The organism is Variovorax sp. PBS-H4 (assembly GCF_901827205.1).
In the GTDB taxonomy this organism is placed as follows: Bacteria; Pseudomonadota; Gammaproteobacteria; order Burkholderiales; family Burkholderiaceae_C; genus Variovorax.
In genome coordinates, this window is sequence record NZ_LR594675.1 from 166433 (window position 1) to 391060 (window position 224628).

General features: G+C 66.8%; 207 protein-coding genes, 3 pseudogenes and 1 riboswitch (2 of these 211 only partly in view). Of the genes and pseudogenes, 96 read left to right on the forward strand and 114 right to left on the reverse strand.

Annotation, left to right across the window (positions count from 1 at the left end; translation table 11 throughout):
* Window positions 1-270: the end of a PAS domain-containing sensor histidine kinase gene (locus tag E5CHR_RS00790; RefSeq protein ID WP_162577927.1), read on the forward strand. The gene continues 849 nt to the left of window position 1, outside the view; only the last 270 of its 1119 coding nucleotides appear in the window; its start codon lies off the left edge, out of view; its stop codon occupies window positions 268-270.
* A 26-nt stretch (window positions 271-296) separates the two neighbouring features.
* On the opposite strand, the gene E5CHR_RS00795 is transcribed toward E5CHR_RS00790, so the two are convergent.
* The 3 genes from E5CHR_RS00795 to E5CHR_RS00805 form a co-directional block, all read right to left on the reverse strand.
* The gene (locus E5CHR_RS00795; protein ID WP_162577928.1) at window positions 297-572 is read right to left on the reverse strand and encodes a hypothetical protein; all 276 of its coding nucleotides are present in this window, start codon (window positions 570-572) and stop codon (window positions 297-299) included.
* Between the two features lie 153 nt (window positions 573-725).
* Window positions 726-4106, reverse strand: a complete 3381-nt coding sequence (gene ligD / locus E5CHR_RS00800; RefSeq protein WP_162577929.1) for a DNA ligase D — start codon at window positions 4104-4106, stop codon at window positions 726-728.
* A 45-nt stretch (window positions 4107-4151) separates the two neighbouring features.
* Complete coding sequence (locus E5CHR_RS00805; RefSeq protein WP_197893826.1) at window positions 4152-4475, reverse strand: hypothetical protein; 324 nt, start codon at window positions 4473-4475, stop codon at window positions 4152-4154.
* Between the two features lie 147 nt (window positions 4476-4622).
* Between E5CHR_RS00805 and ku the strand changes: the two genes are divergently transcribed.
* Complete coding sequence (gene ku / locus E5CHR_RS00810) at window positions 4623-5531, forward strand: non-homologous end joining protein Ku (RefSeq protein WP_162577930.1); 909 nt, start codon at window positions 4623-4625, stop codon at window positions 5529-5531.
* 47 nt (window positions 5532-5578) lie between these two features.
* Entirely contained in the window at window positions 5579-6025 is a 447-nt protein-coding gene (locus E5CHR_RS00815; RefSeq protein ID WP_162577931.1) for an NUDIX hydrolase, read from the forward strand.
* Between the two features lie 21 nt (window positions 6026-6046).
* On the opposite strand, the gene E5CHR_RS00820 is transcribed toward E5CHR_RS00815, so the two are convergent.
* A complete protein-coding gene (locus E5CHR_RS00820; RefSeq protein ID WP_162577932.1) occupies window positions 6047-6361 on the reverse strand; it encodes a hypothetical protein in 315 nt (104 codons plus the stop codon).
* A gap of 296 nt (window positions 6362-6657) precedes the next feature.
* Entirely contained in the window at window positions 6658-8016 is a 1359-nt protein-coding gene (locus E5CHR_RS00825) for a hypothetical protein (protein WP_162577933.1), read from the reverse strand.
* A 165-nt stretch (window positions 8017-8181) separates the two neighbouring features.
* Between E5CHR_RS00825 and E5CHR_RS00830 the strand changes: the two genes are divergently transcribed.
* The 3 genes from E5CHR_RS00830 (at window position 8182) to E5CHR_RS00840 (ending at window position 9673) form a co-directional block, all read left to right on the forward strand.
* A complete protein-coding gene (locus tag E5CHR_RS00830; RefSeq protein WP_162577934.1) occupies window positions 8182-8514 on the forward strand; it encodes a hypothetical protein in 333 nt (110 codons plus the stop codon).
* A gap of 51 nt (window positions 8515-8565) precedes the next feature.
* The gene (locus E5CHR_RS00835; RefSeq protein ID WP_162577935.1) at window positions 8566-9411 is read left to right on the forward strand and encodes a PA4780 family RIO1-like protein kinase; all 846 of its coding nucleotides are present in this window, start codon (window positions 8566-8568) and stop codon (window positions 9409-9411) included.
* 85 nt (window positions 9412-9496) lie between these two features.
* Window positions 9497-9673, forward strand: coding sequence for a DUF1328 domain-containing protein (locus tag E5CHR_RS00840; protein ID WP_162577936.1), 177 nt, complete (start codon window positions 9497-9499; stop codon window positions 9671-9673).
* Between the two features lie 128 nt (window positions 9674-9801).
* Here E5CHR_RS00840 and E5CHR_RS00845 read toward each other — a convergent pair whose 3' ends face one another.
* Window positions 9802-10152, reverse strand: coding sequence for an RNA recognition motif domain-containing protein (locus E5CHR_RS00845; protein ID WP_162577937.1), 351 nt, complete (start codon window positions 10150-10152; stop codon window positions 9802-9804).
* 118 nt (window positions 10153-10270) lie between these two features.
* On the reverse strand, window positions 10271-10480 hold the full coding sequence (locus tag E5CHR_RS32095) for a hypothetical protein (protein ID WP_162577938.1): 210 nt from the start codon (window positions 10478-10480) through the stop codon (window positions 10271-10273).
* 352 nt (window positions 10481-10832) lie between these two features.
* Between E5CHR_RS32095 and E5CHR_RS00850 the strand changes: the two genes are divergently transcribed.
* From E5CHR_RS00850 to E5CHR_RS00865, 4 genes are all read left to right on the forward strand, one after another.
* On the forward strand, window positions 10833-11855 hold the full coding sequence (locus E5CHR_RS00850) for a phosphotransferase enzyme family protein (protein WP_162577939.1): 1023 nt from the start codon (window positions 10833-10835) through the stop codon (window positions 11853-11855).
* Window positions 11856-11946: 91 nt separating this feature from the next.
* Complete coding sequence (locus E5CHR_RS00855) at window positions 11947-12417, forward strand: hypothetical protein (RefSeq protein WP_162577940.1); 471 nt, start codon at window positions 11947-11949, stop codon at window positions 12415-12417.
* Between the two features lie 68 nt (window positions 12418-12485).
* Entirely contained in the window at window positions 12486-12734 is a 249-nt protein-coding gene (locus E5CHR_RS00860; protein WP_162577941.1) for a DUF1272 domain-containing protein, read from the forward strand.
* A 249-nt stretch (window positions 12735-12983) separates the two neighbouring features.
* Window positions 12984-13577 (forward strand): rhomboid family intramembrane serine protease, encoded by a 594-nt coding sequence (locus tag E5CHR_RS00865; protein ID WP_162577942.1) that lies wholly within the window; start codon window positions 12984-12986, stop codon window positions 13575-13577.
* Between the two features lie 40 nt (window positions 13578-13617).
* On the opposite strand, the gene E5CHR_RS00870 is transcribed toward E5CHR_RS00865, so the two are convergent.
* From E5CHR_RS00870 to E5CHR_RS00915, 10 genes are all read right to left on the reverse strand, one after another.
* Window positions 13618-14730, reverse strand: coding sequence for an ABC transporter substrate-binding protein (locus tag E5CHR_RS00870; RefSeq protein WP_232061905.1), 1113 nt, complete (start codon window positions 14728-14730; stop codon window positions 13618-13620).
* Between the two features lie 63 nt (window positions 14731-14793).
* The gene (locus E5CHR_RS00875; protein ID WP_232061906.1) at window positions 14794-15654 is read right to left on the reverse strand and encodes an ABC transporter permease; all 861 of its coding nucleotides are present in this window, start codon (window positions 15652-15654) and stop codon (window positions 14794-14796) included.
* Window positions 15651-16481: an ABC transporter ATP-binding protein gene (locus E5CHR_RS00880; protein ID WP_332061173.1), complete on the reverse strand. Its 831-nt coding sequence runs from the start codon at window positions 16479-16481 to the stop codon at window positions 15651-15653. Before E5CHR_RS00880 ends, E5CHR_RS00875 begins: the two co-directional genes overlap by 4 nt.
* Before the next feature lie 7 nt (window positions 16482-16488).
* Complete coding sequence (locus E5CHR_RS00885; protein WP_162577943.1) at window positions 16489-17313, reverse strand: enoyl-CoA hydratase/isomerase family protein; 825 nt, start codon at window positions 17311-17313, stop codon at window positions 16489-16491.
* Window positions 17310-19493: an acetate--CoA ligase family protein gene (locus E5CHR_RS00890; RefSeq protein WP_162577944.1), complete on the reverse strand. Its 2184-nt coding sequence runs from the start codon at window positions 19491-19493 to the stop codon at window positions 17310-17312. Before E5CHR_RS00890 ends, E5CHR_RS00885 begins: the two co-directional genes overlap by 4 nt.
* A gap of 1 nt (window position 19494) precedes the next feature.
* Window positions 19495-20484, reverse strand: a complete 990-nt coding sequence (gene acuI, locus E5CHR_RS00895) for an acrylyl-CoA reductase (NADPH) (RefSeq protein WP_197893827.1) — start codon at window positions 20482-20484, stop codon at window positions 19495-19497.
* A gap of 140 nt (window positions 20485-20624) precedes the next feature.
* The gene (locus E5CHR_RS00900) at window positions 20625-21554 is read right to left on the reverse strand and encodes a LysR family transcriptional regulator (RefSeq protein ID WP_162577945.1); all 930 of its coding nucleotides are present in this window, start codon (window positions 21552-21554) and stop codon (window positions 20625-20627) included.
* 546 nt (window positions 21555-22100) lie between these two features.
* Window positions 22101-23648: an AMP-binding protein gene (locus E5CHR_RS00905; RefSeq protein ID WP_162577946.1), complete on the reverse strand. Its 1548-nt coding sequence runs from the start codon at window positions 23646-23648 to the stop codon at window positions 22101-22103.
* A 24-nt stretch (window positions 23649-23672) separates the two neighbouring features.
* Window positions 23673-24647: a Bug family tripartite tricarboxylate transporter substrate binding protein gene (locus E5CHR_RS00910; RefSeq protein ID WP_162577947.1), complete on the reverse strand. Its 975-nt coding sequence runs from the start codon at window positions 24645-24647 to the stop codon at window positions 23673-23675.
* A gap of 123 nt (window positions 24648-24770) precedes the next feature.
* Window positions 24771-25736, reverse strand: coding sequence for a LysR substrate-binding domain-containing protein (locus tag E5CHR_RS00915; protein WP_162577948.1), 966 nt, complete (start codon window positions 25734-25736; stop codon window positions 24771-24773).
* 143 nt (window positions 25737-25879) lie between these two features.
* Here E5CHR_RS00915 and E5CHR_RS00920 point away from each other — a divergent pair, with 143 nt between their 5' ends.
* The 6 genes from E5CHR_RS00920 to E5CHR_RS00945 all read left to right on the forward strand — a co-directional run bounded on the left by E5CHR_RS00920 (window position 25880) and on the right by E5CHR_RS00945 (window position 31330).
* On the forward strand, window positions 25880-26896 hold the full coding sequence (locus E5CHR_RS00920; protein ID WP_162577949.1) for a polysaccharide deacetylase family protein: 1017 nt from the start codon (window positions 25880-25882) through the stop codon (window positions 26894-26896).
* A 16-nt stretch (window positions 26897-26912) separates the two neighbouring features.
* Window positions 26913-27827 (forward strand): enoyl-CoA hydratase, encoded by a 915-nt coding sequence (locus tag E5CHR_RS00925; RefSeq protein WP_162583500.1) that lies wholly within the window; start codon window positions 26913-26915, stop codon window positions 27825-27827.
* Window positions 27828-28143: 316 nt separating this feature from the next.
* The gene (locus E5CHR_RS00930) at window positions 28144-29283 is read left to right on the forward strand and encodes an XRE family transcriptional regulator (protein ID WP_162577950.1); all 1140 of its coding nucleotides are present in this window, start codon (window positions 28144-28146) and stop codon (window positions 29281-29283) included.
* Window positions 29280-29777: a DUF4411 family protein gene (locus E5CHR_RS00935; protein WP_162577951.1), complete on the forward strand. Its 498-nt coding sequence runs from the start codon at window positions 29280-29282 to the stop codon at window positions 29775-29777. The genes E5CHR_RS00930 and E5CHR_RS00935 overlap by 4 nt, the downstream gene beginning before the upstream one ends.
* A 204-nt stretch (window positions 29778-29981) precedes the next feature.
* Window positions 29982-30755 carry an SDR family oxidoreductase gene (locus E5CHR_RS00940; RefSeq protein WP_269474074.1) on the forward strand — a complete coding sequence of 258 codons (774 nt, stop codon included), beginning with the start codon at window positions 29982-29984 and terminating at the stop codon, window positions 30753-30755.
* Window positions 30756-30814: 59 nt separating this feature from the next.
* Window positions 30815-31330, forward strand: a complete 516-nt coding sequence (locus tag E5CHR_RS00945) for a nuclear transport factor 2 family protein (RefSeq protein WP_162577952.1) — start codon at window positions 30815-30817, stop codon at window positions 31328-31330.
* 296 nt (window positions 31331-31626) lie between these two features.
* Here the strand turns inward: E5CHR_RS00945 and E5CHR_RS00950 are convergent, their stop codons facing one another.
* Window positions 31627-31869 (reverse strand): helix-turn-helix domain-containing protein, encoded by a 243-nt coding sequence (locus tag E5CHR_RS00950; protein ID WP_162577953.1) that lies wholly within the window; start codon window positions 31867-31869, stop codon window positions 31627-31629.
* Between the two features lie 174 nt (window positions 31870-32043).
* Between E5CHR_RS00950 and E5CHR_RS00955 the strand changes: the two genes are divergently transcribed.
* A complete protein-coding gene (locus tag E5CHR_RS00955; RefSeq protein WP_162577954.1) occupies window positions 32044-32274 on the forward strand; it encodes a hypothetical protein in 231 nt (76 codons plus the stop codon).
* A 106-nt stretch (window positions 32275-32380) separates the two neighbouring features.
* On the opposite strand, the gene E5CHR_RS00960 is transcribed toward E5CHR_RS00955, so the two are convergent.
* The 6 genes from E5CHR_RS00960 to E5CHR_RS00985 are packed head-to-tail and all read right to left on the reverse strand — an operon-like array spanning window position 32381 to window position 37909.
* A complete protein-coding gene (locus tag E5CHR_RS00960; RefSeq protein ID WP_162577955.1) occupies window positions 32381-34375 on the reverse strand; it encodes a hybrid sensor histidine kinase/response regulator in 1995 nt (664 codons plus the stop codon).
* Window positions 34372-35259 (reverse strand): sensor histidine kinase, encoded by an 888-nt coding sequence (locus tag E5CHR_RS00965; protein ID WP_162577956.1) that lies wholly within the window; start codon window positions 35257-35259, stop codon window positions 34372-34374. The genes E5CHR_RS00960 and E5CHR_RS00965 overlap by 4 nt, the downstream gene beginning before the upstream one ends.
* A 3-nt stretch (window positions 35260-35262) precedes the next feature.
* Entirely contained in the window at window positions 35263-36291 is a 1029-nt protein-coding gene (locus E5CHR_RS00970) for an ATP-binding SpoIIE family protein phosphatase (RefSeq protein WP_232061908.1), read from the reverse strand.
* Window positions 36282-36686 carry an anti-sigma regulatory factor gene (locus E5CHR_RS00975; RefSeq protein WP_162577957.1) on the reverse strand — a complete coding sequence of 135 codons (405 nt, stop codon included), beginning with the start codon at window positions 36684-36686 and terminating at the stop codon, window positions 36282-36284. Before E5CHR_RS00975 ends, E5CHR_RS00970 begins: the two co-directional genes overlap by 10 nt.
* On the reverse strand, window positions 36676-37050 hold the full coding sequence (locus E5CHR_RS00980; RefSeq protein WP_162577958.1) for an STAS domain-containing protein: 375 nt from the start codon (window positions 37048-37050) through the stop codon (window positions 36676-36678). Before E5CHR_RS00980 ends, E5CHR_RS00975 begins: the two co-directional genes overlap by 11 nt.
* A 16-nt stretch (window positions 37051-37066) precedes the next feature.
* On the reverse strand, window positions 37067-37909 hold the full coding sequence (locus tag E5CHR_RS00985) for an STAS domain-containing protein (RefSeq protein WP_162577959.1): 843 nt from the start codon (window positions 37907-37909) through the stop codon (window positions 37067-37069).
* A 261-nt stretch (window positions 37910-38170) separates the two neighbouring features.
* Between E5CHR_RS00985 and E5CHR_RS00990 the strand changes: the two genes are divergently transcribed.
* Both E5CHR_RS00990 and E5CHR_RS00995 read left to right on the forward strand, forming a co-directional pair.
* Window positions 38171-39208 (forward strand): L,D-transpeptidase family protein, encoded by a 1038-nt coding sequence (locus tag E5CHR_RS00990; RefSeq protein ID WP_162577960.1) that lies wholly within the window; start codon window positions 38171-38173, stop codon window positions 39206-39208.
* Window positions 39209-39305: 97 nt separating this feature from the next.
* Window positions 39306-39758, forward strand: a complete 453-nt coding sequence (locus tag E5CHR_RS00995) for a M23 family metallopeptidase (protein ID WP_232061909.1) — start codon at window positions 39306-39308, stop codon at window positions 39756-39758.
* Window positions 39759-39787: 29 nt separating this feature from the next.
* Here the strand turns inward: E5CHR_RS00995 and E5CHR_RS01000 are convergent, their stop codons facing one another.
* Window positions 39788-40468 carry a GNAT family N-acetyltransferase gene (locus tag E5CHR_RS01000; RefSeq protein WP_162577962.1) on the reverse strand — a complete coding sequence of 227 codons (681 nt, stop codon included), beginning with the start codon at window positions 40466-40468 and terminating at the stop codon, window positions 39788-39790.
* Between the two features lie 144 nt (window positions 40469-40612).
* On the opposite strand from E5CHR_RS01000, the gene E5CHR_RS01005 reads away from it, so the two are divergent.
* Together E5CHR_RS01005 and E5CHR_RS01010 are read left to right on the forward strand one after the other, a co-directional pair.
* Window positions 40613-40804 carry a DUF3606 domain-containing protein gene (locus tag E5CHR_RS01005; protein ID WP_332061174.1) on the forward strand — a complete coding sequence of 64 codons (192 nt, stop codon included), beginning with the start codon at window positions 40613-40615 and terminating at the stop codon, window positions 40802-40804.
* A gap of 418 nt (window positions 40805-41222) precedes the next feature.
* Window positions 41223-41465 (forward strand): DNA-directed RNA polymerase subunit alpha C-terminal domain-containing protein, encoded by a 243-nt coding sequence (locus tag E5CHR_RS01010; protein ID WP_162577963.1) that lies wholly within the window; start codon window positions 41223-41225, stop codon window positions 41463-41465.
* Window positions 41466-41471: 6 nt separating this feature from the next.
* On the opposite strand, the gene E5CHR_RS01015 is transcribed toward E5CHR_RS01010, so the two are convergent.
* The 5 genes from E5CHR_RS01015 to E5CHR_RS01035 all read right to left on the reverse strand — a co-directional run bounded on the left by E5CHR_RS01015 (window position 41472) and on the right by E5CHR_RS01035 (window position 45771).
* Window positions 41472-42686 (reverse strand): beta-ketoacyl-[acyl-carrier-protein] synthase family protein, encoded by a 1215-nt coding sequence (locus tag E5CHR_RS01015; protein ID WP_162577964.1) that lies wholly within the window; start codon window positions 42684-42686, stop codon window positions 41472-41474.
* On the reverse strand, window positions 42683-42937 hold the full coding sequence (locus E5CHR_RS01020) for an acyl carrier protein (protein WP_162577965.1): 255 nt from the start codon (window positions 42935-42937) through the stop codon (window positions 42683-42685). Before E5CHR_RS01020 ends, E5CHR_RS01015 begins: the two co-directional genes overlap by 4 nt.
* A 34-nt stretch (window positions 42938-42971) precedes the next feature.
* Window positions 42972-43679 (reverse strand): phosphatase PAP2 family protein, encoded by a 708-nt coding sequence (locus tag E5CHR_RS01025; RefSeq protein WP_232061910.1) that lies wholly within the window; start codon window positions 43677-43679, stop codon window positions 42972-42974.
* 328 nt (window positions 43680-44007) lie between these two features.
* Window positions 44008-44586, reverse strand: coding sequence for a DUF4276 family protein (locus E5CHR_RS01030; protein ID WP_162577967.1), 579 nt, complete (start codon window positions 44584-44586; stop codon window positions 44008-44010).
* Between the two features lie 27 nt (window positions 44587-44613).
* Window positions 44614-45771: an AAA family ATPase gene (locus tag E5CHR_RS01035; protein ID WP_162577968.1), complete on the reverse strand. Its 1158-nt coding sequence runs from the start codon at window positions 45769-45771 to the stop codon at window positions 44614-44616.
* A 153-nt stretch (window positions 45772-45924) separates the two neighbouring features.
* Here E5CHR_RS01035 and E5CHR_RS01040 point away from each other — a divergent pair, with 153 nt between their 5' ends.
* Window positions 45925-47958, forward strand: a complete 2034-nt coding sequence (locus tag E5CHR_RS01040) for an acetoacetate--CoA ligase (protein WP_162577969.1) — start codon at window positions 45925-45927, stop codon at window positions 47956-47958.
* A gap of 132 nt (window positions 47959-48090) precedes the next feature.
* Here E5CHR_RS01040 and E5CHR_RS01045 read toward each other — a convergent pair whose 3' ends face one another.
* A complete protein-coding gene (locus E5CHR_RS01045) occupies window positions 48091-48492 on the reverse strand; it encodes a phage holin family protein (RefSeq protein WP_162577970.1) in 402 nt (133 codons plus the stop codon).
* A gap of 10 nt (window positions 48493-48502) precedes the next feature.
* On the reverse strand, window positions 48503-49099 hold the full coding sequence (locus E5CHR_RS01050; protein ID WP_162577971.1) for a hypothetical protein: 597 nt from the start codon (window positions 49097-49099) through the stop codon (window positions 48503-48505).
* A gap of 478 nt (window positions 49100-49577) precedes the next feature.
* Here E5CHR_RS01050 and E5CHR_RS01055 point away from each other — a divergent pair, with 478 nt between their 5' ends.
* The gene (locus tag E5CHR_RS01055; protein ID WP_162577972.1) at window positions 49578-50390 is read left to right on the forward strand and encodes a hypothetical protein; all 813 of its coding nucleotides are present in this window, start codon (window positions 49578-49580) and stop codon (window positions 50388-50390) included.
* A gap of 63 nt (window positions 50391-50453) precedes the next feature.
* Here the strand turns inward: E5CHR_RS01055 and E5CHR_RS01060 are convergent, their stop codons facing one another.
* The 4 genes from E5CHR_RS01060 to E5CHR_RS01075 all read right to left on the reverse strand — a co-directional run bounded on the left by E5CHR_RS01060 (window position 50454) and on the right by E5CHR_RS01075 (window position 54129).
* Window positions 50454-51269, reverse strand: coding sequence for a phytanoyl-CoA dioxygenase family protein (locus E5CHR_RS01060; protein ID WP_162577973.1), 816 nt, complete (start codon window positions 51267-51269; stop codon window positions 50454-50456).
* Window positions 51270-51340: 71 nt separating this feature from the next.
* Window positions 51341-52381, reverse strand: coding sequence for an MBL fold metallo-hydrolase (locus tag E5CHR_RS01065; RefSeq protein WP_162577974.1), 1041 nt, complete (start codon window positions 52379-52381; stop codon window positions 51341-51343).
* 14 nt (window positions 52382-52395) lie between these two features.
* Window positions 52396-53055, reverse strand: coding sequence for a peroxiredoxin (locus E5CHR_RS01070; protein WP_162577975.1), 660 nt, complete (start codon window positions 53053-53055; stop codon window positions 52396-52398).
* A 150-nt stretch (window positions 53056-53205) separates the two neighbouring features.
* Window positions 53206-54129 carry a LysR substrate-binding domain-containing protein gene (locus tag E5CHR_RS01075; RefSeq protein ID WP_162577976.1) on the reverse strand — a complete coding sequence of 308 codons (924 nt, stop codon included), beginning with the start codon at window positions 54127-54129 and terminating at the stop codon, window positions 53206-53208.
* A gap of 174 nt (window positions 54130-54303) precedes the next feature.
* Between E5CHR_RS01075 and E5CHR_RS01080 the strand changes: the two genes are divergently transcribed.
* From E5CHR_RS01080 to E5CHR_RS01090, 3 genes are all read left to right on the forward strand, one after another.
* Entirely contained in the window at window positions 54304-55500 is a 1197-nt protein-coding gene (locus E5CHR_RS01080) for an acyl-CoA dehydrogenase (RefSeq protein WP_162577977.1), read from the forward strand.
* A 22-nt stretch (window positions 55501-55522) separates the two neighbouring features.
* The gene (locus E5CHR_RS01085) at window positions 55523-56755 is read left to right on the forward strand and encodes a CaiB/BaiF CoA transferase family protein (protein ID WP_162577978.1); all 1233 of its coding nucleotides are present in this window, start codon (window positions 55523-55525) and stop codon (window positions 56753-56755) included.
* 94 nt (window positions 56756-56849) lie between these two features.
* Window positions 56850-57980, forward strand: coding sequence for a Fic family protein (locus tag E5CHR_RS01090; protein WP_162577979.1), 1131 nt, complete (start codon window positions 56850-56852; stop codon window positions 57978-57980).
* A gap of 9 nt (window positions 57981-57989) precedes the next feature.
* Here E5CHR_RS01090 and E5CHR_RS01095 read toward each other — a convergent pair whose 3' ends face one another.
* Entirely contained in the window at window positions 57990-58448 is a 459-nt protein-coding gene (locus tag E5CHR_RS01095; RefSeq protein ID WP_162577980.1) for a CopD family protein, read from the reverse strand.
* A 99-nt stretch (window positions 58449-58547) separates the two neighbouring features.
* Window positions 58548-59981, reverse strand: a complete 1434-nt coding sequence (gene pdxR / locus E5CHR_RS01100) for a MocR-like pyridoxine biosynthesis transcription factor PdxR (RefSeq protein ID WP_162577981.1) — start codon at window positions 59979-59981, stop codon at window positions 58548-58550.
* A gap of 95 nt (window positions 59982-60076) precedes the next feature.
* Here pdxR and E5CHR_RS01105 point away from each other — a divergent pair, with 95 nt between their 5' ends.
* A complete protein-coding gene (locus E5CHR_RS01105; protein WP_162577982.1) occupies window positions 60077-60823 on the forward strand; it encodes an NAD-dependent epimerase/dehydratase family protein in 747 nt (248 codons plus the stop codon).
* Window positions 60820-61335, forward strand: coding sequence for a cupin domain-containing protein (locus tag E5CHR_RS01110; protein ID WP_162577983.1), 516 nt, complete (start codon window positions 60820-60822; stop codon window positions 61333-61335). Before E5CHR_RS01105 ends, E5CHR_RS01110 begins: the two co-directional genes overlap by 4 nt.
* A 237-nt stretch (window positions 61336-61572) precedes the next feature.
* Here the strand turns inward: E5CHR_RS01110 and E5CHR_RS01115 are convergent, their stop codons facing one another.
* The 6 genes from E5CHR_RS01115 to E5CHR_RS01140 form a co-directional block, all read right to left on the reverse strand.
* Entirely contained in the window at window positions 61573-62553 is a 981-nt protein-coding gene (locus E5CHR_RS01115; protein ID WP_162577984.1) for a tripartite tricarboxylate transporter substrate binding protein, read from the reverse strand.
* A 46-nt stretch (window positions 62554-62599) separates the two neighbouring features.
* Window positions 62600-62962, reverse strand: a complete 363-nt coding sequence (locus tag E5CHR_RS01120; RefSeq protein WP_162577985.1) for a cupin domain-containing protein — start codon at window positions 62960-62962, stop codon at window positions 62600-62602.
* 10 nt (window positions 62963-62972) lie between these two features.
* Window positions 62973-63974, reverse strand: a complete 1002-nt coding sequence (locus tag E5CHR_RS01125) for a quinone oxidoreductase family protein (RefSeq protein ID WP_162577986.1) — start codon at window positions 63972-63974, stop codon at window positions 62973-62975.
* Window positions 63971-64861: a 3-keto-5-aminohexanoate cleavage protein gene (locus E5CHR_RS01130; protein WP_162577987.1), complete on the reverse strand. Its 891-nt coding sequence runs from the start codon at window positions 64859-64861 to the stop codon at window positions 63971-63973. Before E5CHR_RS01130 ends, E5CHR_RS01125 begins: the two co-directional genes overlap by 4 nt.
* 79 nt (window positions 64862-64940) lie before the next feature.
* Window positions 64941-65705: an SDR family NAD(P)-dependent oxidoreductase gene (locus tag E5CHR_RS01135; protein WP_162577988.1), complete on the reverse strand. Its 765-nt coding sequence runs from the start codon at window positions 65703-65705 to the stop codon at window positions 64941-64943.
* Window positions 65706-65739: 34 nt separating this feature from the next.
* On the reverse strand, window positions 65740-66606 hold the full coding sequence (locus tag E5CHR_RS01140; RefSeq protein WP_162577989.1) for a dioxygenase family protein: 867 nt from the start codon (window positions 66604-66606) through the stop codon (window positions 65740-65742).
* A 149-nt stretch (window positions 66607-66755) separates the two neighbouring features.
* Between E5CHR_RS01140 and E5CHR_RS01145 the strand changes: the two genes are divergently transcribed.
* The 4 genes from E5CHR_RS01145 (at window position 66756) to E5CHR_RS01160 (ending at window position 71507) form a co-directional block, all read left to right on the forward strand.
* On the forward strand, window positions 66756-67769 hold the full coding sequence (locus E5CHR_RS01145; protein WP_232061911.1) for a LacI family DNA-binding transcriptional regulator: 1014 nt from the start codon (window positions 66756-66758) through the stop codon (window positions 67767-67769).
* A gap of 519 nt (window positions 67770-68288) precedes the next feature.
* Entirely contained in the window at window positions 68289-69932 is a 1644-nt protein-coding gene (locus E5CHR_RS01150; protein WP_232061912.1) for a serine/threonine protein kinase, read from the forward strand.
* A complete protein-coding gene (locus tag E5CHR_RS01155) occupies window positions 69923-71104 on the forward strand; it encodes an OmpA family protein (RefSeq protein ID WP_162577992.1) in 1182 nt (393 codons plus the stop codon). The genes E5CHR_RS01150 and E5CHR_RS01155 overlap by 10 nt, the downstream gene beginning before the upstream one ends.
* A gap of 10 nt (window positions 71105-71114) precedes the next feature.
* Complete coding sequence (locus tag E5CHR_RS01160; RefSeq protein WP_162577993.1) at window positions 71115-71507, forward strand: hypothetical protein; 393 nt, start codon at window positions 71115-71117, stop codon at window positions 71505-71507.
* Between the two features lie 71 nt (window positions 71508-71578).
* Here E5CHR_RS01160 and E5CHR_RS01165 read toward each other — a convergent pair whose 3' ends face one another.
* The 6 genes from E5CHR_RS01165 to E5CHR_RS01190 are packed head-to-tail and all read right to left on the reverse strand — an operon-like array spanning window position 71579 to window position 77206.
* Window positions 71579-72493 (reverse strand): glutaminase, encoded by a 915-nt coding sequence (locus tag E5CHR_RS01165; protein WP_162577994.1) that lies wholly within the window; start codon window positions 72491-72493, stop codon window positions 71579-71581.
* A gap of 16 nt (window positions 72494-72509) precedes the next feature.
* Window positions 72510-73439, reverse strand: a complete 930-nt coding sequence (locus E5CHR_RS01170) for a DMT family transporter (RefSeq protein WP_162577995.1) — start codon at window positions 73437-73439, stop codon at window positions 72510-72512.
* A gap of 52 nt (window positions 73440-73491) precedes the next feature.
* Window positions 73492-73989 (reverse strand): BON domain-containing protein, encoded by a 498-nt coding sequence (locus tag E5CHR_RS01175; protein WP_162577996.1) that lies wholly within the window; start codon window positions 73987-73989, stop codon window positions 73492-73494.
* A gap of 31 nt (window positions 73990-74020) precedes the next feature.
* Window positions 74021-75427 (reverse strand): amidohydrolase family protein, encoded by a 1407-nt coding sequence (locus E5CHR_RS01180; protein ID WP_162577997.1) that lies wholly within the window; start codon window positions 75425-75427, stop codon window positions 74021-74023.
* 19 nt (window positions 75428-75446) lie between these two features.
* Window positions 75447-76196 (reverse strand): sulfite exporter TauE/SafE family protein, encoded by a 750-nt coding sequence (locus tag E5CHR_RS01185; RefSeq protein ID WP_232061913.1) that lies wholly within the window; start codon window positions 76194-76196, stop codon window positions 75447-75449.
* A 20-nt stretch (window positions 76197-76216) separates the two neighbouring features.
* Complete coding sequence (locus tag E5CHR_RS01190) at window positions 76217-77206, reverse strand: Bug family tripartite tricarboxylate transporter substrate binding protein (RefSeq protein ID WP_162577998.1); 990 nt, start codon at window positions 77204-77206, stop codon at window positions 76217-76219.
* A 122-nt stretch (window positions 77207-77328) separates the two neighbouring features.
* On the opposite strand from E5CHR_RS01190, the gene E5CHR_RS01195 reads away from it, so the two are divergent.
* Window positions 77329-78048 carry a GntR family transcriptional regulator gene (locus E5CHR_RS01195; RefSeq protein ID WP_162577999.1) on the forward strand — a complete coding sequence of 240 codons (720 nt, stop codon included), beginning with the start codon at window positions 77329-77331 and terminating at the stop codon, window positions 78046-78048.
* Between the two features lie 11 nt (window positions 78049-78059).
* Here the strand turns inward: E5CHR_RS01195 and E5CHR_RS01200 are convergent, their stop codons facing one another.
* Window positions 78060-78503 (reverse strand): flavin reductase family protein, encoded by a 444-nt coding sequence (locus E5CHR_RS01200; RefSeq protein WP_443083107.1) that lies wholly within the window; start codon window positions 78501-78503, stop codon window positions 78060-78062.
* A 129-nt stretch (window positions 78504-78632) separates the two neighbouring features.
* Window positions 78633-79862: a nucleoside recognition domain-containing protein gene (locus E5CHR_RS01205; protein ID WP_162578001.1), complete on the reverse strand. Its 1230-nt coding sequence runs from the start codon at window positions 79860-79862 to the stop codon at window positions 78633-78635.
* An 83-nt stretch (window positions 79863-79945) separates the two neighbouring features.
* On the opposite strand from E5CHR_RS01205, the gene E5CHR_RS01210 reads away from it, so the two are divergent.
* Window positions 79946-81487 carry an alkaline phosphatase D family protein gene (locus E5CHR_RS01210; protein WP_162578002.1) on the forward strand — a complete coding sequence of 514 codons (1542 nt, stop codon included), beginning with the start codon at window positions 79946-79948 and terminating at the stop codon, window positions 81485-81487.
* Window positions 81488-81493: 6 nt separating this feature from the next.
* Here E5CHR_RS01210 and E5CHR_RS01215 read toward each other — a convergent pair whose 3' ends face one another.
* On the reverse strand, window positions 81494-82324 hold the full coding sequence (locus E5CHR_RS01215) for a metallophosphoesterase (protein WP_162578003.1): 831 nt from the start codon (window positions 82322-82324) through the stop codon (window positions 81494-81496).
* A gap of 123 nt (window positions 82325-82447) precedes the next feature.
* Between E5CHR_RS01215 and E5CHR_RS01220 the strand changes: the two genes are divergently transcribed.
* Complete coding sequence (locus tag E5CHR_RS01220; protein WP_174255675.1) at window positions 82448-82621, forward strand: hypothetical protein; 174 nt, start codon at window positions 82448-82450, stop codon at window positions 82619-82621.
* On the opposite strand, the gene E5CHR_RS01225 is transcribed toward E5CHR_RS01220, so the two are convergent.
* Entirely contained in the window at window positions 82618-83592 is a 975-nt protein-coding gene (locus E5CHR_RS01225) for a LysR family transcriptional regulator (protein WP_162578004.1), read from the reverse strand. The genes E5CHR_RS01220 and E5CHR_RS01225 overlap by 4 nt on opposite strands.
* Before the next feature lie 11 nt (window positions 83593-83603).
* On the opposite strand from E5CHR_RS01225, the gene E5CHR_RS01230 reads away from it, so the two are divergent.
* Window positions 83604-84206, forward strand: a complete 603-nt coding sequence (locus E5CHR_RS01230) for a hypothetical protein (protein ID WP_232061914.1) — start codon at window positions 83604-83606, stop codon at window positions 84204-84206.
* Between the two features lie 61 nt (window positions 84207-84267).
* On the opposite strand, the gene E5CHR_RS01235 is transcribed toward E5CHR_RS01230, so the two are convergent.
* The 3 genes from E5CHR_RS01235 to E5CHR_RS01245 form a co-directional block, all read right to left on the reverse strand.
* Window positions 84268-86115: a phosphoenolpyruvate carboxykinase (GTP) gene (locus E5CHR_RS01235; RefSeq protein ID WP_162578005.1), complete on the reverse strand. Its 1848-nt coding sequence runs from the start codon at window positions 86113-86115 to the stop codon at window positions 84268-84270.
* Window positions 86116-86293: 178 nt separating this feature from the next.
* Window positions 86294-86446: a hypothetical protein gene (locus E5CHR_RS01240; RefSeq protein ID WP_174255676.1), complete on the reverse strand. Its 153-nt coding sequence runs from the start codon at window positions 86444-86446 to the stop codon at window positions 86294-86296.
* Window positions 86447-86525: 79 nt separating this feature from the next.
* Entirely contained in the window at window positions 86526-87725 is a 1200-nt protein-coding gene (locus E5CHR_RS01245; protein WP_174255677.1) for a threonine ammonia-lyase, read from the reverse strand.
* A 128-nt stretch (window positions 87726-87853) separates the two neighbouring features.
* Between E5CHR_RS01245 and E5CHR_RS01250 the strand changes: the two genes are divergently transcribed.
* From E5CHR_RS01250 to E5CHR_RS01260, 3 genes are all read left to right on the forward strand, one after another.
* Complete coding sequence (locus tag E5CHR_RS01250) at window positions 87854-90175, forward strand: ATP-binding protein (protein WP_162578007.1); 2322 nt, start codon at window positions 87854-87856, stop codon at window positions 90173-90175.
* A gap of 45 nt (window positions 90176-90220) precedes the next feature.
* Entirely contained in the window at window positions 90221-91795 is a 1575-nt protein-coding gene (locus tag E5CHR_RS01255) for a S41 family peptidase (protein WP_162578008.1), read from the forward strand.
* Between the two features lie 391 nt (window positions 91796-92186).
* The gene (locus tag E5CHR_RS01260) at window positions 92187-93686 is read left to right on the forward strand and encodes a S41 family peptidase (protein ID WP_174255678.1); all 1500 of its coding nucleotides are present in this window, start codon (window positions 92187-92189) and stop codon (window positions 93684-93686) included.
* Window positions 93687-93740: 54 nt separating this feature from the next.
* Here the strand turns inward: E5CHR_RS01260 and recQ are convergent, their stop codons facing one another.
* The gene (recQ, locus tag E5CHR_RS01265) at window positions 93741-95651 is read right to left on the reverse strand and encodes a DNA helicase RecQ (RefSeq protein ID WP_162578009.1); all 1911 of its coding nucleotides are present in this window, start codon (window positions 95649-95651) and stop codon (window positions 93741-93743) included.
* Between the two features lie 303 nt (window positions 95652-95954).
* On the opposite strand from recQ, the gene E5CHR_RS01270 reads away from it, so the two are divergent.
* The 15 genes from E5CHR_RS01270 to hutG all read left to right on the forward strand — a co-directional run bounded on the left by E5CHR_RS01270 (window position 95955) and on the right by hutG (window position 113494).
* Entirely contained in the window at window positions 95955-96416 is a 462-nt protein-coding gene (locus E5CHR_RS01270; protein ID WP_162578010.1) for a CesT family type III secretion system chaperone, read from the forward strand.
* 15 nt (window positions 96417-96431) lie between these two features.
* On the forward strand, window positions 96432-99404 hold the full coding sequence (locus E5CHR_RS01275; protein WP_162578011.1) for a hypothetical protein: 2973 nt from the start codon (window positions 96432-96434) through the stop codon (window positions 99402-99404).
* Between the two features lie 273 nt (window positions 99405-99677).
* A complete protein-coding gene (locus tag E5CHR_RS01280; protein ID WP_162578012.1) occupies window positions 99678-100643 on the forward strand; it encodes an ABC transporter substrate-binding protein in 966 nt (321 codons plus the stop codon).
* Window positions 100644-100727: 84 nt separating this feature from the next.
* A complete protein-coding gene (locus tag E5CHR_RS01285; RefSeq protein WP_443083108.1) occupies window positions 100728-101537 on the forward strand; it encodes an ABC transporter permease in 810 nt (269 codons plus the stop codon).
* On the forward strand, window positions 101537-102319 hold the full coding sequence (locus tag E5CHR_RS01290; protein WP_162578014.1) for an ABC transporter ATP-binding protein: 783 nt from the start codon (window positions 101537-101539) through the stop codon (window positions 102317-102319). The genes E5CHR_RS01285 and E5CHR_RS01290 overlap by 1 nt, the downstream gene beginning before the upstream one ends.
* Window positions 102320-102330: 11 nt before the next feature.
* Complete coding sequence (hutC, locus tag E5CHR_RS01295) at window positions 102331-103116, forward strand: histidine utilization repressor (protein ID WP_162578015.1); 786 nt, start codon at window positions 102331-102333, stop codon at window positions 103114-103116.
* 60 nt (window positions 103117-103176) lie between these two features.
* Window positions 103177-104811 (forward strand): histidine ammonia-lyase, encoded by a 1635-nt coding sequence (gene hutH, locus E5CHR_RS01300; protein WP_162578017.1) that lies wholly within the window; start codon window positions 103177-103179, stop codon window positions 104809-104811.
* Window positions 104812-104844: 33 nt separating this feature from the next.
* Window positions 104845-106566, forward strand: a complete 1722-nt coding sequence (hutU, locus tag E5CHR_RS01305) for a urocanate hydratase (RefSeq protein WP_162578018.1) — start codon at window positions 104845-104847, stop codon at window positions 106564-106566.
* Between the two features lie 10 nt (window positions 106567-106576).
* The gene (locus tag E5CHR_RS01310; RefSeq protein WP_162578019.1) at window positions 106577-107578 is read left to right on the forward strand and encodes an ornithine cyclodeaminase family protein; all 1002 of its coding nucleotides are present in this window, start codon (window positions 106577-106579) and stop codon (window positions 107576-107578) included.
* A 4-nt stretch (window positions 107579-107582) separates the two neighbouring features.
* Window positions 107583-108389 (forward strand): phosphate/phosphite/phosphonate ABC transporter substrate-binding protein, encoded by an 807-nt coding sequence (locus E5CHR_RS01315; protein WP_162578020.1) that lies wholly within the window; start codon window positions 107583-107585, stop codon window positions 108387-108389.
* Entirely contained in the window at window positions 108389-109348 is a 960-nt protein-coding gene (locus E5CHR_RS01320; protein WP_162578021.1) for a tripartite tricarboxylate transporter substrate binding protein, read from the forward strand. The genes E5CHR_RS01315 and E5CHR_RS01320 overlap by 1 nt, the downstream gene beginning before the upstream one ends.
* 4 nt (window positions 109349-109352) lie before the next feature.
* On the forward strand, window positions 109353-109940 hold the full coding sequence (locus E5CHR_RS01325; RefSeq protein WP_162578022.1) for a HutD/Ves family protein: 588 nt from the start codon (window positions 109353-109355) through the stop codon (window positions 109938-109940).
* A gap of 10 nt (window positions 109941-109950) precedes the next feature.
* On the forward strand, window positions 109951-111231 hold the full coding sequence (hutI, locus tag E5CHR_RS01330) for an imidazolonepropionase (RefSeq protein WP_162578023.1): 1281 nt from the start codon (window positions 109951-109953) through the stop codon (window positions 111229-111231).
* Between the two features lie 29 nt (window positions 111232-111260).
* Window positions 111261-112682, forward strand: a complete 1422-nt coding sequence (locus E5CHR_RS01335; protein WP_162578025.1) for a formimidoylglutamate deiminase — start codon at window positions 111261-111263, stop codon at window positions 112680-112682.
* Complete coding sequence (hutG, locus tag E5CHR_RS01340; RefSeq protein ID WP_162578026.1) at window positions 112679-113494, forward strand: N-formylglutamate deformylase; 816 nt, start codon at window positions 112679-112681, stop codon at window positions 113492-113494. Before E5CHR_RS01335 ends, hutG begins: the two co-directional genes overlap by 4 nt.
* Before the next feature lie 49 nt (window positions 113495-113543).
* On the opposite strand, the gene E5CHR_RS01345 is transcribed toward hutG, so the two are convergent.
* The 3 genes from E5CHR_RS01345 to E5CHR_RS01355 all read right to left on the reverse strand — a co-directional run bounded on the left by E5CHR_RS01345 (window position 113544) and on the right by E5CHR_RS01355 (window position 115923).
* The gene (locus E5CHR_RS01345; RefSeq protein WP_162578027.1) at window positions 113544-114635 is read right to left on the reverse strand and encodes a hypothetical protein; all 1092 of its coding nucleotides are present in this window, start codon (window positions 114633-114635) and stop codon (window positions 113544-113546) included.
* Between the two features lie 120 nt (window positions 114636-114755).
* A complete protein-coding gene (locus E5CHR_RS01350) occupies window positions 114756-115301 on the reverse strand; it encodes a hypothetical protein (protein WP_162578028.1) in 546 nt (181 codons plus the stop codon).
* Window positions 115302-115479: 178 nt separating this feature from the next.
* Window positions 115480-115923: a CesT family type III secretion system chaperone gene (locus E5CHR_RS01355; protein ID WP_162578029.1), complete on the reverse strand. Its 444-nt coding sequence runs from the start codon at window positions 115921-115923 to the stop codon at window positions 115480-115482.
* A gap of 142 nt (window positions 115924-116065) precedes the next feature.
* On the opposite strand from E5CHR_RS01355, the gene E5CHR_RS01360 reads away from it, so the two are divergent.
* Both E5CHR_RS01360 and E5CHR_RS01365 read left to right on the forward strand, forming a co-directional pair.
* Window positions 116066-117112 (forward strand): homocysteine S-methyltransferase family protein, encoded by a 1047-nt coding sequence (locus E5CHR_RS01360; protein ID WP_162578031.1) that lies wholly within the window; start codon window positions 116066-116068, stop codon window positions 117110-117112.
* A gap of 162 nt (window positions 117113-117274) precedes the next feature.
* The gene (locus tag E5CHR_RS01365) at window positions 117275-118153 is read left to right on the forward strand and encodes an SH3 domain-containing protein (protein ID WP_162578032.1); all 879 of its coding nucleotides are present in this window, start codon (window positions 117275-117277) and stop codon (window positions 118151-118153) included.
* Here the strand turns inward: E5CHR_RS01365 and E5CHR_RS01370 are convergent, their stop codons facing one another.
* Window positions 118154-119041 (reverse strand): LysR family transcriptional regulator, encoded by an 888-nt coding sequence (locus E5CHR_RS01370; protein ID WP_162578033.1) that lies wholly within the window; start codon window positions 119039-119041, stop codon window positions 118154-118156.
* Between the two features lie 93 nt (window positions 119042-119134).
* Between E5CHR_RS01370 and E5CHR_RS01375 the strand changes: the two genes are divergently transcribed.
* Window positions 119135-119572, forward strand: coding sequence for a PACE efflux transporter (locus tag E5CHR_RS01375; RefSeq protein ID WP_162578034.1), 438 nt, complete (start codon window positions 119135-119137; stop codon window positions 119570-119572).
* A 39-nt stretch (window positions 119573-119611) separates the two neighbouring features.
* Here the strand turns inward: E5CHR_RS01375 and E5CHR_RS01380 are convergent, their stop codons facing one another.
* Entirely contained in the window at window positions 119612-121516 is a 1905-nt protein-coding gene (locus E5CHR_RS01380) for a hypothetical protein (RefSeq protein WP_162578035.1), read from the reverse strand.
* Window positions 121483-121577, forward strand: a riboswitch (S-adenosyl-L-homocysteine riboswitch). (Overlaps the previous gene by 34 nt.)
* Window positions 121578-121636: 59 nt before the next feature.
* Here E5CHR_RS01380 and metH point away from each other — a divergent pair.
* From metH to E5CHR_RS31600, 5 genes are all read left to right on the forward strand, one after another.
* On the forward strand, window positions 121637-124351 hold the full coding sequence (gene metH, locus E5CHR_RS01385) for a methionine synthase (protein ID WP_443083109.1): 2715 nt from the start codon (window positions 121637-121639) through the stop codon (window positions 124349-124351).
* Window positions 124351-126138 carry an ArnT family glycosyltransferase gene (locus E5CHR_RS01390; protein ID WP_232061916.1) on the forward strand — a complete coding sequence of 596 codons (1788 nt, stop codon included), beginning with the start codon at window positions 124351-124353 and terminating at the stop codon, window positions 126136-126138. The genes metH and E5CHR_RS01390 overlap by 1 nt, the downstream gene beginning before the upstream one ends.
* Window positions 126135-127118: a glycosyltransferase family 2 protein gene (locus E5CHR_RS01395; protein WP_162578037.1), complete on the forward strand. Its 984-nt coding sequence runs from the start codon at window positions 126135-126137 to the stop codon at window positions 127116-127118. Before E5CHR_RS01390 ends, E5CHR_RS01395 begins: the two co-directional genes overlap by 4 nt.
* 2 nt (window positions 127119-127120) lie before the next feature.
* The gene (locus tag E5CHR_RS01400; protein ID WP_162578038.1) at window positions 127121-127519 is read left to right on the forward strand and encodes a GtrA family protein; all 399 of its coding nucleotides are present in this window, start codon (window positions 127121-127123) and stop codon (window positions 127517-127519) included.
* Window positions 127520-127663: 144 nt separating this feature from the next.
* Window positions 127664-128314, forward strand: coding sequence for an FHA domain-containing protein (locus tag E5CHR_RS31600; protein ID WP_269474075.1), 651 nt, complete (start codon window positions 127664-127666; stop codon window positions 128312-128314).
* 106 nt (window positions 128315-128420) lie between these two features.
* Here the strand turns inward: E5CHR_RS31600 and E5CHR_RS31605 are convergent.
* The 9 genes and pseudogenes from E5CHR_RS31605 to E5CHR_RS01440 form a co-directional block, all read right to left on the reverse strand.
* Window positions 128421-128918: pseudogene (locus E5CHR_RS31605) on the reverse strand (PoNe immunity protein domain-containing protein); the annotation flags it as partial.
* 203 nt (window positions 128919-129121) lie between these two features.
* Window positions 129122-129523 carry a hypothetical protein gene (locus E5CHR_RS01410; RefSeq protein WP_162578040.1) on the reverse strand — a complete coding sequence of 134 codons (402 nt, stop codon included), beginning with the start codon at window positions 129521-129523 and terminating at the stop codon, window positions 129122-129124.
* Window positions 129524-129531: 8 nt separating this feature from the next.
* Complete coding sequence (locus E5CHR_RS01415; protein WP_232061917.1) at window positions 129532-130731, reverse strand: DNA/RNA non-specific endonuclease; 1200 nt, start codon at window positions 130729-130731, stop codon at window positions 129532-129534.
* A 51-nt stretch (window positions 130732-130782) separates the two neighbouring features.
* Window positions 130783-130956: pseudogene (locus E5CHR_RS32100) on the reverse strand (DUF637 domain-containing protein); the annotation flags it as partial.
* A 67-nt stretch (window positions 130957-131023) separates the two neighbouring features.
* Window positions 131024-131518 carry a contact-dependent growth inhibition system immunity protein gene (locus E5CHR_RS01420; RefSeq protein ID WP_162578042.1) on the reverse strand — a complete coding sequence of 165 codons (495 nt, stop codon included), beginning with the start codon at window positions 131516-131518 and terminating at the stop codon, window positions 131024-131026.
* A 13-nt stretch (window positions 131519-131531) separates the two neighbouring features.
* Window positions 131532-140804, reverse strand: a complete 9273-nt coding sequence (locus E5CHR_RS01425) for a two-partner secretion domain-containing protein (protein WP_162578043.1) — start codon at window positions 140802-140804, stop codon at window positions 131532-131534.
* Window positions 140805-141030: 226 nt separating this feature from the next.
* Window positions 141031-142230 (reverse strand): amidohydrolase family protein, encoded by a 1200-nt coding sequence (locus E5CHR_RS01430; protein ID WP_162578044.1) that lies wholly within the window; start codon window positions 142228-142230, stop codon window positions 141031-141033.
* Window positions 142176-142934: a TetR family transcriptional regulator gene (locus E5CHR_RS01435; protein ID WP_162578045.1), complete on the reverse strand. Its 759-nt coding sequence runs from the start codon at window positions 142932-142934 to the stop codon at window positions 142176-142178. Before E5CHR_RS01435 ends, E5CHR_RS01430 begins: the two co-directional genes overlap by 55 nt.
* Window positions 142935-143708 carry a ferredoxin--NADP reductase gene (locus E5CHR_RS01440; protein ID WP_162578046.1) on the reverse strand — a complete coding sequence of 258 codons (774 nt, stop codon included), beginning with the start codon at window positions 143706-143708 and terminating at the stop codon, window positions 142935-142937. It lies immediately after the preceding gene.
* Between the two features lie 275 nt (window positions 143709-143983).
* Between E5CHR_RS01440 and E5CHR_RS01445 the strand changes: the two genes are divergently transcribed.
* From E5CHR_RS01445 to E5CHR_RS01520, 16 genes are all read left to right on the forward strand, one after another.
* Complete coding sequence (locus E5CHR_RS01445; protein ID WP_162578047.1) at window positions 143984-145591, forward strand: 6-hydroxynicotinate reductase; 1608 nt, start codon at window positions 143984-143986, stop codon at window positions 145589-145591.
* Between the two features lie 12 nt (window positions 145592-145603).
* Window positions 145604-146524 carry a UPF0280 family protein gene (locus E5CHR_RS01450; RefSeq protein WP_162578048.1) on the forward strand — a complete coding sequence of 307 codons (921 nt, stop codon included), beginning with the start codon at window positions 145604-145606 and terminating at the stop codon, window positions 146522-146524.
* Between the two features lie 21 nt (window positions 146525-146545).
* Complete coding sequence (locus E5CHR_RS01455; protein ID WP_162578049.1) at window positions 146546-147190, forward strand: amino acid synthesis family protein; 645 nt, start codon at window positions 146546-146548, stop codon at window positions 147188-147190.
* Window positions 147191-147236: 46 nt separating this feature from the next.
* On the forward strand, window positions 147237-147821 hold the full coding sequence (locus E5CHR_RS01460; protein WP_162578050.1) for an amino acid synthesis family protein: 585 nt from the start codon (window positions 147237-147239) through the stop codon (window positions 147819-147821).
* Window positions 147822-147879: 58 nt separating this feature from the next.
* A complete protein-coding gene (locus tag E5CHR_RS01465) occupies window positions 147880-149085 on the forward strand; it encodes an ABC transporter substrate-binding protein (protein WP_232062260.1) in 1206 nt (401 codons plus the stop codon).
* A 17-nt stretch (window positions 149086-149102) separates the two neighbouring features.
* Window positions 149103-151019 carry an ABC transporter permease gene (locus tag E5CHR_RS01470; protein ID WP_162578052.1) on the forward strand — a complete coding sequence of 639 codons (1917 nt, stop codon included), beginning with the start codon at window positions 149103-149105 and terminating at the stop codon, window positions 151017-151019.
* Between the two features lie 769 nt (window positions 151020-151788).
* Window positions 151789-152586: an ABC transporter ATP-binding protein gene (locus tag E5CHR_RS01475; RefSeq protein ID WP_162578053.1), complete on the forward strand. Its 798-nt coding sequence runs from the start codon at window positions 151789-151791 to the stop codon at window positions 152584-152586.
* Window positions 152587-152623: 37 nt separating this feature from the next.
* Window positions 152624-153358, forward strand: coding sequence for an ABC transporter ATP-binding protein (locus tag E5CHR_RS01480; RefSeq protein ID WP_162578054.1), 735 nt, complete (start codon window positions 152624-152626; stop codon window positions 153356-153358).
* Between the two features lie 41 nt (window positions 153359-153399).
* Complete coding sequence (gene pncA / locus E5CHR_RS01485) at window positions 153400-154125, forward strand: bifunctional nicotinamidase/pyrazinamidase (protein ID WP_162578055.1); 726 nt, start codon at window positions 153400-153402, stop codon at window positions 154123-154125.
* 16 nt (window positions 154126-154141) lie between these two features.
* A complete protein-coding gene (locus E5CHR_RS01490; protein WP_162578056.1) occupies window positions 154142-154621 on the forward strand; it encodes a (2Fe-2S)-binding protein in 480 nt (159 codons plus the stop codon).
* Window positions 154618-158406 carry a molybdopterin cofactor-binding domain-containing protein gene (locus tag E5CHR_RS01495; RefSeq protein WP_162578057.1) on the forward strand — a complete coding sequence of 1263 codons (3789 nt, stop codon included), beginning with the start codon at window positions 154618-154620 and terminating at the stop codon, window positions 158404-158406. The genes E5CHR_RS01490 and E5CHR_RS01495 overlap by 4 nt, the downstream gene beginning before the upstream one ends.
* A 144-nt stretch (window positions 158407-158550) precedes the next feature.
* Window positions 158551-159735, forward strand: coding sequence for a fumarylacetoacetate hydrolase family protein (locus tag E5CHR_RS01500; RefSeq protein WP_162578058.1), 1185 nt, complete (start codon window positions 158551-158553; stop codon window positions 159733-159735).
* Window positions 159736-159809: 74 nt separating this feature from the next.
* Window positions 159810-160619, forward strand: coding sequence for a helix-turn-helix transcriptional regulator (locus E5CHR_RS01505; protein WP_162578059.1), 810 nt, complete (start codon window positions 159810-159812; stop codon window positions 160617-160619).
* A gap of 92 nt (window positions 160620-160711) precedes the next feature.
* Window positions 160712-161731 carry an aromatic ring-hydroxylating dioxygenase subunit alpha gene (locus E5CHR_RS01510; RefSeq protein ID WP_162578060.1) on the forward strand — a complete coding sequence of 340 codons (1020 nt, stop codon included), beginning with the start codon at window positions 160712-160714 and terminating at the stop codon, window positions 161729-161731.
* 44 nt (window positions 161732-161775) lie between these two features.
* Complete coding sequence (locus tag E5CHR_RS01515) at window positions 161776-162759, forward strand: Bug family tripartite tricarboxylate transporter substrate binding protein (RefSeq protein WP_232061918.1); 984 nt, start codon at window positions 161776-161778, stop codon at window positions 162757-162759.
* Between the two features lie 129 nt (window positions 162760-162888).
* Window positions 162889-163998 carry an ABC transporter substrate-binding protein gene (locus E5CHR_RS01520; protein ID WP_162578061.1) on the forward strand — a complete coding sequence of 370 codons (1110 nt, stop codon included), beginning with the start codon at window positions 162889-162891 and terminating at the stop codon, window positions 163996-163998.
* Here E5CHR_RS01520 and E5CHR_RS01525 read toward each other — a convergent pair whose 3' ends face one another.
* Window positions 163999-165534, reverse strand: a complete 1536-nt coding sequence (locus E5CHR_RS01525) for a YifB family Mg chelatase-like AAA ATPase (protein WP_162578062.1) — start codon at window positions 165532-165534, stop codon at window positions 163999-164001.
* 160 nt (window positions 165535-165694) lie between these two features.
* On the opposite strand from E5CHR_RS01525, the gene E5CHR_RS01530 reads away from it, so the two are divergent.
* The 7 genes from E5CHR_RS01530 to E5CHR_RS01560 all read left to right on the forward strand — a co-directional run bounded on the left by E5CHR_RS01530 (window position 165695) and on the right by E5CHR_RS01560 (window position 172429).
* Window positions 165695-166516, forward strand: coding sequence for a TorF family putative porin (locus E5CHR_RS01530; RefSeq protein ID WP_162583510.1), 822 nt, complete (start codon window positions 165695-165697; stop codon window positions 166514-166516).
* A gap of 64 nt (window positions 166517-166580) precedes the next feature.
* Window positions 166581-166919, forward strand: coding sequence for a P-II family nitrogen regulator (gene glnK / locus E5CHR_RS01535; RefSeq protein WP_162578063.1), 339 nt, complete (start codon window positions 166581-166583; stop codon window positions 166917-166919).
* A 26-nt stretch (window positions 166920-166945) separates the two neighbouring features.
* Window positions 166946-168472, forward strand: coding sequence for an ammonium transporter (locus tag E5CHR_RS01540; protein ID WP_174255679.1), 1527 nt, complete (start codon window positions 166946-166948; stop codon window positions 168470-168472).
* A gap of 140 nt (window positions 168473-168612) precedes the next feature.
* Window positions 168613-169536, forward strand: a complete 924-nt coding sequence (locus E5CHR_RS01545) for an SMP-30/gluconolactonase/LRE family protein (RefSeq protein ID WP_162578064.1) — start codon at window positions 168613-168615, stop codon at window positions 169534-169536.
* 59 nt (window positions 169537-169595) lie between these two features.
* Window positions 169596-170693, forward strand: a complete 1098-nt coding sequence (gene glcE / locus E5CHR_RS01550) for a glycolate oxidase subunit GlcE (protein ID WP_162578065.1) — start codon at window positions 169596-169598, stop codon at window positions 170691-170693.
* A 1-nt stretch (window position 170694) separates the two neighbouring features.
* Window positions 170695-171924 carry a glycolate oxidase subunit GlcF gene (gene glcF / locus E5CHR_RS01555; RefSeq protein WP_162578066.1) on the forward strand — a complete coding sequence of 410 codons (1230 nt, stop codon included), beginning with the start codon at window positions 170695-170697 and terminating at the stop codon, window positions 171922-171924.
* A gap of 85 nt (window positions 171925-172009) precedes the next feature.
* Window positions 172010-172429, forward strand: coding sequence for a carboxypeptidase regulatory-like domain-containing protein (locus E5CHR_RS01560; RefSeq protein ID WP_443083052.1), 420 nt, complete (start codon window positions 172010-172012; stop codon window positions 172427-172429).
* Window positions 172430-172468: 39 nt separating this feature from the next.
* Here the strand turns inward: E5CHR_RS01560 and E5CHR_RS01565 are convergent, their stop codons facing one another.
* The 4 genes from E5CHR_RS01565 to lplT all read right to left on the reverse strand — a co-directional run bounded on the left by E5CHR_RS01565 (window position 172469) and on the right by lplT (window position 175482).
* A complete protein-coding gene (locus tag E5CHR_RS01565) occupies window positions 172469-172675 on the reverse strand; it encodes a hypothetical protein (protein WP_162577767.1) in 207 nt (68 codons plus the stop codon).
* A gap of 83 nt (window positions 172676-172758) precedes the next feature.
* On the reverse strand, window positions 172759-173244 hold the full coding sequence (locus tag E5CHR_RS01570) for a glutathione peroxidase (RefSeq protein WP_162578067.1): 486 nt from the start codon (window positions 173242-173244) through the stop codon (window positions 172759-172761).
* A complete protein-coding gene (locus E5CHR_RS01575) occupies window positions 173241-174164 on the reverse strand; it encodes a DMT family transporter (protein WP_162578068.1) in 924 nt (307 codons plus the stop codon). Before E5CHR_RS01575 ends, E5CHR_RS01570 begins: the two co-directional genes overlap by 4 nt.
* Window positions 174165-174177: 13 nt before the next feature.
* Window positions 174178-175482 carry a lysophospholipid transporter LplT gene (lplT, locus tag E5CHR_RS01580; RefSeq protein WP_162578069.1) on the reverse strand — a complete coding sequence of 435 codons (1305 nt, stop codon included), beginning with the start codon at window positions 175480-175482 and terminating at the stop codon, window positions 174178-174180.
* Window positions 175483-175640: 158 nt separating this feature from the next.
* Here lplT and alr point away from each other — a divergent pair, with 158 nt between their 5' ends.
* A complete protein-coding gene (gene alr / locus E5CHR_RS01585; RefSeq protein WP_162583513.1) occupies window positions 175641-176729 on the forward strand; it encodes an alanine racemase in 1089 nt (362 codons plus the stop codon).
* 262 nt (window positions 176730-176991) lie between these two features.
* Window positions 176992-178347 carry a 2-hydroxycarboxylate transporter family protein gene (locus E5CHR_RS01590; RefSeq protein WP_162578070.1) on the forward strand — a complete coding sequence of 452 codons (1356 nt, stop codon included), beginning with the start codon at window positions 176992-176994 and terminating at the stop codon, window positions 178345-178347.
* 33 nt (window positions 178348-178380) lie between these two features.
* On the opposite strand, the gene E5CHR_RS01595 is transcribed toward E5CHR_RS01590, so the two are convergent.
* The 23 genes from E5CHR_RS01595 to E5CHR_RS01705 form a co-directional block, all read right to left on the reverse strand.
* Entirely contained in the window at window positions 178381-179358 is a 978-nt protein-coding gene (locus E5CHR_RS01595) for a 2-dehydropantoate 2-reductase (protein ID WP_162578071.1), read from the reverse strand.
* A 10-nt stretch (window positions 179359-179368) separates the two neighbouring features.
* The gene (locus E5CHR_RS01600; RefSeq protein ID WP_162578072.1) at window positions 179369-180160 is read right to left on the reverse strand and encodes a class II aldolase/adducin family protein; all 792 of its coding nucleotides are present in this window, start codon (window positions 180158-180160) and stop codon (window positions 179369-179371) included.
* A gap of 19 nt (window positions 180161-180179) precedes the next feature.
* Window positions 180180-181172 (reverse strand): Bug family tripartite tricarboxylate transporter substrate binding protein, encoded by a 993-nt coding sequence (locus E5CHR_RS01605; RefSeq protein ID WP_162578073.1) that lies wholly within the window; start codon window positions 181170-181172, stop codon window positions 180180-180182.
* A 28-nt stretch (window positions 181173-181200) separates the two neighbouring features.
* A complete protein-coding gene (gene ilvD / locus E5CHR_RS01610) occupies window positions 181201-182922 on the reverse strand; it encodes a dihydroxy-acid dehydratase (RefSeq protein WP_162578074.1) in 1722 nt (573 codons plus the stop codon).
* A 7-nt stretch (window positions 182923-182929) separates the two neighbouring features.
* On the reverse strand, window positions 182930-183739 hold the full coding sequence (locus E5CHR_RS01615) for an aldolase/citrate lyase family protein (RefSeq protein ID WP_162578075.1): 810 nt from the start codon (window positions 183737-183739) through the stop codon (window positions 182930-182932).
* A gap of 10 nt (window positions 183740-183749) precedes the next feature.
* A complete protein-coding gene (gene hpaH / locus E5CHR_RS01620) occupies window positions 183750-184553 on the reverse strand; it encodes a 2-oxo-hept-4-ene-1,7-dioate hydratase (protein ID WP_162578076.1) in 804 nt (267 codons plus the stop codon).
* Window position 184554: 1 nt separating this feature from the next.
* Entirely contained in the window at window positions 184555-184959 is a 405-nt protein-coding gene (locus E5CHR_RS01625) for a 5-carboxymethyl-2-hydroxymuconate Delta-isomerase (protein ID WP_162578077.1), read from the reverse strand.
* 12 nt (window positions 184960-184971) lie between these two features.
* Window positions 184972-185847, reverse strand: coding sequence for a 3,4-dihydroxyphenylacetate 2,3-dioxygenase (gene hpaD, locus E5CHR_RS01630; RefSeq protein ID WP_162578078.1), 876 nt, complete (start codon window positions 185845-185847; stop codon window positions 184972-184974).
* 2 nt (window positions 185848-185849) lie between these two features.
* Window positions 185850-187310, reverse strand: coding sequence for a 5-carboxymethyl-2-hydroxymuconate semialdehyde dehydrogenase (hpaE, locus tag E5CHR_RS01635; RefSeq protein ID WP_162578079.1), 1461 nt, complete (start codon window positions 187308-187310; stop codon window positions 185850-185852).
* Window positions 187311-187315: 5 nt separating this feature from the next.
* Window positions 187316-188293 carry a Bug family tripartite tricarboxylate transporter substrate binding protein gene (locus tag E5CHR_RS01640; RefSeq protein ID WP_162578080.1) on the reverse strand — a complete coding sequence of 326 codons (978 nt, stop codon included), beginning with the start codon at window positions 188291-188293 and terminating at the stop codon, window positions 187316-187318.
* A 41-nt stretch (window positions 188294-188334) separates the two neighbouring features.
* On the reverse strand, window positions 188335-189087 hold the full coding sequence (locus tag E5CHR_RS01645; protein WP_162578081.1) for a fumarylacetoacetate hydrolase family protein: 753 nt from the start codon (window positions 189085-189087) through the stop codon (window positions 188335-188337).
* Window positions 189084-189707 carry a fumarylacetoacetate hydrolase family protein gene (locus tag E5CHR_RS01650; RefSeq protein ID WP_162578082.1) on the reverse strand — a complete coding sequence of 208 codons (624 nt, stop codon included), beginning with the start codon at window positions 189705-189707 and terminating at the stop codon, window positions 189084-189086. The genes E5CHR_RS01645 and E5CHR_RS01650 overlap by 4 nt, the downstream gene beginning before the upstream one ends.
* On the reverse strand, window positions 189704-190135 hold the full coding sequence (gene hpaR / locus E5CHR_RS01655; RefSeq protein WP_162578083.1) for a homoprotocatechuate degradation operon regulator HpaR: 432 nt from the start codon (window positions 190133-190135) through the stop codon (window positions 189704-189706). The genes E5CHR_RS01650 and hpaR overlap by 4 nt, the downstream gene beginning before the upstream one ends.
* Window positions 190136-190293: 158 nt before the next feature.
* Window positions 190294-190899, reverse strand: a complete 606-nt coding sequence (locus tag E5CHR_RS01660) for a glutathione S-transferase (RefSeq protein WP_162578084.1) — start codon at window positions 190897-190899, stop codon at window positions 190294-190296.
* A complete protein-coding gene (locus E5CHR_RS01665) occupies window positions 190896-192620 on the reverse strand; it encodes an FAD-binding protein (protein ID WP_162578085.1) in 1725 nt (574 codons plus the stop codon). The genes E5CHR_RS01660 and E5CHR_RS01665 overlap by 4 nt, the downstream gene beginning before the upstream one ends.
* Window positions 192617-193345, reverse strand: coding sequence for an SDR family NAD(P)-dependent oxidoreductase (locus E5CHR_RS01670; protein WP_443083053.1), 729 nt, complete (start codon window positions 193343-193345; stop codon window positions 192617-192619). Before E5CHR_RS01670 ends, E5CHR_RS01665 begins: the two co-directional genes overlap by 4 nt.
* A gap of 12 nt (window positions 193346-193357) precedes the next feature.
* Window positions 193358-194110 (reverse strand): SDR family NAD(P)-dependent oxidoreductase, encoded by a 753-nt coding sequence (locus E5CHR_RS01675; RefSeq protein WP_162578087.1) that lies wholly within the window; start codon window positions 194108-194110, stop codon window positions 193358-193360.
* 28 nt (window positions 194111-194138) lie between these two features.
* Window positions 194139-194861 carry an ABC transporter ATP-binding protein gene (locus E5CHR_RS01680; protein ID WP_162578088.1) on the reverse strand — a complete coding sequence of 241 codons (723 nt, stop codon included), beginning with the start codon at window positions 194859-194861 and terminating at the stop codon, window positions 194139-194141.
* Window positions 194854-195618, reverse strand: a complete 765-nt coding sequence (locus tag E5CHR_RS01685; RefSeq protein ID WP_162578089.1) for an ABC transporter ATP-binding protein — start codon at window positions 195616-195618, stop codon at window positions 194854-194856. Before E5CHR_RS01685 ends, E5CHR_RS01680 begins: the two co-directional genes overlap by 8 nt.
* Window positions 195615-196610, reverse strand: coding sequence for a branched-chain amino acid ABC transporter permease (locus E5CHR_RS01690; protein WP_162578090.1), 996 nt, complete (start codon window positions 196608-196610; stop codon window positions 195615-195617). The genes E5CHR_RS01685 and E5CHR_RS01690 overlap by 4 nt, the downstream gene beginning before the upstream one ends.
* On the reverse strand, window positions 196607-197509 hold the full coding sequence (locus E5CHR_RS01695; RefSeq protein WP_162578091.1) for a branched-chain amino acid ABC transporter permease: 903 nt from the start codon (window positions 197507-197509) through the stop codon (window positions 196607-196609). The genes E5CHR_RS01690 and E5CHR_RS01695 overlap by 4 nt, the downstream gene beginning before the upstream one ends.
* 36 nt (window positions 197510-197545) lie before the next feature.
* Window positions 197546-198754 carry an ABC transporter substrate-binding protein gene (locus E5CHR_RS01700; RefSeq protein ID WP_232061919.1) on the reverse strand — a complete coding sequence of 403 codons (1209 nt, stop codon included), beginning with the start codon at window positions 198752-198754 and terminating at the stop codon, window positions 197546-197548.
* Between the two features lie 57 nt (window positions 198755-198811).
* Window positions 198812-199660 (reverse strand): SDR family NAD(P)-dependent oxidoreductase, encoded by an 849-nt coding sequence (locus E5CHR_RS01705; protein ID WP_162578092.1) that lies wholly within the window; start codon window positions 199658-199660, stop codon window positions 198812-198814.
* 168 nt (window positions 199661-199828) lie between these two features.
* Here E5CHR_RS01705 and E5CHR_RS01710 point away from each other — a divergent pair, with 168 nt between their 5' ends.
* Genes E5CHR_RS01710 through E5CHR_RS01725 form a run of 4 tightly spaced genes read left to right on the forward strand, consistent with a single transcriptional unit; the run spans window position 199829 to window position 204069 of the window.
* Window positions 199829-200560, forward strand: coding sequence for a GntR family transcriptional regulator (locus E5CHR_RS01710; RefSeq protein WP_162578093.1), 732 nt, complete (start codon window positions 199829-199831; stop codon window positions 200558-200560).
* Between the two features lie 53 nt (window positions 200561-200613).
* Window positions 200614-202005, forward strand: a complete 1392-nt coding sequence (radA, locus tag E5CHR_RS01715; protein ID WP_162578094.1) for a DNA repair protein RadA — start codon at window positions 200614-200616, stop codon at window positions 202003-202005.
* Window positions 202006-202045: 40 nt separating this feature from the next.
* The gene (locus E5CHR_RS01720; protein ID WP_162578095.1) at window positions 202046-203560 is read left to right on the forward strand and encodes a BCCT family transporter; all 1515 of its coding nucleotides are present in this window, start codon (window positions 202046-202048) and stop codon (window positions 203558-203560) included.
* Window positions 203561-203589: 29 nt separating this feature from the next.
* Entirely contained in the window at window positions 203590-204069 is a 480-nt protein-coding gene (locus E5CHR_RS01725; RefSeq protein WP_232061920.1) for a glycerate kinase, read from the forward strand.
* Between the two features lie 6 nt (window positions 204070-204075).
* Here the strand turns inward: E5CHR_RS01725 and E5CHR_RS01730 are convergent, their stop codons facing one another.
* Entirely contained in the window at window positions 204076-205053 is a 978-nt protein-coding gene (locus E5CHR_RS01730) for a recombination-associated protein RdgC (RefSeq protein WP_162578096.1), read from the reverse strand.
* 119 nt (window positions 205054-205172) lie between these two features.
* On the opposite strand from E5CHR_RS01730, the gene E5CHR_RS01735 reads away from it, so the two are divergent.
* Both E5CHR_RS01735 and E5CHR_RS01740 read left to right on the forward strand, forming a co-directional pair.
* A complete protein-coding gene (locus tag E5CHR_RS01735; RefSeq protein ID WP_162578097.1) occupies window positions 205173-206111 on the forward strand; it encodes a branched-chain amino acid transaminase in 939 nt (312 codons plus the stop codon).
* A gap of 8 nt (window positions 206112-206119) precedes the next feature.
* Window positions 206120-206329, forward strand: a complete 210-nt coding sequence (locus E5CHR_RS01740; protein WP_162578098.1) for a zinc-finger domain-containing protein — start codon at window positions 206120-206122, stop codon at window positions 206327-206329.
* Here the strand turns inward: E5CHR_RS01740 and E5CHR_RS01745 are convergent.
* From E5CHR_RS01745 to E5CHR_RS01790, 11 genes and pseudogenes are all read right to left on the reverse strand, one after another.
* Window positions 206295-207569 (reverse strand): O-antigen ligase family protein, encoded by a 1275-nt coding sequence (locus tag E5CHR_RS01745; RefSeq protein ID WP_162578099.1) that lies wholly within the window; start codon window positions 207567-207569, stop codon window positions 206295-206297. The genes E5CHR_RS01740 and E5CHR_RS01745 overlap by 35 nt on opposite strands.
* Window positions 207570-207722: 153 nt before the next feature.
* Complete coding sequence (locus tag E5CHR_RS01750) at window positions 207723-211997, reverse strand: autotransporter outer membrane beta-barrel domain-containing protein (protein ID WP_269474037.1); 4275 nt, start codon at window positions 211995-211997, stop codon at window positions 207723-207725.
* A 21-nt stretch (window positions 211998-212018) separates the two neighbouring features.
* Window positions 212019-212231, reverse strand: a pseudogene (locus E5CHR_RS32105) (ESPR domain-containing protein); the annotation flags it as partial.
* 154 nt (window positions 212232-212385) lie between these two features.
* Window positions 212386-213570, reverse strand: coding sequence for a sensor histidine kinase (locus E5CHR_RS01755; RefSeq protein ID WP_162578101.1), 1185 nt, complete (start codon window positions 213568-213570; stop codon window positions 212386-212388).
* Between the two features lie 12 nt (window positions 213571-213582).
* Window positions 213583-214299, reverse strand: coding sequence for a response regulator transcription factor (locus E5CHR_RS01760; protein ID WP_162578102.1), 717 nt, complete (start codon window positions 214297-214299; stop codon window positions 213583-213585).
* 146 nt (window positions 214300-214445) lie between these two features.
* Entirely contained in the window at window positions 214446-216041 is a 1596-nt protein-coding gene (locus E5CHR_RS01765; RefSeq protein ID WP_162578103.1) for an NAD(P)/FAD-dependent oxidoreductase, read from the reverse strand.
* A gap of 42 nt (window positions 216042-216083) precedes the next feature.
* A complete protein-coding gene (locus E5CHR_RS01770; RefSeq protein WP_162578104.1) occupies window positions 216084-216893 on the reverse strand; it encodes a beta-ketoacyl synthase chain length factor in 810 nt (269 codons plus the stop codon).
* The gene (locus tag E5CHR_RS01775; protein ID WP_443083110.1) at window positions 216890-218092 is read right to left on the reverse strand and encodes a beta-ketoacyl-[acyl-carrier-protein] synthase family protein; all 1203 of its coding nucleotides are present in this window, start codon (window positions 218090-218092) and stop codon (window positions 216890-216892) included. Before E5CHR_RS01775 ends, E5CHR_RS01770 begins: the two co-directional genes overlap by 4 nt.
* An 80-nt stretch (window positions 218093-218172) precedes the next feature.
* On the reverse strand, window positions 218173-218613 hold the full coding sequence (locus E5CHR_RS01780) for a type II toxin-antitoxin system VapC family toxin (protein ID WP_162578105.1): 441 nt from the start codon (window positions 218611-218613) through the stop codon (window positions 218173-218175).
* Window positions 218614-218671: 58 nt separating this feature from the next.
* Window positions 218672-218989 carry a FitA-like ribbon-helix-helix domain-containing protein gene (locus E5CHR_RS01785; protein ID WP_162578106.1) on the reverse strand — a complete coding sequence of 106 codons (318 nt, stop codon included), beginning with the start codon at window positions 218987-218989 and terminating at the stop codon, window positions 218672-218674.
* Between the two features lie 21 nt (window positions 218990-219010).
* Entirely contained in the window at window positions 219011-220369 is a 1359-nt protein-coding gene (locus tag E5CHR_RS01790) for an AmpG family muropeptide MFS transporter (protein ID WP_162578107.1), read from the reverse strand.
* A gap of 36 nt (window positions 220370-220405) precedes the next feature.
* On the opposite strand from E5CHR_RS01790, the gene E5CHR_RS01795 reads away from it, so the two are divergent.
* Together E5CHR_RS01795 and E5CHR_RS01800 are read left to right on the forward strand one after the other, a co-directional pair.
* On the forward strand, window positions 220406-221230 hold the full coding sequence (locus E5CHR_RS01795; protein WP_162578108.1) for a M48 family metallopeptidase: 825 nt from the start codon (window positions 220406-220408) through the stop codon (window positions 221228-221230).
* Between the two features lie 143 nt (window positions 221231-221373).
* Window positions 221374-221811, forward strand: coding sequence for an SDR family oxidoreductase (locus E5CHR_RS01800; protein WP_162578109.1), 438 nt, complete (start codon window positions 221374-221376; stop codon window positions 221809-221811).
* Here the strand turns inward: E5CHR_RS01800 and E5CHR_RS01805 are convergent.
* Window positions 221798-222760, reverse strand: coding sequence for a tripartite tricarboxylate transporter substrate binding protein (locus E5CHR_RS01805; RefSeq protein WP_162578110.1), 963 nt, complete (start codon window positions 222758-222760; stop codon window positions 221798-221800). The genes E5CHR_RS01800 and E5CHR_RS01805 overlap by 14 nt on opposite strands.
* Before the next feature lie 24 nt (window positions 222761-222784).
* Window positions 222785-224047 (reverse strand): flavin-dependent oxidoreductase, encoded by a 1263-nt coding sequence (locus tag E5CHR_RS01810; protein ID WP_162578111.1) that lies wholly within the window; start codon window positions 224045-224047, stop codon window positions 222785-222787.
* Window positions 224048-224141: 94 nt separating this feature from the next.
* Here E5CHR_RS01810 and E5CHR_RS01815 point away from each other — a divergent pair, with 94 nt between their 5' ends.
* Window positions 224142-224628, forward strand: the 5' portion of a protein-coding gene (locus E5CHR_RS01815; RefSeq protein ID WP_162578112.1) for a LysR family transcriptional regulator. 416 nt of this gene lie beyond the right edge of the window; only the first 487 of its 903 coding nucleotides appear in the window; the start codon lies at window positions 224142-224144; its stop codon lies off the right edge, out of view.

Genomic DNA, 224628 nt, shown 5'->3' on the forward strand with positions numbered 1-224628 from the left:
TCCGGTGCGCCCATCGTCGTGCGCTCGCAGGTGGATGGCGCCGAGGCGACGCTGAGCGTGCACAACGAAGGCGAGCCGATTCCGCCCGCCCTCCTTGCCACGGTGTTCGAGCCGATGGTGCGAGGCGTACCCGAAGGCAGCTCGGCTCGCAACGTCGGCCTCGGCCTCTTCATCGTGAACGAGATCGCAAAGGCCCACCGCGGCGCGATGGATGTGACGTCGTCCTCCGCGGAGGGGACGACGTTCACGCTGCGATTTCCGGCGCGCTAGACCTCGGGGCGCGGCCCGGTCAATCCTTACTTGTCCTTGGCCGGGGTGACTTCAACCTTCGGTACTTCGATCACCTTCTCCTCGGTCTTCACCGTGGGAACGTTGACGGTCTTCTCTTCCTTGGTCACCTTCACGTCGGGCGTCGTCACGTCATATTTTGGAAGCGTCACGTCGCCGGCCTGCTTTTTCTCGACCTCGTACTTGGGCACCGTCACGTTCCCTTCCGCCGTCTTCTTCACGTCGCACGCGGCAAGCGTCACGATGGCGGTGATGGCGACAGCAATGGATGCGATGGCTTTCATGAAAATCTCCGTTTGAGTTGTTGCTCCAGGAGCTTCTACAAAGCGCGATCCCGAAATCGTAAGACCGCACCGTGTCCGGCCGGAGGCGCGTTGGGTCAAACGATGTCATCCCCGCGCACGGCTCAGCGCTTCGACCTCCCACAAGTCGCAGGCTCAGGCCCGTGATTTTTGTTTCGGGACGACGAATCCCAAGGTCTTCATCGCAGCATTCAGCGACTGCCTGGTGGTCCAGTACGCCGACCACGGATCCGCCTTCTGGAACGACAGGTACTCGCGCGCGGTGCCGATCGTCCACTGGCCTCCGCTCTTCAGCCTGGGCAGCTCATCCCAGCTCACCGGCATCGATACACCGAGGCCTGCCCGTGCGCGCGCCGAGAACGCCGCGGCGGTCGTTGCGCCGTGGCCGTTGCGCAGGTAGTCCACGAAGAGCTTGCCCACGCGATTGGAAGCGCCGCTCTTGGCGACGAACCTCGATGGGATGGTCTTGGCCAGATGCTGCACCACCGCTTGCGAGAACGCCTTGACGGTGTCGTAGTCGAAGCGGGGCGCCAACGGCACCACGACGTGCAAGCCCTTGCCACCGCTCGTCTTCAGCCATGACTCGAGCCCGAGCTCCGACAGCAAGGCCCGAACCAGCATCGCTGCTTCCTGCACGTGCTGCCAACCCGTGCCTTCGCCCGGGTCCAGGTCGAAGATCATTCGATCGGGCTTGTCGATGTTCCTGGCGAGCGAGTTCCAGGTGTGGAACTCGATCACGTTCATCTGGGCGCAGGCCACCAGCGCCGGCGCACTGGCCACCTCCAGCAGTTCGGCGTGGCCGGGCCAGAGATGCGCTGGCAAGTTGCGCACGTGGGGAATGGACAGCTTGTCATCGTGCTTCTGGAAAAACAGCTCGCCCGTGATGCCGGTAGGGCCCCGCACCAGCGACACCGGACGGCCCTTCAGGTGCGGCAGCATCCATTCGGCCACGCTTTCGTAGTAGCGCACCAGGTCGACCTTTCGCAGCCCGGTGGAGGGGTCGATCACACGCTCGGGGTTGGTGACCTTCACCCCGGTGCCCTGCGGCACCTTCGAGGCGGTAGGGGCAGCCGCGATGGGCCTCGCGTCTTCGCGCACGATGAGCGCCGCCGGCTTGTCGGTGCGCACGCCGCGAAACACCGGGTGCCGGATGCGGTTGTCCGGCGTCCACTCCGAGAACGCGACCTCGACCACCATGGTGGGCTTGACCCAATGTTCGGAGCCGGCCCCGCGCCGCGACCATCGGCCCGGTTTCACCTCCTCGGGCGCGACGGTGGGCTGGTTGCTCCGCAGCTTGGAAAGCGCCGTCTTCAGGTCGCGCCCCGTGGCCGAGTCCCACCCGGTTCCCACCGAGCCGGCGAACCGCAGGGCCTCGCCGTCGTGATAGCCCAGCAGCAAGCTTCCGACTTCGCGCGCGGCACCGGCGCGGTCGGTGAAACCGACCACCACGAACTCCTGCCTGTGCGTGCACTTCAGCTTGAGCCAGGTTTCCGTGCGTCCCGAGCTGTAAGGCGAGTTCGCGCGCTTGACGATGATGCCTTCCATGCCCATGCGGCAGGCCGCGTCCAGCAGTTGTCCCGGCAGCACGTCGAAGGACTGGCTGAACCGCACGATGCCATCGTCGTGCCGCTCGAACAGCTGCCTGAGCGCCTCTCGCCGGCTGGCCAGCGGCACATCGCGCAAGTCCATGCCGCCGAGAAAGGGCACGTCGAACACGAACATCTCGATCTCGTTGGTGCGGGCGTTGTCGATGGCATTCTGAAGCCGGTTGAAGTCGGGCACCCCCGCCTCATTCAGCACCACGATCTCTCCATCGAGCCAGGCGCTGTCCAGGCCGAGGTCCGCAACGGCCGCTGCAACGGACTCGAGCTTGCCGGTCCAGTCGTGGCCATTGCGGGTCAACAGCCGGACGTCGCCTTTGTCGATGCGTGCGAGAAGGCGGTAGCCGTCGAACTTGCTTTCGACGATCCAGTCGCCCTGCGGCACGGACGAGACCAAGGTCGCGAGCTGGGGCTGCAGCTTGGCGGGCAACGGCGCCCGCCTGGCCTGGCGCAGGTCGGCTGTGTCGGCGCGTGGCCGCGAGACGGCTGCGCCGCGCGGTTCGCGCTCCTCGACCAGGCCCAGCGGGTGCGCGACGACGCTGTCGGGCAGGGCGGCGATGACGTCGTACTCCGTGCTGGGCCGGGCCCACGCGTCGCCCCGCTTCTTCAGCAGCAGCCACTGATCCTGCTTCTTCTCCCCGGGCTTGGAGATGCGCACGAGCTCCCACAGCCCGGCGAGCTTCTGCCCATGCAGCTTGAAGATGAGCTTGCCCTTGGCGAGCCCTTCGCGCGGGTCGCCGACCGGTTCCCAGGTGCCTCGGTCCCACACGATGACCGACCCCCCGCCGTACTCGCCCTTGGGGATCTCACCCTCGAAGGTGTTGTAGTCGATCGGGTGGTCTTCGACGTGGATGGCCATCTGCTTGATCGCCGGGTCGTACGACGGCCCCTTGGGAACGGCCCAGGACACCATGACGCCGTCGAGCTCCAGGCGCACGTCGTAGTGCAAGCGCGAGGCCCAATGCTTCTGGATGACGAAGACGGGTGGACTTCCGGCCTTTGCCTTGCTTCGTCGTACCGGAGTACCGGCCGGCTCCGCGGTCTTGGAGAAATCGCGCTTGGCGTTGTAGCGCGTGAGCCCCGGGGCCTCCTCTGTTTTCCTGGGCGCAGGCTTGCTGGCTTTGCTGGCAGCGGTGCGCGTCGGCCTTGCGGAGCGCAGCTCCGCCCACACGGGCGCGTGGTCACTGGCGTTCTCGCGTCCGCGTTCCTCCCGGTCCACGCCCGCATCCACGACCTTCAACGATTGGCCGACCAGGATGTGGTCGATGCGCAGCCCCGCATCGCGCTCCCATCGCTTGCGACGATAGTCCCAGAAGGTGAAGAGCTTCTCCTTCGGGTGAGCAGCCTGGAGTGCATCGGTCCACCCCTGCGCCAGGATCGTGGCAAAGGCCTCGCGCGGCTCGGGCTGCAGCAATGCGTTGTCGCGCCAGGTGTCGGGCTTGTAGATGTCGGCGTCGGTGGGGACGACATTCCAGTCGCCCAGCAGCACGACCGGCTGTCCGGACGCCCAGAGTTCCTCGGCGCGTCGGCGCATGCGTTCGAACCAGCGCAGCTTGTAGTCGAACTTGGGTCCGGGCTGGGGATTTCCGTTGGGCAGGTACAAGCAGCCGAACAGCACCCCGCTGATCGCGGCCTCGACATAGCGGGCCTCCTTGTCCTTCGAATCGCCCGGCAGTGCCGTGGCGACCGGCAGGGGCTCATGTCCTCGGGCGAGAAGGGCGACGCCGTTCCAGCTGCGTTGACCGACGGCCAGGCATTCGTAGCCGAGCGACCGGAGCCGCGCGGCGGGGAAGTCGGCCGTCGGAGTCTTCAGCTCCTGCAGCGCCACAACGTCTGGCTGGCTGCGCTCGAGCCAGTCGCACAGCAGGTCCAGCCGCTTGACGACGTTGTTGATATTCCAGCTTGCAATCCGCACGGCGTTCAGTCTTTCACGCGTCGGCAGCCACGGCCGCAGCGGCCATCACTGCGCAGGTCCGAATCCGAAGTACCGCTTTCCGGGTGCGGCCTGTTTCGAAGGGGCGGCGCGCTTGGCCTGCCGATGGTCGCTCTCGCCGGCATCGCTTCGGGCGGGCGCGTCGGATTCACGCGGCCCGGCGTCGAGGTCGTCCACCAGACCTTGCAGCGCCAGCAATCCATCGGCCATGGCGGTCTTGTAGCTCGGCACCGGCGAGTCGGATCGGTCCAGCTGGCGCCAGCTGTCGCCCTCGAGCTCGGCCAGGACCCACGCGAAGCGGCCCGCTTTCGGCTCCTCGACATAGACCGCGATGTGGCGCAGGCTTGGCATAGCCCGTAGGGTAGCCGTTCCGCCATGGGATCCCGCTCGAAAGCGCAGCCCCCCTACGGCCCGGTGCTGCGCACGCCTACGCTGCTTTGGGCCCGGTGGACGCAGGCTGCGCGCTGCGGGGTTGTCCCGCCGCAAGGAAGTCGAGGCATGGCAACAGGTAGTCGAACGCTCTGGAAGGGGGCCATCACCTTTGGGCTCGTCCATATTCCCGTCGGTCTTCACACGGCAGCGACCGAAGAAGGCGTGGACTTCGACTGGCTCGACAAGCGATCGATGGACCGTGTCGGCTACAAGCGCATCAACAAGCGGACCGGCAAGGAAATCAGCAAGGAAAACATCGTCAAGGGCGTTGAATACGAGGACGGCAAGTACGTCATCATCAGCCCCGAGGAAATCGAGGCGGTCTTCCCCAAGACGACCCAGACCATCCAGATCGAGCGCTTCATCGATGCCGCCGAAATGCCCTTCATCTTCCTGGAGCGGCCCTACTACGTGGCACCCATCGACAAGAGCGACAAGGTCTATGCGCTCTTGCGCGAGGCGCTCGTCGACAGCGGAAAGATTGCCCTTGCCAAGGTCGTGATTGCCACCAAGCAGCATCTCGCTGCGCTGGTGCCCTCCGGCGCCGCCCTCGTCTTGAACCTGCTGCGCTGGGGTGACGAAGTCAAGGCGCTGGACTCGCTGGACCTGCCGCCTGCCGGGCGAAAGAACGTCAGCGCTGCCGAGATGAAGATGGCCAAGCAGCTGATCACCGAGATGTCGGGCAAATGGGACCCGGAAGACTTCAAGGACGAGTTCCGCCACCAGGTCATGAAGCTGGTCGAAAAGAAGGCGAAGGCCGGCAAGACCGAAACCGTCATCGAGCCCGAAGAGCAAGCGCCTGAAAGCTCCAACGTCATCGACCTCACCGAGCTGCTGCAGAGGAGCTTGAAGGGGGGCTCGAAGTCCCATGGCAAGGCCGCGAGCAAGCCTGCTGCCAAGACGGCTCCCGCGAAGAAGGCCAAGGCCCGGCGCACGGCAGCGAAGAAGAGCACGCCCGAGCGCAAGGCCGCGTAGCTCGATTCGCGTCTCCGAGGCGCCGCGGTGCAAGCGATGATGCGCGTATGAAAACCACTTCCTACGGCGTTCTCATCCTGAATGAGCATGGCCAGCTGCTCCTCGCCCATGCCACCGGGCAGAGACACTGGGACATCCCGAAAGGCGGTGCCGAGGAAGGCGAGTCACCGCGAGAGGCGGCCATTCGCGAGGTCCAGGAGGAAACCGGCATCGACCTGACGACCGCCGACATGGAGGAGTTGGGCCTGATGGCGTATCACTCCCGCAAGGACCTGCACCTGTTCAAGGCGTTGGTCCATACCGGCCGGTGCGACATCACCGCGTGCAAGTGCGTGAGCTTTTTCCCCCACCACCTTTCGGGTGCTATGACGCCCGAGGTCGACCAGTTCAGGTGGGTCGACCTCGCGGACGTCCCGAAGTTTGCGGCCAAGTCCATGACCGCATTGCTCCGGACGCTCCCCGGCTTTGAAGCGGTGCCTGCACGCGAGAGCTGAAGGCGTTCGCAGGCGGCAGGTTCACGCCGCCTCGGCTCGCACGTGGGTCCGGCCCGAATGCCCCGGCTCGTAGAGCGTCCCCTGCGGCCGGTTCGGGTCTTCCCAACGCTGCTGGCGGTCGATCTGCTTGGCGGACATCCTGTGGGCCAACGAAGGCAGCACTTTCGACATCGCGGTGTTCAGCACCGACATCGTCCCCACCTTGACGTCGCGCCCCCAATCGGTCGCGGCCTTGAGGATCGCCTTCGCCACGTCCTTGGGATCGATCATGGGCGTGGGCAGCTTCGGCTCCTGGTCCATGTAGTTCTTCGCGTGCTCCGGGTACGGCGTGTTCACTGCCGTCGGCTGGATGAGCACATGTGCACCGGAGCCTGGTCCACGTCCTCGACCTCGATTCGCAGCGCATCGGTGAAGCCCTTCACTGCGTGCTTCGTCCGCCACGTCCGCGGCTGCGACCGCGGCACGTCCGCCCTTGGCCTACCTCGTGGAGACGAAGCCCCGGCGCCGGGCAAGGCAGCCATCTGAATCCGGTGGACTCGCGCGTGGCGGAGCTCCGCGCTCGTGTTGAATCACGGGGTTCGAGCTACAGCGTCTTCTGCCTGAAGGTCTACATCCTGCGCCTGCGGCACCAACTATTCCTGAGGCGCCCACACCGCGCTAACAATTTTGAGTTCTCCGTTGCGCTCTTGCGCTGCCAGGACAAGTCGATCTCTCGGATAGTGCGGAAAGCGCGCGACCGCAATGTACTTATCCTTGCTGTTTGAAGGTTGGACCGAGAAAACGTACGAACGAAAGTCCTTGCGAATCAATTCCCCGAGCCCCGGACCACGTCGCGAAGCGGTGCGCATGTATTCAACGACGGCTTGGGAAGCCGCGCCGCATGAGAGCTTCTCATCGGCATTCCGCAGCGCGATGGCCGCCTCGCACAAATTCAAGGGCGTCTGGCCGCCGCGCCCGTCGTAGAACGCCTCTCCGACAATCGCCGAAAAGCTGGCGGCAAGCAGCGGTTCGCAGGAACCTGCCACGTGCAGTGACTTGGCCAGCGCAACGGCTGCCAACTCCAGATCCATCATTTCCCTGACGCCTCTATCATCGCGCCCGACCATCTTGTCGAGGAAGCGCTTGAAGAACGCGCTGACCAGCGTGGACGCCAATGATGGGGTGCTGTCGAAAGCCAAAACGGTGCTCTGCCACCGATTGAAGATGGCCGTTAAGTCGACGTACGACTGACAGCTCTTGCTGGATGGATCTGCGCAGGTCGGAAGGCTTGATCCCTGCAGGAAGCTTGTGTCCCGAATTTTTTGTTCAAGGAACCAAGTCGTCTTGTCATTAATCGACCTCGCGCGAGCGAACGACATCACAGCAGGTGTCAGATCTTCCCATCGAGCGCCCTTCCTGGTGCTGGCCCTCGTCAGCGCTTCGAAGGTGCTTTGTGCCATCGGAAGTAAGTCGCGGTCGGCCCATTTGTACGTCAGATCCGCCAGATGACAAGTCCAACCGCCGCGAGAGACTGCATGGCCCCAGCCCAACTGATCCGAACAGGGCTCCGGCGTATCGGGTATGCCTTGATGCGACCAACTGTCCTGCAGGGCGTGAAGATAGGCTCCCAGATCTTGGAACTGGCTGCGTTGAATTGGGCGGGCATGAGGCGTTCGAATGCCTCCGTCCCACACTTTACCGGGGACAACATGCCTGTCTGCAGGGGGTGCCGGCGGGGACACTTCGGCTGGAAAATGATTCCTGCGGACGCCAGCCGCACCGGTGTCGCTGCTTGCGACGCATGAAGAGAGCATGGTCTGCACAACAGGGTTGGTGAACGGGCTCTCATCGACCGACTCGTCGCCCTTGGCAATCCAGCCTGCCTCTTCAGGGGTGAAGCCCGCCTTGAGCGCCAGCCATTGGGTCAACCCGTAGTGGACGTCCGACTCCCAGCTCCACGCTGGAAGGACGGCACAGTACAGTAGTGTTGCCACGATGCATTTGTTGAACACGGGGTTCCTCCTCGCTGGCAATGAACCGAATCGGTATCCCTCGAACCTGCATGGTTGCACGACTCCCATGTGGCGTCCAGCCTTGCCTTGTGGGCAGAGCGACTTGGGAACTTTTCGACCCTGGGGCATCCTCCAGGGATGCCACTCCAATACCTGCTCTTCGAGATGACCGACGAGGACACCGGCGCGTGCAGCTTCGACGCGATGGCCTCCGTCCTTGCCGATCGCTTGCCGGCCTTGATCCATGAGGTCGAAACCGTGCTCGGCTGGGCCTGTCGCGACTTCGGACCCCCGGCGTCGGTCGAAGAAAACAGCGAGTGGGACTTCGAGTTGCAGGCAGTGGCCGAGCCGGATGCCCCGCTTGAAATCGCCTACGACCGCGAGCGCGCCACAGTGTCCATGCCGCGCGCGTCCGGGCGGGTGACCCTTGCGCTTACCCTGACCGGCTCCCGCGCCTTTGCCGCGGCTTTCACGGACGCTTTCCCTGATCCGGATTGACCGGACCCTCTCCAAACCGCCCGGCCCACCGGCAGGCAGGCAGAATGGGCCATGAAAGCACCCCCTCGACTACAGACGCTGATCGACGAAGGATTGATCGACAGCGTGGTCCGCCAGCTCATGAGCGGCAAGGAAGCGATGGTCTACGTCGTGCGCTGCGGGGACCAGACGCGCTGCGCCAAGATCTACAAGGAAGCGACCCAGCGCAGTTTCCGCCAGGCCGTCGACTACACCGAAAACCGCAAGGTCAAGAACACGCGCCTTCAGCGAGCGATGGCCAAGGGCACCAGGTTCGGCCGGCAGGCCACCGAAGCCGCCTGGCAGAGCGCCGAGGTCGATGCGCTCTACAGGCTCGCAGCGGCGGGCGTGCGCGTGCCGGAGCCCTACAACTTTGCCGACGGCGTGTTGCTGATGGAACTGGTCACCGACGAGCACGGCGATGCCGCACCGCGCCTCAACGACGTCGTGTTCACGCCAGAGGACGCGCGGCTGCATCACGCAACGCTGCTGGTAGAAGTCATCCGCATGCTGTGTGCGGGCGTCGTGCACGGCGATCTTTCGGAGTTCAACGTGCTGCTCGCCGCCGACGGCCCCGTCATCATCGACTTGCCGCAGGCGGTCGATGCCGCGGGCAACAACCATGCGCGGCGCATGCTGATGCGCGACGTGGGGAACCTTGCCGGCTTTTTCGGGCAGTTCGCGCCCGAGCTGCGCTCCACCCGGTACGGCGAGGAAATATGGAACCTCTACGAGCGTGGCGAACTTCACACGGGCTCGACGCTCACGGGCAGCTTCGCACGCCCGAGCGGGCCGGTCGACCTGGGCGGGGTGCTGCGCGAGGTGGACGATGCGCGCGCCGAAGAGGCGGCACGGCGTATCCGCATGGCGGTGCGCTGATGCTCGCTGACGCTGCCGCGAGCATCAGCCCTACTCGGGCCTGCCGAGCCTTGCGAACAATACAAGGCTCCAACAAGGAGACCTCATGCTGAAGTGGGCCATCATCTTCGCCATCGTTTCGGTCGTCGCCGGTGTCTTCGGATTTACCGGAGTCAGCGCTGGTGCGGCAAAGATCGCGAAGATCCTGTTCGTCATCTTCCTGATCGTGGCCATCGTGTTCGTGGCGTTGGCGGTCTTTGGTATCGGCGCCATCGCGACGTAAGCTGCCTGGCTCGCCGCACGGACCCGCGGACGAAGCGGGAAGCGCGAGGCCGCTCCTCGACATTTCAGTTCGAACGGACGAAAAAAAACCGGCTCAGGAGAGCCGGTCTTCAGAGGTCGTTGCCGGGCTCAGTAACGACCACCGCCGTAGCCGCCATTGCCATAGCCGACGTCCGTGCGTCTGGCCGCCGTGTAACCAGCCGCGCTGTAGCCACCCGAGCCGCTGCCCTCTTCGCGAGGGCGGGCCAGGTTCACGACGATCGAGCGTCCATCGACGGACATGCCGTTCAGGCCGTTGATGGCGGCCTGGGCGACATCCGCAGACGCCATTTCCACGAACCCGAAGCCCTTGGAGCGGCCGGTTTCACGGTCCATCATGACCTTGGCCGAAGAGACGCTGCCAAACTCGGCAAAGTTGCTTTTCAAGCTGGCATCGGTCACGGAATAGGGCAGGTTGCCCACGTAGAGTTTGGTGCTCATGGAAAGAGCCTTTCTGAATGAAGGTGCGCAACGGATGTCGTGCCGTCGGAACACGGCTGTGCGGATCGGGAGTCCGCAGCAACTGGCAAGGGTGAATGGGCTCTGCGGGCGCAGATCATCAGCACGTGGGGGGATGCTGCATGCACGTTTGCAGCCAGCCTTGGGTGACTGCAAAAAGCCGGGCGGCTTCGCGCGAGGTAAATGCTTTATCGAAACGGAATACCCGGCAGTAGCTGCCGTTACCCTTGGAGCGATGGACCGAGAAGGAGGCGCGAAAGCGGCCGCAGTCGGTCTGATGTGTCGTGGGCGAAACGACGTACTTGCCCATGGAAATGGCGATATTGGAAATTTAGTTCATTCAGGATCGCAGGCTTGAATCAACCTGCTGAGCCATCTAGGAGCTTGCCTGGCTGCAGCTCTACAGCACAAACAAGGCGACAAAGGTCGCAAGGCGCGGGCCCATGGGGCAGATTGCACCTTTGAGCAGCGTTGAGGTGACTGACGAAATGGCACAGCACCGCAACAAGTTATATTGTATCACCGACCTCTTTCGGGAGCCGTCTCACGCCGCCGAATCAACGGGCGCAGTGAACTCGGCCCCGAAGTTTTCGTTGGCGGGGCGTCGGCGGAGCCGAAGGCGTGTGCGCAGCTTTGAGTGAGGAAGGTTCGACGAACAAGCTATGCCCCATCACCAGCCACACGACCCATATCTCGTACCCACCCACACGACCGCGGCCACGTCCTCCATCTCACACTGGGTAAAGGAGCACCATGGCATTCCGGTGCACCAGTGCCACCTGATTCGCCGCGGCCTGAACGACAACTACGCGCTGCGTTCGGCCGACGGAACCCGCTACGTCGCGCGTCTGTACTCGATTCGGCCGCGCGGCGGCTTCAACATCCATTTTGAAGTCTCGCTGCTGTCGCACTTGGAAGCCAAAGGTGTGGGCGTTGCCGCGCCAGTGCCGGCGACGGATGGGCGCGCCTACATCCCACTGCAGTTCCCCGAAGGGGCGCGTGCCCTGGTCCTGTTCGGGTATGCCGAAGGCGCGGTTCCCGATACCCTTGAAGAGCTCGAACTCACTGGCCGCACGCTGGCCCGCATCCACGAGGCGGCACGCGACTACGCCGGCCCGCCAAGTCGATACACGCTGGACGGCCACCACTTGGCCGGCCGGACTTTGGGTTACCTCCAGGCGTACCCGGAGCTGAGCGCGGAGTTGCTGGAAACGTACCGCCGCCTGGTACAGGGCCTCCTTGAAGAACTGGCCGCGGCCGAGGCCGGGCTGACGCGCGTCGTCTGCCACGGCGACACGCACGGCTTCAACAACCATGTGAACACGGACGCGACCGGCACCAGGAAGACCGTGTTCTTCGACTTCGACGATGCAGGCCCGGGCTTCCTGGCGTACGACCTGAGCGTGCTGCCCTGGTCGCATCTGTTCCGCAAGAGCCTCAAGGAACCTGACGATGTGCTGCGCGAGCGGTGGACGCACTACCTTCGCGGGTACCGCGCCGTCGGCCAGGTGAGCGATAGTGACATGGCAGCATTGCCGCTGTTCCTGCAGCTTCGGCATCTGTGGAACCTTGGCGAGGCAGCCGGGCGGCTGCATCACTGGGGGACGAATTCAGTGCCTGTGGATTGGCTGCAAAAACAGGTGGAGGTGTTTGCGGCGTGGAAAGGACTGGACCTGCGCGCGTGACTGTGTCGCGTTGGCTCGGCCGCACTCTGCCAGACATCCCGTCCCTTAAGCTTCGCAGTGCGCACGGGCCCTTCCATCTTTTGACCCACCCATGACAGAACAGACCACATTTATTCAGGAAGCCACCTGCTGGAGCGACGAGCGCTGGACGGCGCGCGTGATCAAGAACGAAGACGATGACGGTTGGGCTGTCTCGATGACGCGCCAAGGCGATTCCGAGCCGGCGCTGGTTGGGCCCTGGACCATGGGCCGCGACAAGAAGAATCCCAAGCCGCTCGATGCGCCGGCCTTCCATACGCTGGTCAAGACGGCCGCCGAGGTGCTGCGACGGCACGAGCAGCAGCTGCATGCCCAACTCAACAAGAGCGTCAGCGTCGGCACCGGATCGAAGCGCATCCGCGTCTCGCTGCAGATCGTGCCGGACGAGGACAACCCGCATGCCCTGCTGCGCGCGCACGACGAGCTCGGTGCTCAACTGGGCGAGGTGCGAGTGGCTCCAGGCCTCAAGCTCAACGCAGACAGTGCGGCGGTTTGGATCGAGGGCGGCTTTCAGAAGCCATGAACTCTCGATTGCGCCTAGGAATTTCCTTTTCTGGCCCGCTCGGGACCAGGCCAACTGAGGACTTCGCCATGCTCCAGATGCGCCCAGGGTGCGAATGCTGTGACCGAGATCTGCCGCCCGACTCGTCCGATGCTCGAATCTGCACCTTCGAGTGCACGTTCTGTAGCGACTGCGCCGGCGGTCGTCTTGCCGGGACATGTCCGAACTGCGGCGGGGAGCTACTGCCTCGCCCAAGGCGACCAGCCGACAAGCTCGCGAAGTACCCGCCTTCAACCACGCGCGTTTTCAAACCCGAGGGGTGTATGCCCGCGCCTTGAGGTTCCGGCCTCTGCGACAGGTTCCGCAGCGGCGGACGCTCGACATGGCGCGCTCGTCGGCGTACGACGCCAGTCGTGCTTCCCGCCAGTTCCGGAGCGCATACTTGAGGCATCTACACCCTGCGCGATGCGCAGCGGTCCAGGTCAACTGGAGATCGCGATGGACAGATCGGCATCGCCGCAGCATTTTCCCCCGAGCATGCAGAGCCACCGTGTGCGGATTCGCCCGCTACTGAAAGAGTCGACCGGATGTCTTCCTTGCCTCCCGCCGTCCTGGCGCTGATCCTCACCAGCGTCATTGCATTCCTTGCTCAGGGCCTGTCGGAGGGGCTCACCGCCACACTGGCGCTGTGGCCGATAGGCTCGGGTGCCTTCTCGCCGTGGCAGGTGGTGACCTACGCCTTTCTGCACGGCAGCATTTCGCACCTCGCGTTCAACATGTTCGGCCTGTGGATGTTCGGCGCGGACCTGGAGCGTGTCTGGGGACCGAAGCGCCTCCTGATGCTCTATGGCGTGAGCGTGCTCGGTGCGGCAGCGGCGCAACTCGCGGTGGCCGCCATGAGCGGCAGCGCGTACCCGACCGTCGGCGCCTCAGGCGGTCTCTTCGGCATCCTGGTTGCTTTCGCGATGGTGTTCCCCACGCGCAAGATCATGCCGCTGATCCCACCGATCCCGATGCCTGCGCCGGTGTTCGTCACGCTGTACGGCGCGCTGGAACTGCTGTTCGGTGTCACCGGCAGCTTCGCTGGCGTCGCGCACTTTGCACACTTGGGCGGGTTGGCGGGGGGCTGGCTGCTCGTGCGGTACTGGCGCGGCCAAGCACCCTTCGGACGTCGGCGATAGGCCCGCGGGCCCATTCCTCGTCCAAAGCGCCCTGCCCGAGCTATCGCGCCGCCGTGCAAGCTTGAGCCTGCTTCGCAACTGCCTGCATGTCGAAGTCGTTCACGCGCTCGAAAAAGCCTTCGGTTGCGACGACGAAGGTCGCCGGTGCGATCTTGCGATCGATCAGCTTGGCGTCCAGCATAAAGTCCTGCATGCGTCCGAAGCCCTCGGCGGTGGCTCGGCCCCAGAGTTTGCCGCCGTTCATCTCGAAGGCGGCCTTCATCGACTCCACCTGCGCGCGCAGGAGATTGTCGTCCCAGCGTGCGAGCGTCGCGTCGTCCGATCCGGTCGGCTTGCTTTCGGGGAAACGCGCCCAGTGGAGCTTGCGCACGCATTCGGGGTTGGAGACGGCGAACAGGCTGGCCTTGGCCGCCCCGCGCACGATCGCTTCGACCATGGCAGGGTCGCGCTCGATGGCACGCTGGGTGGTGGCCAGCGAGAAGTCGGGCAGGCGCTGCCAGTCGGGGCTGCGGAACAGGCGCAGCTTGGCACCGGCGTTCTCGAAGCCGGCGATGGCGGCATTCCAGAACATCAGCCCCTGCACCCGATTGGACTTGAGCGCCTCCAGGGCCGGCGCGCCGGCACCGGTCGCGATGATGTTCACGTCCTTGTCCGGGTCGAGGCCGTTGGCCTTCAGCAGCGACCGCAGGAGCGGCAGGCCGCCGCTCGCGAGGCTCACGATGCCGATGTTCTTGCCCTTGAAGTCGCTCACCTTCTGCATGGCACCGTCCGCCTGCACGGCCAGGGCCCAGTCGATCACGCTGTTGTTCATGACCACCCGTGCCGGAATGTTGCTGGTGACGTTGGCCTGGATCGCGACGTTGGAGCTCACCTGCGCGAAGTCGACGTTGCCGGTGGCGAGCTGCTGCACCGCCTGCACGGAGCCGGGCGCGGCGATGACCTGCACGTCGTAGCCCTCGCTCCTCCAGTAGTCCAGCGCGATCGGCATCATGAGCCACGGGTAGGTCACGTTCAGCACCGTCACGCCGCCGGCCGCGATGGTCACCTTCTTCAGTGGCTTGGCGGGCTGCGCCAGCGCCATGTCCGGCAACATGGCCGTGGCGGCAACGCTCAGAGCGGCGAGCACACACTTGAACTTCATCAGTTTCAGCATCTTGGAACCTGCCTTTTCGCTTGAATGAATGGAACAACGGAGAGAGGACGAAGGAAGACCCGATCAGGCACCCGAGACGCGGCGGCGTTCATCCTCCGCCCAGAACACCACCTTGCGCTGGACGACATGCACGAGCCAATGCAGACCCAGTCCCATCGCCGACAGCAGGATGAGGATGGCGAACATGCCTGCCGTATCCATCGAGAAGGTGCGCTGCAGGATGAGGTAGCCCAGCCCGGCCTGCGCACCGACGAACTCGCCCACGATGGCGCCGATCACCGACAGCACGATCGACACGTCGAGTCCCACGAAGATGTAAGGCAGCGCATGGGGAATGCGTGCCATGCGGAACACCTGCCAGCGCGAGGCCGTGAAGGCCTTCAGCAGTTCGAGCTGATCTTCGGGCACCGAACGCAGCCCGGCCACCGTGTTGGCGAGGACCGGAAAGAAGGCAATCGTGGCGGTGATCACGATCTTCGAAGTCATGCCGTAGCCGAACCAGATCACGAACAAGGGCGCGATCGCGACCTTGGGAATGGTCTGGAAGGCGACCACGTAGGGGTACAGCGTGCGCTCGACCAGCGGAAACTGTGCAATCACCGCGCCCAGCACCAGGCCCAGGCCGGCACCGAGAACGAAGCCCGCCAGGGTCTCGTAGAAGGTGACGCCCAGATGGTAGGTGAAGGTGTTGTTGCGGATGCCTTCCCACAGCGCCGCGGCCACGGCCGTCGGCGCCGGCAGCAGCAGCGGCGTGACGCCGAGCACCCGCACCGCCAGTTCCCAGCCGCCGACCACCACGATGAAGAGCAGCGCCGAGAGCGGCAGCTCCGGCCTGGGGCCGAGCCAGGCGAGCGCGGGGCGCCGTGCGGCCGGATCGTCGTCCAGCCCGGCGGCCATGGCAGCGGAAGCAGAAGCGGTGTTCATGCGTCGAGTCCCAGGGAATGAAAATGCTTGCGGATGGCGGACACGTAGCCGCCGAAACGCTCCGAATTGATCATCTCCAGCGTGCGCGGGCGAGGCAGGTCGACCTGCAGGATCTCGCTGATGCGGCCCGGCCGGGGCGACATCACGATCACGCGATCGGCAAGGAACACCGCCTCCGGGATGCTGTGCGTCACCAGCATCACGGTCTTGCGGCTCTGCGACCAGATGCGCAGCAGCTCCAGGTTCATGGTCTCGCGCGTCATCGCGTCGAGGGCGCCGAAGGGTTCGTCCATCAGCAGGAATGCCGGCTCGTGCACCAGGCCGCGACTGATGCCCACGCGCTGCTGCATGCCGCCCGAGAGTTCGTTCGGGTACTTGTTCTCGAAACCTTCGAGGCCGACGAGCTTGAGGTAGGCACGCGCCCTCGGCTCGTACTCCTTCATGCTCAGGCGCTGGATCTCGATCGGCACCAGTACGTTCTCGAGCACGGTGCGCCACGGCAGCAGCACCGGCGACTGGAAGACCACGCCGACATCGCGGCTCGGACCGTCGATGGGACGCTGGCGTACCTTGACCGCGCCCGTCGAGCGCCGCAGCGTGCCGGCCAGGATCTTGAGCAGCGTGGACTTGCCGCACCCGCTGGGGCCGACCACGGTGACGAACTCGCCATCGGCAATGTCGAAGCTCACATCCTTGAGCGCCTCGATGTGCTGGCCCTCCCGGCTGCGATAGATCTTGTTGAGACCCGTGACCTCGATCATCGCGCTGTCGCCGCGTTCGGCCGGCGGCGCGGAAGGAATGACACTGAGCTTCGCGGACGCAGTCATAGGCGCCTCACGCGACGGTTTCGCCGGCGAGTGCGAAGCGCGCATCACGCCACTTGAAGGCGGCCTTCAGGCCCTGCTTCGCCGCGACCTCGAAGAAGTCGCGCGACTCCTGCGACTCCGACATCAACACCAGCGTGAAGATCTCCGCCCCCAGGTCGACCGTCGACTGGAAACCACGAAGGTCGTAGGCGCGATTGAGGCCGTGCTTGTTGAGCTGCATGGCAGGCGGCGGGATCATCGCGAGCTTCAGCGCCAGACGCTGCGCTTCTTCCATCAGCTTCGCGGCCGGCACCACCCGATTCGCCAGCCCGATGCGCACCGCTTCCTCGGCGCCGATGCGATCCCCCGTGAGCAGCAGTTCCTTGGTCTTCTTCATGCCCAGGACCCAGGGCATGATCGCGAAGGGCGGCGCGGACTGGAACTGGATCTCGGGCTCGCCGAACTCGGCCTTGTCGGACGCGAGGGTGATGTCGCACACCATCGACAGGTCGCAGCCGCCACCGAGGCAGTAGCCGTTGACCGCTGCGATCACCGGCAGGCGCGAGCGCCAGATGCGAAACCAGGTGTCGTTGCCGAGCTTCACGTGGTCGCGCCAGTCCTTGACGGTGGTAAAGGGCTCTTCGCGCGGGCTCAGGTCGAAGCCGGCGCAGAAGGCGCGACCCTCGCCCGTGATGACCAGTGCGCGCACCGATTCGTCCTGTTCCAGCGCATCGAGTGCATGCTGCATCTCCAGCAGGATGTCGTCGTCGAGCGCATTCATCTTCTCGGGACGGTTGAGCGTGAGGGTCGCGATCCAGCGGTCGACGGACACGCTGATGCAGCGGTAGTTCATGGCAAGTCTCCTGGGTTCATGGAATGGAAGGCGGGGCGGCGAAGCTCGACGAGCGCGTCCAGCACTCGCACGCCTTCACCCTCGGCGAGCACGGCCACGGGATTGAGGTCGATGGCCTCGATGTAGTCGGCGTAGGCACTGCCGATCTGCGACAGGCGCACGATCAGCGCCTCGAAGGCCCCGCGATCCGCCGGGGGGGCGCCACGGAATCCGTCGAGCAGCCGTGAGGCACGCGTGCTGCCCACCAGCGCGGTGGCGCGCGGCGCATCGATCGGCGACAGGGCAAGACTGCTGTCCCGCACCAGCTCGACCCACACGCCCCCCGAGCCCGCGACCACCGCGTGCCCGAAGGGTGCCTGGCGCGACAAGCCCGCGATCATCTCGACGCCGCCCTGCACCATCTCCTGGATCAGCACGCCGTCGATGCGCGCCGCGGGCATGCGCTCGCGCACCGTCGCCAGCATGTCGGCGAAAGCGGCGCGCACCTCGGCTGGCGTGCGAAGCGCCAACCGCACGCCACCGGCCTCGGTCTTGTGCGGGATGTCCGCGGAGTCGATCTTCATCACGACCGGAAAGCCGATCGCCTCCGCTGCCTGCGCAGCCTGCTGGGCGTCGGCGGCGCGTGCTTCGCGGGTCGTGCGGATGCCGTGCGCCTCGAGGAATTGCTTGGCCTCGTGCTCCGAGAGCGCCTGTCCGCTGGCGAGCCGGTCGGACCACGCCGCGTCGGCTTCGAGCACGGCGACCTCCTTGGACGCGCCGCAGGGCTGCCAGAGATGCCAATCGATGAAATGCCGCATCGCCACCAACGCAGCCCGGGCGCCTTGCAGCGCGGCCACGCCGCTGCCCGCCAGAGGCGCGACGGCACGCGGGTGGAGGCCGCCGCCCACATTGCTGTAGAAAGCCATCGGCTTGTCCGTCCGTGCGGCCGCGGCGGCAGTCGCGGCCGCGATCGCCCGGTAGGTCTCCGCCCCCTGTGCGCCCAGGCTCACGGGACAATCCTGCGAAACCGCCAGCAACGCGACGTCCGGGTCGGCGAGCAGCGCGTCGAGGGCGCGTGCATACATGGTCATGTCGAAGACCGCCGCGCCGGTCGCGTCCAGCGGATTGCTCGGCGTGGCAAAAGCCGGCAGGCAGGCGCGCAAGGCATCGAGCGTGGACCGTGCGAGCCGCGGGAAGCGAAGCCCTGCCGCTTGCGCCAGGTCGCAGGTGAGCGCCACCTCGCCGCCGCTGACGTTGATGACGGCAAGGCCATCGCCGGCCGGCCGCCTGGCCGATTCGACCATGAGCGCGCAAGTTTCGACCATCTCGTCCATGTCGTCGACCAGCACCACGCCGGCCTGGCGAAAGAAGTCCACGGCCGCTGCGTGCGATCCCGCCAGCGAACCGGTGTGCGCGGCCGTTGCCGCTGCGCCTTGTGCCGAACGACCCACCTTCAGGACCACCACCGGCTTGCCGGCCGCACGCATGCGCGCCGCGGCTTCGAGGAAGCGACTCGGATGCCGGACCGATTCCATGAAGAGCGCGGCCACGCGCGTGTTCGGGTCGTCGGCAAAGAAGGCGAGGTAGTCATCCACGTCGAGCACGGCCGCATTGCCGACCGACACCAGGTGGCTCAGCCCGAAGCGGCCCACTCCGGCCAGGGCAATGCAGCCCGAGCCCGAATGTGACGCGATGGCGACCCCGCCCACGCGCAGCGGTTCCGGCAGCGGTGCGCTGTAGAGCGAAATGCGCTCGTGCAGATTGGCGAGCCCGAGGCAGTTGGGCCCGCACACCAGCAGCCCCGTGCGCGCGCACAGCTCGGCCAGCTCCGCCTGCAGCGCGCGGCCCGCCTCGCCCAGTTCGGCAAAGCCGCTGGCGAAGACCACCGCCGCGCGGAGCCCGCGCCGCGCGGCCTGGGTCAGTGCGGGCAGGACCTTGTCCGCCGGCAGTGCGACCACGGCGCAGTCGGGTGCCTCGGGCAGATCCTGCAGGTCGGCGAAACAGCGCAGACCTTCCACCTCGGCAGCCGAGGGATGGATCGGGTAGATGAGGCCTTCATAGCCCGCGGCGAGCAGATTCTTCACCACCGAATTGCCAAAGGAATCCGGCCGAGGTGAAGCACCGAGCACGGCCACGGAAGCGGGGCGCATCAGGGGCGTCAGATCGCGTAGCGGCGCGGCGCCGGGCAGAGGAGTGCGCATGTCAGGCACGCACATTGACGACGGTGCGGCCGCGTACGCTGCCGGCAAGCAGCGCAGGCGCGGCATCGAGCGTCGCGGCCAGCGGGATCTCGTGCGTGATCAAGGCGAGCCGCTCGCGGTCGAGTTCCTGCGACAGCCGCTGCCAGGCGCTCAGCCGATCGGCGCGCGGCGCCATGACCGAATCGACGCCGACCAGCGTTACGCCGCGCAGGATGAAGGGCGCCACCGTGCCAGGCATGTCCATGCCCTGCGCCAGGCCACAGGCCGTGACCACGCCGCCATAGCGGGTGGTGGCGCAAGCATTCACCAGTGTGTGGCTGCCTACCGAATCCACCACGCCGGCCCAACGCTCCTTGCCCAGCGGCTTGCCTGGAGAAGAAAGCATGGCGCGGTCGACCACTTCCGCTGCGCCGATGCGCTTCAGGTAGTCCGACTCGGCAGCGCGGCCGGTGGATGCGACCACGCGGAAGCCCCGGCCCGCAAGCAGGCTGATCGCCACGCTGCCGACGCCGCCCGAGGCGCCGGTCACGAGGATCTCGCCATCGTCCGGGCGCACCCTTTGGCGCTCCAGCGCCTGCACGCAGAGCATGGCCGTGTAGCCTGCAGTGCCCACCGCCATGGCGGTGCGCGTGTCGAGCCGTTCAGGCAGCGGTACCAGCCATTCGCTCTTGAGGCGCGCGCGCTCGGCCAGGCAGCCCCAGTGCTGCTCGCCGGCACCCCACCCGTTGAGGATGACCCGGTCGCCAGCGGTGAACTCGGGATGACGGCTGTGTTCGACGACGCCTGCACCGTCGATTCCGGGCACCATCGGCCACTGGCGTACCACCGGGCCGCGGTTCGCGATTGCCAGCGCGTCCTTGTAGTTGAGCGACGAGTATTCGACCCGCAGCGTTACATCGAGATCGGGCAATGCCGAGTCGTCGAGGTTGCGCAGCGAAGCATCGAACCGCTCCTCGCGACGCTCCAGCAATATGGCCTTGAACACGCCCATTCCAGTCCTTCTTGGTTGTCGATGAGCGCAAATCTATCGACCGCCAATGCGCGGAGCAAGAATGAAAATCGTCCATTTGCGTTCGCATTATTCGAACGCACGGGGAAACCCTCCCCCACGGTTCCGCCCGGGGCGTCGTCTCAGAGCTTGTGCCGCAGCGCGTTGCGGATCTCTTCGATCAGCGACAGGCTCGCCACCGAAAGATGGCGGCCTGCGCGCGTGCAGCACACGAGCTTTTGCGGCTTGATGCGCGAGTCGCGGATGGGCACGAAGGCTGCATCAGGGTGGTTGGGATCGCGCCCGAAGATGTACTGCGTGAGGATCGCGACCCCCACGCCTGCGGAGGCAGCGCTGCGCATCAGCTCGTAGGAGTTGGTGGTGAGCACCGCGCGCGGCTTCATGCCAACGCGCGCGAACATCTGGTCAAGCGTGGCACGCAGCGCCAGGCTGTTGTCGGGCAGCACCAGTTCGTAGGCCGCGCAGTCGGTCAGCCGCACCCAGCTGCGCTCGGCCAGGGGGTGCTTGCGCGGCACCATCACGCAGGAGCCCACGTCGCGCTTGGCCAGAATGGTCAGGCCCGCATGCGCGGGCGTGTTGTAGCCCAGCGCGAAATCGATCTCGTCGCCGAGCGTCAGCTCCACCAGCCGCGGCGAGCTCGCGACCGTGACCTCGTAGTTCACGCCCGGGTATTTCTTGTGAAAGGCGGCCAGCATCTGCGGCAGCAGTTCGCGTGAGAAGCCTTCGTTCACGCCGAAGTTGATCGTGCCGCGCTGCAGCCCACGCAAAGCATCGACTTCGGTGCGGGCCGTTGCGATCTCGCCCATGGCGCGCTTCACGTGATGGATGAAGACCTCGCCGGCCGAGGTGAGCTTGAGCCCGCCGCGCCCGCGGCCGCGCTCGAAAAGCATGGCGCCGATCTCCTCTTCGAGATTCTTCACCTGCCGGTTGATGGCGGAGGCCGCCACATGCGTGCGCTCCGCCGCGCGCCGAAAGGAGCCGGCTTGCGCCACTTCGTAGAAGTAACGCAGCGACGTCGGGTTCTTGAGGTGGAGGCCGGGGTCTCGAGACATGGTGCTTGTGCTTAAGATGGTGGGCTGATCCAGCTTAACCGGCGATCTACGGCGGCGCGGCCAAGTCATCGAGGGCCCCCGCCCCGATAAGCTGAACTTGGCATACGAGAACTTCGCAGCAGCCACGAAGTTTCCAGGCATTACGGTCGTACCGCGACCGGCCACAAGCTGGCTTTTCGGCAGCTCGTTTTCTTTAACCCTGTGCCAGTACAAGAGGAACGTCTTACGGCACCGAGCCGGGCTGCTTTTGGAAAGCTTCAGCCGGTGGAACTTCTGCGTGAATTGCGCACGCGGTTTGAAGCGTGCGAGCGAGCGATGCCCAGAGGGGAAGTAGTCATCGATACCTCAACTCTCGCCCGTGCAGTGGCCGCGCTCGCGATTGCCGAAAAATTGGCTGCCACTCCTTGCGCCGCCACACCGGCCGGCGGGGCTTAAGGTGTCCATTGCAGCGGAACCCCAGACCGACGCTTGAGCAGGCGACCGGCCGGACGAGCCGCGGGCGGCTCTCCAGCAGAATGCATGGTCTTTTCGGGGCGTCGGAACGTCTCAGATCAGCCTTGTTTCGCGCTCCCAATAGGGCGCACGGAGCTTCTTCTTGTCGATTTTTCCGAACGGCGTCGTTGGCAATGCGTCCGCAAAGATGACTTGCTTCGGCGCGATCAACGATCCCTTGCGCTCCCGCACGTAGGCAATCAAGTCAGCTGCCTCGGCTTCGGCGCCATCCCGCAGCACGACAAACGCGGCGACGGCTTCACCCCACGTTGCATGCGGGACGCCGATCACGGCGGCAGAGGCGACCGCGGCATGCTCGGCCAGCACATCCTCGACCTCTCGCGGATAGACGTTCGAGCCTCCTGACACGATCATGTCCTTCTTCCGGTCCACGATCGACAGACGGCCACGCGGATCGAGAAAACCGATGTCCCCCGTGTGCAACCATTCACCAGCCAGGGCCTCCTGCGTGGCTTCTGGTTGCTGCAGGTAGCCTTGCATCACCGACGGGCTTCGCACGCATATCTCACCGACTTCGCCAGCAGCAACCGGCTCATTGCTGTCGCCGAGAATCGCGATCTCGGCCGTCGCCATGGGGTAGCCGCATGCCGACAGAGACGAAAGATCGTCGAGATCATGGTCGCTGCGCCGCAGAACCGCGATAGGGGTGCATTCTGTCTGCGCATAGACTTGGGAAAAGACCGGGCCAATGCGTTGAATGGCTTGCCGCAAACGGTCCGGCGCAATGACGGATCCTGCATAGATGACGAGCTCGAGACTGCGAAGGTCGAACTTCTCGAGTGGAGCCTCCAGAAGTTTGTAGATCATCGTGGGAACCATCAAGGTTGCGCTGATGCGTTCGCGCTGGATGGTCTCCAGAACCTGTCCCGCGTCGAACTTTTTCATCAAATGGACGGTGCCTCCTCGCATCAGCGTCGGTGCAATCAACTGCCCCGTGACGTGGCTGATCAACGCGATGGCCAGATACTGCACGCCGTCCGGCAACTCCAGTTCGCTGTTCATGGCGATGGCCATGAGCGCGACCTGACCGGCCTCTCGCACGATGGCTTTCTGGCGACCGGTCGTGCCCCCCGTGAAGTTCAGCGTGCCGATGTCGGTGGCGCTCCCTCGCTCGACAGCTTCGGCGTGTTCGTGCACGGCAACGAGCGACAGAAGATCGGCACCGGGGCCGGTTTTTCCCACGTAGAAAACGGAAACGTCAGGAAGGGCCAAAGCGAGTTCATGCGCCCGAGCTTCGAATGCATCGCTGTCGATGATCAAGACCGTTGCACCCACGTCCGCGATCTGGGAGACCTGAGAATCCAGTGAACTGAGCGGATGCAGCCAGCTGGTCGCAGCGCCCAGTCCCTGGGCTGCGACGGACGCACACCAGGTTTCGTACCTGTTCTCCGTCAGCAGCGCGACGCGCGCGCCCCTGCGGACACCGTGCGAGTTCAGTACCGCCTGAACTTTTCCCATGAAATCGATGACGTCTTGGTAACGGACCGCCACGTCACTCTGGCGGAAGGCGATGCGGTCCGGATACCTGCGCAGGGCACGCACGACCAGCGAGAAGAAAGTGGGAGGGTGGTGCAGCTTCATACGGCTGAGAATCTCGGTCGGTTCTCAGTCCAGCTTGATCTTGCTGTGCGAGATCAACTCGGACCATAGCGCCTGCTCGCGCACCAGATATTGCGCGAAGGAATCCCTCGAGCCCCCCACGGGTTCGAGCCCCAACGCCTCTAGACTGCGCTTGCGAAATGCGGCGTCGGCCAGGATTTTGTTAACGGCGGCATTGACGCGCTCCAAGACCGCGGACGGTGTGCCTGCCGGGGCGGTCATGCCGATCCAGTTCTCGCCGGAAAAGTCAAACTTCTGTTCGCTGATGGTCGGGATGCCAGGGAAGAAGTCGGAGCGCTTTTCGCCCATCACGGCGATGGCCCGCAGCTTGCCGGATTCGAGGTATTGCGCCACGGCGACGTGTGCCAACATCGCGGACTGCACGTCCCCCGCCAACAGGGCCTGCATCAAGGGCGCCGACCCGTTGTACGGCACGTGCGTCAGATGTGTTCCGAACACACGGTTGTACTCGGTAAGGAAAACGTGCGAGGTACTGCCCGTGCCGAAAGTACCCCAGTTGACCTTGCCCGGATTCGCCTTGTCCAAGGCGGCGAGTTCGGTGAGGTTCTTCGCACCGATGCTGGAGGAGACGACGATCGCCGCCACCATGTTCGCCATGCGGACCACGGGAACGAGATCGGCCTTCGGGTTGTATGAAAGCTTCGAATACAGCTGTGGATTGAGCGACATGATGTCGCCATTGCTGATGCAAAGCGTGTAGCCGTCGGCCGGAGCCTTGGCACACCGCGTCGTCCCGATGATCCCGTTCGCGCCGGCCCTGTTATCGATCACGACCGGCTGCCCGAGCTCCTTGCTCAGAGCCTCGGCCATGGGGCGAGCGAAGTTGTCCAGCACGCCGCCCGGCGGGTAGGGAACGACCAGCTGCACCGGCCGCGATGGCCATGCCTGGGCGAACCCGGTCTGGAGGGTCAAAGCGAGGGCCGCAGCCATGGCGATTTTTGCGCCTTGTCTCAAGTTCATGTCGTCTCCAATTCTTGAAGTTCTCGGCAGGCGCACGTGCCCGCCAGGCCCGCATGATCGCGAGGGGGCCGGCCTCTTGGCAATTCACGATTGGAAAAGAGCGGTTTCGCCCTGCTTAATCCGCTATGTGTCAGCCGGATGGGATTGGCTATCGCGTGCGTCTGCGCGCAACATCTCGACGAAGTCGCGCACGAAGGGCGGCATTTCATCCGAATTTCGGATGCAGATGTACTGAGGCCGAATGGACCACTCGTCCTCCAGGTCGACGATGCGGATGTTCATGGACTTTGCATGGCGCACGGCCGGCAGATGGGTGAGCACACCCACGCCGATTCGCGCCTGAACCATCCGGCACAGGGCCTCGAAATTCCCGACCTGGGCGCGAAGACTGATGTGTCGCCGGAGCATCTCGGCCTGCTGCTGCAAGAACGCATGCAGGGTGCTTGACTGGGAGAGCCCGACGTGATCGAAGTCCAGCGTCTCTGCAAACGAAACAGCCTGCCTGTCGGCCAGTGGGTGTCCTGAAGGGACGGCAAGCACCATATGGTCGGTGCGGTAGGGATAGATCTCCAACCCCGACGTGCCGACGTTTTCAAGGATCACTCCGACATCCACAACGCCATCCGCAACGGCGCGGACGATGTCGCTCGACAGGCGCTCGCGCAGGTCAATGCTGGTTCGAGGCCGGCCTGCAAGAAACCGTTCGATCACCGAAGGCAGAAACTCGCTGACGGCCGTTGTGCTGGCCATGATGCGCAAGCGCCCGTCGACGCCCTCGGCGATATCGAGCATCTCACCGCGCAGCTGCTCGATCTGCTCCAGGATCAGCCGCGAGTGTTTGATCATCGTCTGGCCGGCGCTCGTCAGTGTCAAACCCTTGCTGGTGCGGTTCATCAGCCGCGTGCCGACCGATTGCTCCAGCTGCTTGACCCGATTGCTTGCAGCCGGAAGGGAGGTGTGGACCTGTTCGGCCGCACGCGTGAGACTGTTCGTGTCAGCGATGCGCACCATCAAGCGGAGGTCGGCGAGATCGAAGTGGACCGAGCGCCTGGGCCCGCCCTGCTGCCGTGGCGGAGTGCTGTCTACCATTGAAAGCGCGACATCCGGGCTGCACCTTCACCGTTCGACTGCCGCCACTTTTCCATGCTGAAAGTCACCTTTCGGTTTGTTGAATAGACCCGGGCATCCGTAACGACGATGCTCTGCGATCGTCAACCAAGTCGCCGCGCATCATGCATTTCACCCCCGGCAGCCGCGAGTCTCACGTGCCCGTTTCACCTCTGGGAAGACTGAAGATCGCCATCACGATCGACGACATGCTGCTGCTCCGAGGAGTCCCGATGGCTCCCGGGCACAGTGTGCCATCAAACATTCGAGCAATGATCTCTGCCCTGAAGGCGCATCGCGTGGCCGGGGTGTACCAATTCTCCAATACTGCGCCCCTGGAAGACGACGAGAGCTTGCTCAAGGTCTTCGACCTGTGGGTCGAGAGCGGCCACCATGTGGCCAACCATACGCACAACCATCCACCGCTCAACTGGTTGGACGCAGATGCCTACGCGCGCGACATCGAGGAGGCAGAGAAGTACCTGGGCCGCTACATCAACCAGGCGCCGCGACGCTGCTTCCGATTTTGCATGGACCTTTGGGGTGACACGGCCTGCAAATGCGATGCGATCCTGGACAGGCTCGAGGGCATGGGCTACACGCCGATCCCGGTGAGCATCGGATTTCACGATATCCGTTGGAACGCGGCGTACTGTCGGGTTCTGAAGCGCGGTTCACCTGAAGACGCAGCCCAAATACGTCGCGCCTATGTCGAAAGTGCGATGCACGAGTTGCGGACTCATGCGGCGAACGCGAGAGCGGTCTTCGGTCGCGACCCGATCCACATCTGGCTGATCCATGGCACTTCGATCGCCGCCGACTGCTTGGAGCAGATTCTGGATGCCTTCCGGGCAGCAGCGGTCGACTTCGTTTCACTGGACGAGGCCATGGGCGACCGCATGAACGCCGAGATTCCCCCGCGTGTGAGCCCCGAATTCATCTTCCAGGTTGAAAAGTGGGCGCTGGCGCTGGGTGTTCCGGTCACTGACCGAATGCCGTCGATCCTCGACGACATCGAGAAGCTGTATCCCGCCCCCGGCGAAATGCAGGCCGAGATCACCTCGCGAATGCGCGAGCACATTGCATCCGCCACGGGTGCCGAGATCCGGCCCATCCCTCTTTATCCCGACCATCAGCGCTGACACAGCAGACACTCCCATGCAGTCAACATCTTTCGATCCCAACACATACGACGGCGTGCGCTACGAGCACCTCACGCAGGACATCGTGAACATCGCGATGTCGCGACCTGCCGTGCGCAACGCACAGAACATGGAGATGACCTATGCGCTGAATGCAGCGTTCGACCGCGCTGCGCAGGACGACAAGGTCAAGGTCATCATCCTCTCGGGGGACGGCGATCATTTTTCGGCCGGGCATGACATGGGTGGCGACCATCACAGAACCTGGCGCGACTTCCGCACGGTCGGTACCTGGGCCGCTTTCGATGGGCCCGGCGTCGAAGGTCTCTATGGACGGGAAAAGGAGATCTACCTCGAGATGTGTGAACGGTGGAGGAACCTGGCCAAGCCGACGATTGCAGCGGTGCAGGGTTCTTGCGTAGCAGGGGGACTCATGCTTGCCTGGTGCTGCGACATGATCGTGGCCGCTGAAGATGCCCGTTTTCGCGATCCCACGCTCGAGTTCGGCGTGGCAGGCGTCGAGTTCTTCATGCATCCCTGGGAGCTGGGTACACGCAAGGCCAAGGAATGGCTGATGACCGGGGATTGGCTGAGCGCTCAGGATGCGAAGCAGTGCGGCATGGTCAACCAGATCTTCGCCGCAGAGGCCTTGATGGAAAGCGCGCTGAACCTGGCCAGGAAGATTGCCAACAAGGGGAGCTTCGTGCTCAAGGCAGTCAAGGAGTCCGTGAACCACGCGCAAGATGTCGGCGCGCGTCGCAACGCCATGATGCATGCCTTTGGCCTGCACCAGCTTTCGCACCATCACAACAAGCAACAGTTTGGATTGCTGGTTGACCCTGCAGGAATCCATCCAGCGCTCCGAGAGAAGATCCGCGTCCGGTTCAATTTGACGGGGCCGCTTGGCACCGGGAAGCCAACAACCTCGTGACCGGCTGAAGCTGGAGCGAGCTTCATGTAGCGTCGCGACATCGCGCGAGGGCTGGTATCGAATGTCGAGCCTTCTCTCTTCATCCTCGCGCTGCTGAAGGCTGGTGGAGGTCAGGCATCGACGACCTGAGTAGGTCGGTTGAGCGCCCGACCTGAAGTGCGTTCGGGCGGCGTGCCGCGAAAGCAGAAACTGTGGCCCGTCCGTTCTATCGGCGGCACGTTCGAGCGTGGGCTTTAAACCGGAACTAAGGCGATCCTGGCGTTCCGGCCCGGCCGCCTTCTTCAGGTGGCCGAAGAAAATCCCTTATCCTGCGCACATGCCCACCCAAGCCTACGTCAATCCAACGCTGCTGCGCTGGGCGCGCGAACGTGCAGGCCTCGACTTGGAGGATACGGCACAAGCGGCGGGCGTCAAAGTGCAGCAGTTGGCTGCGTGGGAGGACGCTGAGAGCCGCCCAACTTTCAGGCAGGCGCAAAAGCTCGCTCATGCGGTGCATGCTCCGTTTGGATATCTGTTCCTGCACGAGCCGCCCAACGAAGCACTCCCGTTGCCAGACTTGCGAACTGTCGGCGGCGCAGCAGTTCCTCGGCCGAGCGTGGACCTCCTCGAAACCGTCCGCATTGCCTTGCGACGTCAGGAGTGGTACCTCGAGTACCAGCGAGACCATGGGCTCGAGCCCCTGCCGTTTGTGGGTCGCTTTGGCGTTCATTCGAACGTCGTCGACGTGGCGGCCGATATGCGCCAAGTGCTGGACCTCGAAGCAGAACAAGGACAGCGCACCTGGGAAGCGTATTTCCGCGACATCGTCGATGCCGCTGAACGCGTGGGCGTGCTGGTAATGCGCAGCGGTATCGTCGGTAACAACACTCGACGCAAACTAGACGTCGGCGAGTTCCGTGGTTTCGCCATCAGCAACCCGCTGGCGCCCGTCGTGTTCATTAACTCTGCAGACGCGCCGTCGGCCCGTCTTTTTACCCTGCTGCACGAATTGGCTCACATCTGGCTCGGCAGTAGCGGCGTCTCGAACTTGGCCCCCGGCAACTCTCGTCGAGAGGAGACGTTCTGCAATGCGGTCGCAGGCGAATTTCTGGCGCCGCGTGAACTGTTCGTGCCACTTTGGGAGTCGGCAGCTCCCGAGATGGCCCAACGGCTTGCAGAACTGGCTCGGCGATTCCATGTGAGTCGACTCGTGGTCATGCGAAGGGCGCTGGATTTAGGCTTGGTCGACCATGCGACGTACACGGAGCGCTATCTTGCGGAACTGGCCGCCTTTCGCATGTTAGAAGGCGGCGGCGGAAATTTTTACCGCAATGCCGGGGCAAAGAACAGCCTCCGATTCGCGCAGGCCGTCGTCACCGAGGCCCTGAGCGGTCGAATGTTGCTGCGCGAGGCGGGCCGCCTCTTAGGAGTGCAGCCGAGCAAGATTCGTGAGTTTGCGGAGCAAGTTGGCGTATGAGTTATCTCCTAGATGCGAACACCCTCATCGAAGCGAAAAACCGCTACTACCAGATGCACATTTGCCCCGGTTACTGGACTTGGCTGACGCGCGGGAAGGAAGCCGGCACGCTTGCGAGCGTGGAGAGTGTCGGGGCGGAGCTGCGGCGCGGCACTGACGACCTCGCCGAATGGGCCGTCGCTCATGCGGATTTGTTCATGCCCGAGTCGGATGAAGCTACGCAGATTGCGTTTGCAGAAGTCGCAAGTCACGTAGCGGCTCAAGCTCTTGCGATGAGGGCCGGCGCTTTGGACGAATTCCTCAGCGGGGCCGACCCTTGGCTGATAGCAAAGGCACGCGTGACCGGCACCACCGTCGTCACGCACGAACAATTGAATCTAGACATACGTCGCAAGTTTCTGATTCCCAATGTCTGCCAGCACTTTGGGGTCGAGTTCATCAACACCTTCGACATGCTGGGCAGGCTTTCCGCAAGGTTTGTGCTCGCTGAGTAGGCCGCCTCCACCTGCGCCGCCCGATGGACATAGACGTCCCGTTAGACCTGCTACGACCTCGACACTTGCCGTGCCCGCGCGTGACACTTACTTCTACAGCCATGTGGTGCCGAAGCTGCCGGCGCCACCGATGGAACAGAGTCGGAGCACCTTCGGCGCATCTCGGCTAGATCCCGCCGGTCGATATGGAGCAATGACAGATCCATTCTCGTCACCGGCGCGAGCGGCGGTATTGGACGCGCCGTTTGCACCCGGCTGGCGCAATCGGGGCATGAGCTGGTCCTTGCAGCACGCGATGAAGGCAGGCTGCTTGCGCTGCGCGAGGAGCTGCGATCGATTCGACCGGGCCGCTACGAAGCGATCCCGGTCGACATGGGTGACGACGCTGGGATTCCCGCCTTCGGCGAACGGCTCGCCGATAGGGGCTTATTGCTCGACGGCGTCGTGATGATGCCACCGCAGATGCCTCCCACAAACGACTGGGTACCGCCCAACGACACTTGGCGAACGCTGTTCCAGCGTAGCTTCATCTGCCCGTTGGGGCTGCTTAAGGCCGCGATCATTGCGATGGACGCCGACCCGGCTCGGGGCAGACGCGCCAAGGTGGTGATCATCTCGGCAATCACGTCGGTACAGGCGCTCGGCCACTACGCGACGAGCAATGTGCTGCGCTGCGCTTGGCTGGCCGAGGCGAAGACACTGGCGTTTGCGCTGGGCGAGCGCGGGATCCACGTCGACACCTTGTCGCTCGGCGCCACGCTGACGCCCGACTATTCGGCGTCGCTGCAACGGCGCGCCGACCAGGCAGGCATCAGTTTCGCTCAGCGGCTGGCCGACGAGACCTCGAACATTCCTTTGGGCAAGTATGGTCAGCCTGAAGAAGTGGCCGTCGTCGTCGAGCAACTGCTAGGCGCATTCTCGGATCACATGACCGGCGCGAACCTGCTGCACGACGGCGGATTTACGCGCGCGTACTGATCCCTGACTTGACAACGTTAGCCACGACACCCAGGCTTCGGTTTAGGAGGAACTCAGCAATGAATAAGCGACGAGTTCTCATGTTGGGCATGGCAGCCGTGACGACGATGTTCGGGCGTACCGCGGGGGCGCAATCGAAGAAGGTCCAGGGGGCCGGCACCGAAGCGGCCTTGCGAGAAGCCATCACCCAGTTCGAGAAAGCCTGGAACCGGCACGACGTGAATGCCTGGCTGGCGTTGATGGCCGACGACGTCTGGTTCACGCAAACACAGGACTACTACGAGCGCATGAAGGGCAAGCAGGCGGTAAAAACCACCTTCGAGTACGACGTGAAGAACACCGACCTGAAATGGGATGTCAAGCGCGTGCGGATGATGCCAGACGGAACTGCCAGTGTGGAATTGCGGCAGGTCGGACTGATCCCGCCCAAGACCGACGGCAAGTACAAGCGCGAGGACGTGAGCGATCCCAGCTTCAGCCGCTGGCGCTTCGAGGGCGGCAGGTGGCGGCTGTTCTTCTTCACCTCGCACAAGGGTTGGGCTCTGGCTGAGATGAAGAAGGATGGGCTGGAATAGCAAGGAGCTTTGCTGCTGTCCCGGAACGACGGTTCCTGGCGACCGCCGAATTCCGCGACGGTCCGCTTCGTTGGAAGCTGGTCGACAGCAACGGGCCCGGTTCCGGCCCATCAGCTTGAACGGCCGCTTTCGGGAAAGCCGAGTGACCGCAATGGCGCGCAGAGCAGCCACTCGCATCGGCCTCTTCCACGGTCTGCACCCCGGTCTAAAGCAGCCTCACGACGTTGCCCGTCGCAAGCTCGGCACGGAGTCGCAACGAGATCCAAGAAACAGCATCTAGCAGGCCTGTCAATCCATCAGGGCTTCAAAAGCTGATACGGCTTCAGTTGCAGCGCAAAGGCCAAGCGCTCAAGGTTGTCGAGCGAGATGTTGCGAGCTTGTCGTTCCACATGGGCCACGAACGTCCTGTGTAGGCCAGCCTCCAGAGCAAGGGTCTCCTGCGACCATCCCTTCTGCGTCCGCGATCGAATGAGATTGACGGCAAGCACCTCTCTTGCCGAAAGGTCGGGTTGCTTGGCAGAGCTGGTTGGGCTGGGCACTGCGCTGGAGTCTCATGTGGTGCTGCTTTTAAGTCAGCCGCTTTTAAGTCACAATATGCGACTGAACTTCAGGATATTGATTTGACGTTGCGTACTGGTCTGGACGCCATCCTGTCCTGGCACTCAATGGCCTCGCCCGCGGTCCTCACAAGATCCATGGTGCTCTGAGGCCCCATGCCCCTCGCCCTGCTCCACCGCATCGCCCACGCCCGCTTTCCCCACGTCCTGACCAACGACGCGGACATCGAAGCCGTCCGCGTCCTGATACTGGCGGGCCACGTGAAGGCCGCGATGCAAGTGACGCTCGATCCTTGGGGCGGAGGTCCGCAGACGGGCGTAGTGGTGCGCGACATCACGGCCTTGGGGCGAATGGCGCTGATGCATTGGCGGCCCGACGGGGAATAGGCAGAGAGAGTTGAGCGCAGTCTTGATAAACGGTGCGCTGTATTGGGGGCTGCGTGCCCTCACCCCCGCCCTCTCCCAGGGGGAGAGGGAGCAAGACAGGGGCGAGCTAGCCTCGCAAGCGCTGGGTCGCCAAGGCCTCGCCGAGCAGGGCGAGCAAAGCGTGCGGCTGCAGTGGCTTTCCCAAGTGAGCGTCGAAGCCTGCTTCGTTCGCCTTGTCATGGTCCTGCGGCCTGGTAAAGGCCGTGTGCGCCACGGCAAAGACCTTCGGCCGGCCATCGGTGCTCTCCAGGTGCCGCACCTCGCGGATCAGGTCGTAGCCATCGCGTCCGGGCATGCCGATGTCGCTCACCAGCACGTCCGGCCATTGTTCGCCGAGGAGCTGCAGGGCGCTCTCGTAGTCGCAGGCGAGGCGCACCGCGGCGCCGGCTTCGGCCAGGACCACGGTCAGGATCTCGCTGGCATCGGCGTTGTCCTCCACCACCAGCACGTTGACATTCGCCAGGCTGTGCGCGGCGCGCTCGTCCGCGTGCTGTGCATCGGCTTCTTCCAGCTGGACGATCGGCACGTCGCCGTTGGGCAATGCACGGATCGACACGTGCAGGGTGGTGCCCCGCTCTTCGCCGGCGCTGTCTGCCGAGATGGTGCCGCCATGCAACTCGACCAGATTCTTGACGATGGACAGCCCCAGCCCCAGGCCGCCATGCCGGCGGTTGTCCGGAGAGTCGCTCTGCGAGAACCGGTCGAACAGGTGCGGCAGGAAGTCGCTGGCGATGCCCCGCCCGAAGTCCTGCACCGAGAGCAAAAGCTGGTCGTCCTGCCTGCCCATCTCGATGCGAACGCGCCCGCCGTCGTCCGAGAACTTGATCGCGTTCGACAACAGGTTCCACACGATCTGCTGAAAGCGCGTGGCATCGATGTAGGCGGGCGGATCGGCGCGGGCCTTGTCGAATTCGATCGTCACGCGCTTGGCCGCCGCGGGCTCGGACAGCGCCTCGATGGCGGAGGCCACGTGCGAACGCGGCTCGACCCATTCGCGATGCAGGCGCAGCTTGCCCGAGCTGATGCGCGAGACGTCGAGGATGTCGGCGACCAAGCGCGCCTGGGCCTTGACGCTGCGGTCGATGGCGTCGAGCCCTCTCTCCATCTGATCGGGCGTGCGGTTGCTGCGCCTCAGCAGGTGCACCCATCCGCCGATGGCATTGAGCGGATTGCGCAGCTCGTGCGACAGCACGGCGACGAAGTCGTCCTTGGTGCGGCTCAGGCGCTCGGCCGCGGCGCGCGCCGCCTGCTCGCGCTCGAGCACCTCGCGCCGGCGGTTCTCCAGCTCGAAGCGTTCCGACACGTCGACACCGATGGCAACGCGCAGGCCCGCCTCGTCGAAGGCCGACATCTTCCATTCCAGTCGGATCCAGGAGCCGTCGCGCCGCTTGAGCGGAATCTCGCCGTGCCACGAAGCGGCGCGCTGCGACGTGCCGGCGAACTGCTCCTGCATCCGCTCGGTCCAATCCTCCGGCACCAGGGCGAAGACGGGCTGGCCGATCAGCGCTTCGCGTGTTTCGCCCAGCATGTTCACCATCGCCGGATTGACGTCGGCGAAGGTTCCGTCGGGCGTGATCAGCGCGAGGCCGATCGGGGCCTGGTCGTAGATCTCCCTGAAGCGCGCCTCGCTGCTGCGCTGCTTCTCCTCGGCCATGCGCGCGCGGATCAGCGCCTGCAAGGTCGCGACCAGGATGGGCGGCTCGACCGGATGGATCAGATAGGCGTCGGCACCGGCGTTGAGGCCGGCGACCTTGTCCTCGGCGCGTACGAAGGTGGCCGAAAGATGGACCACCGGCAAGGTGGAGGTGGCCGGCAGCGCCCGCAGCTCGCGGCAGACCTGGAACCCGTCCAGGTCCGGCAGATGCACGTCGAGCACCACGGCCGAGACCTGCTGCCTCGCCAGGCGCAGCGCCTCGGTGCCGGTGCCGGCCTGCAGGGTGGCGAAGCCGGCAGCGCGAATGACGCGCTCGGTGGCATAGCGCGTGGCCGGGTTGTCGTCCACCACCAGCACCGTGTGCAGGGAACGGTCGATCGTGATGCTGATGACCGGCTCGGGCGTCATGGCGCGTGCTGCTCGCCCGGCGCCGAGCCGACCAGCCGAACCGGCAACACCACGGAGAAGACCGAGCCCTTGCCGAGCTCGCTCTGGACTTCCACGTCGCCGCCGAGCAGCACGGCCAGGCGCCGGCTCAGGGCCAGGCCCAGCCCGGTGCCGCGCAGGCGCTTCTGCACCGGCGAGTCGACCTGCGCGTAGTCGTCGAAGACGGCCTTGTGGTGCTCGGGCGCGATGCCGATGCCGGTGTCGGAAACCGAGAAGCGGACGGAAGTCTCGGCGACGCGCGTCGCCTTCACGCGCACCTCGCCCTCGGGCGTGAACTTCAAGGCGTTGGAAATGAAGTTGCGCAGGATCTGCGACAGCTTGCGGTCGTCGGTATAGAGCCGCGGAAGTCCTTCGGGCTCTTCGAAGATGAGGGCAGTGGCCGGGTTCACGAGAACGGGCCGGAACATGCCGCGGAGGGCGGAGAACAGGTCGACCATCTCGAACCAGGCCGGCGAGATGTCGACGCGGCCGGCCTCGATCTTGGCGAGGTCCAGCAGATCGTCCACCATGTCGGCGAGCTCGGCCGCCGTCGAATCGACGAAGGCCACCTGCTTGTGCTGCTCCGGCGTGAGCTGCCCGTCGACCTGGTCGCTGAGGATGCGCGCGATGCTCCGGATGGCACCGATCGGCGTGCGGAACTCGTGGCTCATGTAGGCCAGGAAGCGGCTCTTGAGCTCGGTGGCCTTGCGCAGTTGATCCGCCTGCGCATCGAGCTCGGCATACAGGGCCACCACGCCGCGGTTGGTTTCTTCCAGTTCCGCACGCAGTTCGTCGGCTTCCTGACGGCTGGAGGCCAGTGCCTGAGCCAGTTCGGCGCTGTCGGACGCCGCTGCGGTGTTGACCATCGGCTACTCCTTTCGGCGCAAGACCACGACGGTAGCGTCGTCGCGGTGTCGCGTATGGTCGCGCAAAAGAACGCAGGCGACCAGTGTGGGGTCGCGCTGAAGCAGGGGGCGGATGCGCTCGGCCGACCAGCGGGTCTCGATGCCGTCGCTGTGCAGGATCACGACCGCGTGCGGCGGCAGCTCGGCGCTCGTCACTTCAGGCTTGCGGATTCTGATGCCGGCGGTTCCGTGCTGCGTGATGAAGGCCTTGTCGAACACGCCCGACACGATGCGCCCCGAGATGTTGCCTGCGCCGGTAAAGGTCAGGGTCGAGGCGGCAGCGTCCACGCGCGCGACGCACACCGCGCCGCCGCGGGTCGTCTGCAGCGCCTGGTGCACGCGCTCCAGGGTGGCGTGCAGCTCGGCGGCCGGAGCCTGCGCAAAGCTGGCCGTGGCTGCGAGCGACGCCTTGGCGGCCTCGGGGCCATGCCCCAGGCCATCGGCCAGGAGCACCGCGTTGCAGTCGGCATCGGTTGCAGCTGCGGCCCAGGCGTCGCCGCTGACCGTTTCGCCGGGCGCCGGCAGGCAGACCGCGCCGATCAGGATCGACCCGGGACCTGGTCGGACCGTTTCGCGCCGCGAGCCGGCGGCGCGCACCCGGGCAACGCTGACGGTCCCTTCCGGCATGGTGGAATGGATCTCGAAGGCATCGGCGACGCGCTTCACGGCTCCCAGGCCAGTGCCCGGCGTGCTGCCCGAAGAGTGCCCGTCCCGCATGGCCAGCGCGATGTCGGGAATGCCGGGGCCTTCGTCGATGCCTAGGATTTCGACCTCGCTCGCCTGCGGCCGCGCGGCGATCAGCAGCCGTCCCTGGTGGGCATGGCGCTGCAGGTTGGTGCCGAGCTCGGTGATCACCAGCGCCAGCCGGCCGGCATCGAGCTCGCTCCAGCCCATGCCGGCCGCGAGTTGCGCGGCGTGGCGCCGGGCCTCCCCGACGCGGCTGGCATCCTCCATGGGGAATGCCCTGTGGGTCCAGCCGGCGGTTACTTCCACTTGGTGATGCTCACGCGCGTGCCCTGCCCGACGACCGACGCAAGGTCGAACTCGTTCACCAGGCGCTTGCTGCCGGGCAGCCCCAGGCCCATGCCGGTGCCGCTGGTCCAGCCGTCGGACAAGGCCAGGGCGACGTCGGGGATGCCCGGGCCCTGGTCCTCGAAGTGCAGCCGCAAGCCGGGCTTGCCGTTGCGCTCCACATGCTCCCAGCGCATTTGGCCGCCGCCGCCATGGACCAGCGTGTTGCGCGACAGTTCACTGGCGGCGGTGATCATCTTGGTCTGGTCCACCAGGGAAAACTTCAGGCCCTGGCACAGGGCGCGCACCATCTGCCGGCTCGCCACGATGTGCTGCTCGCTTTGAAGCGGCAGGCTGCCGGTCGGTTCAGGGTTCAACGCTGCTCTCCAGGCGGGAGCGCCGCAGCAGCTCCAGCCCGCGCTCGACGTTCAGCGCAGTCTTTACACCCTCCAGCGAGAGGCCCAGTTCGACCAGCGTGATGGCGACCGCCGGCTGCATGCCCACCACGACGGTGGTGGCGGACAGGATGCCGGTGATGCCCGAGATGCTGGTCAGGATGCGGCCGACGAAGGAATCGACGATCTCCAGCGCCGAGATGTCGATCATCACGCCCGAGGCGCGGGTCTTGGCAATCTGGTTTGCCAGGTCGTCCTGCAATGTCAGTGCGGTCTGGTCCTGCATATCGACCTGGATGGTCACCAGCAGGGTATCGCCCATCCGCAAAATCGGAATACGGTCCATGAACGCCTGCCTCTGCCTACTTGCTGCGCTCGATGCGCCAGCCGGTCTGCCGCAGGGCCAGGTCCAGCGCATCGGCGAGCGTCGCCTTGGTGCGCACCCCTTGCAGGTCGATGCCCAGGTGCACGATGGTCTGGGCGATCTGGGGACGGATGCCGCTGATGATGCAGTCGGCGCCCATCAGGCGGATCGCGGTCACGGTCTTCAGCAGGTGCTGGGCGACGAGGGTGTCGACGGTCGGCACCCCGGTGATGTCGATGATGGCGAGCTCCGAGCCGGTCGCGACGATCTCCTGCAGGAGCGCTTCCATCACCATCTGCGTGCGGCTGCTGTCGAGCACGCCGATCATGGGCACGGCCAGGACGCCTTCCCACAGCTTGACCACCGGCGTCGACAGTTCCAGCAACTCTTCCTGCTGGCGCCGGATGATGTCTTCCCGCGCCCGCTGGTAGGTATCGACGGTTTGCTGGGCCCACTGGTCCACCATGGTGGACAGCGCCCACAACGCCTTGCCCATCGCGGCCGGGTCCTTGGCCTCGCGCCGCTGGATCGCGTCGAACAGGGGCTTCTTCAACGCCAGCACGAAGAGGCTGGTTTCCCCCGCCGTGCGGCCCTTGGCCGCGCGCGAACGCGACAGGGTGGCCAGCGAATCGCGCAAGGGCGCCCAGCCGGGGCCGTCGAGGCGCGAGGGGTCGCTTCCGGCCTGCAGTGCATCGCGCAGCTGGCGCAGCAACTCGCTGGCCTCGGCATTGGCGGCTTTCCGGACATCGGCGTCGACGATCTGCGCCTCGGTCAGCCAGGCATCGATCACGTCTTTTTCTTCATCGCGCAGCGTCGCCAGCAGTGGCGCGGGTTCAGTCATTGAGCTTCCTCTTCCGTGGTTGTGTTCCGTGTCGGCGTTGGCCGGGAACGGAGACTACGATCGTAGCGGCCCGGCCGCGCCGCCGTGGCCATGGATCAGTCGCGTGAACCGCTTTATGACGTAGGAATGCGCTGACAGGACTTCGGTCGCATCGCCTTGCGCCGTCGACGAGAGCTGAGCATTTGTGTCTGCTTGCGACTACAAGGCTCGACGCCCGGCGCACCCTATGGTGCCTCCAGCTTCACCAACGCCCTCTATCCAATGACTACCTTTCGCAGAACCTTTCTACGGGCTGCGGCCCTGCTGGCCGTGGGCGGCACGGGGGCGATGCCCTGCCTGGCGACGGCCGCGCGCAATGGTCCTCCGGCAGTCGGCAGCGCCGCGACGGGCCCGGCCGCGCTCGACCGGCTCAATGCCGTCGGCGAAACACCAGTGCTGGCGCAAGGTGCACGTGGCCCCGCGGTCATGCGCGCACAGGTCCTCCTCGATCGCGCCTGGTTCTCGCCGGGCGAGATCGACGGCGGCTTCGGCGCCAACATGCGCCGGGTCGTCGCGGCCTACCAGAAGGCCCATGGCCTGACGGAAAGCGGCAAGGTCGACGACGCCACCTGGGCCGCGCTGAAGGTCGACACGGAGCCCCTGTTCCAGCTCCACGAGCTGACCGACGAGGAGGTGGCCGGGCCGTTCACGCGCATCCCGAAGGACATGCCCGAGCGTGCCAAGCTCAAGTCGATGGGCTATGAGACCTTGCAGGAAGCCCTCTCCGAAAAGTTCCACATGTCTCCGAAGGCGCTGGCGGAGCTGAACCGGGGCGCACGGTTCGAGGCCGGCAGCCCGATCGTGGTCGTCAACGTCACGGGCAAGGCCGATGCGGGCGTGGTGAAGGCGGCGAAGTCCATCGAGATCGACAAGAGCGCGCACATGCTGTTCGTCCTCGATGGTGCCGGCAAGCCGTTGGCGGGATTTCCGATCAGCATCGGCGGTCCGCTCGACCCATTGCCGCTCGGCAAGATGAAGATCATCAACGAGGTGAAGGACCCGACCTTCACCTACGACCCGGCGCTCCTCAAGAAGGCGCCTGCCGATGCCTCGAAGGTCGAGCTCGCCGCGGGGCCCAACAACCCGATCGGCAACGTGTGGCTGGGGCTGTCCAAGCCGCACTGGGGCATCCACGGCACGCCCACGCCGGAGCGCGTGGGCCGCGAAGAAACCAATGGCTGCATTCACCTGACCAACTGGGATGCCGCCCGCCTGTCGCAGCTCGCAAAAGCAGGCTTTGCCGTCGAAGTGAAAGCCTGAAGACGAGCAGATGCACATCTCGCGGCGACGCCTGGCAGCGGCATCTGCGTGCTTGCTGGTGCCGGGGTGGCTACAGGCCCGGGCCGAAGCCCCGAGCGTGGGGCAAGCATTGCTCGCGGCGCGTTCACTGCGATTCCCCGTCGATGGCGTGCGGCCCGAGAGTGTGCGTGACACCTTCGCCGACGGCCGCCCCGATCACCGCCACGAGGCACTCGACATCATGGCGCCGCGCGGCACGCCCGTTCGCGCGGTGGACGACGGAAGGCTGGTCAAGCTGTTCGACAGCCGGCACGGCGGCTTGACCGTCTACCAGTTCGATCCGTCCGAGCAGCTGGCCTACTACTACGCGCACCTCGACGGCTACGCCGCAGGTATTCGCGAGGGCATGCAGCTGTGGAGGGGCGACCTGATCGGCTACGTGGGAAGCAGCGGCAACGCCGCACGCGACGCGCCGCATCTGCACTTCGCGGTGTTCCTGCTCGGGCCGGAAAAGCAATGGTGGAAGGGGACGCCGCTGAACCCCTACAGCGCCCTGCGTGCAGCTCGATGAGCGCGCCCTGCCTCGGGCCAGCCTGGCCGCTAGTGGCTGCGCAGGTTCATGTGAAACGCGATCACGGTCACATCGTGCTCCGACGGTGCCAACCCCAGGATGGCCGTGGCACGCAGATCGTGCTCGGGGCAGCGAACGAACCCCATCTGCTGGTACAGCTTGCAGGCGGTCGTCATGAACGACGAGCCGTGGATGCCCATCGTCGGCGCGCCGAGTTCGCGCGCCCGCGCCACGCAGTACTGGGCGAGGCGGCGCCCCAGCCCGCGGCCGCGGGCATCCGGATGCACCGCAAGCTTGCGAAAGCCTGCCCAGCCCTCGGGCAGGCCCAGACCTTCGAGGCCGGCGTCGGCGTAGAACACCACGCTGCCCACCACCCGGCCCTGCCATTCAGCGACCAGCAGCTGAGTGCCTTGCTCGGGCTTTTCGACGTGGCGCAGGTCGTCGAGGTAGGCCTCGAAGACGGCCGGCGGCACGCTCCTTCGGTACTGGGAATACGCGGCCATCCGGATCGATGCGATGGGCGTGGCCTCATGGCGCGCGGCGGGGCGAATGCGGCAACCGGCGGCGGCGATGGCCCTCTCGAAATCCTGCATGTCTTTCTCCTTCATTCCTCGGGTGGTCGGGTGACCGATGAAGGAGCTCAGCTTAGGCGCGGGGGTCGTGCCCATCTTGAAGGAACGCGACATGTCGTCGTCGCCGGCATAGGCCATGCGGCCGATGGCTTTGACGCGCTGTGGCCCGCGTGCGCCTTTGCCGCATAGGACGATGCAGGCTTTTCCTACGAGGCCGTGACGTATGCGAAGGCAGGCTCTTGCACAAGATCCACCTCACCCCACAAAGCCATGCGTGAAGCCATGATTTCCCCCGCCCATCTGTTCATGCCGTCCGTCGCCAACATGGCGAACGTGCGGCTGATCGACGTCACCGACTCGAGCGATGTCGACTACTGGACCGAAGCGTTCGGCGTGAGCGAAACGGAGCTTCGTCTCGCCGTTGCCGCCGTCGGCAGCTCAGTGCAGGACGTGCGCGACCACCTCGGCAAGTAAGGCCTGCTGCGCCTTCGGCGGCTGCGGCTTTGGTTCGCAGCCTGCGAGGGCGGCGAATGCCAGCGAGGCAAGGGCCAGCGAGAGTGTCCGAAGCTTCATGATCTTCTCCTTCGAGCGGTGCGGCGCCGGCGCGTGGACCCGGCTGGCCATTCTGGCGCCGCCATGACGGCTTGCCTGTCAGCCAAGAGCCAACCCCCGCACTTGGCGGCGGTCGCACGGCGCGGTGATCAGCTGCAGCTGCGCCAAGCGTTGCGGAAAACCCTGTCGGGCCTCGATACAGTGACTGAAATCAAGGCAGACGGATTGCCTGAAATCTGGGCTGCGGGGATGGTTTCCGAGCGAAATACCTGCCGTTTCAGGGCTTGAATGGATGGCATGAACTGTGCAAGTTCCAGGCATTGTTTTCGGAGACGTCCCCATGAATGAGGGTCAAGCCATCGCAATCCGGCCTGCGACCGAGTCCCTGCTGGATGCCGACATCGAAGTTCTGAGACTGTCGCTTCGCACCACCAACGTGTTGCGCCTCAACGAGCTGCACACGGTGCGTGACCTGACGCGCGTCCCGGCGAAAAAGCTCTTCGTGCTCTCGCGGCTGGGCCGCAATTCGCTGCGGGAGATCGTCGAGAGCGTCCACCGCCGAGGGCTGCGGCTCGCGGAGTGAGCGCCTTCAGGCGCGGCGGAAGACCAATACCGAATTGGTGCCGCCGAAGGCGAAGGAGTTGCTGATCGCGGCTTCCAGCTTCGGCGCCGCCACGCCGCCCTGAAGCACCAGGTTCAACCGGCACTCCGGGTCCATGGCCGTGCAATGGGCGTTGGGCGGCAACTGCCGCCGGTACAGCGCCAGCACGGTGATCACCGCTTCGAGCGCGCCCCCTGCACCGAGCAGGTGGCCGTGCAGGGCCTTGGTGGAGCTCACCTGCAGATCGCCGAGCGTGGCCTCGCCCCAGACCTCTGCCAGCGCATTGCGCTCGACCACGTCGCCGATGCGGGTGGCGGTGCCGTGCGCATTGCAGTAGCCGATGTCGCGCGGCGCGAGCCCGGCCGAACGCAGCGCGGCGCGCATCGCACGGGCCTGTCCGGGGGTGTCGGGCTTGGTGAGATGGGTCGCGTCGGAGCCGATGCCCCAGCCAGCCAGCCGCGCATAGGTGCGTGCGCCACGCGCGCGGGCACGCTCCACGGATTCGAGCACCACGAAGGCGGCGCCTTCGCCCAGCGCGAAGCCGCTGCGGTCGGTGGAAAAGGGGCGGACGGCGCGCGCCTCCTCGCCGGGCGCGAAGGTGGCGAGCGTCTGCATGGCCTGCCAGGCGAGCACCACGCCGGGCACGATCAGCGCCTCGCTGCCGCCGGCAATGGCCACGTCGACCTCGCCGCGCCCCACCGCCTTCGCGGCCTCGGCCAGCGCCACGCTGGACGATGCGCAAGCCACCGAGTAGGTGAGCACCGGCCCCTGCGCCTGCTGGCGCATCGCCACCTGCGCGGCCGGCGCGTTGGGCATGAAGGAGGGAACGGTGAGCGGCGGCATGCGCGTGCTGGCGCCGCGGTAGGCGGTCTCGACCGCGGCGGCGCCGCCCATGCCGCAACCGACATAGACGCCGATGCGCTCGGGGTCGGCATCGCCGAGCGTGCCGGCGTCCCGCACCGCCAGGTCGGCGGCAGCCACGGCCATCTGGCTCACGCGATCCACGCCGGCCAACTGCAGCTTGGTGAACCAGCGCGACACGTCGAACGGGGCGAGTGCGGCGGTGGTGGGCTTGGGCAACTCGGGCAGCACGGGCCGCAGCGCCGATTCGCCGCGCATCAGCGCGTCGAACATGGCGCCGGGGTCATCGCCGTGCGGGCTCACGACGCCCAATCCGCTGACCGCGACCTCCACGGCGCTCACTTGGCTGGGGCCGATGCCGGCTGCGCCGCCAGGGTCTTGTCGACCATGGCTGCCAGCTCGGCCAGCGTGTCGACGTTCACGTCCGTGTCGGGCATGGAAATCTTGAAATGGTCTTCGACCGCGAACACGAATTCGACCAGCGTGAGCGAATCGAAGCCCTTGTCGCGCATGGATGCGTTGGGGTCGAGCGCTGCCGGGTCGAGGCCGTACTTTTCCTGGATCAGGTCCTGTAATTCTTTCAGCGAACTCATGGAGCGATGTCCGTCTTCATGCGGGGGCGGTGGGTCATCTGTAGGGGATGATATCCGCTCCCCCGAAGACTGCAGGCGCGTTGCCGCCTGGCGCCGGGCGCCAGCGCATCGAGGGCCAGGCGAAGGCAATGCCCAGCAGTGCGCCGGCCAGCGCATCCAGCGCCACGTGCTGCTTGACCGCCAGGGTCGAATACGCGATGGCGGCGAACCAGAGCCCATTGGCCAGGCGCAGCGCGACGGGCGCGCGCGTGCGGTGCAGCACGTCGTCCACCCGGATGGCAGTGAAGATCGCGACCGCCACGTGCATCGAAGGGCAGGCGTTGCCCGGCGCGTCCACGCCCTGCATCAGCGCGAAGCCGGGAAAGTCCGAGCTGCCGGCCATCAGCGGCGGCACCTGTGTCGGCCAGAAATGGAACAGGCCCAGCCCCGCGATGCACAGCGCGCCGACCCAGAGCCCGTAGACCACCAGCTCGGTGAAGTTGCGCTGCAGCCCGGGCGCCAGGCCGACGTAGAACCACAGCGAAAAATACGCGACCAGCATTTCCGGCTGGAAGGGAACCATCCGGTCGATGGCGGTCAGCGGCATCACGGTCATCGGATGGACCGGATGGCGCAGCAGCTGGAAGTACCCGATGAAGAAGAGCCAGGTAAATAGCGTGACGCCGACGATCTTCAGGGCCAGCAGGTGGCGGATGCGAAAAAGGAGCTCGGCGCGCCATTGCGGGGGATGGGAAGAGGGCATGTGAGCGCCGAGCATGCCTGTTTTCGCGCCGGCATGAAACCCCGGGATCGTGGGCGCTCATTCATATGGGGCGGCGCGCAGATGAACTCGTCGGTTCACTGCAATGGCGCCACCGTTTCTTCACCTGTTGCCTCATCGATCAAAGAACCGTCCCTTGCAAAAAATCTCCCTGCTTGTGGTTCGACGGCAACGCCAAGAAGGCTGTGACCTTCTGCGCGAGCGGGCGGCACGCCGATGGGCGTTGGCTTCGAGATCGAGGGGCCGACGGCAGGTCAAGGACTCGACCAAGGTCCAGCGCACCATGAGGCCATGTTGGAGATGTGCAAGCTCAGCGCATGAATTGCTGAAGGCGAGTGAACGTCCGTTCCAGACTGGGCGAATTTGAGAGAGCAGTTAGCGGGTCCCACTGCTGCCGTACAAAGGCTACCAAGCGTTCGTTGTACATCGGGCCAATCTGCACGCTGCTTCCCGCAGGAGGCACCAGTTCCGCAGCGAGCCGCCGGGAGCGGCTGCGCCTAACCAGGTTGATCAAAGTCCTTTTCGGATCATCGACTGTGTCTGGAGCTTGAGGGATTTTGATCGGCGGAATGCCCGCAAAGGTCGCGAAGGCCTGTCGGTCTGCCAGCACCCAAGCTTCCGTTTCACGAACGGCGACGCGGAACATCATCGTCGGGGGAAGGTTTTCAGCCCCCCATTCCTCCCGCAGCGAAGCGGCGCATTCCGCATTGTCAAGATCCGTCAATACGACGTGCGGAAGTACCAGGCTTGCCTCTCGATACTTGTTTATGGACCGCTTGATATTTCCGAAGCCGCGCTCAATCTTTGGCAGTATCACGCGGAAAGTGCGACCACAGCGTAGGAGGATGCATTCCATCACCGCGAAGCTCAGCTCATCTTCAGCCACCAAGGCAACATCGATAGGAGACGACATCGTCTACAGCAGAGATAGTTGGGTCAGGCTGCTGGGTCTGGTTTTGCTGGCCATGGCTTCTGCGACCGTGTATCCAGCCGCGACAAGTTTGATGTCCTGCTCTGTTGCAGCCAGCACCCGCGTGCCCTCGGATGAAGGCTCTAGGCGCAGCACTTCGCGTGGGTCGATGCTCTTGTGCTCCAAGATCGCGCTGCTGTGGGTGGTAATGAGGATCTGTCGCCGATGCTTGGCCAGACGCTGCATTTCCCAGAGCAGCGGCGGGATCTCCCTGACAACAGCCTCATTAAGGGACAGCTCCGGCTCTTCTAGCAAGAGGAGTGAATCACCCTCGAGGAGGCTCCACATAATTCCAAGTAGCCTGAGAGTGCCGTCAGAAAATTGATCCTCGCGCTGCCAGCCTGCTTCTGGACGCCAATGTTCGTACAGTGCGCCGAGATGAGGGCTTCCTGTAATGGCATCGCGTTCGAATCGGAGATTGCGCATGTTGGGAACACACGCTCTGAGCGCCGCTTCTATCTTGCGCAGGCGAGCGTCGCGGGTACGGTCGGTCGTCTTCGCGATCCGCTCTAAGAACGACTGACCAAACGGATCACCTTCAAGTTGACCCGTGGCGCCGAGCTCCACATGCTTGAGAAGCTGCGGCACTAGATGAAGATAGGTGAGGGTGCCAAAGAACTGCGAAATCTCACGAAAGTCCTTGTTAGCAACGACCTGCTCCAAGCTCGTCTCTGTCAATCGCTCTTTGTCCTCCTCGTCCTTTCGATCTGGCCGCTCCAGCAAAACTCGCTTTCGAGCAAGGTCCTCGACTTTCTCTTTGCTTATGACCACGCGTTGCTTGCCCTTACCCTCGCTCCGAAACGCCAGTTCGTAGCGCCAGATGGGTGGTTCGTCCGGACGCTCTGCCAACTCGACCGTAATGCCAACTTCCGGGTCCCGTCTAGCAAGAAGGCAGCGCAGCTTGGTCAAGCCACCTCGGGTCTCAACCGCTCGCTGAAGACCTCCTCCCTTGGACTTCGCGACGTCTCGGAGAAACCTCAAGACGTCAAGCAAGTTTGATTTGCCGGCGGCATTGGGGCCGATCACGAATACTCGCTCGCGCAGCGAAACATCAACCTGCTTGAAGTTGCGCCAGTTTTTTAGCTTGAGTCTTGTAATCAACATCTTGGTCGTTTCTTGTTCGCGTACCGCACACGGGATTGGCGCCGCGGCTCATCGAAGCGCCGTCGAATCTATCACCTCATCTGTCTGTGCCATGAGAGGCCTGTCAGCGCAATCCCGATGGTTTGCAACATTGAGAGTCGCTAGGCTGAATGCATGCCAGCCCCTTACGTTCCCCAGATCCGCCTTTACCAGGACTGGCTGCGCGAGCAGCGCGGCCTGGCCTTCGAGTCCTACGACGCGCTCTGGCGCTGGTCGGTCACCGACCTCGAGGCCTTCTGGCGCAGCGTCTGGGATTGGAGCGGCGTCCGTTCGCCGGCACCGCCGACGGTCACGCTGGCCGATGCGCGAATGCCGGGCGCGCGCTGGTTCCCGGGCACGCAGGTCAACTATGCGCACGAGGTGCTGCGCCACGTCGATGCGGCGCATGCGGCCGGCATGCCCGCGATCGTCAGCGAAAACGAGCTCGGCGAGGTGCGCGAGATGTCCTGGCCCGAGCTGCGCCGGCAGATTGCGTCCTGCGCGCTCGCGCTGCGGGCGCTGGGCGTGCGGCGTGGCGACCGTGTGGCGGCCTACCTGCCCAACGTGCCCGAGACGATGGTGGCCTTCCTCGCCTGCTCGAGCCTCGGCGCGGTGTGGAGCGTGTGCGCGCCCGACATGGGAACGGCCGCGGTGGTCGACCGGTTTCACCAGATCGAGCCGAAGCTGCTGATCGCCGCCGACGGCGTCCATTACGGAGGCAAATCGCTGGACCGCGGCGCCGTGGTGCAGGAACTGCGGTCCGCACTGCCCAGCGTCGAGAAGCTGCTGCTGCTGCGCACGCCCTTTGCGGCGCAGCAGCTTGCCGCCGAGGCCGAATGGACAGACGTCGTCTCGCGCGACGACGCCGAAACCGCTGCCTTCGAACCCGAATGGCTGCCCTTCGACCACCCGATCTGGATCGTCTATTCCAGCGGCACGACCGGCCTGCCCAAGCCCATCGTGCATGGGCAGGGCGGCATCCTGCTCACGATGTACGCCTGCGGCCTGCACCACGACCTGGGCGCGAGCTACAGCGCCAACAACTTAGGCGAGCGCTACCACTGGTACAGCTCGACCGGCTGGGTCATGTGGAACTCGCAGCTGTCGGGCCTGGCGTTTGGGGTGACCTGCTGCATCTACGACGGCAATCCTTCGGGCAGCAAGGAGAAGCCCGACTGGGGCGTGCTGTGGCGCTTCGCGGCGCGGCACAAGGTCACTTTTCTCGGCGCGGGCGCGGCCTACTTCGCGAACTGCATGAAGGCTGGCGTCGAGGCGAAGGCATGCGGCGATCTCTCGGGCGTGCGCGCGCTCGGCAGCACCGGATCGCCGCTCTCCGAGGAGGTGCAGCGCTGGGGCACGGCGCAGTTGCTCGCAGCCGGCGCGCCCGAGGTGTGGTGGTACAACATTTCCGGAGGCACCGACTTCTGCGGCGCCTTCGTCGGCGGCAACCGCGAACTGCCCGAGGTGCCGGGACAGATGCAGTGCCGCTTCCTCGGCGCCGCGGTCGAGGCCTGGAACGAGCAGGGGGAGCCAGTGATTGGCGAAGTCGGCGAACTCGTGTGCACGAAGCCGATCCCGGCCATGCCGCTGTGCTTCTGGGGCGACGAGGGCAACGCGCGCTACCTGTCGAGCTACTTCGACACTTATCCGGGCGTGTGGCGCCACGGCGACTGGCTCAAGATCGGCGAGGACGGAGGCTGCATCATCTACGGCCGCAGCGACGCCACCATCAACCGCCAGGGCCTGCGCATGGGCACCAGCGAGATCTACAGCGCCGTCGAAGGCCTGCCCGAAGTGCTCGACTCGATGGTGGTCGACCTGGAGTACCTGGGGCGCGAGAGCTACATGCCGTTGTTCGTGGTGCTGCGGCCGGGCCTGGCGCTCGACGCGACGATGCGCGCGAAGATCAACGACGCGATCAAGACCCGGCTCTCGCCGCGTTTCGTGCCCAGCGACATCTTCCAGGTCGCGGAGATCCCGCGCACGCTCTCGGGCAAGAAGCAGGAGCTGCCGATCAAGAAGCTGCTGTTGGGCCAGCCGATCGAGAAAGTGGTGAACCGCGAGGCCATGGCCAACCCGGGCAGCCTGGGTTGGTACGTGGACTTCGCCGCGCATCGGGCGCAGGCGCAGGCGCCGGGCGGGGAGGCGTTGCCGCAGCGCAGTACCTGACGGCCGTGCTTGCCAAGGCGCGCGCCTAGGTTCAACCCCTATCGCGGCGCCGCCCGCTCATGTCCGCACCCCCTCGGAGCTGCCATGGTTGGCGGCCACCCGGTCGGCCCGCGGCTGGGCGACGAGGAAGCGTTACAGCCAGGTGCCGCTGCCCGGCATCTGGATCGTCGTGGCGGGATCGCCGCCGCCGACCAGTGCACCGAAGACGATGCTCAGCAGCGAAACGAAGAGGCTGGCGAACAAGGCGGTCCAGAAGCCGCGGACCTTGAAGCCCTTCACCAGCGCCGCCACCAGCAGCAGCATCAGCGCGTTGATCACGAGCAGGAACAGGCCGAAGGTCAGCAGGGTCAGCGGGAGCGTGAGCAGGATCAGGATCGGCTTGACGATCGCATTGGCAAAGCCGAGCAGCAGTGCCGAGATCACCAGCGCCGAGGTGCTTTCGAAGCGGATGCCGCTGAAGATGTGGCTGGCTACCCAGAGCGAGACCGCGATGATGGCCCAATGAAGGAGAAAGGGCGCCAGGGTGCTCAGCATCGGCTCGGTCTCAGCGCTCGTTCTCACCGGTGCCGGTACGCGGCGCCGCGCCGGGAATGAAGCGTCGCACCCACGCGCCCAGGCTCGGGCGCCGCGTGTCCTCGGCGGCCGCAGGGCGCCTGCCGTAGTAGGTGTCGCGCTCATGCTGGAGAACCGAAACCAACGCTTCGAGGTTCGCGGGGTTGTACTCCCACAGGCCGCTGACGATGAAGTGGCCCATGTGCTCGGCATTGGGCTTGGGCACGATCACGATGTTGTTGGCACCCAGGCTCTGCAGGAAGGCCGAGCGGGCACCGGCGAGCCGCATGCCGTCGCCGTAGCCCTCGACCTGGCGGCTCAGCGACAGGCTGATGGCCTGCACCGAAGTGAAGTTCTCGGCGATGAAGTAGACCATTTCCACCAGGGCAAGCTTGCTGATCTCGAGCTTCTGCTGCGTGACCGTGGCGCTTGGCGAGAAATGCTCGATGTGGACCTCGGTGCCTTCGCGGTTGACCGGGACGGGGTCGAGGGTCGCGATGTGAAGCGTACCGTCGTACAAGTACATCGGTTCGCCCAGCACATAGGAGCTTGAATGGGGCCCGGTGATTCGCAGTTTCGCTCTGGTCATGTTTCCCTTGAGTGCCCCACTGTAGATCGGCGCGCAGCTTTGCAGGCGCACTGTTTCAACGATTTCGTCGATTTCTGCGGGCAATTGCAGATCATGGAGGACTGGTTTGACGGCGTCTTCCGCCAAAAGACCTATGGCGCGTGCAGGTTCCCGTGTGACTTTGCGTGTTGCAAAAAAAGCAGCCGGTACTGTCCGCATGGAGTCCGGAACGGGGCTGAGCGATCCGAGCAGTGCAAACCCCTTTGCGAACGCGGAACGCGCACGAAAGCATTACCATGATTTTGTCGGTCGCTGAAATGTGATTACTTAACGTAACACTTTGTACTGTTTAACCCACTAATTTTTGGACGAGCGTCACATACAACTTGCATCACAGCTTCGCAAGTGGAGTAATGCGCAATCTGTAGTCGGATTCTCCTTCCCACAACGGGCCGGGAGGAAGCCGCAGCCGCCACTGCCCTCACTTCAAGGACCCGTCATGCAACTCTCGGAGATCAAGGAATACCAGGATCAACTCGTTCAGCAGCTGGAAGAATCCGGGCTGAATGTCAGTTTTGGCGACGATCTGTCGGTACTCCTGAAGACCTACGAAGCTGCGACAGGCACCGGCTACGTGCAACTGCCCTTCGTGCTGGACGATCCGAAGGACGCCAACCCGTACAACTTCTGGGTCTGCTTCGACGACGGCACCGCACCTGTGGCCCTGAGCGGCTTCCGGACCATGCAGAACGACTCCGCGATTCGCCGGGTTGGGGAAGCCTACAACCAGGGGGCGCTCTACCGCTGCAAGCAGAAGGAGGGCTGGCTGCCTGACACGGGTCCGAAGCTCAACGCCCATGCGCTCTTCGGCTATATCGGGGCCGGTTGGGTGCATCCTCGCTACCGCGGCCACAACCTCGCCGGCTTCATTGCACGCATCACCCAGGCCGAGGCCCTGTTGCGTACCGGCGGTACCCTGGCCATGTCTACCGCCATGACGGCCGAGGCGCTCTATCTTTCCGGCATGAACCTGCGGGCCAGCGGCCTGCATCACCTGCATGTCGAACTGGTGCTGGATGGCTACCTCGGGATCGCGGAGCACGACATGCGCCTGTATCTTTCGCACAGCACCGGGCCCGAGTTGATGCGTTTCTACGAATGCGAGCTCGCCATGCTGCGCAACGACGAGACCATTCCATGGCTTCATGGGCATGACAAGGTCCACGCCGCGGCCGTCCTGGCCGGAACCGAGCAACTTTCCGTGCTGGCCGACGAGGCACCGATCAGTTCGCTGGCCGGTCTGACGGCCTGATCTTCTTCGCCTGGCCGGGCAAGGGCGCGGGATCTGCCCACCTGGCCCTGCGAGGGCCGAGCCTCAACCCGCCATGTGACGGCGGTGGCCCACCTCGAAGTCGTTGCGGCCGCTGCGGTCCACGCCCCTGAGCAGCCACAGCGGCCGTTCCGCGAAGTTCACGGCGACGCCCGTCTTGCCGTCGGCGGGCCGCAGGTCGCGCTCGAAGACCGAGGTGGACGGCATGTAGCGCAGCGCAACGCCGGTGCGCCGCTGGTTCGAAGTGTTGGCGCGGGCGCCGTGGATCATGTAGACGTCGTGCAGCGACATCTGGCCGGGTTGCAGTTCCAGGTCCACGGCCTCGCCCTCGTCGAAGCTGCCGGCCGCCATGCGCTGGTTCAGCGTGAGGTCATCACGATCCTCGTGAAGGTGCGGATGCAGCACGCCGCCCTGGTGCGAGCGCGGGATGACGCGCAGGCAGCCGTTGGCGCGCGTCGACGGCTCCAGCGCCACCCACACCGTGCAATTGGCCAGCGGCCGGATCGGCCAGTAGTGGCCGTCCTGGTGCCAAGGAGTCTCGAAGCCTTCGCTGGCCGGCTTGCAGAAGACGTGGCAGCCCCAGAGGATCACGTCTTCACCGACAACCCCCGAAACCAACTCGACGATTTCCGGGTCCATGGCGAGCTCGAGGAACTGCCGGCTGCCGCGCACGCCCTCGCCGTTGTCGCCCTCTATATGCGCCGACACCAGCTTTTCAGGCCGCACGCCAGGGTTGCGCCGGATCAGCTCGCCCAGCGCGTCCTGCATCTGCGCCACGCGGCGGGCCTCCAGGCGGAACTCGGGGATGACCCAGCCCTCGCGCTTGTACTGGTCGATCTCGCCGGGGGAAAGTCGGGCCATGTCCGTTGTCTCCGGTTGTCCGTGGGGTGTCCGCGAGGCCGTGCGCGTCCACCGGTCGGGGGTGTTCGGGGCTAGGCTTCCTTGCCCGCCTTGAGCGGATAGCCCGCCTCGCGCCAGGCCTTCATGCCGCCATCGAGCGCCACCGCATGTTGGAAGCCCATGTTGCGCAGTGTGGCCGCGGCGAGCGTCGAGATGTATCCGAGTTCGCAGCAACTGAGGATGCGCCGAGTGGGATCGGGCAGATCCTGGTTGACGCGCAGCTCCAACTGGCCGCGCGGGAGCAGCCGTGCGCCCGGCACATGGCCGGCCTCGTAGGCCTCGCGCTCGCGCACGTCGAGCACGATGAGGTCGTCCTCGCCTGCCTCCACGCGCGCCCTGAGCTCGGCCAGGGACATGAAGGGCACCGTCGCGGCGGCTTCGGCCAACAGCCGCGCCACCGTCTTGCCGCCGCTCATGTTGGTGCGCAGCGCCTCGGTCACGTGGGTGGGCATCGTGAGGTTCAGGCTCCTCATCATCTCCACGAATTCAGTGCGCTCGCGCTTCTGCAGCCGCGGATTGCTGGCCAACTCCTCGCCGATGGTCGAGTGGGTCCGTCCCTTGTAGTCGTGTGCGGGGCAGACCTTGAGCGCCGGGTCCAGCCGCAGCACGCGGTTGAACAGGCTGTCGTAGAGCGCCTCGGGGTCGCCGCTGGGCAGGTCGGTGCGCCCGGTGGCGCCTATCAGCAGCGTGTCGCCCGTGAAGAGCCGGTCTTCCACCTGCAGGCACATCGAGTCGGCCGTGTGGCCGGGTGTGTGCAGCACCGAGAGCCTGAGCTTGCCCAGCACCAGCATTTCGCCATCGGCGAGCCGCAGTTCGACGAAGGGCGCAGGGCTGGCGCGGTGCATCACCACGGGCACCTCGAGCTGCCGCGCGAGCTCGCGCGTGGCCGAGAAATGGTCGGCGTGCGTGTGGGTGTCGATCAGGTAGCGGATGCGCACGCCGTGGCGCGCAGCCAAGCCGAGGTAGTGGTCGATCTGGCTCAGCTCCGGATCGATCAGTGCGGCGGCGCAGCTCTGGTCGCAGCCGACCAGGTAAGACTGGCAGCCGCCGGTGGCGACCTGCTCGAAGACCATGCCGCGGCCGAGGTTCAGCCGGGCTGCTTGACCACGCGCAGGTAAGGCTTGGGCGACTTCCAGCCTTCGGGGAACAGCTTCTTGGCGTCGTCGTCGGACACCGAGCCGGCGATGATCACGTCGTCGCCCTGCTTCCAGTTCGCCGGCGTGGCCACCTTGTGCTTGGCGGTCAGCTGGATGGAGTCGAGCACCCGGAGGATTTCGTCGAAGTTGCGGCCGGTGGTCATCGGGTAGGTGAGCATCAGCTTGATCTTCTTGTCGGGGCCGACGATGAAGACCGAACGCACCGTCGCGTTGGTCGCCGCGGTGCGGCCATCGGAGCTCCCCGGCTCCTCGGCCGGCAGCATGTTGTAGAGCTTCGCCACCTGCAGGTCGGTGTCGCCGATCATCGGATAGTTCGGGCGTGCACCCTGCGTTTCCTCGATGTCGTCGGACCAGCGGTCATGGGCGTCGACCGGGTCGATGCTCAGGCCGATCAGCTTGGCGTTGCGCTTGGTGAATTCGGGCTCGATCTTCGCCATGTAGCCCAGCTCGGTGGTGCACACCGGCGTGAAATCCTTGGGGTGCGAGAACAGGACCGCCCATTGGTCGCCGATCCATTGGTGAAAGTCGATGTCCCCCTTCGTCGTCTTGGCCTTGAAGTTGGGGGCTTCGTCGTTGATGCGCAGTGACATGGTCGCTCCTCGAAAAGAAATGGTGGACGACAAACGTGGGGGACGCCGTCGCGCGGCAAGACCGACAGCATAAGAGACTGTGAGGCCGGATGCCAGCCTTGAAAACGCGAGCGGCACGGCGCGCCCCATCCGGCCGGGGTGCGCATGCGTTCAGCGGCGTTCGGCGGGCGGAGCTTCGTTCGAGGTTTGCGCGACCAGCCACTTGCGGAACGCGGCAAGCGCGGGCCGCTCGTCCGTGCTCGCCGGCGTCACCAGGAAGTAGCCCCGCTCCGCGCGCAGCGGCCGGTCGCAGGCCACGGCCAGCTCGCCGCGCGCCAGCTCCGGTTCGATCAGCATGCGGGGCATCAGCGCCACCCCGAGGCCATGCGCGGCGGCCACCGCGATCATGGAGAACAGTTCGTAGCGCGGCCCGCTGCGCGCGCGCGGCGCGTCGACCTTCTGGGCGTCGAACCATTGGCGCCAGCCATCGGGCCGCGTGCTCTGCTGTAGCAGCGGCATGCGCGCGACCGCCGCGGGCGACAGTTGCGCCTTCGCGCCGAGCAAGTCGGGGCTGCAGACCGGCACGACGTCCTCGTTCAGGAGCAGCACCGAACGCGTGCCGGCCCAGTTGGCGGCCTGGGCAGGCGTGCCGGTGTAGATGGCCGCGTCGAATGGCGTCTCGTTGAAGAGAAAGGGCCGGGTGCGGGTCTCGATGTGGATGGTGATGTCGGGCTGGCGCCGGGCAAAGTCCGGCAGGCGCGGGATCAGCCAGCGGGTGGCGAAGGTGGGGACCGCCGCCAGCTGCAGCGAGCCGCCCAGGCCCTGCCGCGCCATCGCGTCGAGCGTGTCGCGCTCCATGCTGTCGAGCTGGCGTGCGGTCTGGCGCGCGTAGTCGGCGCCGGCCGGCGTCAGCGCCACGCCGTGGCGGGTGCGGCGGAACAGCGCCATGCCGAGAAAGTCTTCCAGCGCCGTGATCTGGCGCGAGACCGCGCTCTGCGTCAGCGCGAGCTCCTGCGCGGCGCGGGTGTAGCTCTCGTGCCGGGCCGCGGCCTCGAAGCAGATCAGGGCCTGGGTGGAAGGCAGTCGTCGGCGCATGGTATGCGGGTGCTACATGGATGATGGCGCCATCTCCAATGGAGATCGCTCAGGCAATTGTGCGAAGAAGTGAGCAAACCGCATAACTGGGTTCCGAATCTTCGTTTGCGCTCGAAGGGCCCGCGGCTTAGCATCGCATTCAGCTTCCCCCGCCACCTACACCGGAGACCGCACATGGCCCACGCCGCTTTCCATTGGGACGACCCGCTTCTGCTCGACCAGCAGCTCACCAGCGAAGAACGCCAGGTGCGCGATGCCGCACATGCCTACTGCCAGGGCCAGCTCGCGCCCCGCGTGCTCGAAGGCTTCCGCACCGGCGAGACCGATCCCAAGATCTTCCGCGAGATGGGCGAGCTCGGCCTGCTCGGGCCGACCATCCCCGAGCAGTACGGCGGCCCGGCGCTCAACTACGTCTGCTACGGCCTGATCGCGCGGGAAGTCGAGCGCGTCGACTCCGGCTATCGCTCGATGGCGAGCGTGCAGAGCTCGCTGGTGATGGTGCCGATCAACGAATTCGGCACCGAGGCGCAGAAGCAGAAGTACCTGCCCAAGCTGGCCACCGGCGAATGGATCGGCTGTTTCGGCCTGACGGAGCCCGACCACGGCTCCGACCCCGGCAGCATGGTGACCCGCGCCAAGAAGGTGCCGGGCGGCTATGCCCTCACCGGCGCCAAGATGTGGATCAGCAACAGCCCGATCGCCGACGTGTTCGTGGTGTGGGCGAAGGAAGTCAGCGAAGGCGGCGCAGTCGGCCCGATCCGCGGCTTCGTGCTCGAGAAGGGCATGAAGGGCCTGTCGGCCCCTGCGATCCACGGCAAGGTGGGCCTGCGTGCCAGCATCACCGGCGAGATCGTCATGGACAACGTGTTCTGCCCCGAAGAGAACGCCTTTCCGGAGGTGCGCGGCCTCAAGGGCCCCTTTACCTGCCTCAACAGCGCCCGCTACGGCATCTCCTGGGGCGCGCTCGGCGCGGCCGAAGACTGCTGGCACCGCGCCCGCCAGTACACGCTCGACCGCAAGCAGTTCGGCCGGCCGCTCGCCGCCAACCAGCTGGTCCAGAAGAAGCTGGCCGACATGCAGACCGAGATCACGCTGGGCCTGCAGGGCTGCCTGCGCCTGGGCCGCATGAAGGACGAGGGCACCGCCTCGGTCGAGGTCACTTCCCTGCTCAAGCGCAACTCCTGCGGCAAGGCCCTGGATATCGCCCGCCTGGCGCGCGACATGATGGGCGGCAACGGCATCAGCGACGAGTTCGGCGTGGCGCGCCACCTGGTGAACCTCGAGGTGGTCAACACCTATGAGGGCACGCACGACATCCATGCGCTGATCCTCGGGCGTGCGCAAACAGGCATCGCGGCGTTCTCCAACTGAAAGCCGGACCTTCAGAAACCAAATGACCCCAGCAGCACTCGACGGCATCAAGGTTCTCGATTTGTCGCGCGTCCTCGCGGGGCCGTGGTGCACGCAGATCCTCGCGGACCTGGGTGCGGACGTGGTCAAGATCGAGCGGCCCGGCGTCGGCGACGACACGCGCACCTGGGGGCCGCCCTTTCTCAAGGACGAGCACGGCGGCGACACCGACCAGGCCACCTACTTCACCTCGTGCAACCGCAACAAGCGCTCGGTCACCATCGACATGGCCACGCCCGAGGGGCAGCAGCTGCTGAAGACAATGGCGGCGCAGGCCGACATCGTGGTCGAGAACTTCAAGACGGGCGGCCTGCGGCAATACGGGCTCGATTACGAGAGCCTGCGCGCCAGCAATCCGCGCCTGGTCTACTGCAGCGTGACCGGCTTCGGCCACGACGGCCCCCATGCCTCGCGCGCCGGCTACGACCTGATGATCCAGGCCACCAGCGGCATGATGAGCATCACCGGCCGTCCCGACGGCGAGCCCGGCGGCGGTCCGCTGCGCGTGGGCGTGGCGCTCACCGATCTCTTCACCGGCGTCTATGCGGCCACGGCCATCCTGGCCGCGATCGAGGTGCGGCACCGCACCGGCGAAGGCCAGCACATCGACATGGCGCTGCTCGACGTCGGCATGGCGATCCTCGCCAACCAGGCCAGCGCCTTTCTCAACACCGGTGTCGCGCCCCAGCGCCAGGGAAACAGCCATCCGAGCCTCGCGCCCTACCAGGACTTTCACACGAAGGACGGCGCCATGCTGCTGGCCATCGGCAACAACGGCCAGTTCACCCGCTTCTGCGAGGCTGCGGGCCAGGCCGAGTGGGCGCGCGACCCGCGCTTTGCCACCAACACACTGCGCGTGCGGCACCGCGAGGTGTTGATCCCGATGATGGAGGCCGTCACCCGCACCCGGACCACCGCCGAGTGGATTGCGCTGCTCGAGGACAAGGCCGTGCCCTGCGGCCCGATCAACAACATTGCCCAGGCCTTCGAGGACGACCAGGTGAAGGCCCGCGGCCTCGCCGTGACGCTGCCGCGCAACGCGGGTGACGGCATTGCGCAGATCGCGGGCGTCGCCAGTCCGCTGCGCCTGCAAGCCACGCCGCCCGTCTTGCGCCGGGCGCCGCCTGCGCTCGGGCAGCACACCGACGAGGTGCTGGCCGAACTGGGGCTCGGAGAGTCGCAGCGTGCGGCACTGCGCGAGGCAGGGGTGATCTAGGCCCGCTGCCGGGGCTGCGGCGAATGGAGGCTTTTTCACCGCGCCATTTGCGGTGAATAGGCGGCGGTGCGGCGAGTACGCGCACAATCTCCGCATGAGCAGCGGAGAAAGCGGTAGTGGCCTCTATATCTGGGAAAACCCTGGCTGGCCGCGCCTGCGCTACGACCTCACGGCTCTTGCTGCGCCGCTGGCGGCTGTCCACGCCTCCCGGGGGCACCTGATGCGCCGCATGGCCGACGTGGGGCTGTCGCAGCGCGATGCCACCACCCTGCTGGTGCTGACCGACGATGTCGTCAAGACCAGCGAGATCGAGGGAGAGCGGCTCGACCCCGAGACGGTTCGCTCCTCCGTTGCCCGCCGGCTGGGGCTGGACATCGGCGCGCTGGCGCCTGCGGACCGGCATGTCGACGGTGTGGTCGACATGGTGCTCGACGCCACTGGTGCACACGTGCAGCCGCTCACGCGCGAGCGTCTCTTCGGCTGGCATGCGGCCCTCTTTCCCACGGGCTACAGCGGCTTGTCACCGATCCGCACGGGCGCCCGGCGTGACGATGCATCGGGGCCGATGCAGGTGGTCTCCGGCCCCGTCGGCCGCCGCAAGGTGCACTTCGAGGCGCCGCCTGCGCCGCGCCTGGACGCAGAGATGAGTCGCTTCGTCCAATGGTTCGAGCAGTCGACGGAAGGCGATCGGCTCGTGCATGCAGGTCTTGCGCACCTCTGGTTCGTCACCCTGCACCCATTCGACGATGGCAACGGCCGTATCGCACGCGCCGTCGGGGACATGGCTCTCGCTCGCGCCGATCGCTCGGGGCAGCGCTTCTACAGCCTGGCGGCCCAGATCCAGCGCGAGCGCAAGGACTACTACGAGATGCTGGAGCGTACCCAGAAGGGCTCGCTCGACGTGACGCCTTGGCTGGAATGGTTTCTGGGTTGCCTGCTGCGCGCGGTCCAGGGTGCGGAGGCGTCGCTGTCCGCCGTGCTGCTCAAGTTCCGCGCGTGGCAGCGATGGGCGGAGCTGCCGCTCAACGAGCGGCAGATCAAGCTGCTCAACCGCCTGCTCGACGGCTTCGAGGGCAAGCTCACCAGCAGCAAATGGGCCGCGATCGCCAAGTGCTCTGCCGACACGGCCTTGCGCGACATCGGCGACCTCGTGGCACGCGGGGTGTTGAAGAAGTCGGAGTCCGGCGGGCGCAGCACCAGCTACGAACTCGTCATGCAGCCCTGATGCGCCCCATCACAAGGCCCGCCCGACGATCGCCAGCGCGAACACCGCCACACCCAGCGCCAGGTTGAGCTCCACCAGCCGGCGGATCATGTCGAGCTGGGCCGCGGCCACTGGCCACTCGCGGCTGGCCACCGCGCGCAGCAGGCGCGGGTAGGGCCCAAAGCGGATGTGCAGGAACACCGCCATCATCACCAGCCCGAAAGCCAGCATGGCATGCACGCTCCAATGCACACGAGCGAAGCCGCCTGCCAGCCAGACCATGCCGAGGCCGCTGGCCAGCAGCAGGACGATGGCAACGGCCACGCCGACGAAGAAGCGCGACAGCGACTGCGCCATCATCGGCAGCCGCAACGGCGGCTGAAGAACCGCGACGGCCGAGGGACGCACGGCGAAGTGCATCACCGCCATGCCGCCCACCCAGAACGCGGCCGACAGCAGGTGAAGCAGGAGCAGGATGGCTTGGGTCATGGCCGCGCAGTTTAGGGCCTGTTAAAGCTATGCAAGGGGCGCGCCTTGATGGGCGGGCTGTGGTGAGCTTCGCGACCCCTTGCATAGCGTTAACAGGCCCTAGCCCACGACGAGCGCATTGCGCAGCCTGCCAACCAGTTGGCGCACCTCGGCCTGCGAGGCGATGTTGGTGAAGCCCATGAGCAATCCTTCGAGCGCCGGCTTTCCGGCATAGCGCTCCGACAAGGCCCGGCAATGGAGCCCGGCCCCCTGCGCGCGCCGGCTCAGCGCGGTGTCGCTGCCCAGGCCCCCGAAGCGCGCGATGAGGTGCATGCCACCGCCGCGCAGTTCCACCTGCACCGCCTCGCCGAAGGCCTTCTGCAGTTCGGCCGCGAGCATCGCGCGCCGGCGCGCATAGAGCAGCCGCATCTTCTTGATGTGGCGCGCGAAATGGCCCTCCTGGAGGAAATCGCAGACGATCGCCTGCGCAAGCTGGGGGCAGCCGTTGGAGGCGACACCGGCGGCACGCGTGCAGCGCTCGACCAACGGCTCCGGCACGACAAGGTAGGCCAGCGCCAGTCCGGGATGGAGGACCTTCGAGAAAGTGCCGGCATACAGCACGCGGTCCTGCGCGTCGAGGCTCTTCAGCGCCGGCAGCGGATGCCCGGCATAACGGTACTCGCCGTCGTAGTCGTCCTCGACGATCCAGGCCTTCGCATCCTGGGCCCACGCAAGCAGCTCCAGGCGGCGCGCCATGCTCATCGAGTAACCCAATGGTGACTGGTGCGAGGGCGTGACGACCGCCAGCTTCGCACCGGCCGCGCGGCGCAGGCCATCGGCGACGCGCAGGCCCTGCGTGTCGACGGGGACCGAGACCACGCGCAGACCGGCGCCCTGCAGCACCTCGCGCGTCGGCGGGTAGCCAGGCTCCTCCACCCAGGCGCCGTCGTGTGGCGCAAGCAGCGCGCGCGAGACCAGCGCCAGGCTCGCGCGATGCCCGGCGGTCACGACCACCTGGGCGGGGCTGCAGGCCACGCCGCGCGACACGCGCAAGTACGTCGCAATGGCCTCGCGCAGTGGCGCGTAACCGGCCGGGTCTCCGTAGTTCATGTCGGCGATGGTGGTCGCGCGGACCCTTCGGGTCGCCAGCCTCGCCCAGAGCTTGCGCGGAAAGGCATCGAGGGCCGGGATGCCGAGCTGGAACGGCGGCGGCGGCCCGACCGGCGCCAGCGTGAGAGGCCCTGGCGTGCTGCCGCGAGCCGCACGCCGCGGGGCCCGCGGCGGCAGTCGAGGCGAAATCACCGTGCCGGCCTGTCCGCGTGCAAGCAGATAGCCCTCGCCGGCCAGCTGCCCGTAGGCCAGCTCCACCGTGGAGCGCGCCACGCCGAGCTCGCTGGCCAGGCTGCGGGCCGAGGCGACCCGGGCCCCGGGGCGCAGCAGCCCTTGCTCGATGGCGTCGCGCAGCCGCTGGACGATCTGCCGGTACAGCGGCTCCGATCGGCTGCGATCGAGCGTCAGCAGGTCGGTGCGAAGAGCCCTTTCGTTGCTTATCATGGCCTGGTCATTTTCGCAATTCATGGATCTTTTGGGCAGTGCATCGTAGCCCTAAGCTGAAGGCTCGAGATTGCAAGAAAGGACCCGGAACACACATGACGCAGACGAAGATATTCCTGGCCGGTGCCACGGGCGCGATCGGCTCGGTGCTGGCGCCGCTGCTGGTGGACGCCGGCTACGCGGTGTACGGCAGTACCCGACGCGCCGAACGGGCCAGTGCGCTCGAAGCGCAGGACGTGGCGCCGGTGGTGGTCGACGTCTTTGATGCGGCGGCGCTTGCCTCGGCCCTGAAGCGCATCGCACCGGATGTCGTGATCCATCAGCTCACCGACCTGCCGCGGGATCTGGACCCCGCGCGAATGGCAGAGGCAGTGGTGCGCAATGCACGCGTTCGCAGCGAAGGTACACGGAACCTGGTCGCCGGGTCGCTTGCGGCCGGCTGCGGGCGGCTGATCGCGCAGAGCATCGCCTGGGCTTATGCGCCCGGCCCGAAACCCTTGAAAGAGGAACAGCCGCTCGACGTCACCGCCGATGACGCGCGCGGCATCACCGTGCGCGGCGTCGCAGCGCTGGAAGCGCTCGCCCTCGACACGCCGGGCCTCACGGGAACCGTGCTGCGCTACGGGCAGCTCTACGGCCCGGGCACCTCGACGCCCACGCCGCGCGGAGCCACGCCGGTGCATGTCGAAGCGGCCGCATGGGCGGCGCTGCTGGCCGTGCAGCGCGATGGGCACGGCATCTACAACATCGCCGAGGAGAGCCCCGAGCTCAGCACCGAGAAGGCAGGGCGCGAACTCGGTTGGCACGCGGCGCTGCGCTGGCCCGCGGAGGTCCTGAAATGAACCCGCTGTTCCTTGCTCCACGCCGCAATGCGGCCATTGCAGCCTTGAGCCTGGCCGCCGGGTGGATGCTGCTTGCGCCCACCGCGCCGCGATCCGCCGCGCGCTGGTTCGACGATCTGTGCAGCAGCCTGGGCCGGCCGATGTTCGCTTCGGCCCCCGCCGCAGATGGCGCAGCTGCGCGGCCGGCAACGGTGGTGAAGCCGTTGTCCTGCCAGCCCCTGCCCAACGTGCCCGGCAAGTCCCAGACCACCGTGCTGGTGGAGTTTCCGCCGCTGGCGTATTCGCCCGCGCACCGGCATCCGGGCTCCGTCACCGCGGTGGTAATCGAGGGCACGGTCCGTTCCCAGCTGCAAGGCACGCCGGCCGCCGACTACCGGGCCGGCCAGAGCTTCTTCGAGCCGCCCGGCACGCTGCACGTGTTCGCCGAGAACCCGGACCCCGCGCGCACCGCGAAGCTGCTGGCCTTCTTCGTCACCGACGAGAACTGCGGGCCTCTGACAGTCTATGAATGAGTCCGCGGCCCCGGCCGGCAGCAGCAGCCCGGGGCGTTGCGAGCGGCAGCGAACCCACAGGGCCGCGCATCCGCGTAGTCGGCCAGCTCGTTCGTCGGCAAGCTTGCGAATGCCGCCGTAGTGCTCCGGATAGTTCGGCCCGCCGCCGCCGCCGCCGGCGCTGCGGTAGCGCAGCCGGACAGCCATACGCTCGAGAGGCCGCCAGCAGTCGCCCCGAGTGCGGCAGCTTCCTGGCCATCAATCCACCTTGATGCCGGCTGCCTTCACCACCTGCTGCGCCTTGGCCGTCTCATCGACGAGGAACTTGTCGAACTGGGCCGAGGGCATGACGAAGGGCTCGGCGCCCAGCTTGTCGAGGCGGTCCTTGAGCTCGGGCGCGGCCATGATCTTCGCGACCTCCGCCTGCAGCCGTTCGATGGCCGGCCTGGGCGTCTTTGCCGGCGCGAACAGCCCGACCCAGAACAGGTACTCCGAACCCGGCACGCCGGCCTCGACCGTGGTGGGCAGCTGCGGCATCACGGCCGAGCGCTTGCCCGTACCCACCGCGAGCGCCTTGAGCTTGCCGTCCTTCACCAGCGGCAGGGCCGACACCATCGGCGCGAAGAACCAGTCGATGCGCCCGCCCATCACCTCCGTCATCGCCTCGGGCGTGCCGCGGAAGGGCACGTGCTGCGCCTGCAGGCCCGCGGCCAGGCGGAACACCTCGGCGTTCATGTGCGTGGCCGAGCCGTTGCCGGCCGAGCCGTAGTTGAAGCTGCCGGGCTTGGCCTTGACCTGCGCGACGAGGTCCTTCACGTCCGCAAAGCGGCCGGGCGCGACCACCAGCATGTTGGGCAGGCTGGCCATCGGCGTGATGCCGGCAAAGTCCTTCAGCGTGTCGTAGCTGAGGTTCGGATAGATCGACGGGTTGACCAGGTGGCCCGCCGAATGGACCAGCAGCGTGTAGCCGTCGGCAGGCGCCTTCGCCACCTGCGCGGCGCCCAGCGTGCCGCCGGCGCCGGGCTTGTTGTCGATGATCACGCTGGTGCCCAGCGCCGGGCCGAGGCGCTCGGCCACCAGCCGCGCCACGATGTCGGTGCCGCTGCCGGCGGTGAAGGGCACGACCAGCTTGATCGTCTGGCCCTTGGGCCACTCACCCTGGGCGTGGGCGCCGGTGAAGGCGCAGGCGGCCAGCGCGGCGGCGAGGAGCCGGCGGCGGCCGGAAAAAAATGGCGTCATGGGGGTGTCTCCGTCTTGAATCGTTGAAGGGAAAGGGCGAACCGGCTCAGCCGTCTGCAGGCGGCGCGTTCGCCATCACCAACGCGACCAGCACCGGCCGCGGGCTGCGGTTGACCAGCTGGCGCTTCTCGCCCGGGGCGAAGCGGCAGGAGTCGTAGGGCCCGAGCACCTGCTCGTCACGCTGGCCGTCGAGCTCGGACACGACATGCAGCTGGCCTTCGAGCACCAGGTAGAGTTTTTCGATGGGCGACCCGTCGAGCCCGGTGTGCCCGCCGGGCAGGATCTGGCTCATGCCCATCCACATCTGCGCGCTGGGCCCGGCTTCCTTGCCCTGCAGGCGCAGGCAGCGCATGTCGATATGGTTCGGCGCTTCGTACGCGGGCGCCTGGTCGAGTCGCGTGACGTGCATGGCCGCTCGCTCAGGGCCGCAGCACGACGCGGTCGGTGCTGCCGGAGAGCACCAGGCGATAGGCGTCTGCCGCTTCATCGAGCGTGAAGGCGCGCGCGACGGGGAAAGGCCTCAGGGTGCCGCGCTCGAAGCCCTCGCGCATCGCATCGAGCTGCGCGGTGGCGGCCACGCAGTCCAGCGCCAGCGAGTCGATGCCCACGTAGGTGTGCATGCCGCGGTAGAAGGCGAAGATGTCGAAGGGCACCGCGCGGTCGTGCGTGGCGATGAAGATCTGCGTCGCGCCCTTGGCCATCGCCTTGTTGCCGGCGTCGAAGTAGGCGCTGCCCACGGTGTTGTAGACGATGTCGGCGCCGCGTCCGTCCGTCAGCTCGCGCACCCGCGCGGCCACATCGCCCGCGCCGGCGTCGACCACGTCGACCGGCGCGCAGGCAAAGCCTTCGAACGGCCCGGCGCGCCGCTGCACCGCGATCACGCGCGCGCCTCCTTGCGCCGCCAGCTGTACCGCGGCCTGGCCCACCTTGCCGTTGGCGCCCAGCACCAGCACTGTCTGCCCCGCCTGCGGCATGCCGCTGCGGCGGAAGCCTTCGTAGGCGGTGACGAAGGGCACGCCCACGGCGCCGGCTTCGTCCATCGAGATGCTGCGCGGGCGCGCGTGCAGTGCAGCCACCGGCAGCGAGAGAAAGCGTGCGTGCGAGCCGTCGCGCGTGATGCCGATGTCCCCGCCCGACCCGTAGACCTCGCGGCCCACCCACTCGGTCGGGCCCGCGACCACCACACCGGCGAAGTCGCGGCCCGGGGTGCGTGGCCACACTGCCTGCGGCATCAGGCCCAGGCTGGCCTTGACGTCGCTGGGGTTCACCGCCGCCGCGCCGACGCGCACCACGGCAAACCCGGGCCTGACGGCGGGCTCGCATTGCTCCGCGATGTCGAGCTTCAAGGCATCGAGCGTGGCGGCTTTCTCGTGCACGCGCACGGCGCGGGCGGCCGCCGCGGTGTTCAGCACCGCGCTCATCGGCCGGCTCCTTCCGCGAGGCCGAGCATCGTGCGGGCCTCGCGCGGATTCGCGATCTCGCCGCCCAGGCTTTCGATGATGTCGCGCGCCTTGGCGACCAGCTGCGCATTGCTCTCGGCCAGCACGCCCTTTTCGAGGTAGATGTTGTCCTCCATGCCGACCCGCACATGGCCGCCCAGCAGCCAGGCCTGCGCCACGATCGGGAATTCCATGCGGCCGATGCCGAAGGCGCTCCAGAAGGCGCCGCGCGGCAGCATGTCGTGCGCATACATCACGGTCTGCGGCGTGGCCATGAAGCCGTACTTCACGCCCAGCACCAGCGTCCACATCGCCGGGCCGTCGAGCGTGCCGTCGGCGATCAGGTCCAGCGCCATGTGGATGTCGCCGGAGTCGAAGATCTCCAGCTCGGGCTTCACGCCGGCCTCGCGGATCACCTTGGCCATGCGGCGCACGTTCTTCGGCGTGTTGATGACCACGTCGGGACCCGAGTTCATGGTGTTGAGGTCGAGCGAGCAGACGTCGGGCTTGATCAGCGCGATGTGCTCCACGCGCTTCTCCGGCGGCAGCAGGCTGGTGCCGGGCGCATAGACCTTGGGATCGTCCTCGCTCGGGATGAAGCGGCCTCCGGGGCCGGTCGTGAGGTTGATGATCAGTTCGCGGTTCTGCTTGCGGATGCGGTCGACGACATCGCGGTAGAGCTCGACCTGCATCGAGGGCCTGCCGCTTTCGGGATCGCGCACATGGATGTGCACCTGGCCCGCGCCCGCTTCTGCTGCCGCCAGGCACTCGTCGGCGATCTGCGCGGGCGTGATCGGGAGGTGCGGCGTCTGCTCGGGCTTCACCAGATTGCCGGTGACTGCGCAGGTGATCAGTGTCCTGGTGTTCATGGTGCCCCTACGCTTGTCATTGGGTGTACTGCGCTGCCTCCCGGGGAGACCTTCGCGCATGTGGGCAGGCATGCGGCGCTCACAGGTGCCTCCCGCCATCCACCACGATGCGCGTGCCGGTCACGAAGCGCAGCGTGGTCGCCAGCGCCTCGACGGTGGCCGCCACGTCCTCGGGCGTGCCGATGCGCCCGAGCGGCGTCGTCGCCGCCATCTTGGCCTTGAAATCCTCGCCGCGGCCCGCCACGAAGCCGGATTCGACCGCGCCGGGCGAGACCGACACCACGCGCACGGCCGGCGCGAGCGCCTTGGCCAGCGCGTCGCCCACCACGTCCAGGCCTGCCTTGGCCGCCACATAGGCCAGGTTGCTGCCGACGCCGGTGAAGCCCGCGATCGAGGAGATGTTGACCACCAGCCCGTCGCCGCTGGCCTTGAGCAGCGGCACGAACGCGCGGATGGTGGCGAAGACACCGCGAAAGTTGGCGCGCAGAAGGTCGTCGATGAGCTCGTCCGTGAGGCCGTCGAGGTCGGCCGCCGGTATGGGCTGGGTGTGGCCCGCGCTGTTGACGAGGATGTCGCAGCGGCCGAGGCGCTCCTTCACGTCGGCCGCGGCCTTCTGCAGGCTGGGCGTGTCGACGATGTCGGCGCGCAGCGCGGCGTGGCGCTGTCCGGCCGCGGCAGGCAGTGCAGCGGCGCGCGCGGCGGCGTCTTCGGTGCCGCGATGCAGCAGTACGCAGGTGGCGCCGAGGGCGGCGAGGCGCTGCGCCGTCGCGTAGCCGATGGCGCCGAAGCCGCCGGTGATGACGGCCACCTTGCCGTCGAGTCGAGGTGTGGGGTCGAAGCTCATGCGATGGAGGGAAAGCGATGAAATCAAAAAAAGATCAGGGAATGGGCGGGCGCGGAAACTTCATTTCGCCGGGCTCGAGCACGAAGTCGTGCGCGAGCGTGGCGGCCTGGCCCTCGCGCTGGGGCTCGAAGCGGCCGATCAGCCGGCGCGTGACACCGAACACCGGGTCGCTCTCGAGGTTCTCGTCATCGTCTGCGAAGACCTGCGTGATCAGCACCTTGTAGCCGGGCTTGCTCACCATGAAGTGAAGGTGCGCCGGCCGGTTGGGATGCCGCTGCTGTGCGCGCAGCAGCATGCCGCAGGGCCCATCGGTGGGTACCGGATAGCCTGCCGGGCGCACGGTGCGGAAATGGAAGCGGCCCTCGGCATCGGTCTCGAAGCGGCCGCGCAGGTTCATGTTGTCCTGCTGCGGGTCCTGGTTCTCGTAGAGACCGGCCGGCGAGGCTTGCCAGGCGTCCACGATGGCCCCCGCGACGGGCCGGCCCTGCGTGTCGCGTACGACGCCCGTCACTTCGAGCGGCACGCCCGGGGTTTCGCAGCGCGCGATCGACTCGCCGGCTCGGCACAGCGGTGCATTCGCGCGCCAGAAAGGGCCGAGCAGGGCCGCGTCCGATTCGCCCTGCGGGTCCTGGTTGTTGAGCAGGGCGACCAGCGTGGAGACGCCCAGCAGGTCGGCGGCCAGGACGACCTCGTTTTTCTTTTCGCCCGTGGCCTGGCCGATGCCGACGATGAATTCCAGTGCCTGCTCGAACTCCTCTTCGCTCAGGCGCACTTCCTGGACGAAGGCGTGGAGGTGGCGGGTGAGGGCTTCCATCACGGTCCGGAGGCGCTCGTCGGGCGTGCGGGACATGGCATTGATCGCCATCCCGACCACGGAATCGGGGGTGGTCACGATATTCATGGGTGCCTTCTGGTTGGCTGCAAACGTTTGCAAATTATGCCGGGTGATCAATCTGAAGCAAAATTGCAGGGGGCCAGAGTCCCCAAGGGCAATAGGGCGATATCCGTGTATCCGTAGCTTTCAATCGTTTGCATGAAATGAGCACAAGTGTGTCCTCTCCCGTCACGATCCGCGAGGTCGCTCGCGCCGCCGGCGTGCACGTCTCGACCGTCTCGCGCGCCCTCAACCCCGACAAGCGCGGGATGATCAGCCAGGAGGTGCTGCGCGTGGTCGAGGAGGCGGCGCAGCGGCTGGGCTACCGGCCCAACCGCGCCGCATCGGCCTTGCGTACCGGCCGAACCCACACCATCGGCGTGCTGGTGCCCGACATCACCAACCCGGTGTTCCCACCCATCCTCCAGGGCATCGAGGCCAGTGCCGCGGCCCGCGGCTACTTCGTGTTCGTAACCAACGTGATGGACCCTGCGCTGGCGCGCCCGGTGGTCGAGCGCATGCTGGCGCAGCAGGTGGATGGCCTGGTGATGGCGATCGCCACCCGCGACGACCCGCTCGTCGATTACCTGCAGAAAGCCGGCATGCACACGGTGCTGGTGAATCGTGCCGACGAGAGCGGGCGGCTGCCTGCGGTGGTCAGCGATGACCGCCTGGCGATGAAGCTGGCGGTGGACCACCTGGTCGGCGCCGGCCACCGGCGCATCGCCCACCTGGCGGGGCCGCAGAACGTGCCCACCGGCGTGGCGCGTCGGCAGGGCGTCGAGCAAGCGCTGCGGGATCGTGGCCTGGAGCTGGCAGCGGTCGTCGAATGCGAGAGCTACAGCCGCGAGGCCGGCCGCCACGCCATGGAGCAACTGCTCGCCGGGCATGAGCGGCCCGAGGCCGTGGTGTGCTGCAACGACCTCGTGGCCCTGGGCGCCTACGACCTGCTGCGCGCGAAGGGGCTGCGCGTGCCGCACGACATCTCGATCACCGGCCACAACGACATGCCGCTCGTCGATATGGTCGACCCGCCGCTCACCACCATTCGCCTGCCGCACCGCGAGCTGGGCTGGCGCGCGGCCGAGATGCTGTTCGACGAGATCGAAGGCAAATCGTTGTCGGCCTCCACCGTGGTGCTGCGACCCGAGCTTGTGGTGCGCGAGTCGACCCGGCCCCGTTCGCTTTAGAGCGGAGCCGAAGCACCACGTTGGTGCGAGACTTCGTGACGAAGATCACGATGCAATTTGCAAGTTATGTGAAAAGACGTACGAGCTTTTTCACAAAGCATTAATACTTTGAGCATGAAAGAGCACGAGACGAACACGGGGTGGTGGACCGAGAAACCTGGAAGGGTCGAGCGGCCTTCGTCTTACGCATCCCTGGGCGGCGGGTCCCTCTACCGCCCAGGCAGGGGAAGCGTGTGGATCAACGCGCTGCTGATGATTGCGCTGACGGCGTCCTTCGGCTTCGCAATTCTCCGGCTGGCAGCTGCTTGAGCCGCCAGGGCTTCGACCCGGCTCGTCCACGTCATGTCGGCCACGCCTGCGTCGCCTGAAGCTGTGCGCGATCGCGCAGCCGCCCGTCCGGAAGGCCGGATGGAAGCGATCTGCCCGAGCTGCGGAGCCGCGAATCGGGTCGCGGCAAGGTTCTGCATCGGCTGCGTCACACCGCTAGCCCATCCGCCCCTGCGTGCGCAGACTCGAACCGTGCTGCAGCCCGCGTACACGGCCACCGTTGCGTCGACACGGTTGGAGGCCGCCGGCGACAAGGACGGCCGATGGATCAGCGCGCTTTCCAGGCAGGCACTTCTCGAGGGAACGACGATCGAGGGCTTCCAGATCCTGCGCCCCCTGGGCGAAGGCGGATTCGGCATCGTCTACCTGGCCTGGGACCCTGTGCTGGAGCGGCATGTGGCGCTCAAGGAGTACATGCCCTCCACGCTCGCGGTCCGCGAGGAGGACTTCCTGAATGTTTCGATGCGCTCCGAGCGCCACCGAGGCACCTTCGACGCGGGCCTCAGGAGTTTCCTGAACGAAGCCCGCCTCCTCGCCCGGTTCGACCATCCCGCGCTGCTCAAGGTCCTGCGCTTCTGGGAAGCCAACGGCACCGCCTACATGGCGATGCCCTACTACGAGGGTCCGACGCTGAAGGAAGTTCTGGCAGGCGAGCAGACCGCACCTTCGGAAGAACAGCTTCGCGAATGGCTGCATCCCCTGCTGGATGCGCTCGCGGTCATCCACCGCGAGAACTGCCTGCACCGCGACATCTCTCCCGACAACATCCTGCTCACCAGCACGGGGCCGGTCCTGTTGGACTTTGGTGCCGCCCGGCGCGTCATCAGCGACATGACGCAGAGCCTGACCGCAGTGCTGAAGCCGGGCTTCGCGCCCATCGAGCAATACGGCGGCGCGATGAGCCAGGGTCCCTGGACCGACATCTACGCATTGGCCGGGGTCGTCTACTACGCCATCTCCGGCCAATTGCCGCCAGCCTCGGCCGGTCGAGTGGTGAGTGACAGCTTCGAGCCGCTCGCGGACGTCTATGGCGGCCTTTACAGCGATCGATTCCTGCGCACGATCGACGCCTCCCTGTCGCTGCGCCCGGAAGCCAGGCCGCAGGACGTGGCGCAGTTCCGGGCATCGATCGATGCGCCGCCGATCGACGCCATCAGGCAGGTTCCGGCGCCGGCCCGGGCGCTGGCTTCGCAAGCAGGTTCACGCCCTGTGGCGAGCGTCGGCGCCGCAGCAACCGCGAAGAGCGCCGCGCCGCAGCCTCAACCCACAGCCGGTGTTGTGCCCGCCCCGGTGACGGCGCCCAAGACACCCTTGCCGCGTCGCAGGGCATTCTGGCCGGCAATGCTCTGCGCGCTCGTTCTTGCCTGCGGCGCTGCATGGTGGCTGGGCGCTCGACGGGAGCCTGCGCGAGCAGAGGCCCCAGCGCGTGTCGTGCCGGCCGCGGCAGCAGCGTCCGAGCGGCAGATGCTTCCCGAGCCGCAGGTGCTCGCAGCACCGCCCACGCAGTCCTTGAAGAAAATGGCGCCCGTTCTTTCCAGCCCTGCTGCGGCGCAGCCGTCCGAAGCCGCAGCTCGGGCAGAGACCAGTCCAAGTGCGCCTTCAAAGCCGGTCGCGGCCGTCTCGGCGCGCCCCGCCGCGATTCGAGCCAAACCCCTCGCCTCTGTGCCGCAGTCCCCCGAACCCGGGCCGCGCGCTGCTGCGCGCGTGAACGCCGATCGGGTGCCCGCCATTGCGGCGGCGAGCACGCTGCAGCGATGCAGCGACCTTGTCCTGAAATCGTCCCTGGACAGCCTGAGTCCCGACGAACTTACCTTCCAGAAGAGTCAATGCAAATAAGGCCCGATGTCTTCACATTGCCGTTGCTGTACAGCCTGCTGCTGGGCATCGGCGCATCCACGCTGGTGGGCTGCAGCACCCCGCACGTGGCCGCCGAAGCCCTGCCCTTCGACCGGGCCATCCGCGCTGCCGCTGACGGACTGCTTGAACAGGCGCAGCCGCTTTCCGGCATGTTCGCGGCGCCAGACCGGCAAGCGGTCATGCTCGATCCCACACTCGATGCCGACAGCGGCCAGCAGACCTCCGCCACGCAACAACTGGACAGCGCCATCACCGAGCGTGTTCAGCAGGGCCGGTCCTTCGAACTCATGCCCTTCGAGGCGGCCCACCTCAAGTCCGCCAAATACCTGGTCGTCGGCTCCATATCCCGCGCCGAAGGTGGGCATCGCCTCGACCTTGCGCTGCTCGATCTCAACACCGGCGGCGTGGTGGCCCAGACGTCGGTGCTGGCGCGCCTGGATGCCGCCGACATGAAGCCGATCGGCTACTACCGGGACAGCCCGGTTCTGATGAAGGACGAGACGGTGGAGGGCTACATCCGCACGACCCGCGCGCGCCCCGGCAACCAGGCCGAGGCCAGCTACCTGGGCAAGATCGGCGCGGCGGCGTCCATCAACGACGCCGCCAGGCTCTACAACAGCGGCCGCTATCGCGAGGCGCTGGTCGAATACCGGGGCCTGGCGGCAACGCCGGCCGGCAACCAGATCCGTGTCTTGAGCGGGATGTACCTGAGCAGCGTCAAGCTCGGGCGCACCGTCGAGGCCGAAAGCGCGTTCGGGCGCCTGGTCGCCTACGGGCTCGCGCAGAAGAACCTGAGCGTGAAGTTCCTCTTCAATCCGGGCAGCACGGACTTCTGGGCCGACTCCCGCCTCACCAGCGCGTATGGCATGTGGCTGCGCCAGATTGCCAGGCAGGCCAGCAACGCGAAAGTCTGCATGGACATCGTGGGCCACACGAGCAAGACGGGCCCGGAAGAGGTCAACGACAGCCTGTCCGCGCGGCGTGCCTCGTTCATCAAGCAGAAGCTGAGCGCAGAGGCCAGCGAACTGACGGCACGCACCCGCACCGTCGGCATGGGCTCGCGGCACAACCTGGTGGGCAGCGGCACCGACGATGTCGTCGACGCGCCGGATCGCCGTGTCGATTTTGCGATCGTCGACTGCACGGCCTGAGGAAAACGTCATGAATACGATGCTGAACATCGAACGCGCACTGGCTGAGCTCGATCAGGCCGTGGGCAGCGCAAAGCCGGACCGGCGGGCCGTACCCTTCTACGGGCCGACGCTTCTCGCTTCCATGAGCGAAAAAGACCAGGCCATGGCCTTGCACGCGGAACAGGCCAGGTATCAACAGGACCCTGAGGAGTCAGCGGTTCACTTCTGCCTCACGGCCGCGATTTCCCTGCTCGAAGTGAGCCAGGTGCTGCTCAAGCAGGGCACCTCCATGACCCCTCAGGAACGCGAGCGCCAGTGGAAGACGCTGGTGGTCTACACGAAGACCGCGGGCCGCTCCGCGTACCGGGCGGCATCGATCCTCGCGGACCAGAAGGACTACGAACCCCTGCGGCCCGGCTGAGCCCGCGGCGCCGTGCCGCGGTGACCGAAACGCTGCTGAGGTTCAGCCAGGCGCTGGGCGTGCGGTGGGGCTCAGAACACCGACAGCCCAGTCTTCGCCACGAACAGCTCCAGCGCCTTCCGGCCCAGCAGCGAATTGCCCGTCGCGTCGAGTGCCGGAGACCAGACGCACAGCGTGAGCCGATCGGGCACCACTGCGACGATGCCGCCGCCCACGCCGCTCTTGCAAGGCAGGCCGATCGAGAAGGCGACGTCGCCGGCGGCGTCGTAGGTGCCGCAGGTCAGCATCAGCGCATTGATGCGCCGCGCATGGCGCTCGGTGGTGATGTCGGCCTCGCCGGCGAGCGGATGGCGGCCGTCGCGGCACAGGAAGCCTGCCGCGCGTGCCAGCTGCACGCTGCTCATGCGCAGCGCGCACTGGTGGAAGTAGAGGTCGAGCACGGGCTCGACCGCGTTGTCGAGCTTGCCGAAGCTCTTCATGAAGTTGGCGAGCGCGTAGTTGCGGTAGCCGGTGGCCGCCTCGGAGGCCGCGACCTCGGCATCGAAGCCGATCGGCTCGCCGCACAGGCTGCGCATGAGCGACAGCAATTCCGCCTTGGCATCGCCGCGGCTCAGCAGGCGGTCCGCGACGGCGATGGCGCCTGCATTGATGAAGGGGTTGCGCGGCTTGCCTTGCTCGCTCTCGAGCTGCACCAGCGAGTTGAAGGGGTTGCCCGATGGCTCGCGGCCGATGCGTTCCCACAGCGTATCGCCCAGGTGCCGCATCGCCAGCGTGAGGGTGAAGAGCTTGGAGATGCTCTGGATCGAGAAGGGCATGGCGGCATCGCCGGCCGCGGCTGCTTCGCCCTGGCAGGTGCGCAGTGCGATGCCGAACTGCTGCGCCGGCACGCGCGCAAGCGCGGGGATGTAGCTGGCCACCGTGCCGGACTGCCCCAGCAGCGGGCGTATCTCTTCGTTGATCTCGTCGAGGAGAGGCTGGAATTTCATCGCTCGTCTTTGCCTGCTAGTTGGTGCCGCGAACGGTTTCGGCCTGCACCGACGGGCTCGTGCGCCGGTTCACCAGCACGAGGCCCAGCGCCACGCTCGCCAGCGCCAGCACCAATTGCAGCGTGAGCGGCTCGTCGAGCAGCACCACGCCGAACACCAGCGCGAACAGCGGCGTGAGGAAGGTGAAGGAAGAGATCCGCGTGGCCGGGTAGTGCCTGAGCATCCACATCCAGGCCAGATAGCTGGCAAAGGCGCCGATGGCGGTCTGCAGCGCGATCGAGAACCAGGCAAAGCTCGAGTAGGCGAAGCCCCAGCGTTCGCCGAGCGCGAGCGACAGCAAAGGCGACACCGCCACCGTCACCGCGATCTGATAGAAGAGCGTCTTCTCGGCACTGGCGGTTGAGAGCCGCGTGGTGCGGATCGCGAGCGTCGTCAAACCCCACAGCACGCCGCCGCCGAGCGCCAGCGCGTCGCCCAGCAGCTGGCCGGAGCTGCTGTGGCCGAAGCTCTCGCTGAAGGCGGCCACCACGCCGGTGAATGCGATCGCGAGGCCCAGCCACTGCACGCCGCGCAGCCGCTCGGTCGGCGCGAAGCGCGGCAGCAGCAGGGCCACGACGAAGGGCGAGGTGTAGAGGAACACCGTGAGCCGGGACGCCGTCGTGTGCTGCAGCCCGAGGTAGATGCAGACGAACTCGCCCGCGAACAGCAGCCCGGCGAGCAGGCCGCCTCCGAGCGTGCCATCGCGCTCGAATAGCGGCACGCGGCGCCAGAGGCACCACAGCCACAGCAGCAGGATCGCGCCCGCCATGCGGATCGAGGCCTGCCACAGCGGCGGTACCTCGGCCACGGTGGTCTTGATCAGGATCTGCTGCAGGCCCCAGAACGCGCAGCAGGCGAGCAGCAAGGAGGTGGCGCGCGTGTCGAGGTGGCTCTTGCGATCGATCATCGTTCTTGCTCTGTGGTCTTGTTGTGACTTTTCTGCTTCTGTCGCGATGCGATCAGGGGCCTGCAACCGGATACGACGGCTTGCCGCGCGTGCCGATCATCAGGTCGTCGACGACCAGCTCGACGTCGGGCACGGCGCGCGCGGCCTTTTCGAGCCGGCGCGCCAGCGTGCGCGAGGGCACGCACCCCTGCAGGTAGACCCAGCGCCGCTGTACCACGGCCCAGACACTGGCGCTGCGGACCCCCGGCACGGCGGAGAGCGCAGCCTGCACCTGCGGGGCGATGGCTATGTCGTAACGGAAGGCGTTGCTGTCCTTGCAGCGGCCCTCGAGCCAGCAACTGGTGCCGCGCTCCAGCCGCGCATGCATCTGCGAGCGGCGCTCCTCGGCGGTGTAGAGCGGCCCTTCGGGCACCGGGCAGCCGCGCGCGCCTGACGAGACCTGGAAGAAGGGATCGTCGAACCAGTTTTTCTTCTCGGGGCCGGCAGAGGCCGCCGCGCAGGCGATGGCGAGCAGGGCCACGGACGCGCCGCGGCGCAGGCGTGATGGCATGCGCCGATCGTAGCCCGCCCGCGTGAAAGCGTCAGGCGGTATGGCCGGGGCGCTGTCGCGCCCGATGCAGGTCGGCGACCGGATGCACGCGCTGGATCGGCGCGCGGCTCACATCGCGGCGTGCAACCGCCGCTACCTCGCGCATCAGCGCACGTGCGTCCCAGTCGACCGGCCAGCCCTGCCACAGGCGCAGCGCACCATGCACGAACACCGCCTCGATCTGGTCGCGGTTCGCGAAGCGCACGAGCTCCCAGCTCAGGTCCCAGCTCGGCACGAACTCGGGCACCTCGAGGTCGACGAGCAGGAAGTCGGCGGCCTGGCCCTCTGCGATGCGCCCCGTGCGCGTGCCCAGCCCCGCGGCCTCGGCCCCACGGTGCGTCGCGTGGTCGAGCCAGAGCCAGCCGCCGCCGCAGGAGGAGTCTCCATTGGCGAGCCCGTGCGTGAGGCGCTGCGTGGCCTCGGCCGCATCCATGAGGCGGAAGCCGTCGGCGCGTGTGCCGTCGGTGCCGAGGCCGAAGGGCACGCCCAGCATCGCGAGCAGTCCGGCGTCGAGCACGGCATTGCCTTTCCATTGGCTGGCCACGGGGTTGTAGGCCACCGCGGCGCCGCTGTCGCGCAAGAGGCCCAGCTCGCGCGGGGTCAGCAGCGTGGCATGGGCCAGCAGAGCCGAGGCGTTGAGCGCGCCGCAGGCCTGCAAGACCTCCAGTGGGCGCAGGCCGCGCGCGACCAGCGAGCGCTCGACGGCCGCCAGGTGTTCGTTGACGTGGGTCTGGAAGCGTCGGCCGCTTTCGAGCGTGAGCGCGGCGACCGCGCGCAGCATGCGGTCGGTCGCGGCCTCGGGAATCGAGATCGCCAGCGAGGGATGCACCAGGGGGTCGTGTTCGAGCCGCGCGAGGAAGGTGGCGGCAGCATCGAGGATGCGGCGGCCCGCAGCCTCGTCGCCTTCCAGGCCGGCGTCGTTGCAGATCATGCCCAGCACGCAGCGGATGCCGGCGTCGCGCGCGGCGCTTGCCACGGCGTCCAGCCCGGCTTCGGAGCGCGTGCCTGCATCGACCACCGTGGTGAAGCCGCCGCGCAGCGATTCCAGTGCCGAGAGTTTGGCGGACAGATACGCCGCATCGGCGTCGAGCGTGGCTTCCATCGGGACCCAGATGCGTCGGAAGATTTCCGAAGGCTCGCCGAAGGCCAGCGCCTTGCCGAAGGACTGGGTGAGGTGGGTATGGGTGTCGATCAGGCCCGGCATCAGCAGGCGCTGCGGCAGTTCGATCGCCGTGAGGCCCGGATTTGCAGCGCACACCTCGGCCAATGGGGCCACCTGCGAGAAGCATCCGTCGTGCACCACCACGCCGAGGCCCTGGCGCGGGCCCTCGGGCAGCATCACCCACTCGGGCGCCAGCAGCAGCGGCTCGCTCGATTGCAGGAGTTCGGGAGACAGCATGGTGCTTCCTTGAAAGAGATCAGGCCAGCAGCAGCCAAGTGAACCAGGCACCCACGGCCAGCAGCAGCAGCGAGACGAAGCGCTGCAGCTGCCGCATGTCGAGCCCGGCGGCGGCGCGCTGCCCGGCGATGGAGCCCGCCAGCATCAGCAGGCCGCACAGGGCGGCAAGCCGCAGGTCGAGCCGGCCTTCCATGGCGTGAACCGTGCTGCTGGCCAGGGCCACGGGCAGTTGCACCGCTTGCGCGGTTACCACCGCAAAGACGACCGGCTGGCGCAGCAGCATCAGCAGCGGCAGGACCAGCACCGGGCCACCGGTGCCGGTCAGCGCGGAGCCGACCCCGACCGCGACGCCGAGCGCGAGCAGCACCGGCATACCGAGCGGCGCCGCGGGTGTTGACGCCCTCGACGCAGCGCGCAGGCCGCGCCAGCCCGAGAACAGCACCAGCAGGGTCACGCCGGTCATCAGTGCGGCAGCAGGCAGCCATCGCACCAGCAGCGCGCCGGCGGCCGCGCCCGCAAGGGCGCCTGCCAGCAAGGGGACACAGTGCGCTGCCTGCGCGCGTTCGCGCATGAGCGGGCGCAGCGCCACCAGCGCCGGCAGCGCGAAGCCCAGCGATGCTGCGGCGATGGCCTGCGGCAGTGGCACCGCGCCCAGCTTGGTCAGCACCGGCACCAGCAGCACGCCGCCGATGCCGCTGGCGCCGATCATGCCGCCGGCCAGCAGCACGGCGGGCAGCACGATCCAGGCATTGGCGAGCGACATCAGCATGGAGGACGATCCTTGTTGTTCTATTCGGCCTTGATGCCGGCCGTCTGCACCACGCCGGCGATGGTCTTGCGCTCCTTCGCCAGGTAGTCGGCGAAGGCCGGCCCGGCGATCAACTGCGGCTTGACGGCAATTTCGCCGAGCTTGCGGATGATCTCCGGGTCCTTGAGCGTCGCGTCGAGGGCGCTGACCCACGCCGACGTCACCGCGGCCGGGGTACCCGCAGGCGCCAGCACGCCGAGCCAGGCATCCATCTCCATTCCCTTGAGCTCCGGCGACTCCGCAAGCGCGGGAATCGTCGGCGCGACGGTCGAGCGGGCCAGCGAGGTCACCCCGAAGGCCCTGACCTTGCCGTCCTTCACGAAGGGCAGTGCCAGCGACAGCGGCAGCACGGCCAGGTCGACCTGGCCGCCGGCCACGTCGGTCAGCACCTGTGGCCCCGACTTGTAGGGCACGTGCATCAGGTCGAGGCCAGCGCGTTGCTTGAACATCTCGGCCGTGATGTGGAGCGAGGTGCCCACCCCGTCGGTGCCGAAGTTGAACTTGCCGGGCTGCGCCTTCGCCAGCTGGATCAGCTCGGCCGTGGTGCGCGCGGGCAGGGCGGGCTTGCCGATGAGCACGAACGGAGAGGTGCCGACCGTCGCGACGGGGACGAAGTCCTTGAAGGTGTCATAGCGCACCGCCGACGGCGCCACCAGCGGCGCCACGTTGAGCGGGCTGGCCACCGCGAAGAGCAGGGTGTAGCCGTCCGCCGGCGCACGAGCCGCCTTCTGCGTGCCGATGGTGCCGGCCGCGCCGGCGACGTTCTCGATCACCACGGGCTGCTTGAGCTGCTCGCCCAGCTTGGCGGTGAGCAGGCGCGCCGTGGCATCGACGCCGCCGCCGGCCGCGAACGGCACAATCAGCGTGATCGGCTTGGCGGGATAGCCTTGTGCGTGGACGGCGGCGCTGCCGGCGGCAAGCGCCAGCGCGGCCGCGGCGGAACGGAGGAAGAAGGCTCGGGCTGCGGACATGGTCGTTTCCTTGGTCGGTGAATGAACGGAAAGAAGCACCCTGGCGGTGCAGAATCTACTTGTTATGACAAGTTATGACAAGCGACGCAAGTCGCATGCCAGCGTCGGGGCCAAGGCCATCGATGTCTGAGCTTCCTCAATCCTTGCACGCGCAATTGCGCGACGCACTGCGCGCGCGCATCCTCGACGGCGAGCTGGAACCGGGCGCCAAGCTGCCTTCCGAATCGGAACTGACGGCTGCGCACGGCGTCAGCCGAATCACCGTGCGGCAGGCGCTGAGTGCGCTCCAGGCCGAGGGGCTGATCGTCAAGCTGCACGGGAAGGGGGCGTTCGTGTCCCATTCGAAGGCATCCCAAAGCCTCAACCGGCTGCAGGGACTGAACGAGGCGCTGTCGCTGGAACAGCACGCCGTCAGCAGCAAGCGGCTCGCGTGGCGCGAAGTGAAAGCGCCGGCCTCCGTCGCGCGACAGCTCCAGTTGCCGGCCAATGAGGTGGTGTATCACCTGCAGACGCTGCGCTACCTGGACCGCGAGCCGCTCTCCGTCAACAGCTCGTGGCTGCCGCGCTTCCTCGGCGAACGGCTGGCGCGTGTCGATTTCTCGCAACGCGACCTGATCGAAGTCTTCGAGCACGAGGGCGGCCTGGAAATCGGCGAGGCGCAGCTCGAGATCGGAGCGGGTCTGGCGAAGCCGCAGGAGGCGAAGCTGTTGCAGCTCAAGCCCGGTGCGCCGGTGCTGCAGGTGGAGCGGCTGCTGCACCTGGCCGGCGGCGGCCCGGTTCATGTGGAGATCGCGGTCTACCGCGCCGACACCTTCCGCTACAAGCTGGCCCTGCGGCGCTGAGCGCGCAGCGCCTACAGCGGGTGCTCGGTATAGAAGCGGCCGCCGTGGAACAGCAGCGGGGACGCGCCGGGGCTGTGCGCGCAGCGCTCGACCTCGCCGACGAAGATCACGTGGTCGCCCTCGTCGTAGCGGCTGCGGTTGAAGCATTCGAAGCTTGCGGCCACGCCCGCCAGCACGGGCGCGCCGCCGAAGCCTTCGGTGAAGGCGACGTCTGCCCAGCGGTCGACGTCCTTGGTGGCGAAACGCTCCGCCAGGTCCTTCTGGTTGGAGCCCAGGATGTTGATCGCGTAATGCGAGCCGGTGCTGAGCGCAGCCATCGAGGCGGCGCTGCGCGCCAGGCTCCACAGCACCAGCGGCGGATCCAGCGAGACGGAGTTGAAGGAGTTGGCCGTGAGACCCACCAGCCGCCCGTTGGCCGCGCGCGCGGTGACGACGGTCACGCCCGTCGCGAACATGCCCAGGGCTGCGCGGAATTCATTGGTCGTGAAGGAGGGCGGTTTCGCCTGGTCGGTAGCGGTCACGGAGGAGCTGGGAAGTGAGGGGATATTCTGGCCGATCACTTCGGCGGGCGTCGTCGCCCGGGCTCAGCCGAAGAACCAGTAACCCACGCCGATGGCGCCCAGCACACCGGCAAGCTCGGCCAGCAGCGCACATCCCACAGCGTGCCTGGCCCGCTGGATGCCGACGGCGCCGAAGTAAACGGCGAGCACGTAGAAGGTCGTCTCGGTGCTGCCCTGGATGGTGGCTGCGAGCTTTGCCGCGAAGCTGTCGACGCCGTGGCTCTGCATGGTCTCGATCAGCATCGCGCGTGCCGCGCTGCCGGAGAAGGGCTTGACCAGCGCCGTGGGCAGGGCGTCGATGAAGCGCGTGTCCCAGCCTGCGAGGCCGACGGCCCAGCGGATGCCCGACAGCACGAACTCCAGCGCACCCGAGGCGCGCAGCACGCCCACCGCGCACAGCATGGCGACCAGGTAGGGCAGCAGGTTCTTCGCGACATCGAAACCTTCCTTGGCGCCCTCGACGAAGCACTCGTAGACCTTCACGCGCCGCAGCGCGCCGGCCAAGAGGAAGACGAGGACGATCCCGAACAGCGCGAGATTGCCCAGCAGCGAAGAAAGCGAAGCCAGCGCCGCGGCCGAGAGCGTGGCCAGCAGCGCGATGAAGCCGGCGAGCAGCAGTGCGCCTGGCAGCAGATATGCGAGCACCACCGGGTCCCACAACCTGAGCCGCTGCACGAAGGCCACCGAAAGCAGGCCCACCAGCGTGGAGCAGCTGGTGGCGAGCAGGATCGGCAGGAACACGAGCGTCGGATCGGCCGCGCCCTGCTGCGCGCGGTACATGAAGATGGTGACCGGCAGGAGCGTGAGCGACGAGGCGTTGAGCACGAGGAACAGGATCTGCGCATTGCTGGCGGTGGTCGCGCTCGGGTTGAGGCTCTGCAGCTCGCGCATCGCCTTCAGCCCGATGGGCGTGGCAGCGTTGTCCAGCCCCAGCGCATTGGCCGCGAAGTTCATGGTGATCAGCCCCAGCGCCGGGTGGCCTGCGGGGACTTCGGGCATCAACCGCCGGAACAGTGGCCCAAGCAGCCGCGCGAGGCCCGCGACGAGCCCCGCCGCCTCGGCGACACGCAGGAAGCCGAGCCACAGCGTGAGCGTGCCGAACAGGAGCACCATCACTTCGACCGAGAGCTTGGCCATGCCGAACAGGCTTTCGACCATCGCGGCGAACACCGCCGCATCGCCGCCGATCAGCCAGCGCGAGAATGCAGCCAAGGATGCCGCGAGAAAAAAGCCGAGCCACAAGCCGTTGAGCACGCGTATCCCTTTGCCGATGCCGTTCTTCGAGGTTGCGCGCGATCATAGGCGGCGGCGTGGCACCTCTTCTCCTTGAAAGACCCATGAATCTTCGTCGTCGAGATCTGAATCGCGCCGCGCTGTGGCTCGCCCTGTGCGGCTGGTCGGCCGCGGGCCCTGCGCGCGCGCAACCGGCGCCGCGCTGGCGCTCGAACCCGTTCACGCTCGGCGTCGCCAGCGGGCAGCCCCGGCCGGACAGCGTCGTGCTCTGGACGCGGCTCGCGGCCGACGATGAGCCGGCTTTCGAGGGTCTGCAGCGCTGCGCCGTGCGCTACGAAGTCTTCGGCGATGCCGAACTCAAGCGACCTGTGATGCAGGGCGAAGTGCAGGCCGAAGCGGCGCACGCATTCAGCGTCCACGTGCATGCGCAAGGCCTGGCACCGCAGCGCGAGTACTGGTATCGCTTCAGCTGTGGTGATGCGCGCAGCCCTGTTGGACGCACGCGCACGGCCCCTGCGGCGGATGCGGCGGTGCCGCGGCTGCGCTTTGCACTCGGCTCCTGCCAGAACTACGAGCATGGCTACTACGCGGCGCATCGCGAGATCGCGACGCGCGAGCTCGACTTCGTGCTTTTCGTTGGCGACTACATCTACGAAGGCAGTACCCAGGGCCCGGCGGCGCGCCGGCACGGCGCGCCCATCCCGGTGACATTGGAGGAATACCGCGCACGCCATGCGCTGTACAAGCGCGACACCGACCTGCAGGCCGCCCATGCAGCCCACCCGTGGATCCTGACCTGGGACGACCACGAGGTCGTCAACGACTACGCCAACGATCGCGACCCGGCATACACCGACGCCGCGCTCTTCCTGCAGCGCCGCGCGGCCGCCTATCGCGCCTACTTCGAGCACATGCCGCTGCTGCTGCCGCCGCAAGGGGCGTCGATGCGCATTCACGACCGCTTCGCCTGGGGCCGGCTGGCCGAGCTCTGGACGCTCGACACGCGACAGCACCGAAGTCACCATGCCTGCCCCGATCCGGCGCACGACTGGGGCCGCCTGGTGATCGGCTGCGAGGCGCTCGCGGAGCCGTCTCGCACCATGCTCGGCGCCAGCCAGTCGCAGTGGCTGGCACAGGGCCTGGCGTCATCAGGAAGGCAATGGAAGCTGCTGGGCCAGTCCACCCAGATGAGCCCCACCAGCCTGGAGGCGCCGCGCGGCCGCCAGTTCTGGACCGACGGCTGGGACGGCTACCCCGTAGCCCGCCGGCAACTGCTTCAAGGCATTGCCGAGGGCGGCGTACGCGACGTGGTGGTGTTGGGGGGCGATGTGCACCGCTACGTGGCTGCCGATCTGCGCGTGGTGCCCAACGACCCGGCGTCGCCGGTGGTCGCGAGCGAGTTCGTCGGCGGCTCGATCAGTTCGCGCGGCGCCAGCCGAGGCTCCATGGAATCGCTGCAGCGCGACAACCCCGACGTGGTGCACGCGCGCGGCGACGAGCGCGGCTATGCCTTGATAGAGGCCACGCCGCAGGCGATGCACTGCGAATTCCGCGCGACCGCGCATCCGGCGGCGCTCGACGCGCGCCTCCACACCCAGGCGAGCTTTGCCGTGGAAGCGGGCCACGCGGGCGTGAAGCAGGCCTGAATCTGCTCAGGCCGCGCGGCCGGGCCGCCCGGGCGGCACCTCGACGAGCAGGTCCGGCCTGAAACCCTCCTGCTCGCCCTTGGACATGTAGCCCAGCGGGTTCGCCACCACCCTGCAACCGTCCTTCACATAGTCGAAGGCGCAATGCAGATGGCCGTGCAGCCACAGGTCGGCGAGGGGCAGCAATTCGTCCAGCGAGTTGCAGAAGCCTGCGGTGCCTGGGCTCAGTCCATAACGGGGGTCGGCGCTGGCGAGCGTCGGCGCAAAGTGCGTGACGGCCACTGTCGGCCCGTCAAATTCCTGTGCCAGTGCGTGACGCAGCCAGGCTTGGCAGGTGAGTGAGTGCTCTCTCATCGACTCGGCGAGAAAGATCTCGCCGGCCCGTATCGTCCCTGTTTTCTCCAGGTAGAAGTTGGCAGCGCGCATGGCTTTGCCGCGTTTCTTGAGTGCCTCGCTCATGCTGTCGCCGTGCTGGACCAGCGCGTCGAAATCGGCCCACAAGGTGGTGCCGATGAACCGAACCCCATCGATCACGCGACTCTCACGCTCGAGCCACTGGATCTCCAGTGCTTCGCACTGCGCGCGCAGGCGTTCATGGGTTTGATCGAAATCGGCGCTGTCGTACTCGTGGTTGCCGGGCACGTAGAACACCGGCACCGGCCAGCCATGCCGCGGTGAAAAACGCGTAAGCCCGAAGTCGGGTTCGAGCAAGCGAGACCCCGACTGATAAGACCCCACGTCGCCGGCGAGGATCAGCAGATCGGCGCCGGGCGCCGGGGCAACCCGGAATTGGGGATGCGTCTCCAGATGCAGATCCGAGAGCAGCTGAAGCTTCATCGCTTGAGTCTAGGCGAATATCCCTATGCAAAAAGTGCATGAGACAGGCCTGGAAATACTGGGGAAAACCCTTAATCTTGATTTCATTACCACTCTACCGCGGCTTGTTTGGCCGCAAACGTCATGTTCAGCCTTGTTGCCCAAGTGGCACGCCTCTTTCGCTTCAACGCCCTCGAAGCTCCTTCGAGCCCTGCCGCTACCCTCATGGAAAGCGCCGACTCCCGCGCCGGCCTGGATGCCCATCACGCCCAGGAACTGCGCGCTGCCGCCAGCGCCTGGCTGAGCGTCGTCCGCTAAGCCGGTCCTCCCGGTGCGCCGGCGAAGGCTGCCCTTGCCGAGCGCAGCAGCGCCTGCCGCAACCAGCCATGAGCATGCCCATGCTGCGCCCGCCGATGCCAGATGGCGTCCACGTGCACCAGTGGCTGCTGAAAGGGCAACTCCTGCAGCACGAACTGCTCGTCGATGCCCGTGACCTTGACGAAATGGCGGGGCAATACCGTTAGAAGGTCCGAACTGGCGACCACGCGGCCGGCCGTAAAAAATTGGTTGACAGTCGCCACGATGCGGCGCTCCCGCCCAAGCGCACCGAGGGTCTGGTCGATGAAGCCGTAGGGCCGGCCCGAGAAGCTCACCAGCAGGTGCCGCGCGGCGCAGAACGCATCGAGCGTCAGCGGCTGCTCGGCCAGCGGGTGGCCGCGCCGCATCACACACACGTATTCGCCTACGTAAAGCCGCTGTGTATCGAAAGGCAGCAGGGCGGCGTCGGACTGCCCGCGCGCGGCCAAGTTGGCGATCACTGCCGGGAAATAGCCGATGGCCATGTCCACTTCCTCGCTCTCCAGCAGGCGGCGGGGGTCGCGGGTGGTCAGTGGAAGGACCCGCAGCGAGATGGCAGGTGCTTCTTTCTCGACGATCTTGATCAGCCCGGGAATCAGTTCCGCCGCAGTGGCATCGGCCATGGCGAGCACAAAGGTGTCGTCGGCGACAGCGGCGTCGAATTCGCCGGGGGCGAGCGTGTGCTGCAGTTGCCGCAATGCGCCGCGCACCGTCGGCCACAGTGCCAGGGCGCGGGGCGTGGGCTCGACGCCGGCGCCCGAGCGGCGCACCAGTTCGTCCCCCAGAGTTTCACGCAGGCGCCGCAGCGCGTTGCTCACGGCGGGCTGGGTGATCGAGAGATTGCGTGCGGCACGTGTGAGATTGCGCTCCGCCATGACCTCGTCGAAAACGCGCAGGAGGTTCAGGTCCAGTGTGCGAAAGTTGACGTCCATAAGCCTTATGAATGATAGACATCATGAAGCTAAAGTGGAAAAGCACTAGGGAAACCACTAATATCACTGCATCGGTATCAGCTATCAGTCCTAGGAGGGACCTCATCATGACCAGCTTTGTCCACGTTGAACAACCGGCCAATCACCCGGGCGTTGCCCGCGCTGAAGCCGTCATCGATCACATTCGCGCTGCCCGTCGCAGCTTTGACGGTGCCCGCGGCTTGGCGGCCCTGCTGCTGGCGGCCATCGTCGCCTCGCTGCTCGTCGTTGCCGACTCGCTCATCTCCACCTGGAACGACGGCGGGTTGCTCGTCGCCTGGCTCGTCTTGTGGGGCGTTGGTTTTGCAGCACTCGCCTTCTTCGCCGGTACCGCCCGCCGCGTAGCCATTCGCGCAGTGACGGCAGTTCGCACATCGGCGCGCCGCGTGGCCGCCGCCCGTGCCGATGAGCAGTTCCTGGCTTATGCCAAGCAGGACCCGCGCATTCTTCTCGACCTGCAGGCGATCAGCACGCGCCAGGAAGCAGAAGCCGAAGCGGCAAAGTCCGGCAATGACGCCAGCGTGCCGACGCTGCACTCCGCGCTGCGCCGCGTGAACCTCGGCCAGCACTACTGATCTCGCTGCCGGGATGAAAAAAAGCCGCCCTCGGGCGGCTTTTTTTTTGGGGCGGGTGAGATCAGGCAGCCAGCCGCTGCTCGATCGCAGCCTTGGTGGCCGGCAGTTCCTTTGGCAGGTGATGCGCCAGTTGCTGGAACAACTCCGCATGCAGCTTCAGCTCGGCCTGCCATGCGGCCTTGTCGATGTGGGTCACCGTGGCGAACTGCTCGGCGCTGAAATCCAGGCCGGACCAGTTGAGGTCTTCGTAGCGAGGGCTGACGCCGAAAACGTGCTCGACGCCCTCGCCCTTGCCTTCGATGCGGTCGATCATCCACTTGAGCACGCGCATGTTCTCGCCATAACCGGGCCAGACGAACTTGCCGTCAGGGCCTTTGCGGAACCAGTTGGTCGTGTAGATCTTGGGCAGCCGCGCGCCCAGGGCCTCCAGCTTCTTGCCGAGGTCCAGCCAATGCTGGAAGTAGTCGCTCATGTTGTAGCCGGCGAAAGGCAGCATCGCGAACGGGTCGCGCCGCACCACGCCTTGCTGGCCGGCGGCGGCCGCGGTGGTCTCGGAGCCCATGGTCGCGGCCATGTAGACGCCTTCGATCCAGTTGCGTGCCTCGGTCACCAGCGGCACGGTCGTGGAGCGGCGCCCACCGAAGATGAAGGCGTCGATCGCCACGCCCTTGGGATCGTCCCAGGCTTCGTCCAGCGCCGGGTTGTTGGCAGCGGCGACCGTGAAGCGGGCGTTCGGATGCGAGGCCTTGGCGCCGGTCTCCTTCGCGATGGCGGGCGTCCAGTCCTTGCCCTGCCAGTCGATCGCGTGGGCCGGTGGCTCGCCCATGCCTTCCCACCAGACGTCGCCGTCGTCGGTCAGCGCCACGTTCGTGAAGATCACATCGCGGTCCAGGCTGGCCATGCAGTTCGGATTGGTCTGGACGTTGGTGCCGGGCGCAACGCCGAAGTAGCCGGCCTCCGGGTTGATGGCGCGCAGCTTGCCGTCGGCGCCGGGCTTGATCCAGGCGATGTCGTCGCCGATCGTCGTGACCTTCCATCCCTCGAAGCCGGCCGGTGGGATCAGCATCGCGAAGTTGGTCTTGCCGCAGGCGCTCGGGAAGGCCGCCGCCACATGGTATTTCTTGCCTTCGGGGTTCGTGACGCCAAGGATCAGCATGTGCTCTGCCAGCCAACCTTCATCGCGGCCCATGTTCGACGCGATGCGCAGGGCAAAGCACTTCTTGCCCAGCAGCGCATTGCCGCCGTAGCCCGACCCGTAGCTCCAGATTTCGCGGGTCTCCGGATAGTGGACGATGTACTTGGTCTTGTTGCAAGGCCAGGCCACGTCCTTTTCGCCGGGCTGCAGCGGCGCGCCGACGGTGTGAACGCAGGGCACGAATTCGCCCTCGGCGCCCAGCACGTCGTACACAGCCTTGCCCATGCGGGTCATGATCTTCATGTTGACTGCCACGTACGGGCTGTCCGACAGCTCGATGCCGATGTGCGCGATCGGCGAGCCCAGCGGACCCATGCTGAAGGGAACAACGTACATCGTGCGCCCCTTCATGCAGCCGTCGAACAGCGGCTGCAGCGTGGCGCGCATCTCGGCCGGCGCCAGCCAGTTGTTCGTGGGACCGGCGGCTTCCTTCTTCTCGGAGCAGATAAAGGTGCGGTCCTCGACGCGCGCGACGTCGCTTGGGTCGGAAGTCGCGAGAAAGGAGTTGGGCCGTTTCGCGGGGTTCAGCTTCTTGAAGGTGCCGGCGTCCACCAGCAACTGGCACAGGCGTTCATATTCTTCCTGGCTGCCATCGCACCAGTGGATGGCTTCGGGCTTGCACAGGGCGGCCATGTCCGCGACCCAGGCGACCAGCTTCGCGTTCTTGACGTAGGCAGGTGCCTGTACCGCAAGTCCCTTCAATGGTGCGTTCATAAAAAACTCCTAAGTTGAAAAATCGTCTTTTCGAACGGGACTGCGGCGCCAGGGCCAGCGAGGTCCGTTGGAGAAAACGTCTCAGTCTCGGGAGATCGGATCGGGCGGCCCGAGACGGGGCTCGCAATCCTTGGACAGGGACACCCGGCGGGGTGTCCGCCGGTGCCGCACCCGCGTGTCAGGCCATGTAGACGGCGATGGAGGCCAGCAAGAGCATCAGCACCCCGCCCGCCACGGGCAGCACCAGGGGCATGAGGTGAACGATCGATTCGACCGCGTCGGACTCGACGGCGGCAGCCTTGGCCGGGTCGACAGGAGTGGGATTGGACATGCTTGTTCCTCGGGTACGCAAAACTGAGGCCATTTTACCGACTGACCCGTGTGCCGCGGTCTAGGGGCTTGCCAGACCCTCAGCGCTGCTCTTGCGCCTCGAAGCCGGCCGCGCGCAGGGCCTCGAGCACCGTGGTCAGGTGCGCGCGTCCGCGGGTTTGCAACACCAGCTCGATGTCGACGTTCTGTGCCGCCAGCAGAGTGAAGGCGCGCTGGTGGTGGACCTCATCGACGTTAGCGCCCGCTTCCGCGACAGTGGCCGTGATCTGAGCCAAGGAACCCGGCACGTCGCGCGCGCTGACACGCACGCGTGCCAGCCGGCCGGCGCGCACCATGCCACGCTCGATGATTGCCGCCAGCAGCAGCGGATCGATGTTTCCACCCGAGAGCACCAGGCCGATCCGTTTGCCCTTGAAGCGCTCGGGATGCCGGATCAGCGCCGCCAGCCCGGCCGCACCCGCGCCTTCGACCAGCGTCTTTTCGATCTCGAGCAGCATCAGCACCGCCTGCTCGATGTCACCCTCGTCGACCAAAAGCAGATCGTTTACCTGCGCTTTGATGATGGCCTGCGTCAGCACGCCTGGCGTGCCGACGGCGATGCCTTCGGCGATGGTGCTCTGTCCTGACGGATGGTGCGTGCCCTGGACGGCGTTGACCATCGCCGGAAAGCGCCGGGTCTGGACGCCCACGATGTCGATCCCGGGGTTGCGGGCGCGCGCCGCGAGTGCGGTGCCGGCAATCAGGCCGCCGCCGCCGACCGAGATCACCAGCGTATCGAGCTGCGGCACCGCGGCCAGCATCTCGAGAGCGACGGTACCCTGGCCGGCGATGATCGCCTCGTCGTCATAGGGATGCACAAAGGCTAGGCCTTCCTGCTCCGCGAGCGCCAAGGCGTGGGCCCGCGCTGCGTCCAGCGTGTCGCCGTGCAGCACCACCTCGGCCCCGAAACCGCGGGTTCGTTCGATCTTCACGCCTGGCGTGAAGCGGGGCATGACGATCAATGCCTGCAAACCGAGACGCTGGGCATGGTAGGCCACCCCTTGGGCGTGGTTGCCTGCAGACATCGCGATCACGCCCCGGACGCCCTTTTCAGACAGGTCGACCAGCTTGTTGCAGGCGCCGCGCTCCTTGAAGGAGGCAGTGAACTGCAGGTTCTCGAACTTGAGGAAAACCTGCGCCCCGACGATCTCCGAAAGCGTGCGCGATTCCACGCAGGGCGTATCGAGCACCTGACCTTGCAGGCGCTCGGCAGCGCGCTCGATGTCGTCGATTCCAATCATGGGCGGCATTGTGGGACGGAATCGCAACATCGGGGTTTTTACGGTGCCCGAGGCTTCCCGAAGCCAAAACTCTGCGCTATGGTCGCGATCAGTTTCCGATTCTGATTCTCCTAGCTGGAGGTTGCTCGATGGTCAAGCGTTCCGGTGCCGATGTCGTGGCTGCGGCTTCCCGCGGTCATGCATTGCCGTCGCCTGGACTCAAGGAAGCCCCGGTGCTCGAGCTCATGTGCTCGCACTTCGTGCTCACCCTGGCGGCCAAGCAGGGTCCGCGCTTCAACGTGCGGCGCGACCTCAACGGCCTGCTCTCTCTGACGGGCCGTCACCTGGTCTGGCCTTTGGCCGTGCTGCAACGCCTGCGCGAGTTCCTCGGCCGGCGCTGCGCCGGCAACGAAGTCTGGAAGGGTGTCGAAGACTTCGATGGCCGCACGCTGCTGGAGCGTCACGGCGTCTGGCGCGGGCCCTACGAAGAGGGCACGCTCTTCTTTTATCTCGATGAGTACGCCAAGGACCAGCCGAAGGATCTGCTCTCGGTGCTTTCGGCCACGCGCGATTGGCTCACCCATGCGCTGCGCAAGCAGTCGACCCTGGTCGAGAAGAACATCGACGCCCTGGCAGGCCTGTTGCAGCTCAACAAGGCCGAACGCGCGCTCCTGCTCTATGGCACGCTCGCGCGCTACCAGCGCGACCTGCGCTCGTTGCTGGTCGAGTTCAAGGTCAACAATGCGCCGGAGGCCTACGCCGCGATCGCCGAGGTCGCGGGCGTCGACGCCGGCGATGTCGGCGAGGCGTTGCGCGCCGGCTCGCGCCTGGAGCGCATCGGGTTGGTCGAGAACCTGATCTCCGAGCACAACATCACCGACCTGGCCGACCTCATGAAGGTCAGCGAGAAGCTGCCGCCGGTGCTGATGCGCGAATATCGCGACCACAACGAGCTGATGGCCGTGTTCACACGGCCCTCCGCCAAGAGTGCGCTCGTGGTGCAGGACTTCAGCTTCGTCCAGGAGGATGCGCAGATGCTCATCACCCTGCTCTCTGCTGCAGTCGCGCGCAAGGAGCCGGGCGTGAATGTGCTCCTTTACGGGCCGCCCGGGACCGGCAAGACGGAGCTTGCGAAGGTTGTGGCGCAGGCCGCCGGCCTGGAGCTGTTCGAGGTCGAGTACGCTGACCGCGACGGCAACTCGCTCTCGGGCCGCGATCGCTACCGCTCGCTGCAGATCGCGCAGGTCTTCCTCAAAGGGAGCGCGCAGGCGGCATTGCTGTTCGACGAGGTCGAGGACGTGTTCCCGCCGATCAGCACCGAGGCGGCGCAGCTCATGGCGCGCGCCGAGCAGATTCCCGCATCCGCCAGCGGCAGCGTCAGCGGCAAGGCCTGGGTCAACCAGATCCTCGAATCGAACGCGGTGCCCACGATCTGGGTGACCAACCGCATCGAGCAGATCGACCCCGCCTTCAGGCGCCGCTTCGCCTACCACCTCGAGCTCAAGTCGCCGCCGCCCGGTGCGCGCGAGCAAGTGGTGCGCAAGACGCTCGAGGGCGTGGCCGTGTCCGATGCCTTTGCAGCAAAACTGGCGGCGCGCAAGGGCCTTACGCCGGCGCAGATCCGCACGGCGGTGCGCTTTGCGGGTCTGGCCATGTCGTCAGGGACTTCCATGGAAAGCCTGATCGAACGCCAGCTGCGCAATGCCGACCTGGCACTCGGCACGCAGGGCGGCCTGGGCACGCGCCGCAGCGTGACCACTTACGACCTGGACATGCTCAACGTCGAGAGCCGCTTCGAGATCCCGCGCATCGTCGAGGCGCTCAAGGTGCGCGGCCACGGCACGCTCTGCTTCTATGGCGCGCCCGGCACCGGCAAGACCGCGCTGGCCGAGCACATGGCGCGGGCCATCGGCCGGCCGCTGATCATCAAGCAGGCGAGCGACCTCATGAGCAAGTACGTCGGCGAGACCGAGCAGAACATGGCCGCCATGTTCAAGGAGGCCGAGGCCGAAGAGGCCGTCCTCCTGCTCGACGAGGCGGACAGCTTCCTGCAGGACCGCCGCGGCGCGCAGCGCACCTACGAAGTGACCGAGGTCAACGAGATGCTTCAGGGGATGGAGCGTTTCGGTGGCATCTTCGTCTGCACCACCAACCTGCTCGATCGATTGGACCAAGCCGCATTGCGGCGCTTTACCTTCAAGATCAAGTTCATGCCGCTGACGCCGCTGCAGCGCGAGCGCATGTTCTTGATCGAGGCGCTGGACGGCGACGCTGCCGGCCTCACCAGCGAACGGCAACAGCGACTGGCCCGGCTGCCGCAGCTGTGCCCCGGCGACTTCGCGGCCGTCAAACGCCAGACCGATATCCTCGGGGTTGCCTTTTCGGCAGACGAGTTCCTCGACCAGCTCGAAGCCGAACACCGCATCAAGCCGGAGGTGCGCGAATCGCGCAGCATGGGCTTCGTTCACTAGGACTGCGACGGTCGCGCCGAGCGCCGGCGTGCGAGGGGAATCTTCATGGAGCTTCGATTGCAGCGGCTCGCTGCACTGATGGCCGCGTGCGCGGCCGCCGTGGCTTTGACAGCCTGTGGCGGTGGCGGTGGTGGCGGCGGCGGTGCCTTCCTGCCACAGGGCGCGACACTTCAGCCACCAACCGAACCGCTGGCCGAGGACGACGCCATCGTTGCTTCCGCCAGCGTCGCGGCGCTCTGCGCCGCCCCGCGGACCGGCATCGACCCTGACACCGGAGCCACCTTCCCCGACCGCAGCGGCACCATCGCGGACGAGAAGCGCTGGGTTCGTGGCTGGATCGACGAGACCTACCTCTGGTTCAGCGAGGTGCCGACAAGACTGGCATCGAAAGATTACGCCAATCCGGTCGCCTGGTTCGATGTCCTCAAGACGCCTCAGCTCACCGCTTCCGGCCGCGCCAAGGACCGCTTTCACTTCACGATGGCAACGGCGGCGTATCGCGCGCTGTCGCAAGGCGGCATAGAGGTGAGTTACGGGTTCGAACTGGCCTTCCTGAGCGCATCGCCGCCGCGCGATGTGCGCGTCGCCTACACCGAGCCGAACTCGCCCGCGGCACAGGCGGGGATCGTGCGTGGCACGCGCGTCATCGAAGTCGATGGCGTCGATGTCGCCGGCGGCAGCGATACCGCCACGCTCAACGCAGCGCTCGTACCCGCGCGCGAGGGCGAGGCGCACAGCTTCAGACTCCGCGGCCCCGACGGCTCGGAGCGCACGCTCTCGCTGGCCGCGGCGCGCGTCACCCGGCTTCCTGTGCAGAACGTGAAGACCATCGCCACCGCGAGCGGTCCGGTGGGCTACATGCAATTGAACGACCATCTGGCAACCGCCGAGGCAGCCCTGATCGCAGCCGTGAACCAGCTGCAGGGCGCAGGCATCGTCGACCTGGTCGTCGACATGCGCTACAACGGCGGCGGCCTGCTCGATGTCGCGAGCGAGCTGGCCTCCATGGTCAGCTCGGCGGGCGCAACCACGGGTGCCGTGTTCGAGCGCCTGGTTTTCAACAGCAAGAACCCGTTTCGCGTGGCGCCCGCGCAGGCCGCCTTGCCCTTCCATACGACATCGCGAGGCTTCTCCACGCCGGTAGGGCAGGCGCTCCCGCGCCTGGGCCTGTCGCGCGTCACCGTGCTCGCGGGCCCCGACACCTGCTCGGCCAGCGAGTCGGTGATCAACAGCCTGCGCGGCGTGGGCGTTGCGGTCGACCTGATCGGCGGCACCACCTGCGGCAAGCCCTACGGCTTCCTGCCGCAGGACAACTGCGGCACCACCTACTTCGCGATCCAGTTCCAGGGCGTCAACAACCAGGGCTTCGGCGACTACGGCGACGGCTTTGCGCCCACCTGCGCCGTGGCCGACGACTTCGACCATGCGTTGGGCGACCCCGCCGAGGCGAGGCTGGCAGCCGCGTTGAGCTTCCGCAGCAGCGGGGCCTGTCCGGCACCAGCGTCGAGCAAGGCCGAGCTGGCGCGACGCAAGGCGGAGGCGCAGGGGGCGCCTTATCTCATCCGCTCGCAGGTCCGCGAGAACCGGATCCTTGCCACGCTTCGCGCGACGCAGCCCTGACGCGGGACCGTGAACTCCTCCACATTCTGAAGAAATGTCGTAACGAGACCTTTATTGCCCTGAGTGTTCCTAGCATCCCCCGGCTGCGAATCGACAGCGATGTCTCACGGAGGAAGCGATGGGGAGAGTTCTCGAAAAAGGGCTGGCGCGCTGCGCGCTCGGTTTGGCATGCGTCGTCGCGCTCACGGCATGTGGCGGAGGCGGTGGCGGCGGCCCGAGTATGTTTCCTCTCGCCGCGGCACCTGCCGCGACCGCTGAACCTGCCGATTCCGACCTGGCGCCTGTGTCGCCATCACCCGGGGACGCCGTTGCCCCGCCGCCGCCTGCGACACCTCTGGATCCCGCGGCGCCGCTGCAGCCTGCCGTGGCCCCGGGTCTCGCGGAGCTTCCGGTGCCCGCCCACCCTCCGCCGCCTGCGCCCAACGCGCCCGTGGCCGAGACGCCGGTAGTCCCACAGGCCCCTCCGGCAATTGATCCGCCCGAAGAAATCGCCAAGTCGTCCGATGTGGCCGGTCGATGCGCCGTCCCTCGAACCGGCGTCGACCCCTCGACCCATGCCGCGTTTTCGGATCTGCAAGGCACGTCGACACTCGAAAAGAACTGGGTGCGCGCGTGGATCGACGAGACCTATCTCTGGTACGACGAAGTGCCCACGTATCTGCTGGCGAAGGACTACGCCACGCCTGTCACCTACTTCGATGTCCTGAAGACGCCCAAGCTCACGGCCTCCGGCCGAGCAAAGGATCGATTCCATTTCACTGCCGATACGGCCACGTCCCAGGCCCTTTCACAGAACGGCGTCGAGGCCGGCTATGGCATGAACCTGGCGTTTCTCAGCACCGCGCCACCGCGCGATGTGCGCGTTGCATTCATCGAGCCGGGCTCGCCAGCGGAACAGGCGGCGGTGATGCGCGGCGACCGGCTGATCGCAGTCGACGGTGCCGACGTCGAGAACGGGACGGATGTGGACGCACTCAATGCCGGCATCGCGCCGCGACGGGAAGGCGAGACGCACAGCTTCAAGTTGCGTGACGGCACAGGCGCCGAACGCAACGTCACCCTCACGTCCGCCTCGATCACGCGCGATCCGGTCCCGATGCGGGATGCGGTCTACTACGACAGGGGACAGCGGCGAATCGGCTACATGGTGTTCAACAGCTACATCGCGACGGCCGAGTACGGGCTGGCCTACGCGCTGGGCCTGTTCCAGCGGATCGGGACCACCGACATGGTGATCGACATGCGCTACAACGGCGGTGGTTATCTGGACATCGCGAGCCAGTTGGCGTTCATGCTGAGTCCCAGCGGTGCGAGCACGGGCAAGACCTTCGAGCAGCTCCAATACAACAACAAGAATCCATTCCACCTGACACCCGACCAGCTGAAGATGCCCTTCCACGACCAGACGCTCGGTTTTTCAGCCCAACCGGGGTTTGCCCTGCCACAGCTGCAGTTGTCGAGCGTGACCGTTTTGACGGGCCCTGACACCTGTTCGGCGAGCGAGTCCGTCATCAACGGGCTGCGTGGCATCGGGGTTACGGTGAACGTGGTGGGCGGCACCACCTGCGGCAAGCCCTATGGATTCACGCCGCAAGACAACTGCGGCACGACCTACTACGCCATCCAGTTCCAGGGCGTCAACGATCGAGGCTTCGGCGACTACGGGGACGGCATCGCGCCGACGTGCGTGGTGCCGGATGACTTCGGGCATCAGCTCGGCGACGAAAACGAAGCGCGGCTGGCGGCAGCCTTCGGTCTGATCGAAACCGGCAAATGCCCGGCGGCTCCGCTCGGCAAGGCGAGCACGGTGCTTCGCAAGGCCGAGGCAAGCCGCAGGCCCTATCTTGCACGCTCGCCGATATGGAGCAACAAATGGCTGAAGCACCCTTGATGCGTAAAGCCGCCTGCCGAAGAGTGCGGCGCGACTGTGCCTGACGCGCCCGGGTCAGAACGCCGCGCAGACCCGCAGCACGTCGGTCCCGTACGCTTCCAGCTTCTTGCTGCCGATCCCGCTCAGGCCTTGAAGGTCCTCGAGGGTGGCCGGCGCCCGTTCGGCAATGGCGGCGAGCGTGGCGTCGTGGAAGATCACGTAGGCGGGCAGGTTGTGTTCGCGAGCCACCTCGGAGCGCCAGGCCTTGAGCGCAGCGAAGCGTGCCTGGCCGGCCGTGTCCAGGGTGGCCGCAGCGGGCGAAGGCGTGCCGCGTGCTGGCTTGTCGCGCCGCGACTTCTTGCGCTCGGAAGGTGAAGAGACCGACTCGCGCAGGAGCACCGGCGTCTCGCCCTTGAGCACCGCGCGCGAGCCGTCTGTGAGCTGCAACGTGTTGAAGGCCTGCGCATCGACCGACAGCGCCCCGGTGGCGATCAGCTGGCGGATCACGCCGCGCAGCTGCGCCTCGCTGAACTCGCTGCCGATCCCGAAGGTGCTGAGCCGTGCATGGCCGAATTGCGTAACCTTCTCCGTCGTCTTGCCGCGCAAGATGTCCATGATGTGGCCCGCACCGAAGCTGATGCCGCTCTGCTGCTGCACGCGGTAGATGGTCGACAGCAGTTTGCGGGCTGCGTCCGTGCCGTCCCACACCTCTGGTGGATTCAGGCAGTTGTCGCAGTTCCCGCAGGATGTGCTGTGCTCGCCGAAGTAGTGCAGCAAGCGCACCCGGCGGCAGTCGCTGGCCTCGGCCAGCGAAAGCAGCGCATCGAGCTTGCCCCGCATCACCTGCTTGAAGTCCTCGCCAGCAGGGCTCTCGTCGATCATGCGGCGCTGGTTCACCACGTCCTGCAGCCCGTAGGTCATCCAGGCGTCGGCCGGTGCGCCGTCGCGGCCCGCGCGGCCCGTCTCCTGGTAGTAGCCCTCGATGTTCTTGGGCATGTCCAGGTGGGCCACGAAGCGCACGTCCGGCTTGTCGATTCCCATGCCGAAGGCGATGGTCGCCACCATGACGACGCCCTCGTCCCGCAGGAAGCGATCCTGGTGCTTCTGTCGCACCGCGGCGTCGAGCCCGGCATGGTAGGGCAGGGCGTCGACCCCGGCGTCGCGCAACGTCTGGGCCGTGTCTTCGACGCGTTTGCGCGACTGGCAATACACCACGCCCGCATCGCCCTCGTGCTCGCGCTCGATGAAGCGCAAGAGCTGCGTGGTGGGCTCCTTCTTCTCGACGATGGTGTAGCGGATGTTCGGCCGGTCGAAGCTGGAGACGAACTGACGCGCCTCCTCGAGCTGCAGCCGCTCCACGATGTCGGCGCGCGTCAACGCGTCGGCGGTCGCGGTCAGCGCGATGCGCGGCACGCTGGCATAGCGCTCGTGCAGCACCGTCAGCGCGCGGTACTCGGGCCGGAAGTCGTGGCCCCACTGGCTCACGCAATGCGCCTCGTCGATCGCGAACAGCGACAACTTGCCACGCTCGTGCAACCCGTCGAGCTGCGAAAGAAAGCGCGGCGTCGTCACGCGTTCGGGTGCCGCGTAGAGCAAGGTGATCTCGCCGCGCAGCATGCGGCGCTCCACGTCCTGCGTCTCTTGCCAGTCGAGCGTCGAATTGAGAAAGGCCGCATTGACGCCGGCCTCGTGCAGGGCGCCCACCTGGTCGTGCATCAGCGCGATCAACGGCGACACCACCACCGTCACGCCGCGGCCCGCGCGCTGCCGCGCGATCGCGGGGATTTGGTAGCACAGCGACTTGCCGCCGCCGGTGGGCATCAGCACCAGCGCGTCGGCTCCGGCGGTGACGTTCTCGATGATGGCCTGTTGATGGCCGCGGAACTCGGCGTAGCCGAAGACGTCGCGAAGAATCTGGGATAGATCGCGGCCGGAGAAAGGGGACGGCAGGGCTGACACGGGTCTGGCACCGATGGCTTGAGTCATTTCGGGAGAGGGCAGGCCGGCGCCGCATCGACGCCGAAAACTGATTGTCCCTCAGCGGTTGCGACAAAAAGCGGCGCAACCGCTGGCGTGCTTAGGACAAGATTGTTTCCCCGGCAATTTGCATGCACGAAATCTCGCAATCGACCGAGCAAAGCGTCGGACGCATCGGTCATATTGAAAACTGAAAATTTCTTCGCCGACTGCGACAAAAAAAAGCGCGAGCGGAGGGAGCAATGTGGGAAACCATTGTTACCTACCGAAGAGACGAGCTTTCTTTATCCCATCTGATGAGGAGACGGGCACATGAGTCGAGAGGACTATGTCGGGCTGGTACAGGATTTCTGTGAAGAGATCGGTCTTGCGCACGCGAGCGAGCTGCTGGACCAGGGTGTTCTGCAAATGGAGGACATGCTCGTTGGCATCGAATACCTCGAAGAGAGAGAAGAGATCCGCATACTCATGGATCTCGGAGAAATTGAAGACGAAAGAGGCAGGGCGATACTGCTCCCCCTGCTACTGCAGTCGAATCTGAGCAACACCAGCGCCTATCTCCCCACCTTCAGTCTTCATCCTGAGACGGGTCATCCTATCGTGGCGTATCACCTGCCCCTGATGACTTTGCTGGAGGAGGACATCAGTCTTGCGTTCGTACTGAACGAGCAACTGCTCCCAGTCTTCGATGAATGGAAATCCGTAGTGCAGCAGGCGCTTGCCGGCATCAATGTCGGCCGTGAATCTTCGTCTTTGCCTGAATCATTTGCTTGACGGAAGGAGATTGTCATGATTGGCAAGACCTTTAGAAATGCCTTGTCATCCCAGGCAGGACGGATCAGACGCCCTCCTCGCGAGCTTTTAATCAAAAGAAACCCTGCAGCTCGCATCGTCCAAAACGATCTTTTTGCGAAAAAACCCAGCTCGTATAATTTTCGCGACACCCTTCATCACGATCTGGAGCCCGGTCAGATCAGGTTCAACGAGCCCGCTGGAGAAGGACTCTTCAGCGAAGAAATATTCAACAGAGCCGAAGAGGCAATTGAAAGTGCCGGTACTCCGGCTTTCGCGGATATTCCGGCATTCAATCACGTCGAAGAGAGCCAGACTCAGAATGCGGAGCTCCCTGGGGGGCGCTCAATCTTCGGAATAGATGCGGCTGGACTGAAAGGATGGAGAAACGCACGCACGTCGGAGTTTTTCAACTACACGAAGTTGGCCATGGATCTGCGCGCTGACAAGGCCGTAAGCAACCGCTACACGTGGGTGAAAACAAAATACGAGGACGGCGGCGAAATCTTCCAGGAGCGCGTGCTCGTCAGACGCCAAACCAAAACGTGGACTGATCGCGTCCTGGAGAAGGCAGGGCTAGACGGAGGAAAAGTGCAGGCCGCGTTCAATCAGTTGAGCCAGACTGTGCGCCATCTGGCAGGCGTGCCCCGCAAGACAGGTTCCAGCTACGTCGGAACCGAAAGCATCGACCCTTTGCTGACCCAAGCCAAGGGCGGGCCTGTCGATGCCGGCTGGGCGGCCCAAGGCGTAGGCAGGACAGGCGCCACGACTGCCGCCAACGAGGGGCCATTGGCGTTCAAGGCTGGTTTTGAGGGAGCCAGTGAGGCCCTGACCTATGCCGCAGCGCCGCTGGCAGTGGCCGATGCGATGGGGTCTGCCAACGAGGTCCTCCAAGCGGTCAGTGAGCGCGACAGGAACAAGGCGGCCGTGCTGGCCCATCACGGTGGTTATTTGCGATTCCTGAAAAAGATCGACGCAAACAAGTCGCACACCATCACCTCGGAGGAGGTGGACGCCTTTCTCAGCTTCACCGCGGCCGCCCAGAAGTTGTTCAAGCCGACTCGGCAAGAGTCCCGGACAGTCGCGGCGATCAAGGCTCGTTTCGCAAGGTTGATGGTCATGCAGCCGCTGACGGTCGCCACAACATCAGGCATCGCGATCGCCAGCCACGTCGCGGGCTCGAATCCTGTCACGGCCGCAATCGCAGCGCCGTTGACCATGATCTCTGCAGCCGTCGAGATTCGTGAGGCAACGCAGTCACGTCTGCGCCGGTTGGACCAGCAGCATCGGGCCGAGGAGCGCAAGGCCGCGATGAAAGGCGTTGTGGATAGCTTGGGCCCCGAAGATCCCGAACTCGAGCTCCTGAAGGGCATCGTGGCCGGCCTGAGCGCGCATCAGGATGACTTGATCGAACAGGCGAAACGAGAAAAGGGCTACGCTCGCCTGCAAGCCGGCAAGGCGGCTGCCACGATCGGCGGAGGCACTGCATTCGTGGCGGCGGCCGGGGTAGTCCTCGGCGGCGTCATCGCGGCGACGGCCCTGAGTCCGGCAGCCCCGTTGGTTGCCCTGCCTGCCCTTGGCTGGGGAGGCGCGATCTTCAAGCGCGGTCGCGAACGGGCGAGTGATGCGCGCAAGTTGAAGTGGCAACAGCGCGCCGTGGCTGCGGTGGCATTGACGAAAGGCCGCAAGGCACTGGAGGAACTCGCCAGGGAGAGCGAATTCTCCGTCAAGGTGAGCTTTCAAGAAGGCGAGTATCTGCCGGAAGAGGAAGGCTTCGCCGGGAAGCGGGAGATGGAATTTCGTGCCAGCGAAAACCCTTACGTGGGACTTCATTTATTGGCGCTTCAGGTCCAGGATATGGTCAAGAACAGCGCTGGCAACACTTCTTGCGTCCGGCTTCTGAATGCGCTCCACATTGACGCACTGGACCTGTTCGCCATTTGCCAAAAAGCTTCGTTCAAGGACGGAAAGGCGCAACTGGACTACATCCAGTCGCAGCTGGCGATCAAACTGGACATGCCGCTGAAAATGGAAGGCGACACGCAGCCCTTGCCCCATCCGTCCGTTTTCATCGGCGATTTCAAGAGGCGGATCGTCAATCGGTTCGAACCGGACTTTCTTGAATTGGCGGCAGAGATTCAGGAGGGTATTCCAAAGGATATCTGGAAAAAATTACCAAAGCAGATTGGAGACAGGATTTCGGAGGAGAGCTGGAAAAAAATTCCGAAAGAGATGCAAGACAGGATGAAGCCGGCGGTCGTGGCAAAAATCACGAACGAAATAGCATTTCAGCAGAGAATTCTGCCGAAAACCTGGGAAGAAGTTCCAGAAGAAATTCAGGAAAAAATCCAGGCAGAATTCCCGGCGATTGTTCAGCAAGAGATTCGAAGATCCATCCGAGAAGAGCTGAAAAAAAGCTTTCCCGATGAAACGTACATGGAAGCTTTCGATGCTGTCATCGGAAAATTCCTCAAGGATACGCAGCACCTGCCCGACTCCCAGCTCACGAAACTGCTGAGGGCAACGGTGCCTGATCCTTCGATGCAATCGGAGGAGGTGTCGTCGAAATCTGCAACGCCATCCGTGAAAAGCGAATTGTCCGAGGCAAAGGTTGAAGTTGCATTCGAAGAGCCCTCGGACTTATTGAGCGACGTACCGGCGTGGCGGAATTATCCCCAGGCGCCAGAGCTGCCTCAAGATGGGGAAGATTCCCGGGATTCGTCGAGCAACGTATTAGTGCGGCCGGAAGAGCCTCCCGTGCCCGGCGCACGGATAAGCGCGCAGCGCCGGGTTGACGAATTGAAATGGCTGGACGACGAACTGCAGAAGGTGGAAGCGTTGCCGCCTTCGAGGACGACCGAACAGCGGGAGAAGGCGCGCCGAGCGGAAGAAATAGACACACAGCTGCGCGTGCTCCAGGAAAACATCAAGGCAAGCGACCTGATCAACCAGACTCAGATACGCCCCTGAGTCGCTGAGAGCCGGATGAGCCGCACGGCCGCTCCGAAGGCTCATAGCACCGCAGCCGAAGGCGAAGGTACTCCAGTGAGCCTGGTGCTCGCCGGCCATCACCGTCCTCCGTATCGGAACTTCGAACCCGTCGCCGGTTGCCATAACCGGCAACGGGCTCGGGTTTGCCTGTATATACAGGGGCATTCAAGTCCGTCGACACTTGCCGCCACGCCAGCGCTGCTGCGTCGCCTGGCGAGCCGGGCTTTCTCGAACCCACAAGGAGCACCCCCGATGGTCAAGACTCTCGCAAGAACCGCCTCGCTGCTCGCGGCAGGCCTTTGCGCCGCAGCCATGGCGGCAGGCGCCCACGCCCAGGACAGCAAGATCACCCTCGGCATGTCCGGATGGACCGGCTTCGCGCCGCTCTCGCTGGCCGACAAGGCCGGCATCTTCAAGAAGAACGGACTCGACGTCGAACTCAAGATGATCCCGCAGAAGGACCGGCACCTGGCCCTGGCCTCCGGCGCGATCCAGTGCGCGGCCACCACCGTCGAGACGCACGTGGCCTGGAACGCCAACGGCGTGCCCATCGTGCAGATTTTCCAGATGGACAAGTCCTACGGCGCCGATGGCATCGCGGTGCGCAACGACGTCAAGTCCTTCGCCGACCTCAAGGGCAAGACCATCGGCGTGAGCGCACCCGGCACCGCGCCCTATTTCGGCCTGGCCTGGATGCTGAGCAAGAACGGCATGACGCTGAAGGACGTGAAGACCGTCTCGCTCGAGCCCCAGCCTGCCGCCCAGGCCTTCGTCGCCGGCCAGAACGACGCCGCGATGACCTACGAGCCCTACCTGTCGACCGTGCGCGCCAACCCGCAGGCCGGCAAGATCCTTGCCACCACGCTGGACTACCCGATGGTGATGGACACCGTCGGCTGTGCGCCCACCTGGCTCAAGGCAAACGCCAAGGCCGCGCAGGCCCTGACCAACTCCTACTTCGAGGCGCTGGAGATGATCAAGAACGAACCGGCCAAGGCCAACGAGCTGATGGGCTCGGCCGTCAAGCAGAGCGGCGAGCAGTTCGCCAAGTCGTCCGCGTACCTGCGCTGGCAGGACAAGGCGGCCAACCAGAAGTTCTTCGCCGGCGAGCTCACCCAGTTCATGAAGGACTCGGTGCCGATCCTGCTGGAGGCCGGCGTGATCCGCAAGGCGCCCGAGGACCTCTCGGCGACCTTCGACGCGAGCTTCATCAAGTAAGAGCACCTCGCACGAAGCTGCCCGGGCACCGCCATGCAAGCGACCACCGCCGTCCCCACTGCTGCGCCTGCAGCACCCGCCGCCATGCCGGCCACAGCCGCGCCCGGCCGGCGCCGCGGCATGGCGCCGCTCGAACCGGTCGGCCCGCGCGCGCGCTGGATGCTGGGCCTGGGCTTCTTCGTGCTGTTCTTCGCCGTCTGGGCTGCATTCACGCTGGGCGGCTTCGTGCCCCCCACCTTCCTCGCCAGCCCGGTCACGATGGTGAAGGAGGGCTATGGCCTCTTTACCGAATTCAACTTCCTCCACGACATCGGCATGACCGTCTGGCGCGTGGTCGGTGGCTTCGTGCTCGCAGCCATCGTCGCAGTGCCGCTGGGCATCGCCATGGGCGCCTACAAGCCCATCGAGGCCTTCTTCGAGCCCTTCGTCTCTTTCTGCCGCTACCTGCCGGCCTCGGCCTTCATCCCGCTGCTCATTTTGTGGGCCGGTATCGGCGAGGCGCAGAAGCTGCTGGTGATCTTCATCGGCTCGGTGTTCCAGATCACGCTGATGGTCGCCGTCACCGTGGGCGGTGCGCGGCGCGACCTGGTGGAGGCCGCCTACACGCTGGGCGCCAACAGCCGCGGCATCGTCGCGCGCGTGCTCATCCCCGGCGCCGCGCCGGGCATTGCCGAAACGCTGCGACTGGTGCTGGGCTGGGCCTGGACCTACGTCATCGTGGCCGAGCTGATTGGCTCCTCCTCCGGCATCGGCCACATGATCACCGACAGCCAGGCGCTGCTGAACACCGGCCAGATCATCTTCGGCATCATCGTCATCGGCGTGATCGGGCTGGTCTCGGACTTCGTCTTCAAGTTCGTCAACCGGCGCCTTTTCGCCTGGAGCACGCTGTGATGCAAAGCCAGCTTTCGATCCGCGGCGTGTCCCGCACCTTCACCGGCAACCGCGGCCAGCGCACGCAGGCCTTGCTGCCCATCGACTTCGAGGTGCGCGAGAACGACTTCGTGACCATCCTCGGTCCGTCGGGCTGCGGCAAGTCCACGCTGCTTCGCATCGTGGCCGGCCTCGACGGCCCGAGCGAAGGCCGCGTGCTGCTCGACGGCCAGCCGATCGAAGGACCCGGCGCCGATCGCGGCATGGTGTTCCAGAGCTACACGCTCTTCCCCTGGCTCACGATCGCGCAGAACATCCGCTTCGGCCTGCGCGAGCGCGGCATGGGCGAGGCCGAGCAGAAGGAGCGCAGCGACTACTTCATCGCCAAGGTCGGCCTGCGCGGCTTCGAGGGCCACTACCCCAAGCAGCTCTCGGGCGGCATGCAGCAGCGCACCGCGATCGCGCGCGCGCTCGCCAACGACCCCAAGATCCTGCTCCTCGACGAGCCCTTCGGCGCGCTCGACAACCAGACCCGCGTGCTGATGCAGGAACTGCTGCTCGGCATCTGGGAATCAGCGCAGAAGACGGTGCTTTTCGTCACCCACGACATCGACGAGGCCATCTTCATGGCCAACCGCGTCGCCGTGTTCAGCGCGCGGCCTGGCCGTATCAAGTGCGAGATCGCGGTCGACTTTCCGCATCCACGCCACTACACCCTCAAGACCTCGCCGGAGTTCATGGCCATCAAGGCCCGCCTGACCGAGGAGATCCGGGCGGAGTCGATGGCCGCGGCCGAACACTGAAGAACGAAGACATGACCATCAGCGCCAAGCACCGCAGCAACACGAGCACGCCAAGACACGCGGCGGCGGTGCAGCCTGCGCTTGCGCTCTACGAGCAGGTCAAGTCCTTCATCACGCACAAGATCCAGGACGGCTCCTGGCCCGCCGGCCACCGCCTGCCTTCGGAAAGCGAATTGGTGGCGAAGTTCGGCGTGGCGCGCATGACGGTCAACCGCGCGCTGCGCGAGCTGATGGAGCAGGGGCGCATCGTGCGCGTGGCCGGGGTCGGCAGCTTCGTGGCCGAGGACAAGCCGCAGTCCACGCTGCTGCAGATCGCCAACATTGCGAGCGAGATCCGCGCGCGCGGCCATGACTACCGCTGCAAGTTCCTGGTGGCCGAACGCATCGCGGCCTCGCCCGACGTGGCCGTGTGGCTCGACCTGCGGCCTGGCGAATCGGTGTTCCACACCGTGTGCCTGCACCTGGAGAACAACCTCCCCGTGCAGCTCGAAGACCGCCACGTCAACCCGCGCATGGTGCCCGCCTTTCTCGAGCAGGATTTTTCTGCGACCTCGCCCAGCGAGTACCTGGTGCGCAACGTGCCCTTCGACCAGATCGAGCATGTGGTCGATGCCGTGCTGCCCACGCCCGAGCAGGCCGAGCGGCTCGACATGCCGTCCAGCGACCCCTGCCTGCTGCTGACGCGGCGCACCTGGTCGCGCAGCACGCCCGTGACCATGGTGCGCTGCCTTCACCCGGCCTCGCGCTATCGGCTGGGCAGTCGCTTCCGCGCGGACGGCAACCCGAGCTTCGGCTGAACAAGCTGCTGAACCAGACCGCCGTTCGCACGCACCTACTTGTATAGACAGGACCGACGCATGGACAACGCCTCTCTCTCCACCGCACCGCTGCTGCTCACGCCCGGCGGGGTCGAGCTCGCCGCCCTGCGGTGCGTGCACGCCGGCGGCGTGCAGCTCGCGCTCGACCCCGCGGCGCGCGCGGGCCTGCTGGCTGCGCAGGCGACCGTGCGCAAGATCGTCGAGGCCGGCGAAGTCGTCTATGGCATCAACACCGGTTTCGGCAAGCTCGCGCAGACCATCATCCCGCACGAGCGCCTGGCTGAGCTGCAGCGCAACCTGGTGCTCTCGCACAGCGCCGGCACCGGCGCGCCGCTGCCCGCGGGCGTGGTACGCCTGGTGCTCGTCACCAAGGCCGTGAGCCTGGCGCGCGGCCACTCCGGCATCGCGCCGGAGATCGTCGATGCGCTGATCGCGCTTCACAACGCCGGCCTGCTCCCGCGCATCCCGTCCAAGGGCTCGGTCGGCGCCTCGGGCGACCTCGCGCCGCTCGCCCACCTGGCGTGCGTGCTGATCGGCAAGGGCGAGGTCACGACCCCCGAGGGCGCGGTGATCAGCGGCGCCGAGGCGCTCGCGCGCATCGGCCTCGACCCCTTCGTGCTCGGCCCCAAGGAAGGCCTGGCCTTGCTCAACGGCACGCAGGTTTCGACCGCGCTGGCCTTGGCCGGCCTGTTCGGCGCCGAGGACGTGTTCGCCGCCGGCCTGATGGCCGGCGCGCTCTCGCTCGAGGCGATCCAGGGATCGATCAAGCCTTTCGATGCCCGTATCCACGCCGCGCGCGGCCAGCCGGGGCAGATCGCGGTCGCCGCCGCCGTGCGCACGCTGCTCGAAGGCAGCGAGATCATCCCCTCGCATGCCGACTGCGGGCGCGTGCAGGACCCGTATTCCGTGCGCTGCGTGCCCCAGGTCATGGGCGCCTGCCTCGACAACCTCGCGCACGCGGCGCGCGTGCTTCGCATCGAAGCCAACGCCGCCTCCGACAACCCGCTGGTCTTCGACAACGGCGATGTCATTTCCGGCGGCAACTTCCACGCCGAGCCAGTCGCCTTCGCGGCCGACATCATCGCGCTGGCCGTCGCCGAGATCGGCGCCATCAGCGAGCGCCGCATGGCCCTGCTGCTCGACAGCGGCCTGTCCGGATTGCCGCCCTTCCTGGTGCGCGACGGCGGCGTCAACTCCGGCTTCATGATCGCGCAGGTCACGGCGGCGTCGCTCGCCTCCGAGAACAAGTCGCTTGCCCATCCGGCCAGCGTGGACAGCCTGCCCACTTCGGCCAATCAGGAAGACCATGTGTCGATGGCCACCTTTGCCGCGCGGCGGCTCGCCGAGATGGTGGAGAACACCGCGGTGGTCGTGGGCATCGAAGCGATGGCCGCCGCGCAAGGCATCGAACTCAAGCGTGGAAGCAAGGCCCCTACGCTCGGCACTGACGTGTCCTCGCTTCCCCCCGACGGGGCGCAGCCCGCCTTGGGGCGGCCCGGCGGCGGGCTGAAAAGCTCCGCCTTGCTCGAAGCCGAATTCGCCGCCATCCGCCAGCGCGTCGCCTTCATCGACCAGGACCATTTCATGGCCCCCGACATCGAGGCCATGCGCCAGTGGGCGCGCCGCAGCGACTGGCCCGCCGCCCTGCTGGACATCCTCCCCAGCCGCCCCTGAACTCGCCCCCTCCAATTGAAAGGACAAGCCGCCATGAACGCTCCGGACAAGTTCGTTGCCAAGACCGCCACAGACCCCCGCCATGACCCGACGCGCGTGATCCGCGCGCCGCGCGGCAGCCTGCTCAACTGCAAGAGCTGGCTCACCGAGGCGCCCTACCGCATGCTGCAGAACAACCTCGACCCCGAGGTGGCCGAGCGCCCGCAGGACCTGGTCGTCTACGGCGGCATCGGCCGCGCCGCGCGCAACTGGGAATGCTTCGACCAGATCCTCGCCTCGCTCAAGACGCTCGAAGACGACGAGACCCTGCTGATCCAGTCAGGCAAGCCCGTCGGCGTTTTCAAGACCCATCCCGACGCCCCGCGGGTGCTGCTCGCCAACTCCAACCTGGTGCCCAAATGGGCGACCTGGGAGCACTTCAACGAGCTGGACCGCAAGGGCCTCTTCATGTACGGCCAGATGACCGCCGGCAGCTGGATCTACATCGGCAGCCAGGGCATCGTGCAGGGCACCTTCGAGACCTTCGTCGAGGCAGGGCGCCAGCATTACGACAACGACCTTGCAGGCAGGTGGTTCCTCACGGCCGGCCTCGGCGGCATGGGCGGCGCGCAGCCACTGGCCGCCACGCTGGCCGGCGCCGTTTCGCTCAACATCGAGTGCAAGCAGTCGAGCATCGACTTCCGCCTGCGCACGCGGTACGTCGACAAGCAGGCCAAGGACATCGACGATGCCATCGCGCTCATCCGGCAGCACACGGCGGCCAGGGAGGCCGTGTCGATCGCGCTGCTCGGCAATGCGGCCGAGATCCTGCCGGAACTGGTGAAGCGCGCCAAGGACGGCGGGCTGAAGCCCGACCTCGTCACCGACCAGACCTCCGCGCACGACCTGATCAACGGCTACCTGCCCGCCGGCTGGAGTGTCGAGCAATGGATCGACGCGCAGAAAGACCCGTCGCAGCACGCGCGCCTGAAAGCCGAGGCCGCGAAGTCCTGCGCCGTGCACGTGCAGGCGATGCTCGACTTCCAGGCCATGGGCATACCCACCGTCGACTACGGCAACAACATTCGCCAGGTCGCCTTCGACGAGGGCGTAAAGAACGCCTTCGACTTCCCCGGTTTCGTGCCCGCCTACATCCGCCCGCTCTTCTGCGAAGGCAAGGGCCCTTTCCGCTGGGTCGCGCTCTCGGGCGACCCGGAGGACATCTACAAGACCGACGCCAAGATCAAGGAGCTCTTCCCCGACAACAAGCACACCCACCGCTGGCTGGACATGGCGCGTGAGCGCATCTCGTTCCAGGGCCTGCCCGCGCGCATCTGCTGGCTCGGCCTGGGCGAGCGCCACAAGGCCGGTCTGGCCTTCAACGAAATGGTGAAGTCCGGCGAGCTCAAGGGCCCGATCGTCATCGGCCGCGACCATCTCGACACCGGCTCCGTCGCCAGCCCCAACCGCGAGACCGAGGCCATGAAGGACGGCACCGATGCCGTGTCCGACTGGCCCCTGCTCAACGCGCTGCTCAACACCGCGGGCGGCGCGACCTGGGTCAGCCTGCATCACGGCGGCGGCGTCGGCATGGGCTACTCGCAGCATTCGGGCGTGGTGATCGTGTGCGACGGCACCGACGCCGCGGCGAAGCGCATCGGGCGCGTGCTGTGGAACGACCCTGCGACCGGCGTCATGCGCCACGCCGACGCGGGCTACGAACAGGCCGTCGCGACGGCAAAGAAGAATGCCCTTCAACTCCCCATGATCAAGTGAGCCAAACCCCATGTCAGAGATCTACCTGCACTACCTGAACCACCTCGACGTCCAGGCGCTCGCCATGACCGACGCCGAGATCGTCGCCGCCGTCGAGGCCGGCCTGCTCGCGCAAGGGCGCGGCGAGACGACCATCGAGCCGCGCATGCACCTCGTGCCCGAGAAGGACTACCCCGGCCACTTCAATGTGCTGCGCGGCTACGTGCGGCCGCTCGGCGTGGCGGGCGTGAAGGTGGTGGGCGACTTCTACCGCAACTACGAGCAAGGCTTGCCTTCGGAACTTGCGTTGCTCAACCTCTTCGATCCGAAGACCGGCGTGCCGGTGGCCATCATTGACGCCTCCGACATCACCGACATGCGCACCGGCGCGATCACCGCCATCGGCGCCAAGCACCTCGCGCGCAAGAATTCGAAGATCCTCGGCCACATCGGTGCGCGCGGCACTTCGTACTGGAACGTGCGCCTGCTGCATTCGATCTTTCACTTCGACGAGATCCGCGTGCACTCGCGCCGGCCCGAGAGCCGAGAAAAGTTCGCCGCGCGGCTGGAGCGCGACCTTGGCACGAAGATCACCATCACCGAGGACTGGGAGTCCTGCGTGCGCGGCGCCGACATCGTGGTCGAGGCGTCGCGTCTGGAAAAGCCCACGCCCATGCTCAAGACCGAGTGGATCAAGAAGGGCGCTTGCGTCATTCCCTACGGCACCATGAGCGCGGTCGAGCTCTCGCTCACCGACATCATGGACAAGATGGTGATGGACGACTGGGGCCAGGCCAAGGCCGGCCCGCTGGGTGCGCTGCGCGCGCATGTCGACAGCGGCAAGCTCTCCGAGCAGACGCTGCACGCCGAGCTGGGCCAGATCGTCGCGGGGCTCAAGCCCGGGCGCGAGAGCGAGGACGAGACCAACCTCTTCTGGCACCGCGGCCTCTCGCTGTCGGACATCGCGCTCGGTGCGGCCATGCTCGAGAAGGCCAAGCGCATGGGGCTCGGCCAGCAGCTTCGCTTCCGTTGACGTCATGGCCCGGGTCGCCAACGCGCGCATGTACTCGGCCACCGCCTCGGCGCGGGCCGACTGGAAGGCGCTCTTCACCTGGGTGCTCGCACGCGCGGAGCTCGGCTGGGAGGTGATCGACTACGACGCGCCTGCGCCGCTCTCCGCACTGTGGGCGCGCGACGACCTGGGCTTGGCAATGATGTGCGGGCTGCCCTTCTCGCAGCGCGCGCCGCGGCCCACCTTGGTCGCCGCGCCGGTGCCTTCGCCAGCGCGCTATGGCAGCCGGCCGGTGTACTTCACCGACATCGTCGTTCGCGCCGATGCGCCATACCAGCGCCTTGAAGACACCTTCGGCGGCGTAGTGGGCTACACGCTGGCCGACTCGATGTCGGGCGGCGTCGCCCTCGCGCACCACCTCGCGCCCTATCGCGGGGCGCGAGGAGCGCGTCTCTACCGCAAGGCCGTCGGCAACCTGATCCACGCGCGCGGCGTGATCGAGGCGCTGGCCGGCGGCGCCATCGACGTCGGGCCGCTCGACAGCTACTACCACGACCTGCTGCGGCACAACGAGCCCGCATTCGCGCAGCAGGTGCGCATCATCGCGAGCACCGAGGCGCGGCCCATCCCGCCGCTGGTCGCCACCGCCGGACTGCAGCCTGACGAACTCGCGCGGCTGCGCGATGCCCTGCAGGCCAGCACGAAGACGCCCGACCTTCGCGCCGTGTCGGACCGCTTGTTGCTTGCCGGCTTTGCCGTGCCCGATCCCGCGGACTACGACGTCCTCGCGCGGATCGCCGATTCCAACCTTCCCACCTTCGAGGACCTCTGATGATCCAGCGTCGTCTTGCCCTTCTGTTGCCTCTTCTGTTCGCCTCCGTTGTCCATGCGCAGACGTGGCCCGCCAAACCGGTGCGCCTCATCGTGCCCTTCGCGCCTGGCGGCCCGGCCGATGTGCTGGCGCGCGTCATGGGGCAGGAGCTTTCCGACGCGCTTGGCCAGCCTTTCATCGTCGAGAACAAGGTGGGCGCGGCCGGCAACATCGGCGTCGAGCAGATCGCCAAGGCCGCACCCGATGGCTACACGCTGGGCATCGTCCCGGTGGGCAATGTCGCGGTCAATCCCAGCCTTTTTCCCTCGCTGCCCTACAAGGCCAGCGAGCTCGCGCCGGTCGCCATGCTGGCCACGGTGGAGAACGTGCTCGCTGTCAACGCCGAGGTGCCGGCTCGATCGCTCAAGGAACTGCTCGCACTGGCGAAGCAGAAGCCGGGCACCCTGAGCTTCGCCTCGCCCGGCGCCGGTAGCCAGGCCCACCTGGCCGGCGAACTGATGGCGCTGGAGGCGGACGTGAAGCTGATCCACGTGCCCTACAAAGGCGTCGGCCCGGCCATCAACGACCTGGTCGGCGGCCAGGTGACGATGATGTTCGGTTCGGTGTCGGCCGTGCTGCCGCACGTCAAGTCCGGCAAGTTGCGTGCACTTGGCGTCGCCAGCCTCAAGCGCTCCGCCGCCATGCCCGACTTGCCCACCATCGCGGAGCAGGGCCTGCCGAACTTCGAGGCCGTGTCGTGGTACGCACTGATGGCGCCCGCCGGCACGCCTGCCGCGGTTATCGACCGCCTCAATGCCGAGAGCACCCGCTCGCTGGCCAGGCCCGCGATCAAGGAGAAGTTCGCCGCCCAGGGCCTGGAGCCCGGCAGCGGCAAGCCGCAGGATCTCGCGGCCACCATCCGCACGGAAACCGCGCGCTGGTCCGAAGTGATCAAGAAACAGAACATCAAGCCTGAGTGACGTGATGGCCCTCACGCATTTCTCGCGCCGCAGCCTGGCCGCAACGCCGTGGAAGAACGGCGGTGGCACCACGCAGGAGATCGCTTGCTGGCCGGCGGGCGCCGGGCTGTCCGACTTCGGCTGGCGCGTGAGCATCGCGACCATCGCGGCGGTGGGACCTTTCTCGGTCTTCGCGGGCGTGGACCGCAGCATCATGCTGTTGGACGGCCCCGGCGTTGTGCTGCGTTCCCGCGATGGCCGCATCGATCATCGGCTCGACGTGCCGCATCGGCCCTTTGCATTCGCGGGCGGTGCGCAGATCGACTGCGTGCCGCTGGGCGCGCCTTCGAGCGACTTCAACGTGATGGCGCGGTGCGGGCAATGGCAGGCCGAGCTGCAGGTGCTCGAAGATGCCGCCGCGATCGACGCGGCTCCCCATGGCGTTCTGCTGTCATTGCGCGGAGACTGGCGCCTGGATGACCAGGGGGAAGTCTGCCGCGAAGATGAGGGCCGGTGCTGGACCGATGCGCCGCGCGCGTGGCTGGCCAGGCCGACGGGGCCGGATGCACGCCTGGCCGTCGTGCGCATCCTGCCCGCCGGCCCGCGGCCTTGAGAGACGAACGATGAATACCCTGGACCAACATCCTTCCGCCGACGGCCTGTGGACCGATCTGCAGCTCGCGCCCGGCGCCGCGCCCGATGTCGCGCTGCCTGAAGGCGCACGAGCCGCCATTGCCGTGGAGCAGGGCCGCATCGCCTGGGTCGGCGCCAGTCGCGCCGTGCCTGCGCGCTTCACCGATGCCCCGCGCCACCAGGGAGGCGGCGCACTGGTCACGCCTGGCCTGGTCGACTGCCACACGCACCTGGTCTACGGCGGCCAGCGCGCCAACGAGTTCGCGATGCGCCTTGCCGGCGCAAGCTACGAGGAGATCGCAAAAGCCGGTGGCGGCATCGTCTCCTCGGTGCGCGCCACGCGCGAAGCTGACGAAGACCAGCTCTTCGCGCAGGCTGCGCCGCGCCTGGAGCAACTGCTGGCCGACGGTGTGTGCGCCATCGAGATCAAGTCCGGCTACGGTCTCTCGCTCGAACACGAGCGCAAGCAGCTGCGCGTGGCGCGCCGGCTCGGCCAAGCCTACGGCGTGACCGTGCGCACCACCTTCCTCGGCGCCCATGCGCTGCCGCCCGAATACGCGGGCCGCAGCAGCGACTACATCGACGCCGTGTGCAGCGAGATGATGCCAACGCTCGCGGCCGAAGGGCTGGTCGACGCGGTCGATGTCTTCTGCGAGCGCATCGCCTTCTCGCTGGAAGAGACCGAGCGCGTGTTCAAGGCTGCCCGCGCGCTGAGCCTGCCGGTCAAGCTGCATGCCGAGCAGCTCTCCGACATGGGCGGCGCGGCGCTGGCTGCGCGCTACGGCGCGCTCTCGTGCGACCACATCGAGCACCTCTCCCCCGAGGGCATCGCTGCGATGCGCGAGGCCGGCACTGTCGCCGTGCTGCTCCCGGGCGCTTACTACACGCTGCGCGACACGCACCTGCCGCCCATCGAGGCGCTTCGTGCGGGCGGCGTCCCGATGGCCGTGTCGACCGACCACAACCCCGGGACCTCGCCGGCGCTGAGCCTGCTGCTGATGGTGAACATGGCGTGCACGCTGTTTCGCCTGACGGTGCCCGAGGCGCTGGCCGGGGTCACGGTGAATGCGGCGCGGGCGCTGGGCTTGTCGGACACGCACGGCGTGCTCGGCGTGGGCCGCTCTGCCGACTTCGTGCTGTGGGATGTGAGGGAGGCGGCTGAACTCGCCTACTGGTTCGGGCGCAGGCCCGCGCGAATCGTGGTGCGCCAGGGCCGTGTTTCTTTTCCCTCTCCCCCCGGGAGTGGGCAGGTTGAGGGCATGCAGCGGTGAACCGTTCACTTGCGCCAGTCGGAGGCCCGGTGCCCCCACCCCAACCCTCCCCCGGAGGGGGACGGGGCAACGCCCTCTTTGCCTGCGATGCGCTGCTGCCTTCCGGCTGGGCGCGCAACGTGCTGCTGCGCTGGGACGGGGCGGGCCGCTTGACCCATGTTCAGCCCGAAGCCGAAGCGCCTGCGGACATCCCTGCGTGCGAAGGCCCCCTCATCCCCGGCATGCCCAACCTGCATTCGCACGCCTTCCAGCACGCTTTCGCCGGGCTCACCGAATTCCGCGGCAGTGGCGAAGACAGCTTCTGGAGCTGGCGCACCCTGATGTACCGCTTTGCAGCGCAGCTCTCGCCAGCACAGGTGGAAGCCATCGCCACCTGGCTCTATGTCGAGATGCTCGAAGCCGGCTACACCTCGGTCTGCGAGTTCCACTACCTGCATCACGACCGCGACGGCCGTCCCTATGCCGACGACGCCGAGATTGCGCTGGCCCTGCTGCGCGCAGCCGAGCGAACCGGCATCGGCCTCACCCTGCTGCCGGTGCTCTACCAGGCCAGCGGCTTCGGCGGCCAGCCGCCCAACGCGGGACAGCGGCGCTTCGTGCGCTCGACGGAATCGATGCTGCGCCTGCTCGAGCGGCTGCGCCCCGAGTGCGATTCGCAGGGCGCGTGCCTCGGCCTTGCGCCGCATTCGCTGCGCGCGGTCGCGCCCGATGCCTTGAAGGAGGCGCTGGCCGGCCTGGACGCCATCGACGCCACTGCACCGATCCACATTCACATCGCCGAGCAGACCGCGGAGGTCGAGGCCTGCCTCGCCTGGAGCGGCCAGCGGCCCGTCGCCTGGCTGCTCGACCATGCGCCGGTCGATGCCCGCTGGTGCCTGGTCCATGCGACGCACATGGATGCGGACGAATACCGGCGCGCCGCCGCCTCCGGCGCCGTGGCGGGACTGTGCCCGACCACCGAGGCCAACCTCGGCGATGGCCTGTTCGACTTCGAGGCCTGGCGCGCAGCCGGCGGCCGTTGGGGCGTGGGCTCCGACAGCCACATCTGCGTGAACGCGGCCGAGGAACTGATGCTCCTCGAATACGGCCAGCGGCTCGCGAAGCGCCAGCGCAACATTGCCGCCGATGCCGCGCAGCCCTCCGTCGCCGCCGCCTTGACGCTGGCCGCCGTGCAGGGCGGGGCACAAGCCTCGGGCCGCGCCGTGGCGGGCTTGTCGGTGGGCCAGCAAGCCGACTTCGTGGTGCTCGACGCCAGCCATCCCGCGCTGGCCGGCCTGTGCGCCGCGGACGCGCTGTCCTCGCATGTCTTCGCCAGCCACCGCGGCAACGCCATCGCCTCCGTCTGCGTGGCCGGGCAGACGCGAGTCAAAGATGGACGGCATCTTCTTCACCAGGATGCGGCGGCAGCCTTCGTCGCCGCACGCAGCCAACTGCTCACTGCTTCATCATGAAACTCTTCGAAACCACCGAACCGCCCTTCCGCTTCCGCCAGGGCACGCGGCCCCTGCTGATCTCCATGCCGCACGTCGGCACTCATGTCCCGCCCGCGCTCGCCGCCCGTCTGACGCCGGAGGCGAGGCAGGTGCCCGACACCGACTGGCACCTGGAGCGCCTCTACGACTTCGCCGACGAGCTGGGGGCTTCCGTGCTCGTGGCCACGCATTCGCGCTATGTGATCGACCTCAACCGGCCGCCGGACAACCAGAACCTCTACCCGGGCCAGGACACGACCGGCCTGTGCCCCGTCGACACCTTCGACAAGACCCCGCTCTACGCTGCCGGCGACGTGCCTGACGAGGCCGAGATCGCGGCGCGCGTCGATGCGATCTGGAAGCCGTACCACGAGCAGCTGGCGGCCGAACTCGCGCGCATGAAGGCGGCGCACGGCACCGTCGCGCTGTGGGACGCGCATTCGATCCGCTCGGTGCTGCCTCGCTTCTTCGAAGGGCGGCTGACCGATCTGAACTTGGGAACTGGGGGAGGGACGAGCTGCGATCCGGCGCTGGCCAATGCGCTGCTTCGGATCGCCTCATCGGCAAGCGGCCACACCGCGGTATTGAATGGCCGGTTCAAAGGAGGGCACATCACGCGCACCTACGGGAATCCCGCGGGCGGCGTGCATGCAGTGCAGCTGGAAATGACGCAGGCGAGCTACATGGAGGAGCAGCTGCCCTTTGCGTATCTGCCTGAAACCGCCATCCGCGTGCAGCCGGTGGTGCGGCGGATGGTGGAGGCGGTGCTGGGATTTGTTGAAAGGCGGTAGGGGCTCCGTTGGCTAGTTTGCGAGCATGCAGATGCGCATTCCCCGGTTTTCAAGTTTTCTTCTTCTTTGACTTATCCTCCAGATCATCAAGCTGCTCTTTGAGCCTCAATCGGATCGAATCAAGTTCCGTCCTGATCATGAGGTCATTTTTCGCGATTTTGGTGTTACTGTATAAATTCGTCAGGGAATTTCGCATGTCTTGTCTTTCCTTCATGGGCAGGTGTGGCTCCAGTTCATCAAACAAGGGCTTTAAAAATTCGTATCTTTTATCGTTTGGAACGCTCGCGAACTTAGTCTTGTAAACCTGGATCTCCGACATCTCTGGATCGGCTGCAACTTGGCCCCCTGCTGCGCTGTAAAGTGCCTTCATGGCTCGCACAGTGCCTGCTGCGGAGCTTTGGTCCACTTCCATCAAATATTTGATTGTCTCTACCAGCTCATTGCTGGTTTGTGGGTTGACTTTGGAGAGCCGTGTCCTGTGCGACAACGCTGGTTTTGGTTTTTTCTCTTGCTTTGGGATATCTTTGTTTTTCTCTTCGTTAGGAAGTTCCTCAATTTTCTCTTCGTGCGGAAATTCTTCCGAGCGCTCTACGAATTCACCTGAATCACTTTTCTCAACCGGTAAATCCTCATGCCCTGGCTCCTTGGCGGGCAGATTTTTCACTTCGCCGGCAATGAGCACGGGTTCCGAAGCAAATGCAATATGCTCGCTGCCGCTGCTGCTTTCATTCGTAGGGCTGTGCGCTTGTTCGGGCACCTTCGCGACGCGAGGGCGGCCTTTTTGCAGCAGCATGCTTCGCGGGCTTAGGACAGCGTCCGAGATGCTCGTCTCGCCGGGTATTCTTGCTAGGGGCACCGTCTTGATGAACCCCCCCGGAGGTTGCACTTTCGTCAAACCGCGCGTTGGCTTCTTTTCCGATTCTTCTTCAGCCTTTCTCGTGGTGGTACGCACCATCTTGGAAGCGGAAGGCTTGACCGATTTGTACTTGGGCACAAAACTTTGCCGCTCAGCCCTTGGCTCGACCACCGTGCCTAGTTTGCTTTCCTCGGTTTGCTTCTCTGCTTTTCGTTGGCTTTCCTCTGTTCCTCTGTATAGCGGGTTTACAAAGGCGTTAGGCAGTAAATTGCTTTTTCTTTCCATGATTTTCCTTAAGGTTTTTTGTTGGCCAGTTATGGTGTGCCTAAGTGATGCAGGCCGAGCTGCCTGCAGGCAGCGTGATTTGCCTGCTAAAGTAATGCCGTGGCAATGATGCTGCCCAACTTAATCGACAGTCTTTTTAATTTCTTCGTCGCTGGAGTTGCCACAATCGGTAGCATCCATGGTGACTGCATTTTTGGCAGTGTGTTTTGATAGATGCTTCAAACCGGAATTTCCAGTAATTGACTTATCGAGGACAAGTCGCCTGGGGCGCTGACCTAAAGACATCTTCCTTTCGCGAGGCTCCCAGGTAATTAAATTTGTAATGGGTTGAATAGCTGGCGTAGTTGGAGGCGTTGTATCTACTCTCAAAGTGCTTGCCGGCTGTTTGGCCAGTGGGGCCATTGGCTCCACCAGTGGCTGGTCCATATCTTTGTCCAAATCGGAGAGAAATTTGCCCATCTGATATTTTGCCTTTAAACCGCTCTCTTTTGCTCGCTTCTCCAGTTTTGGGGGGCGTTTTGAGGGGGACTTCGGAGTTGAACGTGCAGCGGACTCAGGCGTCAAGCTGCCCTTTTCGGTGACGGGTGATTCAGCCTCGGCTCGGGGGCTGGTATCCGCGGCAATCCGTCCGGATTTAGGTGGCGACGGTGGTCGAAGTTCCGTCATTTCTTTTTTTTGGAAAAATGGATGCCAGATCTGCTTTTACAGCGGCAGGCTGCCCTTCTGATGTCTTGGCTGGTAAGGGAGAATTGGTGCCCGGAATGGCTGGGAGTGGTCTAAGTTTAAATGCGCTCATGATTTAACGGTTTGAAAATTGATCAACGGCAAAAGCGGAAAACCTTGCTCAAGCCAGCACGCTTGCCAGCAGAACCCCGGGGCCTTCCGACGAACGCAGGCCGATGACTTCCCGCGCCGTCTTGGTTTCATCGATGTGGTAGCGCAGCATCTCTGCCACGAAATCCCCGTCGAGCGCTTCGCCGTCGCGAAGCTCCCCGCAGAAGATGGCTCGCGACGAGCCGCCATCGAAGGCATAGGCGCCACGCAGCGTTCCGTGCGTGCGCAGGTTGAGCTGCAGCAGTTGCTCGCAGACCTCGGCGCGCTCGTGCGAGTCGGTGTCGCCCAGGTCGATGTAGAAGAAGAGGGCGTTGCTGTCTTCGGCGTCCTCGAAGTCCATCAGCACTTCGACCTCGTCGATCGAGAGCGAATAGCGCCGGTCTTGCTGCAGCGGTTCCACGTGCAGGGCGCGGGCGGTCGTTTCGCAGATGTCGTTGAATTGAAGTTGGTTCATGGTGGTGGTTCCTGATTGCTGCTCTGTCCACAATGAACACAGCAGCGCGCCCCAATGCGTAACCCTGGTCAACGGGTTGGTTCCATCGCGCACAAGGCCTAGGCCCGCGAAGGGCATGGAGCCCTTCCTACAATCGCTTCCTATGAAGCCCCTCGTCTACACGCGTGCCCAGCAGCTCCCCGCCATCCTCGCCAGCCGCATCGCCATCCTCGACGGCGCCATGGGCACGATGATCCAGCGCTTCAAGCTCAGCGAATCGCAGTACCGCGGCGAGCGCTTCAAGGACTTTCCGCGCGACGTGAAGGGCAACAACGAGTTGCTTTCTCTGACGCGGCCCGACGTCATCCGCGACATTCACGAGGGCTACCTCGCCGCGGGCGCGGACCTGGTCGAGACCAACACCTTCGGCGCGACGCGCATCGCGCAGGAGGACTACAAGATGGCCGATCTGGCGCGCGAGGTGAATGTCGAATCGGCGCGCATCGCCCGCGCCGCCTGCGACAAGTTCAGCACGCCCGACAAGCCGCGCTTCGTGGCCGGCGCTCTCGGTCCCACGCCCAAGACCGCGAGCATCAGCCCCGACGTGAACGACCCCGGCGCGCGCAACGTGAGCTTCGAGGAGCTGCGCGCGTCGTACTACGAGCAGGTGGAGGCGCTGGTCGAAGGCGGCGCCGACGTGCTTCTGGTCGAGACCATCTTCGACACGCTCAATGCAAAGGCTGCGCTGTTCGCGATCGACGAGTACTTCGCGGCGAGCGGCGAGCGCTTGCCGCTGATCATCAGCGGCACGGTGACCGATGCCTCCGGCCGCATCCTCAGCGGGCAGACCGTGACGGCCTTCTGGCACAGCGTTCGACACGCGCGTCCGCTGGCCATCGGACTGAACTGCGCGCTGGGCGCGGCACTGATGCGGCCCTACATCCAGGAGCTGGCGCGGGTGGCGGACGACACCTTCATCAGCTGCTACCCCAATGCCGGCCTGCCCAATCCGATGAGCGACACCGGCTTCGACGAGACGCCGGAGGTCACTTCGCGCCTGCTGCACGAGTTTGCTGCCGAGGGGCTCGTCAACATCGTGGGTGGCTGCTGCGGCACGACGCCGGAACACATCGCCGCGATCGGTCAGGCGGTGGCGCCGCTGGCGGGCCGGGCGCTATATCGGGCGGCGTTCTATCCAGAGGCGGCCTGAGCCGCCGCCCCTGCTTCTCGTCCTGTAAAGGCCGGATGAAGAAGCTCTCCAAGGGTTATGGCGGTGCACCGCCTTGCGAGCGGGTCCGTTGGACGACCAGGCCGTCGCCGAATGGCAATGCCCGGGCACGCGGTCTGCCCTTACGTTCATCAAGGAGGCACCATGAACCGCAAGCTCGCACCACGCTGGATCGGCATCGCAACCCTTGCCCTCGCGCTTCCCATCGCCGCGGCGGCCCAGGAGGCCGTTGCGCGCAGCACTGTCAATCTTCGAGCGGGCCCGTCGGGCGACTACCCCGTCGTGGCCCGGCTGGGTCCGGGGCAGCCCTTTGAGGTGCTCGGCTGCACCAGAGGCTACAGCTGGTGCGACGTGGTGCTGCCCGACGGCCTGCGCGGCTGGGTGTACGCAGGCGCCATCGACTACGTCTACGAAGACCGCCGGCTGCCCCTGGCGACTTACGGCGCGACCATCGGCGTGCCGATCGTCGGCTTCACCATCGGCAACTACTGGGCCGATCACTACCGCGACCGGCCCTGGTATCGCGAGCCGCGCTGGTGGCATGGGCAGCCGCCGCCGCCCGTGGCCGGTTGGCGTCCGGTGCCGGCGCCGCGGCCGGACTGGGAGCCCCGGCCATGGCGTGACCGCGACTCGGGCTACCGGCCGCGCCCCGGGCCCGGCTACCAGCCGCAACCCGACCCGGGCTTCCGGCCGCAGCCGAATTGGCAACAACCGCCCGGGCCGCGGCCACCGCAGGAACACGGCTTCCGACCGCCGCGGCCCGATCGTGATGTTCGTCCGCCGCAGCCTGGCCAAGACTTCCGCCCGCCTCGGGGCGATGCGGGCGTCCGGCTTCCCCCGCAGGCCCCACCGCCGGCCGTGCAACCGGGCCCTCGTCCGCCTCAAATGCCTCCGGGCCAGGCGGCCGGCCGCCCGCCGATGCCAATGCCGATGCCGGTTCCGGCGCCCGCCTTGCCCGGTGCGGATCTGCGGCAAAGGCAGCTGGACCGCATCAACCGGCCGCCGTCGAACGATCGTCCCTAGCTAGTTCTTCTTGCGCGCGATCAGCGCCACGAAGCGCTGCGCACCCAGCCCGAGCGGACGCTCGCGCGACCAGACCACGTCGACCCAGAGGTCGAGCCCGTTCGAGAGGTTCTCGAGCGGGATCTCGACCAGCGCGCCGGCCGCCACGTGCGGTCGGGCAAAGTTGCGCGGCAGCCAGCCCCAGCCGAGCCCGGCGGTGATCAGGCTCAGCGCGGCCAGCGCGTTGTCAGTGCGCCAGACATGGCGCGCAAACTCGAAGCGCGGGTCCCGCGTGCCCAGGTCGCGGCCCGCCACGACGATCTGCCGAGTGGTCCGGAGGTGGTCCTCGCGCAGCCGGCCACCGGCGCCGGCCAGCACTGGATGCGCAGGTGCGATCACGGCCACCATCATTTCGTTGGCCACCTCGTTGAACGCCTCGCGGCCGTCCAAGCTGGGGCGCTCGAAGACGAGTGCCAGCTGCGCGCGGCCGCTGTGAAGCAGCGCCAGTGCGTCGTCCTGCGGCGCGGCCAGCACTTCGACCTCCAACTGCGGATGTTCCTGCGCGAGTCTGGCCAGCGCGCCGCTCCACGGCGCGGCCAGCAGCTCGGGCGCGATGGCGAGGGTGAGCCGGTTCTCCAGTCCCTGCGTGAGGGCCAGCGCCTGCACTCGCAGCTGCTGCAGCTGCGCCGCGAGCAAGCGGGCCTGCGGCTCCAGGGAACGTGCGGCGGGCGTGGGCTGGGGCTCGCGTCCAGTGCGGTTGAACAAGGCGAGGGCCAGCTCGGCTTCGAGGTTGGCAATTGCCATGCTGACGGCCGAGGGCACACGGTGGAGCGCGCGCGCGGCGGCTGAGAATGAGCCGTGGTCGAGCACGGCGAGGAAAACCGCCACGTTGTCGCTGGTGAAACTCATCGGATCTATCAGCCAACTTGAAAGAACATGACTTTTTATATCAGCAGTGGACACATAGAGTCGAGCTCTTCAGCACATCAATGGAAACATTTCATGCAAGGGCTCAAGCGCCGCGTCGTCTACATCACGCTCTACGAGGGCATTGCCATCGTCGCGGCCAGCGCGGGCTTGGCGCTGATGACGGGGCAAAGCGCCGGTCACTCGGGGGTTGTGGCCGTGCTGGCCTCGGCCATTGCGGTCGTCTGGAACCTCACATTCAACGCCTTGTTCGAGCGCTGGGAGTCGCGTCAGGCCGTGCGCGGCCGGAGCCTGCGCCGGCGCGTCACCCATGCGATCGGCTTCGAGGGCGGGCTGGTGGCCTTCCTCGTGCCGATCTTTGCGTGGTGGCTCGAAGTAAGCCTGTGGCAGGCCCTGGTGATGGACCTGGGCCTGGTGGTGTTCTTCCTGATCTACACCTTTGCCTTCAATTGGGCCTTCGACGGGATTTTTGGCTTGCCCGCCTCGGCGTCGGGGGCGGCCCAGCCGGCGTGAGGGGGCCGCCCGGGGAGCACGACGAGATCGTTCTTAGGACTACTGGTGAATGCCCAAATATCTCCCCAACTGGTCCAAAAGGTCGTGGATGTCGCCGGATTGGATGAGCCTGTTAATGTTATACCGAGAATTCTCGGGAATGTGCTGCTTGAGTTGGTTGAAGAGGGCTTCTACGTACTCCTGCCTCATTCCTTCCGGCAGGTCCGTCAGAAATGTGGTGAAGGTATGGGTTTCCGGATACCAATCCGATCGAATAATGCCATTGTTGCCACCAGCAGCGCAATAGAGAATGTTCACAGCGCGGCTATTAGACCCTATCGCCCCCTCTGCCTGCTCGAACACCTTGGCGATGTTCTCCATTGTGACCCGAATCTCGGTATCAAATTCCATGTCACGTTCCTGTTTAAATTGAGATTCGACCCATTTCTTGACTGAGGCAGCATCGTTTTTAAGATCAGCCAATTCCTTTTTGGATTCATTGCCTAAAAATCTACCTAATTGCTTGGATAGGCTCTTCAGGCGTAGTGCCGCGGATGCCTCGGATGTCCGCTCAAGTCCGCTCAGAAATTTCGCGTACGCACCTATTTCCGGGCACGAGGGTGAATCTCGGAAAAAGCTCTCGCCACCGGCAGCGCAATAAATAATATTCAACGCCCTCAACCGAGAGGCTCTAATATCGCTTCGCCTTTCAATCGCACCCTCGATGAGCGCCGCCAACTGATCAGCGTCAATTGTTTCTCCAGCTGGAAGCTCCGCAATCGTGGTCGGCGGTTCCGTGCTGTAGATGTCTTGCTTAAGGTCTGTAGCCACTCTGCTATTTTCCGGCTTCCGGGGTGAAATGAGACTTCTAAAGTTCATCTTGGTTAGCGCAGTGAGCTTCGGCTTTGATGATTTTGTCTTTGCGGCTGCATCGTCGGTAGGTGTAATCGAGGAGGAACTGTCTTCTTCGCCAAGAGGCAAAAATAACTGGTCTTGATGGTTCGAGACCGGATTCTCCCGCACACGCAAGTAGTCTGCTTTTTCATTTCTGAAGATGCTCGGCATCCTGGCATTGTCGGATTTGGTCTTGTTCCTCGGAGAAATCAGAGCTCCAAATTTGGGCACTCTGTGCAGCCTCGACGGCTTTGTCTGTATAGGTGTAGTCGAAGATTTTTCGTTTTCCAGGAGATGCGTTTTTTTTGTTGAGTCGTCAGTTTTGGCTGCTTCTGCGAAATGCTCGCTTTCCGCTCCATAGTTCTCGGGATCGAGATTGACGATGCTCTCGGAATGAGGGGCAGATATGGGAATATGAAATTCTTCAAATGGGGCTAGTTGCCCTTTTGCGTCGTTGCGGCCACGAATCGGTCGTGGCAAAGCGTTGGTGGGTTTGCGTAGGTCGATGGATCGGTTTTGCCTCGAATACCGCTCTCTCTTTACCGAAGCGGAATCAACGAAATTGCCAAGTGGGGCGCGTTGGGTGGGGTTGTTCTTCCCTGACTCGGTTTTCTGTTTCTCAGTAGAAAGACGAGCGTCGATCTGCCTTGTGGAAGATAAGGGCGAAGAAGAGGACGAAGATGAAGGTTTCATAAAGCGTGTTTCGGTTGAAATTACAAAGCCTGTAGAGCCATCGAATGAAGTGGCTGCGACATTTCCGCGCGCGTCATCAATTTGTTGATTTCCCTGCCGCCCCTTTTTCTGCAAGAGGCAAAACATTTCGCAACAAATACGCACCCCTGACCTCTCCCCGTGCGAAAAACGACTGCGCAAAGCTTCGTAACGTGCTGTTGGCAGGGGTTCCACTTCTGCTGAGCCGCCGGAGTTTTGCTCATTAACGAAATCCCGCAATTCAATGACTGCCTTGCGTCTGCCGACGCCATCCCGGCCGATCCGCATCGGCGGCCCGGCGCCCGCACAGCCGGCGTAAAATCCCCGCTCCCAAGGAGCGTTGCAGCGCGGCCCTCCCATTCGAGGGCGCCGCGTCAGGCTTGGGCTTCCATCTTCTGGAGTGCAACGACGCTCGCCTGAACCCCGTCCCCAGGTGAGCCCATGTCTTCAGATTCCTCTTCTCCCGCCCAAGTCCCCCCGATGAAGCTGTCCGGCCTGGAGCCGGTGCAGATCGGCGCGGGCACGCTGTTCGTCAACATCGGCGAGCGCACCAACGTCACCGGTTCCAAGGCCTTCGCCCGCATGATCCTCAACGGCCAGTTCGAGGAAGCGCTGGCGGTGGCGCGCCAGCAGGTCGAGAACGGCGCGCAGGTGATCGACATCAACATGGACGAGGCCATGCTCGACAGCAAGGCGGCGATGGTGCGTTTCCTGAACCTGATCGCCAGCGAGCCCGACATCGCGCGCGTGCCGATCATGGTCGACAGCTCCAAGTGGGAGGTGATCGAGGCGGGCCTGCGCTGCATCCAGGGCAAGGGCATCGTCAACTCGATCAGCATGAAAGAAGGCGTCGAGGCCTTCATGCACCAGGCGACGCTGCTGCGCCGCTACGGCGCGGCGGCGGTGGTGATGGCCTTCGACGAGAAGGGCCAGGCCGACACTTACCAGCGCAAGATCGAGATCTGCGAGCGGGCCTACCGCATCCTGGTCGACGAAGTGGGCTTCCCGCCCGAGGACATCATCTTCGACCCCAACATCTTCGCGATCGCCACCGGCATCGAGGAGCACAACAACTACGCGGTCGACTTCATCGAGGCAACGCGCTGGATCAAGAAGAACCTGCCGGGCGCCAAGGTCTCGGGCGGCGTGTCGAACGTGAGCTTCAGCTTCCGCGGCAACGATCCGGTGCGCGAGGCGATCCACACGGTGTTCCTCTACCACGCGATCCAGGCGGGCATGGACATGGGCATCGTCAACGCCGGCATGGTGGGCGTCTACGACGACCTCGAGCCGTCCTTGCGCGAGCGCGTCGAGGACGTGGTGCTCAATCGCCGGCCCGACGCGGGGGAGCGTCTGGTCGAAGTGGCCGAAAGCGCCAAGAGCGGCGCCAAGGACGACAGCAAGAAGCTCGAATGGCGCGGCACGCCGGAGCAGCCCGTCGTGGTGGGGCAGCGCCTGTCGCATGCGCTGGTGCACGGCATCACCGACTTCATCGTCGAGGACACCGAGGAGGCCTACCGTGCCATCCTCGCCAAGGGCGGCCGTCCGCTGCACGTGATCGAGGGCCCGCTGATGGACGGCATGAACGTCGTCGGCGACCTGTTCGGCGCCGGCAAGATGTTCCTGCCGCAAGTGGTGAAGTCGGCCCGCGTGATGAAGCAGGCCGTGGCCCACCTCATTCCCTACATTGAAGAGGAGAAGCGCCAGGACGAAGCCGCCGGCCGCGACGTGCGCAGCAAGGGCAAGATCGTCATCGCCACCGTCAAGGGCGACGTGCACGACATCGGCAAGAACATAGTCACCGTCGTGCTCCAGTGCAACAACTTCGAGGTGGTGAACATGGGCGTGATGGTCCCCTGCCACGAGATCCTGGCGCGTGCCAAGGTCGAGGGCGCTGACATCGTGGGCCTGTCGGGCCTGATCACGCCGAGCCTGGAAGAGATGCAGTACGTCGCCGGCGAGATGCAGAAGGACGAGCATTTCCGCATCCGCAAGATCCCATTGCTCATCGGCGGCGCCACCACCAGCCGCGTGCACACGGCGGTGAAGATCGCACCGCACTACGAGGGGCCGGTGGTCTACGTGCCCGACGCCTCGCGCAGCGTGAGCGTGGCGCAGTCGCTGCTGTCGGAGCAGGCCACCGCGTACATCGACGAGCTCAACGCCGATTACGACAAGGTGCGGCACCTGCATGCCAACAAGAAACAGGTCCCGCTGTGGCCGCTCGCGAAGGCGCGCGCGAACAAGACACCGATCGACTGGACCGGCTACGTCCCGCCCGTGCCCAAGTTCACCGGGCGGCGCATCTTCCGCAACTTCGACCTCGGCGAACTCGCGAAGTACATCGACTGGGGCCCGTTCTTCCAGACCTGGGACCTGGCCGGGCCCTTTCCCGCGATCCTCAAGGACGAGGTGGTGGGCAGCGAGGCGGTACGCGTTTTCGGCGACGGCCAGCGCATGCTCAAGCGCCTGATCGAAGGCCGCTGGCTCACCGCCAATGGCGTGATCGGCTTCTGGCCCGCCAACACGGTGAACGACGACGACATCGCGCTCTACACCGACGAGACGCGCACGCAGCCCGCGCTCACCTGGTACGGCCTGCGCCAGCAGGCCGAAAAGCAGGCGATCGAAGGCGTGCTGCGGCCCAGCCGATGCCTGGCCGATTTCGTCGCGCCGCGCGACAGCGGCCTGGCCGACTACGTTGGCATGTTCGCCGTGACCGCCGGCATCGGCGTGGAGAAGAAGGAGAAGTTCTTCCTCGACGATCTCGACGACTACTCGGCCATCATGCTCAAGGCCCTGGCCGATCGGCTGGCCGAAGCCTTTGCCGAGGCGCTGCACCACCGCGTGCGCACCGACCTCTGGGGCTATGCGCCCGACGAGGCGCTGAGCAACGAGGCCATGATTGCCGAGAAGTACCGCGGCATCCGTCCGGCGCCCGGTTATCCGGCCTGCCCGGATCACAGCGTGAAGGGCCCGATGTTCGAGCTGCTGCAGTGCCAGGACATCGGCATGACGGTGACGGAAAGCCTGGCCATGATGCCCGCCGCCAGCGTCAGCGGCTTCTACCTGAGCCATCCGGAGGCGACCTACTTCAACGTCGGCAAGATCGGGCGTGACCAGTTGCAGGACCAGGCCGCGCGCCGCCGCGAGAGCGAAGCGGTGCTGGAGCGGCTGCTGGCACCCAATCTTTGATGCTGGTCGACAAGCTGATGTTCGCGGCCGCGCACTACGCGGCGCTGGCGATCTTCGTCGCGGCCTGCTGGGGTTTGGGACGGGCGGTGTTCGTGCGCCTGGGTGCGCCGCTGCACCGTGACTTCTGGCTCGAGATGGCCATGGCCACCGCGCTCGGGCTCGGGATCTTCGTGTGCGTGTTCCAGGCGCTGGGCATCGCAGGCTGGCTCCACGCCCCGGGCGTGCTGTTGCCGGTCGCGGTTGGCTTCGCCGCGGCCTGCGTGCAGTTCCCCGCATGGCTGCGGCAGGCGCGTGCGCGCGAACCTGGCCCGGCCCTGACCTGGATCGAGAAGGCGGCCCTGGCTGCGATGGCGCTGGTCGCACTGCCCACGCTCGTCGCGCCGCTTGCGCCGCCTGCGGCTTTCGACGAGCTGATGTACCACCTGCCCTACGCGCGCCAGGTGGCGCAGAGCGGCACGCTGGGCATCCACGAGTGGCTGCGCTACCCCTGGTTCCCGTACAACTACAACCTGCTCTATGCCGGCGCACTGATGGTCGGCGACGACGCGCTGCCGCACTTCATGAACGGGCTGGCGGGCTGGCTGTCGGTGTGGATGGTCTACCGCCTCGGCGTGCAGCACCTCAACCGGGTGCTCGCCTGCGCCGCTGCGGGCATCTGGCTCGGCATCGGCGACTACTCGAACGCGCTGATCGACATGGGCGTCGCGCTGTTCGTGCTGTCCGCCTGGATCGCGCTCTGGTGGTGGAACGAATCCCACGCGGCGCAGCCGGCGCTGGGCGCGCGCTGGCTGGCCGTGGCGGCCTTCTTCCTGGGCCTCGCGGCCGGGTCCAAGTACCAGGCGCTGACCTTCCTGCCGCTCGCCGCGTGGTTCGTGGTGCGGCGCGAACGGCGGCCGGCCGTATGGGCGGTCGGCCTCGTGTGCTTCCTGCTGCCCTGCGTCTACTGGTACGCCCGCAACGCGGTGATGACCGGCGATCCGTTCAACCCGATCGGCGCCAAGCTGTTCGGCTTCAGCAACTGGAACCTGGCCGACTACAAGAACCAGGTCGACGACGTGCGTGCCCACGCGGCGCTGCCGAACTTCCTGATCTGGCCGGTGGTGCTCGCGCCCTTCAGCCTGGCCTGGCGGCGCTCGCCCGCGGTGCACGCGGCGATCGTGTTCTGCGCCTACTCGCTGCTCGTGTGGGCGCTTACCTCGCGCTATCCGCGCTACATGACGGCCTCCTTCCCGCTGCTCGCATTGGTCGCGGTGCTGGGGTGGCAGGTGATGCTGGGATGGGTCGCCGAGGGGCTGCGCCGGCTGGTGCCCGTGACCGGCGGTGCCGGCTGGAAGACGCGTGCGGGTGGCCTCGCGGCCGGCCTGTTTGTCGCGGTGCTGGCGGTCGTGTCGTTCCGGCACACCGCGCGCGAGCTGGACAAGGTGTCACCGACGCCCGCGGCCCGGGAAGCCTTCCTGCGTGCCAACGTGCCCGGCTATGCCGTGATGAACCACGTGCGCGAGCAGGTCTCCGGCCGCGTCTACCAGATCGCGCTGAGCGAAGCCATCTACTATGGGCCCAACCCCATCTGGGGCGACACGCTCGGCCCCTGGCGCTATGCGGACTTCCCGCTGCTGCCGGCGGCCGAGGCCGCGCGCAGGTTCGCCGGGCTGGGCTTCGAAGCCATCGTGATGCCCGATGCGGTGGCACGCACCTTGACCGCCCATGAAGATTTCAATCGCCACTTCACCCTGATGTACGAGCAGGACGGCGCCAGGGCGTACCGTATCCTGCCCCCTGCACCATGACCGAAGCACCTGCCTACGACACTGCCTGGCCTGCGCTGCGCATCGCCGCGGTGATCCCTTGCTACAACGAGGCGCTCGCCATTGCGCAGGTGGTGGACGAGTTCCGCGCCGTGCTGCCTCACATCGAGATCCACGTGTTCGACAACGCTTCCACCGACGGCACCGCGGACGCGGCGCGGGCCGCCGGCGCCCAGGTCACGCATGTGGCCCTGCGCGGCAAGGGCAATGTTGCCCGGCGCATGTTCGCGGACGTGGAAGCCGACATCTATGTCATGGCCGACGGCGACGCCACCTATGACCTGGGCGAGCTGCGCCGCCTGGTCGACACGCTGGTGCAAGGCAACCTCGACATGGTGGTCGGCTCGCGCGTCGATGACGGCGAGGACGCCCAGATCTACCGCACCGGCCATCGTTTCGGCAACCGGCTGCTCACCGGCGCGGTGGCGGCGCTTTTCGGCGGCCGGCTGACCGACATGCTCTCCGGCCTTCGCGTGTTCTCGCGGCGCTATGCCAAGTCCTTTCCCGCGGTCTCCGAAGGCTTCGAGATCGAGACCGAGCTCACGGTGCACGCGCTGGAGCTGCGCATGCCCTTCGCCGAGCTGCCCGTGCGCTACCGCTCGCGGCTCGAGGGCTCGCACAGCAAGCTGTCCACCTACCGGGACGGCTGGCGCATCCTCAAGACCATCTGCAAGCTGTTCGTGAGCGAAAGGCCGCTGCTGTTCTTCTCGAGCATCGCGACCGTGCTTGCGCTGGGCTCGATCGTGGCGGCCGTGCCGCTGGCACTGACCTACCTCGCAACCGGCCTGGTGCCGCGCCTGCCCACTGCGGTGCTGCTGACCGGCACCATGCTGACTGCCATGCTGGCCTTCGTCTGCGGCATCGTGCTGCATGCCGTGACCATGGGTCGCCAGGAGGCCAAGCGCCTGCGCTACCTCGCCATTCCGGGCGTGCGGCATCGCGGGTCCATGGAGCGTTCCTGACGATGAAGGCGGGCCGCGAGTTCCTGCTGTTCGCGGTCGCCGGCGCGATTGGTTTCGGCGTCGACGTTTGTGTGCTCTACCTTGCGGCACCACTGCTGGGCTGGTACATGGCGCGGGTGCTGTCCTTCGTCGCGGCAGCGACCGCCACCTGGGCCCTCAACCGGCGCTACGCCTTCGGCGCGCGCCCCTCGGAAGCTTCGCTGGCGCGCGAGTACCTTGGCTACCTGCTGACCATGGTCGGCGGCGCAGTGCTGAACTACAGCGTCTACGTACTCGTGCTGCATGCCTTCAGCGGGGTGTGGGTGCCGGCGCTCGGCGTGGCGCTGGGCAGCTGCGCGGGCTTGGCGCTCAACTTCCTAGGCGCACGGCAGCTGGTCTTCAAATCGCGGCGGGGGCACTGAAGGCGGACACCGCGATTCGCAGCGGCATGTAACAGCCGTTGCTACTGAATTCAGAGAAAAGTACTATTTCTCTTCGACCGATCGGAGAGCGAAAGCTCGATCTGCCGATAGTTCACGGGAGAGAAGTTGCCGACTCTGCTTGTCATGCAAGGTGCTCGCTTCATCCGAAGCATCCGGATGCCCGAAGGGGAGGTCCGGATCGGGCGGTGGAGCGGCAACGAAGTCGTTCTTTCCAGTCCAAAGGTCAGCCGGATCCACGCGCTCCTGAGCTGTCGCAGCGGGTCTGCGGCGATCAAGGATGCGCGCAGCACCAACGGAACCTTCGTCAACGGGGAGCGCATTGATTCCATTTCCGTGATCGACGGCGACCGGTTGCAGCTCGCCGACGTCGAGCTCCTGTTCTGCCGCATGGACGATCCGGCCGCGGAGCTCGCGCAAGCTCGTCCGGCCCCGGGTCCCGATGCGCGCGCCACGGTCGCCGGGGCATTGGTCGCCGCCGCATCGCCGACAGCGAATGAGCCCGCGCCGTTCCCGCCGTCGCCTCGGGCCCGGCGCGCCGAGTCGGTCGGAGAGGGCGTCGCGTTCTCTCTCCCGATGCGAGGGCGCGACGTGTCGGCACTGATCACCTACGACGCCTTGGCCTCCCACTTCGGCGCTTACGCCTTCGGCGAGGACGGCGCCAGTCGCGCGCTCGACGCCTACGAGGCCAATCATCTCGCCATCCATGTGGCAGCGACCTACCGATACCAGCAACTTCCGCTGGAGCCGGTCGTGCTGCGGGCGCGGGATTTTTAATGCCGGGGATTGAGAAGGCGGGCGCGCCGATCGTTGCCGCGAGCTCGGGCAGCAGGCGCGACATGTCGGGGGCAGTGACCTGCTCGGGACGAAGAAGATCGCCCGGGTAGTGGGGGTGACCCACGCACAGACTGTCGTCCAGACTGAACGCCCTGACGGCGGCTACGGCCTCCAGACACCAGTAGCCGAAATAGCCCCCTTCAAGGCGGTGGTAGTGGTGCCAGTATGGGGTCCTGCAGGGAATCGCTTGGCCTTGTCGACCGGACTTTGCTGCATTGCCGATTTCCTTGTACCAATGCTCGATGAACCGATTCAAAAAGCCGGCCTGTTTGGCTTGGGGCGCGTCGATCGCCTTTAACAGGCGCGCGTAGGGCTTTGGATCACATAGCGATGCGCCGATCTTGCGAGTTGGCGTGCGGGTGGCAATGATGCGATCCAGTAGCAAGTCTTCGCCCTCGTTGTCTACGAGGATGAGTAGGCGTTGCCATTCCTCCTCGGGGATGTTCAACGAAAGCGCAATTCCGATCAGCCAGAAGCAGTCGACGTAGTGATCGAGATTTACCGCCCATGTGTTACGGGGAGTCCGCCTGCGTGCAGTCGGCACCGCACTGCGCAGTCAGACAGGCGTTTCCCTTGCGACGATGCCGCGCACATTCGCGAAGGGCGAGTGACTGATGTAGTTGTTCGCCGCCGCATTGCTCCCGCCTGCCTGGCGAGGTTGATCTGGCTGGCATCCCCGCCGGTGATGCCCAGCTCTCGAGATCCCCGCAGCTTAGGCTTTGACCCAGTTGAACCGTTGCGTATGGCTTACTTCTTTGAAACGCGCACACCTTGATTCTGCAAATCCTCCAGTGCATGAGAGAGATCTACAGTCTCGTCCGTTTCCTCGTACTCCAAGGGCTTGTTGTAGTCGTACTCGATGTTGAACTTGCTGTCGGGATACAGCGTAAACGTCAAGCCCCAAATGCGCTGGCCCGTGGACTTAAGAAGATCCTCGCGGAGAAAAATACAGGCATCCTGCAACACAAAAATCTCGCTCCCGATCGGAATGTCAACTTTGCCGCTAATGCCTGCTTGAATCGTTTCAACGCCACCACACCCTTTGCTAAGAATAGGACAAACAGCACGTAGAAATGACCAACCGGGAGAAGCCTTGTTGACAAGGACTCGCGCGATCGTTTTGTATGCATCTTCGACTGATTCAATCATGGTGGTCTCTACTGCGTGAAAGGAAAACGTTTAACGATGCCATCAATGTGGGCCGTCACAAAAAACGAGCTCGGTCTGACCCCGCTTGTCGGATACCCCACCTCAATCTTCACCGTCACAGTCTTCCCTTCCTTGAGTGCGTTCCTGAACTCGTTCTCCATCGCTCGCCAGTCGCCTCTATTGAGCGTGGAAGCCTGCGGCACGATGTTGATTTTGTCACCCGCGCCTCCCAAACTGGCGGCAATCAGGTGCCCACCTTCATCCTTGGCCGCACCGCATTTCCCCGTCGCGCACTGCTGGTAGCCATTGCGATCCATCGCGTTCAACGACAACGTGCCCTCGACCTTCTCCACCCGGCCGGACGCGTCCGTGATGTACTTGTGGCCATTGCTCAGTTCGTAGACGGCGCTGGGCTTGAGCTGACCGTTCAAGGCCGTGTCCCACGCGCCCTTGGTGCCGACACTGGCCCGGATGGAGCCTTGCGCTTGCGTCAGCTTGGATGCTGCCCCTGCGGCATCGCCCACGTCCAGCAGCGCCTTGGCCTCCTTGATCAGCGCCTTGGCCGCATCGCCGGCGGGCCCCAGCGCCCCGACCAAGGCCAAGGTGTAGTCGAAGGGCGTTTCAGCCTCGACAAAGCCCTTGATGTCGCCAACGACCGGCGTGAGATCCAGGGCGAGGCTGGCCAGCGATCTGAAGACCGCTTCGCCCGCAGGGCCCATCGGTGAGGCGTGAGGCGTGCTGTTGATCAGGCGCTGGATCTCGGTGCGCTCGGCCGCGTCCGAGTACAGGCCGAAGCGAATCTCGTCGCGCAGCGCAGCGTTGTCGGGGGTGCTTCGGTACGTGGCCTCTGCGGCCTTCGCAAAGCCGATCCAGTCGCTGCAGAGCTTGCTCGCACCATCGGCGTAGCACGCCGCACGCAGCTTCTCGTCGCGCGCCTTGTCCTTGGCATTCCACGCATCGCGCTCTGCACAGGCGAGCTGATCTCCGCGATCGCAAGCAACGATGGCCTTCTTTCTGGCTTGGTTTTCCTCGTGAGCCAAAAAATTGTTCGCCGCCGCATTGCTCCCCGCCTGGCTGGCGAGATTGATCTGGCTGGCATCCCCGCCGGTGATGGCCACAGCCAGCCCGCTCATGAGGGCAGCGAACTGCACCGTGTCGTCTCTTCGGCCGTAGCCTTCAGCCGCCAGTTCGCCGATGGCAGCACCCAACGCGCCTGCCCCGCAGCCACTCGCGCTGTCGGCTCTGGCCGCACCCACCATGCACCCCGCGATCGCATGCGCGGCCTTGTTGGTGAAGTCATCCAAAGCGCCAGCGAGCGTGAGGTCGCCGATCGCGTGGGCGCCTTGTGCCGCCACCGTGTCCAGCAGCGCTGACTTGATGCCTTCTCGCAGGTTGTCCTCGATGCTGCCGCCGTTGATGGCCGCACCGATCACGGCTCTGGCGGCGCCGGCGGTGAGGTTTTGCCCTCAGCTCAGCCTGCGCTCACATCGCACGTGATGGCTACTCACATCGGTCGAAGGCTGTTCGCAAAGCTTTTCCTATTTCCTGGGCAGAACTGTCGGCCGAGAGAAGAACTTGCTCAATCTCATCATCTCTCTCCTGTCCCCACGCCTCCAATTTTTCGTGCCGCGTAGGCCCAATCTCCATAGTCTCAGCTACCACAGTAATATTGCAAAGCATCATGTTTTTGAATAATGCTCGCCTTGTCTTGTATTTATATCGCTTCAAGAGCGATGCCACCCAATTCTCATAATTTGACATGATTTCTTTTAAGCTGAAGAACTCATCGATTTCTTCCATTTTGAGAAAACGACTCCCAGAGAGGGCTTTGAGTACGCCTTCACCAAGCTGTTCATCCGTAGCACTGCCTACCAAATGAACTTCGTGTCCACTTGGATCGCGAGCACAACCTCTGTACCCCGAGTTAGTCACGACGAAGTAATAATCCCCATTGAAATAGGCAGAAGCCCATTTTTGATGTATTGGTTCAGTCATTTTAATTCATTCGTTAACGCACCGCTGTAACGGTCACTTTCACGCCAATAGATGCCCCATAGAGCACCGCGCTGTGGATCTGCTCCCACTGAGCCGAGGTTGTGCCAGCTGGAACCGCGATTCTTAGTTCCCGCACACTTATGTCTCTTGAATTGACAACGGCACCACTCAAAGATCCTTCGATAAAATTTGCAGCCGCATCAACATTTTCTTTGATCGAGTAGTAGACACTGGATGGGTTGTTAATCTTCGCCGCTGTGAGCGTATCCAGGGTTTTCGCACTTGTCGCGATGCCCGTCGTACGATCGAAAAAATCAAACGCCTTGAAGTTCGGCGGAAGTCTGGAGCTGCTGGGCATCGAGGTAGCCAAGTAATCTTCCCAAGGCATACCCTGAGCCTCAATGCCTTTCCCCCAGACGATCTTGATGGTTCCATTGTCCGCCGCGCTTGTCCATGTGGGCGGTGAGCCGGAGGGGACGTCGACGATCTGTCCGGCGCCGTTCACGACTTTGATCTCACCCGTCGCGGTATCGACGATGCCGCGCGAACGGGGTGGCAGCCCGAACAAACTGAAGGGTTCGTAGCCCTCCGGCGCCTTCCAATTCTTTAAGTTGACACTCGAGCCACGCGGCATCCCATTGACGTATTCCAGGGAGCCCAGGAATACCGTTGCATCTCGGTAAACCGAGAAGGCCTGGGTGTTCTGCGACTGGATGAACTGGTAGCACCTCGTATCGCCGCTCGAACAGAGGTCCGCTGGGTTTGCTCCTAGCGCGCCAACGGCCCCCGCCAGAAACTCACCAAGGCTCTTGGCATCACCTGTAGCCGCCCATTCGGCCAGCGCGTTCTTGGCTACAGCCTGGCTGGATGCACTGACGTCGCTCCAGTGTTTGTAGACACCCTCAACGTCGCACCCGGGCGTCGCCTGGCAGCGGGCCAACTGCTCTGAAAAGGCACGCAGCTCGCTCTGGCGAGTGTTTGCAGGGTTGTGCGCGAGGTAATTGTTCGCCGCCGCATTGCTCCCCGCCTGGCTGGCGAGATTGATCTGGCTGGCATCCCCGCCGGTGACGGCCACGGCCAGCCCGCTCATGAGGGCAGCGAACTGCACCGTGTCGTCTCTTCGGCCGTAGCCTTCAGCCGCCAGTTCGCCGATCGCCGCACCCAGCGCACCTGCCGCGCAGCCACTCGCGCTGTCGGCTCTGGCCGCACCCACCATGCACCCCGCGATCGCATGCGCGGCCTTGTTGGTGAAGTCATCCAGCGCGCCGGCGAGCGTGAGGTCGCCGATCGCGTGGGCGCCTTGTGCCGCCACCGTGTCCAGCAGCGCTGACTTGATGCCTTCTCGCAGGTTGTCCTCGATGCTGCCGCCGTTGATGGCCGCACCGATCACGGCTCTGGCGGCGCCGGCGGTGAGGTTTTGCCGCAGCTGTGCGATGAAGGGCTGCGCACCACCTCCTGGTGTAGGCAAGCCCGTGGGATCGAGATCCAGCCCCGCCAGCACCCCGCCCGTGACGATCGCCGTCAGCAGGCTCTTGACGCTGGCACTCGACCCCAGGTCGTTCAGCGCTGCGCCAATGTCGCCCCGGTGGTTGATCAGCGCCACGCTCGCCTGGCTCGCCAGCGCTGTCACCCCGGCTGTGACCGCACCCCCGACGACCGTGCCGGCGGTCCCACCCACGGCTGCGCCAGCGCTGGCACCCAGCCCCGACGCCGTCCCGGCCGTGAAGTACGACACCACCAGCGTCACGATCGCCGCGCCCTCGGGCGTGAGGCCCTGCTGCTGATAGTCCCAGTGGCGGTGCGCTTCCTCGAGCCGCATCCAGTCGACCTTGCCGCTGAGCGCAGGATCGTTACCGAGCTGGCCGACCCAGCCCATGCCCGGCTGCCTGGCCAGCTGCTCGAGGCTGTCCCGCGCCCCCAGCCCGGCCTGCACCCGGTTGGCGTTGACCGCCAGGGTGCCTGCATTGAACCGGTTGTAGTGCGTGCTCTCATCGCTCGTGCCGCGCGATCGCTGCTGCTGCCACGAGAAGTCCTTGCGCTGGCTGCCGGTCTCCAGCGTGGCGACGGTGCTCTGGGTGTCCAGGGACAGCGTGCCGGCGTTCAGGCTCAGCGTGCCGGGGGTGTCGATGGTGGTGCCGGCGATGTGCAGGTCACCGCCTTTGCCATCGGGCCCCGTGGCGGTAAGGCTGACGTTGACGCCGCTGAGGGTCGTGCGCGCAAGGCGGGTGGTCTCTGCATCCAGGGTGTCGCCGCTCTTGGCGCCCAGGCCGTGGCCCAGGTCGTGCAGCCCCAGAGGGCCGAAGTCGCCGCCGCGCTGGCGCTGCTCGCCATGCACTTCGCTGCGCTCGATGGCCCCGGCGATGTTCACGCTGCCGCCTTCGATCGCGATATCCCTGGCAGCGGAGACTTGCACGCCCTGCAGGTTCACCGCCCCGCCGCGCAGCAGGACGCCGCCCTGGCTGCTGGTGATGGTGCTCGCAGCAGCGGTGTCGCTTCCGACGTCGATGCCGGTGCCCGAGGCCCTGTTCTGCATGAACACCGGGTCGTGGATCGGGCTGGAGCGCTTGCGGTCGAAGTCGACGCGGGCATTGCGGGTGTTGCGCCCTTCGACGATGTCGAGCATGCGCCCGGCATCGACCATCACGCCCTGCGTGCCGCTGAGCTGCGAGCCTTCGATGCCGATGTCGTTGCCCGCACCCAGGGCCACGAGCCCGCCCGAGAAGCGGCTGCCGACGCGGGTGCTGCTGTCGTGCTGGCCGCTCGCGGTGGTGGCCGTGCGGCTCACCAGGCCCTTGTCGCTCCATTGCATCGAGAAGCTGCCGGCGTCTTGCTGCTGGCCCGATTCGATGTGGATGTCGCGCCCCGCATTAACGCTGAGCAGGGCCGTGCCGGCCTCCACCGTGGCCTGGCGTGCGTTGATGTCGCGGCCGGCGGTGAGGAACGTGGCCCCATCGGTGGCGATGGTGGTCCCGAGCTCGCGCGAGGAGGACGCGACCATCGCGCTGTTGTTGCCGATGCCCCTGCCCACCAGGGTCGAAGCTTCGCGCACCGTTTGGAGGTGGATATCGTTCTTCGCATTGATCGAGGTGGTGCCACCTGGCCCTTGGTTGGAAACGATGGCCCCGACCAGGTTCACGTCACGCCCCGCACTGGCCACCAGCGTGCCGCCGGGGTTGGTCACATAAAGGCCCGCCACGCGGTCGATGCGGGTGGTGCTGTTGAGCCCGGCCTGGTTCGTCGTGGTCGTGGTGCGGATGTTGATGTCGCGCCCTGCCCGGATGGAGAGGCTGTCTCGCGCGTCGATGGTCCCGCCGATGTCGTTCAGATCCGCTCTGGCGTCCAAGGCAACACTGCCGCCGCTGATGCGCCCGCCCAGGTTGTCGAGGGTCTCGGCGTTGATGGCGACCAAGGTCCGCCCGGCGATGGTGCCGGTGTTCGTCACGTCGCCCGCGCTCTTGATCCTGAGGGCGTCCGCACTGAGCAAGGCCCCGGAGCCATCGATGTCCCCGGGCCGCACGCGCACGTACACCTGTGGCACCAGCACGCGCTGGGTGCTGCCGTCGGGCAGGGTGGCCGTCTGCTCCACCAGCCAGACGATGTCGCTGGTGAGCTGCGCCATCTGCGCGGGCGTGAGGGCGATGCCGGGGCGCAGGCCGTATTGCTGGGCAAACGTGGCGCCCGCGCTCATCAGTGCGGCATATTGTTCTTCGTCGCTGTCGAAGCCGTCCAGGTAGCGGGAGCCGGTGAGCTGGGCGATCTGCTCGCGGATCAGGCGCTGCTCGTAGAAGCCATCGCCCAGGCGCTTTTGCACGAGGTCGGGGTTCAGGCCCAGCCGGTCCAGCAGAGAGTCGCTGCCGAGCCAGCTGCGGTAATTGGCGAAGCGGGCATCGGTCTCCACCAGGTAGCGGTTGCCCGGGTCGGGGCGCGTATTGAAGAGGCTGGCGATGGGGACCGAAGCGTTGGGCGCGCTGGTGCGCACGACGACCGGCATGGTCGCTCCGGCTCCGGGGTTGCCCGGCCTTCCCGAGGCGATGGGATCGCTGCCCGTTGGGGTGGATGCCGTTGCGCCGGGACCGCTGCCCGAAGTCTTGACGACCGCGCCCACATTGGCCGATACCTCGACGATGGCGCCCGCACGCGCAGGGCCGCTCACCCCACCGGCAGCATCGGCAGGGGCATCGACATTGGCGCTGCTGCCCGTCAGCTCCGGCGCCTTGCGGCTGGTGGCATTGGTGTTGGCCTCGTAGCGCAAGGCTCCGATGTCGATAGTGCTGTTCGAGGTGACCGGCCCCAGCACATTGAAGTTGTTGGGCCCGGTGCCCGGCTTGTTGGCCATGTAGCCGGTGACCAGCGTGGTGACGGTGGTGCTCTGGGTGCCGGTGGTCGCCTCGTTGTTCACGCCTGCAGCGCCGAGGGTGCCGCCGGCGAGCACGTGGCTGTCGCGGTTGTGCAGGAAGCCGTTCACTTCGAGGTTGCCGCCGGCCACCAGCCGCGCCGGGTCGGTGTGCGTGGCAAGGTCGCGGGTGGTGTCGATGCTCTCGTCCCAGATGCCCCAGCCCTGGCCGACGACGGCGACGGTGCCGTCGGGGTTGCGGTGGAACACGTAGCGGCTGGCGTCGTCGCCCCAGGTGTCGCCGCGGTCCCAGAACTTGCCGTCCATGGTGGCGAGGCGGGAGGTGGTCGCGTGGGTGGCCTGCTGGCCGATCTGGAGGTGGATGTCGTGGTTGTTGACCTGCGCCATCGAGAGGGCCATGTTGCCGAGGGATTCGATGTCGGCGCTGAGGTTGTCGAGCGTTGCACCCTGGCCCGTGGCGTAGCGGTTCATGTCCAGGGCGCCGCCGATGAACAGGTCACCGGCGCTGAAGATCAATGAGCGATCGCGGTTGTCGACGGTGCCCGCGCCGATGTCGAGCGCGCTGCGCGCGGCGATGCTGGCTGAGTGGTTGACGCCGTTGATGGTCTCGGCGTCGTTGATGAGCGTGCCCGCGCCGATGGAGATCGCATCGCCGTAGATGCGGCCGGTGCCGATGTTGTCGACGCTGCTGGCGCTGATTTGCGTCTTGCCCTGGCTGTCGATCAGGCCTCGGTTGGTGAGGGTTCCCGCAGCGCTGACGATGGTGTCGACGCCGGACATCTCGGCACCGGCGGTGTTATCGACGTTGTTGCCGGCAACGGTGAGGGTCTGGCCCGCCAGCAGCTTGCCGCGGTTGATGAAGTCGCCCGTGGTGGTGTAGCTGAGGTTGCCGTTCGCGGCGAGCTCAGCGCTGTTCACGATGTCCTGGGTGAGCGCAATGCCCAGGTCCTGGCCCGACGCCACCACGCCGTCGGCGCTGAAGGTGGCGGCGTCGATGCGCAGGTCCTTGTTGGCGACCAGCTTGCCGCGGGTGTTGACCAGGCCCAGGGTCTTGGCCGCGGGGTTGGCGGCGTTCGGATCCACGATGCGCAGGGTGTTGCCCGCGGAGACCAGTCCGGCAGTGTTGTCGATGCCGCCGCTGCTGGTGAGGGTGGCGTCGGCATCGGCGCGGATGGCACCTGTCTTGTTGATCAGCGCGCCGGTGGCGATGCTGACATTCCTGCCTTCGATGCCCTGGCCGGGGCCCAGGGTGGCGGCGTTGGTGACGCTGCCGGCGTTGAAGGTGATGGTGCCCTGCGAGCGGATCAGTGCGCCGGTGTTGTCGATGGCGCCGGCGTCGATGCGCAGGTCACCCGTTGCCTGAGTTTGGCCGCCGCGGTTGTCGTAGCCGGCGCCTTGGGTGTCGATGCTGACCTTGTCCTGGCCGAGGATGAGGCCGCCGGCCGCATTGATGACCGTGCCGGTCCTGGCGACCAGCGCGGCCTTGGCACCGATGAAGCCGGCCGTGTTGTCGAGGGTGCCGCTGTACAGCGTGAGTGTGCCGCCGCTGGCGATGCCGCCTTGGCCGTTGGCGTAGCCGGCAGCGTCGGTGTTGGTGAGCGCCTGGCCGTGCGTGTTGATGACCATCGCTGCGCCGGACTGGATCAGGCCGGCGTTGTTGTTCAAGGCGCCCGATTGAAGGTTGACAGTGGCGATGGCGGCGAGGGTGCCCTGCACGTTGCCGAGGGCCTGGCCGCCGGTGCCGATGCTCAAGCTGTCGCCGAAGACCTTGCCGCTGCTGTTGTCGAAGCCTGTGTTGCGCAGGGTGATGGCGCTGCCCGCTTGCAGGCGGCCACCGACGTTGGTGGTGAGGCCGGTGGTGGTCAGTTCCAACGCGCCGTTGACGGCAGCGACCGTGCCGCCGTTGTTGTTCAGGCTGGCGGCATTCACGGTGGTGTTGCCGTTGGCCGCGAGGGTGCCCGAATGGTTGCTGGCGGCGCCCGTCACCACGACGCCGAGGTCGCCCACGGCGGTGATGTAACCCGCGTCATTGTTCAAGCTGCCGGCACTCACCGAGGCGGTGCCGCCAGCGCCGATCTCGCCCTGGTGGCTGTTGTCCAGCGTGCCGGCGATGGCGAGGCCGAGGCGGGACGTCTCGGCCGCGCGGATCGCGCCGCCCTGGTTCGACAAGCTACTTGCGGCAATGGCGGTGTGGCCGTTGCCGGCGATGACGCCTACGTTGTTGTTCAAGGCGCCCACCACCGTGAGGCGCATGTCCGCCGAGCCGCCCTGCACGAGCTTGCCGCCCTCGTTGTTCAGCGTGCCGGCATCGATGCTGATCTGTCGGGCGGACGTGCTGCCGCCGTCCTGGCTGAAGTGGCCCGCGACGTTCACGGCCAATGCACCGTTGCTGACGATCTCGCCATTGGCGCCGCTGTAGCTGTTGCCGGCGATGGTGAGCGTTCCGCTGCCCGCATGCTCGATCGTGCCGCCGGTGTTGGTGATGCCGGCGGTGGCGTCGAGCATCAGGTCCTGACCATTGGTGGCAATGCGGCTGTTGGTGTTGTCGAGGGCGCCCGAGGTGGCGATGGTCGTTGCGCCCTTGCCGGTCTGCACGATCTCGCCGCCTCGGGTGTTGGCGAGGTTCGAGACGCTCAGGGTCAGCTGGCCTGCATTGAGCTTGCCGCCTTGATTGGTGAGCGTCTGGCTGGCTTGGTTGTGGGCCGTGACGTTCAGCGTTCCCGGCGTGGTGATCGCCGCGCCGCTGCTGATGACGTTGCCGTGCGCGGCGATGAGCGCAACGTTGGCCGCGCTGGTGGTGCTGGAGGACAGGTCGATGCTCGCGCCCTGCAGAACGGCATCGCCAGCAGCGAGGTTCGTGCCGTTGGCACCCAGCGCGCCGGTGGTGCTCACGCGCAGGTCGCCCGCCGTGCCCCGCTTGCCGTCGGCCTGGATGCCGGCGCCCAGCACGCTCGTGCTGCCGCCTTGCAGGCTGCCAGCCGTGATGGTGATGCGGCGAGCGGCGGTGATGCTGCCGTCGTTGGCCAGCGCAGCGCTGACATTGAGCGTCGCATCGTTGCCGGCGCGCACCACGCCGCTGTTGTTCAGACGCTCCGCCTGGATGGCGAGATCCTTGGCGGCGCCGATGGCGCCATCGGCATTGAGCAGTTGCCTTGCGACTGTGATGCGGCTGTCGGCGGTGGACGACTGGATGCTGCCGTGGTTGTTGTCGAGCGCCTGCGCGTCAACGGCCACGCCCTCGTTGCTCTGCAGCTGGCCGTCCCTGTTGACCAGGTCGCCCGTGCTCGCGATCTGCAGGCTGCCTGCGCGCACCGTGCCGCCGGTGTTGTCGAAGCGACCGACGCTGGCGCTGAAGTCGCCCGCAACGTCGAGCGTACCTCCGGCATTGCTGAAGCTCGGTCCCCTGGCGGCCAGGCTCGCCGTGGTGATCGCGCCGCCGTTGTTGTTGACTTGCGGCGTGTCGAGCCGGATGGCACCGCCTGCGTAGATGCGGCCACCGCCGTTGAGGACGTTGCCGACGGCGGTGAGGTGACCGGGCGCGGGCACAGAGCCTGGCGATGGCGTCGCGCTGCTGCTGCGGTCAGTGACCGTACCCGTGCCTGTGCCGGCACCGGTATCGCTTCCGGGACCAGCCCCGGTGCCACCGCTGCCCGTGCCAGCGCCCGGCGGCGCGGACACGTCGGGCACCGGCTCGGCCCCGATCACGCCCCCGCCGGTGTTGCTCAACACCGGCGCCTGGATCGCCAGGCCCACCCCGCTGGTCTGGCGCATCATGCCGCCACGGTTGTCGATGTCCCCACCGCTCGCAAGCTGCAGGCTCTGCGCCTCGATCGTGCCGCCCGCGTTGCCGAGCTTCCCCGCCGTCGCAATCCTGAGCTCCCCGCCGCTGGCGATGCGCCCGCTGTTGGCCAGGCTCTCCGCAGTGATGCCGGCGCGCCTCGCGGCCTGGATCGTCCCGATGTTCTCCAACCTCCCCGCCGCGGTGATGACGAACTCGCCCGGCCCCGAGAGCGGACCCGAGCCGTCCGCTGCCATGATCGTTCCCGCATTGCGCGCACCGACACCCGCCTCGGTGCCCATCAGAAAAATCTTGCCGGCGTACATGCCGCCGAGCTGCGCGACGTCCAGTGCGAAGGCGGGTGCCTTGCCCGCGCCGACGACCGGGCTCACCTGCCCCTGATCGGCCGAGACTTCATTGGCCCCGGCCACCACCTTCAGCTCGTTGGCCCAGAGCGCCGCATTGACCTGGATGGCGCGCGCCAGGACAGCCGCGTAGTCGGTGCTCCTCGCATCCCATCCAGCCCCGTCGATGCTGACGGTGCCGCCGCGCACGACGTAGCCGTCCAGGCCGCCGAGCGCATTGAGCTGCGGGGTGCCGGTGGTCAGGGTCGCTCGGCCGGCATTGATGAAGGTGCCGCCGTCCACGGCGATGCCCGCCGGGTTGGCCACGATGACCTCGGCGCGCTGGCCGGCCACCTCGAGGGCCCCGCGCAGCTGCGTGGGGTTGCCGCTGACGATCTCGTTGAGGATGATGCGCGCCGGTCCAGTGGCGAGGAAGGGGTTGCCCTGGACCCAGCCGCCGAGTTGGGTCTGCGCATCGGTGCGGCTGTTGTTGAGGATGACGCCGCGCGGCTGGACGTCGAAGCGGTTGTAAAGGTTGCGCGAGACGCCGGCAGCCGAGGGCGTCTGGATGTTGACCAGGGGCACGCCGTTGGGAGCGACCAGCACGGTGGGCCGCAGGCCCGGCGCCACGGTGGGTGCGCCGACGATCTGAGCCTGTGCCGCCGTGGCAACCAGCAGGCTTGCCAGCGCAGTACCGACTTGGGCGGGGGTGATGCCGTTGGCCTTGCCTGCGCTGCGCGCCGTTTCTTGCACCACCATGCGCGCGCGCCGCGCCGCGTTGAAGACAACGCGAAAGAGCTTCTTGTTCATGTTTTCCCTGGGACCGGAAGTGCCGGCGAATGCACCAGGGAAGCCGCGCGAAATGGTCGAGCAGGCGATGCGGCAGCCCCGAAGCCGCCGGATTCTGGTTGGATGTCACGCCGAAGAGGCTTTTGCGTGACTATTTGTCAGATTCGCTCGGCGCACAGATCGAATCGAAGCTCGCCGACCCTCTGTGCCCGTGCGTGATGCCCAGGCGCCCTCTGGCAGCGGCGCCTCAGTGCGCGCCTGCCACCGCCACCGGAATCTCCGTGGCCGGCGGCGTGTTGCGGCTGCGCCCGCAGCGAACGATGCCGTCGATCATTACCATCCCGACACCGGGGATGTCGCCCAGCTGCACGCTTTCAAGCAAGGTCTTGCCGTACGTGTGCTGGGCCCGGTCCATGAAGACGAAGTCGGCCGCGCGGCCGGGTTCGATCAGCCCGCAGTTCAGGTTGCGCAGGCGCGCGGTGTTGCCGGTCGCAAAGCAGAACACGAGCTCGGCCGGGATGTCGGCCATCGACGAGATCAGCGACACCATGCGCAGGATGCCCAGCGGCTGCACGCCCGAGCCGGCCGGGCCGTCGGTGCCCAGGATCACGCGGTGCGGGCACTTGAGTTCGATGGCCGCGCGCGCCGCGCCGACGGCCACCTTCTCATTGCCGTTGTGGACGATCTCGATGCCGCGCGTGCTCTGCTCGCACAGTTCGCACACGTGCTTCATCGACAGCGAGGTGTGGCCGCCGTTGATGTGGCCGATGATGTCGGCGTCGGCCTCCAGCACCGTGTCCTTGTCGATGTAGCCCGAGCCCGGCACCGAAGGGCCACCCGTGTGGATGGTGCTCTGCATGCCGTATTTGCGTGCCCAGGCTACCATCTCCTTGGCTTCGTAGCCGGCCTTCACCGTGCCCAGGCCCACTTCGCCCAGCAGGCTCACGCCGGCCTCGGCCAATTCCTTGAAGTCACTCTCGACCATGCCCTTCTCGATCACCGGCGCACCGGCCAGCACTTTCACGCCCGCGGGGCGGAAGGCGTCGAAGGCGCGTTGCGCCGTGATGGCCAGGGCCTTGAGGCCGACGATGTCCTTGGGCCGCCCGGGGTAGTGCACTTCGCCGGCCGAGATCATGGTGGTCACGCCGCCGTTGAGGCTGGACTCGATCCAGTTGAGCTGGCTCTGGCGCGGCGTCCAGTCGCCCGCCACCGGGTGGACGTGGCTGTCGATCAGGCCGGGCGCGACGCAGGTCTGCTTCGCATCGATGACCGTCCTGGCGCCTTCGGTGTCGCAGTCTTTTTCCTTGCCGACGGCGACGATCAGGCCGTCGTTCACGACGATCGTGTCGGCCTCCAGGATGGGGCGGTCGAGGTCGCCGGAGAGCAGCAGACCTATGTTCCGGATGACGACCTTGCCCGACTTTGCGCCAGTTGCGACTTCTGCCATTTCTCGTCCTCGTGGGGTGGTGATGTTTCTTCCTCGGGAGCGCCCGCGTCGACCGTGCGCAGCACGGTCTCGATCACGAAGTCCTCCCAGTGGGCAACCGCCTCCGGCGTCTCCAGCGGCTCGCCCAGGAAGGCGGTCAGCGTGTGGCGGTTGGAGGTGTAGAAGTAGCCGGTGGAGGCGATCAGCAGGTACAGGTCGCGGGCCGCCACGTCCTTGCGGAACAGGCCTTGCGCCACGCCGCTTTCGAGCAGCTCCTGGATGATCGCGATGGCCCTCGACGAGTACTCGCGCGCGCGCAGCGACTTCGCGATGTGCCGGCCCTTGTGCAGGTTCTCGGTGTTGAGCAGCGTCACGAACTCCGGGTTCTTGCGGTAGTAGCCGAGCACGAAGCGGATCACCGCTGCCAGTGCCTCGACCGGCCGGCTCGCATCCAGGTGGAGCGCTGCCTCCGCGTCGTCCATGCGGCGGTAGATGGTTTCCAGCACCGCGATGAACAGCCCTTCCTTGCTGCCGAAGTAGTAATAGATCATCCGGTCGTACGAGTTGGCGGCCTTCGAGATCTTCTCGACGCTGCCGCCGTCGTAGCCGTACTTGGCGAACACCTTGGTCGCTGCGCGCAGGATGCTGTCGCGCGTGGCCTGCGCCGCGGCTTCGCGCACGCCGGTGCGGCGCGTAGCCGGCTTGGGTGCGCGGGCCGCTGCCATTTACTTTTCGGCGAAGGCGCGTTCGATGACGAAGTCACCGGGGGTCGACGTGTTGCCTTCCTTGAAGCCCCGGCCTTCCAGGATGTGCTTCAGGTCCACCAGCAGGCCGGGGCTGCCGCACAGCATGACGCGGTCTTCGGCGGCATTCAGCGGCGGCAGGCCCAGGTCGTCGGTCAGCTTGTTGGTCGCGATCAGGTCGGTGATGCGGCCCATGTTGCGGAACTCCTCGCGCGTGACCGTCGGGTAGTAGAGCAACTGCTTCTCGATCATCTCGCCCAGAATTTCATGCTTGGGCAGGTGGTCGGTCACCAGGTCGTGATAGGCCAGCTCGTCGATCTGGCGCACGCCATGCACCAGGATGACCTGCTCGTATTTCTCGTAGGTCTCCGGGTCGCGGATGATGCTCATGAACGGGGCGAGGCCGGTGCCCGTGCCGAAAAGATAGAGGCGCTTGCCCGGCAACGTGTAGTCGATCAGCAGCGTGCCGGTGGGCTTGCGGCCCACGATGATGGTGTCGCCCACCTGGATGTGCTGCAGCTTGGAGGTCAGCGGTCCTTCCTCGACCTTGATGCTGAGGAACTCCAGGTGCTCCTCGTAGTTCGGGCTCACGATGCTGTAGGCGCGCAGCAAGGGCTTGTTGTTGACCTTCAGCCCGATCATCGTGAAATGGCCGTTCGAGAAGCGCAGCGCCGGGTCGCGGGTGGTGGTGAAGGTGAACAGGCGGTCGGTCCAGTGGTGGACGCTCAACACACGTTCTTCGCTGAAGGCACTCATAGGAATCAGGAATGGTTGTGGACGAAAAAACGCGCACGCACAAGGTGCGCGGTGACGCGGAGCCGAACACCGTCAGTCTGCCGCAACCCTCCGATTGTCGGCGACACCTGAGAAAACACCATTGCAAGCATCGGGTCTGTTTGCTACATTGACTTCATGTAGTGATCGCCACATGAATTTGTAGTGAATGCTACACAAAGCGAAGTTCCAGCACAAGCGCCAGCCCGGCACATTTGTTGCACCCGCTGCCGCAACGATTTCACGAGAAGCCCGCGATGACCGAACACACCAAGACAGACGGATTGCCCGGCATGGACGTACCCGTGCTGCCCGAAGCCGGCGGCCGCGCACCCTTGCGCAACGAGCGCATGAGCACCGGAAAGGTCGAGTGCAACGCGTGCCCCGTGCTCTGCCAGATCTCCGAGGGGCGCACCGGCGCCTGCGACCGCTATGCCAACCGCGAGGGCGTGCTGGTGCGGGTCGACCCGGTGCTGCTGCTGCGCCGCGAACTGGCCAGCGAGTCTCCGGCGCTGGTGCCTTTCGCGCGCCCCGCTGCCGAGCCGGCCACCCCCGGCGCCGAGCCCGAATGGAGCGGAGATCTCCTTCACGCCGACGAGGTTTTCGTGACCGGCGTGGGCTCCTCCACCACCTACCCCGATTACAAGCCCGCGCCCTTCATCGTCGCTTCCAAGGCCCAGGGCGTCGACATGGTCACGGTGGTGACGGAAGGCATCTTCAGCTACTGCAGCTTCAAGGTGAAGATCGACACCGACCGCTTCCTCGGTGCCGAGCAGGCCAACGTGCGCTATCGCGGCGAGGTGGTCGGCCACGTCACCACCGCCGAGTACGGCTCGCAGATGCTCTCGCTCGGCGGCGTGCACCACCTCACCGGCGGCAGCAAGAAGGAAGGCCGGATGACGGCCGAGCTGATGCAGCTGCTGGGCAACAAGAAGGCGGTGGAATGCGTGATCGACGGCGGCGCCGGCATGGTGATCCAGGCCGGTCGCGCGCCGATCGTCAACGGCGTCGAGGAGCAGCGCATGCGCGTGGGCTGCGGCTCGGCCGCGATCGGCATCTTCGCGCGCCAGCTCTTCGGCCAGGCGGACGAGGTGGTGGTGGTCGACGACCACATCACCGGCGTGCTCACCGAGCACCAGGCCGGGCGTTGCCTCGACATGCAGCCCTCGGGTATCCAGATGCGGGGGCGCAAGTCCACGCCGGGGCGCTACTTCCAGGTGGCCAATCCGGGCAACGGCTGGGGCGGCACCGACATCGACGACCCGCTCTCGATCATCGAGGGCTGGGAAGAGGGCGTCGCCAGGCCTGGCCTGCGTCTCTTGATGACGTCCACCACCGGCGAGCATGCGCAGTGGTACGTGCTCGACGACGAGCTCAGGCCCGTCGAGCAGCAGATGCCGGCCGAAGTGCGCCGCGTCGTCGAGCGCATCGGCGAGAACTGCGAGCCCTCGCTGTGCAGCGTGCTCTTTCTCGGCGGCGCGGGCGGGTCGTTGCGCGCGGGCGTGACCGAGAACCCCGTGCTGCTCACCCGTGCCATCAAGCGGGCGCTGGTCAACGTGACCTGTGGCGGCGCGCCGGCCTATGTGTGGCCGGGCGGCGGGATCACCGTGATGGCCGATGTGCTGCGCATGCCCGACAACAGCTTCGGCACCGTGCCGACGCCGGCCATCGTGGCGCCCATCGAGTTCAGCATGCGGCGCGAGGACTACGCCGCGCTCGGCGGCCACATGGAGCATGTGTTCTCGCTCGAGCAGGCGCTCGCCCGCGGCGCCTGGCAGAACGACGGCGCACCGCTCGCGCGCCAATGGCTTCGCATGGACGATGCCAACCCGTGGCCGCTCGGCCAGCCCCCGATGCTGGGTTGACCGGGGCCGCCGATGAACGCCCAACGCAGCGCCCTCGAAGGAGGCCGCTGGCACTTCAATCATGGCCCGATCGACATCGTGGCCGAGGCGCACGGCAACGAGGTCGAGGTTGCCGTCGCGCACGAGCTCGCGTGGCGGCGCTTCGGCACGGTGCTCGACGAACTCGTGGCCGAGCTGCGGCTGCTGCGCCAGCCCGTGGGCGAGGCGTGTGCACTGCAGGGTGTCATCGCACGCCGCATGTGGGCAGCTTGCGCACCCTTCCGCGCCGGCTTCATCACGCCGATGGCCGCGGTGGCGGGCGCCGTCGCCCAGGAACTCGTGACGTGCTATCAGCGCGAAGGCATCGAGCGCGCCTGGATCAACAACGGCGGCGACATCGCATTGCACCTTGCCCCGGGCCAGTCCGCGCGGGTCGGTCTGTTCGCCGACCTGGCGCGCTTCGATCTTCGCGAGCGCGGGCCGCTCACGACCGATGGGCAGTTCGAACTGCGCGCCGAGATGCCCGTGCGCGGCGTCGCCACCAGCGGCTGGCGCGGGCGCAGCTTTTCCCTGGGCATTGCCGACAGCGTGACCGTGCTCGCGGCGACGGCGGCCCAGGCCGATGCGGCCGCCACGGTGATCGCCAATGCGGTCGATGTGGAAGACGCGGGCATCCACCGTCGCCCGGCCAGCGAATGCAAGGACGACAGCGACCTCGGCGACATCCCGGTGACGGTGAATGTCGAGCCTCTCGCCCCCGCGCAGGTGCAGCGCGCACTGGCCGCGGGCGCAGAGCGCGCCGCAGATCTGCAGCGTGCCGGCCTGATCGGCTCCGCCATGCTCGTTTGCCAGGGGCAATGGCGGCTGGTGGAGCCCTTAAGCTTGCAGGCATCGGGCACGTCTGCACTTGCGAATCTGCCGCAGGCTGCTGCACTTGGTTCAGTATTTGCTTAACGAAAAGCAGGACTTGTTTTCATGATCGATATCCGCCGTGTCTTCACCCAGGTCGAGCACATACACCACGAATTCGGCCCGCGCGCCCCGACGCCGCTGGTGCGCGGTGCCATCGCCGCGGTGCTGACCAATCCCTTTGCCGGCCGCTACGAACCGGACATCCTGCCGATGATGGCCCTGCTGGACCCGGTGGGTGTCGATATGGCGCATCGCCTGCACCGCGCCATGGACGTGCCGATCGATCGCATCGCGACCTACGGCAAGGGTGCGATCGTGGGCGCCGCCGGTGAACTCGAGCATGGGGCGCTGTGGCATGTGCCGGGCGGCTACGCCATGCGCGAGCTGCTGGGCTGGAAGGGCGATCGCGCCGCCTACACCGCCGGCACCGTCGACGAGAACAAGACCGGGCAGCCCGGCAACGCGCTGTCGATCGTGCCTTCGACCAAGAAGGTCGGGCCGCCCGGCGCGGCGCTCGACGTGCCGCTCACCAACATCAATGCCAGCTATGTGCGTGGCCAGTTCGACGCGATCGAGGTCCGCGTGCCGGGTGCGCCGGCGGCCGACGAGATCGTCTTCATCCTCGCGATGAGCACCGGCTACCGCGTGCACGACCGTGTCGGCGGCTTGCGCGCCGAGAACATCGCCAAGTGGGATGGCCTGCGCTGAGGCCGCGACACCCTTCACTCAGAGAGACAAGGACAAGGAAAGAACCATGAGCGCCAACATCCGCAAGCTCGTCGTGCAGATCGACGAAACCCGCAAGGAAATGGGCAAGACGATCGACCCGCCGACGCGCCGCGCCGTCGCCATCGCGGTCATCAAGAACCCCTACGCCGGCCGCTACAGCGAATCGCTGGATGAGCTGATTGCCATCGGCGAGGAGCTCGGCGCCCTGCTGGGCCAGAAAGCCGTCAAGGCGCTGGGCATCGAGCCCAGCCAGGCCCAGAGCTACGGCAAGGCCGCGATCGTTGGCGAAAGCGGCGAGCTCGAGCATGCAGCGGCGATCCTGCACCCCAAGCTCGGCGCGCCGTTGCGCGTGGCGGTCGAGAAGGGCGCGGCCCTGGTGCCTTCGGCCAAGAAGCGCGGCACGCTCGGCACCCCCATCGACGTGCCGCTCGGCCACAAGGACGCCGCCTTCGTGCGCAGCCATTTCGACGCCGTCGAGGCACGCGTGTCCGATGCCCCGCGCGCCAATGAGATCGTGGTCGCCGTCGCCGTGACCGACAGCGGACGCCCGCTGCCGCGCGTCGGCGGGCTGCAGGTCTCCGAGATCAAGGGCGAAGACGGACTCCGCTGAGCCTCACTGCCACCTGTCGACATTCATCAACCATTCCAACGAGGAGTTCACCATGGCCATGCGTTTCGCCTTCAGCGCGGTGTCGATCGCCGCTCTCACCTTCGCACTGATTCCCGCCGCGCAAGCGCAGGGCGTGATCAAGATCGGCGAAATCAACAGCTACAAGGCCCAGCCCGCCTTCCTCGAGCCCTACAAGAAGGGCATGGAGCTGGCGGTCGACGAGATCAACGCCGCGGGGGGCGTGAACGGCAAGAAGATCGAGCTCGTCAGCCGTGACGACAACGCCAACCCCGGCGACGCAGTGCGCGTGGCCGAGGAGCTGGTCTCGCGCGAGAAGGTCGACATGCTCGCAGGCACCTTCCTGTCGAACACCGGCCTGGCGGTCACCGACTTCGCCAAGCAGAAGAAGTTCTTCTTCCTGGCCGGTGAGCCGCTCACCGACAAGATCACCTGGCAGGGCGGCAACCAGTACACCTTCCGCCTGCGTCCCGGCACCTACATGCAGGCTGCGATGCTGGTGCCCGAGGCGGCCAAGCTCAAGAAGAAGCGCTGGGCCCTGGTCTACCCCAACTACGAGTATGGCCAGTCGGCGGTGGCGGCCTTCAAGAACCTGCTGAAGGCTGCGCAGCCCGACGTGGAATTCGTGGCCGAGCAGGCGACGCCCCTCGGCAAGGTCGATGCCGGCAGCGTCGTGCAGGCCCTGGCAGACGCCAAGCCTGATGCCATCTTCAACGTGCTCTTCGCCGCCGACCTCTCGAAGTTCGTGCGCGAGGGCAACACCCGCGGCCTGTTCAAGGACCGTGAGGTCGTCAGTGTGCTGACCGGCGAGCCGGAGTACATGGATCCGCTGAAGGACGAGGCCCCCAATGGGTGGATCGTGACCGGCTATCCGTGGTACGGCATCAACACGCCCGAGCACAAGAAGTTCGAGCAGGCCTACCAGGCCAAGTTCAAGGACTACCCGCGCCTGGGCTCGGTGGTGGGCTACAGCATGATCAAGTCGGCCGCCGCGGGCATTGCCAAGGCCAAGAGCACCGACACCGACAAGCTGGTCGCGGCCTTCAAGGGGCTGCAGGTCGACACGCCCTTCGGCAAGATCAGCTACCGCCCGGAAGACCACCAGTCGACCATGGGCGCTTTCGTGGGCCGCACCAAGAACGAGGGCGGCAAGGGCGTGATGGTCAACTACGTGTACCTCGACGGTGCCGACGCCAAGTACCAGCCTCCCGCGGAAGAGCTGAAGAAGTCCCGCGCCAACGACTGAGCCGAGGCGAACGCGTCATGAGCTTTTCAGGTTTCATCGTCCAACTGCTCAACGGACTGGCGAGCGCGTCCTCGCTGTTCCTCGTCGCGGCGGGGTTGTCGCTGATCTTCGGCGTCACGCGGATCGTGAATTTCGCGCATGGCTCGTTCTTCATGGTGGGCATCTACATTGCCTACTCGCTGGTCGATCGGCTGGGCACGGGCTTCGGCTTCTGGCCGTCGCTGGTGCTGGCGGCGCTCGCCGTCGGCGTGCTCGGTGCGCTGATCGAGGTGGTGCTGCTGCGCCGCATCTACAAGGCGCCCGAGCTGTTCCAGCTGCTGGCCACCTTCGCGCTGGTGCTGGTGATCAAGGACGCGGTGCTGTGGCTCTGGGGGCCCGACGAACTGCTGGGCCCGCGTGCGCCCGGACTCTCCGGCTCGGTGACTCTCCTCGGGCGCCAGTTCCCGTCCTATGACCTGTTCCTGATCGTGGTCGGCCCGGTGGTGCTGGGCCTGGTGTGGATGCTGCTCACGCGCACCCGCTTCGGCACCCTGGTGCGGGCCGCCACGCAAGACCGCGAGATGGTCAGCGCGCTGGGCGTCAACCAGGCGTGGCTGTTCACGGCCGTGTTCGCGCTCGGCGCGCTGCTCGCGGGCCTCGGCGGCGCGCTGCAGCTGCCGCGCGAGCCCGCCACGCTGGAGATGGACCTCAACACCATCGGCGCGGCCTTCGTGGTGGTGGTGGTAGGCGGCATGGGCTCGATCCCCGGCGCCTACGCCGCCGCGCTGCTGATCGCGGAGATCAAGGCGATCTGCATCTGGCTGGGCGTGGTCGATGTCTTCGGTATCAGCGTGTCCTTCTCCAAGCTCACGCTGGTGGTGGACTTTCTGGTGATGGCTGTGGTGCTGGTGTGGCGCCCCTGGGGCCTGTTCGGCCGCCCGCAGGCGCCCAGCCGGTACGTGGGCATGCAGGAGGAGCCATTGCGCCGCCCCAGCCGGGCCTACCTGATAGCCGCCGCCGTCTTCGGACTGGTGCTGGCGGCATTGCCGGTCTTCACGGCCGACTCGCCCTACACGATGGTGCTGATGATCGACCTGATGATCGCCGCGCTCTTCGCCACCAGCCTGCACTTCATCATGGGGCCGGCCGGCATGCACTCTTTCGGCCATGCGGCCTACTTCGGGCTCGGGGCCTATGGCGCCGCGCTGCTGGTGCGGGCGAGCGGCATGCCGATGGAGCTGGCGCTCGTCGTGGCGCCCTTGGTCGCGGCGGCCGGCGCCTTCGTCTACGGCTGGTTCGCGGTGCGGCTGTCGGGCGTGTACCTGGCGATGCTGACGCTGGCCTTCGCGCAGATCACCTGGGCCATCACTTACCAGTGGGACAGCTTCACTGGCGGGAGCAACGGCCTCACCGGCGTGTGGCCTGCGGCGTGGTTGTCGGACAAGCGTGTGTACTACTGGCTCACGCTCGCGCTGGTCGCGCTGGGCGTGCTGTGGCTGCGCCGCGTGCTGTTCTCGCCCTTCGGCTATGCGCTGCGCGCGGGCCGTGACTCCGCGCTGCGGGCGGACGCGATCGGTATCGACGTCAAGCGCATGCAGTGGGCGGCCTTCGTCATCGCAGGCGCGGCGGCAGGGCTGGCGGGGGCACTCTATGCGTTCTCCAAAGGCAGCATCTCGCCGGAGTCGCTGAGCGTGGGCAAGTCGGTGGATGGACTGGTGATGGTGCTGCTGGGTGGCATCCAGACGCTGGCGGGGCCGGTCGTGGGGGCTGTTACCTTCACCTGGCTGCACGACACGGTGGCGCGCAATACCGATTACTGGCGGGCGATGCTGGGGGGGATCATTCTTTTGTTGGTGCTGCTGTTCCCGCAGGGGATTGCGGGGTTTGCGAAGCAGCTCTTCGATCGGAAGCGGCGGGAGAAGGATGCGGGCGAGTTGAAGGAGGTGAAGGCGTGAGCACTGTCTTGCTCCCTCTACCTTGGGGTGAGGGCACCGGGCCTTTGATTCGTCCATTGACTTCGATGGGTACGTTGCGCTTGGTTGAAGGTTGGAGCCGGGATGTCGTCCCGGCAGCCGAGTTACTTTCTTTTGCTTCGCCAAAAGAAAGTAACCAAAGAAAAGGCGACCCCACTGCGCGTGTCCCTGATCCGCGAAAAGCTGCGCTCCTCGGCACGCGCAGAGGGGATAGGAACGGGCCATTGCTTCGCTCGGCCACCAACGGCCTCGCTGCGCGAGGCCTGGAACAGGGGCGTGCGTGTGCGCTCGCACGTGAGCACGAGCATGGACATGTCCATGTACATGCGCGTATGCGCGAGTGCCAGCGTGAGCGAGGACCAAGGTCTCACGCCAAGTTGCAAACCACAGAAGGACGCGCCTGCGGCGCGTTGAAGTTCAATCCCCTCTGGCCGCGCCGAGGAGCGGAGCTTTTCGCGGATCAGGGCCGCGCGTGTTTGAGCGAAGCGAGTTTGCGCGGACCCCGCGAAAAGCGAGCACCGCAGGTTGCCCGTAGCGAAGCGGAGGGTCGCGGCCAGCGGGGTCGCCTTTTCTTTGGTTACTTTCTTTTGGCGAAGCAAAAGAAAGTGACTCGGCTGCCGGGACGACGCCCCGGCTCCGGGCTCAAAACCACGGCAAGGTACGAATCGAAGGCCCCGTGCCCTCACCCCAGCCCTCTCCCGGAGGGAGAGGGAGCAAGACCCGCGGGAGCAAGACCCGAGAGAGCAAGAGCATGAGCCTCCTTAAAGTCACAGAACTCGGCAAGTCCTTCGGCGGCGTCAAAGCCGTCGACGGCATCAGCTTCGACCTCGCCGCCGGCGAGCTGCTGGCGCTCATCGGCCCCAACGGCGCCGGCAAGTCCACCACCTTCAACATGGTCAACGGGCAACTGAAGGCCGACCGCGGCTCGATCCTGCTCGACGGCGAAGAGCTGGTCGGCCGCAGGCCGCGCGAGATCTGGCGCATGGGCGTGGGCCGCACCTTCCAGATCGCGGAGACCTTCGCCTCGCTCACCGTGGTGGAGAACGTGCAGATGGCCCTGCTCTCGCACGACCACAAGCTGTTCTCGACCTGGCGCCGCGCCGCCGACCACAAGCGCGAGGAGGCGCTGGCCCTGCTCGACCAGGTCGGCATGAAGGCACAGGCGGACCGGCCCTGTAGCGTGCTCGCCTACGGCGACGTCAAGCGCGTCGAGCTCGCGATCGCCATGGCGAACTCGCCCAAGCTGCTGCTGATGGACGAGCCCACCGCCGGCATGGCGCCCAAGGAGCGCAACTCGTTGATGGCGCTCACCAAGCAGCTGGTGATCGACCGCGGCATGGCGGTGCTCTTCACCGAGCACAGCATGGACGTGGTCTTCGCGTACGCCGACCGCATGATCGTGCTGGCGCGCGGCCGCCTCATCGCGCAAGGCAAGCCGCTCGAGATCCGCGACCATCCGAAGGTGCAGGAGGTCTACTTCGGCAGCGGCAAGACTTTCGAGAAGATCGCGGAGAAGGCGGCGGCGGTCGCTGCGGAGCTTGGGGCATGAACACGGCAGCGGTTGTCCGCCTTCAGGAATTGTCGACATGACCCCCCACGAAACACTGCTCGAAGCCAAGTCCCTGTGCGCCTGGTATGGCGCGGCCCAGATCCTCTACGACGTCGACCTCGAAGTCCGCCGCGGCGAAGTGGTCGCGCTGATGGGTCGCAACGGCGCCGGCAAGTCCACCACGCTCAAGGCGCTGATCGGCATGCTGGCCAAGCGTCGCGGCGCGGTGCGCTTCCTGGGCCACGACATCTCGAAGTGCGAACCGCACCACGCGGCCAAGCTGGGCCTGGGTTTCGTGCCCGAGGACCGGCGCGTGTTCACCGACCTCACGGTGATGGAGAACCTCGAGGTCGGCAGGCAGGCGCCGCGCCGCTGGTCCGACGGCAGCGATGCGCCGCTGTGGACGCCCGAGCGCCTGTTCAAGCTTTTTCCCAATCTCGGCGAGATGCCGCAGCGTCCCGGCGGCCGCATGAGCGGCGGCGAGCAGCAGATGCTGACCGTGGCGCGCACGCTGATGGGCAACCCCTACCTCGTGCTGCTGGACGAGCCTTCCGAAGGCGTGGCGCCGGTCATCGTCGAGCAGATGGCCAACATGATCCTGGAGCTCAAGGCGCAGGGCGTGAGCATCCTGCTGTCGGAGCAGAACATGCACTTCGCCGAGCTGGTCTCCGACCGAGCCTACGTGCTGGAGAAGGGGCAGATCCGCTACCAGGCTTCGATGGCCGACCTGGCGACCAACGAGGAAGTCCGGCGGGCCTACCTGTCCGTCTGAGCCGAGCCAGGGCATTTTTCATCAACCGAGGAGCGAACACCATGCACGACACGCACCGCAGAATCTTTCTCCAGTCCGCTGCCGCCTTGGGCCTGGCCGGCCTGTCGATGCCGCTGTTCGCGGCGGGGAAGGTCAGGCCCAGCGACAAGTCGGCGCTGATCGTGGTCGACGTGCAGAACTGCTTCGTCGACGGCGGCACGCTCCCGGTAAAGGGCGGCGCCGACGTGGTGCCGGTGATCAACAAGTTGTCCACCGCCTTCGAGAACATCGTGCTCACGCAGGACTGGCACACGCAGGGCCACGCCTCCTTCGCGAGCGCGCACGCGGGACAGAAGCCCTTCAGCAGCATCAAGCTGGGCTACGGCAACCAGGTGCTGTGGCCCGACCACTGCGTGCAGGGCACGGAAGACGCCGCGCTGCACAAGGACCTGAAGCTGCCGAGCGCGCAACTGATCATCCGCAAGGGCTACCACAAGGGCGTGGACAGCTACTCGGCCTTCGAGGAGGCCGACCGCAAGACGCCGACGGGCCTGGCCGGCTATCTCAAGCAGCGCGGCATCAAGACCGTGTTCGTCACCGGCCTGGCGACCGACTTCTGCGTGGCTTGGACGGCGCTGGATGCACGAAAGGCCGGCTTCGAGGCTTATGTCATCGAGGATGCCACGCGGGCCATCGACCTCAACGGCTCGCTCGCGAAGGCCTGGAAGGAGATGCAGGCCAAGGGGGTCAAGCGCATCCAGTCGAGCGACATCGAGATCAGCGCATAGGGAGCCCACGAGCGCAATGCAGGAACTCGCCCTGACGGTCAATGGACGCGAGCGCGCGCTGCGAGTGCCCGAGGCGGCGACGCTGCTGCATGTGCTGCGCAACGACCTCGCGTTCAATGGCCCCAAGTACGGTTGCGGACTCGGCCAGTGCGGTGCGTGCACGGTGTGGGTCGATGGGGTGGCTGCGCGGGCCTGCGTGATCCCCGCCCATGGGGTGGCCGGCCGCGCGATCACCACGCTCGAAGGCCTGGGTTCGCGCGACTGCTGGCATCCCGTGCAGCAAGCCTTCGAGCAAGCCCAGGCCGCGCAGTGCGGCTATTGCCTCAACGGCATGGTGATGCAGGCCGCCGCGCTGCTGGCACGTGACCCGCACCCCAGCGATGCCCGCATCCGTGCCGAGCTGTCGGGCAACCTGTGCCGCTGCGGCACGCACGTGGAGATCCTGACCGCGGTGCAGGCCGCGGCACTGCGAATGGCCGGGGACGAGGCGACGTGAGCCTGCGCGCCGAGCAGCCGCGCAGCCGCAGCGATATCCTCAACGCGCACGACGTGCTGGTCGTGGTGCGCGAGACGCCACCGGCGCCGCCCGCTGCGAACGGGCAACCGCCCGTGGTCTTCGGCAATCCCGCCGAAGGCCCCGAGATCCTGCTGGCGCTGTGGAGCGACGGCAGCGCCACCGCGCTCAACGGCCACGTCGACCTGGGCACCGGCATCCGCACAGCGCTCGCGCAGGTGGTGGCCGAGGAGCTCGACCTGCCGCTGGCGCAGGTGCACATGGTGCTGGGCGACACGGCGAGCGCGCCGAACCAGGGCGCGACCATTGCCAGCGCCTCGCTGCAGATCCACGCCATGCCGCTGCGGTTGGCGGCGGCGCAGGCACGCGCATGGCTGCTGGAGCAGGCCTCCGAGCGCTTCGGTGTGCAGCCTTCGCTGCTCGAAGTGCGCGAGGGCCGCATCCATGCCGGCGAGGACGCGGCCTTCAGCGTGCCCTTCGGCGAGCTGGTCTCCGGTACGCGCACGGTGCTGCAGCTCGACGCCGCCGCCCGGCTCAAGGACCCGAAGGACTATCGCGTCGTCGGCACTGCGGTCCCGCGCGTCGACATTCCCGCCAAGCTGGCGGGCGAGACTGTGTTCGTGCACGACATGCGCGTGCCCGGCATGCTGCACGGCCGCGTCGTGCGGCCGCCCTATGCGGGCGCGGACCACGGCGACTTCATCGGCAATACGCTGGAATCGGTGGACGAATCGTCCATCGCCCACCTCCCCGGCATCCGCGCGGTGGTGGTGATCCGCGACTTCGTGGGCGTCGTGGCCGAGCGCGAGGAGCACGCGGAGCAGGCGCTGCGCGAACTGCGCGTGCGCTGGAAGCCCTGGCCGGGACTGCCCGCTCTCGACGACCTCGAAGGCGCGATCCGCGCCAACCCGGCGACGCAGCGCCTGCTGGTCGACGAGGGCCGGGTGGACGAAGCGCTCGCGAACGCGGCCCAGCCGATGCCGCGCACCTATGTCTGGCCTTACCAGATGCATGCCTCGATCGGGCCTTCTTGCGCGCTCGCGCACTGGCAGCCCGAAGGCGAGCCTGGCGTCCGGTTGCGTGTCTGGGCCGGCTCGCAGAACCCGCACGTGCTGCGGGCCGATCTCGCCAGGCTCATGGGCCTGGAGGATGTGGCCGTCGAGGTGGTTCGCATGGAAGCCGCGGGCTGCTACGGCCGCAACAGCGCCGACGACGTGGCGGCCGACGCGGCCCTGCTCGCGCGTGCGGCCGGTGCGCCGGTCCGCGTGCAGCTCACGCGCGAGCAGGAGCATGCGTGGGAACCCAAGGGTGCGGCGCAGCTGATGCAGGTCAACGGCGGGCTCGATGCCGAGGGCGGGGTGGCAGCCTACGACTTCGAGACCTCCTATCCCTCCAACGGCGCGCCCACGCTGGCGCTGCTGCTGACGCGCACCATCGAGCCGGTAGCACAGGCCTTCGAGATGGGCGACCGCACCGCGCGCCCGCCCTATGACTACGAGAACCTGCGGGTCAAGGTCAACGACATGGCGCCGATCGTGCGCGCCTCGTGGCTGCGCGGCGTGTCGGCACTGCCCAGCTCCTTCGCGCACGAGTCCTATGTGGACGAACTGGCGACCGCGGCCGGCGTGGACCCGGTGGCGTTCCGCCTGCGCCACCTGCGCGATCCGCGGGCGGAGGAGCTGGTGCGGGAGACGGCGCAGAAGGCCGGCTGGCGCATGCGCACCGGGCCGCAGGAGGATGCCGACGGCGACCACCCTTCGAGGCGCGCCGACGCGCGCGTGGGGCCGGGCGGCGATGTGCTCTTCGGCCAGGGCTTCGCCTACGCCCGCTACGTGCACAGCAAGTGGCCCGGCTTCGGCGCAGCCTGGTCGGCCTGGGTCGCGGATGTCGAGGTCCACAAGACCACCGGCGAGGTGCATGTGCGCCGCGTGGTGGTGGGGCACGACGCGGGGCTGATGGTGAACCCGGCCGGGGTCGAACACCAGATTCACGGCAACGTGATCCAGACCACCAGCCGGGCCTTGAAGGAGCGCGTGGAGTTCGCGCCGCCGGCGGAAACGTCCGGTGGCGGCGAGACGCTGCCGGGCGTGCTGCCGGCCGGCGTGGTCGCGAGCCGCGAATGGGGCAGCTACCCGATCCTCAGCTTCCGCGAGGTACCGGTCATCGAGGTCGTGCACATGCAGCGGCCGGGCGAGCCGCCGCTGGGCGCGGGGGAGTCGTCCTCGGTCCCGGGCACGGCGGCGATCGCGAATGCGATCTTCGATGCGACGGGGGTGCGGTTCAGGGCGCCGCCGTTCACGCCGGAGGTCGTGCGGGCCGCGCTGAATCCCTCGGTCCCTCCGGACTTGCTCCCTCTCCGTGCGGGAGAGGGTGGGGATGAGGGCACGCGGGCGGTCGATGGTGGCGCCATCGTGCCCTCATCCCCACCTTCTCCCAGAGGGAGAAGAAGCGAGACCGATGTGCCGTGGCCGAAGGCGCGCGGTCTGTGGGCCACGGCCACCGCTCTCGTGATCGGCGTCGTCGGCGTTATCGCGGGGCTCTTGGGCTGGCGCTCCACCATCGCGCCCGTCTCCTTCAGTGCCCCTGTCTACAGCCAGGCCACCATCGACCGCGGCCGCACTCTCGCCGCCGTCGGCGACTGCGCCGTCTGCCACACCGCCCCCGGCGGCACGCCCAACGCCGGGGGGCGCGCGATGGACACGCCCTTCGGCACCCTCTACACCACCAACCTCACGCCCGACCCCGGCACCGGCCTGGGCCGCTGGTCCTTCAGCGCCTTCCAGCGTGCCATGCGCGAGGGCATCTCGCGCGACGGCCACCATCTCTACCCGGCCTTCCCCTACACCGCCTTCGCCAAGACCAGCGACGACGACCTGCAGGCCCTGTATGCCTACTTCATGTCGTTGCCCGCGGTGCAGGCGCCCACGCCCGAGCCCGAGATGAAATTCCCCTTCAGCCTCCGGCCGCTGATCGCCGGCTGGAACGCGCTCTTCCACGACCCCGCGCCCCTGCAGCCGGTCGCGCAGCAGAGTGCGGAATGGAACCGTGGCGCCTACCTGGTCAACGGCCTGGGCCATTGCGGTGCCTGCCACACGCCACGCAACGCGCTGGGCGCGGAGCAGGGCGGCAGCGCCTACCTGGCGGGCGCGGTGGTCGAGGGCTGGGAGGCGCCCGCGCTCACCGGCCTGGCCTCGAAGTCCGCGGTGCCGTGGAATGCCGAGTCCCTCTACCGCTACCTGCGCAACGGCCACAGCCCGCAGCACGGCACGGCCGGCGGTCCGATGGCCGATGTGGTGCGCGAACTGGCCGCAGTTCCCGACGCCGACATCCGCGCAATGGCGAGCTACCTCGCGTCCTTCCATGCCGAGACCGGCGAGGCCGAGGCCCATGCCCAGGCGCAGCGCGCCGTCGCCAGCGCCGCGGCGCGCCAGGGCCAGCTGCTCGGCCCGGCCCAGCGCCTGTTCGACGGCGCCTGCGCCGCCTGCCATCACGACGGCAACGGTCCCACGCTGCTCGGCGCCAACGTGCCGCTCGCGCTCAACAGCAACCTCACGAGTGCGCGCCCCGACAACCTGCTGCGGACCGTCCTCGACGGCGTGCGCGAGCCCGCCTCGCGCGAGGTCGGCTTCATGCCCGCCTTCCGCGACGCGCTGAGCGATGCGCAGATCGCCGAGCTGGCCGGCTACATGCGCGCGCGCTTCGCGCCGCAGGAGCCGGCGTGGAAGGATCTGGAGTCGGAAGTTGCGCGGGTGCGAGGCCGCGAATGAATACGGCTGACCGGAAGGCGAAGAGCGCGAAGGTTCCGCGAAGGATGCGAAAAAGGCAGACAGAATGGCCTTCCTGAATTCTTTCGCGGCCTTCGCGGAACCTTCGCGTCCTCTGCGTCCGGTACCCGACTTCTTGGAGACAGCATGCCCCAGACCCTCGCACCCGCCACCAGCCTCCCCCGCGATGCCGAGCGCGCCGCCCTGATCGGCCGCCTCTGGCAGCCCGATGTCGGACCCACGCCGGTGATGGTGCACGAAGGCGGCCTGCACGACCTCACGCGCCTCGCACCCACCACCAGCCAGCTGCTCGAGCTCGACGACCCCGTGGGCCAGGTGCGCCAGGCCCTGCGCGACAACGACGCGCCGCGCATCGCGGCACTCGATGCGGCGCTGGCCAACAGCGACGAGGCCCGGCGCGATCCCGAACTGCCCTGGCTGCTCGCGCCCTGCGACCTGCAAGCGGTGAAGGCCAGCGGCGTGACCTTCGTCGCCAGCCTCCTGGAGCGCGTGATCGAGGAGCAGGCGCGCGGCGACGCTTCCCGGTCCGAGGCCATCCGGGCCGCGCTCGGCGGCGTGCTGGGCGAGAACCTCGCCGGCATCGTGCCCGGCTCGCCGCAGGCGGCCCAGGTCAAGGAGGTGCTGATCGCGCAGGGTGCCTGGTCCCAGTACCTCGAGGTCGGCATCGGCCCCGATGCCGAGATCTTCACCAAGGCGCCGGTGCTGTCGGCCGTGGGCACCGGCGCCGACGTCGGCATCCATTCGGGCTCGGTCTGGAACAACCCCGAGCCCGAGGTGGTGCTGGCGGTCGACAGCCGCGGGCGCACCTTGGGCGCGGCGCTCGGCAACGACGTCAACCTGCGCGACTTCGAGGGCCGCAGCGCGCTGCTGCTGGGCAAGGCCAAGGACAACAACGCCTCCTGCGCGATCGGCCCCTTCATACGCCTGTTCGACGCGCACTTCGGCATCGACGACGTGCGCCGCATCACGGTGGCGCTGCGGGTCGCCGGACCCGAAGGCTTCGTGCTCGAGGGTTCGAGCTCGCTCGCGCAGATCAGCCGCGACCCGCTCGACCTGGTGTCCCAGGCCATCGGGCCGCACCACGCGTACCCTGACGGGCTGATGCTCTTCCTCGGTACCATGTTTGCGCCCACCCAGGACCGCCATGGCCCGGGGCAGGGATTCACCCACGTGGTGGGCGACCGTGTGACGATCTCGGCACCCGAACTCGGCGCGCTGGAGAACCGCGTCGTGCACGCCGACCAGGCGGCGCGCTGGTCCTTTGGCATCGGCGCGCTGATGCGCAATCTCGCGGGGCGCGGCCTGCTCTGAGCAAGCCCGCGGCGCGGGTTTGTCCCGAGCCGCGCCGGCTTCAACCGGTCGGCGAGCGAATGGACAATGGCCGCATGTCTGCCCCCTGGCGCGTCCCGGCCGTTCCCCACCAGCACACGCTGGACCTGCGTGCGGTGTCGATGCTGCTGGAAGCGCCGCGCGAGGCCGAGCCGACGCGTGCCATGCTGCACTTCCTCAATGCGCTGCTGCCGGTCGACTACATCAGCCTGGTCTCGCACCTGGACGATCCGCCGGCGCTGCTCGAAGGGCATGCCTTCGGGGCGGCGTTGCGCAACGTCACCGGCAAGTGCTTCGACAAGTACCGACGCCATTTCTACCTCTTCGACGACGCGATCCGCATCGCTGGGCAGATGCGTGCGCAGCCGGGTGAGGACGCAGAAGTGACGGCGCTGCGCTTCCGCGCCGGCGAGATTCCCGACTCGGCCTGGCGCCACCGCATTTACGAATGCGAGCACCTGTCGGACCGGCTCACGCTGCTGTTCACCCCAGCCCCGCGCACCGCATTCTCCATCAACCTCTACCGCAGCGAGGCCAAGGGCGCCTTCGCGGCACAGGAGATCGAGCGCGTGCTGGCGGTCGCGCCGCTGTTGCGCCAGGTGCACCGCAATGCGGTCGGTACCGGCGCGGCCGCGCGGCAGATGGCCACGCGCATCGCACTGGCACGGGCCCGGCTCGACGCCCGCGCCGCTGCGCTCAGCCCCCGCGAGCTCGACGTCTGCGCGCGCATCGCCTGCAGCATGACGGCGGACGGCATCGCGGCCGACCTGGACGTTGCCGCCTCCACCGTGCTCACGCTGCGCAAGCGCGCCTACGTCAAGCTCGGCGTTCACGACCGCGCCGAGCTGATCCGTCTGGCCGCCTGAGCTGCGGCACCTGTCCCCTGCGCAGGGGACGCGGGTGCGCGGCTATGCACGCCACCATCGCTCCCAACACAATCACCGATGGAGACGAGCGCATGTTTCTGCGCAACTGCTGGTATGTCGTCGCCTGGGACCACGAGATCCCGGCCGACGGCCTCTTCAACCGCACCGTGATCGGGGAGCCGCTGCTCCTGTTCCGTCGCGCCGACGGCACCATCGTCGCGCTCGAGGACCGCTGCTGCCACCGGCTCGCGCCGCTGTCCAAGGGCCGCAAGGAGGGCGACTGCGTGCGCTGCGGCTACCACGGCCTCAAGTTCGATGCAGAGGGCATCTGCATCGAAGTGCCCGGCCTGGACAGCGTGCCACCCAGGGCGCGCGTACGCAGTTATCCGGTGGCGCTGCGCCATGCCTGGGTGTTCGTCTGGATGGGCGATCCGGCGCTGGCCGACCAAGCGCTCCTGCCCGACAACTTTTCCTGCGACCACCCGGGCTGGCGCAACGTTCCCGGCTACCTGCACTACGACACACCGTACCTGCTGATCTGCGACAACCTGCTGGACTTCTCGCACCTGAGTTATGTGCACGAGAAGACGCTGGGCGGTTCCACCGCGATCGCGCAGGCGCGGCCCGTTATCGACAAGATCCCGCGCGGCTTGCGGGTCACGCGCAAGGTCAAGGACGTGCCGCCGCCCGCCTACTGGGCGCGGGCGCGCGATTTCGGCGGTAACCATGTGGACCGCTGGTTCATCTACGACTTCGTGCTGCCCGGCACGCTGCTCATGCATTCGGGCGGCCGCCCTGCCGGCGACGCAGAGGGCGACATGCGGCGCGCGGTCGAACTGCATAGCTGCCAGACGCTGACGCCCGAGACCGAGACCAGCACCCACTACTTCTTCCAGCAGTCGCACCGCGCGGAGTTGGGCGGCGAATGGCTCACGCAGATGATCCATGACGGCCTGATCGTCGCCTTCAACGAGGACCGCGACATGATCACCGCGCAGGCCCGCAACATCGAGCGCGCCCCGGAGGCCCCGATGCTGCCGCTCGCGATGGACGCAGCCCTCGTGCAGTTCCGCCGCCTGCTGGCGCAGGCCATCGACGCCGAGCGCGCCTGAGCCACCGCACGCTGACCGTTTCCTCCACCACCGAAAGACCCACCATGTTCAGGACCTGGATGGCGGCCTGCTGCCTGGCCGCCCTGCCGCTTTGCACGCCCGCGCAGACCACCACACCGTCGCCGTTTCCCACCAGGCCCGTGCGGCTAGTGGTGCCCTATGCGGCCGGCGGCGCCACCGACTTCGTCGCACGCTTGGTCGGCGAGCGTTTGGCCAAGCGACTGGGGCAACCCGTGGTGGTCGACAACAAGCCAGGTGCCGCCGGCGCGCTGGGGGCCGCGGACGTGGCGCGCGCGCCGGCGGACGGCAGCGTGCTGCTGCTGACCATCACCGATTCGCAGGTCAACAACGCGGCCCTCTTCAAGACGCTGCCCTACGACCCGCAGAAGGACTTCGCGTTCGTCACTCAGATCGTGCGCAGCCCTGCGCTGATTTCCGCCAATACCGACCTGCCAGCCAAGAGCATGGACGCGTTGCGCCGCCTCGCCGCGCGGCAGCCCGCAAGCCTGAGCTACGCCTCCTGGGGCGTCGGCGGGCTCGGGCACCTGGCCGGCGAGTCCCTCAATCGCGAGCTCAAGGCCGGCATGGTCCATGTGCCTCAGAAGGGTGAGGGGCCGGTGGTGACCGACCTGCTGTCGAAGACAGTGAGCATCGGCCTGTCGTCGGTGGCAAGCGCGAAGCAGCATGTGCAGGCGGGCAATCTGGTGCCGCTGGCGGTGCTGGGCCGCGAGCGCTCGACGGCCTTGCCGCAGGTGCCGACGCTGCGCGAGCTCGGCTTCGCCGATCCGCTCTACGACACCAACGTGTGGCTCGGCGTCCTGGCGCCCGCGCGCACGCCGCCGGCCGTGGTGCAACGGCTCGTGGCCGAGACCCGTGCCATCGTTGCCGCCGAGGACCTGCGCTCGGTGCTGGTCGAGCGCGGCTTCGAGATCATGAACACCACGCCCGAGCAGTTTGCAGCGGGCTACAAGGCCGAGTTCGAGGTGATCACGCAGCGTATTCGCGCCTTCGGCATCGAGGCACAGTGAGCAAAGATGGTCTGAAAACTAAGACAAAAGCCTCAAGGGTTTGTTCTGGAGGAGGGAAGATGAGCTGGCGGTAACAATTGAACACAAATTGCGCCGCGCATTTTCGCCCGGCCTTCTGGAGAGCAACCCATGGAGACCGTGCGAGTATTTTTCTGCGCCGCCGCGCTGATGCTGGGCGCCGCAAACGCAGTGGCGCAGATCCTGATCGGCCAGTCGGCCGACATGTCGGGGCCGGTCGCGGCCAGCGTGAAGGAAACCATCCTCGGCTCGCAGCTGGTGATCGACAACGTCAACGCGCAGGGCGGCATCCACGGCGAGAAGATCGAAGTGATTCGCCTGGACGACGGGCTGGACACCAAGCGCTCGGTGGAGAACTCGCGCATCCTGATCGAGGAGAAGAAGGTGATCGCGCTGCTGCTCAACCGCGGCACGCCCAACGCACTGGCGGTCGTCCCGCTGCTCGACAAGAGCGGCACCCCGCTGATCGCGCCTTCCACCGGCGCGATGTCGCTGCATAAACCCGTGCAGAAGCATGTGTTCAACGTGCGCTCCACCTACCAGCGGGAGGCCGAGAAGGCGGTCCAGCATCTGCACACGGTGGGCATGCAGCGCATTGCCGTGGTCCAGGCCGACGATTCGTTCGGCAAGGACGCGATGGAAGGCGCCATGAAAGGCTTCGACAAGGCCGGCCTGAAGCCGGTCGTGCTGGCCCTGGCCGATCGCAACAAGCCCGACTACACGGCCATCGTTCCCAAGCTTGTGGCCTCCAACGCGCAGGCCGTTCTGTGGATCGGCTCCGGCACCGCGGTCACCGAAGGCGTGAAGGCGCTGCGCGCAACCGGTTCGGCCGCGCAGGTCATCACGCTGTCGAACAACGCGGCGTCAGGCTTCATCAAGGAACTGGGCGGCGCCAGCGGCGGCGTGGTGGTGATGCAGGTGTTGCCGTCCGAGCGGGGCTTGGCGCATCCGCTGGTCAAGGAGGCTTCGGACCTTGCCAAGGCCAAGGGTGACATCGAACTCTCGCCGGCGCTGCTCGAAGGCTTCGTGGCCACCAAGGTGCTGGTCGAGGCGCTGCGCCGCGCCGGCCCGAAGCCCACGCGCGCCAGGCTGCTGGCTGCGCTCAACGATTTCCGCTACGACCCGGGCGGTGGCCTCGAGGTGAGCTACTCGCCGCAGGACCACACGGGCATCGACTACGTCGACCTGTCGATCATCAGCGGGGGACGGTTCAAGCGCTGATCACTCCACCCTCTGCAGTGCACGCCGGTACTGCACCGCCTCCGCCACATGCGCCGCCTGCACCGCGCCGGCTCCGGCCAGGTCCGCTATCGTTCGGGCCAGCTTGAGCGTGCGGTGCGTGCCGCGCGCCGACCAGCCCAGTCGCGTCGCTGCAGTCTGCAGGAACTGCCGGGCCGCCGCATCGAGCTTCGCGTGGCGGTCGATCTCTGCGCCTTGCAGCGCCTGGTTGGCCTTGCCCTGTCGGCGGATTGCGCGCTCGCGCCCTTCGGCCACGCGCGCACGGACGTCTGCGCTGGCTTCGCCGGCGGGCGTCTCCAGCAACTGGGTGGCGGGTAGGGCGGGCACTTCGATGTGCAGGTCGATCCGGTCGAGCAGCGGCCCGCTGAGCTTGCCCTGGTAGCGGGCCACCTGGTCCGGCGTGCAACGGCAGGACTTGAGGGATGAGCCCAGGTAGCCGCAAGGGCACGGATTCATGGCGGCGATCAACTGGAAGCGGGCCGGGAACTCGGCACGCCGCGCGGCCCGCGCGATCGTGATGGTTCCGGTCTCCAGCGGCTCGCGCAGCGCCTCGAGCGCGGCACGCTGGAACTCGGGAAATTCGTCCAGGAACAGCACGCCGTTGTGCGCCAGCGAGATCTCGCCAGGCCGCGGCGGCGAGCCGCCGCCCACCAGCGCCACGGCACTGGCGCTGTGGTGCGGGCTGCAGGTCGGCCGCACACGCCAACGCTCGACGGCGAAGCGGCCGTGCAGGCTGGCTACGGCGGCGCTTTCCAGCGCCTCGTCGACGCTCATCGGCGGCAGCAGGCCCGCAAAGCGCTGCGCCAGCATCGACTTGCCGGAACCCGGCGGGCCCACCATCAGCAGGCTGTGCTGGCCGGCCGCCGCGACCTCGAGCGCGCGTCTTGCGCTCGCGTGCCCCTTGACGTCCGCCATGTCGGCCCCGGCCGCCACCGCGCCGGGTTCGGCCGGCTGCGCACGGTGCCAGCCGTCTTCCGACGCATCGCTCGCGGCCGGGCCGCCCGGCAGGAACTGCCGCACCACGTCCAGCAGGTGGGCCGCACCGTAGATGTCGGCGCCGGGTACCAGGGCGGCCTCCCGCGCGCTCTCGGCCGGCAGCACCAGCTTCGTCGCAACGCCGCGGCCATGCAGCGCCAGCGCCATTGCGAGCGCACCGCGCACGGGCCGCAGATGGCCTGAAAGCGAGAGCTCCCCCGCAAATTCGTGGCCCGCCAGCCGGGCCGCGTCGATCTGCCCGGCTGCCGCCAGGATGCCCAGTGCGATTGGCAGGTCGAAGCGCCCCGAATCCTTCGGCAGATCGGCCGGCGCCAGGTTGACCGTGATGCGCTTGTTGCTCGGGAATTCGAGGCCGGCATTCTGAATGGCAGAACGCACCCGCTCGCGCGCCTCCTTCACTTCCACGTCCGCCAGTCCCACCAGCGTGAAGCTCGGCAACCCGTTGGCCAGATGCACCTCGACCGTGACGCTTGCCGCTTCGAGGCCCAGCAAAGCACGGCTTTGCACCAAAGATAAGCTCATTTCCTCTCCCTTTCACCAAGATGGTGCTCCATCTTTTTGTTCCTGGCCTCGCCGTGCACCCGTCTCAGGCTCCGCTTCGGATGGGCCGCGAGATTTGGCACGCTCCCTGCTTTGAATCGGTATCCGACCATTTCAAAACCGACCGAGGAGTCTCCCGATGATGCACCGTAAAACCGCGTCTGCCCTGGCCGTCGCTGCCCTGGCTGCGCTGCCGATGCTGGCGAGCGCCCAGCTCACCGGCAACGTCGCGCTGACCAGCAACTACAAGTTCCGCGGCCAAGACCAGGACGTGCTGGGCAGCAACGACTTCGCCAAGACGCGCGCCGTCAAGCCCGCCATCCAGGGCGGTTTCGACTATGCCTTCGGCGAGAGCGGCTTCTACATCGGCAACTGGAACTCCAGCGTCAACTGGCTCAACGGCAACAGCATCGAGAGCGACATCTACGGGGGCTACAAGTTCAAGGCGGGCGTCTTCGACTTCGACGTCGGCGCGCTGGCGTACATCTATCCGGGCAACACCCGCGGCAACACCACCGAGCTCTACGGCGCAGGCACCTGGGCCGACGAAGCGATTGGTGCGTTCACGCTGAAGTACTCGCACACGGTGTCGAAGGACTATTTCAACTACGCCGGCGAGAAGGACGGCTCGGGCCTGAAGGGCCGCAACACCGGCTACCTGAACCTGAGCTACTCCAAGGAAATCGTGCCCAAGGTGACCTTCAAGGCGGCGGTGGGCTACACGCACATGAGCAGCGACATCCGCAGCCTGGGCTATCGCAACTACGTCGACTACAACGTCGGCGCTTCGTATGACTTCGGCAACGGCCTGTCGCTGGCCGGGTCGGTGCAGGGCGCCAACAGGAAGAGCTCGTACCTGCTCGTGGCCGATCCGGGCCTCGACCTCGGCTTCGGGCCCATCGGCCAGCGCACCTGGTCGCCCAACAAGGCCCGGTTCATCGTCACGCTGACCAAGACGCTCTGACCGCGGTGCGCGCCGTTCGAGCGCGCAGAGGAGAAAACATCATGGAATCTACGAGGGAAGCATCATGAAGCTGGTCACAGCCATCATCAAGCCGTTCAAGCTCGACGAGGTGCGCGAGGCGCTCTCGACCATCGGGGTGCAGGGCATCACCGTGACGGAGGTCAAGGGCTTCGGCCGCCAGAAGGGCCACACCGAGCTCTACCGCGGCGCGGAGTACGTGGTCGACTTCCTGCCCAAGGTCAAGATCGAAGCGGCCGTGGCCGACGAACTGGTCGAGCGCGTGATCGAGGCGGTCGAGAGCGCCGCGCGCACCGGCAAGATCGGCGACGGCAAGATCTTCGTCTACGACCTCGAGCAGGTCGTGCGCATCCGTACCGGAGAAACAGGCCGCGAAGCCCTTTGACTTCGAGGCACGAAAGAACAGATCCAATGAAAAAACTGCTTGTCTCTCTCGCCTTCGGCCTGGGCGTTCTCGTCACGGGCACTGCGGGCTTCGCCCAGACCCCGGCTGCGCCGGCCGAAGCGCCTGCCGCCACTGCCCCCGCAGCCGCAGCGCCCGCCGCCGCGGCTCCGGCGGCTGCAGCACCTGCCGATGCCGCCGCGGCTGCGCCTGCTGCTGCTGCTGCACCTTCCTTCAACAAGGGCGACACCTCCTGGATGCTGCTGTCGACGCTGCTGGTCATCATGATGACCATTCCTGGCCTGGCGCTCTTCTACGGTGGCCTGGTGCGCAGCAAGAACATGCTGTCGGTGCTGATGCAGGTGATGGTCACCTTCTCGATGATCGTGGTGCTGTGGCTCATCTACGGCTACAGCCTGGCGTTCACCGAGGGCAACTCCTTCATCGGCGGCTTCGACCGTCTCTTCATGAAGGGCATCTTCGACGCTGCCACTGGCACCTTCGCGCCAGGCGCGACCTTCAGCAAGGGCGTCTACATCCCCGAGCTGCTGTTCGCCGCCTTCCAGGCCACCTTCGCCGGCATCACCTGCTGCCTGATCGTCGGCGCCTTCGCCGAGCGCATCAAGTTCTCGGCCGTGCTGCTCTTCATGGCGCTGTGGTTCACCTTCAGCTATGCGCCGATCGCGCACATGGTCTGGTTCTGGATGGGCCCCGACGCCTACGCCAGCAAGGACGTGGTCGATGCCATGAACGCCAAGGCCGGCCTTATCTGGCAATGGGGCGCGCTGGACTTCGCCGGGGGAACGGTGGTGCACATCAACGCCGCGGTCGCAGGCCTGGTGGGTGCCATCCTGATCGGCAAGCGCATCGGCTACGGCAAGGAAGCGTTCACGCCGCACTCGCTGACCCTCACCATGGTCGGCGCCTCGCTGCTGTGGGTGGGCTGGTTCGGCTTCAACGCCGGCTCCGCGCTCGAAGCAGGCACCAGCGCCGTACTGGCCTTCATGAACACCTTCTCGGCAACGGCAGCCGCGGTGCTGGCGTGGTGCATCGGCGAAGCGCTGATGCGCGGCAAGGCCTCGATGCTGGGTGCGGCGTCCGGTGCGGTCGCCGGCCTGGTGGCCATCACGCCTGCAGCCGGCAATGTCGGCCTCATGGGCGCGATCGTGGTCGGCTTCGTCGCCGGCTTCGCCTGCCTCTGGGGCGTCAATGGCCTCAAGCACATGCTCGGCGCGGACGACTCGCTCGACGTGTTCGGCGTGCACGGCGTGGGCGGCATCGTGGGTGCACTGCTGACCGGCGTGTTCAACACCCAGGCGCTGGGCGGTCCCGGCCTGGTGGGCGACTGGGTCACGGCCGGCGTGGTGTCCAACGGCATCGGCGCGCAAGTCTTGATCCAGCTCAAGGCCGTGCTGCTGACCATCGTGTGGTCTGCCGTGGTGTCCTTCGTCGCCTACAAGATCGTCGACCTCACCATTGGGCTGCGCGTCAGCGAAGAGGAAGAGCGCGAGGGCCTGGACATCTCGTCGCACGGCGAAACCGCCTACAACCGCTGAGGCAAGCGCGGGCCGCTTGTCGCGGCCTGCGGCACTGCCTGCAGGAACAAATCCAAGCAAGTCTCCTCTGGATGTTCAGCCCGCAAGCGCTTCGGCCAGCGGGCTTTTTTTTGCGCGGCAACAGGCCCTAAGCTGGCGACATGTGGACCACCCTGCCCGACAGCCTCTGCCAGCTCGGCGAATCACCGTTCTGGCACCCCCATGAGCGCTCGCTCTACTGGCTCGACATTCCGGGCCGCGCGGTGCTGCGAACGCGCGGCCAGATCGACGGCAAGCCCACGGTGGAGCGCTGGAGCCTGCCTACCGAGCCCGGCTGCATGGCGCCCGCGGCCCGCGGCGGGCTGGTGATCGCGCTGCGCGACGGCATCTACCGCGCGCACGAATGGGGCGGAGCGCTGGACCTGCTTGCGCGGGTGGACCACGACGTGCGCAGCATGCGCTTCAACGACGGCAAGTGCGACGCGCAGGGCCGCTTCTGGGCCGGCACGTTGAACGAAGCGAAGAACGGCGCCAGTGCCGCGCTCTACTGCCTCGATGCGCGCGGCGGAGGCACGCCGGTCATGACGCGCATGGCCGATGGCGTCACCACCGCGAACGGCCTGGCCTTTGCGCCCGACGGCGCCACGCTCTACTGGGCCGATACCGCCGCGCATCGCGTGAGTGCCTGGGACCGCGACCTTGAATTGAACCGCCTGTCGCGCCCGCGTGCGTTCCGTCAGTTCGGCACCAAGCCCGAAGGCTGGTCCCCGTCGTCCCCGCAGGGCTACCAGGGACGCCCGGACGGCGCCACGGTCGATGCCGAGGGCCACTACTGGGCCGCCATGTTCGAGGGAGGGCAGCTGCTGCGCTTCTCGCCCTCGGGCGAGCTCGCGTTTGCCCTGGCCGTGCCGGTGCAATGCCCCACCATGCCCTGCTTCGGCGGCGACGACCTGCGCACCTTGTTCGTCACCAGCGCGCGCAACGGGCGGCCCGCCGAGGAGCTCGAGCAACGCCCGGCCTCCGGCCACGTGATCGCACTGCGTGCAGAGTTGGCTGGACTGCCTGTCCACTTTTTCGAGGACTGAACATCAGCTCGTCGTGTGCGCGGCCGGGCGCCGCCTGACGGGACGCTACCATCGCAGGAATGGATTCCGCACTGCGCCAGATTGCCGAACGCATTCGAGAAGCCGCCGCCGATCGCGGCACGTTGCGCATCCGCGGTGCCGGCACCAAGGACTTCTACGGCGAGCCGCCGCGTGGCGAAGCACTCTCTGCCGCAGGGCTGTGCGGCATCGTGAGCTACGAGCCCAGCGAACTCGTCGTCACGGTGCGGGCCGGCACCCAGCTCGTCGAGCTCGAAGGCCTGCTGGCCGAGCAGGGCCAGTGCCTGCCCTTCGAACCCCCGCGTTTCGGCGATGGCGGCGGCACCGTGGGCGGCATGGTCGCCGCGGGCCTGAGCGGACCGGCACGCGCGAGCGTGGGGGCCGTGCGCGACTATGTGCTGGGAGCCCGGCTCCTCAACGGCCGCAGCGAGCTGCTCACCTTCGGTGGCCAAGTCATGAAGAACGTCGCGGGCTACGACGTGTCCCGCGTGCTGTGCGGCTCGCTGGGCGTGCTGGGGCTGGTCACGGAAGTCAGCCTGAAGGTGCTTCCCGTGCCGCCTGCCGAGGCGACGCTCGTTTTCGATTGCCACCAGGCCGACGCACTGCGCCTGCTCAACGGCTGGGGCGGACAGCCGTTGCCGCTCAACGCCAGTCGGTGGACGCACGAGCAGGGACAGGGCCGGCTCTGGCTGCGCCTGCGCGGCGCGACGGCTGCGGTGGCGGCCGCCTGCAGCCATCTTGGCGGCGAACGGCAGGACGATGCCCAGGCCGCAGCCGACTGGGAGGCCGCGCGTGACCTGCGCCTGCCCTGGTTCGCCGCGCGCGGGGAGCGCGAGCTGTGGCGCCTGTCGGTGCCGCAGACCGCGCCGGTGCTCCCGCTGGAAGAGCCACCGTTGATCGAGTGGCATGGTGCACAGCGCTGGTACCTGGTGCCGCCCGGCGAGGGCGAACGACTCAGGGAGGCGGCCCGCTCCGCCGGCGGCCATGCGACGCTGTTCATGGCCGCGGACGGCGACGCCACCGTAACGCGCCGCTTCGATGCCTTGAGCGCGCCGCTGCGGCGCATTCACGAAGCGCTGATGCGCGAGTTCGATCCCCACGCCGTGTTCGATCGCGCGCGGCTCCTCCCACCGAGTTGAAATGCAAACCGAGCTCGCTCCCGAATTCCGCGACACGGCCGACGGCAAGGAAGCTGAAGCCATCCTGCGCAAGTGCGTGCATTGCGGCTTCTGCACGGCCACCTGCCCGACCTACCAACTGCTCGGCGACGAGCTCGACGGCCCGCGCGGGCGCATCTACCTGATCAAGCAGGTGCTCGAGGGCAAGCCGCCCACGCGCAGCACGCAGCTGCACCTGGACCGATGCCTGACCTGCCGCAATTGCGAGAGCACTTGTCCGAGCGGCGTGCAGTACGGCCACCTGGTCGACATCGGCCGGAAGATCGTCGACGAGAAGGTGCCCCGGCCCGCGCTGGAAGGCGCATTGCGCTGGACGCTGAAGGAAGCGCTGCCCTCGCCGCTCTTCGGGCCCGCGATGAAGCTGGGCCAGTCGATGCGCGGCCTGCTGCCGTCGAAGCTCAAGGCCAAGGTGCCGGCACCGCAGCGGGCCGGAGGCTGGCCCTCGCGTAGCCACGCGCGCAAGGTGCTGATGCTGGCTGGCTGCGTGCAGCCTTCGATGGCGCCGAACATCAACAGCGCGACTGCGCGCGTGCTCGATGCCGCGGGCATCGAGGCCGTCGTCGCGCCTGCCGCCGGCTGCTGTGGCGCGGTGAAGTTCCACCTCAACGACCAGGAGGGCGGCAAGGCACAGATGCGCGCCAACATCGACGCCTGGTGGCCGTTCGTGCAAGAGGGTGCCATTGAAGCAATCGTGATGAACGCTTCCGGCTGCGGCGTCACCGTGCGCGAATATGGCCACATGCTGCGCGACGACCCGGCCTATGCAGCGAAGGCTGCGCGCATCAGTGAGCTCACCCGCGACCTGAGCGAACTGCTGCCCGAACTGGTGCCGCTGCTGAAAGACCGCGTGAATGCGCTGCCCGGCGTCTTCGCCTACCACCCGCCCTGCACGCTGCAGCATGGGCAGAAGCTGCGCGGCGGCGTCGAGGTGAACCTGCGGGCCCTGGGCTTCGAAATACAGGTCGCGAAGAACGAGTCGCATCTGTGTTGCGGCTCGGCGGGAACGTACTCGGTGCTGCAGCCCGAGCTGGCCTATGCGCTGCGCGACCGCAAGCTTGGCCACCTGGACCAGCTGAGGCCCACCGCCATCGTGTCGGCCAACATCGGTTGCATCACGCACCTGCAAAGCGGCAGCGGGGTGCCGGTGCGGCATTGGGTGGAAGTTCTGGACGAGGCGCTGAAGCCGGCCTGAGCGCACAGGCGAAGGGCGCGCGGTCCGACCCGTCAGGCGGGCGCAGAGCGGCAACATGCGAGCCTGCCCACTTCCGGAGTTGTCGATGATGCAGATCACGCCTCGTTCCGTCGCACTCGCGACCCTTCTTTGCGCCGGCGCCGCCGGCCCCTGGATTGCGCGGGCGCAGACCACCACGCTCCCGCCCATGAAAAGCCAGGGTGCGGTGCAGTATGTGTGCGGCGGCATCGGGTCCGACGAGTCCAATGCCATGCGCGCCGCCATGAAGGACTACCCCCTCTCCCTGCTCTTCGCCCGTGCCGACGGCGCCTATCTGGCGGAAGTGGCTGTGACCATCAAGGACGCCAGCGGCGCTGCCGTCCTGTCGATGCCAGCCTCCGGCCCGGTTTGCCTGATCACGCTGCCCGCGGGCCGCTACACGGTGGAGGCGGCGACCGAAGGCATCGCCAAGAGCCACAGCGTCTCGGTCGGCCGCGGCTCGCAGACCGCCGACTTCCGCTTCTGAGCAAAGGGTGCCCAGCCGCCGAAGACGCGGAATCGCTGGTCATCGCACAGGGCTGATCTTGCGGATGACCCCGCTGGAGATCACGTAGACGTCGCCAGTGGCGTTCACTGCGACGTCCGCGATGAAGCGGAACTGAGCATCAGCGCCGATCCCATCGGCAGAGCCGGCCGTTGAAGATCCGGCGAGCGTCGTGACGACGCCGCCCGGCGTGATCCTGCGTACCCGACGATTGGATCGGTCTCCCACGTAGAGATAGCCATCGGCGGCCAGGCCGCGGATCGCGGACAGTGGACGACCGGTCTTGTTTCCTGCGGCTTGGAGCGCGGCCCTCAGGCTGCGAGCGCCCCTTCGATGTCCCGCTCCATCGAGGCCGGCGTGTCCATCGGCGCATAGCGCTTCAGTACTCGCCCATCCTTGCCCACCAGGAACTTGGTGAAGTTCCACTTGATGGCCGTGCTGCCCAGCAGGCCAGGCGCCTCCTTGGTGAGCCACTTGTAGAGCGGCGCGGCGCCGGAGCCATTGACCTCGATCTTCTCCATCATCGGAAAGCTCACGCCGTAGTTCTTCACGCAAAAGGCGCCGATCTCCTCGTTCGTGCCCGGGTCCTGGTTGGCGAACTGGTTGGAAGGAAAGCCGAGCACCGCAAGGCCCTGGGGGGCGTACTTCTTGTGGAGCGCCTCCAGGCCCTCGAACTGCGGTGTGAAGCCGCACTTGCTGGCGGTGTTGACGATCAGGAGCACCTGGCCCTTGTAATTGGAGAGCGGCACATCCGTGCCATCGATCTGCCGGGCTTCGAAGTCGTAGACGCTGGTCATGATGGCTTGTTCTCCAGGATGCCGGAGTGCCGATCATCCTCGCCGCCGTTCGTTCGTGCAAACGAGGACCACAGCGCCGCCAGCACGATCAGCGCACCGCCGGCCCAGATGCGGCCATCCAGCGAGGCCGCGCCCAGCGCGACCGACGACACGCTGGCGAACAGCACCTCCGACAACATGAGCACTGCGGTGGCACTGGCCGCCAGCCGCGCGGCGCCGTACTGGAGGCAGATGTTCGCGAAGACGAAGCCGGCGCCGAGCAGCGCGGCCCAGCCGGCCCATCCCGCCCACCCTTGCGTCATCGACGGCTGCAGCGGCGGTGGCGCGATGACGCCGAGCGCCGTGCCGGCGGCCGCCGCCAGACTCGCCACAAGCGCGCAGCCACTGAACATCGCGATCGCACGCGATTCGCCAGGGGCCGCGCGCAGCCGGCGCAGCACGATGTTGGTCACCGCGAAGCAGAAGCCGGCCGCCACGCCAAGCCAGTCGGGCAGGCTCGCCGGCACCGGCCAGTCCGTCTCCGGCGTCTTGAGCACGACGGCCACGCCGGCCAGCGCGAGCGCCATGCGCGCGAGTGCCGCCGGGCGGGGCCGCTCGCCCAGAAAGATCCAGGCCAGCAGCACGCTCCACAACGGCATCAGGTAGAACAGCAGCACCACGCGCACCACGTCGCCCTGCGTCACCGCCCAGTTGAAGCCGACGTTGGTCAAGCCGGCTGCCAGCCCCAGAAGCACCAGCCCGGGCCACGTTGCGAAGGCCTGCCAGGCCTGGCGGCGCAGCCAGCTGATTGCAAGCGTGATGAACACATAGATCAGCGCTGTGGCCCACACCGGGTGCAGCCCATGGGCTTCGATCTGGCGGAACGGGAACCAGGACACGCCCCAGACAAGGGCGTTGAAGACGAGCGCGAGTGCGGGCAAGGCGGATGCCGAATCAGTGATGCTTGTCGCTGCGGGCGATCGCGAGCAGGTGTTCGACTTCTTCCGGGTAGCGCTGCAGGTTGGTGCGATGCCAGCGCTTGATGAGCCACATGAAGCCCGCCACCACCAGCCCGAAGGCGGTGATTGCCGAATACGCCGACAGCCCCAGGCCCGTGCAGGCGCTGTAGAAGGCGCCGAGGATCAGGATGCAGGCCTGCTCGTTGAAGTTCTGCACCGCGATCGAGCGGCCGGCGCCCATCAGGTTGTGGCCGCGGTGCTGCAGCAGCGCGTTCATCGGCACCACGAGGAAGCCGCCCAGCCCGCCCAGCAGGATGAGGAAAGGCACCGCGAGCCAGATGTTGCCGATGAAGTTCATCCCGATCACCAGGACCCCCATGCCGATGCCCAGCGGGATCACGCGCGTGGCCATATCCAGGCGCATGCGCATCGACGCCACCACCGCCCCTACTGCGGTGCCGATCGCCACCACGCCGGTTAGCGACGATGCCTGCGCCGTGCTGTAGCCCAGCGCCAGCGAAGCCCATGCCAGCACGATGTACTTGAGGTTGCCGCCCGCACCCCAGAACAGGGTGGTCGTCGCCAGCGAGATCTGGCCCAGCTTGTCGCGCCACAGGCGCGAATTGCAGTGCCAGAAGTCGGGCAGCAGCGCCAGCAGGTTGCGCAGCATGCCGTGGTGCGGATTGGTGCGCAGCGGCCGCATCTCGACGCCGGTGTCGGGAATGCGCGTGTTGAACCAGGCCGCAATGATGTAGATGAAGATCAGCGCCGCAATCGCCGCCTCAGGCGGGGTGTCGATGCCGGTGTCGACCACCGGGAAGTCCAGCGCCAGCAGCCGCGTCGACAGCGTATGCCCGACCAACTGCCCGCCGAGCACGATGCCCAGGATGATGGAAGCAATGGTGAGGCCCTCGATCCAGCCGTTGGCCTTGACCAGCTGCGACGCCGGCAGCAGCTCGGTGAGGATGCCGTACTTGGCGGGCGAATAGGCTGCCGCCCCCAGGCCGACCACCGCATAGGCCACCAGCGGATGCGAGCCGAACAGCATCATCACGCAGCCGACCACCTTGATCGCATTGCTGATGAACATCACGCGGCCCTTGGGCAGTGCATCGGCGAAGGCGCCCACGAGCGGTGCCAGCGCCACATAGAAGATGGTGAAGATCGGCACCAGTGCGGCGCGCTGCCATTCGGCCGCCCCGCTGCTTCGCATCAACTCCACCGCCGCCACGAAAAGCGCGTTGTCGGCCAGCGACGAGAAGAACTGGGCCGACATGATCGTGTAGAAACCGCGCTTCATCGATGGGCTGGCTGGCCAGAGGGGCTGCTGGCAATAGTGGAAGTGGGGCCGCGGTACTGGCGGAAATGGGCGGTTATAGCATGGGGGTGCAGTGTCAAAATGGCGCGACGCCCCGCGTCGTGCGGGTGTTTATCCTCATGTTCTCAACGGGTTTCGCCTTGCCTCGTCCGATCCTCGCCACCATCCACAGTGCCGCCCTGGCGCACAACCTCGAGCGCGCGCGCCGCGCCGCGGTCGATGCGCGCGTCTGGGCCGTCGTCAAGGCCAACGCGTACGGCCATGGCATCGAGCGCGTGTTCGAGTCCTTCCGTGCTGCCGACGGCTTCGCGCTGCTCGACCTGGCCGAGGCCGAGCGCGTGCGCGCCCTCGGCTGGCGCGGCCCGGTGCTGCTGCTGGAAGGCGTGTTCGAGCCGCGCGACCTGGAGTTGTGCTCGCGCCTTGAGCTCTGGCACACCGTGCACTGCGACGCGCAGATCGACATGCTCGCCGCCCACAAGACGCAGGTGCCCCAGCGCGTGTTCCTCAAGATGAACTCGGGAATGAACCGCCTCGGTTTTCCGCCCGAGCGTTTCCGCGCCGCCTGGACGCGGCTCGACGCGCTGCCGCAGGTCGACGAGATATCGCTCATGACCCACTTCAGCGACGCCGACGGCGAGCGCGGCGTGGCCCATCAGCTGGAGGTCTTCGAACGCTTCACGCGCGACCTGCCGGGCGAGCGCTCGGTCGCCAACAGCGCCGCCACCCTGCGCCATGCCGCCATCACGCGCGCCGACTGGGTACGACCAGGCATCCTGCTGTACGGAAGCGCGCCGGATTTTCCCGATCATGATGCGGCGCACTGGCAGCTGGAGCCGGCGATGACGCTCGCCACGCGCCTGATCTCGGTGCAGACGCTCGCCGCGGGAGATACCGTCGGCTATGGCTCCCGCTTCACCGCCGAAGGTCCGCTCACCATCGGCGTTGCCGCAGTCGGCTATGCCGACGGCTATCCGCGCCACTGCGGCACCGGGACGCCGGTGCTGGTGAACGGCGTGCGCACGCGCATGATCGGGCGGGTCAGCATGGACATGATCACCGTGGACCTCACGCCCGTGCCCGATGCGCGCTTCGGCGCCGAGGTCACGCTGTGGGGACGTGCGTCGAACGGCACCGTGCTCCCCATCGACGAAGTCGCGCAAGCCGCCGATACCATCGGCTACGAGCTGATGTGCGCGGTGGCGCCGCGCGTGCCGGTGGTCACGGACTGAGCAAGGCATCGCTCGTCTCCTGGCTGCAGATGCGCATCGGCGTCGAGTGCTGTTGGGCTCGGCGCTGGACTGCTTCATGCCCCGGGTGAACTCGCTGCCGGAGGCGGTGCGGGCGTTGCTCCAATTCACCTGACCAACGCCTGACAGCCCGGGTGTGTTTACCCGGGGTTTGTCGACGGCGAATCGACAGGTTGGGTTTCTACGATCTGCATTGCGGCGGCGAAGCGCCGTGCCGACAGAACACCGTGCAGGAGACCAACGCATGAATCCCATCACCCCCGCGCATGCAGTCAATCAGGGCGAGGACGCGCCCAGGAAACAGACCTTCTGGCCTCACGGCTGGTGGCGCCTGATGGAGATTCGCATCGGCATCCTGCCGTTGCCGATCTATGTCCTGGCGGGGGCGCTGATCGCGGGCTTCATCGCCAGCGGCAAGCTGCCGGGCGAAATTTCGCTGGCAATCGTGATGTTCGCGTTCTTCGGTTTCACCTTCGCCGAAATCGGCAAGCGTCTGCCGATACTGCGCAACATCGGCGCCGGCGCCATCTTTGCCACCTTCATTCCCTCCGCACTCGTGTACTACCACTGGCTGCCGGCCGACGTGATCAAGGTGACGACGGACTTCACCAAGCAGACGAACTTTCTCTACCTCTTCATCGCCTCGATCATCGTGGGCAGCATCCTTGGCATGGATCGCCAGGTGTTGATCAAAGGCTTCTTGAAGATCTTCGTGCCGCTGGCCGCCGGGACGATTGCAGCCGGCGCGGTCGGCACGGCGGTGGGCACTGCGCTGGGCTTGGGCGCTTATCACACCTTCTTTTTTCTCGTGGTGCCGATCATGGCGGGCGGCGTAGGCGAAGGGGCGATCCCGCTTTCGATCGGCTATGCGGAAATCCTCCATCAGGACCAGGGGGCGCTGTTCGCCACGGTGCTGCCGCCGGTCATGCTCGGCAGCTTGACGGCCATCGTCCTGGCCGGCACCCTGAACTTCGTCGGCAAGAAGAGGCCGCATCTCACTGGCGAGGGCCGGCTGCAGCGCGGCGAGCACGACGACATGGATCCCAAGCAGGAAGAAATCACCGGCCACATGGACGTCACGCACATTGCCGCTGCCGGCATCACTGCGCTCACGCTGTACCTGCTGGGCATCATGTGCTCTCGACTGTTCGGGCTGCCCGCGCCAGTTGCCATGCTGTTCCTCGCCGTCATCGTGAAGCTGACGCAGGCCGTGTCGCCGCAACTCCAAAGCGGCGCCTACGTGGTCTACAAGTTTTTCTCGACCGCGGTGACCTATCCGCTCCTGTTCGCCATCGGCGTGTCGCTCACGCCATGGGACAAGCTTGTGGCCGCTTTCACGCTGCCCAACCTCGTCACGATCGTGGCCACCGTTGCGACGCTGATGGCGACCGGCGCCCTGGTTGGCCGGTGGATGAACATGTATCCCATCGAGGCGGCCATCGTGAACGCTTGTCACAGCGGACAGGGTGGCACCGGAGACGTTGCGATCCTGACCGCCGCCAATCGGATGACCCTGATGCCGTTTGCGCAGATCGCCACGCGCATCGGCGGTGCCGTGACGGTCACGATTGTGCTGATCGTGCTGGCCCGCATGGGTTGAGTGGGTTCTTCGGCCTGCGTTTAGTCCTCGCGCTCAGTACAGCCCGCGCTGCCGCGCATGCAGCCGCGCCAGCCCCAGCAGCGCATCGGTGAATGGCGTGGCGACACCCGCACGCTGCCCCAGCTCCCGCACCACCGACACCAGCGCATCCAGTTCCACCGGGCGATGGGCTTCGACGTCCTGCAGCATCGACGTCTTGAACGCCCCCAGCTTGCGCGTGACCGCGTGCCGGTCTTCGGGGCTCTCGGCGATGGGGATGCCGATGCGCTCGCCGATGTCACGCGCCTCCAGCATGACGGTCGAGATGAAGCCGCGGACCAGCTCGTCGTTGAGGATGAGGTCGGTGGTGGCGCCGGTCAGAGCGCTGATCGGATTGACCGTCATGTTGCCCCAAAGCTTGTACCAGACGTCCTTCTGGATCTGTGCCGAGAGGCGGGCCTCGAAGCCCGCGTGGTTCAGCAGCGTTTGGAGCCGTTGCGCACGCGGGGTCGCTACGCCCGAGGGCTCTCCGATGATCAGGCCATTGCCGAAGTGATGGCGCACAACGCCCGGTCCATCGAGCGAGCAGCTGGCGTGCACCACGCCCCCGATCACATGGCGGGCGGGAATGGCCGCGTCGATCTTCCCGCCCGGGTCCACCGCCTCCAGCTGCGTGCCGGCGAGCGGGCCGCCGAAGCCGCCTTGGAGAAACCACCACGGCACGCCGTTCATCGCGGTCAGCACGATCGTGTCGGGCCCGAGCAGCGGCGCGATCCGCGAGGCGACCGCAGGCAGGGCCGGCGCCTTCACCGCGATGACCACGAGATCCTGCACACCCAGCTCGTGCGGGTCGGCCACCGCATGCACCGCGACGCGCGTGCGCTGATCTCCGCGCACCACGCTCAACCCGTCACGCTGCAGGGCTTCGAGCGTTGCGCCGCGCGCCACCACATTGAGACGGCAGCCTGCCTGCGCAAGACCGACGCCGATCCAGCCGCCAATCGCGCCGGCGCCGTAGATGCAGACTTTCATCGCGGTCCGTTCAGTGCTTGTAGGAATCGTCGATGCGATCGACCTGCCGCACCAGCGCGTCGAAAACGTCCTGCCCACCACCGTGCTTCAGGTTGAACTGCAGCGCGTCGCGGGTGCACCTGCGCGCGGTCTCCTCCGATACCGGAATGGGGGCGCCCATCGACAGGGTCGCCATCTGGATCTCGCACGCGCGCTGCAGGGTCCAGAGGATGGCAAAGGTCTGCGGCAGGGTCTGGCCCCAGGCCAGCAGGCCGTGGTTGCGCAGTATCACGGCCGGCCGGTTGCCGATGCTCTTCAACAGGCGCGGCCCTTCGTCAGCGTGGATGGTGATGCCCTCGAAGTCGTGATACGCCACCCTGTCGTGCAGCTGCGCGGTATAGAAGTTGGTCTGCTGCAGGCCGCCCTGAAGGCAGGCAACGGCGACGCCGGCCGTGGTGTGCGTATGCATCACGCAGTGCGCGTCGGGCAGGCCGTCGTGGATGGCGGCATGCACGGTGAAGCCGGCCGGGTTGACCGGATGGCGCGAGCCGTCGAGCACCTTGCCCTGCAGGTCGATCTTGACCAGGTTGCCGGCCGTGACCTCGCTGTAGTGCAAGCCGAACGGGTTGATCAGGAACTGCTTCTCGCCACCCGTCACGCTGTCAGGCAGCCGCACGGTGATGTGGTTGTAGATCATCTCGATCCAGCCCAGCATCGCGAACACGCGGTAGCAGGCGGCGAGCTGCAGGCGCGCCTCCTGCTCGTCGGGATGGAGGGCCGCGCGGACCTTGCCGACGGCCGGCTCAGCGAGGGGGGTGTTCATCGGCAGTTCCTTTTCATGTCTAGCCCTCGGCAGTGAAGCCGATCTGCTTCACGATCGGGGCCCACTTCGCGGTGTCTTGCTTGATCAGGTCGGTCAGCTCTCCGGGCGAGGAGGACATCGCCTCCAGCCCGAAGGTGGACAGGCCGTCGATCACGTCCTTCTGCGCCAGCGCCGTCTTCATCGCCGCATTGGCGCGCGCCACCACGTCGGGCGAGGCCTTGGCCGGCAGCAGGAAGGCGAACCATTCGCTGTGCGTGACGTTCTTGACCCCCTGCTCCTCGAAGGTCGGCACATCGGGCGCGAAGCGGCTGCGCTTCGCACCGGAGACGCCGAGGATGCGCACCTTGCCGGAGCTCAGGTGCTGGGTGATGTCGCCGATCGGGCCCGACACGGCCGCCACGTTGCCTCCCAGCAGGTCCAGCATGGCCGGCTGCGTGCCGCGGTAGGCCGCGTGCTTGAGGTCCACGCCCGCGTTCTTGCCGAGCAGCGCGCCGATGAAGTGCGGCGTCGAGCCGGCCGCAGGCGATCCGTAGTTGGCACCTTCGGGATGGGTCTTGGCCCAGGCGAGGTACTCGGGCACCGATTTGACCGAGGCGGGCACCGCCGGGCCGACGGCGAAGCCGAAGTCGAACTGGCAGGCGACCGTCAGCGGCGTGAGGTCCACCAGCGGGTCGTAAGGCAGCTTCTTGTAGATGTGCGGATAGATCGTGAGGATGGAGGTCGGCGTCTGCAGGATCGTCGCGCCGTCGGCAGGCTGGCTCTTGACGTAGGTGACGGCGATCTGGCCGCCCGCGCCGGTGCGGTTTTCCACCACGACGGCCTTGCCGTAGTCGGGCTGGAGGCGGGTCGCAACGCGGCGACACAGCGTGTCGGAGGTGCCGCCGGCCGCGAAGCCCGTGATCAGGCGCGCGGTCTCGAAGGGCTGAGCCTGCGCGAAGGCCTGCTGCCCGAGGCTGGCGAGCAGGGCGGAGGCGCCGGTGGTCTGCAGCAGGTGGCGGCGGGTGATGGTCATGATGAGGATGTCTCCGTATGAGGGCGTTTCAGGATTCGTCGCGCAGCCAGGTGACGGCGCCCGAATGGGTCACGGCACCCTGGTGGCTGGGGCGCACGGTGAGCGCGTATTTTTCCAGCAAGCCGGTGTGCCGGACCCCCGCGTTTACCTGACGTCCGGCCAGCCGCGCGGCGATTTCCCCGTCGCTCAGTTCGACCGTGATGCTGCGCGCCTCGGGACGCGCATCGATGGAGACGATGTCGCCGTCGCGCAATGCGGCGATCGGGCCGCCCTCGGCCGCCTCTGGCCCTGCATAGCCGATGCAAAGGCCGCGTGTCGCCCCGGAAAAGCGCCCGTCGGTCAGGAGCGCGACCTTGTCGCCCATGCCCTGGCCGTAGAGCAGGGCCGTGATGCCCAGCATCTCCCGCATGCCGGGGCTGCCCTTGGGCCCTTCGTTGCGGATCACGAGCACGTCGCCGGCCTGGTAGCGGCGGTTCTGCACGGCGGCCTGCGCTTCTTCCTCCGACTCGAACACGCGCGCCGGGCCGCGGTGCACCAGTGTCTTCAGGCCCGCCGTCTTGAGCAGGGCGCCGTCCGGGCACAGGTTGCCCTTGAGCACGGCAAGGCCGCCGTCGCGCGTGATCGGGTCGCCGGCCTTGCGCACCACGCGGCCGTCGGGCGCGGGCGCATCGGCGACTTCATCGGCCAACGTTCGGCCGGTGAAGGTGAGCGCGTCGCCATGCAGGTGGCCTTGTTCGAGCAGTGTCCGCAGGATCACGCCGGCGCCGCCGATGTAGAACACGTCGCGCGCCAGGTACTGTCCGCCCGGGCGCAGGTCGGCGATGAGCGGCGTCCGCGCGAAGACCTCGGCGACATCGTCGAGGTGGAACCTGATGCCGGCCTCGTGCGCAATGGCCGGCAGGTGCAGCGCCGCATTGGTCGAGCCGCCAGTGGCCGAGACCACGGCGCAGGCGTTCTCCAGCGCCTTGCGCGTCACGATCTCGCGAGGCAGGGGCCCGTCTCCCAGCACCGCCTTCATCAGCTGCCGTGCCGCGCGGCGCATCAGGGGCGCGCGCTCGCTGAACACGGCCGGCACCATGCTGGAGCCGATCGGCGCCAACCCCAGCGCCTCGGACACCATGCCCATGGTGTTGGCGGTGAACTGGCCTGCGCAGGCGCCGGCGGTGGGCAGGCAGGCCCGGCTCATGGCGTCGAGCTCTTCGTGCGTCGCCTCGCCGGCCAGCACCTTGCCGATGGTCTCGTAGGTGTCGACCACATTGAGGTCGCGGCCGTCCGGCCCCGGCATCTGGCCAGGCAGGGCCGAGCCGCCGTGCACGAACACGCTGGGCACGTTGCAGCGGACCATGCCCATCATCAGGCCCGGGAGGTTCTTGTCGCAGGCGCCGATGGCAAAGATGCCGTCCCACTGGTGACCGCGGGTGGATGCTTCGACGCTGTCGGCGATGAGCTCGCGCGAGATCAGCGAGAAGCGCATGCCCGAATGCGCCATCGTCAGGCCATCGCTCACCGACACCACCGGGCATTCGTGCGGTGTGCCGCCGCCCGCGTAGATGCCGGTCTTGGCATGCTGCGCCTGCTCGCGCAGGTTGAGGTTGCACGGGCTCATCTCGCCGCCGGTGTGGAACACGCCGACGTGCGGGCGCGCGATGTCCTCGTCGTCCTGGCCGAGCGCATGCAGAAAGCTGCGCGTCGTGGCGCGGATGGTGCCCTCGCGGATGATCGCGGAGCGGAAGCGCTTTGGATCGCTCATGGTGTTGTCAGTACGTGCCGCCAGAAGCGGTTGGCTTTGCGCCACCCTTGAAGCGTGCGACCAGCGCAGCCGTGCTGCGCACCAGGAGGCTGGTGTCCAGGCCGACCGCGACGAAGAGGGCTCCCAGGTCCAGGTACTTCTGCGCCAGCTTCTCATCGGGCGTCAGGATGCCGGCGGCCTTGCCGGCGCGCTGGATGCGTGCGATCGCGTCGTCGATGGCTGCCTGCACTTCGGCATGGTTCGAATCACCGACATGGCCTAGCGAAGCCGACAGGTCGGCCGGCCCGATGAACACGCCATCGACACCTTCGACGGCGGCAATCGCCTCCAGGTTTGCCAGCGCTTCACGCGACTCGGCCTGCACCAGCAGGCAGACCTGCGAGTTGGCCTCCCTGGCATAGGCCGGGTAGCGGCCCCAGCGCGAGGCGCGCGCGCCGCCCATGCCGCGAATGCCCTGTGGCGGGTAGCGCATGGCGCGCACGATGGCGCTCGCCTGCTCGGGCGTGTCGACCATCGGCACCAGCAGGGTCTGCACGCCGAGGTCGAGGTACTGCTTGATCAGCGCCGCGCCCGCGTCGCCGTGGCCGACCGGCACGCGCGCGATGGCGTTCACGCCCGGGTACGCCGCGATCGCCTGCGCCTGCTGCAGCACGCTGTGAAGGCCGTTGGGCGAATGCTCGCCGTCGATCAGCAGCCAGTCGAAGCCGGCGCCGGCGCAGATCTCGGCGCTGTAGGCGTCGGCCAGGCCGAGCCAGAGGCCGATCTGCGTGCGCTTGTCGGCCAGGGCCTGCTTGAAGGGATTGGTGGGGGTTTGCATGTGTTCTTGTTCAAACAAGGCGGAAGGCGATGGAGCCCAAGGGGCCGTAATCGGCGTGGAAGGTGTCGCCGGGCTTGGCGGTGGTCGGCCGGGTGAAGGAGCCGCCCAGCACCACCTCGCCGGCCTCCAGGCACTCGCCCCACGGCGCAAGCTTGTTGGCCAGCCACGCGACGCCGGTTGCCGGGTGGTTGAGCACGGCCGCAGCCAGGCCCGACTCCTCGATCACGCCGTTCTTGTAGAGCAGGGCGCCGACCCAGCGCAGGTCCACCGCATCGGGCTTCACGGGCCGGCCGCCGGTCACGATGCCCGCGTTGGCCGCGTTGTCGGCGATGGTGTCGAACACCTTGCGCATGGCGCCGGTCTCGCGGTCGAGCTGCTCGATGCGCGCATCGATGATCTCGATCGCCGGCACCACGTAGTCGGTGGCGGCGAGCACGTCGAAGATGCTCACGTTCGGCCCCTGCAGCCGCTTGCCCAGCACGAAGGCGAGCTCGACCTCGATGCGCGGCGCGATGAAGCGGGTGAACGGGATGTCCGCGCCCTGCTCGAAGAACATGTCGTCCAGCAGCGTGCCGTAGTCCGGCTCGGTGATCTGGCTGGCTTGCTGCATGGCACGCGAGGTCAGGCCGATCTTGTGGCCCCGGACCACGCGGCCCTCGGCCAGCTTGGCCTTTACCCATTCGCGCGAGATCGCGTAGCCGTCCTCGATCGTCATCTCGGGATGGCGCATCGAGAAATGCCGCACCTGCACGCGCGACTTCTCGCTTTCGTGCAGCTCCGCCGCGAGTTGCTGGATCAGCTTCTTGTCGAGCATGTCAGGATGGGAAGAGAGGATGCAGGTTGCCGCACTTGCCGTCGTACACCTGGCCGGGCGCCTCGTCGATCTGCAACGTGATGCCCACGTGCCGCTTCGCGAGCAAGGGCTCGGCATGTTGCTTCAGCCGCGCGAGCAAGGCGTCGCCGACGCGCTTTTTCACCGCTTCGGAGCGCCCGGCCGCCATGCGCAGGTTGAGGTAGACGAAACCATGCGCGCCCGAGCCGTCGGCGACCGCGAAGTGCGCGGCCGGATAGGCCAGCACGCGCGTGCCGCCGACCGGAAAGACCGGACGCGCCTGGTCGTCGTGCTGTTCGAGCATGGTGTCGGCAAGGGCGCGACACAGCGCCGGCATGTCGGCATCGGCTTCGATGTCGGGCGTGTAGAGGATCACGAGATGGGGCATGTGCAAAGCTCTTCAGGCGGTGTCTTGTCCCGGCAGCGGCGTCACCGGAAAGATCGCATTGATCTGCCCCGTGCCCGAGCTGCCGAAATACGGCGTGACGATTTCCACCGGCGCGGTGTAGCGGTCCCAGCCCAGCAGGCCCAGCAGCATCGCCGTGTCGTGCATGTCGCCTTCGCCCCAGCATTTCTCGGCATACATCGCCAGCATCCCGACGAAGGTCTTCCATTCGCCGGCCTTCCACAGCTCGACCACGCGATGATCGACCTGTTCGAGGAAGGGATCGTAGACCTTGTGCATGAACTCGGGCGCGCGGCCGTTGTCAGCGAAGTGGTGCGACAGCGACCCGCTGGCGAACACCGCCACCGTGCCCTCGTAGCGCTCCTCGATGGCACGGCGCACGGCGAGGCCGAAACGCCCGGATTCGCGCAGGTCGTGCCAGTCGCACCAGCCGCTGATGCTGATCACCTTGTAGTGGTGGTCGGCGTTCATGTAGCGCATCGGCACCAGCGTGCCGTACTCGAGCCCCAGCGTGGTGTCGCTGTGCGCGCGGCTCTTCACCCCCATCTCGTTCGCCACGTCGGCGATCAGGTGGCCCAGGCCCGGGTTGCCCGGGTACGCATACGGCATGTTCTTGATGAAGTGGGGCAGCTCGTTGCTGGTGTAGATCCCCTCGAACGCCGGGCCGCAGTTGATGTGGTATTCGCTGTTGACCTGCCAGTGCACGTCGAACACCACGATGGTGTCCACGCCCAGTTCGCGGCAGCGCCGGTCGATTTCCTTGTGGCCGTTGATGGCGGCCTCGCGGCAGCCGAAGTTCGGGCCGGGAAATTCCGACAGGTACATCGAGGGGACGTGCGTGATCTTGGCAGCGAGTGCGAGCGTGCCCATGTCTAGACTCCCCAATGCGGGATGTGATGAGAACCCAGCGACACCGCGACGTTCTTCGGCTCGCAGAAGACCTCGTAGCTCCAGGTGCCGCCTTCGCGGCCCGTGCCCGAGGACTTGGTGCCGCCGAAGGGCTGGCGCAAGTCCCTGACGTTCTGGCTGTTGACGAAGCACATGCCCGCCTCGATCGCTGCGGCCACGCGGTGCGCGCGGCCGATGTTCTCGGTCCAGACGTAGCTGCTCAACCCATAGGGGATGTCGTTGGCCAGGCGGATCGCGTCGGCCTCGCCCTTGAACGGGATCAGGCAGGCCACGGGTCCGAAGATCTCGTCCTGCGCGATCCTCATGCGGTTGTCCACGTCGGCGAAGACGGTGGGCATCACGTAGTTGCCCTTCCTCACGCGCTCGGGCAGGTGGCTCGGCGCCTCCAGTCCACCGCACAGCAGCGTCGCGCCTTCCTTCGGGCCGAGTTCGATGTAGCTGCGCACCTTGGCCAGGTGGGCCTGCGAAATCATGGGGCCGACGATCGTCTTCTCGTCCAGCGGGTCGCCAACCACGATGCGCCTTGCGCGCTGCGCGAACTTTGCCGCGAAGTCGGCATGGATCGACTGTTGCACCAGGATGCGAGAGCCTGCGGTGCAGCGCTCGCCGTTGTTGCTGAAGATCATGAACACGGCCGCGTCGAGTGCGCGGTCGAGGTCCGCGTCGTCGAAGATCACGAAGGGGCTCTTGCCGCCCAGCTCCATGCTGAACTTCTTCAGGCCGGCGCTCCTGACGATGCGGTTGCCCGTCGCGGTGGAGCCGGTGAAGGAGATCGCGCGCACGTCCGGATGCGCCACCAGCGGTTCGCCGGCCTCCTTGCCGTAGCCATGCACCAGGTTCAGCACGCCGGGCGGAATGCCGGCCTCCAGCGCCAGCTCGCCCAGGCGCGCGGCGGTGAGCGGCGACAGCTCGCTCATCTTCAGCACGGCGGTGTTGCCGAAGGCCAGGCAGGGTGCGACCTTCCAGGTGGCGGTCATGAAGGGCACGTTCCACGGCGAGATCAACGCGCATACGCCCACGGGATGGAACAGCGTGTAGTTGAGATGCGTCTCGGTCGGGTAGGTGTGGCCGTCGACGCGCGTGCACATCTCGGCGAAGTAGTAGAAGTTGTCGGCCGCGCGCGGCACCAGCTGCTTGCCGGTCTGGGCGATCACCTGGCCGCAGTCGTCGGTCTCGGTGCGCGCCAGCTCGGGCACGTGGGCCGCGATCAGGTCGCCGAGCTTGCGGATCAGCTTCGCGCGTTGCGGCGCGGGCAGGCCGGCCCACTTCGGGAACGCGGCCTTCGCGGCGGCGACGGCCGCGTTGACCTCCGCTTCGCCGCCCGAAGCAACTTCGGCCAGCACCTCCTGCGTGGCCGGGTTCACGGTCTCGAAATAGTCGTTGCCGGCGACCGGCTTGCCGTCGATGAGGTGATCGATTTTCATGAAGCTCAATCCAGTTTGATGTCGCGCGCCTTGATCAGCGCATGCCACTTCTTGCGCTCCGAATCGGCATAGCGCGCCATTTCGGCAGCATCGGCGGGCCGTGCCTCCCAGCCTGCATCGAAGAGCTTCTGGCGCACGCCAGGGTCGTTCATGGTCTTGGCGAGTTCGGCGCCGAGCCGCGCCTGGATTTCCTTCGGCGTGGCGGCCGGCGCCACCAGCCCCTGCCAGGCGTACGCCTCGACATTGGCAAAGCCGAGCTCCTTGGCGGTCGGCACGTTGGGCAGCTGCGGCATGCGTTCGGCGGAAAGCGCGATCAGCGGTGTGATCTTGCCTGCCTTGACGGCACCGACGCCGCTCGGCAGGTCCAGCACGATCAGCGGCACCTGTCCAGCCAGCAGGTCCTGCATCGCCGGTGCGCCGCCCTTGTACGGAACATGCAGCAGCGACACGCCCGCCTCGCGCTGGAACAGCTCCAGCGCCAGGTGGTGCGGGCTGCCGTTGCCGGGCGTGCCGATGCTGTACTTGCCCGGCGAGCGCTTGAGCTCGGCAAGCAGTGCCTTGGCATCCGCGAAGCCGGCGTTGGGCCCCGCCGTGATGACCAGCGCGGAGCGGCCCATCATGCCGAGCAGCGCGAAATCCTTTTCGGCGTCGTACGGCACCTTCTTGTACAGCACGGGGTTGTAGACGAGGACGCCGTTGTCGGCCGAGAGCACCGTATAGCCATCAGGCGCCGCGTGCGCGACATGCTCCGACGCGATCATGGCGGCGGCGCCCGGGCGGTTGTCGATGACGACCGGCTGGCCGAGCTGCTGCGAGAGCTGGGCGCCGGCGGTGCGCGCGAGGAAGTCGGTGCCGCCGCCGGCCGGATAGCCGACGACCCAGCGCACCTGCCGGGCCGGATAGGACTGGGCGGAAGCATCGGGCGCGAGCATCGTGGCGCTCAGCGCCAGCAGGGCTGCCGCGAGCCTGGGCATCTTGATCATCTTGTCTCCTTCTTGGGGTGGTACAGGGCCGGGTGATCCGTTCAGGCCGAGGTGATCGTGTTGACCAGCGCGCCGATGTGCTCGATCTCGGTCACGACCACGTCGCCCGGCCTGCAATCGACCACGCCGTCGGGCGTGCCGGTGAGGATCAGGTCGCCAGGCGCGAGTGTCATGAAGCTCGAGAAATACTCGATCAGGAAAGGCACGTCGAAGATCATGTCCCGCGTGTTCCCGGACTGCGTGACCTTCCCGTTGACGGTGGTCTGCAGCGCGAGGGACATCGGGTCCGGCACGTCCTGCGCGTCCACCAGCCAGGGGCCGATGGGCGTACAGGTGTCGCGGTTCTTCACGCGCAGGTTGGGGCGGTACCAGTTCTCCAGGTAGTCGCGGATCGCGTAGTCGTTGGCCACCGTGTAGCCGGCGATGAAGTCGTAGGCGTCGTCGCGCCGCACCTTGCGTGCCGTCCTTCCGACCACGACCGCGAGCTCGCATTCGTAGTGCATGAAGGACACATCGGCCGGGCGCCGCGTCTTCTGCCGATGGCCGATGAGCGTGCTCTGGCCCTTGACGAAGACCAGCGGTTCCTCGGGCGCCTTGAACTCCAGCTCCTTGGCATGGTCGGCATAGTTGAGCCCGAGCGCGAGGATGGTGCGCGGGCGCGGCGTGGGGGCCAGCGGCGGCAGCCATAGCGCATCGTCCAAGGCGATGCTGCGGCCGTCATCCAGCAACAGCCGGGCGTCGCGCTCGATGGCGGACTGTTCGACGCCTTCGTAGGCGATGCGGGCGCGCCTCATGCAACGTCTCCCACCAGCGTATTGACCAGCGTCTCGAAGCCCGGCGCGCTGATCTCGATGCGGTCGCCGGGGCGCGCGAGCGGGCGGCCGGCGTCGCAGCCCAGCATCAGCACATCGCCGTGCGCAAGCGTCATGAATTCGCTCACGTCGGCCAGCAGCTGCGCCGCCTTGCGCACCAGTTGCGAGAAGTCGACCGACTGGCGCAGCTCGCCGTTGATGCGCACTTCGAGCCTGAACTCGGCCGGGTCCGCCACCTCCTGCGCATCGCGCATCGCCGGCCCGATGCCGAGGAAGCCGTCGAGACACTTGAACTTGACCGGCGGACGAAAGAAGCTCGCGTGCGGGATCGACAGGTCGTTCATCGGCACGAAGCCTTCGACGTCGCCGTCGGCGCCGATCACCATCGCGATGGTGGCGCCGACTTCGACTTCGGGGATGCGGGCGGGCACGGAAATCGCGCTGGCGTTCGGGCTCCAGGTGTTGGCCGTCTTCACGTAGAGCACCGGCGCCCTGGGCGGGGCCTTGTAGGGCGGCTGCGTCATCTGCGGCGCGAGTGCCTCGACCTCGGCGCGAAAGTTGAGCAGCACTCCATAGACGGTGCCAGTGGGCAGGAAGCTCATGGTTGCTCCAGTTCGATCACTTCGTCGAGCAGCACATAGAGCTGCGACAGCTTCTGTTTGCCCAGCGATTTCTCCATCCACGCGTAGTGATCCTCGATGCTGCGCGAGAGCTGCTGGACCATGCGCGTGCCCTTGGCCGTGGCCTCGACGACGGTGCGGCGCTGGTCGGCCGGGTCGCGCGCGCGGCGGATCAGGCCATCGCGCTCCATGCGTGCGAGCACGCCGGTCAGGCTTGGGCCGAGGATGAAAGCTTCGCGCGCGACACGGCCGGTCTCGATCATGCCGTGCTCGCCCAGCACCCGCAGCACGCGCCATTGCTGGTCGCTCAGGCCGTGTTCCCGCAGGCTCGGCCGGGTGTGCGCCATGACGGCTTCGCGCGCCTGCAGGAGCAGGCGAGGGAGGTTGCGGTGGACGAAGGATGTGGCCATGACCTCCAGATTATTTAACATGTTAAATTTCTGGACAAGACTCTTCTGCGACTGCTTTTGCCGGGTTTTCCCTGAGCGCGCGTGGGCAGTCCTTCCGACCTGCAGCTCGCTGGAGCCGCTGGGCCGGTGTTCGTCGAGGCCGACGATTCAGGTGCTGCTCAGAGCGACCACTCGGCACGCATGCTGGGCCGCGCGCCGAAGCCGGCGTACCACTGCCCAAGCAGCGGGTGCCGATCGCGCCAGGCGAAATCGGCGAAGCGCAGGTCCAGGTACCAGAGCGCGCAGCCAACGGCAATGGTGCCGATGTCCACCCTTGCTTCGAGCAGGGCCGGCCGTGCATTCAGGTGCGCGAGCGAGGTCTCCGCCTTGTCGAGCTGCGCCGCCCGCCACTCGGGCCAGCGCATCGGCTCCGGCCGAGCGACGTCCTCGTACCGGGCAAGCAGCGCCGCATCGAGGATGCCGTCGCCGAGGGACTGGAGCGTGAGCGCGTCCCAACGCTGGGCGCCTGGGGCCGGAAACAGCTTGCCGTCGGCCAGATCGTTCAGGTATTCGCAGATCACCCGGCTGTCATAGAGGACGCGGCCGTCGTCGGCGAAGAAGGTGGGAACCTTGCCCAGCGGATTGCTCGCGATGATCTCGCGGTCGCGTTGAACCGGGTGGGCGTTGGAGGGCAGGAGCTGCAGCCTGTCGTGCAGCCCGAGCTCGTGCGCGGTCACCAGGCATTTGCGAACGTAGGGGGAAAAGGGAGAAAAAAGAATCTTCATGCGGTCTCCATGGCAACTTGGGGTTGTGCCGCATGCCGCGCGGCATGGCGGCCTGCGATCCAGCCGAAGGTGAGGGCCGGGCCCAGGGTGATGCCGGGCGCCGGGTACTGGCCGCCCATCACCGAGTGCATGTCGTTGCCGGCGGCGTAGAGCCCGGGGATCGGGCGGTCGTCGGCGTCCAGCGCCTGCGCGTTCTCGTTGCAGCGAATGCCGCAGGCCGTGCCGATGTCGCCTGCATACACCTTCACGGCGTAGAAAGGCGCCTTGCGAAGCGGTCCCAGGCAGGCGTTGGGCTGATGCGCCGGGTCCCCGAGGTAGCGGTTGTAGGCCGTGCTGCCCTTGCCGAATTCGGGGTCTTCGCCGATCTCGGCAAAACGGTTGAAGCGCTCCACCGACGCCTTCAGCCCCGCTGCATCGACGGCCAGCTTGCCGGCAAGCTCGTCGAGCGAGCCGGCGCGGTAGAGGTAGCCGGCGCGCACGAGGTGCTCGCGCGGCCGGCCGCCGGGCAAGGCCAGACCGAGGCCCCAGCGTTCCATGAAATCGCTGTCGCACACCAGGCAGGCCGGCAGCGTCGGCACGCTCTGGTGCGAACGGTACATGCCCAGCACGAACTCATGGTACGAGGTCGACTCGTTGACAAATCGACGGCCCGCGGCGTTCACGGCCATCAGGCCCGGCTTGGCGCGGTCCCACACGAGATGAGGAAAGCGCAGCTGCGAGCCGTCCGGCCGCTCGAGGATGGAGACGGGGGCCCAGAACGCCGGCGCGAAGTGGTCCTTGCCCAGCGCCGCGCCGGCGGCGCGGGCGATCTCGATGCCCTCGCCCGCATTGCCTTGCGGCGACATGGACCACGGCCCGGTCGGCTGCGGGTAGAGCATGGCGCGCAGATCGGGGCTCCACGGGAAGCCTCCGGTGGCCACCACCACGCCGCGCTTCGCGCGCACGCGCGACAGCTTGCCCTCGTGCTCGATCTCGGCGCCCACCACGCGCCCCGATTCGACGACCAGCTTCTTCAGCGGTGCGCCGAGCCAGTACTCGATACGCCGGTCGAGCACTGTCTTGAAGAGCCGCGCCGCCAGCGCATTGCCGAGCACCAGGCGCGTGCCGCGGTGATAGCCGCGCAAACGGTCGCCGACGAAGCGCAGGACCAATTTCATGCCTTCCTTCCAGGAGCTGAAGGAGCGCGTCACGGCCAGGAGGTGGTTGGCGTCGGTCATGGTGATCATCATTCCGCCGAGCACCATGAATTCGGGCAAGGGGTCGCGCAGCTCGCGGAAGTGCGTGCCGAGCAGCCGTCCGTCGAACATGCGCGGGTCCAGGGAACGGCCTCCCATCGCCGCGCCCTCGCGGTCGGGGTAGTAGTCGGGCGAATAGGCGCGCGCCGCCAGATGGACCTCGGTGTTCTTCTCGAGGAAATCGACGGCGGCCGCGCTAGATGCCAGGAAGGTGCGCTGCATGGATGCAGGCGCCGCATCACCCACGGTGTTGCGCATGTAGGTCCAGGCCTTCTCGAAGGTGTCGGGGTGGCCGACCTGCTCGCTCTGTGCGTTGAGCGGCGCCCACACGGCACCTCCCGAAATCGCGGTGGATCCGCCGATGCGATCGGTCTTCTCGGCCAGGAGCACCGTGCAGCCTTCGAATTGGGCCGTGATGGCGGCCGTCATGCCGCCGGCGCCCGCGCCGATGACCAGCAGGTCGACTTCCTTGTCCCATGCGTTCATGCGATTGAGCTCCCGAGCGATTTGCCGCCATCGACGAAGAGCACCTGGCCGGTGATGAAGCCCATGTCCGGCGACACCAGGAAGGCCACGGCCCGCGCAATGTCCTCCGGCCTGCCGGCTTTGCCCGTCGGCTGTAGCGACAGCTGCGCGGCGAGCCGTTCGGGCGTGAGGGCCCGCAGCAGCGGCGTGTCGATCAGGCCCGGTGCGATGGCGTTCACCAGGATGCCGCGCTGCGCGAGCTCCATCGCACTCGCACGCGTGTAGCCGACGATCGCAGCCTTGGAGGCGACGTAGTGCGGGTGGTTGCGCGCCCCGATGTAGGCGCGCGATGCGATGTTCACGATCCGCCCGCCGTCCGGCATGCGGCGCGCCACCTCCTGGGTGAGCGTCGCTGCGGCGATCAGGTTGACCTCGTAGGCACGGCGGAAGTCGTCGCTGCTCACTTCCATGAACTTGCGCTCGTCGAACACGCCCGCGTTGTTGACCAGGGCATTGATCGGCGGCAGCTCCTGGACCACAGCCCGCACGGCCGATTCGTCGGTGAGGTCGACGACGCGCACCTGCACATCCAGGCCCAGCCCCTGCAGGCGCCCGGCCTCCTTCTGGGCCAGTTCCCCGACCCGGTCCACCAAGACGACCGCGAAGCCGTCACGCGCCAGGCGTTCGACGGTGGCCAGTCCCATGCCGCTCGCGCCGCCGGTGACCAGCGCAACAGGTTTGCTCATGTTCATATCTCCTCAAGCCGAAAGAAAGCCTCCGTCCACGGGCAGCACCACGCCGTTCACGTAGCTGGCCATCCCGGAGGCCAGGAACACCACCGGGCCCACGAGCTCCTCCGGCTGGCCGCCGCGCTTCATCGGCACGCGGTCCATGTACCAGTCGGTGCCTCCGGCAACCTGCAGCTGCGGCTTGACCATCTCGGTGAGCATCAGGCCGGGCGCCACGGCGTTGGCGCGCACGCCGAAGGGCGCGAGGTCGCGCGCGAGCGCCTGCGTGAAGGAGCGCACCGCGCCCTTCGAGGCGATGTAGCCGGCCGACGAGATGCCACTGACGAAGGCGACGATCGACGACAGGTTGACGATGCAGCCGCGCGACTGCTTGAGCGCGGGCACGAAGGCGTGCGTGACATTGAACAGTCCCTGCAGGTTGACCTGGATCAGCCGGTCCCACACCTCTGCCGCGTTCGGGTCATCGATGCGCGCCTTGCCGGAGATGCCGGCGTTGTTCACGAGTACGTCGATGGGGCCGAGCCGCGCGGTCAGCGCATCGGCCAGGCGCTGGGTCGCGGCGCGGTCGGTGACGTCCACGGCTTCGGCCCAGGCCTGCCCGCCCTGCGCGCGGATGGCGCCGGCGACGGCCTCCGCGGCCTCCAGGCGAACGTCCGCGATGATCACGCGGGCGCCTTCCTTGATGAAGCCGTGGGCCATGGCCGTGCCCAGGCCGCCGCCGCCGCCGGTCACGAGGACGAGCTTGTTCTCGAGCAGATTCATTCGATGCGTCTCCAGCAATTGGCGTCGTTCAGACGCCCAGGTAGGCCCGGCGCACTGCCGGGTCGTTCAGCAGCTGCTTCGAAGGCCCCTGCAGGTTCATCTCCCCGTTTTCGAGGATGTAGGCGTGGCTCGACACGCGCAGCGCAAGCCGCACGTCCTGCTCGACGACCAGGATGGTCAGGCCCTGCTCCCGGTTGAGGCGCTGGACGATCTCGAAGATCTGCTCGACCAGCAGCGGCGAGAGGCCCATCGAGGGCTCGTCCAGCAGGATCATCCGCGGCCGGCCCATGAGCGCGCGGCCGATCGCCAGCATCTGCTGCTCGCCGCCCGAGAGCGTCGACGCGCGCTGCTCGGCCCGCTCCTTCAGGCGCGGGAACATCGCGTAGACGCGCTCGAAGTCTTCCGCCATATCCCGGTGTGCCGACTTGCGCAGGAAGGCGCCGAGTTCGAGGTTCTCCCGCACGCTCATGTCCTTGAAGACCTGGCGCCCCTCCGGGACCTGCACCAGCCCGCGCCGGACGATCTCGTCGGAAGGCAGGCGCCCGATCGGCTGGCCATCGAAGGTGATCTCCCCCGCCGAGGGCTCGATGAGGTGGGAGATCGCGTTGAGCGTCGTGCTCTTGCCGGCTCCGTTGCTGCCAAGCAAGGCGACGATGGAGCCGCGCTCTACCTTCAGCGAGACGTTCTGCAGTGCCTGGATAGCGCCGTACGAGGCGCTGACGCCGCGCAGTTCGAGCATCGTGTCAGTCATTCGCCGCGCCCTTGCCCAGGTAGGCTTCGATCACCCGCGCGTCCTGGCTGACCTCGGCCGCGGTGCCTTCGGCGATCTTCTCGCCGAAGCACATGACGGTGATCCGGTCGGAGATCGACATCACGAGCTGCATCACATGCTCGACCAGCAGCACGGTGATGCCGTCGCGGGATGACAGCTCGGTGAGCAGCCGGTCCAGGCTCTCGATGTCGCGGTTGCGCAGGCCGGCGGCCGGCTCGTCCAGCAGCAGCAGCCGCGGCTTGAGTGCCAGCGCCCGCGCGAGCTCCAGCAGCTTCTGGTGTCCGAAGTCCAGCTCGCGCGCGGTCGTGTTGCGGTCGTGCGTGAGGCCGACCCGCTCGATCAGGCTGTCCACCAGGTCGCGCGTTTCGCCGCTGGGGCGCCGCAGCAGGCGCCCCAGCGTGTTGGCGGCGTGGGGGTAGCAGCCGAGCAGCACGTTCTCGTAGACGCTCAGTTCGCCGAACAGCTCCAGGTTCTGGAAGGTCCGCGCGATCCCGAGGCCCGCCATCCGGTCCGCCCGCGTGTTGCTGACGTCCTGCCCGTCCAGCGCGATCCGTCCCGCGGTTGGCTGGTAGTAGCGCGAAATGCAGTTGAAGGTGGTGGACTTGCCGGCGCCGTTGGGGCCGATCAGGGCGTGGATCGTTCCCTTCTGCACCTGGAAGGAGAGGTCGCTCACCGCCGTCAGGCCTCCGAAGCGCACGGTGATGCCCTGCACGTCGAGGAAGGGGGGCGCGCTCATGCGGGGCCTCCCTTCGCCACGCCCGGGCCCGCAACGCCGGCGCGCGGCGCCTCCGGTGCAACCGTGCGCGCAACGCGGCTCTTGCGATCGGCGAACAGGCCGCGCGGCTTGAACATCATGAACCCCATGAGGATGGCGCCGTAGATGATCTCCTGCAGCGACAGCGCTTGGCGCAGCAGCTCGGAGATGATCCCGAAGGCGATCGCCCCTGCCACCGCACCGCGCACCGAGCCGATGCCGCCGACGACCACCATGGTCAGGACCAGGATGGTCGTCTGAAAGCCCAGGCTTTCGGGATGAATGAAGGAGACGAAGAGCGTGTACATGCCGCCGGCGATGCCGGCAAAGGCCCCCGAGATCGCGAAGGCGGCCTGTTTCATGGCCCGCGCGTTGATGCCCATCGCGGTGGCGGCTACGTCGCTCTCCCGCACCGCCCGCAGCGCGGAGCCGAACTGCGAGCGGGAGAGCGCCACCGTGAGCCACAGCATGAGCGCCGTCAGCAGGATCACGAAGGGGTAGGCCTGGAGGTCGTTGGTCAGCTTGAGCCCGAACAATTGCGCGGGTTGCAGCCGCATGCCGTTGGACCCGCCGGTGACGCCCTGCCAGTTGAGGAACACCCACTGCATGGCTTCGCCGAAGGCGAAGGTCGCCAGCGCAAGGTAGATGTCTCGCATGCGCAGCGCCAGGAAGCCGATCAGATAGCCCAGCACGGCCGAGAGCAGGCCACCTGCGGCGATCGAGACCACGAAGGGCGGATGCCAGGTCGCGTTGATCAGGCCCGCGGTATAGATGCCGATGCCGTAGAAGGCCGTGTGCGACAACGCGAACTGGCCGGCCTCGCCGATCACCACGTGCATGCCGAGCGCCAGCACCACGAACACCATCAGCAGGTTCACGACATACAGGACGTAACCGGTAACCGCGAAGGGCAGCACGCAGAGGACGGCGAGCAGCACGAGCAGCGCTGCCTGGTTTAACGAGGGCTTTTTCATACCTTCTTCACCTGAACCTTGCCACCGAGCAGGCCCTGCGGGCGCACGACAAGCGTCACAAGGATGGCCAGGAACGGCGCGACGACGATCGCATTGGTGGAAATGAACAGGCCCACCAGGTTCTCGACGATCCCGATCACGAGCCCGCCCAGCACGGCGCCCGGCAGGCTGGTGAAGCCTCCGACGATGGCCGCGGCGTAGGCCAGGATGGCAATGTGCGCGATGTCCGGGGTGACCAGCACCTTGGGCGTGATCAGCAGCGCCGCGATCGCGGAGATCAGGCCGGACATGGCCCACACCAGCATGCGGATGCGCGACAGCCGGATGCCGACGATCTGCGCCGCGCGAGGATTCATTCCGACGGCGCGCATCGCCTTGCCGATGCGGGTGTAGGTGAACATGAGGTAGATCAGCACCATGACGACGACCGCCACAACGAAGATGGCGACGTCGAGCCGGGTGAGCGCGGCATCGCCGATCAGGACCGCGTCGCTCGAAACGAGCGCGGGCAGCGAGCGTGGCGTGTCGCCCAGGCCGGTCTGCCGCACCAGACCCTTGAGCAGGTACGCCAGCCCCAGCGTGGCGATGACCAGTTGGACCCCGACGCCGCGCGCACCGGTCACGCGCTCCATCACGAAGCGCTGGAACATCGCTGCGCCGAGCGCGACGATGGCCAGGGTCAGCGGGATCACCACGCCATAGGGCAACCCGGCGAGCAAGAGCAGGCTCAGCGCCACGTAGCCGCCGATCATGAAGATCTCGCCCTGTGCGAAGTTGGGCACGTCCGTCGTCTTGAACACCGCCACGATTGCGAGTGCCAGCAAGGCGTAGACGCTGCCCGTCACCAGGCCCGACAACAGGCCCTGCTGCAAAAATAGCCAAGCGTCACTGAAAGTCATGATCAGGAGCGGGCGTGCGCACCGGCTGGAGCTGGATCACTTGGCCTGGTAGACCCAGGCGCTGCGGTAGGAGCCCGGCACCGGCGTCTTGTTCTCGCCGTCGAACTTCAGGTAGATGGCCGATTTCTGGGCGGCATGGTCCTCCGGCGTCAGCTCGATCGGGCCGGCCATCACCTTCGAGTCGAACTTGGTCTTCGACATCGCGTCCAGGAATTTTTCGCGGGTCAGCTGCGGGCCGGCTGCCTTGAGCGCATTGACCACCGCCATGGCCGACGGAATGCCGTAGGGCATGTAGGTCTGCGGATATCCGGGCTTCGAGGCCAGGTCGGGGTAGTACTCCTTGTACATGTCGTAGACCCACTTCAGCTTGGAGCCGCCGGCGACATCGAGCATGACCTCCTGGAGATAGACGTTTTTGAAGGCGTCCTTGTTCCCGACGTTCTCCACCAGTTGCTTGAGATCCGCCGTGCCGTTGACGGCGATCACGATGGGCTTCGTCCAGCCCAGCTCCTGCGCCTTCTTGACCAGCAGGCTCACCGGACGGGCGTAGGTCGTGATGATCAGCACGTCGGGATTCGCCGCGCGGATCTTGAGCATCGGCGCGGTCACGTCCGTGATGTTCGGATTGATCGACTGCAGCTGCAGATCCACGCCGAGCTTCTTCGCCTGGAATTCCGCAGCCTCGAGGTTCCAGCCGCCGTAGGCGTCGTCGTGGTTGATGTAGCCGATCTTCTTCGCCTTCAGGTGTTCGGTCGCGAACTGCACCATCGATCCGCCGACGGCGCGCTGGGAGATCGAGAAGGCGCCATAGATGTACTTCGACGGCGGGTACAGAGCCCCATCGCCGGACGCGTTGAGCATCACCAGCGGGACCTGCACGCGCTCGACGTACTCGCGCGCGCCGACGACGGGGCCGGAGCAGGAGCCGCCGTTGAGGAGGAAGACCTTGTCCTGCTCGGTCAGCTTCTTGACCGCGGCGAGCAGGTCGTTGGCGTTGCAGCGGTCGTCTTCGACCACCAGTTCGATCTTGCGACCGTTCACGCCGCCTTCCTTGTTGACCTTGTCGTAGTACATCTTCGCCGCATTGATGACGTCGAAGCCATAGGCCATCGAGTTGCCCGACAGCGGGCCGAACATGCCGATCTTGATCGTCTTGTCCGTGAGTCCCGGTTCGGTCTGTGCGCTGGCGCCGAGCGCGGCGATGGTGGCCGCGAAGGCCACGAGGAACGACTTGGTCATCTTCATGGTGTCTCCTACTGAATAAAGTTCGTGATTGAGAGAGAGGCTGGCGAAAGGATCGCCTCAGGCGTTGGAAGAGGAGGCGGCGTCTTCCTTCTGGAAGCCGGGGCGCGGGATGAGGCTCAGCCAAGCCTGCGTCAGGCCGCCATCGACCAGGATCTCCTGGCCGCTGATGTAGCTGGCGCGATCGCTCGCCAGGAACAGCACGGCGCCGGCGATGTCCTGCGGCGTGCTGATGCGGCCGGCCGGAACGATCTGCTCGCGGCGCTGGCGCACGGCGGGGTTCTCGTAAATTCCTTCGCTCATCGGGGTGCGGATCATGGCGGGGCTCACCACGTTGCTGCGGATGCGGTGCTCGCCCAGCTCGACGGCGAGCAGCTGCGAGAGCATCTTCACCCCTGCCTTGCTCACGCTGTACGCGCCGCTATAGGGCTGCGGGATGCTCCCCGAGATGGAGGCGACATGCACCATGGCGCCTCCATCGTTCTCGATCATCTGGCGGCCGAACACCTGTGCGCAAAGCAGGTAGCCGGACAGGTTGACCGCCAGCAGCTGGTTCCACTTGTCGAGCGCGATGTCCATGACCGCGTCCGCATAGAGCGCCGCAGCGTTGTTGACCAGCAGCCCGGCGGGCCCCCACGCGGCACGGACCTTGTCCGCGGCGAGCTGCACGCTGTCGGCGCTGGTCACGTCGCACGCCACCGGCATGACGCGATCGGCGCTTGCGCCCAGGTCCGCCAGGACGCTGCCGAGGGTTTCCGTGTTGCGATCGAGCAAGGCAACGCGCGCGCCGGCCTGCAGGAGCTGTCGCGCGATCTCGGCGCCAATGCCGCCGCCGGCTCCCGTCACGACGCAGACTCCGCCGGTCAATCCGAGCCAGGTGGTGTCGACCTTTTCGATCGCACTTGCCATGACGCTTATCTCCTGACGTTCGAATGAAGTTGGTGAAGTTGGCGATTATGTATACATGGAGGCAAAGGTCTGCCTGGGTTTACCCGTAATTCGCGCGCGATTAGACGGTCATGTATACAAGCGCGACTCGCTAGGTATACTTGGTAGCGACCACGTACGAAGGACGCCATGCAGACACTTGCCCAGAACGTCACCGACACGCTGCGCGACTGGATCCTCCATGGCCAGGTTCGGCCCGGCGCACGGTTGGAGGAAGTTCCCCTGGCCGAGCAGCTTGGCGTCTCGCGCACGCCGGTGCGCGCCGCGCTCGGCACGCTCGCGACCGAAGGCCTGATCGATCACCAACCCAAGCGCGGCTATCTCGTTCGCGGCTTCGACGTGGACGAAATCGTGGCCGCCTACGAGGTCCGGTCGGTCCTCGAGGGCCTGGCCTGCCGGAATGCCGCGGTGCGCGGCGTGACGCAGGACCAGGCGCGCGGGCTCGAGGCAAGCCTCGAAGAGGGTGACCGGATCCTGGCGGCCGGCGTGCTGCGCCCCGAGGACCACGAGCCCTACCAGCAGATGAATGTCGCCATCCACGACACCTTGCTGACGGCCTCGGGCAACCCGTGGGTGACCCGCTTTGCGGAGCAGGCGCAGAACATTCCCTTCGCCTCGGACCGGATCGTGCTGTGGGATGACCACGGCATCATCCTGCGCTCCCACGGCGATCACCACCGGATCGTCGAGGCCGTCATTGCACGCGACAGCGTCCGGGCAGAGCAATTGATGCGCGAGCATGTCTACTACGCCGGCATCATTTTGCGAAGGAACTACGAAAAGCTGCTCGAGGCCGGGGATGCAGCGCCTGGTGCCAAGCCGCCCAGGCGGCTGCTGGCCGCGGCTGGGGCGTCACGCTAGTTTCCGCTCGACGCTGGATCCATGGCTGTGAAGCGCATCCCTACACTCGGGCGATGGCCAAGGAAAAAACACTTTTCGTCTGCTCCGAGTGCGGCGGCACCAGCCCCAAGTGGCTGGGCCGCTGCCCCAGCTGCGGCGCCTGGAACACGCTGATCGAGCAGGTGGCCGCCGCGGCGGCGGGCAGCGGCAACAACCGCTTCGGCGCACCCTACGCCTCGCTCGCCGGCTCGGCCGAGCTGGCCACGCTGTCCGAGATCGAGGCCACCGACACCGAGCGCACGCCCACCGGGCTGGACGAGCTCGACCGCGTGCTGGGCGGCGGCATCGTCGACGGCGGGGTCACGCTGATCGGGGGCGACCCTGGCATCGGCAAGTCCACGCTGCTGCTTCAGGCGGTCGATGCACTGCAGCGCGCGGGGCGCAACGCGCTCTATGTCACCGGCGAGGAGAGCGGCGCCCAGGTGGCGCTGCGCTCGCGGCGGCTCGGCCTTGAACAGTCGCAGGTGCAGGTGCTGGCCGAGATCCAGCTGGAGAAGATCCTCGCCACGCTGGACGCCACGCGGCCGGCGATCGCGGTAATCGATTCGATCCAGACCGTTTACTCCGACCAGCTGACCTCGGCCCCCGGCTCGGTGGCGCAGGTGCGGGAATGCGCGGCCCACCTGACGCGCTTCGCCAAGGCCAGCGGCACGGCCGTGGTGCTGGTTGGCCATGTGACCAAGGAAGGCGCGCTGGCCGGCCCGCGCGTGCTCGAGCACATGGTCGACACGGTGCTGTACTTCGAGGGAGACACGCATTCGAGCTTCCGCCTGGTGCGCGCCATCAAGAACCGCTTCGGCGCCGTCAACGAGATCGGCGTGTTCGCGATGACCGAGCGAGGCCTCAAGGGTGTGGCCAATCCCAGTGCGATCTTCCTGAGCCAGCATGCGGAGCCGGTGCCCGGCAGCGTCGTGCTGGTCACGCTAGAAGGTACGCGGCCGATGCTGGTGGAGATTCAGGCCTTGGTGGACAACGGCGGCCCCAGCCCGCGGCGCCTGTCCGTGGGCTTGGACCGCGACCGCCTCGCGATGCTGCTGGCGGTGCTGCACCGCCATGCGGGCGTGGCCTGCATGGACCAGGACGTGTTTGTCAACGCGGTCGGCGGCGTGCGCATCAGCGAGCCCGCGGCCGACCTGGCGGTGATGCTGGCCATCACCTCCAGCCTGCGCGGCAAGCCGCTGCCCAAGGGCTTCATCGCGTTCGGCGAGGTGGGCTTGGCCGGCGAGGTGCGGCCAGCGCCGCGCGGGCAGGAGCGGCTGCGCGAAGCCGCAAAGCTGGGTTTCAGCGTGGCGGTGGTGCCCAAGGCCAACGCGCCGCGCAAGGGCGCCAAGGAGATCGAGGGGCTGACGATCCATCCTGTGGAGCGCATCGAGCAAGCGATGGAGGTGGTGCGCGGGCTCGATTGAGCCGGCGCCCACCGTCGCACAACAGAAAGGGAGCGGCACCATGCAACTGCTCATCTCCGCCGGGCTCATCGCGGCCGTGGTCGTCTGGGGCCTGGTTTCGCCCAGCTCGCTGGACCAGGTCTTCAGCGCCGCGCTGGCAGGCATCACCCGCAACTTCGGGTGGTTCTATCTCTGGCTGGTGCTCGGCCTGGTGCTGCTGGCCTTCTTCCTGGCCTTCAGCCGCTATGGCGACCTCAAGCTTGGTGACGAGGACGAGGAACCCGAGTTCTCGCTGGCCTCCTGGTTCGCGATGCTGTTCGCCGCCGGCATGGGCATCGGCCTGGTGTTCTGGGGGGTGGCGGAGCCGATTTCGCACTATGCCGATCCACCACCCGGCATCGCGCCGGGCACACCCGAGGCGGCCTCCGCCGCCATGCGCTACGCCTTCTTCCATTGGGGCCTGCACCCCTGGGCGATCTACGGCATCGTGGGGCTGGCCATCGGCTTTTTCAGCTTCCGCCGCCAGTCGTTGCCGCTGGTGAGCTCGGTGACCGAGGCGCTGCCTTGGCAGGTGGCGAAGCGGCTGTCGCCGGCTTTCAATGTGCTGGCGGTGGTGGCCACCGCCTTCGGCGTCGCGGCATCGCCCGGCATGGGCGCCACGCAGATCAACAGCGGGCTCAACGCGGTATTCGGCCTGCCGGTGAGCCCGACCGCGCAGTCGCTCATCATCGTTGTCACTGCCGTGCTGTTCATCTCCTCGGCCGTGACGGGCGTGGGGCGTGGCGTCAAGTGGCTGTCGCTGGGCAATCTCTGCCTGGCCGCAGCGCTGGCGCTGGCGGTACTGGTGCTGGGGCCGACGGTCGCAATCGTCGAGACACTGACCAACACGCTCGGCGTCTACATCGCGGAGTTCGTGCGCATGAGCTTGCGCATGTCGCCCTTCCGCACCAGCTCGTGGGTCGGCGACTGGACCATCTTCTATTGGGCATGGTGGCTGGCGTGGTCGCCCTTCGTCGGCCTGTTCATTGCGCGCGTGTCGCGGGGCCGGACCATCCGGCAGTTCCTGGCGGGGACGGTGTTCGCGCCCACGCTGTTGGGCTTCGTGTGGTTCTCGGTCTTCGGCGGGGCGGCGCTCAACTTCGAGATCTTCCAAAGCGTGCCGCTGGCGGAGGCGGTGAAGGCCAACGCGTCGACCGCCATGTTCGTGATGCTCGATGCCATGCCCGGCGGTGGCGTGATGTCGGTGATAGCAACGGTGCTCGTCTTCGTCTTTTTCGTGACCTCGGGCGACTCGGCCACGCTGGTGCTGGGAACCATGAGCACCGGCGGCAACCCGAATCCTCCCGCGCGCGTCAAGATCATCTGGGGCGTGCTGGTGGCGGCCATTGCGCTGAGCCTGCTGCTGGCTGGCGGGCTGACTGCGGTGCAGACGGCCACCATCGTCTTTGCGCTGCCTTTTTCGGTGGTGCTGCTGCTGATGGCGATCTCGGTGACCATCGCCATCCGGGAGGATTGGAAGGCCGAGCAGCAGCGCGAGCGTGCCCTGCGCCGGAAGATGCGCGAACTCCTCAAATAGCCGGCGCCATCGGCGGCGACAATGCAAGCATGAATTTCGGGAAAGTCTTCATGCCCCTCGCGGGGCTGCTGCTGCTCGGCGCCTCCTATCGCGCCTATGGGTGGCCAGGGGTCGCCTTTGCCGGCGGCGCGATCATCATGTTCCTGCTGATGCATTTCAACCGCACCATGCAGGTCTTGAAGCGCGCAGCCGACCGGCCCATCGGCACGGTGGCCAGCGCCGTGATGCTCAACGCCAAGCTCAAGCCCAAGGTGACCCTGCTCCATGTCATTGCGATGACGCGCGCGCTGGGCGAGCAGCGCACGCCCAAGGATGCGCAGCCCGAGGTCTATCGCTGGACCGACAACGGTGGCTCCTGGGTCGACGCGACCTTCGTGAACGGCAAGCTGACGGAATGGACGCTCGTGCGGCCGCAGGCGCCGGCCGAGGACGACCAACAGCCGGCCGACCCGCGGAGCGCCGACGCCGTCAAGCCGGCGGCTGCGGACGCGCTGCGGCCGCCGATGTAGTCGCAGCTAGAACGGCGCCGATTCGTCGGCCAGTTCTTCCGTGGACGCCGTCGCCTTCGGCGGCGCATCCACCGGCGCCGCGCCCAGCTGCATCTCCCCGCCCAGCGCCTCGATCAGCTCCGGCACCAATTGCCCGAGCTCGCCGGTCGCGATGGCGGCATCGGCGTCGAAGTTGTCTTCCTTGGCCGAGCCCGGCGCATCGTCGAGCGTGCCTTCGATGAACACGATCTTGCGCAGTTGCATGCCCTCGGTCAGCTCGAAGGACACGCGGTCGTCCCAGGTCATGGCCAGGCGCGTGGGCCGCTTGCCGTCGGCGATGTGCTGTCGGACCTCGTCGATGTCCAGGGGGTGCTTGGCATAGCGCACCACCGCCTTCGATTCGTCGGTGGCCTTGAGCTCGCATTCGCGGTCAATGGTGAAGCCGGCCGGCGGCTCCTGCGTCGACAGCCAGTCCGACATGGCCACGGCCGGCTCCACTTGCGTGTTGATCTGTGCCACGGCGAAGCCTTCCAGCGCCTTGACCAGGCTGGTCACGACTTCGTCGGCGCGCGCTGCGTTGCTCGCATTCACGACCAGCCGGCGCGCGGCCGGATCGATCCAGACTGCAATGCGCACGTGGCGCGTGAAGGCCAGCGGCAGCAGCTCCTGCGTGATGTCTTCCTTGAGTTCCTTCTTCTCCTTCTTGCCGGGCTTGCGGCCGGTGGTCGCCTCGATCTGCGCGGCGCGCTCCTCGACCTTGCGCCGCACCACGGAGCCAGGCAGGGTCTTGCTCTCGATCATGTATTCGAGCAGCCACTGGCCGCCGACGGATTCGACCAGCGGCCCGTGCGCCTCGCCGCGCGGCTCGGTCCAGCCGGCGGCTTTTTCCTGCGACGGGCTGCAGGGCACGAAGCGGAAGGCGTCGAGGCGCTGCTCGGCGTCGGTGAGCGTTTGCGACCACGTGGATTCGATGCGATAGACGATGACGTTCTTGAAGACGGACACGAGAAGAGAACCCTTTTCCAGGCTGTTTGGCAAAGCCGAGCATTGTCGACGGGCGCAACACCTGCCGCGCCGTAAAATCGCAAGCTTTTGCGACATCCCGCCCCCAAAAGGACAAAGAAATGAGCGCGCTGCCCCCTGCACTGGACGATCGTGACGGAAAAATCTGGATGGACGGTGATCTCGTGGACTGGCGCGACGCCAAGATCCACGTACTGAGCCACACGCTGCACTACGGCTGCGGCGCCTTCGAGGGGGTGAGGGCCTACAAGACGGTTGACGGGACCGCGATCTTCCGCCTGGCGGAACACACCGAGCGGCTCTTCAACAGCGCCAAGATCCTGCGCATGAAGATCCCGTTCACGCCCGAGCAGCTCAACGAGGCACAGAAGCAGGTGGTGCGCACCAACAAGCTGGAGAGCTGCTACCTGCGCCCGCTGGTGTGGATCGGCTCCGAGAAGCTGGGCGTGAGCCCCAAGGGCAACCGCATCCATGCCATGGTCGCGGCCTGGGCCTGGGGCGCCTACCTCGGCGATGAAGGCATGAAGCGCGGCATCCGCGTCAAGACATCGAGCTACACGCGCCACCACGTCAACATCACGATGACGCAGGCCAAGGCGGTGAGCAACTACAGCAACTCGATCCTCGCCAACATGGAAGCCCTGGACGACGGCTACGACGAGGCGTTGCTGCTCGACGCGTCCGGCTTCGTGAGCGAAGGCGCGGGCGAGAACATCTTCGTGGTCAAGGGCGGCGTGGTCTACACGCCCGACCTCTCGGCCGGCGCGCTGAACGGCATCACGCGCAACACCATCCTTCACATCTGCAAGGACCTCGGCATCGAGGTGGTGCAGAAGCGCATCACGCGCGACGAGGTCTACATCGCCGAGGAAGCCTTCTTTACCGGCACTGCCGCCGAGGTCACGCCCATTCGCGAGCTCGACCGCATCGAAATCGGCCAGGGTTCGCGCGGCCCCGTCACCGAGAAGATCCAGAGCGCTTTCTTCGACATCGTGAACGGCCGCAATCCCAAGTACGCCCACTGGCTCACAAAGGTTTGAGAGAACAAATGAGTGCCAACGCCGTGATCGAACTGTCGGGCCAGGACCTGAACCACCAGGGCGGGGTGTTCTGCCCCAACCCCAAGGCCGACATGAAGCTGTGGAGCGCGCACCCCAAGGTCTACCTGGACGTGGCGCGCACCGGCGAGGCCAAGTGCCCTTACTGCGGCACCGTCTACCGGCTCAAGGCCGGCGAGGCGGTGGGGCATCGCCACTGAGCGCGTCTGTCGCCCGGCGCGGCAGCAGCCCGCGCCATGAGTCACCCGGCTCCTGCGCCAGCCGCAGGTAGATCGTCGACACCCACAGCAGGCTGAGCCCGATCTGCGCGTCGCGCAGCGCCGAGTTCGCGTTGGTCGCGATCAGCGCGATCAGCTGCGCGGCGAAAGCGTAACGGCCATACAGATCGTTGCGCCGCCAAGCCACCCAGACGCCCGTCAGCATGATCGCCAGGAGCGTCAGCGCGCCCGGAATGCCGGCCTGCGAGCCCATCCACAGGAAGTCGTTGTGGGGCATGTTGTAGTCGGCCAGCAGCTTGGGCCCGCGCAGGTGCCACTGCTCGGTCCAGCCGCCGATGCCCCAGCCGGTGAGGGGCCGGTCGAGGATCATGCGGCCCGTGTCGCGGTACATGTAGTAGCGCACCACCCAGCTTCCCTCGGAGACCGCGCCGTTCTGTGCGGCTTCGAGTTCCTGCACGCCGAGCTCGAACTTCTGCTGCACCGCGGGCGAGTTCCAGAGGCCCACGGCCATGATGGCGCCGCTGGCCACCAGCGCCAACGCGAGCACCTTGAGTTGCCGCCGCCACTGGTGCACGCAGGCGGCCGGAATCACCAGCAGCAGCGCCAGCAGCGAAGTGCGCGAAGGCAGGCTGAACGTGATCACCACCACCACCGCCAGGGTCACCGCAAGGGCCGCGACCGCGCGCAGCGGTCGGTGCTCCGAGAGCGCCTGCAGGCCGAACACGGCCGCCGTCGCGCCCAGGATGGTGAAGAGCAGCGCGTTGCTGATCGACTTGTTGCCCACCAGGAAGATCACGCCACGGTACGGCTCCAGCACCGGAAAATAGATCTTCAGGAAGATCGCCGACCAGAACGCCGCGATCAGCACGATGTTGAAAAGCGCCATCAGCAGAAAGCCGCGCAGCGCCCAGACCGCCTCCTCGCGCGTGAGGGCCAGGGCCATCAGCAGCGTGGCGGCGATGCGCAGGCCATGGGCCAGGTTCGACGGCGTCTGCGGATACCAGGGTCGCAGCGCCAGTATCACCAGCGTCCACGCGACGTAGGCCACGATCGGCCACCACATCGGGTTGGCGCGCAGGCGCTGCGCGCGCTCGCGCCAGTCCCCGGCCACGAACAGGGCGAGGAGCACCAGGAGCGCGGCGAGATAGGGGACGCCGACCGGCATGAACACCGTCAGCCCCCAGAACATGGCTGCGGGGCGGACGAGTTGCGATCTCTGCATGGTGGCGGATTCTAGGGGCCGCAGATCGAGCGCCTCCTGACCTGCAGGTCTACTGGCGCCGCTGCGGCGCGCCATCGCTCGCGAAGGTGGATTCGACGGCCGGCCGAGCAGTCGCCCTGCTTGTTGGGCCGGTCTTCGTTCGGTGCGCTTCGACTACCAGCGCACCCGCAGCCCCGCCGAGGCGTTGAGCTGCGACTTCACGCGGGTGTCTCCAACTGACTCCCACAGCTTGCCGACTTCGCCGTAGAGGCTGGTCGAGTCGCTCAGCGACAGCGTGAAGCCTGTTGCCAGTTCGGTGGAGGTGCCGCCGGTGCTGCTGCCGATCGCCGTGATGGCCGCCGGGTTGATGAAGCGCGTGACATCGTTGCCGCCCGAGGCGCGGTACAGGTTCACCCGCGCATAGGGCTGCAGCCGGCCTGCTCTCGTGGCGATGTCGCCCTTCACGCGCACCCCCACGCGGGCGAGCCAGCGTCCTTCTCGTTCCTGATGGACGCGCGCGCCGGCGATGTCCACGTTGTCGAGGTCCACGCGCTGGTGCACCAGCTGCGCCTGCGGCTCGATCTGCCAGCCCTCGCCCAGCGCGAAGGACTGGCCCAGCTCCAGCGAGGCGCTCAGGCTGCTGGCCTTGCCCTTGCTGCGCAGGCTCGCCTGGGGCTTGACCTCGTAGCGGTGGCGCCCGGCCTGCAGCACGCCGTCGGCGTAGAAGCCGCTGGTGTCGGTATAGGTCGCATAGCCGCCCAGGTACTGGCTGCGCAGGTCGTTGCTGCCGACCGTGAGGTTGGCGATGCCGCGCGCGAAACCCTTGACCTGCATATCGCCGTCGAGCTGACCGACGTAGAGGCCGGCGCGCCAATCGACATCGGTCCACAGGTCGGTGCCGGCCTGCAGGCCGCTGAGGCGGCCGTCGCTTTGCGGGCTGACGGTGCCGCCTTGCCGGATGTTCAGGCCCGTGCTGAGCACGCGGCCCCAGGCTCGGCGCTCGCCGATGGCGAAGGCTGCAGCGGTGGCTTGGGCGCCCGACCCTGAGCGCACGTCGTCGTCGCCGATGCGCTGGTGCAGGTTGCCGAGCATGGCCAGGTTGCCCTGGCGCAGTTGCTCGGGCAGGGCTGCGAACAGGGGTACCTCGGCGCGGTAGGTCGGCACCTGGATGGGGGCCGCTGAGGGAGTCGGCGGTAGCGAAGGCGGACCGGCAGGTGCAAGGGGCTCCGCAGGAGCAGGGGATGCCGGAGGTGCTGGTGGCGCGGGGGGTGCAGGTGGCGCAGGCGACGCAGGCGACGCAGGTGGCGCTGGGGGAGCCGGAGGTGCCGGCGGGGGCGGTGGAGTGATGGTGGTGTTGGTGCGCAGATACCAGTTCTCTCCTGCGCCTGCGGCATCGCCCGCCTGCAGGCGGTATTCGTACGCCCCTGCATCGACGTGGCCGCCCTGCAGGGCGAAGGCGTCCTTGGTGCTCTGCGCGGTGGTGGTGGCGCCGCTGAGGGCACTGACCAGTTCGATGCCGTTGCCGACGGTGAGCGCCCCGAGGCCGCCGAGGTTGACGACCTGCACGGTGGTGCGCCCGCTGGCCACGGCACCCGGGCCGCTGAGTACGAGCCGGTCGCTGGCGCTAACGCTGTCGCCCAGGAACGTGCCCAGGCGCAGGAGGCCGTTGTTGCCCGCATAAGGACCGGTGACGGTGAACGTGGTGCCGGGTGTCGCACCTATGAGGGAGACGGTGCCGGCATTAGCGAGGCCAGCGATGCTCTGGCTGAAGCCGGCAAGATCAAGCGTGGCACCCGAAGCAACGGTATGAGCGGAAGCCGCACTGAAGGTGTTGGCAGCACCCGCGCGCAGGGTGCCTTCGCTCACGGTCGTCGTGCCGCTGTACGTGTTGGCACCCGAGAGGATGAGCGTGCCGCTTCCCAATTTGCTCAAGTCCCCAGGCCCGGTGATGGCGCCTGTGAGGGTGGCGGTGAAGGGACCGGTGTCGATGGTGGGATCGACCGCGTCGGTGAAGGCGATGGAATTGGCCAGGTCGAGGCCATCGGCGGCGAAGCGCAATGTGGTGCCTTCGTGCATGGCGAGTTGGCCGGTGCCCAGCGCACTGTTGTTGCCGACAGCGAGGCTGCCTTGCTTGAGGTCGGTGCCGCCGCTGTAGCTGTTCTCGCCGGTGAGGGTCAAGGTGCCGGTGCCGGTCTTGGTGAGGGCACCCGCGCCGCTGACGATGCCGCTCGCCGTGAGGTTCGCATCGGTCTGCAGGGTGCCGCCGCTCCCACCGACGTTGACGCCCCGCGCGGTGGCGAAAGCACCGGTAGTGCGCAGCGTGCCGCCATCAAGCGCCAACGCGCCCGACGCCGCGCCCAGGCTCTGATCAGCGGAGATCGACAGTGCGCCCCCTTTGAGCTGGGTGCCGCCTGCATAGCTGTTGAGCCCGGTGAGGGTCAGGGTGCCGGCACCCGCCTTGACCAGGCCGCCAGTCCCGCCGATCGCGCCCTGATGGGTCAGTGTCGTGCCGGCGAGTGTGTCGATCGCGCCGCCCAGCGCTTCGAGTGTCGTGGCACGGCTCATCGTGAAGCTCGCGGTGGTCTGCAGCGCGCCGCCGTTGAAGACGAGGCCCCCTGCGGCAGCGCCCAGGTTGGCGTTGTCGGACACGGAGACCACGCCCGCATTGAAGCGCGTGCCGCCCGTGTAGCTATTGATGCCGGTGAGCGTCAAGGTGCCCGCACCCGTCTTCGTCAAGGCGGCGCCCGTCTTGCCACCGATGACGCCGCTGGCCCAGAGATCGACATCGGTCTGCAAGGTACCGCCACCCGCGTTGAGGACGATGATTCGCGTGGTAGCGAAGGCACTGGTCGTGCGCAGCGTGCCGCCAGCGAAGAACAGAGGGCCCCCCGCCGCGCCCAGGCTCTGGTCTGCGGAGATCGACAGGGTGCCACCGTTGACGAAGGTGCCGCCGCTGTAGGTGTTGGCGCCCGCGAGAGTCAGCCCACCGGCGCCGGCTTTGACCAGGCCGCCGGCCCCCGAGATGACGCCGGTGGAGGTCATGGCTGCATCGGTCTGAAAGCCGCCCCCGGCGCTTCCGATGGTGATGGCACGCGCCGTGGTAACGGCCGCCGTGGTCTGCAGCGTGCCGCCATCGAGCGTCAGCAGGCCCGATGCCGAGCCCAGGTTCTGGTCTGCGGAGATGGACAGCGTGCCATCGGTGACGGTGGTGCCGCCGCTGTAGGCGTTGGCGCCTGAGAGGACCAGCCGCCCGGCGCCACTCTTGACGAGACCGATGCTGCCGGCATTGGCGCCGGTGCCGCCGGAGCCGGTCTGGTCGACGATCGCGTCGGCGATGGTTTGCGCGGCGCCAGCGTCAGGCGAGAAGGTCAGTAAGCTCCTGTCGCCTTGCATGAAGATGCCGCTGCCGAAAGCCGACCCGGCTCGCGAAATGCCACCGCCGCTCGCGCCGGCCGCCACGCTGTTTCCATGCAGCTCAATGCTGCCGCCCAAGGTGAGCGTGCCGCCGTTCATGACGAAGATGGCGCCTCCCAAGCCCGCACCACCGCCGCCCGTTGAAGATCCGCCGGAGCCCCCTCCGAAACCGCCTAACCCGGCAGGAAGGGTGGTCGAGCTCGATGCGCTGCGTGCGGTGCCACCGCCGCCGCCGCCAAAGCCGCCCCAGCCCGCGAAAAAGTCGCCGCCGCCGCCTCCGCCCCCGAACCCTCCGTGTCCCCCCTCCGAATCCCACACGCCGCCACCACCCCCACCGCCGCCGGCCAAGCCGCCATTTCCACCGCGAGTGTCGTCAATCTGGTTCCAATCAAAGCCGCCGCCCCCGCCACCTGTGTAGGCGCCTCCATCGCTGCCATTGGAAACGTTGCCGGTGCCGCCATTCGGTCCGCCGCCGTTGCCGCCGGCAACAGACAGAGTGACGCTCTTTCGGGTCGGGCCGCCATCGATGAACAAGCCGCCGCCGCCAGCTCCGGACTCGCTGGCGCCGGAGATCAATGCACCCCCATTGCCACCCATTCCGCCGCCGCCGCTCCCGCCGGCAAAACCGTTGGCCGCCACCTGGAGGCCGCCATTTCCTCCGACCGCGCGGTTGCCGGCGATGACCACGTCGCTCAAATTGGCCCCTGCGCCGGCGACGACGAACACCGCGCTTCCCGCGCCCATGCCACCGCCGCCCGGAGTGACGCCTGCTCCTCCGTTCCCCCCCTGCGCCCGCAGGTTCTGCATCGTCAAGCGATTGACGGTGGTGATGCCCGAGCCGATGAAGAAGCCCCGGAATCGCCCAGACCCGTCGAGCGTGAACCCGCCGCCATTGATGGTCACGCTGCGCTCCACCACCGGCAACTGCGTTTCCAACGTGATGGATGCCGTGAGATTGATGACCGCTTCGCTGCCCGCGATGCAGGCGGCCAACTGGGCCGTGCTGCCCGCATCGCACGCATAAGCGGTGGGCATGCCCGCGCACGACACGGCAGCTGCCAGTGCACAAGCCCTTGTGATGCGCGAAGTGCCTCGGTTTTGCTTGCCTCGCGCACGAGCGTTCTCGGGGGCGGCAACCCAGGCGCCGAGCGCGGGGTTCCAAAGAGTGCGATGCGTTCTGTTCATGGGGGCTCTCGGGGTCGTACAGCGACCCACGCACGCGGCGCGCACGTGGCGGTCAATGTCGCCTGAGCGGCGGCTCTCCGGCATGCTGGAATGCAAAGGCGCAGTTCAGAGCCCCAGGGGCTCGACGACCGTCGGATGCTAGAAGTGTCCGAGGGAGCGGTCAGGCGTGTGCGACAAAAAGCGAGAATTCATTCGCAACCCTGCAGCACCCTCCGCCTTCGAACGAATCGAGCGCGGTCTAGTTCGGAAGTGCAATCACAAAGCTCGCGCCACCGCCCGGCCGGTCCTCGCAACGCACGCTGCCCCCGTGGCGCTCGGTGATCGACTTCACCAGCGCGAGCCCGAGGCCGACGCCGCCGTTGCGCTCGCTCGCGCCCGGCAGCCGGTAGAAGGGCTCGAAGATGCGATCGCGCAGCGCAGCCGGCACACCGGGCCCACGGTCGTTGACGCGAATTTCCGCCCTGCCGTGCCGGTTGCCGAGCTCCACGCTGATCTCGCCGGCGCCGTAGCGGCGCGCGTTCTCGAGCAGGTTGCGGATCGCGCGGCGCAGCAGGCGCGGCACGCCGCGGACCGTGAGCGCCTCGCTGCTGGCGTTCTCCGCGACGTCGAGCTCGGCGTCGATGCGCGCGCACTCCTCGGCCGCCAGCCCGGTGAGGTCCACCGTCTCGACCGTGCCCATGTCGGCTTCCTTGGCGTCCAACCGGCTGGCCAGCAGGATCTCGTCGATCAGCTGGTCGAGCTCGGCGATGTTGCGTGCGATCTCGTCGCGCGCCGTCGGACTCGGCCGGTCGCTCATGAGCTCCAGGCCCATGCGGATGCGCGCCAACGGCGAGCGCAGCTCGTGCGAGGCATTGGCCAGCAGCGACTTGTGCGAGCGCACCAGCTCCTCGATGCGGGCCGCGGCGGCGTTGAAGCGGTTGGAGAGGTCGGCCACCTCGTCCTGCCCCTCCGCCGCCACACGCGCAGAAAGATCGCCTTCGCCCCAGCGCTGGACGCCGCGCTGCAGCGCTTCGAGCCGTTTGGTGAGGCGCCGCACGATCGGATAGACGCCCAGGGCCACCGCCATGCCGACAAGCGCAATCATCCAGCCCAGGCCGAAGGGGGTGCGCCAGGCCGCGAGGCCGGTGCTGCCCGTCGGCCGGGCCCGCGGCGCGACGCGCAGCGACATCGAGCGACCGTCCTCGAGTGTCACGTCGAACTCCAGGCCCTGGCCCGGCACGCGCACGGCACTGCCGACGCCGATGGCGCGTTCCTTGTCGTCGAGCACCACCACCTCGCGCGGCACGGCCGACAGCCGCTCGCGCTCGTTCTCGGCCGCTTCCCGCACGATCCAGTTGGCGCAGAGGGTGAGGATGACGACGCCGCCCACCACCGCCAGCCAGATGCGGACGTAGAGATGGCGCCGGTAGAGGTTGATCAGCATGGGACGCCCGCCCTAGTCCTGCTGCTTGGCGAACACGTAGCCGACGCCGCGCACGGTGAGGATGCGCTTCGGATTCTTCGCGTCGGCCTCGATTGCTGCGCGGATGCGGCCCATGTGCACGTCGATCGAGCGGTCGAAGGCCTCCAGCTCGCGGCCGCGCACGGCTTCCATGATCTGGTCGCGCGTGAGCACGCGGCCTGCCCGCTCGGCCATGGCGACCAGCAGGTCGAACTGGTAGGAGGTGAGGTCGGCGAGCGCGCCCCCCATGGTCACGCTGCGGGCATTGCGGTCGATCTCCAGCGTGCCGAATCGCATCACGGCAGCCGGTGCCGCCTCGCTGCCGCCCTCGGCGCGTCGTCGCAGCACGGCACGGATGCGCGCCAGCAGCTCGCGCGGCTCGAAGGGCTTGGGCAGGTAGTCGTCGGCCCCGATCTCCAGGCCGATGATGCGGTCCATCGGATCGCCCTTGGCGGTGAGCATCAGCACCGATACCTTGGCGAGGGCACTGTTGGGCAGGGCGCGGATGCGGCGGCAGACCTCGAGGCCGTCCACATCGGGCAGCATCAGGTCGAGGATCACGAGATCGGGCGAGCGCTGCTGCAACATCTCGAGCCCGCTGGCGCCATCGAGCGCGTGGTGGAAGCCGAAGCCCGATTGCGCCAGGTACTCGCCGACCATCTGAGCCAGGCGGGCGTCGTCTTCGATCATCAGGAGTTGGGGTGTGCTCATCGGGGTCCTCGGCCGGCGCTTCGCCGGTTTGTTCGGCCCGGCAGGGGCCGGGGGAAATGCTGAAGCCTAGCCTCGCCGGCCGGCGACAAGAAGGCTTGAACGCTCCGTAAAGTTGGCGTAAACCTCGCAGCCGGCGGTATCCATTGTCAGGGGGCGGCAAACAGCATGGGTGCCGCGGCACCGGCGGGCGACTGCGCGGCGCCGGTCCTTTCGGCCAGGACGGCGCGCAGGGCTCGGCCATCCAGTCCCGGATGCTCGCTGCCCGCTCGTTCCAGGATCTCGCCGGCGAGCGTTCGCAGCTGCTCGGCCGAGGCGCGCATCCGCGCCTGGAACGCCGCGTCGTCCAGCCGGTCGCCCAGGCTGCGGTTGAGTTCGGCAAACCACGGCAGCGCGGCCTGGTCCAGCATCACGGCCGGGTTGCGCTTGGCGCTCTTTTCCGACCAGGCACGCAGGAAGTCCTGCATCGCGAAGTTCAGGTGCTGGCAGTGCTGCAGCTCCTCGCGCAGGCTGCCGAGCAGCGCCAGGTCGGTGAGCCGCTGCTGGAAGAAGATCTGCGAGAGCACACCCCAGTAGTAGGTGTAGTCCCAGATGACCTTTACCGGCAGCACCTCCGGGTCGCCGAAGAGGGCGTACTGGTCGGTGTAGAGCGCGAGCGTGCTCTCGTAGAAGGAATGGTAGATCTGGTCGTACAGCCGGGCGCGCGCCTCCACCGAGTGCCCGGCGCGATCGTGCGCGATGAGGTCGGTGATGTAGGTGTTGCTCATCGCGATGAAGTCGCTGCCCGGCGAGTAGAAGGGGTCGAGGAAGAGTCCCGCCTCGCCGGTCAATGCCCAGCGTTGCCCCGAGAACACCTGCTTGCAGCCGTAGGAGAAATCGCGAAAGAAGGCGAAGTCCTGCAGCAGATGCCGCTTGCCGTCGAGCTCGTCGAAAAGGCGCGGCTGCCAGGTGCGCAGCCACGCCATCGCCTTGTCGAAGCTGTCCATGGCGTCGAGCGGATGCTGCCGCGGGTCGGCCACGATGCCGACCGAATGGGAGCCCGAAGCCAGCGGGATGAGCCAGACCCAGTACCCTGTCCCGACGAGGTGGTTGGTCGACAGCCACCGAGCCTGCGGCTCGCAGCGCTCACGCCATTCGGCGCTGTCGGACCAGTGGTCGATGGTGATGCGCTCGCCGATGCGGAACCAGACCGCGTTGCACACATGCGCATTGGATTGCGCGAGCCCCAGCTTGCGCTTGAGCAGGCCGGCGCGGCCGCAGGCGTCGACCAGCCATCGTGCGTGGACGACGTGCGTTTCGCCGTCGTGCGTCCATTCGAGCCGGTGCGGCGCATGGGCATCCTCGGCCAGCTCGATGCGGCGCACCAGTGCGTCGTCGGTGAAGCGCACGCCGGCCCGCGTGGCTTCCCTGGCCAGGTAGTTCTCGAAGATGCCGCGGTCGATCTGGTAGCTGGGCACCGAGAGGTAGCGGCTGGAGCCGATCTCGGTCACCTGGTCGATGTCGCGCCGGCCCTCGCTGAAGAAGAAGCGAAAGCCGAACTTGCGCAAGTGGGCGTCGTGCAGGTGGGCCTTCAGGCCCAGCACCGTGTCGAAGTAATGGGCGCCGATCTCGACCGAAGACTCGCCGACCTTGTGCGTGGCATGCGGTACCGGATGCGCGCGGCGCTCCAGCACCGCCACGTCGATGTCCCCGAAGCGGCGCTTGAGCTGCAGCGCGAGCGTGAGTCCCCCGAGCCCTCCCCCCATGATGACAACATCGTGGTGGGAGGACGTGGTCTCCACGGCGCGTCAGCCCCGGGGTTCCAGCCGCAGCCGCAGCGACAGCCGGGCGCCGAGCGGCAGGTCCAGCGAGTCGGTTTCGGCACGCGCCAGCGCGTGGAAGAAGGGGAGTGCGTCGGACATGGCGTTGGCCTGCAGCGGCACGGCCGCCTGCGGGAGCGGCCGTTGCGGCGCCGGCGTGCCGGCGGCCAGCGACCAGTCGAACGCCGCCACCGTGCGCTCCGTTCGGGTGGGTGCGACCACCAGGGCCACGGCCAGCAGCTCGCTGCTTTCGATCACCGAGCCCAATGCCCCGACGGATGGGATGTCGAAGCCGGCCAGCAGCACCGCCTGCTGATCGGCCGCGCACTGCGTCGAAGCTTCGAGCAGGCCGGCCGCGAAGCTGTGCTCGTAGGCCGCCAGCGAGTTGCTCGCGGCCGTGCAGCCGGTGCCGATGGTCCAGTAGCCGACGGCAGCGTTGTGCACCGAGTTGTGGAACTTGATCGGCGACAGCACCTTGGGGTCGTTCGCCAGCGTGGCGCACATGTAGTCGTTGATGCCCAGGTCGCCGTGCGCCGACGCGAACACGCACGGCAGGTCCTTCGCGGCACGGCCCGAAGTTTCGACCGCGGCGGCCGCGACCTCCAGCGCCAGCGCGACTGTGTCGGGTGCGCGCCGCCGCTCGGCCGGGGCCAGCATCTGCGGCGAGGGCCGCTTGGCCGGAGGGTCGGCCGGTGCAGCCTCGCCGCGGAAGACCGCGCGGGCGACGTTCCAGCCGGGCAGCGTGGAAGCCCAGAAAGCAGGGCCTTCGATGTAGAGGGTGGGCGTTGCCGGGTTCATGCCGCGGTCCCCTTGCCGAACACCAGCGCGCAGTTGTTGCCGCCGAAGCCGAAGGAATTGGAAAGCGCACGGCGCACCTCGCCGCGCGCGGGCTCCAGCCGGATCTGCGGGCCGCAGCCGGGGTCGAGCACGCCAGTGTTGACGGTGCCCGGCATCAGCCCGCACTCGATGGCGAGCAGGCTGATCACGGCCTCTACGATGCCCGCCGCGCCCAGCGTGTGGCCGGTGAAGCCCTTGGTCGAGCTGGCATGGGTGCCCGGGGGGAAGCGGCGAGCCACCAGGGCGCCCTCGACCTCGTCGTTCTTGGCGCTGGCCGTGCCGTGCATGTTGATGTAGTCGATGTCCTCCGCAGCCAGCCCGGCACGCGCCAGCGCGTCGTCGAGCGCGCGCTCGGCGCCCAGGCCCTCGGGATGCGGCGTAGACATGTGGTGCGCGTCGCTGGCTTCGCCGTAGCCCAGCAGCTCCAGCCGGCCCGGGCCGCGCTCGAGCAGCGCGAAGCCGGCGGCCTCGCCCAGGCTGATGCCGTTGCGCTCCGCATCGAAGGGGCGGCAGGGCTCGGGCGAGACCAGCTCGAGCGAGTTGAAGCCGAACAGCACGCTGCCGCAGAGCGTGTCCACCCCGCCGACCACGGCCGCATCCACCAGGCCCAGTCGGATCAGCCGTTCCGCCGAGGCGAAGACCTTGGCGCTGGACGAGCATGCGGTAGAGAGGGTCTCGGCCGGCCCTTCGAGGCCCAGCGCTTCCTGCACGAACATCGTGAGCGAATGCGGCGTGTGCACCCGGGGCCTGCGCTGCTCCGCCGTGAAGCGGCCGTCGGCATCGAGCTGGGTGTAGGCAAGCTCGGTCTCGCCGATGCTCGATGTCGAGGTGCCGAGGATCAGCGCGATGCGTGCCGGGCCATGGCGTTCGCGCGCCGCCGCCACTGCCTCGATGAAGCCGTCGGCCTGCAGCCCGAGCCAGGCCAGGCGGTTGTTGCGGCAGTCCCAGCCCGCCAGGTCCTCAGGCAGGCTGATCTCTTCGAGGCCGTCGACGCGGCCGATCCAGGTGGGCAGGGGCGTGGCGCCGAAGTCGTTGGCGCGCAGGCCGCTCGTGGATTGCTCAAGCGCGCTTAGCAGGGGTTGCTTGCCGACGCCAACGGCCGAGGTCGCAGTGAAAGCGCTGATCTGGAGGGGTGGGATGCGGGAAGGAAGCGGCACGATGGGCGGTGATGCGAAGCGTGAAAAACGTCACAGCCTACCAGCTACTTCGACAGTCGCGTGGGCGTGAATGTCCTACGGCCCTACAAGGTGCCGAGGTGCGCCTGGGCCGCCTTGGCGAGCCGGGCATCGAAAGTGGCGAGCGGCGCCTTGAGCTCGGCGGCCAGCCAGAGATAGGCGGCGCTGTAAGCGGTGAGCTCGTAGCGCGCTGCCAGTTCGTACTGCGCCACCGGATCGACCGGGTGAAGCTCGATGTCGGAGGCGGCGTAGTCGCGCAGCATCTGCGCAATGACTTCGGCCGGCTCATTCGAACGACGCTTTTCGAGCGCGACGTTCACGATGTCGTGGTCGAGCACGTTGGGCGCATGCAGGCTGCGGCCGGCCAGCCGCGCCAGTGCACCTTCGCGTGGCGGCTCGTTGAAGAGGATGGCGCTCATCGCGCTGCAATCGACCACCATCGGTGGGCGCTTGCCGAAGGGCGCCGGCGGCTCGGCGACGTAGAAGGCCTTGGTCGCTGCGCTCACGAGGCAGGCCCCACTCCGCCCGCTGCGGTATTGCTCGGTTCGGCAGCGGCCCGGCAGCTCATTTGATCAGGCCCTTGGCGCGAAGGATCTCCAGAGCGTCTGGCGCGCCGCGAGCAGGCTCGGGGTGCCGCGACCGGATTTCGGCCGCGATCTGCTCGATCGGCTTGCCGCCCCGCCGCATGACGGGATAGCCGTTCCACCCGACGCTGACGGCGCCCGGGCGCGGCATGGGGGCCGGCGGCGGCGCCGGCTCCTGGAACGCCTGCTCGAGCAGGGCCATCAGCTCACCCTGCAAGGACCGATGATTGCGCGCCGCCCGCTGGCGCAGCCGCTCGGCAAGATCTTCTGGTACGTCCTTGATCGACAGATTAACCACGTTGCCTCCGAAATGGAGCCATTATGGCGCCACTTCGGTCGCCACATGCGGCTTCCGTGCCGGGGCATTTCGTGCTGCCAACCCGACCAGGAGTAGCACAGGCACGCCGAGCGCCGCCGTGCCCGTGAAGAAGGCGTGATAGCCGTAGGCATCGACAAACGCCCCGGAATAGCCAGCGATGAACTTGGGGAGCAGCAGCATCAGCGAACTGAACAGCGCGTACTGCGTGGCAGAGTAGCTGACGTTGGTCAGGCTCGACAGGTAGGCGATGAAGGCAGCCGAGGCGATGCCCCCTGCCAGATTGTCGGCCGACACCACGAGCACCAGTGCCGTCAGGTCGTGTCCTCGGCTGGCGAGCGCGGCGAACAGCAGATTGCTGGCGGCACTGAGCACCGCGCCCAGCATCAACACCCGCATCACGCCCAGCCGCATCGAGAGCACGCCGCCCACGAAGGCACCGGCCAGCGTCATCACCACGCCGTAGATTTTGCTGACGGTCGCCACTTCGTCCTTGGTGAAGCCCATGTCGACGTAGAACGGGTTGGCCATGATGCCCATCACCACGTCGCTGATGCGGTACACCGCGATCAGCGCGAGGATCAATGCCGCCTGCCAGCGATAGCGGCGGAAGAAGTCGGCAAAGGGCTCGATGACCACGCTCTCCAGCCACTCCGCCGCGTTCTTCGCCTTCGGCAGCGCCACGCGTGCCGGCTCCGGCGACAGCAGCACCGTGATCACGCCCACCGCCATCGATGCCGCCATCGCGAGGTAGGCCGTCTTCCAGGCGCCGTCCTGGTAGCCGGTACTGCCGGCGAGCTCGGCCCAGGCCGCGATCCAGAGCACGCCCGCGCCGGCCCAGATCATCGCGAGACGGTAGCCCGTCTGGTAGGCCGCTGCCAGCGCAGCCTGCTTGCGCGTGGCCGCCGATTCGATGCGGAAGGCGTCCAGCGCAATGTCTTGTGTCGCCGAGCCGAAGGCCACCAGCAGCGCGCACCACACCAGCGGCGGGAGGCCGGCACGGGGATCGTTGAAGGCCATGCCGACCAGGCCGGCAGACACGATCAGCTGCGCCAGCAGCAGCCAGCCGCGTCGCCGCCCCAGCAGCGTGGTCAGCGGCGGCACCGGCAGCCGGTCGACCAGCGGCGCCCATACCCACTTGAAGCCGTAGGCCAGGCCGACCCAGCTCAGGTAGCCGATGGTCGTGCGGTCGATGCCGGCCTCGCGCAGCCGGAAGCTGAGCGTTCCCAGCACCAGCAGCAGAGGCAGGCCCGCGGAGAAGCCCAGCGCGAGCATGCGCAGCGTCGCGGGTTCGAGGTACACCTTGAGCGCATCGCGCCAGGGCAGGGCGGGGGAATTCTGGTCGGCCGGGGGTGCGGACATGAAGTTGATCTTTTGAGGCTCTCTTATTATTCCCGCATGTGTCTGCACTGCCCCTCCCGCTCCGGCCCTTGGCGCGGCCGTCGCGCGTTCCTGCTGGCCGCTGCCGCGGCGGCCGCCCCGGCCGTGGCGCAGGTGGAGGTGGGCAAGGCCTCCGTTGCCCGCAACCTGGTGCCGGCTGAAAACGTGGAGCAGGCCGGCGTCCAGCAGTACGGCGAACTGCTGGCGCAGGCCAAGGCCAAGGGCGCGCTGGCCGAGGCCGGCAATGCGCAGTTGCAGCGCCTGCGCGCCATTGCGGCGCGCATCATCCCCTTCGCAGCCCAATGGAACGAACGGGCTGCACGCTGGAAGTGGGAGGTCAATCTCATCGGCAGCAAGCAGATCAACGCCTTCTGCATGCCGGGCGGCAAGATCGCCTTCTTTACCGGCATCCTCGACCAGCTCAAGCTCACCGACGACGAGGTCGCGATGGTCATGGGCCACGAGATGGCGCACGCCCTGCGCGAGCATGCACGCGCGCGCCTGGCCAAGAGCGCGGGCACGGGCGCCGCGCTGTCGATCGGAGCGCAGCTGCTGGGCCTGGGCCAGGCAGGCGATCTCGCGGCGCGGGCCGGCACGCAACTGCTCACGCTCAAGTTCAGCCGCAGCGACGAGACCGATGCAGACCTGGTCGGGCTCGAGCTCGCCGCGCGCGCCGGGTACAACCCGCAAGCGGCCGTATCGCTGTGGAAGAAGATGGGACAGGCCTCCAAGAGCCAGGGCGGATTGAGCTTTTTGTCGACCCACCCGAGCGGGACCGACCGCATCGCCAAGCTCGAGGCCAACGTGCCCAAGGTCGAAGCGCTTTATCGCGCGGCCAAATGAGGCATGCGCCGCCGGCCGCTCGCGCCTTTGCAGGATCGGGCAAGAAGCGTCCCAGAATCGGCTACCGCCTGTCGCCTGCTCGTTCCTAGACTCGTTCCAGTCCTCGCCGCATCTGCGCCGGGGTCTTCATCCAGGAGCGCAACATGTCGGGAATTCAGGGCAAGGTCGTCGCCATCACCGGTGCCAGCGGCCGCATCGGCCAAGCCGTGGCCAGAGTGCTGGCGCAGCGCGGCGCCAAGGTGATGCTGGGCGCGCGTGGCATCGGCCGCTTGAACGCGCTCGCCAGGGAGATCGTCCAGGCGGGCGGCTCGGCGCACTACCAGGTGCTCGACGTCACGCAGCGCGCGAGCATGCAGTGCTTCATCGACGAGGCGTACGAGGTCTTCGGCCGCGTCGACGTGATGGTCCATGCGGCTGCGTCGGCCCCTGCCGCCTGCACCGAGGGGCGCTCGGTGCGCGCCGTCTCTGCGCCCGACGCCATCGAGCGCGCCATCGCATTCGCGATCGAGCAGCCGCCCGAACCGAGCGCGGGTGGAGGCAGCTTCGCCGGTCTTGCTTCTCTCGCCCTCAGTCCGCAGTGATGCCGCCGCGCTGAACCACGCCGGCCCAGCGCTGTGCGTCCTTCGCCATGAGCTCCTTGAACTCGTTGGGGCCCGAGCTCGCCGGCACCATGCCCTGCGACTCGAAGGCGGTTGCGACCTCGGGCTGCTTCAGCACCGCGGCGATCTCCTTGTTGAGACGCGCCACCACTGCGCCGGGTGTCCCCTTGGGCGCCAGCACCCCGTACCACATGTCGACGTTGCCTCCCTTGATGCCGGCCTCGGCCAGGGTCGGGACATCGGGCAGCTGCGCCAGCCGCTTGTCGCTGCCGGTCGCGATTGCCTTCAGCTTGCCGGCCTGGATGTGCTGAAGCGCCACGTGCACCGGCAGGAACATGTAGTCGATGCGCCCGCCCAGCAGGTCGGTCACCGCGCCAGCCGTGCCCTTGTAGGGCACGTGCAGCATTTCGGTGCCGGTGCTCTGAAGCAACAGCGCCATCGACAGGTGGTGCGGCGTGCCGACGCCTGGCGTGGCATAGGTGAGCTTGCCGGGATGGGCCTTGGCCTCCGCCACCACCTGGGCCACCGAGGTGGTCTTCTGCACATTCGGATTGGTCACGAGCAGCAGCGTGCCCCAGGAGGTGAGCGATACCGGCGTGAAGTCGTTCAGCGGGTCATAGGCCAGCGACTTGTAGAGGCTCTTGTTCATGACCAGCGTGTTGACCTGCACCAGCAGCGTGTAGCCGTCGGGCTTGGCGCGCGCCACCTTCTCGCTGCCGATATTGCCGCTCGCGCCGGCCACGTTGTCGACCACCACCGGCTGGCCCAGCACAGCCGGCAGCCGGGCCGAGAGCTGGCGTGCGATCAGGTCGATGCCCGTGCCGGGCGTGTAGGGCACCACCAGCGTGATCGGCTGGTCGGGCCAGGCTTGGGCGCCCGCGGCGCTGGCTGCCATCAGCACGGTGGCAAGGAACTTTTTGATTGGACGCATGGCTTGTCTCCGTCGGGCTTGTTGTCAAAGGTACGAAGGCCGGGCCTTCAGCGCCGCCGGGTCGTAGCCGGTGATTTGCTTGTAGTGGTCTGAAATGGCTTGCAGTTCCGCGGTGCTGACGAAATCCTCGAGCCGCTCGAAGCGCTTGCCGCCGGAGCGTTGGAATACCTCGCGCAGGATGGTGTCCGGCGGGTTGCTGCGGTTGGTCAGGACCACGTGGGTCGTGGCCCGGACGCGAATCCGGTCGTAGTCCTCCAGCGCCTCCGTGCCGACGCCGAGCCGCTTCAGTGCGCCAGCCAGGTAGCGTGCATCGATGATGGCCTGGCCCGCGCCGTTGGAGCCGCGCGGCACCATCGGGTGTGCCGCGTCGCCCAGCAGCGTGACGCGGCCATGGGTCCACCGCGGCAGCGGGTCCTGGTCGACCATCGGGTATTCGAGGATCGAATCGGAAGAACGGATCAAAGCCGGCACGTCCAGCCAGTCGAAGTGCCAGTCCTCGAAGGCCGGCATGAAGTCCTCGAGCCGGCCGGCGCGGCTCCAGTCCTGCAGCGCGGGCTGCGGCGCGTGGATCTCGGCAACCCAGTTGACCAACTGGTTGCCTTCGGCATCGATGTCGTTGCGGATGGGGTAGATCACCATCTTGCCCTGGTCCAGCCAGCCGGCACGGACCATGCTCGCGCCTGACAGGAACGGCTTGTGCTTCGCCGTGCCGCGCCACATGTTGACGCCGGAGTAGCGTGGCGCACCCTCGTTCGGATAGAGCTGTTTGCGCAGGACCGAGTGGATGCCATCGCAGGCCACGGCGAGCGCGGCGCGCACGGGGGGCAGGGCGGCGCCGTCGGGCGCGGTGAAGCGTGCGGTGACGCCGTGCTCGTCCTGCTCCACCCCCGCGCAGCGGTGACCACAGACCACGCTGGCCGCCCCGAGGCGTTCGCGTACCGCATTCAGAAGCACGGTGTGCAGGTCGCCGCGGTGGATCGAGTACTGCGGCCAGTCGTAGCCCGCCGCGGTGCCGGCGGGTTCGCGGAACACCAGCTGCCCGTGGGAATTGAAGAACACCGCCTCCTGCGTGCGCACGCCCACGGCATCCAGCGCCGGCAGCAGGCCCAGCTCGCCGAGTTCGCGCGCCGCATGCGGCAGCAGGTTGATGCCCACCCCCAGGGGCTTCAGCTCGGGCACGGCTTCGTAGATGCGGCAGGCTATGCCGGCCTGGTGCAGGCTCAGCGCGAGGGTGAGGCCGCCGATGCCGGCGCCCAGCACAGCGACTCGGGTCGATGTCTCGTTCATTTTCTCGGGGCTTTCGCGGGGACGGGTCCGAATTAGAGCGCGCCGCCTTTCATATGGGAAATTTAGATGTCGTATGGATTTATCATGGTCTGGTATGAATCTGTCCATACGCCAGATGCGCGCCTTCCTGCATGTGGCTCGGATTGGCAACTTCACTCGCGCGGCCGAACAGGCGCACATGACGCAGGCCGGCCTCAGCACCCTGGTGCGCGAGCTGGAGCGACAGCTGGGCACGCGCTTGTTCGACCGCACCACCCGCATGGTCGGCCTCACGGCCGCTGGGCGGCGCTTGCTGCCCGTGGTGGAGCGCGTGCTAGGCGAACTGGACGAGGTGACGGGCCGACTGAGCGCCGAGGGCGACGAGGCGCGGCAGACGCTGCGCGTCGCGGCCACGCCGCTGGTGTCCTCGAACCTGCTGCCGCAGGTCTTCGCCCGCTTCCGCGAAAGCCATCCGCGCATCCGGCTCAGGCTCTTCGACGCCGACCTTCGCGCCGTGGAGGCGATGGTGATCGAGGGCGGAGCCGACATGGGCCTGGGCTTCTTCTTCAAGCCCGCGACGGGGCTCGACCGCTCGCCCGTGG

Excerpts from the sequence above, each read along its gene's own strand:
- E5CHR_RS01760 (WP_162578102.1), bottom strand. The coding sequence starts at position 214,299 with ATGAGCACACCCCAACTCCTGATGATCGAAGACGACGCCCGCCTGGCT.
- E5CHR_RS01680 (WP_162578088.1), bottom strand. The coding sequence starts at position 194,861 with ATGACTGACACGATGCTCGAACTGCGCGGCGTCAGCGCCTCGTACGGC.
- E5CHR_RS01095 (WP_162577980.1), bottom strand. The coding sequence starts at position 58,448 with ATGACCCAAGCCATCCTGCTCCTGCTTCACCTGCTGTCGGCCGCGTTC.
- E5CHR_RS01180 (WP_162577997.1), bottom strand. The coding sequence starts at position 75,427 with ATGCTGTCTCCCGAACTCCTGCAATCGAGCGAGCCGCTGCTGCTGGCG.
- E5CHR_RS01200 (WP_443083107.1), bottom strand. The coding sequence starts at position 78,503 with ATGTTCGCGACGGGCGTGACCGTCGTCACCGCGCGCGCGGCCAACGGG.
- E5CHR_RS01370 (WP_162578033.1), bottom strand. The coding sequence starts at position 119,041 with ATGAGTTTCACCAGCGACAACGTGGCGGTTTTCCTCGCCGTGCTCGAC.
- E5CHR_RS00875 (WP_232061906.1), bottom strand. The coding sequence starts at position 15,654 with ATGAACACCGCTTCTGCTTCCGCTGCCATGGCCGCCGGGCTGGACGAC.
- E5CHR_RS01615 (WP_162578075.1), bottom strand. The coding sequence starts at position 183,739 with ATGCAAACCCCCACCAATCCCTTCAAGCAGGCCCTGGCCGACAAGCGC.
- E5CHR_RS01045 (WP_162577970.1), bottom strand. The coding sequence starts at position 48,492 with ATGCTGAGCACCCTGGCGCCCTTTCTCCTTCATTGGGCCATCATCGCG.
- E5CHR_RS01810 (WP_162578111.1), bottom strand. The coding sequence starts at position 224,047 with ATGAACGAGACATCGACCCGAGTCGCTGTGCTGGGCGCCGGCATCGGC.
- E5CHR_RS00980 (WP_162577958.1), bottom strand. The coding sequence starts at position 37,050 with ATGGACCGTATTCCGATTTTGCGGATGGGCGATACCCTGCTGGTGACC.
- E5CHR_RS01685 (WP_162578089.1), bottom strand. The coding sequence starts at position 195,618 with ATGAGCGCGCCCCCCTTCCTCGACGTGCAGGGCATCACCGTGCGCTTC.
- E5CHR_RS00855 (WP_162577940.1), top strand. The coding sequence starts at position 11,947 with ATGACAGAACAGACCACATTTATTCAGGAAGCCACCTGCTGGAGCGAC.
- E5CHR_RS01515 (WP_232061918.1), top strand. The coding sequence starts at position 161,776 with ATGTTCAGGACCTGGATGGCGGCCTGCTGCCTGGCCGCCCTGCCGCTT.
- pdxR (WP_162577981.1), bottom strand. The coding sequence starts at position 59,981 with ATGATAAGCAACGAAAGGGCTCTTCGCACCGACCTGCTGACGCTCGAT.
- E5CHR_RS01490 (WP_162578056.1), top strand. The coding sequence starts at position 154,142 with ATGCAGGAACTCGCCCTGACGGTCAATGGACGCGAGCGCGCGCTGCGA.
- E5CHR_RS01140 (WP_162577989.1), bottom strand. The coding sequence starts at position 66,606 with ATGAATATCGTGACCACCCCCGATTCCGTGGTCGGGATGGCGATCAAT.
- E5CHR_RS01240 (WP_174255676.1), bottom strand. The coding sequence starts at position 86,446 with ATGTCCAATCCCACTCCTGTCGACCCGGCCAAGGCTGCCGCCGTCGAG.
- E5CHR_RS01250 (WP_162578007.1), top strand. The coding sequence starts at position 87,854 with ATGGTCAAGCGTTCCGGTGCCGATGTCGTGGCTGCGGCTTCCCGCGGT.
- E5CHR_RS01090 (WP_162577979.1), top strand. The coding sequence starts at position 56,850 with ATGAGCAGCGGAGAAAGCGGTAGTGGCCTCTATATCTGGGAAAACCCT.
- E5CHR_RS01520 (WP_162578061.1), top strand. The coding sequence starts at position 162,889 with ATGGAGACCGTGCGAGTATTTTTCTGCGCCGCCGCGCTGATGCTGGGC.
- E5CHR_RS00900 (WP_162577945.1), bottom strand. The coding sequence starts at position 21,554 with ATGTCTCGAGACCCCGGCCTCCACCTCAAGAACCCGACGTCGCTGCGT.
- E5CHR_RS01350 (WP_162578028.1), bottom strand. The coding sequence starts at position 115,301 with ATGACGGAACTTCGACCACCGTCGCCACCTAAATCCGGACGGATTGCC.
- E5CHR_RS01790 (WP_162578107.1), bottom strand. The coding sequence starts at position 220,369 with ATGTCCGCACCCCCGGCCGACCAGAATTCCCCCGCCCTGCCCTGGCGC.
- E5CHR_RS32095 (WP_162577938.1), bottom strand. The coding sequence starts at position 10,480 with ATGGGCAAGTACGTCGTTTCGCCCACGACACATCAGACCGACTGCGGC.
- E5CHR_RS00885 (WP_162577943.1), bottom strand. The coding sequence starts at position 17,313 with ATGAACTACCGCTGCATCAGCGTGTCCGTCGACCGCTGGATCGCGACC.
- E5CHR_RS01085 (WP_162577978.1), top strand. The coding sequence starts at position 55,523 with ATGACCCCAGCAGCACTCGACGGCATCAAGGTTCTCGATTTGTCGCGC.
- E5CHR_RS01065 (WP_162577974.1), bottom strand. The coding sequence starts at position 52,381 with ATGGTCTTCGAGCAGGTCGCCACCGGCGGCTGCCAGTCTTACCTGGTC.
- E5CHR_RS00815 (WP_162577931.1), top strand. The coding sequence starts at position 5,579 with ATGAAAACCACTTCCTACGGCGTTCTCATCCTGAATGAGCATGGCCAG.
- E5CHR_RS01365 (WP_162578032.1), top strand. The coding sequence starts at position 117,275 with ATGAACCGCAAGCTCGCACCACGCTGGATCGGCATCGCAACCCTTGCC.
- E5CHR_RS00870 (WP_232061905.1), bottom strand. The coding sequence starts at position 14,730 with ATGCTGAAACTGATGAAGTTCAAGTGTGTGCTCGCCGCTCTGAGCGTT.
- E5CHR_RS01500 (WP_162578058.1), top strand. The coding sequence starts at position 158,551 with ATGCCCCAGACCCTCGCACCCGCCACCAGCCTCCCCCGCGATGCCGAG.
- E5CHR_RS01720 (WP_162578095.1), top strand. The coding sequence starts at position 202,046 with ATGCAACTGCTCATCTCCGCCGGGCTCATCGCGGCCGTGGTCGTCTGG.
- E5CHR_RS01605 (WP_162578073.1), bottom strand. The coding sequence starts at position 181,172 with ATGACCATCACCCGCCGCCACCTGCTGCAGACCACCGGCGCCTCCGCC.
- E5CHR_RS00845 (WP_162577937.1), bottom strand. The coding sequence starts at position 10,152 with ATGAGCACCAAACTCTACGTGGGCAACCTGCCCTATTCCGTGACCGAT.
- E5CHR_RS01800 (WP_162578109.1), top strand. The coding sequence starts at position 221,374 with ATGTCGGGAATTCAGGGCAAGGTCGTCGCCATCACCGGTGCCAGCGGC.
- E5CHR_RS01270 (WP_162578010.1), top strand. The coding sequence starts at position 95,955 with ATGAGTCGAGAGGACTATGTCGGGCTGGTACAGGATTTCTGTGAAGAG.
- E5CHR_RS01195 (WP_162577999.1), top strand. The coding sequence starts at position 77,329 with ATGTCTGAGCTTCCTCAATCCTTGCACGCGCAATTGCGCGACGCACTG.
- E5CHR_RS01525 (WP_162578062.1), bottom strand. The coding sequence starts at position 165,534 with ATGAGCTTATCTTTGGTGCAAAGCCGTGCTTTGCTGGGCCTCGAAGCG.
- E5CHR_RS00840 (WP_162577936.1), top strand. The coding sequence starts at position 9,497 with ATGCTGAAGTGGGCCATCATCTTCGCCATCGTTTCGGTCGTCGCCGGT.
- E5CHR_RS00945 (WP_162577952.1), top strand. The coding sequence starts at position 30,815 with ATGAATAAGCGACGAGTTCTCATGTTGGGCATGGCAGCCGTGACGACG.
- E5CHR_RS01650 (WP_162578082.1), bottom strand. The coding sequence starts at position 189,707 with ATGAGCTTCCTGCCCACTGGCACCGTCTATGGAGTGCTGCTCAACTTT.
- E5CHR_RS01465 (WP_232062260.1), top strand. The coding sequence starts at position 147,880 with ATGCGTTTCGCCTTCAGCGCGGTGTCGATCGCCGCTCTCACCTTCGCA.
- E5CHR_RS01695 (WP_162578091.1), bottom strand. The coding sequence starts at position 197,509 with ATGACTTTCAGTGACGCTTGGCTATTTTTGCAGCAGGGCCTGTTGTCG.
- E5CHR_RS01710 (WP_162578093.1), top strand. The coding sequence starts at position 199,829 with ATGCAGACACTTGCCCAGAACGTCACCGACACGCTGCGCGACTGGATC.
- E5CHR_RS00965 (WP_162577956.1), bottom strand. The coding sequence starts at position 35,259 with ATGGTCAACACCGCAGCGGCGTCCGACAGCGCCGAACTGGCTCAGGCA.
- E5CHR_RS00985 (WP_162577959.1), bottom strand. The coding sequence starts at position 37,909 with ATGACTGAACCCGCGCCACTGCTGGCGACGCTGCGCGATGAAGAAAAA.
- E5CHR_RS01020 (WP_162577965.1), bottom strand. The coding sequence starts at position 42,937 with ATGAGTTCGCTGAAAGAATTACAGGACCTGATCCAGGAAAAGTACGGC.
- E5CHR_RS01475 (WP_162578053.1), top strand. The coding sequence starts at position 151,789 with ATGAGCCTCCTTAAAGTCACAGAACTCGGCAAGTCCTTCGGCGGCGTC.
- E5CHR_RS01420 (WP_162578042.1), bottom strand. The coding sequence starts at position 131,518 with ATGACTGAACCAATACATCAAAAATGGGCTTCTGCCTATTTCAATGGG.
- E5CHR_RS01210 (WP_162578002.1), top strand. The coding sequence starts at position 79,946 with ATGAATCTTCGTCGTCGAGATCTGAATCGCGCCGCGCTGTGGCTCGCC.
- E5CHR_RS00910 (WP_162577947.1), bottom strand. The coding sequence starts at position 24,647 with ATGAACTTGAGACAAGGCGCAAAAATCGCCATGGCTGCGGCCCTCGCT.
- E5CHR_RS01035 (WP_162577968.1), bottom strand. The coding sequence starts at position 45,771 with ATGTTGATTACAAGACTCAAGCTAAAAAACTGGCGCAACTTCAAGCAG.
- E5CHR_RS00890 (WP_162577944.1), bottom strand. The coding sequence starts at position 19,493 with ATGCGCACTCCTCTGCCCGGCGCCGCGCCGCTACGCGATCTGACGCCC.
- E5CHR_RS01505 (WP_162578059.1), top strand. The coding sequence starts at position 159,810 with ATGTCTGCCCCCTGGCGCGTCCCGGCCGTTCCCCACCAGCACACGCTG.
- E5CHR_RS01595 (WP_162578071.1), bottom strand. The coding sequence starts at position 179,358 with ATGAAAGTCTGCATCTACGGCGCCGGCGCGATTGGCGGCTGGATCGGC.
- E5CHR_RS01050 (WP_162577971.1), bottom strand. The coding sequence starts at position 49,099 with ATGACCAGAGCGAAACTGCGAATCACCGGGCCCCATTCAAGCTCCTAT.
- E5CHR_RS01290 (WP_162578014.1), top strand. The coding sequence starts at position 101,537 with ATGCAAAGCCAGCTTTCGATCCGCGGCGTGTCCCGCACCTTCACCGGC.
- E5CHR_RS01540 (WP_174255679.1), top strand. The coding sequence starts at position 166,946 with ATGAAAAAACTGCTTGTCTCTCTCGCCTTCGGCCTGGGCGTTCTCGTC.
- E5CHR_RS01765 (WP_162578103.1), bottom strand. The coding sequence starts at position 216,041 with ATGGGGGGAGGGCTCGGGGGACTCACGCTCGCGCTGCAGCTCAAGCGC.
- E5CHR_RS01480 (WP_162578054.1), top strand. The coding sequence starts at position 152,624 with ATGACCCCCCACGAAACACTGCTCGAAGCCAAGTCCCTGTGCGCCTGG.
- E5CHR_RS00935 (WP_162577951.1), top strand. The coding sequence starts at position 29,280 with ATGAGTTATCTCCTAGATGCGAACACCCTCATCGAAGCGAAAAACCGC.
- pncA (WP_162578055.1), top strand. The coding sequence starts at position 153,400 with ATGCACGACACGCACCGCAGAATCTTTCTCCAGTCCGCTGCCGCCTTG.
- E5CHR_RS01400 (WP_162578038.1), top strand. The coding sequence starts at position 127,121 with ATGAAGGCGGGCCGCGAGTTCCTGCTGTTCGCGGTCGCCGGCGCGATT.
- E5CHR_RS01455 (WP_162578049.1), top strand. The coding sequence starts at position 146,546 with ATGATCGATATCCGCCGTGTCTTCACCCAGGTCGAGCACATACACCAC.
- E5CHR_RS01360 (WP_162578031.1), top strand. The coding sequence starts at position 116,066 with ATGAAGCCCCTCGTCTACACGCGTGCCCAGCAGCTCCCCGCCATCCTC.
- E5CHR_RS00865 (WP_162577942.1), top strand. The coding sequence starts at position 12,984 with ATGTCTTCCTTGCCTCCCGCCGTCCTGGCGCTGATCCTCACCAGCGTC.
- E5CHR_RS01380 (WP_162578035.1), bottom strand. The coding sequence starts at position 121,516 with ATGGGAGGGCCGCGCTGCAACGCTCCTTGGGAGCGGGGATTTTACGCC.
- E5CHR_RS01450 (WP_162578048.1), top strand. The coding sequence starts at position 145,604 with ATGAACGCCCAACGCAGCGCCCTCGAAGGAGGCCGCTGGCACTTCAAT.
- recQ (WP_162578009.1), bottom strand. The coding sequence starts at position 95,651 with ATGACTCAAGCCATCGGTGCCAGACCCGTGTCAGCCCTGCCGTCCCCT.
- E5CHR_RS01735 (WP_162578097.1), top strand. The coding sequence starts at position 205,173 with ATGAGCGCGCTGCCCCCTGCACTGGACGATCGTGACGGAAAAATCTGG.
- E5CHR_RS01600 (WP_162578072.1), bottom strand. The coding sequence starts at position 180,160 with ATGAACACCCCCCTCGCTGAGCCGGCCGTCGGCAAGGTCCGCGCGGCC.
- E5CHR_RS01640 (WP_162578080.1), bottom strand. The coding sequence starts at position 188,293 with ATGATCAAGATGCCCAGGCTCGCGGCAGCCCTGCTGGCGCTGAGCGCC.
- E5CHR_RS01470 (WP_162578052.1), top strand. The coding sequence starts at position 149,103 with ATGAGCTTTTCAGGTTTCATCGTCCAACTGCTCAACGGACTGGCGAGC.
- acuI (WP_197893827.1), bottom strand. The coding sequence starts at position 20,484 with ATGGGCGTGTTCAAGGCCATATTGCTGGAGCGTCGCGAGGAGCGGTTC.
- E5CHR_RS01745 (WP_162578099.1), bottom strand. The coding sequence starts at position 207,569 with ATGCAGAGATCGCAACTCGTCCGCCCCGCAGCCATGTTCTGGGGGCTG.
- E5CHR_RS01285 (WP_443083108.1), top strand. The coding sequence starts at position 100,728 with ATGCCGGCCACAGCCGCGCCCGGCCGGCGCCGCGGCATGGCGCCGCTC.
- E5CHR_RS00905 (WP_162577946.1), bottom strand. The coding sequence starts at position 23,648 with ATGAAGCTGCACCACCCTCCCACTTTCTTCTCGCTGGTCGTGCGTGCC.
- E5CHR_RS01325 (WP_162578022.1), top strand. The coding sequence starts at position 109,353 with ATGGCCCTCACGCATTTCTCGCGCCGCAGCCTGGCCGCAACGCCGTGG.
- E5CHR_RS01040 (WP_162577969.1), top strand. The coding sequence starts at position 45,925 with ATGCCAGCCCCTTACGTTCCCCAGATCCGCCTTTACCAGGACTGGCTG.
- E5CHR_RS01570 (WP_162578067.1), bottom strand. The coding sequence starts at position 173,244 with ATGACCAGCGTCTACGACTTCGAAGCCCGGCAGATCGATGGCACGGAT.
- E5CHR_RS01675 (WP_162578087.1), bottom strand. The coding sequence starts at position 194,110 with ATGAATCTGCTCGAGAACAAGCTCGTCCTCGTGACCGGCGGCGGCGGC.
- ku (WP_162577930.1), top strand. The coding sequence starts at position 4,623 with ATGGCAACAGGTAGTCGAACGCTCTGGAAGGGGGCCATCACCTTTGGG.
- E5CHR_RS01005 (WP_332061174.1), top strand. The coding sequence starts at position 40,613 with ATGATTTCCCCCGCCCATCTGTTCATGCCGTCCGTCGCCAACATGGCG.
- E5CHR_RS01170 (WP_162577995.1), bottom strand. The coding sequence starts at position 73,439 with ATGATCGATCGCAAGAGCCACCTCGACACGCGCGCCACCTCCTTGCTG.
- E5CHR_RS01435 (WP_162578045.1), bottom strand. The coding sequence starts at position 142,934 with ATGGCAGCGGCCCGCGCACCCAAGCCGGCTACGCGCCGCACCGGCGTG.
- E5CHR_RS01115 (WP_162577984.1), bottom strand. The coding sequence starts at position 62,553 with ATGACGCCATTTTTTTCCGGCCGCCGCCGGCTCCTCGCCGCCGCGCTG.
- E5CHR_RS01460 (WP_162578050.1), top strand. The coding sequence starts at position 147,237 with ATGAGCGCCAACATCCGCAAGCTCGTCGTGCAGATCGACGAAACCCGC.
- E5CHR_RS01235 (WP_162578005.1), bottom strand. The coding sequence starts at position 86,115 with ATGAACGCACCATTGAAGGGACTTGCGGTACAGGCACCTGCCTACGTC.
- E5CHR_RS01280 (WP_162578012.1), top strand. The coding sequence starts at position 99,678 with ATGGTCAAGACTCTCGCAAGAACCGCCTCGCTGCTCGCGGCAGGCCTT.
- E5CHR_RS00920 (WP_162577949.1), top strand. The coding sequence starts at position 25,880 with ATGCATTTCACCCCCGGCAGCCGCGAGTCTCACGTGCCCGTTTCACCT.
- E5CHR_RS01740 (WP_162578098.1), top strand. The coding sequence starts at position 206,120 with ATGAGTGCCAACGCCGTGATCGAACTGTCGGGCCAGGACCTGAACCAC.
- hpaE (WP_162578079.1), bottom strand. The coding sequence starts at position 187,310 with ATGAAAATCGATCACCTCATCGACGGCAAGCCGGTCGCCGGCAACGAC.
- E5CHR_RS01805 (WP_162578110.1), bottom strand. The coding sequence starts at position 222,760 with ATGCGTCCAATCAAAAAGTTCCTTGCCACCGTGCTGATGGCAGCCAGC.
- E5CHR_RS01105 (WP_162577982.1), top strand. The coding sequence starts at position 60,077 with ATGACGCAGACGAAGATATTCCTGGCCGGTGCCACGGGCGCGATCGGC.
- E5CHR_RS01010 (WP_162577963.1), top strand. The coding sequence starts at position 41,223 with ATGAATGAGGGTCAAGCCATCGCAATCCGGCCTGCGACCGAGTCCCTG.
- E5CHR_RS01750 (WP_269474037.1), bottom strand. The coding sequence starts at position 211,997 with ATGCCCACCGCTTATGCGTGCGATGCGGGCAGCACGGCCCAGTTGGCC.
- E5CHR_RS01530 (WP_162583510.1), top strand. The coding sequence starts at position 165,695 with ATGCACCGTAAAACCGCGTCTGCCCTGGCCGTCGCTGCCCTGGCTGCG.
- E5CHR_RS01660 (WP_162578084.1), bottom strand. The coding sequence starts at position 190,899 with ATGAAGATTCTTTTTTCTCCCTTTTCCCCCTACGTTCGCAAATGCCTG.
- E5CHR_RS01645 (WP_162578081.1), bottom strand. The coding sequence starts at position 189,087 with ATGAGGCGCGCCCGCATCGCCTACGAAGGCGTCGAACAGTCCGCCATC.
- hutU (WP_162578018.1), top strand. The coding sequence starts at position 104,845 with ATGAACGCTCCGGACAAGTTCGTTGCCAAGACCGCCACAGACCCCCGC.
- E5CHR_RS01665 (WP_162578085.1), bottom strand. The coding sequence starts at position 192,620 with ATGAACGCATGGGACAAGGAAGTCGACCTGCTGGTCATCGGCGCGGGC.
- glcE (WP_162578065.1), top strand. The coding sequence starts at position 169,596 with ATGGATTCCGCACTGCGCCAGATTGCCGAACGCATTCGAGAAGCCGCC.
- E5CHR_RS01310 (WP_162578019.1), top strand. The coding sequence starts at position 106,577 with ATGTCAGAGATCTACCTGCACTACCTGAACCACCTCGACGTCCAGGCG.
- E5CHR_RS01110 (WP_162577983.1), top strand. The coding sequence starts at position 60,820 with ATGAACCCGCTGTTCCTTGCTCCACGCCGCAATGCGGCCATTGCAGCC.
- E5CHR_RS01430 (WP_162578044.1), bottom strand. The coding sequence starts at position 142,230 with ATGGCAGAAGTCGCAACTGGCGCAAAGTCGGGCAAGGTCGTCATCCGG.
- glcF (WP_162578066.1), top strand. The coding sequence starts at position 170,695 with ATGCAAACCGAGCTCGCTCCCGAATTCCGCGACACGGCCGACGGCAAG.
- E5CHR_RS01690 (WP_162578090.1), bottom strand. The coding sequence starts at position 196,610 with ATGAAAAAGCCCTCGTTAAACCAGGCAGCGCTGCTCGTGCTGCTCGCC.
- E5CHR_RS01025 (WP_232061910.1), bottom strand. The coding sequence starts at position 43,679 with ATGCCCTCTTCCCATCCCCCGCAATGGCGCGCCGAGCTCCTTTTTCGC.
- hpaR (WP_162578083.1), bottom strand. The coding sequence starts at position 190,135 with ATGGCCACATCCTTCGTCCACCGCAACCTCCCTCGCCTGCTCCTGCAG.
- radA (WP_162578094.1), top strand. The coding sequence starts at position 200,614 with ATGGCCAAGGAAAAAACACTTTTCGTCTGCTCCGAGTGCGGCGGCACC.
- E5CHR_RS01795 (WP_162578108.1), top strand. The coding sequence starts at position 220,406 with ATGTGTCTGCACTGCCCCTCCCGCTCCGGCCCTTGGCGCGGCCGTCGC.
- E5CHR_RS01055 (WP_162577972.1), top strand. The coding sequence starts at position 49,578 with ATGCAACTCTCGGAGATCAAGGAATACCAGGATCAACTCGTTCAGCAG.
- E5CHR_RS01125 (WP_162577986.1), bottom strand. The coding sequence starts at position 63,974 with ATGAGCGCGGTGCTGAACACCGCGGCGGCCGCCCGCGCCGTGCGCGTG.
- E5CHR_RS01770 (WP_162578104.1), bottom strand. The coding sequence starts at position 216,893 with ATGAACCCGGCAACGCCCACCCTCTACATCGAAGGCCCTGCTTTCTGG.
- E5CHR_RS01060 (WP_162577973.1), bottom strand. The coding sequence starts at position 51,269 with ATGGCCCGACTTTCCCCCGGCGAGATCGACCAGTACAAGCGCGAGGGC.
- hpaH (WP_162578076.1), bottom strand. The coding sequence starts at position 184,553 with ATGCTCGACAAGAAGCTGATCCAGCAACTCGCGGCGGAGCTGCACGAA.
- hutH (WP_162578017.1), top strand. The coding sequence starts at position 103,177 with ATGGACAACGCCTCTCTCTCCACCGCACCGCTGCTGCTCACGCCCGGC.
- hpaD (WP_162578078.1), bottom strand. The coding sequence starts at position 185,847 with ATGGGCACGCTCGCACTCGCTGCCAAGATCACGCACGTCCCCTCGATG.
- E5CHR_RS00835 (WP_162577935.1), top strand. The coding sequence starts at position 8,566 with ATGAAAGCACCCCCTCGACTACAGACGCTGATCGACGAAGGATTGATC.
- E5CHR_RS01590 (WP_162578070.1), top strand. The coding sequence starts at position 176,992 with ATGAATCCCATCACCCCCGCGCATGCAGTCAATCAGGGCGAGGACGCG.
- hutI (WP_162578023.1), top strand. The coding sequence starts at position 109,951 with ATGAATACCCTGGACCAACATCCTTCCGCCGACGGCCTGTGGACCGAT.
- E5CHR_RS01220 (WP_174255675.1), top strand. The coding sequence starts at position 82,448 with ATGTTCAGCCTTGTTGCCCAAGTGGCACGCCTCTTTCGCTTCAACGCC.
- E5CHR_RS01705 (WP_162578092.1), bottom strand. The coding sequence starts at position 199,660 with ATGGCAAGTGCGATCGAAAAGGTCGACACCACCTGGCTCGGATTGACC.
- glnK (WP_162578063.1), top strand. The coding sequence starts at position 166,581 with ATGAAGCTGGTCACAGCCATCATCAAGCCGTTCAAGCTCGACGAGGTG.
- E5CHR_RS00880 (WP_332061173.1), bottom strand. The coding sequence starts at position 16,481 with ATGACTGCGTCCGCGAAGCTCAGTGTCATTCCTTCCGCGCCGCCGGCC.
- E5CHR_RS01440 (WP_162578046.1), bottom strand. The coding sequence starts at position 143,708 with ATGAGTGCCTTCAGCGAAGAACGTGTGTTGAGCGTCCACCACTGGACC.
- E5CHR_RS01410 (WP_162578040.1), bottom strand. The coding sequence starts at position 129,523 with ATGATTGAATCAGTCGAAGATGCATACAAAACGATCGCGCGAGTCCTT.
- hutC (WP_162578015.1), top strand. The coding sequence starts at position 102,331 with ATGACCATCAGCGCCAAGCACCGCAGCAACACGAGCACGCCAAGACAC.
- E5CHR_RS01070 (WP_162577975.1), bottom strand. The coding sequence starts at position 53,055 with ATGTCACTGCGCATCAACGACGAAGCCCCCAACTTCAAGGCCAAGACG.
- E5CHR_RS01120 (WP_162577985.1), bottom strand. The coding sequence starts at position 62,962 with ATGCACGTCACGCGACTCGACCAGGCGCCCGCGTACGAAGCGCCGAAC.
- E5CHR_RS01670 (WP_443083053.1), bottom strand. The coding sequence starts at position 193,345 with ATGAGCAAACCTGTTGCGCTGGTCACCGGCGGCGCGAGCGGCATGGGA.
- E5CHR_RS01625 (WP_162578077.1), bottom strand. The coding sequence starts at position 184,959 with ATGCCCCATCTCGTGATCCTCTACACGCCCGACATCGAAGCCGATGCC.
- E5CHR_RS00860 (WP_162577941.1), top strand. The coding sequence starts at position 12,486 with ATGCTCCAGATGCGCCCAGGGTGCGAATGCTGTGACCGAGATCTGCCG.
- E5CHR_RS01425 (WP_162578043.1), bottom strand. The coding sequence starts at position 140,804 with ATGAACAAGAAGCTCTTTCGCGTTGTCTTCAACGCGGCGCGGCGCGCG.
- E5CHR_RS01390 (WP_232061916.1), top strand. The coding sequence starts at position 124,351 with ATGCTGGTCGACAAGCTGATGTTCGCGGCCGCGCACTACGCGGCGCTG.
- E5CHR_RS01190 (WP_162577998.1), bottom strand. The coding sequence starts at position 77,206 with ATGTCCGCAGCCCGAGCCTTCTTCCTCCGTTCCGCCGCGGCCGCGCTG.
- E5CHR_RS01375 (WP_162578034.1), top strand. The coding sequence starts at position 119,135 with ATGCAAGGGCTCAAGCGCCGCGTCGTCTACATCACGCTCTACGAGGGC.
- E5CHR_RS01545 (WP_162578064.1), top strand. The coding sequence starts at position 168,613 with ATGTGGACCACCCTGCCCGACAGCCTCTGCCAGCTCGGCGAATCACCG.
- E5CHR_RS00990 (WP_162577960.1), top strand. The coding sequence starts at position 38,171 with ATGACTACCTTTCGCAGAACCTTTCTACGGGCTGCGGCCCTGCTGGCC.
- E5CHR_RS01510 (WP_162578060.1), top strand. The coding sequence starts at position 160,712 with ATGTTTCTGCGCAACTGCTGGTATGTCGTCGCCTGGGACCACGAGATC.
- E5CHR_RS01275 (WP_162578011.1), top strand. The coding sequence starts at position 96,432 with ATGATTGGCAAGACCTTTAGAAATGCCTTGTCATCCCAGGCAGGACGG.
- E5CHR_RS00960 (WP_162577955.1), bottom strand. The coding sequence starts at position 34,375 with ATGACGCCCGAGCCGGTCATCAGCATCACGATCGACCGTTCCCTGCAC.
- E5CHR_RS01230 (WP_232061914.1), top strand. The coding sequence starts at position 83,604 with ATGATAGACATCATGAAGCTAAAGTGGAAAAGCACTAGGGAAACCACT.
- E5CHR_RS01175 (WP_162577996.1), bottom strand. The coding sequence starts at position 73,989 with ATGCCATCACGCCTGCGCCGCGGCGCGTCCGTGGCCCTGCTCGCCATC.
- E5CHR_RS01395 (WP_162578037.1), top strand. The coding sequence starts at position 126,135 with ATGACCGAAGCACCTGCCTACGACACTGCCTGGCCTGCGCTGCGCATC.
- E5CHR_RS01245 (WP_174255677.1), bottom strand. The coding sequence starts at position 87,725 with ATGATTGGAATCGACGACATCGAGCGCGCTGCCGAGCGCCTGCAAGGT.
- ilvD (WP_162578074.1), bottom strand. The coding sequence starts at position 182,922 with ATGAGCGATCCAAAGCGCTTCCGCTCCGCGATCATCCGCGAGGGCACC.
- E5CHR_RS00805 (WP_197893826.1), bottom strand. The coding sequence starts at position 4,475 with ATGCCAAGCCTGCGCCACATCGCGGTCTATGTCGAGGAGCCGAAAGCG.
- E5CHR_RS01155 (WP_162577992.1), top strand. The coding sequence starts at position 69,923 with ATGCAAATAAGGCCCGATGTCTTCACATTGCCGTTGCTGTACAGCCTG.
- E5CHR_RS00955 (WP_162577954.1), top strand. The coding sequence starts at position 32,044 with ATGCCCCTCGCCCTGCTCCACCGCATCGCCCACGCCCGCTTTCCCCAC.
- hutG (WP_162578026.1), top strand. The coding sequence starts at position 112,679 with ATGAAACTCTTCGAAACCACCGAACCGCCCTTCCGCTTCCGCCAGGGC.
- E5CHR_RS01165 (WP_162577994.1), bottom strand. The coding sequence starts at position 72,493 with ATGAAATTCCAGCCTCTCCTCGACGAGATCAACGAAGAGATACGCCCG.
- E5CHR_RS01160 (WP_162577993.1), top strand. The coding sequence starts at position 71,115 with ATGAATACGATGCTGAACATCGAACGCGCACTGGCTGAGCTCGATCAG.
- E5CHR_RS01130 (WP_162577987.1), bottom strand. The coding sequence starts at position 64,861 with ATGAACACCAGGACACTGATCACCTGCGCAGTCACCGGCAATCTGGTG.
- E5CHR_RS00850 (WP_162577939.1), top strand. The coding sequence starts at position 10,833 with ATGCCCCATCACCAGCCACACGACCCATATCTCGTACCCACCCACACG.
- E5CHR_RS01255 (WP_162578008.1), top strand. The coding sequence starts at position 90,221 with ATGGAGCTTCGATTGCAGCGGCTCGCTGCACTGATGGCCGCGTGCGCG.
- metH (WP_443083109.1), top strand. The coding sequence starts at position 121,637 with ATGAAGCTGTCCGGCCTGGAGCCGGTGCAGATCGGCGCGGGCACGCTG.
- lplT (WP_162578069.1), bottom strand. The coding sequence starts at position 175,482 with ATGAAGCGCGGTTTCTACACGATCATGTCGGCCCAGTTCTTCTCGTCG.
- E5CHR_RS01345 (WP_162578027.1), bottom strand. The coding sequence starts at position 114,635 with ATGGAAAGAAAAAGCAATTTACTGCCTAACGCCTTTGTAAACCCGCTA.
- E5CHR_RS00830 (WP_162577934.1), top strand. The coding sequence starts at position 8,182 with ATGACCGACGAGGACACCGGCGCGTGCAGCTTCGACGCGATGGCCTCC.
- E5CHR_RS01000 (WP_162577962.1), bottom strand. The coding sequence starts at position 40,468 with ATGGCCTATGCCGGCGACGACGACATGTCGCGTTCCTTCAAGATGGGC.
- E5CHR_RS00795 (WP_162577928.1), bottom strand. The coding sequence starts at position 572 with ATGAAAGCCATCGCATCCATTGCTGTCGCCATCACCGCCATCGTGACG.
- E5CHR_RS01320 (WP_162578021.1), top strand. The coding sequence starts at position 108,389 with ATGATCCAGCGTCGTCTTGCCCTTCTGTTGCCTCTTCTGTTCGCCTCC.
- E5CHR_RS01315 (WP_162578020.1), top strand. The coding sequence starts at position 107,583 with ATGGCCCGGGTCGCCAACGCGCGCATGTACTCGGCCACCGCCTCGGCG.
- E5CHR_RS01075 (WP_162577976.1), bottom strand. The coding sequence starts at position 54,129 with ATGCGCCGACGACTGCCTTCCACCCAGGCCCTGATCTGCTTCGAGGCC.
- E5CHR_RS00925 (WP_162583500.1), top strand. The coding sequence starts at position 26,913 with ATGCAGTCAACATCTTTCGATCCCAACACATACGACGGCGTGCGCTAC.
- E5CHR_RS01080 (WP_162577977.1), top strand. The coding sequence starts at position 54,304 with ATGGCCCACGCCGCTTTCCATTGGGACGACCCGCTTCTGCTCGACCAG.
- E5CHR_RS01560 (WP_443083052.1), top strand. The coding sequence starts at position 172,010 with ATGATGCAGATCACGCCTCGTTCCGTCGCACTCGCGACCCTTCTTTGC.
- E5CHR_RS00930 (WP_162577950.1), top strand. The coding sequence starts at position 28,144 with ATGCCCACCCAAGCCTACGTCAATCCAACGCTGCTGCGCTGGGCGCGC.
- E5CHR_RS01135 (WP_162577988.1), bottom strand. The coding sequence starts at position 65,705 with ATGAGCTTCGACCCCACACCTCGACTCGACGGCAAGGTGGCCGTCATC.
- E5CHR_RS01755 (WP_162578101.1), bottom strand. The coding sequence starts at position 213,570 with ATGCTGATCAACCTCTACCGGCGCCATCTCTACGTCCGCATCTGGCTG.
- E5CHR_RS01185 (WP_232061913.1), bottom strand. The coding sequence starts at position 76,196 with ATGCTGATGTCGCTCGCCAATGCCTGGATCGTGCTGCCCGCCGTGCTG.
- E5CHR_RS00915 (WP_162577948.1), bottom strand. The coding sequence starts at position 25,736 with ATGGTAGACAGCACTCCGCCACGGCAGCAGGGCGGGCCCAGGCGCTCG.
- E5CHR_RS01355 (WP_162578029.1), bottom strand. The coding sequence starts at position 115,923 with ATGAACCAACTTCAATTCAACGACATCTGCGAAACGACCGCCCGCGCC.
- E5CHR_RS01215 (WP_162578003.1), bottom strand. The coding sequence starts at position 82,324 with ATGAAGCTTCAGCTGCTCTCGGATCTGCATCTGGAGACGCATCCCCAA.
- E5CHR_RS01725 (WP_232061920.1), top strand. The coding sequence starts at position 203,590 with ATGAATTTCGGGAAAGTCTTCATGCCCCTCGCGGGGCTGCTGCTGCTC.
- E5CHR_RS31600 (WP_269474075.1), top strand. The coding sequence starts at position 127,664 with ATGCAAGGTGCTCGCTTCATCCGAAGCATCCGGATGCCCGAAGGGGAG.
- E5CHR_RS01700 (WP_232061919.1), bottom strand. The coding sequence starts at position 198,754 with ATGAAGATGACCAAGTCGTTCCTCGTGGCCTTCGCGGCCACCATCGCC.
- E5CHR_RS01445 (WP_162578047.1), top strand. The coding sequence starts at position 143,984 with ATGACCGAACACACCAAGACAGACGGATTGCCCGGCATGGACGTACCC.
- E5CHR_RS01225 (WP_162578004.1), bottom strand. The coding sequence starts at position 83,592 with ATGGACGTCAACTTTCGCACACTGGACCTGAACCTCCTGCGCGTTTTC.